The following is a 230,686-nucleotide window of genomic DNA, read 5'->3' as shown; positions in this document are numbered from 1 at the left end:
GGCAATTACTTCCTGGGCAAGTTCATGGTCCTGTGGCAGCCTGCTTTCTACTAACGTAATGGCACGGCTCAGCAGCACACGGTCTCCGTTCAGGATGCCGTTTACATATGTGTCAACAGAGAATCGTTTGGCCATAGGTTATAGTTTAAAGCTGCCGCCTTACTACACAAAGTTAACAGAATGTGTGGTACATCATACCCGAAGCTTACAACCCACTATAAAATCTTATTGCACTATAATTTACAGAAACTATATTCTGATATTCAGTAAAAAAATGGAAATTGCGGCCCGGTTTATAGTGTTGACACTTCTAACTACTTCGGATATAGTTGCTTCTGGTTAGTTGTGAAAAGCTATCAACCACATTATCCATACAAATTATTTACTATCTGACCATTTTATGAAGAAGGTACTTTTGGCTGCCGCAACCTTGCTTGTAGGGCAGGTTACAGCGCTTGCGCAGTCTGAGAGCAGCAGTTACTCGGTGGTAAGCCGTGGTGGTGTACAGAACACATTCGTGCACGACTACCAGGCAATCGGTATAAACCCCGCAAACCTTGGCCGCAGCACATCGCTGGTTTCGTTTACTGTAGCCGAATTTGGCGCATTCTATAGTTCGCAGGCATTTACCCGCAAGACACTGTCGAGTGCTATAAAGCTTACTTCTGACACCTCCATTGGCATGGAAGAGCGAATGGAACTTGCCCGCGCCTTTACCTCCGACAACGTGCTAAACCTTGGTGCCGATGTAAATACGCTGGCAATATCGGTGAGCGTGCCTAAAATTGGTGGCTTTGCAGTTAGCAACAGGCAGCGCATGCTGAGCCATGCAGGCTTCAATAAAAACTTTTCGGAGCTGCTTTTCTTAGGCCAGGATGCTTCCATGTTTAACGATGTGGACCCGGATGAAACGCTTTATGTTTCGGAGATATTTGATGGTTCTGAAATTAAGATGTCGTGGGTAAACGAGTGGAACTTTGCTTATGGCCGCAAGATCATGGAACTGCCTTTTATTAATATTTATGGCGGTTTCGGTTACAAGTACATGCAGGGCTTGGGTTTATATGAGTTCAGTGCGAAAGATGGCAAGGTTAAAGCTTATAATGCTTTCTCGCCGGTGCTGGACGCCAACTACGACGATTACCTTGACGATCCGAAATTCAACTACGATAGCGCAGACGGTTTACTGAACCCGGTTGGTCGTGGCCATGGTGTGGATTTAGGTTTATCTGCCGAGATCATCAAAATTGTAAAAGTAAGCGCTTCTGTAACCGACCTAGGTAACATTAAGTGGACAGAGAACCTGCTGGAAGGACAGGACAAAGGCTTTACCTTGGAGCAAATGGCAGAAGACGGAGCAAATAACAATGATTTCTGGAAAGACGCCGGCAAAATGGCTCGAGCTATAGTTGACAGTGCTCTTGTGTTTACCCCTGTAAGCGAAATGAAAGTAAACCTGCCGACCCGTTTCCGTTTTGGTGCTGGTGTTAAAATTGGTCAGCGCGTTGAAGTTGGTGTGGATTACGTGGCGCCACTTAACAAAGCACCAGGCAATATCGCATCAGACTTTGTTGGCTTGGGTATAGACTTTTCTCCAATCCCGGTATTCCGTTTAAGCTCTGGTGTTTCGTCTGGTGCCGGCGACAAACTAAACATACCGTTTGGCTTCGCGATCACATCGCCGGTGTATGAGTTTGGTATTGGTATGCGCGACGTTACGGCTCCGTTCACTAAAAACAACCCCGGTGCATCATTCGCGATGGGCTTCCTGAGATTTAAGATCGGGAAACCACAGATCATCTAAAGGAAACTATAGTTTATAGTTAAACAGAAAGGCCAGCCTTAACCGGGCTGGCCTTTCTGTTTTTATAGTTGGCGGTTATAATCTTTTTACATCCTGCACGAAGTTTGGTAACCCGAGGTCACTTTTTCTGCCGGCTAGTTTAAAACCATTGTCTTTGTATTGTACGGCTTTACCTTTTGCGTTAGGGTTAAAGATCACGCCCAGGTGTATGTTGTCTTTGCGGGCAGCATAAATTCTGCCATCGGGGCCGAGTTGCAATGCGCCTATAGTTGGGCTGCCGGATGTAGCCACTATAGTTGCTGATTTAATTATCTCTTCCGGGCCGCCGGCTCTCAAATCAAACTGTACGATCTGCCCTTTGCCGGTTCCTTTGTTATTAGTGGTGCCGTATAGTTTGCTGCCATCTGGCGAGAAAGCAATACCATAGGCTTCCGAAAAGCCTTTAAATAAAATCGGGTCAGATACTTTGCCAGTGCTTCGGTCGAATCTTAGAAGTTCGAAGTTGCTGTTATCGTTCCAGAGCGCTGCGGCTAGTCTGGTGCCGTCCGGAGATGGTTTCAGGTACCCGATGGCTTTGCGGTTTGAGCCGCCATGAACGGTACCCACATTGCTCATGACAGGCATGGTCTCTACGCCGTTCTCTGAAACCAGGTAAGACAAATAGGCATTGCTGTTCCAACGGTGCGCTACAACCCACCAGTCTTTGCCGTTACTGTGGCGCACAGCGGTCAGCTTTTCGGTGGTAGGCGCAATCATAAAAGTATTTTTAAACACAAGGTCGCCATTGCCCCCATCCTTGCTCATATCCACAATACTATAGCGCAACCCATCAGACTGTGCCTGTATATCGGTTGTAAAAATGTAGTAAATGGTTTCGGAGCCCGGTTTAGGAACTATAAGAGCCGATTGAGTAGAGGAATTGCCACCCAGCAAGCCGTTGCCGTTGGGCATAACTTTGTGGTTGCGGTTCCAGACCGTTATGCCGTTGGTGTAAAACAACAGGTTACCGTTTTTATCAGATATAGTGGCGCTGCCTTCTTCAGTTATTAGTCGGCCGTTGGTTACTGCTACCGCTGAGTCGCCGTTAAACGTGATGCCGGCACTTTTGCCAAAGTACCAGTTATTTCTTTCGCCTTGCGCCTGTGCGGCTATAGTTGCGCAGCAAAGTAAGAAGGCAGTTGCCAGGTATTTTAATCTGATCATGTGAGATATGCGTTTTTGCTATAACGTGGCAGTTGCAAACGTAGTGCCAGAATCAGGTACAAAAAAAAGGACAGGCTTAGCGCTTGTCCTTTTCAGTTATCTTAACTCATATTTTTATTCAATGCTGTCTCCGGCAGCGGCGTTGTCGTCTCCTATCGCTTCGTTCACATATTGCGTAGTGTCATCAGCACCTGTGCCGGGCAGGTCGCCGGTTCCTTCCACACCTGTTTCCTGGGTATCGCCGGTTGTGCTTTCAGATGGCATATCAGAGTTATCGCCGGTCTCACCGCACGATGCCAGTAACATGGTAGAGGTGATGCATGCGGCAGCTAGTATATTCAGTTTCTTGTTCATTGTTTTTCGTGTTAGGTTATCTTATTTATACTTAACCTCTCAGGTGTAAGTTGATTTGTATGCCTACATCGTAGTGGTTGTATCTCATAAAGTGGTCGTGTCTTCAGAGATATCATCTTCTACAGGGCCATCGCCAACGTTCTCGTTCTGCGTGTAAAGTTAATCGCCTCCGCCATGGTTCGTTCCGCAGGAAATTAAGAATAGCATAGACCCAAAAAGGAACTCTCTGATGTCTGTTGTACGTCGGGAGCCAGTTGGTGGGTTATAGTTTGCGAGTCCTATAGTTAGATGGCTGATCTACATACTTTTAAACTATAGTTAGTTTTGCAGCTCGGGCTCAGCTTCTGTTATTTTATGTAGCTCAGGGTACATGGAGATCAGCTTGAGCAACACGCCGTTGGTCCAGCCAAAACCATCCTGGTTAGGGTACTCACCTCCACCGGCAGGCAAACCTAGATTCTCGACATTATACTTCTCCATCAACTTCCCGGTAGATTGGTAAACGTCGTTGTTGAGCTGCACCCAGTTGGTAGCTATAGTTGTTGCTTCATCGGTAAAGCCATAGTTGCGGAGGGCCTGTATCGTCATCCATTGCAGCGGAGCCCAGCCGTTTGGTGTGTCCCATTGTTGCCCGCTCTGGTTAAGCGTAGTTACCACACCACCCGGGCTTATGAAATCAGCCTTCAGTTTTTGTACCACAGCTTTTGCATGCCTGCGCTTCACCATCTGGAAATACAGCGGGTAAACTGCAGCCAGCGTAGGGATGTTGGTAGTAGCCTTGGTTTTATAGTTATAGTCGTAAAAGAAATCCTGTTCAGCGTTCCAGTTGTATTTCAGCACTGCATCGCGGCGGGCTTTGGCCAGTTTCTCGTACTGGCGGGCTTCAGTTCTGTTGCCGGCCAAGACAGCCATTTCCTGCAGGGTCAGCTCCATGTGGTAAAGCAGCGCGTTCAGGTCTACGGGGATAATGCTGGTGGTTTGTATAGTGTTTAGATTTTCGCCATCAGCAAACCAGCGCGTACTAAAATCCCAGCCGGATTCAGCGGCGGCTCTTATGTCACGGTAAATTTCTTCGGGATTTCTGCCAGATTGTTCAGCCAGTTCCACATCCTCCAGGTAAGATTCGGGACGCGGTTGCGGGTTATCGTCCCAGTAGCGGTTCAGGATGCTTCCGTCAGGCATTAAAACCACGCGGCGGTGCGCAGGGTTAACTACCGAAAGGCTTCCGGATCCATCCATCCAAAAGGCATATTCTTTTTCTAAAGCAGACCTATAGTTGAGCAGCACTTCACGGCCTTTTTGCTGGGCCAGCACGCGTAGCATAAGTGCGTAAAAAGGTGGCTGCGAGCGGCTAAGGTAATATGTGCGGTTGCCGTTAGGTATGTGGCCTATAGTTTGGATGAGGTGCGTAAAATTATCGACCATGCTTTGAATCAGCTCCGTTTTTCCGCTTGCCTGCAGGCCCAACATGGTAAAGAAGCTATCCCAGTAATAGATCTCTCTGAAACGACCGCCAGGCACCACATAGGCATTTGGCAACACTATAAGCGAGCCGCCGTTATCTCCGGGTTGGCGGGTAAGCTCCGGCCAGAGGCGCTCTATGTGCTCAACTATAGTATGCGTGTCGTTAGTGGTAAAACTGGTGTCGGGCTGCGGTGGTAACCTGAAATGCTGCTTCACAAAAGCCTTTAACTCAAAGCCGGGCTGATGTTTTTGTTGTTCATAAGCCTGTAAGATCTGCCCGGGATCGGAGAGAGGTACACAATCCGGGAAGGTCTTGGAATCAGGGAAAACACGTTGCAGTTGCACCTGCTCAAACAACTCGCCCAGGTCTTGTGCAGGGCGGTATAGTTGCTGCGCCTGAGCAGGCGACAGGATAAGGCTAAAAGACAAAACCAGTAGCAGGTATAGTTTCAGGATAGAATAAGGATGCTTCATGCAGCTTTGGAGTTAGTAAAACGCTAATCTCCTGTTACGCAAACACGAAGCAAACCGACAAGTATACTACCGGAACGGGTATTGTACAAACGAAACCTGCCCCATCGACTCTTTTTCGTATTTGGCTACAGCAAATTCCCGGAATCGTGCTTCAAAATTCTGTTCACCGGCAAAAACTTTATCTGGTGCCGGGCTGCCTTCTAAAAAGAAATAGACCTTGGTATTACCGTATTTGGTGTGCGGCATAAACTCGCCGTACTGATGCATTTGCTGCCACAAGGTATCGGCTACCGTTACGGCATAAACCCTTACAATAGGGCCGGTATTGTTCTCGTTCCGGTAAAAAGCTACTTCTTTAAAATCCCCTTCCAGGTCATCAACACTTGGCTGCGAAAAAGAATCGTAAACAAACCAGCTTACCAGTACAACGGCGGCTACTATAAGTATGTGTTTTAACTTCATGATATTCGGTAATATAAAGTAGCAAGATACTCAGGTTTATTTTCCAGAGTGCTATAGTTTATGGTTTTAAGCCCTGCTACCAATACGCTTTAACAACTATAGCTTAATAATGTTAACAGGCAGAACCAGCATATATGAGCGTACCCAGAAGTAGGTATTGTATAAATGCTATATTAATATGAACTTTGTGGCATATTAATCTATAATCACAAAATAAAACAATGAAATTAAACCTTACCAGCAAATTCCTGAGCCTGTTTGTAGTAGCAGCGCTTACCCTTACATCATGCGGCAACGATGACGACGACAATCCGCAACCAGGCACCGGTGTTGAAGCTGCATGCAAACTAACCAATATAATGTATGGCGATAGTGAAGGCGATGAGAGTAACAACGTTGTTGAGTATAACGCAAAAGGCCTGATAAGCAAAGTAACCTATAGTTACTCGGATGGCGAGGAAGAGATAGAAGGCTATACCACCTTTACTTATGACAGCAACGACCGCTTAGTGAAGGAAGAAGAGTTTGAGAACGGTGAGCTGTATGAATACAGAGTTTATACTTACTCAAATGGTGTGCTTAGCAAAAGAGAAGAATTTGATGCTGAGAATGTATCGGATGGTGTAGAAACGTTTAAGTATGATGCCAGCAAGCGCATTATCGAAATAACTGAGTCGTACGATGGCGAAACGTACAAAACTACTTTCACTTACAACAGCCAGGGCAATATCTCTAAGTCAGAAGGTTTTTATGAGGGTGAATTAGAATACACCGACACATATTCTGGTTATGATAACAAGAATACGCCATTCTCGGCTGTAAAAGGTTTTATTGAACCATGGATGGGCTCAAGCAAAAACAATCCTGGTAAAATTACGACTACTTTCGAGATGGATGGTGAGGAGTACTCTTACGAAGTAGACTATAGCTATACCTATAATGACAAAGGTTTCCCGACCAGAGTTATCGAGACATTTAACGGTGAGGAGTACGAAACGAACTATACTTACCAGTGTAAATAAGCTTTACCCTTACCCAAACCCTCTTATTATTGTGAAAACGGACTTCTTCGGAAGTCCGTTTTTGTTTTACTGCAGTCTTAACTTTTCCTGGCTGTCCTTTTAAAGATAGAGACAAAAACATAGGAGGCCACAGCCGGCACACCTACCCAAATCAATTCGCTTTTAATTACGCGCCAGCCCCACTCACTAAAAAAGTTGCTAACTCCAATTGGAGAAACCTGTATCGGGCGCCACGGCAGAAAGTAACGTGTGTTATCGAAAGGGGAGAACACAGCCACACCTAATCCTCCATTGGTCAGGGCATCCAGCAAACTATGCGACGCGGTGCAAAGCGTAAAGAACAGGATAAACAACAGACCTTGTTTTGAGGTAAGCTTTATGCTTCTGTAGAATACGGCAGTAACTATAACGCCCAGTAAAAGCGCAAACACCAGTGAATGTGAAAAGCCCCTGTGCCCGAACATATGCTCGTAAGGCACCCCAAATTTAAACATCACCACATCGGCATCCGGAACTATAGTACAAAGCATACCCAGCAACCAGAATTTAGGAGAAATATACTTGTTGGGGTATGTTTTGCCTATAGTTAGTGCCGCTAGTGCATGCGCGAATGCTGATGCCATGGTTTATAGTTTGATTTAAAATTGAAGATAAATAAATTTTGGCGCGGAGCTGACCTTCGTGACGTAGGTATAAAAGCGAATCTGAGATTCGCATCTATAATTAAGCGCGGAAGTAACTTCCGCGCTAGATAAGTATGATTTTATTGAATAAGAACTATAGAGAGTCTTCCCTTACTCCCTGCATAATCTCTGGCGCTGCTATAATACCAATGTTCTGGTTCCTCCACAAAGCCTGCTGTAACCGGATTGTAATGAAGGTAGTCTAATTTCTGCTCCATCAGTCCATTGTTGTGAAGTAAGATAGGATGATAGCCGGGTTGCCAGAATTTATACTCTTCGTGTTTAGCACTCAACTCACCCGCTGATTTGATTAGCCAGTTTAGCCAATTTTTTCTACTCTCTTGTGGGTTTTGCTGAATAGCTCTGTAAACTTCTTTAGCTGTATATTTTTTGAAATCCCGGATGATGTTAGCTAGAGCAGGAGATGAGCAGATTAAGTGCAGGTGATTTGTCATGATACACCAGGCAAAGATGGTGAGGTTCTTTTCTCTTTGACAGTAGGCAAGGCTATCGCATATGATTTCGCAGTATTCGCGGCGTGTAAATATGTCTGCCCACTGCACTACAGTTATAGTAATAAAGTAAATTCCTTTGGGGTCGTTCGCTTTATACTTCTCGCTCATGCCTTAAAGCACGTATTGTCATAAAGTATAGTTACAAGATTTAGCGCGGAAGTTACTTCCGTGCTGGACTATAGATGCGAATCTCAGATTCGCTTTTATAAATTCGTCACGGAGCTAAGCTCCGCGGCAGGCCGCATAAAAAAGCCGCAACTGATCTAAATCAACTGCGGCATTCTATTATTCATTAACTCTCTATTTCCCCAACTCCTAAACTCCAGCGATCAACTTCTCCAGAATATTCTGCGCAGCTACCGAAATAATAGTGCCTGGGCCAAATACACCAACTGCACCAGCCTGATACAGGAAATCATAGTCCTGGGCTGGGATAACGCCACCAACTATAACCATAATATCGCCACGGTCTAGTTTGCGGAGCTCTTCTATCAGTTGTGGAACCAGTGTTTTGTGGCCGGCTGCTAAACTACTCACACCAACTACGTGCACGTCGTTTTCAGCGGCTTGCATGGCTACTTCGGCTGGGGTCTGGAACAATGGTCCTATGTCCACATCAAAGCCAAGGTCGGCGAAGGAAGTGGCAATTACTTTGGAGCCGCGGTCGTGGCCGTCCTGGCCCATTTTAGCGACCATAATGCGTGGCCGTCGGCCTTCCAGTTCTTCAAACTGATCCGCTAATTGCTTCGCGCGCTCAAAGTTTTCGTCGTCGGTTATTTCTGCTGAGTACACTCCTGATATGGCTCTGATTACTGCTTTATGTCTGCCGTATATTTTTTCCAAGGCATCTGATATTTCACCCAAGGTAGCGCGGTGGCGTGCCGCTTCTACTGCTAAGTCCAGTAAGTTGCCCTCGCCGGACTGGGCTGCATTTGTTAACGCCTCAAGGGCTTTTGTTACGGCTTCCTGGTCGCGGGTATCTTTTACGCTTGCGAGTCTTCGCAACTGCGATTCACGCACTGCTGTGTTATCAATGTCAAGTATATCGATTTCCTGAATCTGACTAGGTTTATACTTGTTTACGCCAACTATAATGTCTTTACCGGAGTCGATGCGGGCTTGTTTGCGTGCAGCGGCTTCTTCGATGCGCATTTTCGGCAAACCGGTCTCGATAGCTTTAGCCATACCACCCAGCTCTTCCACTTCTTCAATCAGTGCCCAGGCTTTTTGTGCCAGCTCGTGCGTCAGGGCTTCCACGTAATAAGAGCCGCCCCAAGGATCAACTACTTTGGTAATGTTGGTTTCCTGTTGCAGGTAGATTTGGGTGTTACGGGCAATGCGGGCCGAGAAATCAGTTGGCAAGGCAATTGCTTCGTCGAGGGCGTTGGTGTGCAAACTTTGCGTACCGCCCAGGGCAGCAGCTAAGGCCTCTACACAGGTGCGGGTTACGTTATTAAATGGGTCCTGCTCAGTTAAGCTCCAACCGGAAGTTTGGCAGTGTGTTCTAAGAGCCAGCGATTTCGGGTTCTTTGGGTTGAATTGCTTGATGATTTTGGACCACAACATACGAGCCGCACGCATTTTGGCGATCTCCATAAAGTGGTTCATGCCTATCGCCCAGAAGAACGAGAGACGCGGTGCAAAATCATCGATATCCATGCCTGCCTGTAAACCGGTGCGCACATATTCCAAACCATCCGCCAGGGTATAAGCCAACTCAATATCGGCGGTGGCGCCGGCTTCCTGCATGTGGTACCCCGAAATAGAGATGGAGTTGAAGCGCGGCATATTTTTAGAACTATAAGCAAAGATGTCGGCAATGATCTTCATGCTTGGCTCCGGTGGGTAGATGTAGGTGTTGCGCACCATAAACTCCTTCAGGATGTCGTTCTGAATTGTTCCGCTCAGTTGCTCCGGTTTCACACCCTGTTCTTCTGCAGCAACTATATAAAACGCCATAATAGGCAACACGGCACCGTTCATCGTCATCGATACCGACATCTCGTTAAGTGGAATCTGATCGAAAAGGATCTTCATGTCTTCCACCGAATCGATAGCCACACCGGCTTTACCGACATCGCCAACTACACGCGGATGATCAGAGTCATAGCCACGGTGCGTGGCAAGGTCGAATGCTACCGAAAGACCTTTTTGCCCGCCAGCCAGGTTGCGACGATAGAAGGCGTTAGATTCCTCGGCAGTAGAGAAACCGGCATACTGACGGATGGTCCAGGGCTTTTGCACATACATGGTGCTGTATGGTCCACGCAAGTAAGGTGGCAAGCCGGCAGCAAAATCGGTGTGCTCAAAGTGTGCGGCGTCGTCCGCAGTATAAAAAGTCTTTACTTTTATCTGCTCCGGCGTTTTCCAAACCTTGGCATCGGAAGGCGCTTCGTGCCCATTCTCTGCCGCAGCTATCGTACTTATATCTATTTTCGAAAAGTCAGGCTTCATGTGTTTAATTTTGAATGAGTGATTGAGTGAATGAGTGAATATTTGATCAATTCATTCTCTCATCAAAATTCAGTCTTACTTCTTATAGATTAGAATGAGTATCTGAGTGTAGCTTTTTGCCATTCACTCAATCACTCATTCAAAAATCAGTCATTAATCTAACTGGCGTGCTCGGATGTTACTACCCAGCGGCCATTCAGCTTTTTCCAGACCTGCGACGATACACCACCCATCAGGCGCTTGCCATCCAGTTCTATCTTCCAACGGAAAACAAAGTATACGGCTTCTTTGGATACCTGCTCGATGTGCAGCGGCTCGTAACTATAAACGCCCATTTTGCTGCGGTCGGTAAAGTCCTGCAGGAACATATCGTAAACTTCCTGGTAACCTTTTTCGGTTCCGGCTTTACTTATCCAGAGCATTTCCGGGGAGTTCCAGTAAAAGGTCATGGCTGTTTCCAGATCGCCTTTGTTCCAAGCAGAAATCTGTCCTTCGAGCGCTTGTTTTACTTCCTGTACGGCATCGCCTTTAGGCATGGTAAACGACGAAAGTATAGTTGCAGTAGCCATAGTTAGCAGTGTCAGGTAAAGTAGTTTCAGGTTATTGGCCATTGTTGCCATGTAGTTTTCTATGTACAAGGTCAAGAATGCTCTTCATGTCGCAGTCTTCAAAAATAAACTCATCGTAACCGTTCGCCACCATTTCATCTTTCATATGCTCCGGGTTATCGGCCAGAATTATAGTTGGCTTGGCATGATGGTTACGAATACGCGGGCCAAACTCGCGCACATAAGCCGACTCCGACGATGCGACAACCAGCACTTCGGCAGCTGTGCTCTGTAGTTTATCGGATGCTTCTTCCACGGAACTATAGTGCTGCAGCTGTGTCTCGAAACCGGCGCAGCTGAAAAGCTCCTGGGCAAACGTAGCATTTACATGGCGTTTCTCGTTTTCGCCGATAACGGCAACTATAGCTTTCGGGCGTCGCTGACGCTTGCGTAAGTGCAGTTCGGTAGCCATGCGCATCACTTCGGTTGGGTAAGCAGCACGGGTGGTATCAAAAGCTTCGCTCTGGATCAGTTCTTCCGGGTCAAAGTCTATTTTCTCTTTCGGGTTCGGGTATTTGTTTGTGCCAACCAGCACCATGCGGCCATTGGCAATATCCCGGAATTTGCGGCGGCTTACTTCTGTAATAGAGCCAAGTATAAAGCCACTTTCATACGCTTGTTCAAAACCACCTTTCGTTTCTACTTCCTTAAACAGCTCCCAGGCCTTGGTTGCCAACTGGTCTGTCAGCGACTCCAAATAATAAGAGCCGGCGGCAGGGTCGATGGCTTTATCCAGGTAAGCTTCTTCTTTTAATATGATGGAAACGTTGCGTGCAATTCGCTCCGAGAATTCATCAGAAGCCTTAAATGTGCTGTCAAAAGGGGAAACAGTCAGGGAATCAGCACCGGCAATTACTGCAGACATGGCTTCGGTGGTTACGCGAAGCATGTTCACGTACGGGTCCAGGGTAGTCTGGTACCAGCTGGATGTGGAACTATGGATGCGCAGTTTTGCGGCCAGTGCAGGCGGAGCTATGTAAGCTTCAACTATAGCTGCCCAGAGTAGGCGCAAGGCACGTAACTTTGCTATTTCGAAGAAATAATTAGTGCCCGACGCCATATGGAACTGCACATTGCTTAGTACATCTTCCACAGACTGGCCGGCATTAGCTAAGCGGTGCACATAAGCTACTGCAGCACTCAGGGTGTAGGCAATTTCCTGGGTAGCCGATGCGCCGATGCTGCTAAAGTTGGTGCCGCTTATAGTTATGCCATAAAATTCAGGGCTGATCCTGGTCAGTTCCAGTACGTCAACTATAGCTTTGTTCTCTTCCCTCGACAGCTCTCCCTTGGCCGTCATGGGGTCGTATTTTATGAAACCGCGCAGGTTTTGCGGCGATACATGGTTAGCGTGAAGTTTGCTGTAAAGGCGGTTCGGGAAATGGTCCAGCTTATTTGGCAGCGTAAAACCTACGACGTGCTTGTTAAGGTCTATTTTGCTAAGCAAGTACACTATATCGAAAAGCTCCGGCTGCGGCAGGATAAAATGGATTCCATCAGCGCCGCGGCTCAGGGCGTCAGCAGCCTTATCTATAGCAGTTATACTATCACCGGAAACGTTAATTTCCTGAATGTTAAGCCAGGTATTAGCATCTGTTTTAGTACCGCGCAGGAAAGGGTAGTTTCCAGGTTTTTGCTGTGTAGTAGCCAGTTGCTGAATGTCTTCTTTGGTATAGTAGGGCTTTATGTCGATGCCTTCGTAGGTGTGCCAGGTTAGTTGTTCCAGTGGCGTGTCGCGCAGGTCTTTACGGGCGCGCTCTTCCCATTCGGATGCCGTGGCAGGTGTAAATTCCGAGAATAGCTTCTGAGTTGGTTTGTTCTCGTCCGTCATCTTAGGTATAGGTATAATTTGATGTAAAGATATACTTTACTTTATGTTTTTAATAGGTTCCGATGGTTGTGGCCTGTTTATTTAATACGTGAAATATAAGCCTGGTATGCCCAGTACCCGATCAGCAACCAGATAATAACTATAACAGCAGCCATGATATAGTTTGATTTCTGTGGCTTTTGCAGCATTTGCCGCGCCTTTTCACGGTACTCTTCCAGCACATTTTCGGGCATCAGTTTTATAGTTAACCAAATGCCCAGCGGCAGCAAAAGGAGGTCATCTACATAACCCAGCACAGGAATAAAATCAGGGATAAGGTCGATGGGGCTGAAAGCGTACGCAACTGTAAGTACCAGCACTGCTTTTGCCATAAACGGAATCCGTGGGTCCCGCGAAGCCAGGTACAGGGTGTAAATATCTTGTTTTAGTTTGCGAACAAACTCTTTCCACTTGCTGAGCATACTTTATTCTACGGGAATAGGCCGGGCAAGAGTTGGTTTTTAGTGGCAAGGATGAACTGAAACTATAGTTTTAAACTATAAAATCGCTATATTTCTACTTAATACACGATCATTAACTCACTTAAATGAATAAAACCGTACTAACTATACTTGGTGCCAGCTTACTTGCTATACCTGCCACAGCCCAGGATGCCAAACTGCTTGCCCGAGCCAACACCATGGCTGATAAAACCGAAAAGAAAGTAATTGAATGGCGCCGCGATTTTCATGAGCACCCTGAACTTGGTAACCGAGAAGTAAATACCGCCGCCAAAATTGCTGCCGAACTTAAGCGACTTGGCATTGAAGTAGAAACCGGAGTAGCCCACACAGGCGTGGTTGGCGTGCTGAAAGGCGGAAAGCCCGGGCCTGTAGTTGCCCTGCGTGCCGATATGGATGGTTTGCCTGTTACGGAACGTGCCAATTTACCTTATGCATCAAAAGCAAAGAGTACTTACAACGGCCAGGAAGTTGGGGTAATGCACGCCTGCGGCCACGATACGCACGTTGCCATGTTGCTTGGCGCTGCCGAAGTACTGGCCGGTATGAAGAAGGACTTGCCGGGAACGGTTAAGTTTATCTTTCAGCCTGCCGAAGAAGGAGCACCAGCCGGCGAAAAAGGCGGCGCTTCGATGATGGTGGAAGAAGGCGTACTGAGCAAAGGACCAAAGCCGGAAGTTATTTTCGGGTTGCATATAAACTCCCAGACAGAAGTAGGAACCTTAAAATACAGACCGGGCGGCATTATGGCCAGCGCTGACCTGCTTAAGATAAAAGTGAAAGGCAAGCAGGTACATGGTGCGAGTCCGTGGGGTGGGGTAGACCCGATCGTGGTGTCGGCGCAGATCATAAACGGCCTACAAACTATAGTTAGCCGCCAGATAGACCTGACCGAAGATGCCGCAGTGGTAACGATCGGGAGTATTCATGGTGGCGTGCGCAACAACATCATCCCCGAAGAAGTGTTGCTGGAAGGTACCATCCGCACCCTGGATGCCAACATGCAGAAACAGATACACGAAAAGATAAAACTGACCGCTACCAAAATTGCTGAAAGTGCCGGTGCCACAGCCGAAGTAACAATAGATGAAATGGCACCCATTACATTCAACGATGCGGCACTAACCCAGAAAATGCTGCCAACTCTGCAAACTATAGCCGGAAAGGATAAGGTAGTACTGATGAACGCCATGACCGGTGCCGAAGACTTTGCCTATTACCAGCAGAAAATTCCGGGACTGTTTGTGTTTGTAGGTGGCATGAAAAAAGGCCAGGACCCAGCCACCGCACCAGCCCACCACACCCCAGACTTTTACATTGACGAAAGCGGCATGCAACTGGGCGTTAAAACCTTACTCGGCCTGACGTTGAATTATATGACGGGGAAGGAGAAGTTGTAGATTGACTCAGGTTTGTCCCAAAACTATAACCGCCGGCCTAAATCGGTCTGGCGGTTATAGTTTTGGGAATATCTATATCTTAAAGTTATAGTTCCTCTGCGTTTTGGTAATCGTCTTCTGTAAAGGTATAAACGAACCGGAAGTTATTATTGCTAATCTCATCCGCCTTGTAGTTGCTCATATCCAATACGTTCCGGGTCTGAGCATCTTCTAAAGTATAAGCCTGAAACTTTTCCGAATCATATTCAATATACACAGAATCTATAGTTGGATTCATCTGGAAATACCTATCGAAGTCCTCTGGGCTATAATTTTCATCTCCTTCTTCATCAATACTTATAAACAGAGCAGAATCTTGTGGTAAGATTGTAAAGGTGTATACTAACACTAACTCTCCGTTCGTGTTTCTGTCATCGAAATGCCTGATCTGAATTGTCCTGTTGCTGTTGTTTTTATAGTAAAAGTTTAATTTCAACTGATGATCAACCTCGCCTTTGCAACTCTGCATCAGGCATAATACAAGGAAACTAATCCCAAAAATCAAAAACCGCTGTAAGCCCATTTTCTGTTGTGTTAGTATAGTTGATTTTAAGATTATTCTTTCAGACACTTAATGTATTGGTGTTCTTTAATAAATATTATACTGTTTACTCTGTACAAGAAGCCGGCAAGCTACTATTCCAATATAAGCTTGCCGGTTTTTTTAAGCCCGTTCTGGTTAGTTAAACTATAAAAGTACAAACCAGCAGCTACCTTTGGTCTTATCTCTGAAATACCCATAGGTACGTCCTGCTCCATTAGAAACTTACCTTGCAGGGTATAAATGATAAGTTTAGACGGAGACTCTGCCTGAACCATAAAACGATCCTTTGCTGGGTTCGGATAAACAGGCAGCCTTAAGGTCTCCAGTACAACCGGGAGTTCTGTTTGAGATCGCTGGTTAAACACAAGCTGTACCTTTAGTTCTTTAACAAGCGGGGTAGTGGTAGCTCCGCCTGCCGGATAATAGGTAGCTCTGAAAGTTATAGTTTGTGGTAAGTTGCTGACCTGTGTTTTATTCGGTTGGAATATCAGCCTTCCTACCATACCAGCTGTGGTATCCTGGGTAGTAAAATCAAAGCGTAAGGCTTGCTCAGTCAGAGAGCTTACGGCAGTTAGTGTAGTAACATGGCCCTGGTAATTATCAGCAAGCACTGTTAATTTAACAGGGTTCAGGTGTGTTATAATAACACGTTCTTCTGATATAAGTCTGAGTTTTTCTGTTTCGATCAGTTTAAGCATCGGTTCATCACTCCGTACCAGTATGCCCAGAGAAAGAGTTAGCGGGTAAGTTTCGTTCACTCCATAAAAGCTTATGAAATACGGTTTATCCCTGATTAATGTCTCAGTAGGTGTGAAGCTGAATGTGCCTATCGTTTCTCCCCCAACGCTGGTTTCAAGAAAATAAGTTACAGGCACTTTGAGTACTTGTGTAAGTTCGCTGGCTAAATGTACCGTTACAGCATTCGCATCATTTTGTAGCGGAGCTAGTGCAGGAATTAGCTCTTTATACTTTATTTTAAGCTTGAGTTCCTGGTTTGCTTTCGCTTCGATTATTCCATTGTGGGTAAACTGAAGATCTTCCCTGTTCAGTAATGTAATGCTATTTTCAGCTTTATCGTCCACTCTGATCGTCATGTCATAAGTGGTTTGGCTTATCTTTAATTTACCTCTCCATTCTTCTACCAGAACAGCAAAAACATAATCTCCTCTGATACATGGTGCATCCCATACCAGTTGTCCGTCCCTTTTGTTAATACCAAAACTACTAGGTGCACTACCTGCAACATTCCTGCAATCAAACACATTATCAGGCAGCAAATAACCAGGTAACGGCCCTCTTTTTCCTTGCTCATCTATATGCAGGGGATAGCTGAGTTTATATGTAAGGCTGTCGCCATCAGCGTCATAAGCCAGAAGGTTAAAGTTTACAGACTGTCCGACACTTGCGCTTATAAACTCAGGTGCCAAGAACTGTGGTCCCCCTGTGTTGCTTACCAAAGCTCTTACATTTACAGTAGTCATGATCAGTACATTAACCCGATCGGTGGGTTGAGGGAAGTTAAGTACTCCAGGATTACGGTTAATGCCTTTCCAGGAAGCGGTAAAGGTGCCATCTACTGGAAATGTATGTTCCCATAAGAACTCCTCTCTGTCAAAATATCGGCTGATAGCGGTTACGCTTGTCCGTTCTACACTTATTATATCCCCGTCCCCCATATCAATATCTACAACTGGGTCGTCCGCATAAGACCAGCGATCGGCAATCAACGTCAGTTTAAAAAGGTACTTTCGTGGGTTTGCATTGGGAGAAGCGTCTTGGGTATAAGTAATAAAACCACCCATAATATGTGTAGCTGATGCACTGGTAAAACAAAGCAGCAGGCAGAATAGGAGTAATAGTTGTTTCATAGCTAACAGGCTGTCTGATATTATTTAAACGATCAAAAAAAGTGTTCTGTCAGCCTTAAGGCTGCTCGCATTAGTTTCTTGTTTAGTACATAAAGAAATATAAAAAGTTGTATTTTGTAAAGCTGTATCAGTATTGTATTGACGATTCTATTTGTTGTTCTTTATTAATATTTCAACTTAATAAATATAGTAACACTTTATTAAATATAGCAACTATAGTATATAAATGTTAACTTAAGCAATGAAACCGTTGGCAGGTTAATTGTTGTTGTGCCACAGCAGCTATATCCGTACTTTTGTGGATAACTCGCATCTTACCATTTTATGAAGCACCCGATTTATAGTTATATAACTGCACTTTTGCTTGCCACATCTATAGTTGGCTGTCAGCAGAAGATATGGCAACCACAGGCCAGCCTCGAACAAACCGACGTAGCCGTAGACAGCACCCTGACTGCCGACCCTGAAACCGAAGCCATGATTGCCCCTTACCGCCAGCAGGTAACCGCCAAAATGAGCGAGGTAATTGGAACAGCAACCACGGAGCTCCGAAAAGCAGACCACGAATCGCCGCTGGGTAATTTTGTGACAGACCTGCTACTGGAACAGACAAATAAGCTAATGGACACGCCGGTAGACATGGGCCAGACAACTAATGGCGGTTTGCGGGTGCCGCTTCCGGCCGGACCTATAACAGTGGGCCATATTTTTGAGCTGATGCCTTTCGAGAACGAGGTTGTAGTTTTAACCCTGGATGGCCCGACCACACAGGAATTATTCGACTTCGCAGCTAAAACCGGTATTTCGCCTTTAGCCAACGCCACTTACACAATACAGAACGGCAAAGCCACAGACATAAAGATCGGCGGCAAACCACTGGATACGTCTCGCAACTATACCATTGTAACATCAGATTACTTGGCAGGTGGCGGCGACAACATGGTGATGTTCAAGAAAGCCATTAAAACAGAGAAAGTGGGCATGATGATGCGCGACATGATCCTGAAGCACATAAAAGATTTGACTGCAGCCGGTAAACCTATAGTTGCCGATACTACAAAACGCGTTTCCGGAGCAAAATAAACTATAGACAGCCATGAAGAGAAGAGATTTTTTAAAGTATAGCGCTGTTGGTGCCGCCGGCCTAACTATAGTTGGGTTACCATTCAGCTCTGAAGCTGCCAGCAAAACTATAAGACTTACCATTCTGCATACCAACGACCAGCATTCGCGCATCGACCCGTTTCCGAACGATGGTCGCAGACATGCCGGCATGGGAGGGATGGCCCGCCGCGCCAGTTTAATAGAAAAGATCCGCAAAGAAGAGCCAAATGTACTGTTACTTGATGCCGGAGATATCTGGCAGGGAACACCATATTTCAACTTTTTTAACGGCGAACTGGAGTACAAACTGATGAGCGACATGAAATACGATGCCGCCACATTAGGTAACCACGATTTCGACCTTGGCCTGGAAGGACTGGCAAAACAGCTTCCTGCTGCCGGCTTCGAGTTCGTAAACGCCAACTACGATTTCTCTAAAACCATTCTGAAAGATAAATTCAAGCCATACAAAGTTTTTGAAAAAGAAGGGCTGCGCATCGGCGTGTTCGGTTTAGGGATACAGCTGGAGGGTTTGGTTGGTAAAAAGCAGTTCGGTGAGACCGTTTATTTAGACCCTGTAGCCAAAGCGCAGGAAGTGGTAACCGAACTCCGCGGAAACCAGAAATGCCACATGGTTATCTGTTTGTCGCATTTAGGCTATAGTTACCAGTCTGATAAAATAGATGACCGAAAGCTGGCGCAGCAAGTACCGGGCATCGACCTTATAATTGGTGGCCACACCCATACTTTTATGGATGAGCCGGAAACCATACGCCATGCATCGGGCCACGAAACGCTGATCAACCAGGTAGGGTACGCCGGTATCAATTTAGGCCGTCTCGACTATGAGTTCAATAAAAAAACGAAGGAAAAAACAACTATAAAAACCGCAGCGCTGCCTGTGGATAACCCTGTATTAACTTCGTGAAAAAATAATTTTTTGTTTACATATATTTAAGCAAATTTGTACCCCCCCTGTCGAATAAGGAGAGGTTTGCTTCACCAAACTAATCTAGTGTGCTTTGGAAAATTGGATGATTAAAGATTGTACGACTGTATGGAGTAACTGCCTGCAGGTTATTAAGGATAATATTGGCGAACAGAGTTTTAAGACCTGGTTTGAGCCGATTAAGCCTATATCCCTGCGCGATGGTGTGCTAACTATACAAGTGCCGAGCCAGTTCTTTTATGAGTGGCTGGAGGAGCACTATGTGCAACTCTTAAAGAAAGTCATCTACCAGGAACTGGGCGCCGACGGCAGGCTGGAATACTCTATTATAGTTGATCGCGGAAACGAGTCTAATAAACCGCAGACGGTTAACATCCCGACCAAAAAAATACCGGCAGCTGTAGTTAACTCGTACCGCCCGGAGCAGAACTTCATCAAGAGCCCGTTCGAGTCTAAAACGATCGACCGTAACTTCCTGAACTCACAGCTGAACTCGGCCTATACATTCGAGAACTATATCGAGGGAGATTGCAACCGTTTAGCGCGCTCTGCCGGTTATGCAGTGGCTAATAAGCCGGGAACTACCTCGTTTAACCCGCTTATGGTTTATGGTGGTGTAGGTCTTGGTAAAACGCACCTGGTGCAGGCTATCGGTAACCACATCAAAAACAGCAACCCCGATAAGTTTGTACTTTACGTTTCGTCAGAGAAGTTCGTGAACCAGTTCATCGAGTCTTTGAAAACGAACAACGTGCAGGATTTTGCCAACTTCTATTTGCTGGTTGATATCCTGATTATTGATGACGTTCAGTTTTTGAGCGGAAAAGAGAAGACACAGGAAATGTTCTTCCACATCTTTAACCACTTGCACCAGTCCGGTAAACAGATCGTGATGACCTCAGACTGTCCGCCACGCGACCTGAAAGGACTTGAAGAGCGACTCTTGTCCCGCTTTAAGTGGGGTTTAACAGCAGACTTACAGAGCCCGGATTTTGAAACGCGTATGGCCATCATCCAGAAAAAGATGCAGGGCGACGGCATTGATATTCCGGATAACGTGGTAGAATACCTGGCTTACAGCGTGGATACCAACGTGCGTGAACTGGAAGGTGTATTAATCTCGTTGATCGCGCAGTCATCGCTGAACCGTAAAGAAATTGACCTGGAGCTTGCCAAGCAGGCCCTGAAACATATTATTGAGGATGTTGAGACAGAAGTAAATCTTGACTTCATCCAGAAAACAGTAGCTGAGTACTTCCAGGTTAGTCTTGACTCACTGAAAGCTAAAACCCGTAAAAAGGAAATTGTAACAGCACGTCAGGTGGCCATGTACTTTGCAAAAGAGTTTACAAGTCATTCGCTTAAGTCAATTGGTTACCATTTCGGTGGCCGCGACCACAGTACCGTTATTCACTCCGTACAAACCGTTTCCGACCTGATCGATACGGACAAGAAATTTAAAGCGAGCATACAGGAACTTCAGAAAAAGTTTAAATCGAAAGCCGGATAGAAAAATTCTACTTTATAAATGATCGGGGCTATAGTTGCTGAAACTATAGCCCCGGTTTGTTTTAGCAACTATAGCAACAGATAATTATGGCGCCCTGGATTGCAGTAAGAAGACAAACTATAATATTCTTCACCTACTTTTTACTTAGTTCTTTGTTCCTGTTCAACCATGCAGGCGGAGCAGATATACTATTTATGATGCTGTTATATTTGGCAGTACTCATACATCTTATAGTAACTATAGTTAAAGTTATCCGCAAGAGATGGTTTGTAACTGATCTACTTACATTAATTGCATTTATAGTTCTGCTGGTACTTCTTCTAAGACATTACCTGGAGTTTATGTGGTGGTTTACTTCATCTTTGAAAGGAAGCAATTAAGGTAGACTTGTCATTTCTTGTATCGAACTATATTTGGGCTGCTGGCCCGTGGGCAAATTTCTGCAATCGTAAGTCATCCCCCTACCCCCTTCAAAGGGGGACTTTATCTCATGACGTAAAACTATAGTTTTGAATTACGCATTGCTGAGTGTCCCCCTTGGGGGTAGGGGCCCTCGACAAAGAAGGGGGTAGGGGGATGACCACGGTTTAGGAGATTTTTAAAGACCCGTCATCAAAAAAAACGGGCTATACTTTTACCAAGTATAGCCCGATCTCTTATAGTTATTAACCTGTTAGTTATTACTTGCTTCCGTTACTTCAAAGCCATGCTGCGTGCCCAGGTCCCGAACTTTGCCTTTGATCTTCTCTTTGTCGCGGCGCTTACGCACCTGCTTCAGGTCAAAGTAAGTTTGAGTATCGTTCTTTTCAGTAACTCGTAACGCCAGCGGCGAAATATGTACTGCTTTTATTTCAGGGATGGCGACCAGGTGCTTTGGTCGGAAAACACCATGCTTGCGAACAATATACTCCGGCGTAACTTCAATGTAAGACTGAAATCCGAAAATAGAAGTGTTCTGAAGTATCACGTAAACCAGAAAAGCCATCGCTAACCCAAAGAAAGCATAGAACAGGTAAGAATCGCCGGCAGATCTGTCTGAGAAGGCCAGCATAGCAGCCCAAACCACCCACAACAACGTGAGCAGGAGCTGAATAGAGAACGACAGCTTTGCGCTGCGCGAAGGACTTAACTGAATAAATAACGACGATCGTGCACTGCTACTGCCAGATGCTGCCATGCCATACTGTTTTGGTGGAACATAATGCCTTTTTTACGGGCTAGTGCAAGATAATAAATTATTCTGTAAGTGTAGCGTTCACCGTAATTTCAGGTACTGCAGCCAGCGCTTTCGAAACCGGGCAGCCTGCTTTGGCATCTTTCACCAACTGCTGAAAATCAGCGTCCTGCATGTTAGGAACCTTGCCTTCTACTGTCAGTTCTATTTTAAGTATAGTTGGTGCACCGTCTTTTTCGCCTAAGGTTACATCGGCGTTGGTTTTAATATAATCAGCCTTCAGGTCTTTCTTGTCAATCAAAGCGCTCAGGAACATCGAAAAGCAACCCGCATGCGCTGCTCCGATCAGTTCTTCGGGTGAGGTAGCCTTGGTGTCGTCGCCGAAACGGGATGCAAAGGAGTAGCCTGTTTTTACATTGCCACGGCCGGTTTCAAATTCGCCGGAGCCTTCTTTCAGGCTGCCATTCCACTGGGCTTTTGCTTTGTGCTGTCTCATAAATATGGTATTGTTTGATTAAAGTATAGAATTAAGTTTATGGCTATAAGGTACTCTATAATCCCGTATTTTGTTGGTTTTGCTTTTACAATATGTGGATTAAGTAAGGCAACCCTATAACTTTAACTGATAACTGCCTATATTTACCAACTATAAACAGCAGCAATGTATGGGTTTAAAAGCGTGGTTGAGTAAATATCTGGCAGCATATGTGCATAAAAAGCAGCAACACTGGATACAGCATCCGGTGCAGGCGCAAGAGGCAGTTTTTAGTAATATAATCTCTGGTGCAAAACAAACAGTTTTTGGCCGCGACCATCGATTCGAAACTATACACTCCCATGCTGATTTTGTAAAAGCTGTGCCCGTGCGCGATTATGAAGGCCTTAAAAGCTATTTCAACCGCATTAAGCAGGGCGAGGCCGATATTACCTGGCCGGGCATGCCGATCTACCTGGCTAAAACATCCGGCACTACGTCGGGCACCAAGTACATTCCTATTACCAAAGACTCTATCCCGAACCATATAAACGGCGCTAAAAATGCCTTACTAGCTTATATTCACGAAACCGGTAACTCCAAGTTCCTTGATGGCAAGCTGATCTTTCTGTCGGGGAGCCCGGTGCTGGAAGAGATAGGTGGTATTAAGACCGGCCGGTTGTCTGGTATAGTTAACCATCATGTGCCCGGTTACCTGCGCACCAACCAGTTGCCAAGCTACGACACCAACTGCATCGAGGACTGGGAAACAAAGCTGGACCAGATCATTGAAGAAACTATAGATCAGAATATGACGCTCATTTCGGGCATACCGCCGTGGGTACAGATGTATTTTGATAAGCTGATGCGCCAGACTGGTAAACAGATAAAAGATATCTTCCCGAACTTTTCGCTGTTCGTGTATGGTGGCGTAAACTTTGAGCCTTACCGGAAAAAGATGTTCGAGTCGATTGGCCGACATGTGGATAGCATTGAAACTTTTCCGGCGTCGGAAGGCTTTTTTGCTTACCAGAACGAACAGAACGACAAAGGGCTTTTGCTGCTGCTGGACGCTGGTATTTTCTATGAATTTATACCTGTAGAAGAATATTTTAACGAAAACCCGACCCGCTTAACGATCGGAGAAGTAGAACTGGGTAAGAATTACGCACTGGTTATAAGCAGCAATGCCGGCCTTTGGGGTTACTCTATTGGCGATACCGTTAAGTTTACCAGCTTAAAACCGTATAAGCTTATAGTTTCCGGTCGTATCAAGCACTTTATTTCTGCTTTTGGTGAGCATGTTATCGGTGAGGAAGTGGAGAAAGCCATGCAACTGACCATGAAGCGCTTTCCATCTGTAGAGTTGGTGGAGTTTACGGTGGCACCTTATGTAAGCAACGGCGAAGGCGAGTCGTACCACGAGTGGCTGATCGAGTTCTCGAAGGCGCCGAACAACTTTGATGATTTTGAAAAAGAGCTGAACCAGCAACTTCAGAAACTTAACAGTTATTATGATGATCTGATAAGCGGTCATATTTTAGCGAACCTGAAAGTACGTGTTTTGCCACTTGGTACGTTCCGGAACTACATGAAGTCGCAGGGCAAACTGGGCGGCCAGAATAAAGTGCCGCGCTTAAGCAACGACCGGGTGCTGGCAGAAGGATTGATCAAAGTAGCAAGTGCATAATTGTGGGTGCTTGTTAACCCATCCCTGCCCCTCCCAAGAGGGGAATTTCCGCCCTTGCTATAGTTCAGTTTATAGTTCTATAGTTGACGGTATAATGCGGACAGGGCGCGACCTGTCCGCACGGAACTATAGCCACGATAAATATCGGAGGTTATCTTTTCAAACTATAGAAAAGCTTTGCTATGCGAAACTTCTCAGTCTTTGGGTTGAGCGCCTTTGATTTGTTGCGGTGGCGCAGCCAACCCGAGGTACGAGGGTAGCTTCAAATCAGCAGCGCGATGCCCGAAGGCGGGGCCTCCCGGCCGTGAGGGCACCAAAGCTGGATTGAAACTATAGGTAAGTAAAGCTCCCAGGATTAGAAGCAGTTTGAAACGATGGCTTGGTTCAAGTTGAAAGTCGATTCAACTATAGAACATTAGACGCTAGCAGGAGCTGCGCACACTGCTAGGTCTTTCAACTATAGGACATAGAAGATCCCTCGGCTAACGCTCGGGATGACGGATTAAAAGAAGTAGAACTATAGTTGATTAATATAAAACCAGAAATGACATCAAAAGACATTAAATTCGTCTTCTGATTTATAAACAGATAATGAAAAGAATTGCCATACTCGGTTCAACAGGCTCTATAGGCACGCAGGCGCTGGAAGTGATAGCCGCCAACCCAGACAGCTTTGAACTGGAAGTAATAACCGCTTACAGCAACACTGATTTACTTATCGAACAGGCGTTGCTGTTTAAACCCAATGTGGTCGTAATTGCCCGCGAAGACCTGTATCCTATAGTTCGGGATGCCTTGCAAAACGAAGACATTAAGGTTTACGCCGGTGCCAATGCGCTTTGCTCAGTAGTAGAGATGGGTACCGTGGATATGGTTCTTACGGCGATGGTAGGTTATGCAGGACTTCAGCCAACTATACGCGCCATACAAGCCGGTAAAGAAATAGCCTTAGCCAACAAAGAAACGCTGGTAGTAGCCGGACAACTGATAACCGAACTTGCCCGCGAAAAAGGCGTGAATATTTACCCGGTCGATTCAGAGCATAGCGCTATTTTCCAGTGTTTGACAGGAGAGTTTCATAACCCGATCGAAAAGATCATCCTTACGGCTTCCGGTGGTCCGTTCAGAGGGCGAACTATAGAAGAGCTGCAATACGTAACCAAAGTGCAGGCCCTGAAACACCCGAACTGGGATATGGGCGCCAAGATAACAATAGATTCTGCCAGCCTGATGAACAAAGGCCTGGAAGTGATTGAGGCAAAATGGCTTTTCGGTTTGAGCAACGACCAGATCGACGTAGTGGTGCATCCGCAGTCAATCATTCACTCGCTTGTGCAGTTCCAGGATGGCTCTATAAAAGCGCAGCTTGGCCTGCCTGATATGAAATTGCCTATTCAGTACGCCATGGGTTACCCTAACCGTTTGAAGTCTGACTATCCACGATTCAACTTCTTGGATTACCCACAACTGACTTTTGAGCAGCCTGACCTGAAGACGTTCCGAAATTTACAGTTAGCTTTTGATGCCATGGCGCAGGGCGGTAATATGCCTTGTATCCTGAACGCAGCCAACGAAATTGCGGTAGGAGCATTCCTGCGCGATGAGGTTGGTTTTCTGGAGATGTCGGACCTGATCGAAAGCTGTATGGCAAAAGTTACGTATATTGCGCATCCTTCTCTCTCCGACTATGTTGAAACAGACAGGGAAACCCGCTTACTGGCCACTGATTTTGTGAAAAACAAAACTGTTTAGCCGGTCACTGGTTCTTTAACACAAACTATACTTGCATATTTTTTCTTAGATGGACATAGTAATCATGGTTGCCCAGCTTATTCTGGGCCTTACAATTTTAGTTGGTTTACACGAGTTGGGGCACATGCTCACGGCAAAGTGGTTTGGAATGCGCGTAGAAAAATACGCAATCGGTTTCCCTCCCAAGGTTTTCAGTAAAAAGATAGGCGAAACAGAGTATATGCTGGGCCTTATCCCGTTAGGTGGTTTTGTGAAGATATCCGGTATGGTGGATGAATCGATGGACACAGAAGCCTTGAAAGAAGAGCCGAAACCATGGGAATTCAGAGCTAAACCAGCCTGGCAGCGCCTGATTGTGATGATGGGCGGTATTATTGTAAACGTGATCACTGGTATCGTTATCTATATTTTCCTGACTTATAACTATGGCGAAAGCTACCTGCCTGCCCAGGAAGTAAAATATGGCGTAGTGCCAAACGAGATCGGTAAAGAGATCGGTTTTCAGACTGGCGACAAGATCGTGGCAGTAAACGGCAAGCCGCTGGAGAAATTTAACGATGTTTATTCGCTGGATGCCCTTTTAGACCGCGGTTCTTTTTATACAGTAGAGCGCAACGGCGAGCAGGTAAAAATACCTGTCCCGGTTGATCTGATGGATAAGCTGGCTGATAAGGAAGAGCGTATGCTTTTCGTGCAGCCTCGTCAGCCATTTATGGTTGATATGGTGGTGGCAGGAAGCAATGCCGCTGATGCCGGTTTAAAGGCAGGCGATTTTATACTTTCGGTTAACGGTCAGGGAGCTCGTTTCTTTGATGAGTTTAAGCAACTGCTGGAAAAAAATGCCGGCAAGCAGATAACCATGAAAGTAGAGCGTGGCGAAGAAATTGTGGACCTGAAAGCACAAGTAGAGGCAGACGGAACGATCGGTTTTCAGCAAAAACCATTGCTTAACTATGCTACAAAAGAATACAGCATCGGGGAGGCCATCCCGGCAGGTACCGAGCAGGCCTTTGGTGTAATTACAGCTAACCTTAAAGGCTTTGGCAAGATATTCCGTGGTGAAGTAGATGCCTCAAAAGCAGTGAGCGGACCGATAGGCATTGCGCAGATCTTTGGCGATACCTTTAACTGGTACAAGTTCTGGTCTATTACGGCTATGCTATCTATGGTGCTGGCTTTCATGAACTTTCTGCCAATTCCGGCGCTGGATGGCGGTCACGTGATGTTCCTGACGTACGAAATGATAAGCGGTCGCAAACCGTCGGATAATTTTTTAGAGAACGCCCAGAAAGTGGGTATGGTATTGTTGTTAGGCTTAATGGCTTTTGCTATATTTAACGATGTGTTCAAATTGATCTTCTAAAAAGATTCCAAATGAAAGCCCTCGTTACGCTTATTTTTACCAGTGCCTTTTTTCTTTTTGCCTTTACATTAGCCACTGCCAACCCGGCAGCCCGGCTGCAAACTATAACCAAAAACGCTGTCGCCGTGCAAAGCGACAGCGTTTACATGGTACAGGAAGGCGACACCTACTATAGCCTTTCGCGTCGCTTCCAGGTTCCACTCGACTCTCTTCAGAAATGGAACAACAACCTGTTACAAATAGGGCAGACACTCTACCTTAAAAACCCTGCAAAGTCTAAAACTATAGTTTCGGCCAAGCCTGCTGCTACACCAAAGCCAGTGGAAAAACCTGCACCTAAACAAACTATAGCTGTACCGGCAACAACACCTGTCAGTACATCAGCCTCTGTCTCACCGAAGCCAACTACGGCGGCCAGCAAAACAAAACAACGTGTATTGGTAGTGCCTTTCGATCCGCACCTTTACTTTTCAGATGCTGATGAAGAAATTGCACGGCAGTCTAAGATACCTCGCCAGGATGTGCGTTATGCTTTCCGTAACCGCTTGAATGCCATGCTGGCCCCTGAGGGTTACGAAACGATACATTTGCTGGGAGGAGTTTACCGCGACAGCGTGAGCGAACTGAGCAGGCTTTACAAATCGCTGAGCTATAGTTACCAGGATAACAAGAAATCGAGGTACAACACGCAGCCGGAAGTGGAAGAGCAGAAAGGCGGCGTACTGAACTGGGTGAATAACCAGAAAGAAAAGCTGGGAGCGGAGAAAGAGACCGGACCAGTGCCTGTATCAAAAGACCCGAACAAGCATTTTGGCGTGAAGGTAAAAGATCCAAATTTCTATAGTTACTTCAACAACCAGTATGGAATCGATTACTACGTGTTCATCAATCAGTTTGAAGTAAAGACCAACTATGAGAATTGCCTTGATAGAGCGGCTCTGAACTATGAGCGCGATTTTCTGGTTCATTATTCGATCTATAACAACAAAGGCGAACTGGTATCGGGTAATAAAGTAAAAGTACCTTACCACTCCAGCATGAACGATGTGCAGCGTATAGTTAGCGATAACATGCCAAACATGGCACAGCGCGTACTGGCCGACCTGCCGCCTTCTCACAGGTAATTACTAACATGAACTATAAATTTTTACTGATAGCCATAGTTTGCTTTCTGGCAAGTTCAGTAGCTATGGCCCACGATTATCACGCCAGCATAGCCGATATCAAATTTAACCCGCGTACGCAAAGCCTGCAGGTAGCCATTAAACTATTTACCGACGACCTGAAACATGCCCTTTCTAAAAGAAGCAACACAAAAGTGAGCTACGACCCGGCATCTGAAACTATAAAACAGCAGTTAGCCAGCTACATGGCCGCAACTATGAAATTTGAAGTGGCAAAAGGCAAACCCTTGAAGCAGCGTTTTGTTGGCTCTGAAGAAGATGCAGATGTGGTTTGGGTTTACTTTGAAGTGCCTGTACAGCAAGCTACGCTTTCTCAACTATACATCCATAACGCGGTGCTTACGGAACTTTTCGATGACCAGATGAATATCGTGAACCTGGACTATAAAGGCGAAATGCACAGCATGTTGTTTCAGAAAAGCGAAACAGGTAAAAAGCTGACTTTTTAATTGCGGCTGCTCCTGAAAAGGGAGTTCAGCTTATAAAGTATTCCCAGCAGGATAACAGCAAACAGATTACCAGTTAGGAAAGGAATGACCAGCTTTTCGAGGTTACTTGGGTCGATGCTCGATGGCAGTGCCAGTAACATGAATACCGCCCCCATAAAGCCGATCAATATCCAGTAAGGCAACCACGAAAACCATGTACTGCGCTTTATTTCTATAGCAGGCAGGGTGCTGAGGTACCAGCCAATGGCCGCAAACCCCACAAACGTACTGGTATGCTGAATAACCCTTGAAAGAGGCAATTCTATAAATCCCAGCGAAACAGGTGTCAGCAGGAAACTATAGTTCCGGACAAAGTATTCGTTGGCGTGTGTAAAGCTATCCCAAAAAAGGTGGGTGAAAGAGCCGATAAGCGCAGAGATAGCAAAAATGTGTCCGTTGCTCAATAAGTAGCTTCCGATCTTCACAGGCTTTACAGCCAATGCCCGCTCCCTAAAAAATTCCGGCAAATTTTTTATTACCTGTTCCCGCACTAAAACATGAAAAACGATAGCCAGAACTATAGCCATGGGCAGGTTGAATACAAAAAGTCCTTTTATAGAATGGCTGAGGGTGCCATAGCTGCGATAAGGTAAAAAGTAAGCAAAATCAGGGGCAATGCTGCCAACTATAAGTCCGGTAGTAGAGAACCAACGGCTTTTGAGGCGTAGCAGGGGCAGAATAAGAGCAGGGTGTGCGGCTGTAAAAGGCATAACGTAGTAACGCTTTATCGGCCGTTTCTGTCTGCCTTTTCGGGTTTAATTACTTTAAATTCTACGCGGCGGTTTATGCGGCGGTCATCTTCCGTCTTTTCTTCGCGCAGCGGTTTGGTGTTTCCAAAGCCAAACGATTCTATGCGGCCGCGCGCAATATTGCCCTGTTCCTCAATGTATTTCCGGATGGCGTCTGCACGGTCCTGCGAGAGGGCAAGGTTAAACTCCGGGTCGCCGGCGGCATCGGTGTGGCCCGAAATTTCGAGTTTAAAGGTTGGATGATCTACCAGGAAAAGCGCCACTTCGTCCAGGATCGGTTTCATCTCATCTTTTATATCTGACTGGTTCTGGTCAAACTCGATGTTCCGGAAAACCAAGGGCACACTATAGTCTATCAGCGTCGTCATCACCTTAAAGGCCGTGTCCTGCTCCAATGAGATTTCCCTTTCTATAGTAAAGAAATCCGGGCTCTGGATCAGCATCATGTATTTGGTATTGTCGATCAGGTCGAACTCGAACGTGCCATCCGGTCGAATGTATTTGGAGGATATCTCAATGCCATTTTCCAGGTCGATAACGGAGATCATGCCTGAAAGCGGTTTCTGGGTAACAGAGTCTAAAAGCGTTCCTTCAATTTTGGTTACGGCAAGCGGGTGCGCCTCCATCGGCAGCGGAAACGAGAAAAGGTCTAAGTTGTGCAGGTCGCTGGCTTCTGACCGGGCATAGTACAGGTTCTTCGATTTAGAGTCGATGGCAAAATAATACTCGCTGCCACGGCCGTTTACCAGAGGCCCGATGTTACGGGGTTCCTGCCACTGCCCACCAACCCGATATGTTTTGTAGATATCGAAATCGCCGAAGTTATATAGTTGCCCACGCGAGCTGAAGTATAAAACCTGGTAAAGCGGGTGGAAGAACGGGCTTACTTCGCTTTCGCGTGTGTTTATAACGGGGCCGGCATTTTCGGCTTTCTGCCACTCGCCTTTTTTGTTCTTGTAAGTATAGTAGATGTCGGATAAGCCAAAACCACCCAGCCTGTCAGATGCAAAGTAAATAGTGTCTTCGCTGGATGTTAAAGTTGGTTGTGAGTCCCAGGACGATGAATTTACACCGGCCCCGAGGTTCGTTATGTTCCCCCATTTTCCATCGGCCTGTTTGGTAGCTACATAAATATCGCAGTTGCCATACCCGTCCGGCGATTCGCAGCGGGCAAAGTAAAGCGTATTGCCATCGCGGCTCAGGCAGGCAGATCCTTCGTTATAAATACTGTTAATGGGCTTACCGAAAGATTGGGCCGCTTCCCAGTAACCGTTTTCCTGGCGGGAGTAGAAAAGGTCTTCGTTTGCGCGGCCGTTTATGCCTTGTGTGTTGCGCTGCGAAGTAAAGATCAGTACTTCGTCTTCAGAATTTATAGTTGGGCCGTAGTCTTCGAAAGGGGAGTTGATGGAGTTACCCATGTTCAGGTAAACACCTTTGGGCGGCTGAAACGAAGCGACAGACTTACGGTACTCCACCATCTCGTAATAATAGTTGAGGGGTACGTAGTAGTCTTTGGAGTTCTGCTCCAGCGAATCGTAGTAAGAATACACACGGCGAACATCGGAGCGGTGATGTTTCAGCACCATGCGGTAAAGTGCCTTTGCTTTGTCGGGCTGCCCTTGTTTTTCGAGTAGCTGCCCGAGGCGCCAGATAAGCGGCGTGTCTTTGTAAAAGTTTTCGATGCCGAAGTTGTTTACATACGCTTCGAGCAGTGGAAGGACTTCGTTGTAGCGACGTTTCTTTTCTAGCTTCTGTATCGTTGCTAGCTTTTTCGCGTCGTGGTAGTAGGGCGTTTTGTTCAGGTTCGGGAACGTGATCTGTACTTCCTGCTTAGGTGCCTTTTTGTGTATCTTTATACCTGACTTGTCATCGAGGGGTATGTGTTTATATTCCTGTGCCTGGCAAATGGCCGGCACAAGCATAAACAAAAACCCCAGCAGGTATGATCTATTCATTATCCATCTTGTTTTTCACCTGACGCTCAAAGATATTAATTTTGAACTATATTTTTGTAATGAAATAGCCGGGGTGTCACTTTATTTTAGGCAAAATACCTTATATCTTTAACGCTTGCTATTGCTGCAGGTATCTATAGTTGGCACAAGTCTTGACTATAGTACTGCAATTCAAAAAAAGCCATATGTGTGGCTTTTTTATGTCATTCTGGCATTGACACAAACCATGAAGTATACTTTGAATAACTTTCTGCATAACCTTTTGCTTAGCTCAGCTTCAGATAACGATAACGAAGAACTGATCCCGATCATCACGACAGACCCGGAAGAGGAAATACCTGCGGAGGAACTGCCGAGCGAGCTGCCGATACTTGCTGTTCGTAATACCGTGCTTTTTCCCGGCGTAGTGCTACCAATTACTGTTAGCCGCAAAAAATCGGTGCGGTTGGTGCGTAAAGCCTATAAAGGCGATAAAACGATAGGGGTTGTTGCCCAGAAAAATACCAACGCCGACGATCCGTCTCCCGAAGACCTGTTTAATGTAGGTACGGTTGCGCGCATATTAAAGGTGCTTGTGCTACCGGACGGCAATACAACCATCATTATACAGGGGCACAGCCGTTTCCAGATAGAAGAGATCACCCAGGAGGATCCTTACCTTACGGCCCGTGTTAGCTACTGCAAAGAGACCAACCTTAACAAGAAAAATAAGGAAGTAAAAGCGCTGGTGCAATCGCTGAAAGACGCGGCTGCCAAAATACTGAAACTGAACCCTGAGATACCACAGGAGGCACAGGTTGCTTTAGATAATATTGATAGCCCGAGTTTTCTGACGCATTTCCTGTCGAGTAACCTGAATGTGGAAGTGGCTCAGAAGCAGCAGCTTCTGGAGGTGAACGACGGGGCCGAACGCGGCACACAACTCCTGCAGCTTATGTTGCGCGAAGTACAGTTGCTTGAACTGAAGCAGGAGATCCATACCAAAGTACATACTGATATTGACCAGCAGCAGCGCGACTATTTTCTGCGCCAGCAGATAAAAGTACTGCAGGATGAACTTGGCCAGGAAAGCCCGGACCAGGAGATCGAGCGTTTCAGGGACCGTGCGGCCAAAAAGAAATGGCCTGAAGCTGTTGCCAAACATTTTAAGAAAGAAGTAGATAAACTGGCCCGCCTTAACCCGCAGGCTGCCGAATACCCTGTGGCTGTAAACTATATCGAGTTCCTGCTTGATTTGCCATGGGAAGACTATACCAAGGATAACTTTAACCTGAAGCGGACCAAAAAAATACTGGACGCTGACCATTATGGTCTGGAGAAGGTAAAGGAACGCATTCTGGAATACCTGGCCGTTCTGAAACTAAAGAACGACATGAAGGCGCCTATCCTTTGCCTTTACGGACCTCCGGGTGTTGGTAAAACTTCGCTAGGTCGTTCTATCGCTACTGCCTTAGGCCGTAAATATGTCAGAATGTCACTGGGTGGTGTTAGAGACGAAGCAGAAATTCGTGGACACCGCAGAACTTATGTTGGTGCCATGCCGGGCAAGATCATCAGCCAGATCAAAAAAGTAGGCTCGGGCAACCCGGTCATTATCCTGGATGAGATTGATAAGCTGGCCTCTGATTTCCGTGGCGACCCATCGTCGGCGTTGCTGGAAGTGCTTGACCCGGAGCAGAACCATACCTTTATGGATAACTACCTGGATGTGGAATACGACCTGTCTAAGGTCCTTTTCATAGCAACTGCTAACTCTCTGGATACGATACAGCCTGCCCTGCGCGACCGTATGGAGATCATCGAGCTGACTGGTTATACCATGGAGGAGAAGCTGGAAATAGCAAAACGCCACCTGGTACCAAAGCAGATAAAAGACCATGGCCTGGAAGAGGAAGATGTGAAGCTGCCAAAGGCTACGTTGCAGAAACTGATCGAAGATTATACCCGCGAATCCGGGGTTAGAAGTCTGGAGCGTAAAATAGGCCAGCTGGTAAGAAATACGGCTAAACTGAAGGCGATGGAAGAAGAATACAGCACGACCATCAAGCCGGAAGATGTTGTAAAGATCATGGGTTCTGAGATCTTCGATAAAGAGATCTACCAGGACTTTAGCACAGCTGGTGTAGTTACAGGCCTGGCCTGGACCTCGGTTGGTGGTGATATTCTTTTCGTGGAATCCATACTCAGCAAAGGGAAAGGCAAGCTAACCTTGTCTGGTCAGTTGGGTGATGTGATGAAAGAGTCTGCTGTGACAGCGCTGTCTCACTTAAAGGCACATTACCAGCTATTAGATATCGATTACCGCGTTTTTGACCAGTACGATCTGCATATCCACTTCCCGGAAGGCGCTGTTCCAAAAGACGGTCCATCGGCAGGTATTGCTATTTTTACGTCGATTGCCTCGGTTTATACGCAACGTAAAGTGCGCTCTAAACTGGCCATGACCGGTGAAATTACGCTTCGTGGTAAGGTGTTGCCGGTTGGTGGAATTAAAGAGAAGATACTGGCAGCCAAGCGTGCAGGTATTACCGATGTTATCCTGTGCCAGAAAAACCGCAAGGACATAAACGAGATACCAGCGCAGTACATAAAAGGCCTGACTATACACTATGTAGACCGCGTGGAAGAAGTTGTGAAGATCGCCCTGTTGAAAGAGAAAGTAAAGCACCCACTGGACCTGACTGTAACCGAAGACAGGAAAGTGGAGGTGGAGTAAGGTCTAATTTTGAATTTTGATTGAGTGAATGAGTGAATTTTGTTCTAAATTATAGTTGTCATTTCGAACATTCTTGAGGCGAGAGCCGAAGAGAACCAGCGTAGCTGAGAGAAATCTTAATCATACACATGACGGATCTTTTCTGATGGTGAGTTGACAGAAACATTCACTCAATCACACATCCACTCATTCAAAAATTATTATGAAATACACGGCTGCCCTTTTACTTTGTTTGCTGTTGAGCTTTCCGCTGGCGGCGCAGGTAGGAGGGCAGCGTGGCTTTACACACCTGGAGTTACCAACCAGTGCCAGGCAGGCCGCGCTCGGAGGTATAAACGTAAGCGCATTTGGGCATGATGTGAACATGGTAACCGCCAACCCGTCTTTGCTGAATGGTGAAATGGACCGCCAACTGAGTTTGAGTTATGTGGGTTACCTTGCAGATATAAAGCAAAGTAATTTAGCTTATGCCTTTAACCACGAAAAGCTGGGGCGCTGGGCCGCAACTATAAACTACCTGAACTATGGCGACTTTGTGCAACGCGATGCAACCGGCATGGAAGAAGGTACTTTTGCTGTGAACGACTACACGCTTAGTCTAACTCATGCCCGGCAAGCCGAAGCCTTTACCATTGGAGCTACCGCCAAGTTTGCAGTTTCAAGCATAGCAGGTAACAAAGCCGTTGGTTTATTGGCTGATGTGGGTGGTTTGTTCAGGCACCCGGAACGCGATCTTACAGTTGGCCTGGCTTTTAAGAACATAGGTTACCAGGTAAAACCTTTTGATGACGGCGAACGACAGGCGATGCCTTTTGATGCGCAACTTGGAGCCAGCTATAAACCTGAACACATGCCGGTGCGGTTATCCGTTACAGCACACCATCTTTACCAGTTCGACGTTGTGTATTTAGACCCGAATACCAAAGGCAGGTTGGATGCAAATGGCAATGAGATTGAGGAGGAGAAAACGGTAGGAGATAAGATCGCGCGCCATTTTGTAGTTGGTACGGAGTTTATTTTCAGTAAAAACTTTCAGTTGCGGGCCGGGTATAACCATTTGCGCCGTAAAGAACTCAGGTTGCAAAACAAAGCTGGTGGTGCAGGGTTTTCGTTGGGAGCTATGCTGCGGGTTCGGGCATTTGAGCTAAACTATAGCAGTGCCTTTTTTCATCCGTCGGGGGCAGGCCATTACGTAACTATAAGTACCGATACCGGCACCTTACTGAAACGTAAAAACACAGAATAACAACCGGTTGCTATAGTTGGCAGCCGCTTTATTTATACTTAAAAATTTAAAGATGTTAGATTCCTTAGAACATTTAACCCCAGCCCAGATCGTTGCGGAGCTGGATAAATATATTATCGGGCAGCAGGATGCCAAGCGTAACGTAGCCATTGCACTGCGTAACCGTTGGCGCCGCATGAATGCCGAAGAAAGTATCCGGAAGGAGATAATACCGAATAACATTCTGATGATAGGCGCGACCGGTGTAGGTAAAACAGAGATTGCCCGCCGCCTTGCCAAAATTGCAGATGCACCTTTCACCAAAGTGGAAGCGTCTAAGTTTACCGAAGTAGGCTACGTTGGCCGCGATGTAGAAAGCATGGTACGTGACCTGGTAGAGCAGTCGGTGAACATGGTGAAGACAAAAAAGAAAGAAGAAGTAAAGCAACGCGCCGCTGAAATTGTTGAAGATATTATCCTGGATGCCCTTATTCCACCAATTCAGGGGCGCTCTACTACGCCTATAAGCATGGCTGCACACCCCGACGCTATTCCGGATAGCGACTACGAACTGAATGAACGCACCCGCGAAAAATTCAGAGACAAGATCCGCAACGGTGAACTGGAAGACCGCAAGATCGAGATCAGGATTCAGCAGAGTGCTATGCCGGGCATGGGTGTAATGGGCCCGGGCATGGACGAAGCATCGATGATGAATATCCAGGAGATGATCAGTGGCATGATGCCCAAAAAGACCAAAAAGCGCAAAGTAACAATAGCCGAAGCCCGTAAGATCTTACTGGAAGAAGAAGCATCCAAGCTGATAGATATGGATGAAGTGAAGGAAGAGGCTATTTTCAAAGCTGAGAACTCCGGCGTTATTTTTATAGATGAGATTGATAAGGTTGCCAGTTCGAGCAACAAAGGCAGCGGACCGGATGTGAGCCGCGAAGGTGTGCAGCGCGACCTGTTGCCTATAGTTGAAGGGTCATCCGTAAATACAAAGTACGGCGTCATCAACACCGATCATATCCTGTTTATTGCAGCCGGTGCGTTCCATGTGGCCAAGCCTTCTGACCTTATTCCTGAGTTGCAAGGGCGTTTCCCAATTCGTGTAGAGCTGCAGAGCCTGACGAAAGATGATTTCTACCAGATCCTGAAATTTCCAAAGAACGCCCTTACCAAGCAATACGAAGCGTTACTTGCCTCAGAAAACGTGTCGCTTACCTTTAACGACGAAGCCCTCGACGAAATAGCAACTATGGCCTATGAGGTAAATGCTGAAGTAGAGAATATTGGAGCACGTCGTTTGCAAACTATCATGAGCCGCCTCCTGAACGATATACTGTTCGATGTGCCTGACAAGATTGGCGCAAACGCCCAAATACTGGTAACCCGCGAAATGGTGCGCGAAAAACTGGCAGGCATGGTGAAGAACCGCGACCTGAGCGAGTTTATACTATAGTTTGGGAGTTAGAGAGTTAAAGAGTTAGAAAGTTAGAAAGGTAAAGACCTGCTTACTGGCGCCGGCATCCAGCCGGTGACGAACAGTGGGCTAGAGTCTCCGGACTCGCTGGGATTACAACTATAGTTTACAGGCCGGCAGTTTTGCAAAAGCAGAGCTGCCGGCTTTTTTGTTTTTATAGTTTATTTATATTAGAAAACCTTATATTTATAGCTATAAACCATACATTAACCAACCGCCAGCACCTTGAAGACAACTTTTACCCTGCCAATTCTTTTAGCTATACTTTGCACGTTAAGTAGTCCCATCGTTTTTGCTCAGGCTCCCAGGTTCGGAGATATAAGTATGAGCGAAATGACCATGACAAACTATGAGCCGGATACCGCTGCTACGGCCGTAATACTCTCTGATTATGGCAGTTTAGAGATAGGTGGCCATATTTCTAATGGGTACGAGTATAAGCGTCATGTACGCATCAAAATTTTGAAAAAGACTGGCTACAAATGGGCTGATATAGAAATACCTTATACCAGTAACGGGCGAGTTTTTGAAAAAGTAATGTTTATCAAAGGGGTAACTTATAACCTTGTTAATGGAAAGATCAGAGAAGATAAACTGAAAGCAAATGATATATTTAATGAAGAGGTATACGATTACAAAGGCGTGAAGAAATTCACGTTACCTAATGTTAAAGTAGGTTCGGTAATAGAGTATTCTTATGTATTAAGTTCACCTTTTATATTTAATCTGGAAGGCTGGGTTTTTCAGTCAACAATACCAACTATACAGAGCGAGTACCGGGTTAAGGTGCCAGACTTCTTTGTATTTAAACAGGTTAAGCAAGGATCGCATCCGATTTACTCACCTGAGCAACTAGGACTCAAACATAATTTTAATCTGGAAGGTAACCGCTGGATTGCCAGGAATGTGCCTGCTATACAAGATGAGAGCTATGTAACCACCTTTAAAGATTATGTGACCAAGCTAGAGTTTGAATTGCATAAAATAAACTATCCTGATGGGAAAGAGAAGGTTATCACAGGGAACTGGCAGGAGTTTGTAGAAATTATTTCAAAAGATGAAAACTTCGGTGTGGCTCTTGAAGACAGTAATAAGTTCGAGAAGCCTATTGCTGAAATAAAGGACAAGTATAAAACTCCGGCAGAACAAATTACCGGCATTTATAACCTGGTAAAAAATAGCATGACCTGGAACAGGTATAACAGTTGGGAAGTAGATAAGTCGCTGGATGAGCTGTTTTACGGTGGTAAGGGCGATGCTGCTGATATTAATATGGTGCTTATTGGCATGCTGCGTGAGGCCGGTTTTGATGCCAATCCGGTTCTGATAAGTACACGCGCTCATGGCAAACCTTACAAGAATGCTCCGCTACACAGTAAATTTGATTATGTGATTGCCCAGGTAAAGACAACTGATTCCGAAATGTTGCTGGATGCCACAGAAAAAGAATTAATACCCGGGATGTTGCCTGTGCGTTGCTTAAACGGCGACGGGTATCTTGTAAAAGGTGCTGAATCTAAGTGGATTGCCATAACGCCCGGAGTAGCTTACAGTAACTATTTTGTAGGTAATTTAACCATAGATGAGTTGGGCAAACTGAGCGGCACCGGCCAGGAACTGCTGGATGGTTACAGTGCATTACCTGCAAGGCAAACTATAAAAGAAGACGGGATAGAGAAGTTTACCAGCAACTATAACAAGGGTTTTGGTAGCCTGCACACCTCTGGAGCTACCGTTACCTACCTGGATAGCCTGAACAAGCCTCTGACCATTAACTATAAGATCACCTCAGACAATGATAGCAATGTAACCCTGTTATACCTGAACCCGGTAATGGGACGTGGCGTCAAAGAAAATCCGTTTAAGCAACCAGTGCGCACTTACCCTGTAGATTTTGCAACACCTGTTAAAGAAACTATAGTGTGTAACATTAAAATACCTGCCGGCTGGAAAGTGGAAGAAGTGCCACAGAGTATAAATTTATCTTTGCCGGGTCGTGGCGCCACCTATACCTATATGGTGCAGCAAACCGGCGATATACTGATGATAGTAAGCAAGCTGAATGTGAACAAAATCATTTTTACGCCTGAAGAATATCCGCAACTACGAGAGCTTTACCACCAGGCAGTTGCCAAACATGCCGAACAGGTTGTGCTTAAAAAGGAAGTAGTCAACTAAACATCAGGAAGTAAATAGTAACTATAAAAGCCGGCAGTTTTGCAAAAGCAGAGCTGCCGGCTTTTGTTTTATAGTTCAGTTTTTATACTTTGACATCAGATTCAGAACCAACCTTTGTTTTGTTAAAATCCGTAACCCATAACTCTCAAACGCTTTAACTTTTAACGCTCTAACTATAAAACTGTGAATTACTATATCATAACCGGAACCAGCAAAGGCATTGGCAAAGCCATAGCAGAAGAACTACTGCAAGACGACAATAACCGTGTAGTTGGCGTTTGCCGCAACAGCACTATAAATCACCAGAATTACCGACATCAGCCATTAGATTTTTCGGATATACCGGCCGTGGAGCACAACCTGCAAAAAGTGTTTCTACCTTTTAAAGATGCTGAGAAACTTGTGCTGATAAATAATGCCGGTGTTTTAGGAGATATCGGCTATGTGGGAGAAGGTATGCCGAACGAGCGTTTCGAGTTTGTGTTTGATGTGAACGTGATCGTGCCTGCTATGCTGATGAACACGTTTCTGCAGGTATACCAGCAGCATCCGGCTGAGAAGCTTATTATTAATATTAGTTCAGGGGCAGGCAAATATCCGATTGATGGCTGGGCAAGTTACTGTGCATCCAAAGCAGCCCTGGATATGCTGTCACTAACTATACAAAAGGAACAGGACATGCGCGGCTCTGGCGTAAAAGTATATGCCCTGGCACCGGGTGTGGTAGATACGGCCATGCAGGAGAATATAAGGGAAGCCGATGCTGAGCGTTTCAGTACCGTAGAGAAATTCCGTAACTATAAAGCCAACAACGAACTGGCCCAGCCCGAAGATGTTGCCCACAAAATTATACAGTTCCTGCACAACACAGCCAACTATAACGATGTGGTAGTTGATGTGCGGAATATGTGAAGACCTGTGCATTACTTTTTAAAAGCCCAAAATTCAGCCTGACCGGTAAGGTCAGGCTTTTTTGTTAGCGTTAGTTATGGTGTAAGGCGCTGAACTATAGATTTATAAGTGGTAAATGCTTAAATAAGTTATTTTGCTAATTTGCTATAGTTATGCTAACTTGATATAGTTAATGTTGTGAAAGCTTTTATATCAGCTAGTTATGCGTAATCCAATGTGTCCGCAGTGCAGTGCCCAGCATGTTGTTAAAAGTGGAATCATAAAAGACAGGCAACGCTATCGCTGTAAAAAGTGTGGCTATTACTTTACAGTTAATAAAATAGGAAAGAGTATTGATAGCTATTATGTTACCAAGGCACTGCAGCTATATATTGAGGGGATAAGTTACCGCGAGATCGAACGCATCCTGGGTGTCAGCCACGTATCCATCATGAACTGGGTGAAGAAGTACAAGATTAAAGCCCCCGAACAAACCGAATACCATCCTACCTACAAGATACTGAACCACGCTGAGCTAGTGGAATACATGAAAAGCAGCGCCAACCTTAAGGGCGCCGGCATGATGATCACAGAGCTTGGAGATAAATACATGATGATCAAGTGGAAGCGGTTCCGGGATTGAGTTATAGGTTGGTTTTGGTAGCGTTAAACCCACCCCTGCCCCTCCCGGGAGGGAAATTACCCCTCACCCCAACCCTCTCCTAAAAACAGGAGAGGGAGTTTTTAAGCTCCAGCTATGGTTTGGCTATAGTTCTATAGTTCATGTTGGTCATCCCCCTGCCCCCTTCAAAGGGGGACTTTTCTGCTACTGCTATAGTTAAGTGGATCATTCTATAGCGATAGTTTGTGAGCGGACAGGTCGCGACCTGTCCCTACGGAATTATAACTACGATAAATCTCGAAGCTTGTCAACTCAGACTATAGTTAGGCGGTCACTATGCGAAAGATCTCAGTCTTTGGGTTGAGCGCCTTGTGAATATCTGGTGCCGTTAGGCATTGCGACGCAGGAGCAAAAGAGATTCGCACAGCGCGATGCCCAAAGACGAGGCCTCCCGGCCGTGAGGGCACCAAAGCTGGATTGAAACGATAGGCAACTAGAGCTCTCAGGATTGGAGGTAATTTGAAACTATAGCTTGATTCAGGTTCTTCGGTAACAACAACTATAGAACATCAGACACTAGCAGGAGCTGCGCACACTGCTAGGTCTTACAACTATAGGACACATAAGATCCCCCGGCTATTACTCGGGATGACAATAGAGAAACTATAGAACGCAGATTTCTCCTTTCGTCGAAATGACAAACTATGGGGCATAAAGGTCCCTCTGTTGTCGCTTGAGATGACAGTATTAACCTCCATTTTTTCTGCCTATACCAATTTACCAAAAATATATATTGTATTATCCATTTTATAAATTTCTGCATAAACTTATTTAACAAAACGGGGAAACAGCTGACCTCCTTTACTCACTATTAAATCCTGTAAGTCAATGAAAAAAATATTACAGATTGCGGTGGCAGGGCTGATGCTTTGCTGCATTAGTGGAGGAGCGTTCGCGCAAGGCTCCACGCTCTACGGCTCTGGGATAAAGGTGCCCCTAAATGAAGATGGCTCCAAATACATCCGTTTCATAACCTGGCATCAGGTATGGGTGCGCTATAACGAGAACAACGCTGGCTCTATAAGAAACCGTGAACTCCAGGACCATACATTTGATGTAGGCCTGCGTCGTTCACGGTTTTTGCTTTACTCCCAGATCTCACCTCGCTTTTTGATAGTGACCCACTTTGGTATTAACAACCAGAATGCGGTGAGTGGGGGCGTATCGGCAGCAGATGGCAAAAAGCCGCAGTTGTTTATGCACGATGCCTACACCGAATATAAAGTAGCCGGCGATTACCTGTCGGTGGGAGCAGGACTGCATTATTGGAACGGCATTTCGCGCATGACCAATGCCAGCACCCTCAACTTTATGACCATTGATGCGCCCATTATTAACTGGCCAACTATAGATGCCATAGACCAGTTTGCCCGCATGCTGGGCGTCTATGCAAAAGGTAAAGTTGGCAAACTCGATTACCGGGTTGCGCTTAACGACCCATTCGTGACCAACACCGGTGCTACTGATCCAACTGCCGCAGCAAACTATAATCCTGAGAACAACAAAAAAGTGTTTCAGGGTTACTTCAATTACCAGTTCATGGACCAGGAGTCGAACCTGCTGCCTTACATGGTGGGTACTTACCTGGGCACAAAAAAAGTATTTAACCTCGGCGCTGGCTTTCTGCATAACGGCGATGGTGCGTGGCGCTCCGAGATACGCAACGCAGGCCAGGATACAGTAACTATAAAATCTGATATTGACTTATTCGGCGTTGATGCTTTCCTGGATCTGCCACTTAACACAGATGCTGGCACAGCCCTTACCGCTTATGCCGTGTACTATAACTATGACCTTGGCAGAAACAACGTTCGCAGCATCGGCATCATGAACCCGGCCACTGGTGGTGGGGCACTTCGCGGAAATGCGTACCCAACTATAGGTACCGGCGACATTGCCTATGCACAGGTGGGTTACCTGTTACCTAAAAACCTGATGGGCGAAAAAGCTCGACTGCAACCATACGGTGCTTTCAGTTATGGCAGTTTTGAAGGCTTGCGCGATAGTAGCGGCGATAAAGTGCCGGTTAAGGTGCTGGATGTAGGGGCAAACCTGTTCCTGGAAGGGCATCACGCCAAATTTACACTTAACTACCGCAACCGCCCGGACTTTACCAACCCCAACGGCCTGACTTACAGACCTGAAATTACCTTACAGGCCATGATCTACTTATAAAAATACCTAACCCGACTAACCTTAAAACAACATGGAGAATAACAAAAACAGAATGCAGGAATACTGGCAGCGCAACGTGCGCATCCTGCTTATACTGCTGGGTCTTTGGTTTACAGTGTCGTACCTCTTCGGCATCCTGCTCGTGGACCAGCTCAATACCATACAGATGGGCGGCTTTAAACTTGGTTTCTGGTTTGCACAACAAGGCGCCATCTACTTTTTTGTGCTTATCATCTTCATTTATGTATGGCTGATGAACAAGCTAGACAGAGAGTTTGATGTACACGAAGATTAATTAACCCACAACTATAAAAATATAACAACATGAGCATTTTAGCATGGACTTACCTGATTGTGGGCTTAAGCTTTGCCTTGTACATCGGGATTGCGATCTGGTCGCGTGCCGGATCTACGAAAGAATTTTACGTGGCTGGTGGTGGCGTAAGCCCGCTTGCAAACGGAATGGCCACCGCTGCCGACTGGATGAGTGCTGCTTCGTTTATCTCAATGGCAGGACTTATCTCGTTTATGGGCTACGATGGCTCTGTGTACCTGATGGGCTGGACCGGTGGGTATGTATTGCTGGCCTTGCTGCTCGCCCCGTACCTGCGTAAGTTCGGTAAGTTTACTGTTCCTGATTTTGTGGGCGACCGCTACTATTCTAAAACAGCCCGCCTGGTAGCTGTGGTTTGCGCCATTTTTATCTCGTTTACCTATGTGGCCGGGCAGATGCGTGGGGTAGGTATTGTGTTCTCCCGTTTCCTGGAAGTACAGATTGAGACCGGTGTTATTATCGGTATGATCATAGTGCTGTTTTATGCGGTGCTAGGTGGCATGAAAGGCATTACTTACACACAGGTGGCGCAGTATTGTGTGCTGATCTTTGCGTACATGGTGCCTGCTATTTTCCTGTCGCTGATGCTGACTGATAACCCGGTTCCGCAGCTTGGTTTGGGAGGCAAACTACAGGATGGCACTTACCTGCTCGATAAACTGGATGGCATGCTGACGGAGCTTGGCTTTACAGCTTATACCGATGGCAGCAAATCGACTATAGATGTGTTTTTTATAACCGCTGCCCTGATGGTTGGTACGGCCGGTTTGCCTCACGTTATCGTTCGTTTCTTTACTGTTCCTAAAGTAAAAGATGCACGTATGTCTGCGGGGTATGCCCTGGTATTTATTGCCATACTTTACACTACTGCTCCTGCTATTGGTGCTTTTGGTATGTACAACATGCTGCAAACTACCAGTAACCGCGAAATAGCGTCGTTACCACAGTGGGTGTCTAACTGGCAGAAAACCAAACTGATCGGGTATGAAGATAAGAACGGTGATGGCCGCATACAGTATGTAAAAGACCCGGCTGTAAACGAACTGACGATAGATAAAGATATTATGGTGCTGGCTAACCCTGAAATTGCACAACTGCCGAACTGGGTAATTGCCCTGGTGGCAGCAGGTGGTCTGGCAGCAGCACTATCTACAGCAGCTGGTCTGTTGCTGGTTATCTCCACTTCCATCTCTCACGACCTGCTCAAAAAATCGTTTATGCCGGATATCACCGAAAAAAGTGAACTGATCGCTGCCCGTGTGGCCGCCACATTTGCGGTAGTAGTTGCCGGTTACTTTGGTATAAACCCTCCGGGGTTTGTGGCCGAAGTGGTGGCCTTTGCCTTTGGTCTGGCAGCAGCGTCGTTCTTCCCGGTCATCATTATGGGTATCTTCTCTAAAACCATGAACAAGCAGGGAGCTATCTGGGGCATGGTGACAGGCCTGGTATTTACTATCGCTTACATATCTTACTTTAAGTTCATCAACCCCGAAGCCAATAAACCAGAAAACTGGTGGTTCAGCATTTCGCCGGAAGGTATTGGTACACTGGGCATGGTACTCAACTTTATAGTTTCGTTTGTGATATCACGCTTCACACCGGCACCGCCAGCACACATCCAGGAGCTGATAGAAGATATCCGCATACCTCGCGGCGCAACTGAAGCAGTCGTGCATCATTAATGATTGAATTGTTAAATTGTTGACGGTTGAATTGTTGGATGGCTGGTTTTGTCGGCCATTCAACAATTACAACCTTTCAACTCTCTAACATTTTAACCTTCTAACTTTCTAACTATAACTATGCGTGACAGGATAAAAGGCCGGCGATTGTTCTTCATCAGTGCTTTGTTTATGGTGCTGCTGAATTTTCCGTTGCTCTCGATTTTTGATGCTGCGGAGAATATAGCGGGCGTGCCGGTGCTTTACCTGTACCTGACTATAGTTTGGCTGGCTTGCATTGCGGCTATCGCGTTTTTTATTAACAGGCAACATCCCAAAAAAGTAAAGAAGTAACTATAAGCAGATGAATTATTGGGTTGTGATCGGTGTATCGTTCTGTTACCTGGCTTTGCTGTTCGGGCTGGCCTGGTGGGCGGAGCGTCGTTCTGCAGCAGGCCGTAGCCTGGTGAGCAACCCGTATATTTATGCCCTTTCGATGGCTGTGTACTGTACCGCCTGGACTTACTATGGTTCGGTTGGCCGCGCTGCTACAAGTGGTATGGAGTACCTGGCTATCTATATTGGTCCGACATTAATGGCGCCGCTGTGGTGGGTAGTGCTCCGCAAGATCATCCGCATCTGTAAAGTGCAGCGCATCACCACTATAGCCGACTTTATTTCGTCCAGGTATGGCAAGCATGTTACACTCGGTAGTATAGTTACTATTATCTGTGTGCTGGGCATTATTCCGTACATCTCTATACAGTTAAAAGCCATTGCCAGCAGCTTAACTATACTAACAGGTAAAGTAAGTGAAACCGAAGTTTTCCCGGATACTTCCTTTTTTATAGCGATAGGGCTTGGCCTGTTTACGATCGTGTATGGCACCCGCCACCTGGAGGCCACAGAGCGCCACGAAGGTATGGTAACGGCCATTGCTTTTGAGTCGGTACTGAAACTGGTGGTATTTATAGTTGCCGGCCTGTTTGTTACTTATGGCGTATTCAATGGGTTTGGCGACATTATGCAGCAGGCAGCTCAGCTCCCGGATTTTGAAGAACTCATCACAGTTAACAACGATGGCAACTATAGCCAATGGTTCTGGATGGTGGTGCTGTCGATGCTGGCAATCCTTTTTCTGCCGCGCCAGTTCCAGGTGGCGGTTGTAGAGAACGTGAACGAACTGCACCTCAATAAAGCGATGTGGCTTTTCCCGTTGTACCTGTTTGCGATCAATATTTTTGTACTGCCTATAGCTTTGGGCGGTAACCTGCTTTTCGCGGATGCAACTATAGATGCTGATCTGTATGTGCTGGCCATTCCGCTCAGCGAAGGCCAGTCTATCCTTTCGTTACTGATCTATTTAGGTGGTTTTTCGGCTGCTACCAGTATGGTCATTGTTTCGGTGATAGCCCTTAGCGTGATGATGAGCAATAACCTGATCATGCCGGTGCTGGTAAGTGTGCCTGCCATTAAAAACCGCTACAGCAATAAGCTAACCCTGATCCTTGTAAACAGCCGCCGCTTCTGTATTCTGCTGGTGCTGGTGCTGGCCTATTTGTACTATAAATATGTAGCCGAATACTATAGTCTGGTGGAAGTAGGGCTGGTTTCGTTTGCGGCAGTGGCCCAGTTTGCACCGGCTATAATAGGCGGAATTTTCTGGAAAGAAGGTACACGTTACGGTGCTTTGGCCGGAACTATAGTTGGGGCTATCCTCTGGTTTTACACGCTGGTCGTGCCATCTATGGTAGGGGTAGGCATGTTGCCGGAAACTATACTCAATGATGGCCCTTTCGGGATTACGCTGTTAAAACCGTTTGAATTGTTCGGATTGCAGGGCATGGACTATATCTCGCATGCCATGTTCTGGAGTATGTTCCTGAATGTGGGTTTATATATTGGGGTGTCGTTGCTAACCAGACAAACATCACAGGAGCGCAACCAGGCTGAAGTATTTGTTGACATTTTTAAGTACTCTACCATCTTCGAAAGCTCTATCGTCTGGAAAGGCACCGCTTATATCCCGGATATAAAATCGTTGCTGGTTAACTTCCTGGGCAAGCGCCGCGCTGAAACGGCCATGAAAGCCTACCATCGGAAATATCCCGGGCCTATTGATGAAACAGGCAAAGCAGACCCTAAACTGGTAACCTATGCCGAGAAATTACTGGCCGGCGTGATCGGAACATCATCTGCCCGCATTATGGTGTCGTCGGTAGTAAAGGAAGAAGAGATTAGTATAGACGAAGTACTGAATATTCTGAAAGAATCGCAGCAGCTGATCTCTATCAACAACGAGCTTCGCCGCAAATCGATGGAACTGCGCAAGGCAACCGAGCAACTTCGCACTGCAAATGAAAGGCTGAAACATACCGACGAGCTGAAAGATGAATTTCTGTCTACGGTTACACACGAGCTGCGCACACCACTCACATCTATCAGGGCGTTGTCTGAAATACTGTACGATAACCCCGGCATGGAGCGTGAAGACCAGGAGCATTTCCTGCATACTATAGTTAAGGAAGCGGAACGCCTGACGAGGCTCATAACCCAGGTGCTGGACCTGGAACGCTTCGACTCGGGCAAACAGAGACTTCACCTGCAGCCATTACAGATAAAAGATGTGATAAGTGAGTCGGTGGATGCGCTGAAGCAACTGGTACAAGAGAAAAATATAGACCTGGTGGTGGATGTGCAGCAAAACCTGCCGGACGTGCTCGGCGACAGAGATCGCCTGATACAGGTAATGGTAAACCTGATCTCGAATGCCATAAAATTCTGTAACCCCGAACAGGGGCGCATTATAGTTTCAGGGTATTTTATAGATGGCGACGTGAAAGTGAACGTGGCCGATAACGGCAAAGGTATAGCCCCGGATATGCAAAAGCAGATCTTTGACAAGTTTTACCAGGCCCACAACCAGAACCTGCTGAAACCGGAAGGAAGCGGGCTGGGCCTGGCGATCAGTAAACGAATTATAGAAACACACCAGGGGCGCATCTGGGTAGAAAGTGAGCCGGGCAAAGGTTCGCGTTTCTCGTTTGTGCTCCCTGCAAAAGTAGCAGCTGCTGCTACCTGATAACACAATGAAAAAACAAAATGAGAAGTTGAAAGTGCTGGTAGTAGATGATGCGCCAAGTATACTGTTGCCGCTCGAGTTTATGATGCGGAAAAACGGGTACGATGTGTTTGTAGCGCGGAACGGCACCGAAGCGATAGAAAGCGTAAATAAAGAACTGCCACAGGTAGTGATACTGGATATTATGATGCCCGATGTAGATGGTTATGAAGTGTGCCAGTACATCCGGAGTAAAAAAGAAATGGAAGGAGCAAAGGTGATCTTTCTGACAGCTAAGTCGAAGGATGTGGACATACAGAAAGGATACGAAGTAGGAGCAGACCTGTACGTTACCAAACCTTTCTCGCCGCGCTACCTGCTCGAAAAAATACAGGAACTGACTGAAGGATAAGCAACTATAAATACAGGAGCCATGGAAACTATAGCTAATACACCAACAACATACACCGATGCCTACAACAGAAGCATCTCCGACCCGGAAGGTTTCTGGGCAGAACAGGCCGAGCAGATTGCCTGGTACCAGAAGCCGGAGCAGATACTGAGCACCGATGAGAACGGGTTTTACCGTTGGTTTAAAGGTGGCAAACTAAACACTGCCTACCTGGCCCTGGACTACCACGTAGAGAACGGCCGCGCCGACCAGGCTGCCATGATCTACGATTCGCCGGTTACAGATACCGTCCGCACCTATAGTTACCGCGAGTTCCGGGATATGGTGGCTCGCTTTGCAGGTGCGTTGCGTGACCTGGGTGTAGGCAAAGGTGATACGGTGGTAATTTACATGCCGGTTATACCGGAAGCTGTAGTGGCCATGCTGGCCTGTGCCCGTCTGGGCGCGATCCATTCGGTAGTATTCGGTGGTTTTGCCCCGCACGAGCTAACCGTTCGCGTGGATGATGCCAAACCCAAAGTGGTTATTTCAGCTTCCTGCGGCATTGAGTTCGATAAATACATCCCATACAAGCCGCTGCTGGATAAAGCCCTGAACGATAGTAAACACAAACCAAACCATACTATAGTTTTGCAGCGCCCGTACGTAAAGGCGGAAATGCAGCCCGGCCGAGACCTGGACTTTATGGAAGTATGGGAAAAAGCCGAACCTGCCGATTGTGTGCCTGTAGATGCCCTGGACCCGCTGTATGTATTGTATACGTCCGGCACCACCGGCAAACCAAAAGGCATTATCCGGGATAATGGTGGCCACGCGGTGGCTTTAAAGTATAGCATGAAAGCCGTGTATGGCGTTGACCCGGGTGATGTGTTCTGGGCTGCTTCGGATGTGGGTTGGGCGGTAGGGCACTCGTACCTGGTGTATGCGCCTTTGCTACACGGCTGCACTACGGTATTGTTTGAAGGAAAGCCAGTGCGCACCCCTGATGCCGGTACTTTCTGGCGGATTATTCAGCAGCACCAGGTAAAAGTACTGTTCACGGCTCCAACGGCCATTCGCGCTATCAAAAAAGAAGACCCTGAAGGCAAATTCAAGCAACTATATGACCTGCCATCACTTAAATACCTGTTCCTGGCTGGCGAGCGCTGCGACCCCGCTACTTACTATTGGGCCAAAGACCTCCTGAAAGTTCCTGTTATTGACCATTGGTGGCAGACAGAATCGGGATGGCCGATGGTAGCGAACATGGTGGGCTATGGCCTGAAACCCGCCAGGCCGGGCTCTGCGGGTAAACCAGTGTGCGGCTACAAAGTAGAGATACTGGGCGAAGACGGGCAGGAGCTGATACCACTACAGGAAGGCTACGTAGCGGTAAAATTGCCCTTGCCTCCGTGCTGTTTGCCAACGCTTTGGGAAGACGATGCGCGTTTCCGGAAATCATACCTGGAGCGTTTTCCGGGGTATTACATGACAGGCGATGGCGGCTACATAGACGAAGATGGCTACGTGTATATCATGGGGCGTATAGATGATGTGATCAACGTGTCTGGGCACAGGTTATCAACCGGCGAAATGGAAGAAATGGTAGCCTCTCACCCTGCAGTGGCAGAGTGTGCTGTAGTAGGCATTGCAGATGATCTGCGCGGGCAGCGACCTGTTGGGCTGGTTGTTTTAAAAGATGGCCAAACTATAGGTGAAGAGCAGATAGAGCAGGAACTGATCGCTTTGATCCGGGAAAAGATCGGGGCTGTGGCCTACTTTAGGAACTCCTTGCTGGTAAAACGTTTGCCAAAGACCCGCTCCGGTAAAATACTCCGTAAGATTATCCGGAACATTGCCGATGGCGAACATTACGCTATTCCGTCAACTATAGACGACCCGGCCATCCTTACTGAGATACACGATTGCTTTAAAGAAAAAGGGATAGGCAACGCCTTTCAACAATAACAGAAACGAGACCTTATAACTACTAAACGAACCTGAGTCATGATGAACAACTATCAGATAAAAACCTTTGAGCAGTACCAGGAAGCATACAAACGCAGCGTAGAAGACCCTGAAGGATTCTGGGGAGATATTGCCAGCACCTTTACCTGGCGCAAAAAGTGGAATACTACCCTGGAGTGGAATTTTGAGGAACCGAATGTAAAGTGGTTTAAAGGCGGAAAACTGAACATCACGGAAAACTGCCTGGACCGCCACCTGAAAACCCGCGGCAACAAACTGGCCCTGATCTGGGAACCCAACGACCCCAAAGAACGCTTTGTGCGCTACACCTACCGCGAGCTGCACGAGAAAGTATGCCAGTTTGCCAATGTGCTGAAAAATAACGGTGTGCAGAAAGGCGACCGTGTATGTATCTACATGCCCATGATCCCGGAGCTGGCATTTGCTGTGCTGGCCTGTGCGCGAATTGGGGCGATCCATTCGGTTATTTTTGCAGGTTTTTCAGCGGTAAGTATGGCCGACAGGATTAACGATGCCGGTGCCAAAGTAGTGCTGACTTCGGATGGTCTGAACCGTGGCTCCAAACAAATACCTGTAAAACGTGTGGTAGATGAAGCCCTGGAAAGTTGCCCGTCTGTAGAAAAAGTAATTGTAGTAGAACGCTTAGGCTGGGCCGTAAAAATGGTGGAAGGCCGCGATGTGTGGTATCATGATGAAGTGCAAAGTGTAAGCAAGGAGTGCCCTGCCGAAGAAATGGACGCGGAGGACATGCTGTTCATCTTGTATACTTCGGGCTCAACGGGTAAACCGAAAGGCGTGGTGCATACCTGTGGTGGGTATATGGTGTATGCACAGTACACTTTCATGAACGTGTTTCAGTACGAAGAAAGTGATGTATACTGGTGTACCGCAGATATTGGTTGGGTGACCGGCCATACATACCTGTTGTACGGTCCGCTACTTTCGGGAGCAACAACGCTTATGTTTGAAGGTGTGCCGACTTACCCGGATATGGGCCGTTTCTGGCAGGTGTGCGATAAGTTTGGGGTGTCAATTTTTTATACTGCGCCAACTGCCATCCGGTCGCTTATGAGCGGCGACATAGACCACGTGCTTTCCTATAGTCTAGATTCCCTGAAAGTGCTGGGCTCTGTGGGCGAACCGATAAATGAAGAGGCCTGGCACTGGTACCACACCCACGTCGGGAAAGAGCGTTGCCCGTTGGTAGATACCTGGTGGCAAACCGAGACCGGCGGCATCATGATCTCTTCACTGGCAAACGTTACGCCTACCAAACCGGCCCACGCAGCCTTTCCACTGCCAGGCATACAGCCTATACTTGTAAACAGCGATGGCATTGAAATAACCGAGAATGAAGTAGAAGGGCACCTATGCATGAAGTTTCCGTGGCCGGGCATGATACGTACCACCTATGGCGACCACGAGCGTTGCCGCCTGAGCTACTTCTCTACTTACAAAGGTTTATACTTTACCGGCGATGGCGCCAAGCGCGACGAGAATGGCCTGTACCGTATTATTGGCCGGGTAGATGATGTGATCAACGTATCCGGTCACCGATTTGGTACTGCTGAGATAGAAGAAGCCATTAACCATAACGTGCATGTAGTAGAATCGGCGGTAGTAGGATACCCTCACGACCTGAAAGGCCAGGGCATTTATGCTTTTGTGATCTGCAAGGACAAGCCGGAGCGTGAAGATTACCTGCGTGCCGAGATCATCGAAACCGTAGTTGAGAAGATTGGTAAAATTGCCAAGCCGGATAAGATCCAGATCGTGAGTGGTTTACCGAAGACTCGTTCCGGTAAGATCATGCGCCGCATCCTGCGCAAAGTAGCTGAAGGAGACACTTCTAACTTAGGCGATACCTCGACTTTGCTCGATCCGGATGTAGTGGATGAGATAAAGGAAGGCGCTTTGTAGGTAACATTAAATTAGTTATAGTTGGAAGTCCTGTGGCATTTGTGCTACAGGACTTTTGATTTTTGTCTGAATCAGGATTTTCAGGATTTATGGATGAGCAGGATTAGTTTGTAATACTGGCGCGAGTCTCCAGACTCGTGACTTACGATGGTGTTGAGTCTCCTGACTCAACTGGCCCGACAGGGACAGACATGGAGAAGGCGCTGGCTAAAGGTTTACAGTTAGCGTTTTACCTCATCTCAACCCTCTCCTTTTGAAGAGGGCCCCTACCCCCAAAACAGGAGAGGGAGTTTGACTACTAATGTGTTTCATTTTGTCATCTCGAACTGTGTGAGAGATCTGGTACTGTTTAACATCCCCCTTCGCCCCCTTCAAAGGGGGACTTTCGGCCGTTGCTATAGTTGGATTTATAGTTTCATAGTTACAACATGTCGCGCGGACAGGTCGCGACCTGTCCCTACGAAACTATGACCACGATAAATGTCGAAGCTTATCGGTTCAAACTATAGAAAAGCAGTTGCTATGAGAAATTTATCAGTCTTTGGGTTGAGCGCCTTGTGAATATCTGGTGCTGCAGGCATTGCGAGGCACGAGCAAAAGAGATTCGCACAGCGCGATGCCCAAAGACGGGGCCTCCCGGCCGTGAGGGCACCAAAGCTAAAGATGAAACGATAGGTGAGTAAAGCTCCCAGGATTGGAGGTAGTTTGAAACTATGGCTTGGTTCTGTTTGGAAGAAAAGCAAACTATAAGCTGGGATAGATTTCTCCTTATGTCGAAATGACAATAGCATAGGACATATAAGATTCCTCACAGCTACGCTGGCTCTCTTCGACTCTCGTCTCGAGAATGCTTGAACTGACACAGTAAACCATCAGCAAACAAAACCATTAACCTTATTGCAAACAGAGCAACAAACCAGTATCTTAAGCAAGTATAAACCAGCACTATGAAGCCCTCCAATGCTATACAGGAACGCGTTTTCGAATTCCTGAACCAGTACCCGCCTTTTAACCTGATACAGGAAGAGAAACTCAGGCAGTTGGCGGCGCAGGTGCGGGTGCTGTACTTGGAGCCGGAGCAGGTGCTGTTTACCCAGAATGATAGCGCACATGCGTATTTTTATGTGGTGCGGCAGGGCTCAGTCAGGTTAGAGCATACCGCCGATGTAGAGAAGCCCCGACTACTGGATGTGTGTGATGAAGGAGATGTGTTTGGCGTTAGAGCCTTGTTAGCTAAAAAACCCTATTCGTCTACCGCCACTGCTTCCGAAGAGAGCCTGGTATATGCTATTCCTATTGCAACGTTCGAGCCTGTTCTTAATACCAACGCCGAAGTAGCCTTATACTTTGCAGCCGGATTTGCAGCAGGCGGCACTGCGCAACGGCAGCCTACCATGCACGACACCAACAAGGCGCGTATAGGGTTGCGAACACAGGTCGGTCATACGCAGTCGCCCAGTCTGGACGAAGTAGTAAAAGTTGGAACAGCCAAAGAACTGACTTATTGCACGCAGGGTACATCTATCAGGCTGGCCGCCCAGATCATGAGCGACAAGAACTCCAGTTTTATAGTGGTGGTAGATGCGCAGCAACACCCCATTGGTATTATAACCGATACTGACCTGCGCAAGCAAGTAGTGGCCGGGCCGGTAGCTATACAGGATCCTGTGGAGCAGATCATGTCTAAGCCGGTGGTAACGATAGCTCCGGAGCCAACTATGGCGGATGCGCTGATAGCCATGATACGGAATAAGGTAAAGCATTTGTGCATAACCCAGGACGGAACTATAAACTCCAAAGCAACACGTGTACTGACCGAGCACGACCTGCTGCTGGCGCAGGGCAATAACCCGGCTGTGCTGATCGCGGAGATCCGTCAGACTAAAAGTGTGGATAGCTTGCCGGGCATCCGCGACCGGGCCGAAGAACTGTTGCAAAAGTACCTGGAGCAGGAAGTGAACATCGCTTTTGTAGCAAACATCATCACCGAAATAAACGATGCCATTATAGTGCGTGCCCTGCAACATGCTGAAGCTATAGTTGGCGAACCGCCACTGCGATACTGCTGGCTTAGCATTGGCAGCGAAGGCCGCGAAGAACAACTGCTGCGCACCGACCAGGACAATGCGTTGGTATTCGAGAACCGGCATGCCGCAGAAGAAAAAGAAGCACAAACATACTTTACCAAACTGGCAACAATAGTTAACGATGTGCTGGTGAACTGTGGCCTCGAGAAATGCCCGGCCAACATGATGGCCAGTAACCCGCAATGGTGCCAGCCGCTGCACGTGTGGGAGCAGTATTTTTACAACTGGATACACGAGCCAACCGAAGAAGCGCTACTCCATAGTTCTATATTTTTTGATTACCGGCCCGTGTATGGCGACTATAGTTTGAGCCGGAAGTTGACGGACTACATTTATCAGCACATACAGAAGGAGAAAATATTTCTGCCTTACCTGGCCAAACACGCCTTGCAAAGTCCGCCGCCGCTTAGCTTTTTCCGGAATTTTATAGTTGAGCGCGGTGGTGAGCACAAAGATGAGTTTGATATAAAACTACGCGCCATGACTCCGCTAATAGATGCCGCCCGAGTACTGACGTTGGATAACCGGATAGCAGAAGAGAACAATACATTTAAGCGTTTTGAGCGGCTGGCAAAGCTGGAACCACAAAATGCAGAACTATATAAAGAAGCTGCCATGGCGTACGAGATCATGATGCGCTTTCGGGCGCTGAGTGGGCTGCGTAACCAAAACTCCGGGCGCTACCTGAACCCCAACCAACTGAACAAACTGGAGCGCCAGGCACTTCGCAATACCTTTAAACCGATCAGCGACATACAGGAGCTGCTGCAGGTGCGTTTCCAACTGAGTTACCTGGGCTAATGGCAAACTGGCTGAAGAACTTATTTGAGAAGAAAGAAACTGCTGCCCTGCCGGATTACTGGCAGCGTTACCTGCAAACTATAGCTTTACAGCTACCACCCGCTACACCTATCTCAGAAGCTGAATTTGTAGTGTTTGACACCGAAACAACCGGCCTGGACCCAAAAACGGACAAAGTGCTGAGTATGGGTGCTGTAAAGGTGAAGGGGCTGCAGGTGCTGGTGCAGGAAACCTTTGAAACACTGGTGCAACAGGAAGTGCAGTTGGGTAACAAGAGTGCTGAAGTACATGGTATACTTCCCGGAGATGCGCAGGCAGGTTTACCGGAGCAGGAAGCCTTGAAAGCATTTCTCGAATTTGCCGGATCAGCTGTTTTGGTTGGCCACCATGTAAAGTTTGATGTAGAAATGCTGAACCAGATAGCCCGTCGCCAGGGCATAAACGACAAACTCCGCAACCATACCGTAGACACCGCCCAACTAGCCATCCGTTTAGAGCGCCGCCATAGTTCCCCCGAAACGTTCTCCCGCGCTGACTATAGTTTAGATGCACTGGTACAAAAGTATAACTTGCCCACCGAAGACCGCCACACCGCTTCCGGCGATGCTTTTACTACAGCTATACTTTTGCTGAAGTTGCTGGCACTGGCGCAGAAACGGGGAATAAAGACGGTGGGGGAGTTGGTGAAGGGGTGAATTATTTGATTTATTTAAGCAATACTTTTAGTACAAATGAAAAGTAATCACAAAGAATATCTAGATGCTTTCTATTATAGAATTATAGATATAAGGCATACAGCATCTAGAATAAATTCTGTTCTTAATGCAGATGTAGAGAGATTACTAAAGTCTGATGTAGAATTCATTTCTGGGTCAGCTTTAGTCATAAGTGATTGGACAGGACCTACTGACAATGGATGGGAAATTAATTTCCATACTGGCGTTTCGATGACAACCATTAATCAAGATTACAGAGCTGAAGTTGATAAAATAATATCAACTAAATGCTGCTTATCATATGCTCAAGCTTTTGAAGCTTTGGAGAGATTCTTTAAGGATTGCGTGTATATTAGTTTACTAAAAGATTCTAACCATAAAGAAAAATTAGGCTATGATAAAGATTTCACTAGAAATTGTATACCAGGTGGGGAAAACTTATTCAAATTATTGAAAAAGATATATGGTGAAAGATTAAAAGAGTCATCTCAAAACAATAACAAGAATATAAGATTTAAAGAATTTTGGTCAGTCCTGTCAGAAGTACGTCATGCAATTGTTCACTCTAGCTCATATATTAAGGCTGAGAAAGTGAATAAAACTAAATATCATCTTGCTGTATTTAATCACCTTTACAATTATACTATATGTAATGATACAAATTGGTTAGTAGTACTTGATTATAAAAAGTTAGATAGATTGCTAAAATATGTTGCTGAATTTGGATACCAAATTTTCAAAATACACGATTTAAATGAAGTTATTAATTCTTAATTAAACCTATGCCAAGAAGAGCTTTTACCGTCGAAGGAGCAGTCTCCGTTGGTCCATACTCACACGCCGTCGAAACTGGAAACCTTTTATACCTGTCAGGCCAAACGCCTATAGATGCTGGAACTGGCAAACTGGTAGAAGGTGATATCGCTGCCCAGACAGAGCAGTGTTTTGTTAACCTTTTTGCTGTGCTTAAAGCAGCAGGCCTCACCCCGGATGATGTAGTGAAAGTAAATGTGTTCCTGACAGATATGGCGAATTTCGGGGCGATGAACGATGTGTATAAAACGCAGTTTTCAGAGCCTTACCCGGCTCGAACCACAATAGGCGTGGCAGCTTTGCCGCTGGGTGCGCAGGTAGAGATCGAGATGATAGCTCAGAGAAATTATTAGGTTCAGAAACTATAGTTTAGTTATCTCCCCAATTAAAAATGACAGAATCCAGAACGCTTCATAAGTCAGCAGAGGCTATATTTCAGTCTGTACTTAAGTTGGCTGAAAACCGGTTTGAGTTGATAAGAAAAGACAACGAAATAGGCTTGCAACTCTTGTCGCAGTTCAGTGGGCTCGATAACTATGAGAGATTGTATGTGCACCAGGTAACAGAGTTTAAGTGTGCATCAGCTTCGTTTATAATTCTGCTGCTCGAGAAACACCTGACCATCATAAAACAGACAGCTAACAAAACCAGGTATCAGGAACAGGTTGAAGAAGTGGAGCCGGTATTGATCTTTAGCCTCCCGGAGGATATAGGCAACGTTGTTATTCAAAAAGAGACATTGGGCGACAAGATCGCTGACCTGTTTACAAAAGCGGATACTGATTTTGAGGAGTATCCTGTTTTTAGTAAAAATTATCTGGTAGTAGGTGATAAACCTGACCTGGTAAAACAGCACTTACCAGTTGGATTAATGAGGTCTTTAGAAAAATTTGAAGATCTGACAGTTGAAATAAATGGGAGGTTAGGGCTTGTGAGGGCAGAGAAAAACCTGACAGAAGACCTGTTGCTACAACTGATAACAATAGGCAACCAATTGCTAAAATAAATTATAGTTTGCCAAGCCTGATCTCGACATCACAAATCTCCTTCCTGCATATTTCCTTACCTTTGCACCGCACTAAACTATAGCTATGACAGACGAGCAGCATAACCCCTGGACTACACTTGCAACAAGAGATATTTACCAGAACCCCTGGATAAAACTGCGCGAAGACCAGGTGCTCAACCCGACAGGCGGCGAAGGGATTTATGGCGTAGTAAGCTTCAAAAACAAAGCTATAGGTATTATTCCTATCGACGACGAAGGCTATACTTACCTGATAGGCCAGTACCGCTACGCGCTGAACGAATATAGCTGGGAAATTCCAATGGGTGGAGGCTTGATAGAGAACGATCTGCTGGAGTCGGCGAAGCGCGAGTTGCAGGAAGAAACCGGATTTACTGCTGCCAAATGGACAAACATTTGCCGGCTGCACACCTCCAACTCCGTAACCGACGAAGAAGGTTTTGTGTTCCTGGCTGAAGAATTAACCGCCGGAGAAACTGCCTTTGAAGAAACCGAAGACCTGCAGATAAAACGTGTGCCTTTTTCAGAAGCTGTGCAAATGGCCCTCAACAACCAGATTACAGATGCTATCAGCGTTGCCGGAATCCTGAAAGCTGCTTTTATACTTGGGTTAAGGTAGGGTTATAATTAGTTTGTCTGAACCGGAATTTATAGAATTTTAGGATTAACAGGATTGCTGTAGACTTCGTAGCGTGCGAAGCTCCTGCTAGCGTCTGGATTTGTTTTATAGTTGGCGTTTTAACCCACCCCTTGCCCCTCCCAAGAGGGGATTCTCTGCTTTTGCTATAGTTTAGGTTATAGTTCTATAGTTACAGCCTGTGAATGGACAGGTCGCGACCTGTCCTTACGGAACTATGACCACGATAAATGTCGAAGCTTACCGGTTCAAGCTATAGTTTAGCGGTTAATATGAGAAATATCTCAGTCTTTGTGTTGAGCGCCTTGTGAATATCTGGTGCCGCAAGGCATTGCGAGTAAGCGAGCAAAAGAGATTCGCACAGCGCGATGCCTAAAGACGAGGCCTCCCGGCCGTGAGGGCACCAAAGCTGAATTGAAACTATGGGTTTATAAAGCTCCCAGGATTGGCGGTGATTTGAAAGGATTGCTTGGTTCAAAGAAGCATAGGTTCTAACTATAAGCTAAGATAGATTTCTCCTGACGTCGAAATGACAAAAGAGATACTATATTGCAATTAAGATCCCTCGGCTAACGCTCGGGATGACAAGATGGTAATAACTTCAGTAACACAAATTCCAATACACAGATATCAAACAAACTATACCATACCAACCCTGCACCCGTTATTGAATTATTCTGCCGTTAGGTTGGTTTTCTGGGAGTTGAACAATGCTGGAATATTCTTACATTTGACCTCATGAAAGTGCTTAAATACCTGTCGCAACGCATTTATACAACCTGGTGCTGTACCTGGTTTATAGCGCCGTTTGTGGTTACATATCCGTTTCAGGTATTGCTGTTGCGTAAGCAGCAGTGGCACAGGCATGTCCATAATATAAACAGGTTGTGGTCCGTCATTTTTCTGCGCATGTTTTTAACGCCGTTGCAGGTAGAATGGCGTTTTAAATTAGACCCGAAACAGCGCTATGTGTATACGCCAAACCATAGTTCGTACCTCGATATACCCATGATGCTGCGCTCCATTCCGGGTTTTCTTAACTTTGTAGGAAAAAGCTCGCTTGCAAAAGTGCCGTTGTGGGGAAAAGTATACGGAACATTGTATATTTGTGTAGATCGGAATAGTGCCATGAGCAGTGCCAAAAGCTACATCCAGTCTAAAAAGACACTGGACGAAGGCCGAAGCCTGGTAATTTTCCCTGAAGGAACGATACCGCCGACGGCAGGAGAGCAGCTACTGGAGTTTAAGGACGGACCGTTTAGAATTGCTATAGAAAAACAAGTGCCTGTAGTGCCGGTAACCATGCCGTATAACCAGCACTTTATGCCCGATGTAGAAGAGGTAGGACTGAAAATACGACGTCATCCACTTAAAATGATCGTGCACGAACCGATTGCAACCGAGGGTATGACCCTTAAAGATTTGCCGGCACTAAAAGAGCAGGTATTTCATATTATTCAACAAGAGTTAACAAAACACAACTATAAGGATGTCAACAGATATTCAAACCATCAGAAAGTTAGCGCACCTGGCCAGGCTGGAGTTTAACGAAGAGAAAGAGCAGGAAGTGCTAGGCGACCTGAACAAGATCCTGAACTGGGTAGATAAACTGCGCGAACTGAATACGGATAACATAGAGCCCCTGACCCACATGACCGCCGAAGTGAATGTGATGCGTGAAGATGCGGCTAAAAATACGGTTACACACGAAGAAGCATTGTTGAACGCTCCTAAAAAAGACTCCGATTACTTCAGGGTGCCAAAGGTACTGGAGTAACAGGCCAGCCTGCTTATGAGTAAGACCAACTTCTGGAAGAACTGGGATACTAACCTGAAGTATCCCTATCTTTTTTTAATGGTACTTGCTGCGGTGGCTTTGCTGCTGGGCGGATACTATTACCTGGCCGGCAACACCGCCGCCTATGCCTGGGATAAAATATCAGATCTTCAGGTGGTGCCGGTGCCGGTACACGAAGTTACCAGGCTGCTCGAGCCCTTTACCCTTTACGCCGACGGCTACCTGCTGCTGGAGCAGTATGATGTTGCCCCGGCTATAGTTCATACCTGGCCGGCCGTTATTTTGCTGGGTATCCTCAGTATTTGCCTTGCCTTTTATACGGCTGCCATCAGTACCATGCGCCAGGTTCCTTATTTTGCAGGTGTATTGCTGCTGATGCTCTTCCTGGCATCTTTTAACACTGCGGAGCTGCATGTATTTGGTGCAGAGCAAAGTCAGGCCATGTTGCTGATAGCTATTGTGTTATTGGCTGGCCTGAGTTATGGGTTTCATGCGTTTTGGCAGCATGTGGCATTTGCCTGGCGGGTATTGGCCATGCTGGTAATTATCGTATTGCTAGGCGTAGCCGTTTTTACCGAAGCCGAATTTGTACCTGCTTTAACCGCTTTACACCTTGTAAACTATAGTTCGCTGGCTGCCCTTATTGCCACGTTGCTCTTCATGATCTGGGTATCTTACGAAAACGTGAATGCCCTGCTCTGGATAAATACCCAAGGCAAAACACCGGAACGCCGCTATAGTTTCTGGCAGTTTGTATTGATTGCCGGGCTTTACTTAATTAATCTGCTGCTGTTATACCTGCGCCACATCGGGTACCTGCAAACCGACCTCATCTACGTGAACGGTTACCTGATATTCCTGCTTTCAATAGTGGCGGGTTTCTGGGGCATGCAGCAGCGCGAAGCTTTTTACGGAAAGTATTTTCCTTTCAGGCCGACGGGTGCGGTGCTTTACCTGGTATTCGCAACGATAGCTTTCTTAAGTATTGGTTACGCGTACGCTACCGCCAACGACTCCCTTACCACGCTGTTCCATACGCTCATCATTTACACGCACCTTGTTTACGGTTCGGTTTTCTTCCTGTACCTGATGATGAATTTTGCGAAGCTGATAAAGGAACGGAAGCCGGTTTACAAAGTGGTGTATGAGCCACGCATGTTCACGTTGTTCTCGTTCTTTTTAATGAGTACCGTGATATTGGCTATTCTGGTTATTCGCACGCAATACAGCACTTATTTCCAGGCGAGGGCAGGCTATTATAACTACATCGGCGACCTGTATTATGCCTCTGAAAACCCGATGCTGGCAAAGCGCTATTACGAAGAGAGCGATGTGTATGACATCAATAACGTAAAAGCCAACTATAGTTTAGCCTCCATGTACCGCGCAGAGTCGCAGCGTAACAACGAGATACTGTTCATGAAAGGTGCATTGGGCAAGCGTCCGAACCCGAAACTATATGTGCGCATGGCTAACCTCTACGACGAGAAACAATATTTCTTTGAGAAGCTGTACGTGCTGCACGAGGGTATCAAAAAGTTTCCGGAGAGCAGCGAGATCTATAACAATATGGCGCTGCTCTACATGCAGACCAGTGTTATCGATTCGGTAGAATATTATTTTAACCTGGCTGAAAAGTATAGCTCAAATAAAGAAGTTATACAAAGCAACAAGCTTGCCTTTTACACACGCCAGGCCATGCTGGAACCAGCCCGGGCCTTACTGAACGAAGCAAAAGATGGTAACTATAAATCGTTGCGCAGTAATGCTGCTGCTCTGCGCCAGTTACTTGGCATAAATCACAAACAGGATGAAGCTTTTACCCCCGATTCGCTGGAGCAGGTAGAAGACTTTACCTTATTCTATAACCAGACCATCAGCAGGTTGAGCAACGGTGATACCAGCCAGTTAAAAGCAATAGACCAGTATCTGAAAGCCAAAGGTAACCAACTGTTCCAGGAAGACCTGCTTTACAGCAAAGCCCTGGTACACCATTACAACGGCCGACCAAAAGAAGCCCGGAGTATAATTGAGAACCTTGCCCTGACTGCCTCTGAACGAAGCGGCTACTACTATAATGCGCTAGGCATCTGGATGCTGGAAGAAGATAATTACCGGGCTGCAGCACATTACTTTAAGCAGGCAAAAGATCTGGGCTACAACCAGGCATATTTGTCGCATGGGTATGCGCTGGCTATGGCGCACCAACCCGAACAAGCCATAAATGCCCTGCAGGAGGTAGGCTATACCGGCCAGGAAACAGCGAAAGAAGTGGCAGACCAGTTACAACAGGTGTTGCAGCAAAGCGTGTCGCAGACTATAGCCTCGGGTTCTGATGCTGAAAAAGTGAAATACCTGCAAATATACCTGCCCCAGCTAACTATAGCACAGGTAGAGGCCCTTGTTAAAAGCGTGAAAGAGAAGGAACTGCACAGAGTAGCCTTACTGAGCCAGATAGATCATTTGATGTACCAGAAAAAATGGCGACAGGCAAATAAGGCTATTAAAGCAGTATCTCCGAAACTACAACCGGAAGGCGAACTGCGCAGCAAACTTAACCTGCAGCAATTAAAGCTCTGGCACTACACCAAAAACTTCGATGCCCTGATCGACAGGATGGATAATGTGTACCTTAGCAAGCTTGATAAACGCTACAAACTGTACTTTAAAGCCAGTATTGCCGCCGCCAAAGGCCGCGACCGCGAAGCCGCCGAAAAGTATAGCCAGGCAGTAAAGATATTGTTGTTTGATGAAGAGGTAGTTAAGGCTGCAGCCACTTTTTATGAGGAGTATACCCCCGATGAGATGACAGCCTACGAGATCCTGCTGGATGGGATAACGTATAATCCTTTTTCGGTAGAGTTGCACAAAGCATATGCCCTGGAGAGCCTGGACAAGGGTTTGACCAGTTACGCGGAGGGCGCGCTAACCACGTTGCAAAGTTTGCTTCCTGCATCAGAATATAGTACATTTATAAAGCAGTTCGAGAGCCACCGCCAGGCCGCCGCTAAGAAAGCAGACGACTGGCAACTATAAATAAACCTGTATGAGCATCATCATCGAGACACACCATATTTCTAAAGTATACCGCATGGGTAGCGAAGTCATCAACGCCCTTCAGGATGTATCTATAACTATAGAACGAGGTGAATATGTGGCTTTTATGGGTCCGTCTGGCTCCGGTAAATCTACGCTCATGAACATCATTGGCTGTCTGGATACGCCAACGGGCGGAACTTACATCCTGAACGGTAACGATGTGAGCAACATGACGGATAACGAACTGGCCGAGGTGCGAAACAAAGAGATCGGTTTCGTGTTCCAGACCTTTAACCTGTTGCCGCGCCAGTCGTCGCTGGAGAATGTGGCCTTGCCGTTGATCTATGCGGGTTATAACAAATCGCAGCGCGAAGAACGGGCACAGCAGGCACTGGAAAGCGTAGGACTAGGCAACCGTGGCAAGCATAAACCAAACGAACTATCGGGTGGTCAGCGTCAGCGTGTGGCAATTGCCCGCGCCCTGATAAACGACCCAAGTATTATACTGGCCGATGAGCCAACCGGTAACCTCGATACCAAAACATCCTACGAGATCATGGAGTTGTTCGAGAACCTGCACTCAAAAGGCAACACGATCATTATGGTTACCCACGAAGAAGACATTGCCAAATATGCACACCGTATAGTGCGTCTGCGCGATGGTTTGATTGAATCGGATACTATAAACGAAGATATTGCTGTTGCCGCAAAACTGCGCGAAGCGCACAATATTAATGAAGATATACACTAAAACAGGCGATAAAGGTACTACAGCGCTCATCGGGGGAACCCGCGTGGCAAAATCACATTTGCGTATTGAGGCTTACGGTACCGTCGATGAACTAAATTCCTACATCGGGCTGGTGCGCGACCAGGAAGTGAACGCGTCAAGAGCTGCTATACTGAAAGAAATACAGGACAGGCTGTTTACCATTGGCTCGATGTTGGCTACCGACCCGGGCAAGGATGTGAAAATGGTAACCCCGGACCTGCACCCCGAAGACGTAACCTTACTCGAAAGCGAGATCGATGTCATGAGCGAAGACGTGCCACCCTTACGTGCATTTGTTTTGCCAGGTGGGCATCAGTCTGTGTCGTTTTGCCATGTAGCCCGTTGTGTGTGCCGCCGTGCCGAGCGCTTAGCCATCCGGTTGCAGGAAGAATCCCCGGTCGAAGAACTAGTGATCATTTATTTGAACAGACTTTCGGATTACCTGTTTGCCCTTTGCCGCCGCATGACGTATGAATTGCAGGCCGAAGAGATAACCTGGAAACCTAGAGTCTAATTATTTATTTAGTATACTATGTCTACTGATACCCTAACTATAGCTACACAACCTGTAGCAAAATCCCGAATTTCAGAACTGGATTTCAATAACATCGAGTTTGGTAAGATCTTTTCGGATCACATGCTGGTAGCCGATTATAAGAATGGCGAATGGCAGAACCCGGAGATCGTGCCTTATGGTAACATGTCGCTTAGCCCGGCTACTTCGGCTATCCACTACGGTCAGGCTATTTTCGAGGGCATGAAAGCTTACCGCGGTATAAACGGCGATATCCTGCTTTTCAGACCATACGACAACTATAAACGCCTGAACATTTCGGGAGCACGCATGTGCATGCCGGAGTTGCCGGAAGATATTTTTATGCAGGGCCTGGAGCAGTTGCTTCGTATAGATGCCGCTTGGGTTCCGCCAACAGCAGGCAGTGCCTTGTATATTCGTCCGTTTATTTTTGCTACCGACGATTTTATTGGCGTAAGACCATCTTCTAACTATAGATTTTCAATTTTCTCGTGCCCGGTTGCGTCTTACTACAGCGCTCCGCTGCGTGTAGCCATCGAAACAAAGTATGTGCGCTCCGCAGAGGGTGGCGCGGGATATGCAAAAGCTGCCGGTAACTATGGTGCTGCCATGTACCCGGCACGCCAGATGCAGGAAAAGGGCTACCACCAGCTCATCTGGACCGACCACAAGGAACATAAGTACATCGAAGAATCCGGGACCATGAACGTGATGTTTGTGATCGATGGCGTATTAGTAACTCCGGCGGTTAGCTCTACTATACTTTCAGGTATTACCCGCGACAGCGTACTGACACTGGCCCGCGATATGGGTTACAAAGTAGAGGAGCGTCGTGTTTCTGTTGATGAAATAGTAGCTGCGCACAAAGCAGGTAAACTGCAGGAAGCATTTGGTACAGGCACAGCCGCAACTATAGCCCAGATCGCAACTATAAACTATAACGGCGAAGACCTGGAACTACCAGCTGTAGAAGATCGTGAGATATCGAATAAAGTAGCTGAAACGCTGGATAACATTAAAACCGGCCAGGCACCGGACCCTTATAACTGGGTGCAGAAGATCAACTTATAAAAACATAAAGTAACGCTAGATGCTGAAGTATGACCGCGGAGGTTAATGCTTCAGCATCTTGTTGTTTTAAATACAGTATAGTAAAAGTATAAACTATAAAACGATGACCGCAGAGCAGGTAAAGGATTTAAAGGCGCGCGTAGAAGCCTTGAGGAGGTATCTTTGACTACGATAATAAGAAACAGGAAGTAGCCACTATAGAAGAACAAACTACCGCACCGGATTTCTGGGACAACCCTAAAGAAGCTGAAAAAGTGCTGAAGGAAGTAAAGGCTGTTAAAGTCTGGACTGAGCATTACGAGGAGGTAGAAAAGAAATATAACGACTTCGAAACGCTGTTTGATTTTTACAAGGAAGGCGACGTTACCGAAGAAGAGATACAGGAAGAAGCCAAAGCGACGACTGAAGCTATAGAAGGGCTGGAGTTTAAGCGCATGCTTAGTTCCGAAGAGGACCAGTTGAGTGCTATAGTTGAGATTAACCCAGGCGCAGGCGGCACCGAAAGCCAGGACTGGGCCGAGATGCTGATGCGCATGTACATTATGTGGGCCGAATCGCACAACTTTAGTGTAAAGCAGCTTAATTACCAGGCAGGCGACGGTGCAGGCATCAAATCCGCAACCCTCGAAATTACCGGCGACTTTGCTTATGGTTACCTGAAATCTGAAATAGGCGTGCACCGTCTGGTTCGTATCTCACCTTTCGATTCGGGTGGGCGACGCCATACCTCGTTTGCTTCTGTATATGCTTACCCTGTAGTAGATGATACGATAAACATTGAAGTGAACATGGGCGATATAGAGTGGGATACCTTCCGCTCGGGTGGTGCCGGTGGCCAGAACGTGAACAAAGTAGAAACTGCTGTCCGCCTGAAGCACAAGCCAACCGGAATCGTGATTGAGTGCCAGATCGAGCGTTCGCAGCTCATGAACAAGGAGCACGCCCTGCGCATGCTTCGCTCCAGGTTATACCAGATAGAGGTGGAGAAGCGCAACGAAGAACGCGACCGCATCGAAAGCACCAAAAAGAAGATCGACTTTGGATCGCAGATACGCAACTATGTTTTGCACCCATATAAGTTGGTGAAAGATGTCAGAACAGGTGTGGAGCGCACCGATGTACAGAATGTTCTGGACGGCGACCTCGACGAATATATTAAAGCCTACCTGATGCAAAACTAGAGCGTCTGAAACTATAGTTTAAAAGCCGGCATAGTTACTTAGGTAAGTAAGCCGGCTTTTTTGTTTGTCTTATGAGTCGGCAAAATATAGTTTAAAAGGCTAACCACTATATTATCATATAACAATAGATAAAGTAAGAAATAAATTAATTTACACATGCTATAGTTCAATGGAAGGCATTCTCACAAAAAATGCCTGTTGTAACACCTGTTTTGAGAAATGTGCTAAATTGACTTTGGCCTTTCGTACCAAAAATTGTAGGATAAACCCTTATAAACTGGCTATTCATCTATTTTATGCCAAGAAATTAGTTTAAAGCAAGATAGAATTTACTTCTATTCGTATAATATCTATTAAATATAATGCCTCCCCTCTACTTCAGTACAAACCTTTCGGGTTGCAATTCAATGCAACTGCCTCTATCGTAGGTTTCAGATTCTGAAAGCAATAATCGCTTCTCATGTAAACGCCTTGGCGCTAATTTTTAGCCGAAGCTGTTTAACTCGTGTTTACTGTTTTTCGCTCCGTTACTAAACTTACTATGAAGGCAAATGAAAAAACTATTACTACTGAGTCTTGCTATGCTGCTCACCCTAACTCAAGAGGCGTTTGCACAAGGCAGGACGGTTACCGGTACAGTTACTGACCAGGCAACCGGCCAAGCCCTTCCGGGAGTAGCTGTGATAGTTCAAGGCACCACCGTTGGTACATCTACTAACGTTGATGGTGGCTATACTATTAATGTTCCCGCGGGTGGCACCGCTCTCCAGTTCCGATACATCGGATATGAAACCGTTACAAGAGAAATCGGCAATGCAACAACTATAGATGTGGCCCTTGGGGTTGATGCACAGCAACTGCAGGAAGTAGTTGTAACTGCCCTAGGCCGTGAAGAAGAAGAACGAACTCTTGGCTATGCAACCCAACAGGTAGGCTCCGAGAGCCTTACCCAGGGCCGTGAGCGAAGTGTGGCAAACGCGCTGCAGGGTAAGGTAGCTGGTGTAAATATCCAGAGCCAGGGCGGCGGTCCGGGTTCTTCTACCCGCGTGGTTATTCGTGGTGCCAAGTCTATTTCGCAAAGCAACCAGGCATTGTTTGTTATAGATGGCATACCTGTAGATAACAGCAGCAGTGGCACTGGCGATAACCTGAACAACGGTGTTGATGTAGGTAACCGCGCCAACGACATTAACCCCGATGATATTGAATCAATAAACATCCTGAAAGGACCAGCAGCCGCTGCACTATATGGTGCCCGCGCAGCCAACGGTGTTATCATGATCACGACGAAATCGGGCAGAGGCGCTACCAAAAAAGCGGAAATTAACTTTGTGTCGTCTTATACTGTAGAAGATGTGCTGCGTTATCCGAAACTTCAGAACCGGTATGGCCAGGGCTTTTTCGGTTCTCCTGACTTGTTAGAGAACACCAGCTGGGGACCGGTTTTTACCGGCGAGCTCAGAACCTGGGGACAGATCGTGAATGGCCAGCAACGCTTTAAACCATATTCTGCATTAGAAGATAACATTAAAGAGTTCTTTGAATATGGCTCTACCTTTACCAACACAGCCTCTCTGTCAGGTGCTGCCGAGAATGCCACCTACTACGCATCTTACTCCAATACCCAGCAGGAAGGCGTGGTGCCAACCACAGAGTATGAGCGCCATTCGATATCTGTAAAAGGTACTACCAAACTGGTCAATAAATTTAACTCAACTGTTTCGCTGACCTACACGAAGTCTGGAGGTGATTTTGCCATGACAGGGCAGGGAAACTCCGTGTTTAACCAGCTTATTCAGACGCCCCGCGATATTCCGGTACGTGAGCTGGAAGACCTGTCGAACCCGTTTAACGATGAAGCTGGTTTTTACTCTCCTTATACTATAAATCCATACTGGTCATTACAGAACCAAACATTCGAGAACGACGTGGACCGACTGTTTGGTAACATTACGCTGGGGTATGATATCCTGGAAGATCTGAATGTAACATACCGCATCGGTACTGACTTCTACACAGACCGTCGCAAACAGTTTATGGCGATTCGGGATGTGGAAGGACAGAACGAAGCAAACAACGACAACGGTATGTATTCGGAAAGACAGGTCTATTACAGGGAAATAAACTCAGACCTGATTCTTACTTACACCAGGAACCTGACAGAAGAACTGACCCTGGACGTGCTGGTTGGTAACAACATAAACCAACGCGTAAACGACGACTTGACAGCTACCGCAGATGCACTGGCAAACAATGAGTTTAAGTCATTAAGTAATATAGTTGGTACACCACTTACCGCAAGTTTCCGTGATATAAGAAGGCTGGTAGGTGTTTACGGATCTGCAAAAATAGGCTTCCGCGATTACCTGTGGCTGGAACTGACAGGCCGTAACGACTGGTCTTCAACGCTGCCTCTAGAAGATAACAGTTTCTTCTATCCGTCTGTAAACGTAGCTTTTGACGTAGCAAATGCCTTTGGCCTGGCCGAAAACTCACCGGTTAACTTTGCCAAGATAAGAGCAAACTATGCTAACGTGGGTAACGATGCTCTGCCATTTAGTACACGCTCCATTTTCGTGTCGGGTAACATCGCAGATGGCTTTGCAGGTACAGATCTGAACTTCCCGTTTGACGGCATACCTGGTTTTGAAGTTAGCAACGTAATAGGTAATACACAACTGGAGCCGGAAAATACAAGTTCCTGGGAAATTGGAGCAGATGTACGCCTGATCAACGAGAGGCTACGATTTGATGTGGCTTATTACGATTCCAAGTCTACTGATCAGATCATAAACGTGCCACTTTCTTATGCTACTGGTTTTGGTTCTGCTTTCCTGAACGCAGCCACTGTCAGAAATAAAGGCGTTGAATTGTTGGTAGGCGGTATTCCGTTCGAGACAAATGATTTTAGCTGGGACCTGAGCGTAAACTTCACTAAAAATGATAACACTGTAGAAGATGTTTTCGGTGAAAATGAGATCTCACTTGGTGGTCTGGCATCAGCGGCGCTGGTTATTTCAGAAGGCAGGCCGTATGGCTCGTTTAAAGCGGAAGATTACCTCCGCGACCCCGAAGGCCGTATAGTTGTAAATGCATCAACTGGCCGGCCACGTACAGCTCCGGAGCAAACCTACCAGGGCAGCATACAACCCGACTGGAGTGGTGGTCTTGTAAACACAATTACTTATAAGGGTGCGCGCCTGGCTGTAGTTTTTGATACCAAACAAGGTGGCAAAATGTACTCCAGAACAAGAGGCACACAGCGCTTTGCAGGTACAGCTCCTGAAACCATATTTAATGACCGCCAGCCTTACATTATCCCAAATTCTGTTGTGGAGATCGGTACTTCCGGTGAGTATGAAGAGAACACCACACCGCTTACCAACGATAACCTGTACGACTACTGGGGTAACCTGCCGGAAGGTACTAATATTATAGATGCCTCTTTCACCAAGCTAAGAGAAGTGAGTCTGTCTTATAAGCTGCCTCAGACTATAGTTGACAGAACCTTCTTCGGAAACATTGAGGTTGGTGTGTCTGGCCGTAACCTGCTCCTGTGGACTCCGGACGAAAACACATACATAGATCCGGAAATGAACAGTTTTGGTAACGGTAACCTGCAAGGGTACGACTTTAGCAGTACGCCAAGTACACGCTCGTGGGGTGCTAACATAAGAGTCACATTTTAAGATACCTGAAGACAGAAATCATGAAAAATATATATAAATACTTGCTCGCAACAGTGTTAGCCTCTTTTGCAGGTCTAACTTCCTGCGATGACTTCCTGGATGTGAACGATGACCCTAATAACCCGCCTACCTCCACACCGGAACTAACCTTACCGGCAGGAGAGGGGGAGCTGGCTTATGTATTAGGCAACCAGTTTCAGTTTCTGGGCAACTTTTTTGCACAGCACTGGACCCAGGCCGGCGCCGCTAACCAGTACTGCGACCTCGAACTATACCAGATCACTTCATCAGATTATGATGCACGTGTGTGGGGCGAACTATATGCTGGTGCGCTGAATGATTTCAGGTTTGTAAGCAACCAGGCTACTACCAATGGCCAAACAAACTATGCGGCTATAGGCGAGATAATGGAAGCATACACGCTACAGGTAATAACTGATGCCTGGGGCGATGTGCCTGCGTCAGCGTCGCTGCAGGGGCTCGAGAACCTGAACCCGGAATACGAAGAACAGGAAGTGATATATGACAACCTGATCACGATGCTGGACTCAGCTATTATGCTTATTGATATGGATGCCCCTTCACCCGGAGACGATGACCTGGTCTTTAATGGAGACATGGAACTATGGATGAAGTTTGCAAATACACTGAAATTAAAGGTTTATCTGCGCCAGGCGTATGTAAGGCCGGCAGTAGCCCAGGCAGGTATACAGGAACTATATGCCGAAGGTGCAGAATTCCTGGAGATGGGAGAAACAGCCGACATAGAGTTTGCTGACCAGACCCAGAACCGCAATCCTTTTTACCAGACACAGGTTGTGTTCAGAGGTGGTGTAGACGTCGTGGCCAGTAGTACAATCCTGGATTATCTGCAGGAAACAGCAGATCCACGAATAAACGAGTTCTTCTCCCCGGCGCAGGCAGGAGCCAACGCAGGTAGCTTTGTAGGTGTGGACCAAGGCGTAGAATGTACACCTGACCGTAGCGGCGCCCAGGCAAACACTGTTTCTAAGCCCGGCCCTGCAGTGGCAAGTCCTACGTCAGCAGTACCGTACATAACAGCCGCCGAGAGTTATTTTCTTCAGGCAGAAGCAGTAGCACGTGGCTGGACAGGTGGCGTGGGCGATGCAAGCGAACTATATGCACAAGGTATAAGAGCATCTTTCGACTATGTTGGGGAGGATGTAGCAGCTGTAACTGCATTTTTACAGCAGCCAGATGTGGCATATGCTGGCGGTACGGTTGAGGAGCAGGTAGAGCAGATAATTACGCAGAAATGGGTCTCTTTTAGTGGCGTGCAGGGTTTTGAAGCCTGGACAGAGTACAGAAGAACCGGTTATCCAGACTTTATTGAGCCTTCAGCGGCTTCCACACTTGGTGCAGACATTATTCCGAAGCGCTTGCTTTATCCAAATACCGAGTCGGTGCGCAATACAAACTATCCGGGCCTGGTAGAGATCGACGTGCCTGTTTGGTGGGATGTGAAGGATTAAGATAAACCTTACTTTTTGAAGAGATGAAAAATATAAATAGAATCATTGCAACAGTCACCAGCATACTATTGGCTTTTACCATGGTAGCCTGCGAGAAAGACGATGAAACGGCAAATATTTCCAGGGTTACCACCTATGCTGAATTTGACATGAGTGGAGATCAGTTTGTATCCTTAGTACAGGGCGAAACCTTTACAGACCCGGGCGTAACGGCCCTGGAAGGCGAAACTGAACTGGATGTTACAGCAACAGGAACGGTTGATACAAGCACTCCCGGGGTATACGTGATCACTTATTCAGCTGTTAACTCCGATAACTTTCCGGGTACTATAACCAGAACTGTAGCTGTGCTGCCTGAGCCGGAGCAGGAAGGTGTAAACATTGCCGGAACCTATGTACGAAACGGTGTGACCTCTACTGTAACCAAACTTGCGCCCGGCTTTTACCTGATGTCCAATATTTACGGATCACCATTAATTGCTGCCTATATTATAACAACTAATGGGACAGACCTCTCACTTCCAGAAGCTACTTTAAGCCCTTATGGACCACTGTTTGGTACTGGAACATTAAATAATGGAGTAATGAGACTTGTATTTTCTTTACCAGTTCAAGGAATTGCAAATAGAGAGCGGATATGGGAACGGCAGTAAAAAGTAATTGTAACACAACTTTATTTAAATTAAGATGAGACAGAAATATACCTACATACTGATACTGTTCCTGACACTTGGATTTGTATCTGCCTGCGATGACGATGATGACGTTGAGATCGGTTACACAGCGACCTACCCGCTATCAGGAGACTGGACGGTAACACTTAGTTTAGAAACTGCTCCAGGACAATTCGAACCATTGGCAGATCACTTAGAGCTGTTGATTTATAACACATCAGAGAATGTGCCTACCGAAGTATGGATTGACGATCATGGTAACATAGATGATTTTAAAGTAAAGACACCTTCAGATGCACGTGCCCGAACTTTTGGTGGAAGCAGTTTAACAAATGAAAATGGTGATAACCAGATATCTATAGCTAACGGTCAAGTGTTTTTAGATGCCGTACGTGTAAATGAAATATTGCGTGATAGTATTTACTTTCAGTTATCGTTTAGCGACGATACAACACCTGGCACAGTTTACCATGTCTATGGGCACAGGAGCACAGGTTTTGAATAGAGCACGAACCTTATGGTGAAATGTAAAAGACAGGTTAAGTCAGCCTGTCTTTTTCTTGCTCCACTCTTTGCCTTCGGGGTAAGGCTTTTCAGTTATCTCTCAACTATAGTTTTTATAATTTGTGTTTATTGGTGCACATGAAGCAGCATTTACTCAGGTTTGCCTTTATAGTTCTGGTGTGTCTGCTGTCGTTGTGCGTGCAAACCAGCTTTGGCTGTATTTTATCTGGTTCAAAAGCGAACTTTTATAGCCAGTCCGGTGCCCAGCTTTTACAGGATAGTAGAATTATAGTTAGCGGAAAGGTTAGCGATGCCAGAACAGGAGAAGCTATAGTTGGCGCCAGCGTTTACCTCGAAAATACGAATACTGGAACTTCTACTGATGGCAGCGGGAACTATAAACTAACTTTAAAAGCAGGCAGTAATACGCTTGTTATCTCTTATTTAGGCTATCAAAAACAGACAAAAGCCTTTACCAGTCAAAACGATGTTACACTTAATGTACAGTTAAGCAGCACATCCGTCACCTTAACGGAAGTAGGCGTAACAGGCGGCAAGCAACCCGATGCGAATATCAGAGACGTGCAGAGCGGCATTTCCAGTATCGATATCAAAACTATAAAAACGACTCCTGCCTTTATGGGAGAGGCCGATGTAGTGAAAAGCATAAAGTTGTTGCCCGGCGTTAGCTCTGTGGGAGAAGCAGCAACAGGCTTTAACGTGCGGGGCGGAAGTACAGACCAGAACCTGGTGTTGCTGGACGATGCTCCGATATTTAATTCGTCGCACTTGTTTGGTTTCTTTTCAGTGTTTAACCCGGATGCTGTGGAGAGTGTAACCTTGTACCGGGGCAGCGTTCCGGCGCAATTCGGAGGGCGTATCTCATCGGTGCTGGATGTAAAGCAGCGGGAGGGCGACCGGCAAGACTATATTGTTACCGGTGGCGTAGGATTAGTGTCAGGGAGGCTGGCAGTGGAAGGGCCTATAGTTAGAGAAAAAAGCTCGTTTATAGTTGTGGGCAGGGCGTCTTACTCCGACTGGCTGCTGCAAAAAATGCCCGATATAACTATCCGTAACAGCAGTGCCTCTTTTTATGATCTTTCGGCAAAAGTAAGCCACACGTTCAATGGCAAAAGCAAAGTTTCGTTAAACGGTTATCGCAGCTACGACCAGTTCGGTTTTTCGGGTGACACGCTTTATAACTGGAACACAAATGCAGCAACACTAAAGTATACCTATCTTTTCAGTGATAATTTTTGGGTAGATGTTACCGGAGTTTATACCGACTACAATTTTAAAGTAAACGCTAAAGAACCTGTTACCGCATCAGAATACAGTAACGGCATACAGTTAAAAAACATAAAAGCTGATTTTGCTTTAGCGGGTGGCAGGCACCAGGTAAATTTTGGCGCATCGGTTACAGCGTATGACCTGCAACAGGGGAAACTGGAGCCGACAACTGCCGAATCTGAAGTGGTGCCGGTGCAGTTGCAACAGGAACATGCCCTGGAAAGTGCTGTTTACTGGAACAACGAAGTGAAAGTATCATCGAAGCTGTCGTTTATGTACGGCATCCGTTACTCGTTGTATTCTACCTTAGGGGCAGCTGATGTATATGTTTACGAGCCGGATAGCCCCAAAAAGGACCGTACTATAACACACACATTGAACTATAGCAGCGGCGAAATCATCGAAACGTATCACGGGCCGGAACCACGCTTGTCGTTAAACTATACTATAAATGATAGAAGTGCTGTAAAACTGGCATACAACCGCAGCAGGCAATACCTGCACCTCATTTCTAACACAACATCCGTATCCCCGACGGATATCTGGAAAAGCAGCAACCGGTACATAAAACCACTGATCGGTGACCAGCTAAGTCTTGGCTATTTCAGAAACTTTGCCCAAAACACTATAGAGGCCTCAGTTGAAGGATATTACAAGCAGCTGGAAAACATATTAGACTATAAGAACGGCGCAAACCTTTACCTCAACAGTACTTTAGAAGCCGACCTGCTCTCCGGCAAGGGCAGAGCCTATGGTGTAGAGGCAAGTATAAATAAAGTGAGCGGGCGCCTAACCGGTTGGGCAAACTATACTTACGCACGAACCGAGGTTTCTATAAAAGGGCCCACTCCGGAAGAAACTATAAACCAGGGAAATTATTATCCCGCCAGTTACGACAAGCCCCACACCCTGAACATCGTTAGCAGTTACAAGCTAAAAGTGCGGATGACCTTATCTGCCAATTTTACTTATAGTACAGGCCGCCCTATTACAGCACCCGTTGCCCATTATGTTATAGATGACTATGTAGTGCCTGATTTTGGAGAACGTAACCAATATCGCATCCCTGATTATCATCGCCTGGACTTGTCGCTGTCCATACTTGCGAACAAAGCAAAGCAGAAACGCTGGGAAGGAACCTGGAACTTGTCAGTGTACAATGTGTATGGCCGCAACAATCCCTATTCAGTCTTTTTTAAACAAGTGTACGGCTCGCCGCCACGGGCTTATCAATTGGCGGTGGTTGGAGCGGCAATTCCATCTATTTCCTACGACTTTAAATTCAGGTAACGACGCATGAGAAGAGGATACACCACGATCATAGTTTGTATGTTGGCATTAGTTGTTAACAGCTGTATAGACCCACTGGAACTGGAAATTGATGATAGAACCTGGAAGTTGGTTGTAGATGGCATGATAACAAATGAGCCCGGGCCATACACCGTTCGCCTGAGCAGGAGCAAACGCTACTCCTCTTACACCGATAGTTGGAATGCCGTTGAAACCGGTGCCAGGGTTATAGTTTCGGATGATAAAGGCAACGAGGAAACACTTACAGAAACTAAACCGGGAACTTACCTGACCAGCGTTGCCGGAATACAAGGGCAGATAGGGAACACCTATAGTTTGAGCATCCGTACGAAAGATGGAAAGCAATACACCTCATCCCCGGAAACCCTATTGCCTGTACCCGAAATGGATGATCTCTATTTTGAGGTGCGCCCGGTGCAGGTCTTAAACGAATCGGATGTAGAAAGAACGGAGTATGTAGTTGATGTTTTTGTTGATATTCAGGACCCGGCTGAGGCTAGGAATTACTATCTGTGGCAATGGCAATCTACTTTCAGGGTTAGCACGCAGCCCTGGGACTATAGTGAAAAGGTAGGAAATGTGCGCGTACCTATGCCAAAAGACTGCTGCGAAATTTGCTGGGTAACAAACACAACCAACACCGTAAATATTCAGGATGACCGTCTGTTGAACGGGGCAAACATAAAGCGACATCTTGTTACAAGTATTCCGGTAACAGCGCAGCATTTTGGCACTAAATATTACCTGGAGGTGAAACAGTTCTCTCTGTCTGAGGCTGGCTACGACTTCTGGCGCATTCTTAAATCGCAGATCGAGAACGGAGGGAGCATACAAGATACGCCGCCTGCTACAATTATAGGTAACATCACTAACCTTAACAACCCTGACGAAAGAGCGCTCGGATTTTTTGGAGCATCGGCTGTTTCAAAAAGTGCAATTTTTATCAGGCGTGAAGAACTAGGTGTAAGAATAGCAGAATATGTCTTTCCGGACGACTGTCGTGTACTTTCCAAAAGCACCACAGAAGTTCCGGCTTTCTGGTAACAGCTATGTTTTTTAGCTACTTTTATCTGGCTATAGTTTATAGTTGTTGTGCTAACAGGCAGGAGCTTTTTTTAGTAGTTTTGTGTTGCAGGCAAATAAGAAAATACGTTTTTAGTTTATGTTACTTTCAACCTTTAGCGGTACTCTTCTGGAAGCAGGTATAGATGAAGCGGGTCGTGGCTGTTTGGCCGGGCCTGTAGTGGCAGCGGCAGTTATTCTGCCTCCCAACTATAAACACCTATTACTGAACGACTCTAAACAGCTTAATAAAAAGCAGCGTGAACTCCTGCGAAAGGATGTGTTGCAGGATGCAGTTGCTTGGGCAGTAGGAGAGGCATCGCCGCTGGAAATTGATGAGATAAATATACTACAGGCTACTTACCTGGCCATGCACCGGGCAATTACCGGTTTAACCCACACAGCAGAGTACCTTATAGTTGATGGAAACCGGTTTAAACCTTACGGCGCTGTGCCACATAGTTGCATTATAAAAGGAGACGGGAAGTATTTATCTATAGCGGCGGCATCGGTGTTGGCTAAAACCCACCGCGATGACCTGATGGAGCAGCTGGCTTTAGAACATACAATGTATGGCTGGGAACAGAACGCGGGTTACCCCACAGCAGCGCACCGCAAAGCCATTGCCACCTACGGGCCTACCAACCACCACCGCCACTCGTTTACGCTGCTGCCTGCACCGCTAAGTGCAGTATAAGCAGCCGGTAACTATAGTTTGTTTTTGGTATTACTTTAGTTTTATCAGGTCCAGGAAAAGACTGAAGCTATCCAGCGACGACAGGTTGTTGTCGAAGTTCTCGAACGACAGTGGCTTTAAGATATAACCGGATACCTGTAACTTCTGGGCGGCCATACGGTCTGTTTCTTCATTAGACGTGGTCATGATAAAAACAGGAATATGACTGAATTCAGGGTCGTGACGCAATTCTGTTAAAAATTCCATGCCATTCATTTTCGGCATGTTTATATCCAGCAGTATAACTTTAGGTGCAGGGGAAATTCTTGGCACACCCTCACCACGCAGCATTTTTAAAGCCTCGCGGCCATTACGTGCTACATGCAGGGGTTGTGTTAATCCAATTTTTTTAAGCTCTCGCTCTACATTCATAATATCCAGGTAGTCGTCTTCTACTAAAAGGATATTTAATATTTTTTCACTCATTATTAATGATGTAAATAGGGTGCTTTGATACAAAAATAGGAAATCTTACTGGTAACTTCTACTTTTTAGGCCAGGTAAATGTAAAAGTAGAGCCATTTCCGGGTGATGAATCGATCCGGATGGTGCCGCCCTGCCACTCAACAATCTTCTTAACGATGGCCAGGCCCACTCCAGTACTTTCCATGGCATCTCTTTCCTGTAATGTTTGAAAAATTACAAAAATGCGCTCATGATAATCTTTATCTATGCCCGGGCCGTTGTCAGAAACCGAGAACGTATGAAACTCTTCGCCTTCCTGGTAACCTATAGTTATGTGGCCCTCCTGCTTATCGTTGTACTTTACTGCATTACTTATCAGGTTCGAGAAAACCTGCTGCAGCTGTATACGGGGGGTAAATAGAACAGGAAGATTATCCGGTATAGTTATATCAAAATTAGGCGGTAATGAAAGCAGGTCTACCGTTTCCACCAACAGGTCATGCACTGCTACTTCTTCCTCTATCAGGCTGGTACGGCCAATGCGGGCCAGTGCCAGAATACCATTGATCAGGTTTTCCATGCGGTGTACCCTGGCGCGCATCATCACCAGGTATTCTCTTACATTGTCAGGCAGGCTACGGCCCATGTCTTCTTCTACCCAGCGCGAGGCTACTTCAATACCACGCAAGGGTGCTTTAAGGTCATGCGACACCACGTAGGCGAACTGGTCAAGCTCTCTGTTCTTCCGGTCAAGCTCCGAGAACGTATCATCAATGGTGTTGGCCATCACGTTAAGCGAGCGCGAAAGCATACTCAGCTCATCGTTGGCTGTATCAACTATCTGGGTCTTATATTCTCCTTTCGATATCTTATCAGCCAGGTTAACCATAATCATGATACGCCCGGTAATAAGGCGGGTAATATAGTAGGCCCAGCCCAATCCCAATATAACCGAAATTATAGTTAGTATCGTAGATACCTGCCGTGTGTTTTCTATACTGCTGGTTAGTCGGCCCAAACGGTCTTCGCGCACTTTATACTCGAATGCATTAAAATCCTTAAACTCAACACGCAGCGAGTCCATCAGTGTTTTCTCGCCCATCAGCAGACTATCTACATCAGCAGTAATATCGGTTATAGTGCTATCGGCAAGGTCAGCCCTAGTAATTTCGATCAGTGGCTCGGCATAGTTGTCTTCCCATCGCTGCTGCATGCCTATAATAGTCTTTAATTTTTGGGTCTGCTCTGCGGTAAAAGTGGTGTAATCAGACAGATCTTTAAAAAGCTCTGGCATCTGTACTTTTGCCTGTGTGTAAGGTATCAGGAAAGTTTCGTTACCATTCAGCAAAAAGCCCCTGATACCGGTTTCCATATCAATAATGTTACGTTGCAAAGCCGCAGAGTTACGCACCACCTCCTGTGAGCGTGTTACCCATTGTGAGTTTGCATTTACATCTTCCGAGAGCCGGAAGTTAACTATAGCCACAGCTGTGAACAGTGCCGAGATGAGCAGGAACCCGACAAACAGCTTTACAGATAATTTCATGTAAGAGATTTACTTTCTGCGTAATGTCTGATAATCAGTAGTATAGCAACCCTGAAAATGGATGCTGGAAAGGCTGCTGAACAAATATAAGAATTATAGGATAGAATTTTCTGAGGCCGTGAGGCCCTGAAGGTGTGCAGAAAGCGGAAATTTATGGTAAAGGTTCGGGTAGAAATGCATGATCTTGTTTGGTTTGGCTAAAAACAGTGTCCGTTAAGTACGAGCTTTTAGGTTTGGGGTTACAGTGGTAGTTAAAATAAATTGGATCTTTTTTAACTATAAAAGATAAGTCCAGACAAAACTATAGTTGTGTCTGGACTCGCTGTAAACCCTAGTTGCCTTAATAGCTTTGTAACTTACTATCTCTCAGTATCTTTTAATAACTACCTTTCTATAATCTGGGCAAAAGTAAATCTGCTTGATTAGTTGTGGAATTCATACTCATATCGGAGTTCTGAGTCTAATGTAAACTCACCATTATAATAACTTTCGATAGAATCATATACCACAATAGTTGTTAGTAACCCTTGTTTGTCATAGTGATAGATGTTCTTATAGGTTACATGGATTATAGTTTCATCACCAAAAGTACTGGAATGTTGCGTCAGTTTTTCGGTTATCTTGTTTGCTGCATCATAAGTATAAGTTGAAACAGCTATTGTTGAACTGCCATGAGGACGAGTAAATGTCTTACGGGTTAGATTGTTATGAGCATCAAACTCCCACTCGTATGTCCCTTTATAAGGGGAATCACCAGTAATAAGCTCTTTAATCTTATTACCTCGGGTATCATAGGTATAGGCATGTACTATGGGTTCTTTGCTAAATGGGTATTCATAGTGCAGCATTTTGCTTGGTTGTTCGTCTGTTGTGTACTCATACCTGTACTTATCTAGAACGTCGTAGCTACCGTTGTATAGGAAATAATAGTCATAACCACTTTGGCGGCCATTTGCATACAAGTAGTTGTTATAGGAATTATAAGTAGGGTAGTCAGACCTTAATACCTCCTTTTTAATAAGCAGCTTATTTTCGTATGTATTGTTCTCCGTAAACAGAGGGTTGTTAATGTCTGACATAACATAACTTTTTCGATATTGCTTCTTCAGAAGCAACCCATCCGCATCATACACTTCCTTAGACCAGATTACTCTCCAGTTATCAACTAGTTTGCCTTCTCCATTATACTGGTGCAGATAAGAAGTAACACTTTTAATTTTTGGTAAGGGAGTAGGGTCGTCTGATTTACTGCAACCCGTAAGAATAAATAAAGCAAGCAATACTGATGCAAGTAATGTTTTCATAATAAATAGTAAAAGTTTGGCTATAAGCTCTTGACGATTGTCGCGTAAAACTAATATTAAACTTACAATATATTATGAAAGGTCGCAATAAGTTAATGTCAGTGAAACTTATAAGATTGATCAGAAATATGAATGTAATAGTTAGTTATCTAAAGATATGTCCCGATTCAAACACCGTGGATTATAAAGATTTATAATCTTATAAACTGCACTATAGCTGAGCTACAAACTTACCTTGGTTTCTGGGCTGCAACTATATACACCAGGCTACCACCCGCCGACACATATTCCTCGTTCAGCAGTTTCTGTTTCATGGTTATTTTGTTGTAGAGCAGTCTTTCCCAGTAGGCGTCAAATTTAGCCTTGTCGCCGCCGCCGGCCATGTAGTAGTTCAGGTTGTCCTGGTAATCGTAGCCCATGGCTTCGGTCTCTATCCACTGCATCATCTGCTCCACGCGTAATATCTTTTCCTGGGTATCGTAGGGTGGTATAATAGAAAGCGCTTTATCCGAGATCCAGACTTTAATATCGCGCAGGCCGGCTTTCAGGAACAGGTCCGGAACTACATCGCCCAGCGAGTTAAAGCCTTCGCCCAAGTTCTTTTTGCCTTTCTCTATGCGCAGCTTTATTTCCAGCACATCCAGCATGCCTTCCACGTTAAAATCGGTTTCGCCGTAGCGGTCGAACATCAGGTTGGGTACCAGGTTATTGGGCTCCAGGGCAACTACCCAGGCACCCGGTTTGGTTACCCGTATCATTTCCTGGATAACGCGCTGCGGATTTTTAACATGTATCAGTAAGGTCTGGCAAAGGGTAATGTCGGCAATATTATCGGGCAAAGGAATGTCGGTAGCGTTGCCTACGCTGAATTTATAGTTGATCTCGTTGTGGCCGAACTGGCTGTGCGCGCGCTGCTGTGCCTCGGCAATATAACCGGGCTCATAATCTACGCCTATCACGTTGCTGCCATCCGGCATGTACTTCGAGAACTTAAAGCCCATCATGCCTTTGCCGCAGCCAATATCAACTAAGGTCTGGCAATAGGGCAGGTGCAGGCGCTGGGCCAGCAGTTCCAGGTAATCGTCGTTCCACCAGTATTCGCGGGCCGGACCCAGGTGTTCTTCAGAATGTTGTTTTTCGTCTTGCTCTCTCAACTATAGGTTAGGTTAAATATAAAAAAATAAGCCCCTGACAAGGCAGAGGCTTATAGTTTGATCTATAAAACAGGTATTACTTCATTTTTTTCCACTCTGCAATGGCCTGTTCATTCATACGTACATACTCCGCGTTGTTTTCTTTTTTCGCCAGTTCTATAGACTGTTCAGCAGTTTTAATAGCACCTTTATAGTCCTTCAGCTGTGCCTGTATCTTGGCCTGTGTGTGCAGGTTCCAGAATTTGGCATCTTTCGCATTCGCTTTTTTGATCCAATCCAGTGCCTGCTTCATGTCCTTGTTAGCACCCATGTAATACGATGCAGCTGCGGCATACATATTCGGTGACACGTCTTTACCGTTCACCACTTTCTCTTGTATCTGGGCCATTACTTTGCTGTCTACATCTGTTGTAATGGTAAAGCTGGCGATTTCCTTACCCCAAAGAAGCTCAACATCAGCACTGTTGTTTTTCAGGTTAGCAAAGTTAATAGTAAAGGTTTCTATAGTTCGTGGATTGGTTTGCGGCTTTACCACAAAGCGAAGCTGATCGTTCGCTTTGTCATACTTTGCATCGTTGTTGCCCCATAGTTCTTTGTTTTTGTGCAGGATCACGGTCCACTCGTTCTGCGCCGGAATGGTCATCAGCACATATTCGCCGGCAGGCACTTTGTTGCCTTGTATGGTTATGTCGTCGTTAAACTTGATCAGGGTCGGGCTGTTAGCACCTGTTCTCCACATTTCGCCATAGGTCACTACATCTTTGCCAAACTTACGGCCTTTCAGCGATGGACGCGAGTAGGAAATGGAAACATCTGTTAGGCCTACTTTCTGGGTGACAGATGCCGCAGGACTTGCAGCAGGAATGTTGATCTGGGCGACAGCATTTGTGCCTACTAACAGGGCGGCAGAAAGTGCCAGGCCGATAAGTGTCTTTTTCATAAGTTTATCCTTTAATAGAGGTTTATAGTTTGCTACGTGAAGTTACTTAAATTTTTAATGGCTGTAAACTATAGTTTGCTGCAGCTAAAGTTTACCAGCTATGGCCAATGCTTAACCCAAAACGAGGTATCAGTCCTAAATTGCCTGTTTTCTCATCTCTACCTTCCGGCGAAATAAACGGTGTAAGCCCTGCCCGCACCAGCAAGCCACCTTTTGGTACCTGGTACCTGAACCCTAAACGGCCAAAATACATGTTTTGCAACAACTCCGGGGCATCGGTAAAGCGCTTGGTATAACCCAGCCCAAACTCGAAATGGTTACGGGCTTTACCAACCATAGCGTAAGCTTCTATCGGCACTATCGGGTACACGCCGGGCTCTTCTTCCATAAAAAACAGGTTGGTACCCAGGCCTGCTCTTAATCCACCTTTCCAGGCTCCCTGCTGGTACAGAATATGGTCGATGTTTACAGAATAACTGTCGGAGTTACCTGCTACCTCCAGGTAAAGCGAAAGCTTAGCCCGAATGTTTTGAGCATACTCCTGCCCATGAACTAAAAACGGGAATTGAAGCAGCAGGACAACTATAAAAGGGCGAAAAAGTTTGAAATACATTTAAGAAGCGGCTAAACGTTGGCTATAGGTGTGAATTTGCATCGAACATACGAAAAATATAATATTAAGTATGCCAGAGAATAAAAAAACCTGCCGGGGAAGCTCCGGCAGGTTTTCAGGGAATCAATAAGTAAGGGTTAGCTGAGCTCAAACTGAAGTCTGAGCAGGTTGGCGTAAATGCCGTTGTCGTTTGTAGAAAGCTGCTCATGCGAGCCCTCTTCCACAATTTCGCCACCATCTATCACCAATATCTTATCTGCTTTACGTATAGTTGCCAGGCGGTGCGCAATGATGATAGTGGTCCGGTCTCTCATCAACACATCCATGGCCTGCTGCACCAGTTGCTCTGATTCTGAGTCCAATGAGCTGGTTGCCTCATCCAGTATAAGGATGGCAGGGTTCTTTAGTATTGCCCGGGCAATGGCAACACGCTGGCGCTGCCCACCCGATAGTTTTATGCCACGCTCTCCAACCAGAGTATCCAACCCTTCCGGGAACGACTCGATAAAGTTGTAGGCGTTGGCTTTTTTAGCAGCTTCTATTATCTCCGCTTCCGTAGCTTCCGGACGGCCATAGGCAATGTTCTCTTTTATAGATCCGCCAAACAGCAATACTTCCTGCGGAACGATACCAATATTGCCACGCAGTGTGGTCAGGTCCATGTCGCGAAGGTCTTTGCCATCTACAGTAATGCTGCCACCCTGCACATCGTAAAAGCGCATCAGGAGTTGTATTATAGTTGACTTACCGGCACCACTTGGACCAACTACAGCTACTTTTTCGCCGGCTCTAGCTTCAAAACTGATATTCTTCAGCACTTGTATATCCGGGCGGGTAGGGTACGAGAAAGCTACGTTTTGATAAGTAATGTTGCCCTGCACACGTGGTACCTGGCTTAAAGCACGAAGGCTCTTGTCGGTTGGTTCTTCCTGTTCCTGTAGTATCTCTAAAATTCGTTCTGTTGCTCCTAATGCCGATTGAACCTTACCGTATAGTTCGCCCAATCCACCAACAGATGCCCCGATAAAGGCCGTGTACAACACAAACGAAACCAGGTCACCCTGGTTAATATCGCCATTTGCAACCAGCGTAGCACCGTACCAGATAACGAGAATGATACCGCCGAAAAGGCCGATGATGATGAAGGAAATAAAAGCGCCGCGATAGTTTGCTGTAGTTATAGCTGTTTTAACTGCTTTTGCCAGGGTGGTGCGGTAGCGGTTTACCTCGAACATCTCGTTCGTGAAAGCCTTTACCGTATTTATTGCCTGCAGCGTTTCTTCAACTATAACATTGGTATTTGCGAGCTCATCCTGCGTTTTTTTAGAGAGCGTTTTAATTCTGCGGCCAAAGACCATCGCCAGCACTATAAGCACCGGAAAAGTAGCCAGCATAAACAACGATAGCTTTATGGAGGTCCACATGATGATGATAACACCAACTATAAGCGTAGTAGACTGCCTGAAAAGCTCTGCCAGCGTAATGGACATGGCATCCTGTACCTGGGCTACATCGGTGGTAATGCGGCTGGTAATTTCTCCTACACGGCGTTTCTCATAAAAGGAGATCGGCAACTGCATAAATTTGCTGTAGAGGTCTCTGCGGATATCGGCAACAGCATTCTCACTTACCTGGGCAAAAAAGTACACTCTGAAAAACGAGAAAATACCCTGCAGCAAAATGACACCAAACAGCCCCATGGCTATCACGTTGATATTAGTCAGGATGCCGGTTGAGTTGCCCGTTGCAGAATCGAAAAGCTGGCCTACCAGGTACGGAAAGGCCATAAACGTAAGGCTGGAAAATAGCAGAAACGCTAAACCAACTATAAATTTGAATTTGTAAGGTAATACGTAGCTGAAAATACGGAGTCCGCGTTGAAAGCTTTCCTTTGTGATCTTCTTTCGTTCTTCGCCGTCCTGCGCTCCTGTTTGCCCGAATCCGCGTTTTGCCATTAATGTACTGTGCGTTACTTAATTTTTGAACAGCTCCTATAGTTAGGTAGCCGGAAGGGTTTTAAATTGATACCTGTTGCCCAGGCTTAAAGTTACCCAATTTACAATCGTGCAAAGGTAAGCAATAAAGCGTAATTTATAGTTTAGGAGTTTTTAGAGTTTAGGAGGGGGAGAGTTTGGGAGTTAGAGATTGATCTTATCAGCTTACGTATGTCATCCCCCTGCCCCCTTCAAAGGGACAATCAGCTATGCCTAATTCAAAACTATAGTTTTACATTAGCAGATAAAGTCCCCCTTTGAAGGGGGCAGGGGGATGATTACTCCAGGAGGATAATTTATGAAACTCTCTAACTCCTAAACTCTTTAACTAATTTAAGCTTGCTCCTGTGCCAGTTCCAGGTCGTCAGTTTTGCCGGATGATATGGCGAATAAGCCCGCAAATGTCAGGAAGCCGTTCAGGATCAGTACTTCAAAGCCAAACTCGTAACCATATAACCACTCTACAGAATTGTAACTGATTATGTAAGTCAGTATTGGGGCTACTACGCAGATTACAGGCACATATTTGTCGCGGATGGCGCGCTTGGTGTAGAGTCCGAAGGTGTAAAGTCCCAGTAGCGGCCCATAGGTATAGCCTGCCACCTTAAATACCGCCGTTATCACACTTTCAGAATTTAGCCTGTGGAAAGCGATAATTACCAGTACCATCACGATGGAAATACCGAAGTGTACAATGTAGCGCAAACGCACACGCTCATGCTCCGAACGCTCACTAAAGTTCAGGAAATCGACGCAAAACGAGGTAGTTAAGGCTGTAAGAGCAGAGTCGGCGGATGCATAGGTGATAGCGATAATACCCAGGATGAACACAATGCCCAGGAAGGGTGTGAAGTGGTTAAGTGCCAGGAACGGGTATACATCGTCGCCTTTGGCAGGCAGATTTATGCCTTTAGAGTTAGCGTAAATGTAAAGCAAGGCACCCAGTGTCAGGAAAAGCAGATTTACGACCACGAGGATGATGCTGAACCAGAACATGTTTTTCTGAGCTTCGCCGATGTTCTTGCAACTCAGGTTCTTCTGCATCATGTCCTGGTCCAGTCCGGTCATAACAATGGCTATAAAAGCACCGGAGAAGAACTGTTTCAGGAAGTATTTACTGTCTTTCACATCCCAGAAAAATACCTGAGAGTACTTACTGGTCTGTACGCTGTCAATCAATCCCTGGAAACCCATGTTCAGTTCATCCGAGATCAACCAGATGGTAGTTACAACGGCAATCAGCATGGCCGTGGTCTGGAAAGTATCGGTCCAGATAATAGTTTTCATGCCACCCCGGAAAGTATAGACCCAGATCAGCGCGATCGTTATCATCACCGAAACAGAGAATGGTACACCAAGCTCATCAAACACCGCTAACTGCAACACTCCCGCCACCAGAAACAATCGGATAGAAGCCCCCAGCGTACGCGAAAGCATAAAAAAGGCAGCCCCCGTTTTATAAGACCAGTACCCGAAGCGCTGCTCGAGGTAAGTATAGATGGATACTAAATTTAACCTATAGTACAGCGGCATCAGCACCGTAGCGATCACAAAATAACCCAGCAGATAACCCAGCACCAACTGCAGGTAAGAGAATTGCGCGTTTTGCACCATCCCCGGAATAGAGACAAAGGTTACCCCCGAAAGCGAAGTACCGATCATACCAAAAGCAACGATGTACCATGGCGACTGTCGGTTTGCCAGGAAAAAAGTATCGGAGTCGGTGTTCTTACTCGTAAACCAGGAAATAGTGATCAGAACAAGAAAGTAACCTATGATGAGGCTGATAATTAGGGTAGAAGACATAACGCTGTCTGTTGGTTAGGTGTAAACCACAAATATAGCAAAAGTATAACGCGATGGTAATTAGAGTTTAGCCCAGGTCGCGGAGCAGCAAGGCTTCACCGATGGCAGGCAGTTTTAACCCGCTCATAAGACCGGTAGCGGCAATCTGTTCCAGTAACCGCACTGGCTCGCTCGCCGGCTCATCCGATAAGTCGAAGGTGCCATAGTGCATGGGTATAAAAGTGCCGCCCCGTAATACATTGTATGCTCGTACAGCTTCGTGTGGGTTCAGGTGGCTTTTCTGCATCAGAAACGATGGCTTGTAGGCTCCAACGGGCATCAGGCAAATATCCATCGGGCCAAAGGTTTCCTGTATCTCTTCAAAATGTCCGTTAAAGCCTGTGTCGCCGGCAAAGTATATCGTTTGTTCTTTTGTTCTGATGATAAAGCCACCCCAGAGCACCGTGTTCATATCGAAAAGACCACGACGGTGCCAGTGAGATGCCGGTACAAAGTAAACTTCGAGGTGGTCAGGAACGATGTCGTAGCGTTGGTACCAGCCTGCTTCCTGGTAAGGCAGGTGCTTGCTGGCACTCCGGATAAGGCTGCCTGCATGTAGCGGCGCCAGCACTTTTACGCCTGCGTTATGGCGACAAACCGTTCTCAATGACTTAATATCCAGGTGGTCGCGGTGAGCATGGGAGAGCAGCACAAAATCAATGTTCTTTAGCTCTTCGGGTGCGCAAGGCAGGCCAACACGGCGTTTTATCATCGGCAGATCGTACAAAACAGGATCGATCAGGAAAGTGGTACCCTGCAGGCGCATAAAAAATGAGGCATGTCCAAGCCAAACCACCATATCCTCCTCAGCCTGTAAAAATGAGTTGTCTGTAACCAGGCGTGGCGTATAGGTATCAGCTTTTTTTTCGGTTTTCTGCGGATTGGCAGAAAGTTTCCAACGGATCACGTTGCTGAAATCGGGGTTGTATAGTTCGTCGCCGTTGGCAAACTGGTTTTGTATGATCTTGTTGCCTTTGTAGCCGGGTTTTATAGTTTCCAGCTTCGGGTTGTTGATGTGCCTTACCTTGGGTGCCTTGTTCTGCAAAATCTGAAAACGCTTGGTGATGGTATACTATAACTATAATTGCACTGTTTGGGTTAAGTAAACGGCAATAAAAAACGCTTTCCTGTTGCCGGGAAAGCGTTCTTAAAATATAAAATCTTCTGTTAATATCCGAACGGGCTGTTGCCGAATCCTGAATTATAATACGGGTTATAGTATGGCGAGGCTCCATCTGTGTAACGCACTGCCCCCGATACCGAGAACTTATCACTGATCTTGTAAGTTGCACTGAAATCGGCACCCTGACGGCCCATGTAGTTATAGTTGTTGTACGCACCCAGTTCCTGCGGCATATTCGAGAGATCTTTCCAGACATTTCCGCTCAAAATAAGTCGGTCGTTCACCAGGTAATCGCCGCCTACACTAACTATGTAGTGGCTGTTACCCGTCGTGCGACGCACTATAGTTCCGTTCTCGGAAGTAACAGCATAGTTACGCGGCATAGAGCTTATATAGGTAAAGCTTGCAAAACCTCTGAAACGGTCTGTCACCTGGTAGCGGGCTGTTGGTTGCACAAAAGTACTAGCTCCGAAATGGCTGTTATAGCTGGCTCCCAAGCTTAAGTTGTAGCTGAGGCGCGGTGCTGCAGGCAAAACATCTGTAGTTTGTTTTACAGGTGCCTGTGCCATGGCGTTTACGGCAAAGCACATCAGGCAAATCATCGCTATTTTTACTGCTATTTTCACGTAGTGTATATCTTCAGTTTATAGTTACTAAGGTAGAGCTTATGCCTGTTAAAAACAAGTACTTATGCTAACGGTAACAACAGGCAGATGTTATAGTTTACCTGTTTAACCTGATAACTATAGTTTGGCCTTATTATTTAACCTGCGAGCCTAGCCAGTTGTTCCGGAACTGCTGCATAGCTGATGTAAGTGTTTTGCCGATGTTCTCGTAAAGCGCAACCTCCAGCGTTGGATCTTCAGCTAAGGTTATAGTTGTGTTATGGGTTGTGCCCCGGCTGATGTAGATAACTGGTATCGTATCTCCTGGCTTATGCTTGTCCATTACTTTTTTCAGGTCTTTTTCGTTCCTGATCTTTCGGTTACCCAGCGTTAATATCACATCTGCTCTGTTTAAACCTGCTTTATAAGCCGGAGATGTAACTACAGTGCCATCGTTAATAACAGCGCCGTTTTTAGTAAATTCCAGATCACTCAACCCTAACGTAGCCACGTCCGGTTTCGCCTTACGAAGCTCCAGGCCGGCCTGTGCCAGCAGAGGTGTGAAATCAGGTAATTCACTGCCGTTTACATAGTTGCTTAATACGTTTGCTGCCCAGGCTTTATCGCCGCTTACTTCGGCCAGCGTTTCCTGCAGGTCGGTTAATGTATACGGTTTCTCTGGTTGACCATATTTGCGCCACAGTGCCTGCATAAAATCATCGAGCGTTTTGTTATAGTTCTGGCGCAGCGTCAGGTCGAGACTCAGGCCGAGCATGCTGCCATAGGTATAGTACGAGATAAACGTGTTGTGGCGGTTTACAGCATCAACAGAGCGGGCGGCATCTACAAAAGGCGCTTGTTGGCTCATCTCTACCAAACTATGGTATTGGCGACCCGGATAAAGCAGCACATAGTTCAGGTCTCCGGCGAGGCCATCGGCATAATTTTTCAGGTTGATGATTCCGCTACGTGGCATGGTCAGGTCGCCGTAATAGCTTGTAAAACCTTCGGCCAGCCACAGGGCTTCACTCATGTTTGCTTCCTGAAAATTGAACGGCTCCAGACTTTTCGGGCGGATTCGCTCTACATTCCAGGCATGAAAAAACTCGTGCGAAACAGTGTTCAGCAGCCCGGTCATGACTTTGGCAAGCGGTTGCGAGCTGGTAACTATAGTTGAATTGCGGTGCTCCATGCCATCGCCGTTTGCATGGGGCATGTAGCAGCCAATAAACGTATAACGCCCGAAATCGAAGTCAGGTAGCTCACCAAAAATAGCCCGTTGCTCTGCTACAATTTTCTGAGTTTTCTGAACGTATTCATTAAATTGATCTTGTGTCCCGTTGTGGTGGAGGGTTACTTGTATGGTCTTAGTTTTCCCTTTATCCTGTATGGTCCATTCTGCAAAATCGTAGTTGCTGAGCTCGGTCGGGCTGTCCATTAAATACTGGAAATCTGGGGCAGAGTAGGTGTTGCCTTGTTCGTGTTTCAGCTGCGTTGCTACTTTCCAGTTGCTGTTTTCGGGGGTGTTGAACGTAACCTGTGCCGGTGCTTTGTCGAATCCGGTGGCATGCATTAAAGTAGCTGGCATGTTCAGGTGGGCGTGTGTTTCGTCGATGCCTGTATATGTGCCGTCGGCGTGGTCTCCAAATAAGGTATAGGTTATAGTTGCAGCACCGTTATGGCCGGTAATATTCCACTGGTGCGGTGTCGCTTTCCATACCTTAATTTCTTTTCCCTGGCTGTCAGTAGCTTTCACGCTGTACACATTCTTGGCAAATTCGTGCAGCGCATAACGGCCGGGCGAACTACGGCTCATCAATACTTCCAGCGTGTCTGATTTAATACCCGAGAAAGTAACGCTGATCTCTGCTTCGTGGTGGACCGCATTTGGGAACGACAGATTGTAAGTAATTTTTTGCTGCGCGCTAAGCGGTATTGTCAGCAGTACCGTTATGAATAAGCTAAAGATCTTTGGAAGCATGGAGTTGTGTGTTTGTTTTGTTGAAAGATAAGGAGAAGGATGTAGGTACACAAATAAGGGGATTTAGTTTTTCTTTCTGTCATTTCGAGCGTTAGCCGAGGGATCTTATATTTCGAATAGATTTCTCTTTGTCATTTCGAACATTCTTGAGACGCGAGTCGAAAAGAGCCAGCGTAGCTGTGAGAAATCTATCTCAACTTATAGTTGATTTCCCTTTTAACTTGATACAAGCCATCGTTTCAAACTCCCTCTAATCCTGGGAGCTCTACTAACCTATCGTTTCAAACCAGCTTTGGTGCCCTCACGGCCGGGAGGCCCCGTCTTCGGGCATCACGCGGTGCGAATCTCTTTTGCTCCTGCGTCGCAATGCCCTACAGGCACCAGATATTCACAAGGCGCTCAACCCAAAGACTGCGATCTTTCGCATAGTGACCGCCTAACTATAGTCTGAGCTGACAAGCTTCGCAATTCATCGTGGTTGTATTTCCGTAGGGACAGGTCGCGACCTGCCCGCTCGACAGGCTGTAACTATAGAACTATAAGGCTAACTATAGCAATAGCAGAAAGTCCCCCTTTGAAGGGGGCGAAGGGGGATGTTAAACGCTACCAGATCTCTCACATTGTTCGAGATGACAAAATAAAACGCATTAGTAGCCAAACTCCCTCTCCTGTTTTGGGGGTAGGGGCCCTCTTCAAAAGGAGAGGGTTGGGGGTGGTTGGATAACGGCAACTATAGAACTTGTAGCTAAAGCCTTTGTCATGTCTGTCCCTGTCAGGCCAGTTGAGTCAGGAGACTCAACACCATCGTAAGTCACGAGTCTGGAGACTCGCGCCAGTATTACGAACTAATCCTGTTCATCCATAAATCCTGAAAATCCTGATTCAGACAAAAGCTATTTCCTATAAACTTTACTCTGCACAAAACCTCCATAAAAAACCTTACGCTGCTGCTCCTTCAATCCTGATTCACTAAAATGCCTGTGGTAATCTGGAAGCTGCCTGCCTTGCACACCACTAAGCACGCCAAAGAAAAGATACATAGTCTTGGCCAGCAGTTTCTGCCAGAAAGGTGGTTGATGCTGCACCGGCCAAAAATCTGTGAACAGCCATAGACCACAGGGAGCTAAAACTGCATAAAGCCTTTGCATTAATTGCGAGAGCCGCGCATCAGGGAAAAGATCAAGCAGGAAAGGGGTAATAACGACATTGAACTGTTCGTGTGTTTGTAAATCAGCGTCAGTGCCGTGGCGGTATGTAACTATAGTTGAAGCGGGGTTTTGTTGCCGGGCCAGTTGCAGCATTTTTTCAGATGCTTCCAGATAAACAACCTGCTTCGGGGAAGTGTGGCGTAATACCTGTTTTAAAAGCCAGCCGCTGCCGCCTCCGATAATGAGGACAGTTGCCCCCTTCGGAATGTATGGGAGAAGCCAGGCTTGGGCATCCTGCAGCGAAGAACCAAATACCAGCTTCGCCAGCGGGTCGTAAAAAGATGCTACAAGGTCGAAACCGCTATCCGGATGTTGGGGCAATTGGTTGATAAGTAAAACTATAGTTTATCGGTTGTTGTAATGCTGCTCAAGCACGCCTTTCAGCTTTTCGAAGATGTAATCTACAGTTTTTTTGCGGATGGCCTGCGTGTTGCCATCAAACACCTCCCGAAACTCTTCTGCTTTGCCATCATACAAAAAAGAAATGAACACGGTACCTACAGGCTTTTCATCTGTCTCGGAGCCGCCACCGCCGGCCAGTCCGGTTACGGCTATGCTAATGTCGGCTTCCAACAGTTTTCTCAGGCCCATCACCATTTCGTTTGTTACCTGCTGACTTTCGGCTGTATACATTTCCAGGGTCTCTTTCCGAACATCCAGCAGTTTTATTTTTACTTCCGGCTGATACACGACCACACTGCCTTTCAGTACATCGCTGCTACCTTTGGCTTTTACAAATTCTGCGGCGAGCAGGCCAGCGGTGCAGCTTTCGGCAAAGGCTACGGTCAGGTTCTGGTCTCTTAAAGTAGTTACCAGTTCAGTAAGTTCGGTTTGGGTCATAGGTTATCTAACGCTTTTCAGAGCTATATTTACTTATCAGGCGTTGGTTTGGTTTTGGCCCAGCAGGTAACTTTCTATAATACTATACACCGGGTGCGGCGATGCCAGCTCCGATTGCCAAACTCCAATTGCGTTTACGGGCATGATTATTTCTTTTTCCGGAAGGATGGGGGCTTTTGTTTCGGGCCGGGCTATGTTTTTACGGTAGCGGGCAAGCGTAATATGCGGGGTTGGTTTCAGTTTGTTGGGTTCCCCGGGTGTCAGCGTTTCAGACAGCTTTTTACTTAGTTTTGTAAACTCAGGGTGTTCTTTAAAGCGGGCCCAGATCAGGCGTGGCGAATTTGGTTTGGGTCCTTGCTCTATGGCTGCCAGCTGCAGGGTAAATGGTTCGCACTGGTTTGCTATCGCTTTCACTTTATGCCTGATGGTATCGAGCTCCGAAGCAGGTACATTCCCGATAAAAAATAAGGTCAGGTGCATGTTTTGTAGTGGTATGGGGCGTAGTGTTTCGGTAAGCATAGGCCTGAGCACTTCTTTCAGATATGGGCCTAATTCATCGGTTAGCGAAGCGGCAATAAATAACCTGATCGTAGCATCCATAAGTATAACAGTAGCATTGGTTCGTGATATTACGTTAAAGGTATACGCATGCTACGTAACCATAGCATCCCGATAAACGAATGTATAACGCATGATAAGGAATTTCTATAAAAAAGTTGCCGCCGGTATAGCGTTGTTTACAGTTGAGCTAATATTTGTCTGGCTCTTGTTTATTGCGTGTGTGGTGGTATTTTTTTACATAAGCAGCCAGATAGTTCAGGGCGATGAACTGGGCGTAGACGAAGCCGCCTTCGACTTTGCTGCAACTATAGCTACCCCCAGCCTCGATAATTTTATAAAAGTGATCACTTTTTTTGCGTCGAGGCAGTTTTTAACCCCGGCGGCACTGCTGCTGGTAGCCTACTTCGTGTTTATAAAACGGCACCGGTGGTACTCGCTTAAAGTGCCGGTAGTTGCGCTGGGCAGTATTACACTAAACGTGGTGCTGAAATATTTTTTCGACAGGCCGCGCCCAATTGTGCCGATGGTAGAAGCCCACGGACTCAGTTTCCCGAGCGGACATACCATGGTAGCGGCGTCGTTTTACGGACTGCTGATATACCTTGTGTGGCATAATGTTAAACAGCCGGTCTTAAAGTATACACTTGTAGGCTTTCTGTCCGTTTTTGTTATCCTGATCGGGTTTAGCCGTATTTACCTGCGTGTGCATTATGCTACCGATGTACTGGCCGGTTTTGCTGCAGGGTTTATGTGGGTGGTAATTGGTATCTATATTCTTAGACGAATGGAGCGCTATTCTCGTAAAGAGATAACTCCGGTGCTGATGGATGAGCCGGTAACAAAAGAGTAAATATTTTTTTATTCGGATATTGCATTAAATAAATTCTATCGTACCTTTGCAATCCCAATGAACGAGGGTTAAAGGGTTTTGGGGATGTTTATTTGATAGTGACCAATGCGCACGTGGCGAAATTGGTAGACGTGCAGGTCTCAGAAGCCTGTGCCTTCGGGTGTGGGAGTTCGAGTCTCCCCGTGCGCACATTATCACTGTAAAGCGAAAGCCGGTTCTTACAAAGGACCGGCTTTCGCTTTTTTATGCCTTATGGTTTGGGCTGTAAACTATAGTTGTACCACTGGGTGCTGTAAATGCGTAAGCAAAAAGCATGAAGGCAAGGCTCAAACGGTTTATTAGCGCACTGGCATTGTTGTCTGTGGAAGTGGTGCTGGTCTGGGCTGTTTTCTTTGTCTGCATCCTATTATTTGTGTACATGGCGCATACCGTTTTTATAGATAAAGCCACCGGCCTCGATGTTGCCCTCTTCCGATTCGCTGCCAGCCATACTACCCCCGAATCTACACGCATTATGCGTATTATCTCCTTTTTTGCTTCTGCCGATTATTTAATGGTAGTGCCGGTGCTTATAGTTCTGATTTTTGCCTGGTTCCGGCAACTGCAGTGGTTCGCGCTTAAAGTTTTGGTCATTTCCTTTACAAGCACTATACTTAACCAGGCCCTGAAACGTGTTTTCGAGCGCCCGCGCCCCGAAACAGCCATGCTAGAGCAATCCGGTCTGAGTTTCCCCAGCGGCCACGCTATGATAGGCGGTTCGTTTTATGGGTTGCTGATCTATATTGTGTGGCGAACGGTGCCAAACCCCATCTGGCGATGGCTGCTAACTATAGTTTTAACTTTTCTGCTTTTGCTTATTGGCTATAGCCGTGTGTACCTGAACGTGCATTACGCCACCGACGTACTGGCCGGCTTCTCCGCCGGAATTCTCTGGCTGCTCATTTCCATCTACTTCATGCGCAAACTCGAGAAGATCTATTTCCAAAAGGTGGAACAGAAGCAGGTGTAAGATTAATATATTATTAATCCGATATAAATTTTATTAGCCGGGAGAAGTGTGTATTTTTAAAGTAGGGTATAGTTCTGACAAAAAGTAAATGAAAAAGATACTCTTATTAATATTCCTTTTTAGCTGTTCTCCTAATGAAAAACAGTTAGATGAGCATACTATAGTTCAGGAGAGTGATTCTTTTCATAGGCCAGATAGAGAAACCCAGTTATCAGAAAGTTTAACTTCAGATGAATTTGATAAGTTCTTAAGTCTCTTCTCAACAATTTCCTTCGATACACTTCACGTCTTTAGCGATGATAGTGGAGACAGGGTATTAGTAGAAAAAGCTGTACCAATAAAATATCTGACTTACTTTCCAGATGCGGTTAGATTGGGGGCAACAGAGTGGAATGTAGATTCTGTTTATGCTATGTACAGGTTCGCCTACTCCCCGGGTGTAACAGCATTGATTGCACGAGTACCAAGTCAACATTCTTCGTCAGCTTTTAACATATTTTTATTTTCAAACGAAACTGAAAAGTTACTACATTCCCAAAGGATAGCTGAGTTCACGGGTGATGCAGGTGATGTTTATACTGAGCAATCCTGGATATTTAAATTGAATAATGACAATTTGGTAGATATAATCACTAAGAGCAAAGATGTGTATGCTTTGAATGAAGACTTAACTGAATTTAAGCATTATGATTCTACCTATGTTTACTTAGGTAATAAAAGTGGTTTTAGAAAAATTCAAAGCTCTTTAGCAAATACTGAAGCCTTCAAATTAAAAGAAACTAATTGAATCGGATAAATTACGGCATGCCATCATTCTCCAAATCCATACTTCTTCTCTCAGCAATACTTACCATTGCACTTCCAGCCTTGGCCCAGCACCCCGACAATATAAAAGCTGTCCGGGAGAAGCTGGAGCAGGAGAGGAAGCAAGCGAAAGCGGCAACTATAGCACCAGCTGAGAAAGCTGAAAGGTTACTGGGACTGGGCTTATGGCAGGAGGCGGAGAAGACTATAGCTAAGGCGAAACCAACCGTGCAAACTATAGTTGCCAAAGCAAAGCTTGCTATCCTTAACAACGAGTTTGAGCAGGCCGAAAAACTGGTAACACAGGCTCTGAAACTACAACCAGAATCTGCGGAAGCGCTGCTGCTGCAAAGCAAACTACAGGTGCAGGCATGGGAACTGGAAAAAGCAAAAGCCACCGCCAACCAGGTATTAGCCAAAGCCCCGAAGCACGAAGCAGCAACTATACAAGTAGGCCGTATTCTGATGCTGCAGAAAAAGTACGACCAGGCACTGGATAAGGCAAAGCAGGTGCAGCAGCTCAATCCCAAAAATGCCGATGCGTATTTGCTGGAGTCGGATGTGCATTTCTGGAACCAGAAGCCGGACCTGGCCGAAAAACCACTCATCACCAGCCTGACCTTAAACCCGTTTAATCCCGATGCCCGCTTCAACTATGGTTATGCCATCTGGCGACGCGTAGATGCCACGCAGCTAAACAATATGGCCGCGCAATGGGAACTGGCACTGGAACTGAACCCGCTGCATTATGTAACGCACTGGCACTGGGGCAACGGCCACACTAACCTCACCTACGCCGATTACGCCCAACCCGAAGATGAAAAAGTACGGCAGGAACTACAGCAGGCAGATAAACTAATCGCCCAGAACAAACTACAGGAAGCTTTGGCTGTGGCCATAAAGGTGCAGAAAGAATATCCGACGTCGGTGTTGCCGGCTATGCTGCGCGGCTCGGTGTATTACATGGCCTTCGATATGAACCGGGCCCAGCGCCTGGATTCTGCTCAAGTTATTTTTCAGCAAATCTTAAATCGCAAAAAACACTACGGTCCGGCCCACAATGCCCTGGCTGCGGTCATCAAACAAAAGCAACTGCCTTACCTGCACAACTATGATTCGCTGCAGCAGGTTATTCAAAGCACAACTATAAAAGACCCTGTAAACTTTGCGCGCGTATTTCCTGACGTAGACTATTACCCCGGCAATGAAGTGCAGAAGATGGTGTGGTCGCAACTCTATGAAAGTATAGTTTACTTCCCATTCCTGAGCCGCCAAAACGAAAAGTTCGTGATTCCGCCGTTGCACCACGACCTTACTATTGCCATGAAATCACCTTTCTTCAGGCAGGCAACTACCTTTGATAACCGCCAGTGGATGGACATCAGGGGCGTAGGAAGTGGCGCGGCTGCTATTGAGTACGTGGTGCGGGGCTCGTACCTGGAGCGGAATGTGGTGCTGCATGAGTATGTGCATCAGTTTCATGGGAGGGTGTTTACCGATGCCGAAAACCGCGAAGTGCGCCGCCTGTACCAGAATGCCATGAAGGAGAACCGCACGCTGGATTATTACTCTGCCAACAACGAACATGAGTACCTAGCGCAAACTTATCCAGCCTATTTCGAGCCTGTAAAAGTGCATCCGCTCAACCATAAATCCATCAACACAACCGCCGACCTAATAGCCAAAGACCCCGAATTGTATAGTTTCCTGGACGGATTGGTGAAAAGGCAGCGCGCTTATTTAGCCGGAGATAAACAGGCGATGGCTAGCAACTGGTCGGAAGTGTATCTGAACCTGTCGGAGCGTGAACTGGCTCGTAAGAACTATAACCAGGCAATGGCCTTGCTAGACACGGCATTAACCTGGGATGAGAATTATCAACCTGCCTTAATTGCCTATGCTGGTGTAAAACGAGAACAGAACAGGTTTCACGATGCCGAAAAGTGGCTTTCGAAGGCTGAAAAGATAAACCCTGATTATGCGCCAGTGTATGTAGCCCGCGCCGAGTTGCTGGAAGCCATGCGCCGCGCTGGTAAACTGGAAGCCACTGAAGCCCTGAAACAGCAGGCCGAACTATACCGCAAAGCTCTGGAAATAGAAGATGATTTGATGACACGTGCTGCCAATACAATGGCTTTCGCCAAACTATACACGTCTTACGGCCGGGTTCCGGAAGCTATGATCTTGGCAGATAGTTATGTGAAAACGGCTCCAACGGTATCCACATACCTGCGCGACCGCCGCGATGAAGCACTGGCCTATGCACACTGGCTGAAGGGTACTACCGGCAAAGCCCCGGAAAGCGAAGCGGAACTGGCAAAACTGGTAGCATTAAAACCACAGAACTATGAGCTGCGCCAACAGTACGCTGATGTGCTGGCTACACAGGGCAACTATAAAAAAGCTTATGTTACGTTAGCAGAAGCACAACGCATATTAGCTGCCAGCGGCACATCACGGCCAACATACATGGTGCGTATGGCAGAATACCAACTGATGGCAGGCTTAAAAGATTCGGCAATAGTTACGGCTGAGCCACTAACTTCAGGCAGTGTTAAACTTCGCACCGACAACTATAAACTGGTTTCATTAATGGCCCAGCTCGGCGATGTGGAGAAGGCAACTATGTTACTGCGTCAGCAACCCCGACCGGAAACCCCGGCAGAAATGGCGGAGCGTTTAACGGCAGTAGGCATTCTATGGGAAGCACTGGATAAAGCAGGCAAAGCCGAGAAATCGTATAAAGCTGCGTTAGAAGAAAACCCGTATCAGTATGAGGCGCGCGTGCTGTTAGCAAAGCTTTTACGGGAGCGGGGTAAGAACAAACAGGCTGAAAAAGTAATGGCTACCACCCGTATTTCAGAGATTTAACAACACTAAACTATAACTACCCAGAATTTATGAAACTACCTTTTTACTTCAAATTTGTCCTTGCCCTGCTGATCGGGCTAGCCTGGTCGTGTAACCAATCCACAGACTCTGTAGCAGCTGATAACGGCGATAAGGCCAGGGCTGTAACCACTATTTACGTAGTACGCCATGCCGAAAAACTAACTACCGACCCTAAAGACCAGGACCCTGCACTTACACCAGAAGGAGAAGCTCGTGCAAAAGCATTGGTAACGTATTTGGATAGTAAGCCTGTTGACGCTGTGTACAGTACCAAATACAAACGCAATAACCTGACTATTAAGCCACTGGCAGATACGCGAAAACTACCTGTAAATACCTACGAAGGGCACGATTTTGAAGGATTGAAAAAGCAGATCATGCAGAACTATGCTGGAAAAACTGTTGTGGTTGTGGGCCACTCCAATACCATCCTGCCTATAGTGGAAGCCCTGGGAGCCAAAAAGCCATTTACCGAAGTACCTGACAGCAAGTACGACCACATCTTTAAAGTAACGATACAAGCCGACAGCACTGCAACCGTAGAAGCCGGTACGTACGGCGCCGCCACTAACTAAACTATAGTTACTGTAAAACAAAGAGCCCGCTTAGTTAGTAAGCGGGCTCTTTTTATTTTTGGTAGAGCTATAGTTGCCCATTTAGTTGTTGCCTGACCACATGAGATTCTGTTACCCGGTTATGGAAGTAGCGGTGTTTAGCTACGGGCAAGCCGCGCACAAAACGCATGAACATGATCATAACCGAAAGTGGTTTGGCAAAATAACGGATCGTAGCATTTTTGAACGTGATACGGCCATTATGTTTATCTACTACCTGTATGCCCAACAGATTTTTACCAAGCGTTGCCTGCGCAGAGCTTGTTTCGGAGCCTGCAAAGTATAGCCAGCCCAGCACAATGTAAATAAGCGTTTCGGGTTTCCAGAGGAATGTATCCTCATTGCTGCTGATAGTGTAATAATCAGCTATGGCAGCTACTGTAACTATAAGCACAGCATCAATCACAAGCGCAATGGCACGCATCCGGATCGAAGCCGGAACTACCCGATCACCGGATTTAAGATATATAGCCTGCATAGTATATTTTCGTCATAGTTTATCATTTAACCGCGTTTCCGGTTTTGATATACTGCAAAAACTAAAACAGGTTGTGTTATAAGGAGTTATAGTTTAGAAAAGCGTGAGCTGCTGGGTTGGTTTCAGGATGCCTTCGTGCTTTAACAGCCATTCTTTCCGCCATAAACCGCCTGCATACCCTGTCAGGCTGCCGTCGCTGCCAATTACGCGGTGGCACGGAACTATAAGGCAGATCGGGTTTTTACCGTTAGCAGCGCCAACTGCCCGTATCGCTTTTTCGCCGGACACTGCTCTTGCCACTGCCATATACGATACCGTTTTCCCGAAAGGAATAGAAGATAGATTAGCCCAAACCTTCTGCTGAAACTCGGTTCCATCCGGCTGCATCGGAATGTCGAACTGCCTGCGCGTGCCTGCAAAATATTCCTCGAGCTGATCTATAGTTTGCTGCAGAATAACTGGCTGCTCTGGTGAGGTTGGGTAAGCTATGTCCGAGAAAAGACACGACACCAGGTGCGTATCGGTAGCGGCCAGGTTTAGGAAACCAATAGGCGTTTGGTAAGAGCAGGTATAAAAAGTAGCAAGCATAGTTAAATGTACAGATTTGCCTGTTTTGCTGCAAGTGCCTGAAACTATAATATTTAAAAACAAAAATCCCCTGCTGTATGCCGGCAGGGGATTTTTGTTGAAAGAACTATTAAACTATAGTTTATAAGACAGTACTAAGAACAAGCTATTGATGCTGGTAGAATGACTTGTGAAGCGTGACACACCATCGTTTATCTCGTAGCGTGCTTCCAGGCTAAGTGGTTTGCCCAGGAACGAGTAGGAGATACCTAAACCGGCCGTCATGCCTCCGGATAGCGACAGGATGTCATCTTCTCCTAAGAAAGCACCTTTTTTCTCCTTTGTTGTACCACCGAATGTAGTTGTTGTAGTGATCTCATTGCCCTGCGAGGCAACAAAGTTCATAACTGGTCCAATGTTAAAGTATGGTCTTAAAATACCTCTTGGGTAAGTATAACGCGCCAGAACAGGTATCTTAATATGTTTCATGTCCATCCATATCTCGCTCGTCGAAGTGCCGGGTACACTTGGGTCGTCGCCTTTGCTTGCTTCAAAATAGTTAGGGGCATACAAAACCTCTGTTTGCAAGGATAGTTTCTCGCTGATGGTAGGCATCGAAAAGTTAAAGAAGACACCCAGCACAGGTTTCACAGATGTGTTATGAAAGCCTTGGTCGGAGTCTTCAACTTTAAAAGACAGTTTGGAACTGCTGATGCCTGCAACAGGGCCCAGGTTAACACGGATCTTCTTCGGTACTTTGCTGTATTCTTCCTGCCCAACGCACACGTTATATTTTTTAACTATAGCCGAAAGTGAGTTAAGGCCGATCTCTACTTTATTTATATCATCCTCTGTTATAGAACTGCAGTCGAGGAACGTTTGCAGAAGCACCGGTTTGTATAGTTCGCGGCGCATCATGTAAGTATGGCCAAGTTTACGACCTTCCTGGGTATTTTTCTGCTTAAACTCTTCTACCTTCAGCTCTCTGAGAGGCTCTGCGTTTTTAGAAATGTAAAAACGGTCTTTTTGCATCGGGTCGCGCAGATAATAGAGGTTGGCTTTACCTTTAACCAACAGTTGTGCAAATAAGGTCTGTTCTACGCTAAGCGTATCAAATGCCGGCACCAGTTTAGATTCGTAATATTTCTGCTCTTTCTGAAAGCCGTAACCCTGCACCTGCGATGGAAGAAAGGTCTGCTCTTTGGCTGAGGCGTTACTTTTAAAAGCGATTTGATGGGTGTTGCGCTGTGCGCCGCGGTAGTCTACAAGTCCGCTGGTAGTGTCCCCATTCTGCAAGATATATCCTTGCCTGAAATCCTGTTGTGCAAATGCTGCACTGCTTACTAAAGCTAATAAAATGGTAATGTAAAGTTGTTTCATAAAAAGGGTGGAAGTTGATTATTGAAATAGAGAAGATTGGAAAACGATCGGAAATTGGTAGCGATCGGGTTTGAATAAATATAGTTAAATTTTAAAGTCGCTAGTTACAGAAAATAGCGCCGTAAAACAAAAAGCCCCGCTGATTTCAGCGGGGCTTTTCTATAGTTGCGTATTCGGAATTTTACTTGTTACCGTCTACTTCTTCGTAGTCTACATCGGTTACACCGCCATCGGCTGGGGCACCTTGCTGACCGCCCGGCTGACCATTGCCACCGGCTGCGCCTGCAGCACCTTCCTGTCCGGCACCGGCTGCGTACATCTCCTGCGATGCTGCACTCCAGGCATTGTTCAGGCCTTCAAGAGCTGCGTCAATTCCAGCTACATCCTTTGCACCGTGCGCAGTTCTAAGTTTGCCCAGCGCATCTTCAATGGCAGTTTTGTTACCTGCAGATAGCTTATCGCCGTACTCTTTCAGCTGCTTTTCAGTCTGGAAGATCATAGAGTCAGCTGCGTTCAGCTTCTCGATCTCTTCCTTCGCTTTCTTATCAGATTCAGCGTTGGCTTCAGCTTCCTGGCGCATACGCTCAATTTCCTGCTCGCTCAAACCAGACGAAGCCTCGATACGGATCTTCTGCTCTTTACCAGTTGCTTTATCTTTAGCCGTTACATGCAGGATACCATTAGCATCGATGTCGAAAATAACTTCGATCTGCGGAACACCACGAGGTGCTGGTGGAATACCATCCAGGTGGAATCTACCGATGGTGCGGTTATCGCGAGCCATTGGGCGCTCACCCTGCAGTACGTGGATCTCTACCGACGGCTGGTTGTCAGATGCCGTAGAGAATGTCTCCGATTTCTTGGTCGGTATAGTTGTGTTCGACTCGATCAGTTTGGTCATTACACCACCCATCGTTTCGATACCCAGTGAAAGCGGTGTTACGTCCAGTAGAAGTACATCTTTTACTTCACCTGTTAACACACCACCCTGAATGGCAGCACCAATGGCTACAACTTCATCCGGGTTCACACCTTTAGATGGTTTCTTACCGAAGAACTTCTCAACCTCTTCCTGCACCTTAGGGATACGGGTAGAACCACCCACCAAGATCACTTCATCAATATCAGAAGTAGATAATCCGGCATCCTGAAGTGCTTTTTTGCAAGGCTCCATCGATCTGCGGATCAGATCGTCAGACAGCTGCTCAAATTTAGAGCGTGTTAACTTACGTACCAGGTGCTTAGGAACACCATCAACTGGCATAATGTATGGCAGGTTGATCTCTGTTTCGTTAGAAGACGAAAGTTCAACTTTTGCTTTCTCAGCAGCTTCTTTTAAACGCTGAAGTGCCATTGGGTCCTTGCGCAGGTCAATGCCTTCGTCGTTCTTAAATTCTTCTGCCAGCCAGTTAATGATCTTCTGGTCAAAGTCGTCACCACCAAGGTGTGTATCACCATTCGTAGAAAGTACTTCAAACACGCCATCACCTAATTCCAGGATAGAGATATCAAAAGTACCGCCACCTAAGTCGAATACTGCGATCTTCTGATCTTTGTGTTTTTTATCTAAACCGTAAGCAAGCGCTGCTGCTGTTGGTTCGTTAATGATACGCTTCACTTCAAGGCCTGCAATTTGTCCGGCTTCTTTTGTAGCCTGACGCTGCGCATCGTTAAAGTAAGCTGGTACCGTAATAACCGCTTCTGTTACAGTTGTGCCTAAGTAATCTTCTGCCGTAGCCTTCATTTTCTGAAGCACCATTGCCGAGATCTCTTGCGGAGTATACTCTCTGTCGCCGATCTGTACACGTACTGTGTTGTTGCTGCCCTGCTGTACCTTGTAAGATACCTGCTTGGCTTCTTCGCTAACCTCGTTGTAGCTGTGGCCCATAAAACGCTTGATCGAAGCGATCGTGTTCTGTGGGTTAGTGATTGCCTGGCGTTTTGCAGGATCACCTACTTTACGCTCGCCGTTACCACCGTCCAGAAATGCAACGATAGACGGAGTAGTTCTGCGGCCTTCGCTGTTTGGTATAACCACCGGCTCGTTACCTTCCATTACGGCAACGCACGAGTTGGTTGTACCCAAGTCAATACCTATTATTTTTCCCATTCTATAGTTTTATTATAGTTTCCTATCTAAAAATTTCTTTACTGTTGGTAGCATTATATCAACCAATATGCCAACCGGTTTTAAGGTGGTTTTTTATGTCATTCTGTCACGAAGCGCAACTATTGTTTCGGATTTGTCTGACTAAAAACTGAAGCTGCCAACCAACCTGCGACATATTTACCTATTACCTGTAGTTAGCTACGGAAGAATGCGGAATGTAGCCAGAAAATTATAGGTAAGATGGACGGGGAAGATGAATAGGCCTGAAAACAAAAGCCCCCGCCACGACAAGTAACGGGAGCTGATGTTCACTTTAACACCTAAAACACATTTTTGTAAAAGACCTTGTTGCTACTAAAACTTACACCGGAAGTAAGCTGTAGTGGCGGCCTTTTACAACAAGAGTATCTATAAACAAGAGTACCCAAAAGGGAAAAAGGGTTGCAAGCGGTTAAAAGTTTTTTTATTTGATAACAGATTTCTCCCGCAAGGTGCTTTTGCCGGCATTCCGGAGCGAGGTTAGGTTATCCTGAACAGGAGGGTTGGGCTCGGACAAGAAAACGGCAGTCTTGCTCATGTAGCTGGCAAGGCCGTTGTTTATCCAAATCCTGTCTGTTCGTTCAGTACTGTTTTCAGATCCGGAGATGATGTCAGCGAAATAAATTGTTTGGGGAATAGCAGGCAATGGCGCAACTATACAGCTGTCGCAATCTGATCCTTTAAGTGAGGCATATCGGTGGTTCAGGGCTTTGTCGTAAGCAGTAGCTTTCCCCGAAATAAGATCTATATAAGCTGTGCTGATGTTGTTATCGATATTCAGTACGCTGAGGATAAAGATAAGCAGCGCAAAAACCGGGATAATGGGGGAGTTGCTATAGTTTGTAGTAAACACCCAACTATAGTTTTGGATGGCCACTTGTAAACTATAAAACCATCCAAACAGGAAAAAGAAATAAATAACGTTCTCGAGTCGTGGGGTGGCCCGCTCACCAGTTGACCACGCAAACGCGAAATTCATAAGGAAAATAGTAACCAGGAAGTAAAGCGCTACCAACCGGAGATCAACTATAAATGCGCGATTGTTTTTCAGTTTTTCTGCCAGTGGCAACCCGAAATACGAGATGTAAACTATAGATGCAGCCAGCAATGGTAACAGCCACCTGTAAAACGAAAGCCCCGTCATAAAACCGGCATACACCACCGACCATACCAGTTTGCCACCATTCGGGTGTTCATTCATGCGGTTATAGTTGCCCGGAGCCAGCACCGCTACCAGGCAGCTTACTACACAAACAATGATCAGCACCAACAAGTATGGCCGTGCCTTTGGGTTTTTGAGGTTAACTATAGTTACAAACCCTATCGTTGTAAACGTGATGACCAAAGCCATTTCGTTAGAACCAACCATCGCAACTATAAGCACAGCCATAAGCCCGATATACAGTTTCTTTGCTGTTGTTTGCTGTGTCTGGAAGAACTTGAAAAGCAGTGCCAGCATGACCATCAACATAATATTGGGCAATTGGTAGGTAGCGTACGTCGAGAAAAAGTAAAAGCCTTCGGACGGGCTGGGCAACTGGAGCAGGTAAAGCGTAAAAAACAGTCCAGATAACGCGATAGCCATTTTTTTAGTAAGCGCTACCCGGGTTATAGTTGAAAGCATAAAGTACAGCCCTCCGCAGAATAGAAAGAACAATACCAGCGTGTAGAATCTGTAAAGTAAAATCGATCCCGAAATCATGGGGTTGATCCGGAACAGGGTAATCGTGCTGAAATAGCGGCCAGTCCAGTTAGTATAGTATTGCCGGAACACAGTCAGGTAATCCAGCGCACGGTCGCGCATGGCAAAACTAAAATCGTCGGCTTGTGGGTGATTGAAAAAGCAAAGTGCCAGAAATGGTACCAACGTATAAATGCCCGCAACTATAAGCAACCAGTAAGTAAAACGACGAACTCGATTCTCCTGTGTTAAAGAGGGCATAGCAAAGCAGGTTTATAGATCAGCTTTTAAATGTAACAAGATTTAACAGCAGATAAAATTCAGACCCCGACCAACTATAAAACTATAAGCTGTTCCACAGAAAAAAAGCTCCCCGAACCGGGAAGCTTTTCCTGAATCTCTAAAAGGTCGTTAAGCCATTGTTGGTGTTCTCACCAACAATCCAACTATCAGGTTGCGTTTACTTGCTGGTGAAAACACGCAGCAAAGGCGTAAACTAATGCTTGATTTAAAACTATAAAGGTTCTAACTATAGATGCTTATGTCTACCTAATCCAAATGCTTTTTAAGGAACTCTACAGCTAGTTTGTGTGCATCCTCGGCAGCTTGTTTATCATATTTCGGATTGCTGGGGTTGGCAAATGCATGCACGGCGTCGTACATTTTTATCGTTACTTCTTTATCGGCCTGCTTCATTTTTTGCTCAAAGTCAGCCACTATTTCAGGCGTTATGGAGCCATCCTGTTTTGCAAAAAGTCCCAGTACCGGACCATCCAGTTTCTTAAGTCGTTCCACATCACGCTCGGGCATGCCGTAGTAAATTACAGCTGCCTCGCCCTTGTCGCCGGCCTCAATTGCTGCCTGCAACGACCAGCCACCGCCAAAGCACCAGCCAATCGTTGCAATGTCAGGGTCTTTGCCGGCATAGTTTATAGCTCCGTTTATAATAGCACGCCCACGTTCCGGCGTAACAGATTGCATATATTCCACCGCTTTTTCGCGCTCTGTAGCCACACGGCCATCATACATATCCAGAGCCAGCACATTTACATTTTCCAGGTCTTTATGCAGTCGTTCGGCTTCCTGTTTTATGTAGTCGTTCAGGCCCCACCATTCGTGTATCACCAACAGGTAATCGTCTGTTTTTTTTGCAGCTTTTATCTCGTAGGCAGTACCGGTTTTCCCATCGGGCGTTTTAAATGTCACCATTTTTCCTTTCTGGTTCTGCAGTGTAAAGGGTAGCGGGTTATCATGTTTCGCCTGGAAACTTTTATCACTACCCAGCATAGCAAACTGTGCGGTTGGGTCTGCGGATGGTTTGGTGCAGCAACTCATTTTCTCCTGGGCAAAGGCTCCCGTGAGGGCCAGCAGGTAAATTGCTAAAACAGAAACTACTTTTTTCATAGGTATACATCGGTTTATGGTTTACATGTTTTTGCCCAACTATAGATTATCGCTGCTAATCTCCGGTTTGTTGTACTACCTGTTTGCGACTGCTACGCCGCTTACTGCTTGCCCTTTTTACATATACTGCCGATGGTCCTTTGTCATCCTCTTTCCGGATCGTGAACAGGTCTTTCTGCGCTTTTATAAGTTGAAGCAGTTGTCCGTAGCCAAAGGTGCGCGGGTCAAAACTTGGGTCTAACTGGCGAAGGTTTACACCGATGGCGCCCAAATGCGCCCAGCCATCTTCGTCTGCGGCCATGCTAAAGGCTTCTTTCAGTAATGGTATCGGGTTAGGGCGCGAACCGCTACCATTTTCAGGCGATTTTCCGGCTTCTGCTATTTCCTTTTCCTCAATGTTATCAACCAGGTTTTCGGTGAAGATAAATATGTTACATGCGTTAACGAATGGTTTCGGTGTTTTGCGTTGCCCGATGCCCATTACAAAAATGCCGGCTTCGCGTATGCGGGTGGCCAGTCGGGTATAATCTGAGTCAGAAGACACGATACAGAAACCATCCACCAGGCCGCTGTGCAGCAAATCCATTGCATCAATGATCAGGGCGCTATCAGTGGCGTTTTTGCCAATTGTATAACGGAACTGTTGTATCGGTTGTATGGCGTGGTTGTTCAGGCAATCTTTCCAGCCATTCATTTGCGGAGTAGTCCAGTCGCCGTAAATGCGGCGTATAGTTATTTGTCCATACTTTCCGGCTTCGGCCATTAACTTAACTATAAGGCTGGGCTGGGCATTGTCGCCATCAATGAGTATAGCTAAGCGGTGTTTCTTTTTTTCAGGATAAGGGTTCTTCATGTGTAGGTATTAGTTGGCGGCGGTTTGCGGCCTATATTGTAGCTGTTTGATTTTTATAGTATACTTATACGTTGATGTAGAGTTGTGGCTGTAAACTTCAGGTACTTCTGCTCAGTGGTTTATAGTTTACGATCGTTTAACATCCGTGCATTAGATTCGGTATACTGATAACATTTATACTTCTCTTATGAACCTGAACTTCATGAAAAAGACACTTTACACAATTGCCTCGCTTTGCTGTCTGGCAGTGCCTGCTGCCCGTGCGCAGGTGTTTAAAGCAGAAGAACCGCTTGCCCATACCTATTCTATAGTTGCCCGCGACCCTGAGACTGGCGAAATGGCGGTAGGTGTGCAAAGCCACTGGTTTTCGGTTGGTACGGCCGTGCCCTGGGTAGAGGCTGGTGTGGGAGTAGTAGCTACGCAGTCGTTTGTAAATAAATCATTTGGGTTAAAAGGTCTGGAACTACTGAAGCAAGGTAAAACGCCCGAAGAAGCGTTGGCGATACTTTTAAAAGACGACGAAGGCCGCGAAGTACGTCAGGTTTCTATTTTGGATGCACAGGGCCGGGTAGCAACGCATACCGGCAAAAACTGCATAAGATATGCCGGGCACATTACAGGCAAAAACTTTTCGGTGCAGGCCAACATGATGCTGACCGACAAAGTATGGCCGGCCATGGCAAAGGCTTTTGAGCAAAGCACTGGCAAACCCCTGGCCGAGCGCGTGTTGCTGGCCATGCAGGCAGCCGAGCGCGAAGGTGGTGACATTCGGGGAAAGCAATCGGCAGCGCTGGTGGTAGTAAAAGGCAAAAAAACTGACCAGCCCTGGGACGACCGAACTATAGATTTAAGAGTTGATGACCACGAAAAGCCATTGGATGAACTTGCAAGGCTCCTAAAAGTATACCGCGCCTACGAGCACATGAACAACGGAGACCTGGCCGTAGAAAAAGGGCAGATGGAGAAAGCCATGGAAGAATATGGCAAAGCCGAGGCCATGTTCCCGGACAACCTGGAGATGAAATACTGGCATGCCATAACCCTCGCCAACAATGGAGATGTAAACGGTGCTGCCAAATTGCTCCGCGAAGTTTACAAAAAAGACGCAAACTGGAAAGAACTGACAGCCAGGTTGCCAGAAGTTGGTTTGCTAACCCTAAAGCCACAGGATCTGAAGAAGATTCTGGATGTGAAGTAGGGGTTAATTGTTTGTTGTTAATTGTCGGAACTATAGAATTTATAGAGACGCAATACCTTGCGTCTCTTTTTTACTGTGATATCCATAATGAGAGTGATGATTTAATTTGGTCTTATAACAACTACAAACTATGAATGTCTTGTTTTGTAGTTGCAATACAGAAACTTGTAAGAGCTGTGCACACTACGAGGCCTAAATAAAGCATTACTCATAAACCATCACCTTCACCATAAATCGCAAAATTACGCAATAACCGTTGAGTGGTATTAATATCATGAAGAAACTCTACTTGATTAAAGAAAATAAGAAGACAACTGACTTTGTGCAGTTACAAGTAGAAGATAAGTTTCTGCATATTCATTCTGGTAAAGTGGGCAAAGCAGGTGTCTCGAAAATAACCAAAAGCTTAGGTTCATTTGACAGAGCGATAGTAGAAGCAGAAAATCTTGCAGCAACATATATTGATAAAGGCTACAAGTATGGAGAAGAAGAGGATTCTACTGAAGTGATTGTATTCGACAAGGCTAAATGGCACTTCAATGGCGATTTTCCTACGGAGCTAAACGAGTATCAAGCTTATGTTCATACTGGCTTTTACCTGAACTGGATAATCGTGAATCAACTCATCTGCGAAGAATTGGGAGACGAATTTTCAGATGAAATTGAAAAAGTTAAGAGAAGAGAGATAACAGGAAGCAGATTCTATTTAGATTACCTTGATGGTGTCTTCACCTCAGAAGAGCTTAGCAGTACAGGGATAAACTTCACATTGGACTACTTTGATTTCGAAAAAGGAAATTATCTGCAGGACTACGAGATGACTTTAGCTAACGAGCTACCAACCCTTTACCATGTAGAAGATAAGTGGAGTAACTATGAACTGATCAGCAGGATTATCGACAACAGGTATAGCGATTGGTTGAAAGAAAAGTAGAATAACACCACTTAACGTAGTGCATAATACAAGCTTTGGCTATTACTCACCCTCATTATAAAACTATACCTAAACCCGACAAACTATAAAACCAGCAGGAAAATGGGAGTATAGTTGCAACTATATGTTATAACTCCAAAAACTATTTTCTAACTTATAGCCACAAACAAAACAACCTAACTCAACAACTCACCTACATAATGTTATTAAAGAACAGACTCAGTCACTGGCTGTTGGCAGCAGCTATAGTTACAGCCACGCCAGCACTGGCACAAAAGCAGACCGCACCTTCCGATTCGGCGGTCATCAAACAATTTTACGACAACGCCCTGACCAGCACTAAAAGCTACGAAGACCTGCGCTACCTTACCAAGAACATTGGGGCACGTTTAAGCGGCTCGCCACAAGCGGCCGCTGCCGTAGAGTGGGGTAAGCAGGTAATGGACAAAATGGGCCTGGACCGCGTGTATGTGCAGGAAGTAATGGTACCGCATTGGGTGCGTGGCGATAAAGAGATCGGTCGTATCCTGAGCGGACAGGTGGGCTCTACGGATGTTAACATTGCAGCACTTGGCTCTTCTGTTGGTACCGGCGAAACCGGCCTTACCGCCGAAGTAATTGAAGTGCACAACTTTGAAGAACTGGAGAAACTGGGCAAGAAGAAGGTTAAAGGCAAGATCGTATTCTTTAACCGCGCTTTCGATAATACCCATGTGCATACCATGAACTCGTACCGCGATGCCGTTGATCAGCGTGGCGGCGGCCCGGTAGCAGCTGCCAAACTGGGTGCTGTAGCGGTTTTAGTGCGTTCCATGGCCAACGAAATTCAGGAGGTGCCACACACTGGTAATACCCGTTACCAGGATGGCGTGGATAAAATTCCGGCAGCGGCTATCAGTACAAAAGGGGCTGAAATATTAAGCAAGCAACTCAAGAACGACCCCAACCTGAAGTTTTATATGCGCATGACCAGCGAGAACCTGCCGGAAGTGCTGTCTTATAATGTGATAGGCGAGATAAAAGGAACTGAAAAACCTGATGAGATTATAGTTGTAGGCGGCCACCTGGACTCATGGGACCTTGGCGAAGGCGCTCACGACGATGGAACAGGTGTTGTGCAATCGATGGAGGTGCTGCGGTTATTTAAAGAACTGGGTATAAAACCGAAACGTACCATCAGAGCCGTACTTTTCATGAACGAGGAAAACGGTTTGCGTGGCGGTCGCAAGTATGCTGAAGAAGCCAAAGCAAAAGGCGAGAAGCACATTGCCGCAATTGAGTCGGATGCCGGTGGATTTACTCCACGTGGTTTCGGGATAGATGGCAACGATGCCCAATACGCCAAAACGCTTACCTGGAAATCACTGCTGGCTCCTTATGGTCTGCACGAACTGACTCGTGGCGGCGGTGGCGCCGACATTGGTCCATTAAAAGGACAAGGCACAGTAGCGCTTATCGGCTTTAAACCAGACTCACAACGCTACTTCGACTACCACCACACCGATATTGATACTTTCGAAACCGTGAACCGCCGTGAAATGCAGTTGGGTGCAGCCTCTATGGCATCGTTGGTTTACCTGATATCGCAATACGGTTTGTAAAATGGAGATATAGAGTTGATCTCTGAACTATAAAAAAGCCTGCTTCGATTTTCGGAGCAGGCTTTTTTGTTGATTGAACACTTTAAAGACCTGGCAGTGTGCGAAACTCCTGCTAGTGTCTGACATCTATGGCAGCAGCAACGAACTATCGCCGTAACTCAGGAATCTATAGTTGTTAGCCATAGCATGTTGGTAAACCTTTCGCCAGTTCTCGCCAATTAGTGCTGAAACTAATAATAACAATGTGCTTTCCGGCTGATGGAAGTTGGTAACCAAACCACTGCAGATCCTGAAACTATAGCCAGGAGCAATAATGATCTGGGTGCTGGCGTGAAGATGGTCTGTTTTATAGTTTGCCATATAGTTTAGCAGGGCTGTCAGCGCTTCGGCAGGTGTGGGCAAATATATAGTTTCATAAGCAAACCACTGGGTAATGTGCAGTTGGTCTTGTGATAGATCAGGTTGCTGAAATACTTTTACACCAAGCCAATATAAACTTTCCAGAGAGCGCATGCTGGTCGTACCCACCGGAATAACAGGCTTGTTTCGCTCAACCTGTGCCAGCAGTTGAACTATAAATTCCCGGGTCAGGTATAGTTGTTCGGCGTGCATTTCGTGGGCTTCCATTACATCGGCTTTTACTGGCTTAAATGTGCCGGCGCCTACATGCAATGTTAAATAGGCTGTAGTTATCCCTTTCGCTTTTATAGTTGCCAGTACCTTGTCGGTGAAATGCAGACCGGCGGTTGGAGCAGCTACAGCTCCTTCCTGGTTGGCATAAATGGTCTGGTAACGGGTGCAGTCGGCGGGGGTGAGGTCTCGGTTTAAGTACGGAGGCAGGGGCAGTTTACCACAACGTTCCAGCACTTCGGCAAAGGTCAGGTTAGCAGGTTCCCAGGCAAAGTTTATCAGGAAATGTCCGTCCTGATGTGCTTCGCGTTCTGCTGTAATTACACCACCTTCAAAGTATAAGTAGAGTTTTCCGCTCTTCCAGCGTTTGTTATTACCTACCAGGCATTTCCAGGTGCAGCTACTGGTTTGCTGCATGGCTAGTTGCACTTCGGTATGTGGTTTTACAGGCTCCAGGCAAAAGATTTCTACTATACCGCCCGTCTCTTTCTGAAACAACAAACGCGCCTGCACCACTTTGGTATCGTTAAAAACCAGTAACGTATTGGCAGGCAAAAGCTCAGGAAGGTCGGTAAAAGTTTGGTCGTTTATAGTTCCGCTTTTATAGAAAAGCAACTTCGACTGGTCGCGTTCGGGTAGCGGAAATTTAGCGATTCGCTCGTCTGGCAGCTCGTACACAAAATCTTTAATCGCCAGCTTCTTAGGATCGGACATGTATTTAGTTAAGAGTTTAGAGTTATGAGTTTAGAGTGATAATGAAATCAGAAATAGCAGCTCTGATTTTTAACTTTTCACTTTCAACTTTTAACTGTTTTCAGTTTCTTCTTCCAGGTCATCAAGTTCCAGGGTCAGGGCGTTTACTGATATCTGTATTTCGCGGAGGGCCAGAGCCAGAGATGCAAGTAACAGCAGTAAGCTTAACCCAAATACATACTTACCTACCACTTCGTAGCCGGCAAACAGGATGAACATACAGAACACGCAGCCAAACATACTTGAAATACCCAGCGCCTGCATGTTTCGGATAAGTATGAGACGCGTGCGCAGATTTTCCATTTGTCCGAAAACCAAATGGCTTTGAGTGGAAGCATAGCGTTTTTTTAAACTCCTGATCAGGTTAGCCAGGGCCATAAAACGGTTTGTATACGCCAGCAGCAATAACGAAATAGCCGGAAACAACAGCGCAGGAGTGGTCAGGGTAATTTCCATGTGGCAAACTATAGTTGGGTTATTGTATGCTTTTCAGGAAATCCTCATCCAGGGGCTCGTCGTCATCGTCCTGCTGCGCATGGTGCTCAAAATCGATCGCAGTTAACAGTTCCAGGCCTTCCAGCATCAGTTCATCCAGTTCTTCTCTTGAGCTTGCATCCAATGTAGCTTCAAACAGGCCCAGTATGTGCTCACGCTCTTCGTTCACAAATATCTCGTGGTACAGGTTATCAAATACTTTAATCTTTTTCTGTACGATCTTATCGATCTCCTTCGAGCTTTTCGCTTTAATAGCTTCCTGCAAAACCTGAAGCGCTTCAATACTTGTTTCGTTGTCGGCCAGTCGGGTATAAGCTTTCAGAAAAGCAATACCTACACCCAAACGTACCCGCTCAAACCTGAAATTCAGTTCGTCTGTAGGTTTGCCTGTTTGAACGAAGACTTTGTAAGCTTCTTCAAACTTTTTATAGACATTGGCAGCACCTTCCTCAAAAACCTGCGGGTTCTCGGTATCATAGGCTGTCTCAAGTAGTAGCTGTAGGTTTTTGGCGCTCATCTGTTTATTGCGTTATAGTTTGCAAAGGTAATGGTTTCACCTGAAATCAACTCTCCCCAAAAGTCGCTTCTTATTTTTCCGGCGAAAGGTATTTTTGGTTACAGTTCTTACCTGACAGTGTGTGGACTGTAACTATACAACTATAGCTTTAATTAGAGCAACGGCCGAAAGTCCCCCTTTGAAGGAGGTGAAGGGGGATGTTAAACTGTACAGATCTCTCACCCTGTTCGATATGACAAAGTAAAAAGCAGAAAGCTCCCCGCCTTAGACTACCGAGAAGAGAGTTCGAAGGTAGCGAGCGTAACTCTGAGGGGCTGGGGGTGGTTGGATTACACATACTACAGAACTATAGCCAAAGCTATTGCTAATCCTGTCCCTGCCGGGCCAGTTGAGTCGGGAGACTCAACACCATCGTAAGTCACGAGTCTGGAGACTCGCGCCAGCGTTGCGAACTAAAGCATAAACTCTTCCGGGAGAGGGCTGGGGTGAGGTAAAACAAAAAGCCCGGCAACTATACAGCTACCGGGCTTTCAAAATACTCAACTATAAACCTGTTACCAAACCCACTGCGGGCAGAGCACTTTGCTGGCGTTGTTCAGTTTAAAACCAACTACTACTTCGTGGCTTCCCGCTGAAACCCTGCTCATACTGGATGTTGCTACTTCGTAGGAATAGCCCACATCAAACATATAGTTCAGGTTAACACCTGCCATAATAGCCCATGCATCGTTATGGCGATACGACATACCGCCCCAAACATACTGAGCATACAAGGCGCGCAGGTTAAGGTCGACGGCAGGCGTGGCAGAGCCGGTTGCTTTTACCATAATGGAAGGTACCACAGCCAAGTCGTTAGAGGTCTGGAAACGGATACCGGCAGTGCCGTAAAAGTGCGGTTGCAGGCTCATGGCCGGATCGTCGGTGGTTACAATTTCCTGCTTGCTTTTCAGTAACTGCATCCCGGATAACCCTACATAAAAATCAGGACTGTATAACCATAACCCAACACCTACATCTACTTTGCTCGCCGACATATTGCCGCCAACCAGGTAGGGGTCGCTTGGGTCGAGTACTCTGGAGCGTTCCACATCTACATTATACTGCGTTAAACCACCGGCCAGCCCGCTTGATAAAGTTAAGTAACGGGTAAGCGGCTGATGATACGCGTAAGTCGCGTTAAAGGTAGAAGTACGCAACAATCCAGCTTTATCAACCTGTACAACTGCCCCAACACCATGGTGCGGTACGGCTTTCTTGTAACTGTTGCGGGAAGAGAAACCATACTTGTTCGCTTTCCTGGATTTTGGTGACGTTTTGGCATTGTCCGGGTTACCGATAGAGCCATGGAAGGTGACATACATGGTTTCCGGTGCGCCTTCCACGCCTGCCCACTGCCCACGATAACTGGTGCGCATGTCGGCATAGCTTTCTATGCCGCCTACTGCAGGGTTTGTGAGGTAATTGTTTAAAGCGTACTGTGTGTACTGTGGGCGCTGCTGCGCCATTGCTGTGCCTGCTGCGGCAGCCAGTGCCACTACTATAGTTAAAATACGTCTCATAGCTGGCATTACTTAATAATAGTTATACTTCCTGAAATTGGTGCTTCGTCTCTCGACAAGTAAATGATGTAGTAGTAAGCACCGAGTGGCATTGGCTTTCCGTTGCGCATACCGTTCCATGGTTCTGAGTAGCCTTTGCTTTCGAAGATCTTTTCGCCCCAACGGGTAAAGATTTCTACTCTGCTGTCAGGATACAATTCCAGGTTCTCCACATGGAACACATCGTTTATACCATCGCCGTTCGGTGTCATGGCATTCATCGGGATGATGGCCGGCACAACGTTTACTGTTACTGAAGCCGACGCTGTACAGCCTTCAGCAGTTGTTATAGTTACAGTGTAAGTTGTCGTTACTTCCGGTTTGGCAATTGGTGTAGCACTGGTAGGGTCGCTGAGGCCGGTAGCCGGAGACCAACTGTACGTAGCACCACCAGTTGCCACCAGCTTGGTAGCTTTGCCCTGCATTATGGTTACATCACCGCTTACATTTGCCACAGGGTTAACCACGGTCACTTTCACTTCTCTGCGGGCGCTGCTTTCGCAGTTGCTGCTGTTCACAGCCTGTACCCAGTAAGTGGTAGTGGAGTATGGTGTAACTGTTAAGGTTGTCCCCTCTGCAATGTAAGTTCCTCCTGTTGGTGCATCAAACCACTCCAGTCTTGTGCCTGGCACCACGCCTGTAGCCTGCAGGGTAGCGCTGCCACCCGGACAAACCGAAACAGAAGCTATGCTTGGCAATGTCGGCAACGGAACAACTTCCATCTTCACGGCATTACTGATATGGTCTTCGCAAGGTCCTGAGATCTGCACAACACGACGGTACCATACATTTTTAGTCAAGGCCTGGGTTGGTGCATAATGCTGGCCTGTAGCGCCTGAAATGTTCATGTAGTTGATACCATCCGGGCTTTGCTGCCACTGGTATGTATAGTTTTCTGACTGCTGGAAGGCCACCGAACCAGTTAAGGCTGCCGGTATGCTTCCAGTACAGATCTGCTGTGCGGAGCTGATGGTATTATCTGTCACCAGCTGGTTTACAGTTATAGTTACCGCACGGCGGGCGCTGCTTGCACAACCTGTCGCGTTTACAGCCTCTACATAATAAGTAGTGTTGGTGTAAAGCGGCTGCGTTGTAAAGTTGATGCCCGATGCAATAGACGTTCCGCCGGAAGCAGTATAGTACCAGCGATAGGTAATGTTGGAAGCTCCTGTTGATGGATTTTTGATACGCAGGGTAGCAGTGCTGCCGGCGCAAACAGTTACATCATCAGCAAGTGGCGTGGCAGGTAGCGGTGTTACAGTTACCATAATCGCATTGCTTACACTTTCGCCGCAAGGGCCTGCTGCTCTCACAACTCTTCTGAACCAGGTATTCTGCGTAAGGGCGCCCGGTGCATATTCCTGGGCGTAAGCGCCAACTATACTCACAAAGTTTACACCATCCTCGCTGCGTTCCCACTGGTAAGCCAAGGTAGCGTTTCCACCACCTGTAGGCACCGTACCTGACAGCGGAGCCGGTGTAGCGCCACTGCAAATGGTCTGGTTACCTGTAACCGTGTTATTCGCCAGCGACGACATAATGCTAACTGTTACCGCCTCGCTTGGTCCTGCACAGGCAGTAGGAGAGGTGGTGTTAGCTCTTACATAAAACGTTGCCTGAGAAGACAGCGGGAATGTAGTGTAAGTAGTACCTGTATGGAGCATCGTGCCGTTCGCATCGTACCACTTATACACAAGCGCCGGATCCGGCTGAATAATCTCCAACTTAGCTGTTCCACCACTGCAGATCATCGCATCCTCTACTACAGGTGCTCCAGGTTTAGCTGTAACCGAAACTATAGCCTGAGCTCTTGTCGGACTGCTGCAACCTGCCGTATTCACTGCTTCTACATAGTATGATCTGGTAGAGAACAGGGCATCACTGGAAGTGTAAGAGATACCGGAACCGATCAGGTTTGTACCGGCGGCATCGTTATACCATCTGTAATCAACTGTCGGGTCAGGATTCTTCACATATAACGTCACTTTCTCGCCAGAGCAGATCGAAGCATTTGATACGAAAGGCGTACCTGGCAATTGCGTAACGCTTACCACCACCGACTGGCGCTTCGGACTGATACAGCCTGCTGCATTTACAGCCTCCACATAGTATGTAGTGCTTGCCGTTAATCCAGAGATAGAATGTGTGTTTCCGGTTGCCAGTAACTTACCCGATTCACTGAACCATCTATAGTTCAGCGTAGCATCCGGCTGCGATACACGTAGCGTTACCGTTTCGCCGGCACATATCTGCTGGTTAGATGCAATTGGTGTAGCTGGTAACGCGGAAATAGTTACTGTTACAGGAGTTCTTTCGCTTACACAACCGGATGTATTGGTTGCTTCCACGTAGTAGGTTCTGTCTGAAGTAAGTGAGCCGGTTTCGTAGGTAGTTCCTGTTGCCAGGGCTAAGCCGCCGGTTGCAGCACTATACCACTTGTAGGTTAAGCCTGCAGCTGCCTGCTTCACGGTAAGTGTTGTTCCGCTGCCTTCGCAAATAGCACGGTTATCTACTTCAGGGGCAGTTGGCAGTTGCATTACACTTACCATAACCGCTTTGCGCTGGCTGGCGCAGGCCTGTGTGGTGGTCGTGTAAGCTTCTACGTAGAACATGGTGTTCTGCTTCAGGTTAGCTGTTGTAAATGATGATCCGTTAGCTACCAGTGTGCCATTTCCGTCGAACCATCTATAGTTCAGTTTAACATTCGGGTTTGTAACACTTAGGGTCGTTTTCTCATTGTAGCAGATCACCTGGTCTGAGGCTTGAGGTATGGCCGGTAGTGGCGTAACATACACAGTTACCGCTTTACGGGCACTCACGCAACCGCCAGCGTTCACAGCTTCCACATAATAAGTAGTTTCTGTCTGCAGGCCATCGGCTGTAAACATAATGCCAGAGCCAAGGCTGTTTCCACCACTTGCTACACTGAACCAACGGTAAGTATATCCTAACTCAGGAGATGTAACCGATAGCGTAGCTCTTGAACCAGCGCAGATCGTAATGTTGCTGGCCAGTGGCGTTGCCGGAGCAGAAATGACACTTATTTTTACGATGTTGCTCTTCTGAGCCGGACAGGTTCCATTCTCTACACTTGCCGTTCTTCTGTACCAGGTGGTTACATAAGTGGTAGCTGGTTTATAGTTCTTGCCTGTTGCCGTCGGGATGATGTTATAGTTGATGCCATCCTCACTGCTTTCCCACTGGTAGGTAACGATTCCATCAGTGCTCATCACTTCATACCCGATTAGTGTGCTTGGGTCGGTGCCGCTGCAAATGGTCTGGTTACCGCTTATCGTGTTGTTAACAATCGGCTGGGCAACATAAACGGTAGCAACTGTACGACCTGGGTTCACGCAACCTGCACCTGAGCTTGCCTCTATATAGTAAATGGCATCAGCAGTAAGTACAGGAGTTGTGAAGGTAGTACCGGTATGCAGTAACGTTTCTGTGTCATCGTACCATTTGTACACAACAGCCGGTGTTGCGTTCTTCACATACAATGTAGCTGTAGAGCCTGCACAGATCTTCGCATCGTCAGCAAGCGGTGTTGCCGGCGATGGCGTTACGGTTACATATACTGTTTCGCGGGCACTCACACAGCCTGGAGAAGTTGTTGTTACCGCCTCTACATAGAACATGGTGTTAGCTGTCAGTCCGCGTGCTGTGTAAGAAGTGCCTGTTGCTAAAGCCGTACCACCCTGATTGTACCAGCGGTACATCAGGTTAGCATCCGGGTTAGCTACCGTTAATACAACTTCGCTGCCCTGGCAAATGGTCTGGTCGGCAACAACCGGCATGGCTGGCTGCTGTATAACCGTTACCGTTACGGCCTTGCGGCTCTCGCTGGTGCAACCCGACGCAGTTGACGCCTCTACATAATAGGTTCTGTTTGAAGTAAGGGCAGCCGTAGTGTAAGCAGATCCAATAAACACTGGAGTTCCGCCGGTTGCTACCGTGTACCACTTGTACGTAATGCCCGGAACGATACTCTTCACAGAAAGCTGAGCCGATGAGCCTGCGCAAACACTGGAATTATCAGCAAGCGGAGTAGAAGGTCTGGTTGCCACATTTACGGCAACTATAGTTCGGGCACTTGCACAGCTCAGCGTACCAGACGTAACAGCCTCTACATAATAAGTAGTGTTGCTGTTTAGGGTCGCTGTTGTGTAAGATGTTCCGGTTGCAAGTAAAGTTCCGTTGCTATCGTACCAGCGGTAGGTCAGGCTGGTGGTCTGGTTCTCTACTGCCAGTATGGCCTGCTCGCCGGCGCAAATATTCTGGTCTGCCACCATCGGGGCTTCCGGTAAAGGCATTACTGTTACAGAAACTGTTCTTCTTGAGCTGATACAACCTGTCGCATTCACGGCCTCTACATAGTAGGTAGTAGTGCTCTCAAGTGATGTAGTAGTGAAAGATATTCCGGTTACGATCGCGCTTCCGCCGGTAGGAGTGGTGTACCAGCGATAGGTATAGCCAGGAGTTACATCTTTTACGCTCAGCGTGGCCGTAGCACCGGCACATATCGTTGCGTTGTCGGCAACCGGAGTGGCTGGTATCGGCTGAACTGCTATCTGAATTGTGTTACTAACCTGCTCCCCACATGGACCAACTGCTTTTACTTTTCTTCTGCACCAGGTAGTAATGTTAAGGGCACTCGGGCTATAGTTCTGGGTAGTTGCATTGCTGATAGCTGTAAAGTTTACGCCGTCTTCGCTGCGCTCCCATTGGTAACTATAGTTTCCGCCACCACCGTTTGGCAACGAGCCAGTGATCGTAGCTGGTAAACTACCACTGCAAATAGTCTGGTCTGCAGAGATAAAGTTGTTAGAGATAGCTGGCGTTACGGTTACAGTTACGGTGCTGCGGGTAGCGCTACTGCAGGCTGTGCCCGTGTTGCTGATTGCCTCTACATAATAGGTAGCGCTATAGTTCAGAACACCTGTTGCGTAAGAGATGCCTGTACCAACCAACGCACCGCCGCTATACCAGTTATAGTACACAGTAGGGTCCGGGTTTTTCACCCAAAGTGTAGTACCGCTGCCAGCGCAGATAGAAGCATTTTCGGTTACTGGTGTGGCTGGTAGTGGCGTTACATTTACGGTTACTGCTTTGCGGGTTGTGCTGGCGCAGCCTGTTGCTGTTACAGCCTCCACGTAAAATGTCTCGCTAACTGACAGGCTATTGGTTGTATAAGTGTCGCCGGTTGCAAGCAGCGTGCCGTCGGTAGCCGCGTTATACCATCTGAAAGACAGGTTTGCATCCGGTGCATTTACCGCCAGTGTTGCCGGCTGGCCTGCGCAAATGCTAACATTGTCAGCAGAAGGAGTAGCTGGCAGTGGCGTTACCGTTACAGCTATAGTTGCTCTCTGGCTCGCACATCCTGCCGCCGAAACAGCCTCTACATAATATGTTCTGTTTGATGTTAAAGCACCGGTGTTATACGTAGCCCCTGAGCCAACTACAGTTCCGCCTGTTGCTGACGTATACCATTTGTAGGTATAAGCCGGATCTACAACAAGTACAGAAAGCGTAGCTGCCTCGCCGGCGCAAACACTGGTATTTTCTACAACAGGTATAGTTGGCAGGTCGGTTACAGTAACTACAACTGTGCTGCGGCTGCTCACACAGAATGGAGCGCTGGTAGTAGCTGCTTCCACATAATAAGTTGTAGTAGTCGTCAGGCTGCCAGTGTTGTAAGTAGATCCTGAAGCTACCTGCTCGCCAATGCTGTTATACCACTTATAAACCAGCGACTGATTTGGGGCGCTAACGCTTAAAACTGCCGGGTTGCCTGAGCAAATGGTTTGGTTGGCAACCACAGGTGCACCCGGCATCGGAGTTACAGTTACGGTTACGGCTCTTCTTGGGCTTACACATCCGGCTTCGTTAATAGCTTCTACATAATAAGTAGTAGTAGCCTGTAGCTCTGGGGTTGTAAATGTAGCGCCAGATCTCAGTACTGTTCCGCCACTTGCGGCATTAAACCAGCGATACGTATAGTTTGCTACCGCACCGGTTATGCTTAAGTTGGCAGACGAGCCAGCACATATCGTGGCGTTAGCAGCAGTTGGCACAGCAGGAAGTGGTGTTACCGTTATCTTTACTATGTTGCTGTTATTCTCCTTACAAGGACCGTCGGTTACTACTTTTCTTCTGAACCAGGTATCGGTCGTAAGAGCTTCCGGTGTATAGTTTTGCGTGGTGGCTCCGGTTATAGTTGTAAAGTTCAGGCCATCTTCGCTTTTCTCCCACTGGTAACTATAGTTGGCGCCTCCGCCCATCGGCTCAGAGCCGGTAAGTGCAGTTGGAGTGCTCGCATAGCAAATGGTCTGGTCAGCTGTGATAGCGTTGTTGCTTACCGGCTGCAGTACTTTTACAGTTACCACTTCTTTGGCCGGACTGGCGCAACCATTGCTGGTTACCGCTTCCACATAATATAAGGTACTCTCTGTAAGGGCATCCGTTGTGAAAGATGTTCCGGTTGTGATCAGGTTCTCGTTTCCATCATACCAGTTATAGTTTACAGATGGTACCGGGTTCTCTACTACCAGTGTTGCCGTAGCTCCGGCGCAGATAGTAGGCTGATTTACTTCCGGCTTAGCTGGCAATGGCGTTACAGTTACCGTTACTGTGCGGCGTGTGCTGTTACAACCAGTCGTTGCAAGAGCAACAGCCTCTACGCTATAGTTGGTCGTACTGCTAAGTGCGCCAGTGTTAAATGATGTACCAGATCCCAGTAAGTTTCCGGCATTATCATACCAATGGTAAGTAAGCGATGCATCCGGTGCAGTAATGTTAAGTGTAGCACTGCTTCCTGCACATATGGTGGTGTTGTTTACAACCGGAGCAGATGGTATTGGAATAACATTTACAGTTACAGCTTTGCGCGATAGGCTAATGCAGCCTGCCGCGTTTACAGCTTCAATGTAGTATGTTCTGCCTGAGGTTAAAGTTGTAGTTCTGTAAGTAGAGCCCGTATGTAATGCTGTTCCGCCGTTGGCCGTACTGTACCACTTATAAGTCAGGTTCGGGTCAACATCTTTTACGGCCAGGTCTGCTGTATTTCCAGAGCATACTGTCGCATCGTTTGCCTGCGGTGTTGCCGGTAATGGCATTACGCTTACTATAACCGTACTGCGGTTGCTTACACAGGATGGCGTTGCTATAGTTGCAGCATCTACATAGTAAACAGTGTTGGCAGAAAGTGCATCGGTAGTGTAGGTAGGGCCGGTTGCCAGTAGGTTTCCGGCGCTGTTGTACCAACGGTAGATCAGAGTAGCACTTGGAGAGCTTACCGATAGTATGGCTTGCTCGTTTACGCAAATGCTGCGGTCTTTCACTACCGGTGATATTGGCAGTGGCGTTACCGATACTGTAACTGCTTTGCGCGGGCTTAAGCAACCTGTTGCGTTAGATGCCTCTACATAATAGGTAGTGCTGGTAGTTACAGCAGGTGTAGTGATGGTAGTACCAACTCCCAGAATGCTGCCCCCGGTAGCTACTGTGTACCAACGATACGTGTACGCTGAGTTCGGATCCTTAACACTTAACGTAGCAGTGCTTCCTTCGCAGGTAGTGGTGTTATCAGCAAGCGGGGTAGATGGTAGTGAGTTTATAGTTACTTTAACAACATTACTGATATGTTCAGGGCAGTTATTGTTCGACTTTACTCTTCTTCTGAACCAGCTTGTAGCATTTAGTGCGCCCGATGTATAAGACTGTGCCGTAGCATTTGCAATGATCGAGAAGTTAACCCCGTCTTCGCTGCGCTCCCATTGGTAAGAGAAGTCGCTGCCATCGCCTGCAGGCAGTGTTCCGGTAAAGGTAACCGGTGCCGTGCCGCTGCAAATGTTCTGGTCTGCGGAGATGATATTATTGGAAATGGCCGGCGTAACAGTTACGCTAACCGTGCGGCGCGAAGCACTAACACAGGCATTGCTGTTATTCGTAACGGCTTCAAGCTGGTAGGTAGCGCTATAGTTCAGAACTTCGGTGGTGTAAGAAATGCCTGTTGCAACCTGAACGCCATCCTGGTACCAGCGGTAGATCAGGCCCGGTTCCGGGTTCTTCACCCAGAGCGTAGTACTATTGCCTGCGCAAACAGTAGCGTTATCAGCATTAGGAGTAGCCGGCAAAGGCGTTACCTGTACCGTAACCGTTCCACGTGAAGTGCTGGCACAACCGCCTGCTGTTACTGCTTCAATGTAATAAGTAGTTGTAGTAGCTACAGAACCAATCGCATAGCTGTTGCCGGTTGCTAGTAACGTGCCACCGGTAGCGGCAGTGTACCATCTGTACGAAACATTGGCAACAGGGTCTTTAACGCTCAGGGTGGCTGGTGCTCCTGCACAGATCGATACATTGTCTGCTGTTGGTGTAGCTGGAAGAGGCGTTACGGTTACATCAACTTTAGAACGTGGGCTGACACAACCAGCAGCTGTTACGGCTTCCAGGTAGAACGATCTGGCTGAGGTAAGTGTGCCGGTGTTGTAGGAAGTACCTGTACCGATAGCAGAGCCTCCTGTAGCAGAAGTATACCAGTTGTAAGTAAGCGACACATCAGGAGAAGTAACTGTAAGCACAGCCGAACCACCCGTACAAATAGCTACGTTTTCAGCAGCAGGCATGCCTGGGATAGGTGTTACAGATACGACTACCGCTTTGCGTGTGCTTGTACAAACCGGGTTAGTTACTGTTGATGCTTCTACATAGTAGGTAGTGGTAGTTTGCAGCGCAGCAGTTGTAAATGTAGTTCCGGTTGCTACTTGGTCGCCGCTTGCGTTGAACCAGCGATAGGCCAGTGTTGGGTTCGGGTTGGTTACAGACAAGGTTGTGCTGCTGCCGGCGCAGATGGTTTTATCCAGTGCCTGCGGCATTTCAGGTAACGGTCTTACAGTAGCGGTTACGGCTCTTCTGTTGCTGGTGCAGCCTGTTGTGCTGGTAGCATCAACATAATAAGTAGTAGTAGCTGTAAGGGTTTCTGTAAGTAACGTAGCGCCAACACCAACAGGACTTCCGCCTGATGCCGTGCTGTACCATTTGTAAGTTAACGATGGATCAGGGGTTGAAACACTTAACTGTGCTCTTTCGCCGAAACAAACGGTTGTATTAAGCGCAGTTGGTGTAGTTGGCTGAGGAGATACGGTAACTTTAACAGGGTTGCTCACATGTTCCGGGCACGAGCCTGTAGTTGCTTTTACTTTTCTTCTGAACCAGGTAGTTATAGTAAGTGAACCCGGGCTGTAGGTAGAGTTAACGGCCCCGGCTATACTCGAGAAATTTGTGCCGTCTTCGCTTCTTTCCCACTGGTAAGTGTATGTCCCGCTTCCGCCGGTTGGCTGTGTGCCTGTTAGCGTAGATGGTGTGCCACCACTGCATATAGTTTGCTCACTGCTGATATTATTGTTGGCAATGTTCGGCGTAACAGTAACTACCACCGCACGGCGTGCAGGACTAGGGCAGGCAGTTGTTGTATTCGAAACAGCCTCAACATGGTAAGTAGTACTATAGGCAAGGATATCAGTAGTAAACGTAACACCCGATGCAAGCAAAGAGCCGCCCAAATACCAGTGATAAGTTGCCGTAGGGTCAGGGTTTTTGACAAAAAGTACAGCAGCATCGCCGGAGCAGATGGTTGTGTTAGACACATCCGGGATAGCTGGTAGTGGCGTTACATTTACATAAACCGGCTTACGGTCAGAACTGGTGCAACCTTCAACTGTAGATGCTTCTACATAAAAAATAGAGCTTTCGGAGAGGGCCTCGGTGGTATAGTTTGTTCCGGTTGCAAGCAGGGTTCCGTCCGTGTCGTCGTTATACCAGCGGTAAACCAGGTTGGCATCAGGGGCAAGTACTTTTAAAGTTACGGTGGCACCTGCGCAAACAGAGGCATTGTCGGCTTCCGGCGTGGCAGGTAACGGGATAACTGTAACAGAAACTTTACCACGGGTAGGGCTAACACAGCCGGTTGCCGAAGTAGCTTCTATGTAATAGATCTTACCTGATGTCAGGATACCTGTATTGTAAGTGCTGCCTGTTGCAATGGCCGAGCCACCTGTAGGGGTTGTGTACCATTTGTAAGTCAGGTTTGCATCGGGGCTATTTACAGCCAGCGTAGTTTCAGAGCCGGTACAGATAGACGTGTTCGTTGCAGTAGGAGTGCCCGGTAATTGGTTTACAGTGATCTTAACCAGATTACTTATAGAGGTTTTACAGCTGCCTGTAGCGTTTACTTTGCGACGGTACCAGGTAGTGGTTGTGAGGGCAGCTGGTGCATAATGCGTTCCTGTAGCTCCTGTTATAGTATTGAATAAACTTCCGTCTACGCTGTATTCCCACTGGTAGGTATAGCCACCGCCACCACCGGTTGGAACGGTACCCTGCAAAGGTGCCGGTGTAGCGCCGCTGCAAATAACCTGGTCCGCGGAAATGGTATTGCTGGCTATTTTAGGGGTTACAGTAACTTCTACGGCTACTTTAGGGCTTGCACAACCCGGCGAAGCTTTGGTTACAGCTTCTACATAATAAGTGGTATTAACCGTTAGCGGGGGAATGCTATAGTTGATGCCAGTTGCTACAAGTATGTTGTTGCTGTCATACCATCTGTAAAAAATAGCTGCATCGGTAGGCTCTACAGCCAGTATAGCGTTGGTACCTTCGCATATAGTAACATTGGCAGCAGTTGGTACGCCAGGTAACGCTGTAACTGTAACCTCAACAGAGCGGCGCACACTATAGCAACCGGCATCCGATGTGGCCTCTACATAATATGTTTTGTTTGATGTAAGTGGGGTAGTGGTATACGTTGTGCCGGTTGCAAGCAATGTTCCACCTTCGGCGACATCGTACCAACGGTAAGTAAAGTCAGGCTCCGGGTTTGTTACAACTATAGATGCCGGCGAACCATAACAGATCATCGGGTCATCAATATCTATAGTTGCAGGCATTGGAGTAACTGTAACCACAACTATGTTACTGATACTCATCGGGCAGCTGCTGGCCGCTTTTATAGTTCTCCGGAACCAGGTAGTTATTTTAAGCGAAGCTGGCGCAAAGTCTTTGGCGTTGGCTCCCTGCACATCAGTAAATGTATTGCCATCGGTGCTTTGCTGCCACTGGTAAATGTAACCGCCACCGCCGCCGGTTGGGGTTGTGCCTATCAATGGCTGTGGCTTGCCACCCGTACACATGGCCTGGTTTGCCGAAATGCTGTTGTTAGCGATAGCCGGCGTTGCATTGGCATTAACGGCTATTCGGGTAAGGTTGTAGCACTGCGTTTGTGCAGTTGTAGTTGCCTCTACATAATATGTTACCGGACCTGTTACAGGCTGTGGTGTTATAAAAGTAGGGCCTGTGCCCAGCATGGTAGTGCTGGTAGCCGTAGCATACCAGTTATAAATAGTGTTGCCGTCGCTGTTAGAAACCACGAACATGGCGCGCTCGCCGTAGCATACCAGTCTGTCCGAAACTATAGGAGTTGAAGGGATGGCCGTTACAGTTACTTTTACCGGGTTTGTTTCTTCGCCGCAACCACCGTTATAGGCTACTCTTTTGTACCAGGTAGTTTGGTAAAGCGGGGGAGGCGAGTAACTTTTATCGGTAGCTGATGCGATAGGGCTATAACCGGAACCTGCACCCGTTGTACTCATTAACCACTGGAAGGTCATGTTCTGTGGTGCGTTACCATCAATAGTCTGAGGTTTGGTGCCGGCACATATTTCCTGGTCGCCATTCAGTACAGTTGCGTTGCCGTTTGTTAAGGATGATGTTATAGTTGCAGTCGTACGGGGAGAGGTACATCCGCTGGCTGTTATAGCTTCTACCTCTACCTGCATATAGCTGGCATTGTTCATGGTGTACGATGTACCCCATACCAGCAATGCGCCATTGCTTTTGTTATACCACTTATAGATGAGATTAGGGTCGGCATTATTGACCCATAGTGTCGCATTGCTTCCGGTACACACGGCGAGGTTGTCAACATCAGGTGCAGCTGGTATTGCCTCTATAGTTATAAACTGTGTGTCCTCTGCCCTTGCTATTTCATCCCGGCCACAGCGCTTGGTTACAGTTACCGTAACGTTGTGCGTACCCGGCGTCGGGAAGTTTATAGTTGGGTAAGCAGTAGTTGATACCACAACACCATTCAGTTTCCAGGAATACGTCAGGGCATCGTTAGAATACACTGGTGTATGTGCCGGATTGGTTGTAGTAAATGCTATACCTCTCGGACCACAGTAACTAATGTCGTCTGGTAGAACAACAGAAGGTGGTTGACATTGCGAAAATGCAGCTGAAGGTAAAAACCCGAAAAACGATAAAGTTAACAGCAGCGGTAAAAGTATTCTCATAAGCAATTTGTATAACTGTGTACTATAGGTGGTCTACTATCAAAAAAAATTGTATAAAAAAAATATAAATTATTGATGTGTTAAACATTTGTTATGTTTGATGTATCAATAACTAAATTTGTATAATATTCAGAAAGTTTAAGCTGGTTTGTAAAGCAATAATAACAAAATATAGTTTCTCTCGTAGTTATTTTTTTATCAGCTATAGTGCTGAAAATTAACAAATAAGCTAACTATAATATATAAATACCTATATAAAAAGGAAAAATTACAGCTATTTGTAATTATGACTTAATTTATATTTTTATATAACTATTTATGTTTGTTAGTTTGTGTTTGGTAGGATTTGTATTATAATTAGCTTGTTAAGGAAATTGTAATCCTTAGTGATTCTTGTAAAAATAAAAAAGCCCGGACCTTACGATCCGGGCTCTTTAAGAGTAACTAATAGGTTATTGTTGTTGTTATTCGGTACGGGCTGAGCGAGTGTTTATAACCTGGCCGAAGAAGATGCTGTTCAGGAAAAGTTTGTTAGTGCCGTACCAGAATGCCCTGAAGTTCGGATTGTCAGGCATTGCGATTACTTTGCCTGAGCCCACTGCTGTAACTGTTACTGCCGCAGAGTTTTTTGCCAGCTGCAGGTTTTGTTTTGAAATATAACCAGCCATTAATGGGTTAGCGGTATACATTACCGGGTTTGCATACGGGTTCTGAGATGGCTCTACAAACAATGTGTTGCTGCGGAAGATCGGCAGTTTATTATCTGTATAACCATAAGCCAGCGGATGCGTCAGGTCTAAGGTAGTTTCGAAAATGGCTCCCCCAATTACCTGTGCTCCTGTTTCGTTGCCCAGGTCAGCGTACGACTTGCGCATGCCTGCAGGGTTTTCCTTTCCGTTCTTCAAACTGATATTGCTGAGGCCATTATCTGCGAGCCATTTTATCGCATCGCCCATGCCTATAACTGTATTTCCCTGCTGTACCCAGGCGCGTAGCTTATCTTTAGAGATGTTGTTATAAGAACCATCGGCCATCACCAGTACATTGTAGCGGCTCAGGTTGGCGCGGTTAAAGTTATCGGTTGTTAGTAGCGTGGTTTTAATATCGAAGCGATTATCCAGCAAATGCCACGCTTCGCCGGCATCATTACTGTTTACGCCATCGCCGGTTAGTAACACAACGCTTGGTTTTTGCAGGTTCAACATCATCGGGCTGCCCAGTTTTATACCTGACGTGGTAAGGCCGGTTTGCATGGCAAATACCTCTATCCCGTTTTTAAGTGCAGCATCTTCTAAAAGCTTGTATAGATCAGCTTCAGAAACTGACTGGCCTGCCACCGGTATAAGTATGGTGCCGTAACTAAACGTTTTTCCGTCTACGTCCTTAAAAGTATCAGTAGCTACTTTGGCTTGTATACCACGCTCTAATAAAGTGTTAAGTGCACGCGGGGCATAGTAGTCTTTCCATTCAAAGGCATACGCATACGTGCTCTGGCCTCCGGTTACTTTACCAGCCGGCATTTGCGGAGCAGTTACTTTTTCGCCAAGCTGTGCCTGTTTATAGTTCTTGCCACTAAGGGCATTATATTCCAGGTCAAAAGCGAGCGGGAAAGTCCAGGCAGAGATGTCGTAAAATAGGCTGTCTTTAAATGTTGTGCGCTTCTCAAACATGGCTTCTATCAGTTTATACTGCGGCTGCTCCAGTGGTACAATGTAGGCGCTCTCGGGGCTATAGTTTGTGTTGCCTGCTTTTATAGTTTCTTTTGGTTTATAGATGGCGATCTGGTGCTGGCGAATGATCTCGGCCAAATGGTAAGCTCGGGCAGGGTCTTTCTCAGATCCAAAAATATAAGCTTTGGTAGCTATTTTTTTAGATTCGTTGAGCGATTGCTTGTAGAAATCCCGCTGGTGCGCCAGCAATTCCTCGCGCATGGCATTGGCTGCCTCTAACGAAGACAGGGTAGTTACAAACTGGTTGCGTATGGTGAATGGGAAAGTGAGCACCCCATTTATGCTTTCCTGTGCATGACCGCGCGAACTTGCCTGCTCAAATAAAATACCTACAGCGCCATTTACATCCGGGTACGTAGAGCCTTTGCCATAGTAAAAGTCGTCGTAGCTTTCTTCGGTGTAGTAAAGTGAGCCGATCTTATCCAGTGCCTTGGCGTGGTAGTTACCAATTTTTTGTGTCAATTTAAATGCGCTCTCCGGCGATAGCGGGTGGTTGCGGCTTGGTATGCCCGGCTGGAAAAAGAATGTGGCATTGGTGCCCATCTCATGGTGGTCGGTCAGCAGGTTTGGTTTCCACTCATGAAACTTTGCCAATCTGCCCTGCGATTCCGGATGCTGCAACGGTAGCCAGTCGCGGTTAAGGTCGAACCAGTAATGGTTTGTTCTGCCACGAGGCCATGTTTCATTAAATTCTGAGCTGTTTGGGTCTGTTACCAGGTTCTTGCCCCGGTTAGTGTTTACCCAACTGGCAAAACGGTTCAGTCCATCCGCATTAATGGCAGGGTCAATCAGGATTATAGTTTCTTTCAGTAGCTTTTCAACCTCGGGTCCCTGTGCTGCTGCCAGGTGGTAAACCGCGAGTAAAGCGGCGTTGCTTCCGCTTGGTTCGTTGCCGTGCACACTATAGCCCATCCAAACTACAGCCGGCATATTTTTAATGTCAAGCTTGCCAGAGTTTTCAGGGTCGGTCAACTGCTTGTGATCAGCCTTTAGTTGGTCTATGTTTTTGTGATTACCCGGGGAGGTGATGGTAAGCAGGTAAAGCGGTCGGTTTTCGTGGGTGCGACCATATTCGGCCATCGTTATCCTGTCCGATACTTGGTCCATGTGGCGCATATACATTACCAGTTGGTCGTGGCTAACGTGCCATTCGCCAACTTCGTAACCAAGCACCTGCTGCGGAGTAGGTATGTTTTTGTTGTAAGTAACATTTTTGGGCAGGTAATAGGAGAGGGTAGTTTGTGCCTGTGCTAAGTGGCTACAAAACAAGAGTGCTGTAACAGCAAGTGTGTACAGTTTATTCATCAGTAAAAGTATAGTGTTTAAGGTGAATTAGTTTGTTACTGCAATTTGCTTTTTTATGTAGCCTTTTGCAAGTGTTACTGTCTGCAACTATGTGTTAAGGTAAGTCCATTTTTCCCACATTCTCACTTCTCTTTTATTACTTCTTGAGTAACCGAGTTCTGATTGTCTTATGCCAGGATGATTGCCCGGTTAGAAATATTTTATAGTTCCGAAGATCTGCTTCATAAAAATATAATGAGCTCCGGTTAAGCTGGTGTTTAGGTCTGAGATTAATACAAATATAGGTTTTAGAGCTATTTAAAGATGTTATTTGAATATTTATATCTATAGATATAGTTCAAATTATATATTGATTTAGGGGTGTTAATGCTATTATAGATAAAAAAAGTTAAATGTTGATGTAACCTAAATGCATAAAATATGTACTATTGTAATAATATTTGGTACTTATAACCAAAAAATATTATGCAGAATCTATACTTTGTTGATTTAGTGCAATTTTATAGGTCAAACAAGGGGAATTATCTTAATTCTTCGTTTCAGCCACCTGATTAAACTGCAATTTTTTAGAATAACGCTATAAGATTTGTCTTATAGCCCTTGAAAAGCCACCTTAAAAATAGGGTGGTCAGGCTGTTTATTGCCTTTTCAGAAGAGTTACACTCCACTGCACTACTTTAAACCAAAGGTGCTCCAAACCCAACACAACCCAAACCCAGCTTAATCCCTAAAGTCTTTACTCATGAAGAAAAATTTTACTCGACTAATTTCTGAAGTCAGCAAAGCCAAGCAATTCACATTTGCTACCGCTACACTTCTACTACTCATCATCTCAGCCGCTTATTTAAGGGCTGCGGTAGGTATAACTGTTACTGGGGGAAGTTCAGTAAATATTTCAGCTGATTTTGCAGCTGATGCGACACTAACAACGCCAACTTATACAACCTTAGGTGCCATAAACTTTAGAGAAGGTAATGATGCAGACTTTGGCGCTGGCAGCCGAACTATAGAACTTAATGCTCCTACGGGTTGGCAATTCTATTCAACAACGCCTCACGGTATTACTACTATAGCTAACCAAATTGGTAATGGTTCACAGACAATTAGTGTTTCAAGCATTGTTGTAACGAATGGAAAGATCACTATAACTTATTCAGGAGCTGTAACAAATAAGCAGGAAGAAATAACTGTAAGTGGTATTAGGTTAATAGCTACAAATGGAGCATCAGCGCCTGAAACTGTATCGATAACTGCTGGCGGTACATTGTTTCCAACACCAATTAATGTGTTAAATATAAATCATGCACATGGAGCCGCAAGAAAAATTGCGTTTGGTCAGCAACCTACAAATGCACAAACAGGAAATTCAATTACACCATCCCCATCTGTATTAATACAAGACCAATTCAATAACACCGTTACAACCGGAACAGGAAACAATACAAGCGTAACTATAGCAATAGGTAATAACCCGGCAGGAAGCAATGGTGTTTTAGGCGGAACAAAAACAGTTGCTGCAGTTAACGGTGTAGCAACTTTTCCTGGTTTAAGTATTGATGCAGCCGGTTCAGGTTATACTTTGGCTGCAACTACCACATCCTTAGGGGGGGCTACAAGTAATGCATTTAATGTAAACAGCAAAACACCTACACTTAATGCGCCTACAGCGTGTATCACAGAAGGTGCTGCAGGTACAACTATAACACTTACAGGTACAAATTTCGAAAAGAACTCAATTGTGCAGGTAAATGGCATTAACAGAACAACAACGTTTGTAAGCGCAACGCAACTGCAGGTAGCTCTATTAACTTCTGACCTTGCTACGGCTGGTAACATTAGTCTTAAAATACTAAATCCAGGACCACCGAGCGATAACTATTCAAATGAGCAGACCTTAGTAATAAGGCCAGTTTTAAAAGCTGCAGATATAGTTGGAGAACGCATTGTGTGTGCTGGTAATGACGTATTGTATACAGCTCCTGCCGGTTATACAGAGTATAACTGGACATCATCGGCTGGTAGTACTGTGTTAGTGCCTACCAATAATCCTGCTGTTGTTAGGTTCTCGCCAACTGTGCCTACTTCAGGTAAGGTAACTATAAGTGTTAGTGCCAAAAACGCGTGTGGTGTGTCTAGTTCTACATCCATAGAAGTTGATGTTAAGCCAACCCCGCAGGCAGTAATTGAGCGTGATAGCGATAGTTTCTGTACGGGTGGTAGTTTAGAACTCAGAGCCTTTATAAATCCCGCAAATTTAGACTCTTATTCCTACAGGTGGTTTAAACAAAAAGCTGATGGAATAGGATACGACGTTGTAGGAAGTGATCAGCCAACATATACTGTTACAACAGCCGGAACTTATCGGCTAACAGTAACGGGAGCTAACGGATGTGCTAATACTTCAGATCCTGTCACGATCACAGTAAACCCACTGCCAATAGTAAGTATAGGAACTCTATCAGCAGCCTACTGCTCTTCAGACCCTGCCGTAACACTTGTAGGTTCTCCAGCAGGTGGCTCATTCAGAATACTTAAAGCAGGAAACGAAGTAGCTTCGGGTGCTTCTTTAGATCCAGCTACTTTAGGCGCCGGAGATTATACAATTGAATATACCTACTCAGATGGTAATGGTTGTGCAAACACTGCTACGAAAGCTGTTACTATAAACTCTACACCGGCTACGCCTGTCGTAATGGGTGATGAAGTTTGTGGCCAGGGAGCAGTTACCCTAGGAGCTACAGTTGGAGCGAACGGAACTTCAGTAAGATGGTATACTGCATCTTCAGGAGGAACCCCGGTTGCTACGGGTTCTAACTATACTACACCTAACCTTACAGCTACCACGATTTACTATGCCAGCAGCTATAATGCTACTACAGGTTGCGAAAGCACGCGTGTAGCAGTAATGGCTACAGTAAATCCGCTGCCAACAGTAAGCATTACACCTACCGGCCCGCTTCAATTCTGCGAAGGTAATTCTGTAGTGTTAGTGCCTACCACTTTGCCAAGTGGAGATACATTTACTTATAAATGGTACAATGCGGCTGGTAATACTGAAGTTGGCATGTCTAAAGATTATGTAGCCACTACTTCAGGTGACTATTACCTGGTAGTTACAAACCAAAACGGTTGCCAGCAAACATCAGAAACACTTAGTGTAATTGTAGCAGAAATTCCAACTGAGGCAAATATCACTTTAACAGGTTCAAGCACTTTCTGCCAGGGTGGTAGTGTAAAATTAAGCGCCAACAAATCCCCTGATGCTGAGAACCCTTATACTTATAAGTGGTTTAAAAATGACGTTGAAATCGCTGATGCAACAAGTGAAACATATACTGCAACTGAAAACGGTGATTACCAAGTTGAAGTAACAAACCTTGTAGAAGACTGCTCTAAAATGTCTGCAAAGGTTAAGGTAACGGTATTGCCTCAGCCGGAAGCTGCCATTACAAGCAATAACGAGGCGAAGTGCCTAGGCGCTGGAAATACAACTACATTCTCCGTTACCGGTGATTTCTCAGGAGGTACTGCACAGTGGCTTTCTTCAAATTCGAATTTTGTTATTAGTAATGCAGTTTATAATCCTTCAACTGGCAAAGCAACAGCAACTGTAACTGCTACCGGAACCGGATCAAGCACAATCACACTTCGTACAACAAACACTGCTTCAAGCTGTACTACAGCTAATAGCACTGTTTCATTAACTGTTAATCCATTGCCTACTGCTGATATTACAGCAGGTGGGGCTACAACCTTCTGCCAGGGCGGATCAGTTGTGTTAAGTGCGCCAGCTAATGCAAACTATACTTATCAATGGTTCAGAAATAACTCAGCCATAACGAGTGGAGGCACAGACAGACAATTTACAGCAACTACAGCCGGTGATTATACTGTTAGAGTTACAAACTCAGTGACTGGTTGTGTTAGAACCACTGCTACTGCTACAACTATAGTTGTTAACCCACAACCAACAGTAACCGCTTCAGCACCTGTATTGGCTAAATGTGTGAGTGATAACAATACAACTGTTTTTGACTTAACAGGTACAGCAACAAACGGTACTCCGAAATGGAGTGTGGTAAGCTCTACAGGCACGGCAACATTAAGCAACTTCAGTAGCCCAAATACAGGGAATACACAGGCTACCATAGCTGGTATAGGTACCGTAACAGTTAGGTTAACTTCCAGCAGTACTGTTGCCAGCTGTGCCGATGCTACAAAAGATATTACACTGACTGTATATCCTTATCCAATTGCAAATGCTGGTCCGGATCAGGCTTTATGTGCTGGGGCAACCTCAACGAGATTCTGGCGTCAAGCTAGCGGTAACGGTAGTGAAGCAGGTACAGAAGTTAAATGGACTGTTAAAAGTACAGATCCAGGCGTTTCAGTAACTAATTTAGCTTACCCCTGGATTTATAATAATTTTGTGGATATAACCGGAGTGGGTAAAGCTACACTGTTGCTTACTGTAACTACAAATGGTTGTACCACTACTGATGAAGTTACTTACACTGTAAAACCTACACCAGTAATTACAGCTATCGCCAACAAAACATATTGTAATGGGGAAACTGTAAACGCGATTAACTTTGAAAGTTCTGTAGCAGGCTCTGCTTTAACCTGGACTTCCTCAGTAAATATAGGCTTCGGAACATCGGGTACTGGAAACATACCGACCTTCACATCTACTAACAATGGTTCTTCTCCTGTAACTACTACTGTTACGGTAAATGCATCGGTTAACGGCTGCTCTGCTTCTCAGAAATCATTTACAATTACAGTTAATCCAACGCCTAAGTTAACAAGCTCATTAACTCCTGCTGCTATATGCAGTGGTGCTGCGTTTAATTATAATCCGACAGGGGCCACTGCGGGGGCAACTTATTCTTGGAGCAGGGCTGCAGTTACTGGTATTAGCAATGCTGCAGCAACAGGTACAGGCGCCATCAGCGAAGTGTTGGTTAATGCAACAACCACGGATAAAGTAGTAACTTATACTTATACAATAGCTGCAAATGGTTGTTCCAATACCCAGAATGTAGCGGTAACGGTTAAAGCTAAACCCCAACCAACTTTCTCAGGTTTGACCGATAACCAGGTAGTATATTCCGGGGAGGGAGCTAAAACACTAGCTGGTTCACCTGCTGGCGGAACTTTTTCAGGGCCAGGAATTTCAGGTAACTCGTTTAATCCATGTACTGTTTTTAACGGAGTGCCAGAAAGCACTACCTCATTACCTGTAACTATAAAGTATTCAGTAACTGCAAACGGATGTACAGGAGAAGTTACGAAGACAATTATAGTTAAACGCTCAACTTACAGGGCAGTAATTATAGCGAACCCGCATCCTTTCTGCCGTGGTATGCAGGTGACATATACTACTACAATTTACAGAGATCTGGAAGAAGGGGATGTGATTTATCCATACTTAGTGGATGCAGATGGTCAGCCTGTATATTCAGATGGTAGTGCAGTGCCAACAGGAAGCTCAAGTTTCCCGGAAGCAAACATGGCATATCCTTTCCCGGCAAATACACCTCAGTCTATAAAAAATCTGGCATACAGGTTCTTCCAGCCGATAGTTAAACCTGGATTGGAGTCTAAAGTAGTTACAGTTGTAGACAATGGAGATGTGTATCAGTGGGGCAAAAACCACGAGGTAAATAGAAAGAATGATAAGTACTTTACTACAGATGCGGGTTTATCATCACAAGACTATTACCACGTATATGTGAAATTGCCACAATGTTTGGGGATCACCAACCTGCAATCAAACAGAATGTATAGTGCAGAGCTTCCGGGATATGAGGCTAGTTTAACTGCAGTTCCTAACCCTATATGCCAGAATGGTTCGGTTACATTTACAGCAACACTTAATAGTGCTTTTGATTGGGCTACTGCAAATACAACTGTTGAATTTGTGCTATCAAGGGGAGATGTAGTGTTGGGAAGTCAGCCTTTCAATGGTACTTATACTTACACAATAACAAGCAGTGGACCTGCAGGCGGCTTTATAAATGGGGACCAGGTATACCTGCGATTCATGACTGATATAGAAAAGCATCAAATAAATAAATGCCGAGACAACAACAGGTCTAATACTGTAACTATAAATGTGGTGATACCACAGGCCATGACAGGTGGTGGTGCTTATTGCGCGGGTGGTGCAGGCGTTCCTGTAGGGCTTGCCAGCTCACAGCAGGGAGTATCATATCAGTTACTACTTAATGGAAACCCAGTAGGTTCACCAGTTGCAGGTACTGGTAGTGCAATCAGCTTCGGCAACCAGACAGCAGCAGGCGTTTACACGGTGCGGCCAACAACAGCGAGTGGAAGTACCTGTGCAGAATTCGGAACTATAAACGTGTATGTAACGCCGCTGCCAACTGCATTTACAGTAACAGGTGGCGGTGAGTATTGCACTACTACTGGTGCAACTGGTATACCGGTAGGTTTAAGTGGTTCACAGACAGGTATTAGTTACCAACTATTACTTAATAATGTGGCAACTGGGGCTCCAGTAGCCGGTACAGGTGCAGCGTTGAGCTTTGGTAACAAAACTGCTGCCGGAACTTATACTGTTAGAGCCACAACTATAAGTAACACAACGAGTAATCCGCCTGTTGCTGCCTGCCCACAACTGATGACAGGAAGTGCCACTGTAGTTGCTAATCCGTTGCCAACTGTTACAGTAAACAGCCCGACTGTTTGTGAAGGGCAACCTGCGACAGTTACCGCAACTCCTGCAAACGGAACCGGATCTTACACCTTTACCTGGACTGTACCAAGTGGGGCTACAAATCCTGGAAATGTTGCTTCCTTCCAAACAACAGTAGCCGGTAACTATACTGTTACAGTTATAGATGGCAAATCTTGTGTAAGTAGTGTGGCCGCAACCAGTGTAGTAACTATAAATCCGCTGCCAACTGTTACAGTTAACAGTCCGCAAACATGTAAAGGATCTCCTGTCAGAGTAATTGCAACAGTAGAAAATGGAACAGGGCCTTACACTTATGCATGGTCCGTACCAAGTGGTGTATCAGATCCTGGAAGTGTGGCCAGCTTTGAAACATCGGTTTCTGGTACATACAGTGTAGTAGTAACAGATAGTAAAATGTGTGCTAGTGTATCGGCATCCGGAACAGTAAGTGCGAAGGATCCAATTATAGCGAATGGATTTGTAACAGCTGATAAAGATCCTATAAAGATAAACGAGCCTGTTATTTTCACTTTAACACATGAAGTAAATCCAACGGATGTTAGGTTAATATCTTGGTACATAAGAAGTTTAGGTTCTACAGATTGGGGAACTTCAGTTGGGTCTGGTATACAGTATACAATGACACCAGCTACAGATGAACCTTTTGAAATCAAGGCTGTGGTTACTACTTCACCTGAAGTGTGTTACTCCTTTACAGAATACTTTACTAACAGCCCAATCACCCCACTACCAGTAGAACTTATCTACTTCAAAGCGGTGCGCAGAGATAATTTTGCAGTATTGACGTGGGCTACGGCATCAGAGAAGAATAACGAAGGCTTTGAGGTGCAGGTGTCGCAGGATGGTGTGAACTACAGACAGTTACAGTTTGTGGCTTCCAAGAATGGCAACACTTCTATCAAACAGACTTACGAGTTTGTAGATAAGGAAAATGGCAAGTTCGGAACACGCTACTACAGATTAAAACAGCTCGATTCGGATGGTCAGATTGCTTACTATGGTCCGCAGATGGTGATATTTGGTGATGTTGTGAACAGCGTGTTTGTCTATCCTAACCCATTTGAGCGTGAAGTGAAGCTGGATGTGGATTCAGAGAAGGATGCTGTTATGGAAGTGACGCTGACCAACCTGATGGGCAGGAAGCTGCTGACCAGATCGATTGAAGTGGCGAAAGGCAGAAGCTCTGCGGCCCTGGATCTCGGTGAAGGCTTGCCGGCTGGTATCTACATCGTTACAACGCGCCTGAATGGCATCACAACGAATTTTAAATTAATGAAGAAATAAACTATTAGGGTTTAAAGCAGAAAGGGACGGGTATATTACCCGTCTTTTTCATTTTATACCAATCCTGTTTATAGTTGAGAACTATAGATACTAACCGGCAATTACCTGTAGTGCCGCATAACTGCATAAGGAAATGGTGCGAAGAAGGCAGCTTTGAGTCCGGCAGCTTTTAAACCGCCGTTTACCCAGTTGTTGCAGTTCTTCGGGAAATAGAATTTCTCGCGGGCTTCGTAAAAATTATCGGTAGAACTATAGCCCTTGCCAGGTATAAGCAAAAAGTTATCATCTCTGCTTTGGAATGAACTATAAATATAAGTAACCAGCTTTTTGTATTGCTCCGGCGTAACCCGGATCGGGCGTTGGTGCTTGTTTGGAGTTAAGGGCCTTCGGATATATTCGACGTGCATAGCCGATGGGGTTGGCCAAAACATGGCAGAGAGGGCTACTTCTAAGGAAAGATCGCTCCACTCGGGGGTTTCCATGTAGAAGCGACGGTCGCCCCAGCCAAAACCGATGTGTGTAAAACTGCTGTCTGCTCCTGCAAAATGCTGCAAAGCTATGTTGTCGCGCCAGTCAATGTAAGGGGTTGCAACGGGTAATATTAAGTCAGTGTGGATGCCGTTGGATGCGATATAGATTTCGATATGATCTTCCTGCTGGGTTTGCGCAAAGCCGTTATTAACAGGCAAAATGCTAAAAACGAGAACTAAAACTATAGTTAGCAATACCAAAATCCCTAAACTATAGAGAAGTTTTAAAAATACCCGGACTATACGTTTTTGTTGCGACATACCTATAATTTACGAAAGCGAACTATAAGTATACAAACCAGTTCTGAGGAATAAAGTATAAGGCATTATTGCTGCGAAAAATCAGTAATTTTACCCGTTCAGTTACTTCCCTTATCACATCTTATAACATGAGAAACTCTTTTAAGTGGGTATCCGCTTTTTTGCTGATCTGGCTGAGTGCGCAGATGGTGCAGGCGCAGCAAAGCATCCAGACGCCAGAGCAGTTCCTGGGCTATAAACTTGGGCAGCAGTTTACGTTCCACAACCGCGTGCTCGACTATGTAAACTACCTGGCGGCACAGGCTCCTAAACGCATTAAGCTGCAAGAATACGGCAAGACCTACGAAGGAAGACCACTTGTGCTGGCTTACGTGGCATCAGAAGAAAACTTACCCAGACTGGAGGAGATAAGGGAAAACAATCTGAAACTGGCAGGTGTGCAGCAAGGGCAGTTGCAGGGCAGCCAACCGGCTATAGTCTGGATGAGCTATAACATACATGGCAACGAATCGGTGAGTACGGAAGCGGTGATGCAGGTGCTTTACGAACTGGCAAACCCTAACAATACGCAAACCCAGAACTGGCTGAAGAATACCGTAGTGATACTTGACCCTTGTGTAAACCCCGACGGGCGCGAGCGTTATGTGCAATGGTACAAGCAGGCAGCAGCGCAGGGCGGAAACGCGATGCCTTATGCCTGGGAACATAACGAACCATGGCCGGGTGGCAGGCCAAATCACTATTATTTCGACCTGAACCGCGACTGGGCTTGGCAAACACAGATAGAATCGAAGCAACGGATGGCGGTTTATAACAACTGGCTGCCGCAGGTGCATGCCGATTTTCATGAGATGGGAGTAGAGGCACCATACTATTTTTCGCCGGCAGCAAAGCCTTTTCACGAGAGCATAACGCCTTGGCAACGCCAGTTCCAGAACACCATAGGCGACTATAACCGTCAATATTTTGATAAGAACAACTGGCTCTATTTTACCCGCGAGAGTTTCGACCTGTTTTACCCAAGCTACGGCGATACCTGGCCAACCTTTAACGGCGCCATCGGCATGACCTACGAGCAGGGCGGATCGGGCAGAGCGGGCTTAGCCATAAAAACACAAAGCGGCGATACACTAACCCTAACCGACAGAATTGCGCACCACGTAGCGGCAAGCATGGCAACCATGCAGGCTACTTCCGAGAAAGCCGACCAGATAAAACAAGAATTCAGAAAGTATTACCAGGACAACCTGAACAAACCGGGCGGAGACTATAAAGCCTTTGTAATAAAAGCAGATGGTAACGGAGCAGGCAATGTAAAAGCACTCACCGATTACCTGGACCGTCAGCAGATACAGTATGGTACAGCTGGCAAAAATACATCGGGCCGCGGTTTTAACTATAGCACCGGCAAAGAAGAGAATGTAAAAGTAGGAGAGAAGGATGTAGTGATCAGTATGTATCAGCCGAAGTCTACGCTGGTAAAAGTGTTGTTTGAGCCAAATGCTGCTTTGGAAGATTCTTTGACTTATGATATTACATCCTGGGCTATGCCATATGCTTTTGGCGTTCAGGCCTATGCGCTTAAAAAGAAACTGGAGCCACAGAACAAGCAGCAAACTACCCCAACTGTAGCTACGCCAACTATAGAAAAACCTTATGCTTACCTGGTGCGCTGGAACAATCTGCAGGACCTTAGGTTTCTGACGGAACTGATGAAGCAGGGCGTAAAAGTGCGCATGGCCGAAAAAGCGTTCGAAACAGACAAACAGCAGTACGCGGCTGGCACGCTCATCATTACCCGCACCGGAAACGAGAAATTAGGGGAAAAATTTGATACTATAGTTCGTGATCTGGCTCAAAAGCAAACTATAGACCTGGTTGCAACGGCCACTGGTTTTGTAAGCAGCGGCGCTGATTTTGGTTCTGGATCCGTGCGTTACCTTAAAATGCCTAAAATTGCCCTGATGACCGGCGAAGGCGTATCACCTTATGCATTTGGCGAAGTGTGGCATTACTTCGAACAGCAGATCAATTACCCCGTTACGGCCATCAATACGGCTTACTTTAAAAATGTGCCTTTGCAGGAGTTTGATGTGCTGATTCTTCCGTCGGGTTCTTATAGTAAAGTACTGGATGAACACACACTGGAGCAGCTAAAAAGCTGGGTGAAAAGTGGTGGTAAACTGATCGCAATGGAAAGTGCTGCCGCGTTCCTGGTGGGTAAAAAAGATTTTGAGCTGAAGAAAAAGGGAGCTGATAAGGCCGAAGAAGAAAAGGCAAAAGAAAAAAAGGATGAAAACCCATACCAATACCTGAAAACTTACGGCGACCGAGAGCGCGAAGCATTGGCTGAAGAAGTGCAGGGCAGCGTATTCCGTGTAAACCTGGATAAAACCCACCCGCTGGCATTTGGTTACGGCGATACGTACTTTGCACTTATCCGTTCATCAAACACATTCGAGTACCTGAAAGAAGGCTGGAATATAGGTGTGCTTAAAAAGAACAACTATACAACTGGCTTTGTAGGCTCGTCTATAAAAGAAAAACTGCAAGATGCCCTGATTTTGGGTGCACAGCCAATGGGCGACGGACAGGTAATTTACATGGCCGATAACCCGTTGTTCCGTGGTTTCTGGCACAGCGGTAAACTGATGTTCGGCAATGCTGTATTTGTGGTTGGCCAGTAACGAACTATAGTTTAATGATCACCAAAGAAAGCTTCCTGATCAGTTTCGAGGAGCTTTTTTACTGCCAATTATAAATAGTAGATCAAGCTATAGTTTATAAAACAGTAGCGAATCGTAAGCTATGGGCGTATAAACCGTTAATCCTGAAATGACTTTTACGCGCAGAAATACCGGGCTTATAGTTGCACCCCTGCTGGCTGGCACCGTGTGGCTGCTTGCTGCTGCATTACCTTTCGAAGCCCGGGTAGTGGCTGCTATTATGGTGTTTTGCCTGGTGTTCTGGATGACGGAAGTTATACCGCTCTCGATGACCGCTTTTACGGGTGTGCTGCTGGCTATAGTTACCGGTGTAGCCAACATTGAAACCGCTTTTCAGAACCTGGGCCACCCCATTATTCTGCTGTTTATCGGTAGCTTTTTGCTGGCCCGCGCCATGACCCGCCATGGTTTAGACAAACAGATCGCCTTGTTTATCCTGTCCCGTAAGTTCTTTCAGAAGAGCTTGTTTAAGTTGTTTTTTGGCTTTTCTATTGTTTCGTTTGTGCTCTCTATGTGGGTTAGCAATTCGGTTACGGTGGCCATGTTGTTGCCTTTAATTATTGGCGTAACACATCTTATTCAGCAACCCGGTGAGCAGCGGAGTCCTGCTTTATATTTCCTGCTAGGTACGGCTTATAGTGCTTCTGTGGGTGGTATCAGTACTATTATCGGTTCTCCGCCTAACCTTATTGGTGTAAATTACCTGGCAAAGCAGGGCATAACTATAGATTTCCTGCAGTGGATGTTGATGGCTTTGCCGATCTCGGTGAGTATGTATGGTTTCCTGTTGCTTTACATGCGGTACTTTCTTAAAAAATGCACCTATAACCGGCAGGTGGTGGAGCAATACGTGACAGAAAACCAGCAAAAGCAAAGCAAACTGAACCGGGGATCTAAAGTAACAATGGGCGTGTTTTTTCTGGCGGTTATACTATGGTTGTTGCCAGGTTTCTTAAACCTGTTAGGGCAGGAGGCGGCTTATAGTTTTATGAGCACTTATTTTGCCGAAAGCACTGTAGCCTTGTTAGCAGCCCTTTTACTTTTCCTGATTCCTGCCAAACCCGGGGAAGGCACGTTGGTAGCCGATGATCTGGTACGGATAGACTGGGATACGATTTTGCTTTTTGGCGGTGGTATGGCCTTGGGGCAATTGGTAGTTACGTCGGGCCTTGCCGACATGATCGGGACAGGAATAGCTGGCATGCTGCAGGCCGATCAGCCATTATTACTCGTGTTTTCGCTTGTGCTGCTGGTACTGTTCCTGACGGAAGTCAGCTCCAACACTGCCATAGCCATAACCTTTGTGCCCATTATAATTGGCGTGCTTACAGGTTTTGAGTTGCCTCTTTTATACCCGGTGCTGGGCGTAGTGGTAGCCTGTAGTTTTGCGTTTATGCTTCCGGTTGCTACACCGCCCAATGCTATAGTATATGGTACCCGGCAAGTGCCCATTGCAAAAATGGTACGAACTGGATTGATACTCAATATAGTTGGTGCCATGCTCATCACAGCTTTTGTAATGCTTTATATGGCGCTATAAGTATTATGTTTGTTAGCTATAAACGTATATCTTAGTGCTTACACTTCACCAAGCACCTTAGACTATAATGAGAGATAACCGCACTTTTAAAATTGTACTGGCTGTTGCCTGTTTTGCTGCAGCCGCCCTGAATGCATACCGCTACGCTGAGGGAGATAGAGACACCATGAATATTGTGCTGGGAGTTTTGTTTCTGCTGGCCGGTATAATGTATGTGTACAGGCTACGGAAAGGGATATAAAAAGAAAAAACCTGAAATCTGTAAGTTTCTTGGTAGATGCTTAAGATTTCAGGTTTTCAACTTTTAGCCAAAGGTATCTATATATACGCCGCTGTTTTGGAAAGGTTAAGTTTATTGTGCAAAAAGCTTAAAATTTCAAAAGTTTTTTCTGAAAGTGCCTTTCTGGTTCACAAACGCCTGTTTTGATCAAAAATAATTTTCTACATCGGGTCAACGTCAGCCACCACTCTTATTCCTTTAAAGTCAGGCATCAGGTATAGTTGCTGAATGGCCATAGCAATTTGTCCTTTGGCTGTGCGCAGGTTTACGTTTTCACGTGGAAGCTTTATGTGGATCTCGTTCAGGAACAGGTTGCGGATGCGGAAAATATAGGGAATCTCCGGTCCCAGTACCTGTTGCTTGCCCAACCTGTCTGTAAGGTCTTTCGCCAGAACTATAGCTGCGTTTTCAGAGGTCCGTTCATCAGCATGTTTTACCGTTACCTTTATCATGCGCACAAAAGGCGGATAGCTAAAACGCATCCGTTCTTCAATTTCGTGGGCATACAAGGCTTCGTAGTCCACGCTTTTCACTTTCCGGAAAATAGCCTGCATCGGGTCACGGGTCTGGATTATAACCGTACCCGGCTTGCCTTTACGACCAGCGCGCCCGCTTACCTGCACAAATAACTGGAATGCTCGTTCGTGTGCCCTGAAATCAGGAAAATGGATGATGCTATCGGCGTTAAGGATGCCCACCAGACTCACGTTCTCGAAGTCCAGGCCTTTGGTAACCATTTGCGTGCCTACCAGCACATTGGTCTTGCCGTTCTCAAAATCGGCGATGATCTGCTGGTAACTGTTCTTCTTTTTAGTTGTGTCGAGGTCCATGCGCTGCACCTCGGCGCTTGGCAGCATCAGTTTAAGGTCGTCTTCAATCTTTTCGGTACCAAAGCCCATGCTTTTCAGCGTAGTAGCGCCACAGGCAGGACAATCAGATGGCATTCGTTCGTGGTAGCCGCAATAATGGCAACGCAGCTCACCGCTGAATTTATGGTAAGATAAACTCACGGCACAGTTGCGGCACTTTGGGATCCAGGAGCATTCGTCGCAGGAAATAAAAGGGGCATAGCCACGGCGGTTCTGGAAAAGTATGACCTGTTCCTGTCGCTTCAGTCTTGCTTCAATTCCATCTAAAAGCTTACTCGAGAAGTGGCTGTGCATAGTTTTGCGCTGCTGCTCTTCACGGGTGTTTACCAGTTCCACGTCCGGCAACTGTGCTTCGCCGAAGCGCTTTAGCATCGTTACCAGACCCCAGCGGTCGGTTTTGCAGTTATAGTATGTTTCTATAGATGGTGTGGCAGAACCCAGCAGCGTTTTAGCTCCCTGCAAATGTGCCATCATCAGGGCTGTTTCGCGGGCATTGTAGCGCGGAGCAGGGTCGTATTGCTTGTAACTGGCTTCGTGCTCTTCGTCAACTATAATCAGCGATAAATTATGGAACGGCAGGAAAACAGCTGAGCGCACCCCAACCACCACCTGGAACCTACCTGAAAGCACACCCTGCCACACTTCTGCGCGTTCGTTATCCGAGAACTTGGAATGATACACGCCCAGTTTTTCGCCAAACACTTTCATCAGGCGGGTCACGATCTGGGCAGTAAGGGCAATCTCTGGCAGTAAGTATAACACCTGGCCACCACCTTCCAGGGCATGCTTTATTAAGTCGATGTATACTTCGGTTTTACCGCTGCCCGTAACGCCATGCAACAGCACGGTGTCTTTCTCCTTAAACAATCCCAGTATCTCATCTTTGGCCTGCAACTGGTGCTCCGAAAGGTTCATGGGCAGCTGGCGTGGCGAATCATCGACCGGGAAACGGGAAATGATCTGATCGAACTGCTCCAGCACCCCCTTCTTTATAAGAGAGTCGATAGATGATTTGGAAAGGTGGGGGTTGTTGGTAAGTGCTGATTTCTCGATGCCTTTATAGTTCAGGTTTACATCCTGGTGCACCGGTACTTTCTGCAGGTAGTTAAGTAAAATGTCGAGTTGTTTTGGCCTTGGGGTCAACTGTTCGAACAGTTCTTCCAGCATGCCTTCTTCCTGCACAAAATGCTCGCTCAGGCGAATTTTCTTCACCACTTTCGGCGAGAATTTATCGCTTACCTGCTCATATATAATGATCGCTTCTTTCTGTATCAGCGATTTAATGTATTTGTGATAGCTTTTTACCTGCAGCAAATTACCAATATCGGTAAAGGTCATGGCCTGGTTCTGCTGCAGCGCATAAATGATCTTCACTTCCTGAGCAGCCAGCGGAATATCGTCTTCTTCGGGGTTAAAATGCGGGTGCAACTGTATCCGGGACTCGCTGCTCAGTTTTAAAGCAGAAGGCAGCGCGGCATTGATCACCTCGCCCAACGTGCACATATAGTAATCCGCTATCCACTTAAAAAGCTTTAGTTGCGGCACGGTAACTATAGGAGTGTCGTCCAGCACATCCAGTATATACTTTGCCTGGTAATCGGCTGGGGCCTGCTCATGAATTTCAGCAACTATACAACTCAACACCCTTTTAGCGCCGAACTGCACAATTACCCGCACGCCTACCAGCACTTCATCGTTCATCTCGAACGGGATGCGGTACGTGTATAGTTTAGGCAACGGCAGGGGCAGGATCACATCAGCAAAAAGCGTAACGCGGTCTACGGCCGGCTCGGGCGGGTAATTAAAATTGAGTAACTCTGACAAGGGTGCAATCTATACGTGATCTGTACAAATGTCGGGAAAAAGCGCGACATGTAGCAAGGTGCAAAATAAGATTAAAGATGTGAAAGATAAACTGTTTATAGTTTACTTACCCAACTATAGCACCGGGAATTTTGATTTTTGCTGACCTGCCTGCAGTTGTTTTAAGGCTTCGGCGGGTGTGTGTACCGGTAGCTGGCAGGTTTTGTTATAGCATACATAAATGGTGGTTTTACCATTCACAGGAATCTTGTCAGCTAAGAGCGGGAGTTTGCTTTTATGGTCGCTGCCCATCACGATCATGTTCGGTAGGTAAAACACACTGAACTCTTCCCGCATCTGTGGTACCTGTTTGCCAACTATAGCTACTTCGGCTGTCGGGGTGAGTTTGTTATAGTATAAAATGGCCCATTTGCTCAGGTGCGATGGTTCTTTCAGGATCAATGGGGTCATGCTGTCCAGCATCCTGTTGGAGGTCTGTTGGTAGGTTTCATTATCGAAATACAGTCCCAGTAGGTGCAGGTTTATAGCCATTACAGAGTTAGATGAAGGAATTACATTATCAAAGATCTCCTTTTTGCGGGCGATCAGTTTTTCAGCTGTCTTGTCTGTAAAGTAGAACATGCCGTCTTCTTTGTCCAGGAAGTTTGTTAATGTATAATCGGTGAAGCGTTTCGCCTGGATGAGCCACTCTTCATTAAAAGTTACTTCGTACAACCGGACCAGGGCCGCTATCATCAAAGCATAATCTTCCAGGAAGCCGTCTATAGTTGCTTTGCCATTTTTATAGCTATGGCACAGTTTATTTCCTTCTCTTATTTTTTCAAATATAAAATCTGCGTTCTTTAGCGCCATTTCCAGAAACCGTCTCTGCCCGAAAACACAATATGCATCAGCCAGCGCTTTCAGCATAAGGGCATTCCAGGAGCAGAGTATCTTGTCATCCAAAGCAGGTCTTATGCGTTTGGCGCGTACTTTCATCAACTTCCTTTTCCACTCCTTTACCATTTCCTGCAGCACTTCCAGTTCCAGTTCGTTTTCTTTGGCAAAGGCTTCGTCGCTTACCAGGCGGTGCAGAATGTTGCGCCCATGCTCAAAGTTGCCGGCAGCTGTTATGTTATAGTATTTCGAGAAAAGTGGCTCCTCGTCTTTTAGTAACTTCTGTAGTTCATCCCGTGTAAAGGTGTAAAACCTGCCTTCTTCTCCTTCACTATCCGCATCCAGCGACGAGTAGAAACCATATTCTTCACTCATCAGCTCCCGCTCCACAAATCGTATTGTTTCGTACACCACTTGTTTGTAAAGCGGATTCTTGGTAACCTGGTAAGCTTCGGAGTACAGTGTTATTAACTGGGCATTGTCGTAAAGCATTTTTTCGAAGTGAGGTACCAACCAGTTGGCATCTACCGCATACCGTGCAAACCCACCACCTGCCTGGTCGTATATTCCACCATAAGCCATCTGGTTAAGCGTCAGGTTTACGTGAGCCAGTGCCAGCTCACTTTGAGTATGATGGCTGTAGCGCAACAAAAACAAGAAGTTGGAAGGCATCGGGAATTTAGGTGCCGGCGACAGGCCACCTTTCTCCTTGTCAAAACGCTTGCTCAGGTTACGGTATAGTTGATGTAGTTCTTCTTCGGAGGCCTGGTGGCCGTTTTGTTTGAGGCCATATTTCTGCAGATCGCTTATATTCAGGTGCTCCGCAAATTGCTCGGCAGTCTCATCCAATTCCTGGCGGTTCTGTTTATAAGCGTTGGCAATATCCTTCAGTAGTTGTACCCATTGCTGTGGTGCAAAATATGTTCCGCCATAAAACGGCTTGGCTTCGGAAGTGAGGAACACATTTAACGGCCAGCCACCCTGCATTCCCATGGCATGTACGGCATCTATATAAACGGCATCTACATCAGGGCGCTCTTCCCGGTCTACTTTTATACAAACAAAGTGCTGGTTCATTACATCTGCAATGGCCTTTTTCTCAAAAGACTGATGTTCCATGACATGGCACCAATGGCAGGCGGCGTACCCAATACTTACTAGTATAGGCTTGTCTTCCTGTTTGGCACGTTGCAGCGCTTCTTCGCCCCACGGGTACCAATCCACGGGGTTGTAGGCATGTTGCAACAGGTAGGGGCTACTTTCTTTAATAAGGCGGTTGGGTATTTTGTCTGCCATAGGTCGTTGGAGTAGGTTGTACTTTATTTTACGCACCTCAGGCACTTAGTTGTTAAGCCAGGGTAAATTAAATTGTAAGCTGCCGGCGCAGTTCAAGTTGTTCTGGTTCCAATGAGATGTTATAGTTGGCCGAAAGCTGCTGCAGCTGGGCTATAGTTTTGACTATGAAAGCCTGGTGAGCTTCAGTGTTTGGGTGAAACGGTCGATGGGCAATGGCTCTCCTTATCTTTTCCCAGGCCGGTATAAACTCCTGGAAACGCGGATCTAAATACGCCCCCGCAAACTTTTGCCAGATGTAATCTTCAGCCACAGGGGTGGGGTGCAGCATGTCAGGCCCGTAAAAACGGTAATCCCGCAGGTCGTCAAGCATGATCTCGTAAGCCGGAAAGTACAGTACATCCTTGTAGCGCTCTGTCATATAATGTGTAGCCACCCGGAGAATGGATTTGCTGACGCTGTTGGTTGGCAGCGTTTCTTTTACATGGCGCACCGGGCTGACAGTAACTATAGTTTGCAGGTCAGGGTTAAACTTTTTAAGCGCCTGGTAACATGCTTCCAAACTATAGTTTATCTCCTCTGTAGTTAACAATGTTCTGCTAAATTGCTTGGCTGGTAGTTTGTGGCAGTTGGCAACTATAGTTCCGGTGTCGGTCAGTTTGTAAGATACAGCTGTACCAAAAGTGATGATCAGCAGTTTCGCCTCTTTAAGATGTTCTCGCGTTTGTGCTATCCTCTGCGCTATAGTTTGCAGCAGTGCATCTTTGTTAGGCGAGGAGAGGGAGGAATGCAGGTCGTAACTATACCAGATGCCATCGCGCTGCACCAGGCTTTGCTCCAGATTTAAAGGTTCACCGGTCACGGCCTGTAACAACCGGCACACCGATATCGGGTTAAAAATGGTGCCGAACGGATTTACCAACACATCAGCTTTGTAGTCTTGTAGCTTTGTCCCGATCACTTCTGCAAAACACGAACCGATGGTTACCACTTTGTCGTTCAGGCTAAGGTTAAGGTCTGAGGCTGGTATAGTTACTTCGGTCCGGAACATAATAGTGTCTTATTCTGCTGCTAAAACTACAAACTATAGTTGTAAGTTATAGGTTGGCTTGAAGCATGGACATAAAAAAAGCGCTCCGAAATTAATCGGAGCGCTTTTATATAAACTATAGTTCTGATTACTCAGCAGAAACTACGTTGAATTTAACAGTGTGCTTCACCTCTTTGTGCAGGTTGATAGATGCAGTATATTCACCTGCAGTCTTCACATCCTGGTCAAAAGAGATACGCTTACGGTCTACATCAAATCCTTTAGCCTTAAGAGCTTCAGAAAGTTGGTTTGTAGTTACTGAACCGAAGATCTTACCAGTCTCACCAACTTTAGCCGGAATCTCAAGAGTGATATCACCGATGCTGTTAGCCAGCTCCTGTGCGTCGTTCTTGATCTTATCAGCTTTGTGAGCAGCCTGACGGATGTTCTCAGCTACCATTTTCTTGTTCGCTTTGTCAGCGATAACTGCAAGACCCTGAGGGATCAGGTAGTTACGGCCATAACCTGGCTTTACATCAACTGTGTCGTTTTTGTAACCTAAGCCTTTAACGTCATCTTTAAGTATTACTTCCATCTCTAGTCCCTCCTTATTTTAAAGAATCTGTTACATAAGGTAAAATCGCCAGGTGACGAGCTCTTGCAACCGCCTGAGCTACTTTACGCTGGAACTTAAGGCTAGTACCTGTTAATCTTCTTGGAAGAATCTTGCCCTGCTCGTTTACAAACTTAAGAAGGAAGTTACCATCTTTGTAATCGATGTACTTGATACCGCTCTTCTTGAAACGGCAGTATTTCTGACGATTCTCCTGCTTGTGTACTCTTTCGTTAACTAAGCTCATTATCCTTTAACCTCCTCTTTTTTAGCTTGTTTGAACTCGCCATTTCTTCTGCGCTCGTTATAAGCAACTGCGTGCTTATCCAGTACAGTAGTCAAGAAGCGAACAACTTTCTCATCACGGCGGTAAGTCAGCTCTAGCTGATCTACTACTGATCCGGGAGCCTTAAACTCGATTAGATGATAGAAACCAGTTGATTTCTTCTGGATTGGGTAAGCAAGCTTACGTAGACCCCAGTTCTCCTCGTGGATAATGTCGGCGCTATTTTCCTTAAGCACCTGTCTGAACTTCTCGACCGTTTCTTGCATCTGCACCTCATTCAACAGAGGAGTCAGGATGAAGACCGTTTCGTAATTTTTTAATTCCATTCTTTTAGTAGAATTTTTTGATTTAGCTTGCAAAATTACGGCTTAGTATTTTTAAAACCAAAAGTTATACCTAATAATTATACAGCAACTATAGGCCGGAATAATAGTGTGGTTGAAAAACCCCAAGTACACTATATATTATAAGGAGTATAAAGTATAGTCGGGCAAGATGTTTAAGCAATAAAAATTTGCATTAAAAGCTAATAGTTACTGAATCAGTACACCAATAGATGATTGTACTTAAATCTAGTTGAAATTAGATAAATCAAATTAGGGGATGGCTAGAGAAAAGTGTGAGTAATTTAAAATCATTCTAAATAAAAACCCTTTAAAATGAAAATAAACGATATTTTACCACTGCGATGCCTGTAAACCAGCAGCCTATGCGGAAGGTTCCAAAAATAAAAAGTATATGTTTGAATAATGGAATTAGCATAGTAGATTTGTGCCCGAAAAGTAATTCCACCATTATACTAAAACGCAAGTGATGATGGCTATGATTAGCTGTATACTTAAAACTACACACAAGATTTTTCTTGCCTTCTTATTAACTCTTGCTGTTACCTTCGGGGCACAGGCACAGGGCGAAAGCGAGCAGGCGGAAATAGCTACTAAAGGAGTAGAGCCAGGTTCTACTGAAGGTGCTGAAACAGGTTCTGCAGATCCGGCTGTTATAGACGCAGGTGCTGCTTTATTTAAAAATAACTGTGCGGTTTGCCACTCTGCAGGTAGCGACGTTATCGTTGGTCCTGGCTTGAAAGGTGTTACCGGGAGAAGAAGTGAGAGCTGGCTTGTCAGCTGGATCAAAAACTCTCAGGCACTTATCCAGTCTGGCGATGCGGATGCTGTTGCGGTATATAATGAGTACAACAAGCAGGCAATGCCTTCTTTTGCATTCTCTGACGATGAGATCAAATCGATCCTGGCTTATATAGATGCACAGGCAAACGTAGCTGCTGCGGTACCTACAACTGTTGCTGGTCCTGAAGGAACTACTCCAGGTGAGAATATTGGTACAGACGCGATCGGCGCTGTTGGCGGCTACCTGGATATCATCCTGGTGGTGCTTATAGTGGTACTGATCGTATTGGTGGTAACACTTTTACTTATCTCATCACTTCTTAAGAATTACCTTAACAAGAACCGCGAGCTTACTGAAGATGACAAAGAGGTTGTAAACCAGCGCTTTGACTTCTCTAAGGTCTACAAATCCAAAGCTGTTCGCACACTGGTTATGCTGATCTTTGTTGTGGTATTGCTTGATCTTGCACTTGGTAAAGTAATGGGCATCGGTATACAGGAGGGCTACGCACCAAAGCAGCCGATCGCTTTCTCGCATAAACTACACGCTGGCGAGCACCAGATCGACTGTAACTACTGCCACACAACTGTTTACGAAAGCAAGAGTGCCAGTATTCCGTCTGCTAATATCTGTATGAACTGCCACAGCCAGATCAAAAAAGAATCTCCTGAAATCCAGAAGATCTACACAGCTATTGAGCGCAATAAGCCAATCGAGTGGGTTCGTATCCACAACCTGCCTGATCTTGCTTACTTTAACCACTCTCAGCACACCCAGGTGGGCGGTGTTGAATGCCAGACCTGCCACGGACCTATTGAGGAAATGGATGTTGTTTACCAATATTCTTCACTTACAATGGGCTGGTGTATCGACTGCCACCGCGAAACACCTCTGAACACAGAAGGAAACGAGTACTACGATAACCTGGTGAAACTACACGAGGCTTCTTCTAAAGGAGCATTTACAGTAGCTTCAAACGGTGGTACAGAGTGTTCTAAGTGTCACTACTAAGCAGTCAATTTTTATCTGAATATTCGAGTTTTCTAAATATATTATGCAAGACAGAATAAAATACTGGAAAGGAATTGAGGAGTTAGAAAATACTCCAGAGTTCGCAAAGCATGCTCATAATGAGTTTCCAGAATTCCTGCCAGTTGGTGAAGGCGCAACAAAAGAAACTTCAGAAGGTGGCAAAACACATCGCAGAGACTTCCTGAAGCTTTTAGGTTTTAGTGTTGCTGCTGTATCGCTTGCTTCGTGCGAGGCGCCGGTAAGAAAAGCTATTCCTTACCTTAACAAGCCGGTAGATGTAGAGCCAGGTGTAGCTAACTGGTATGCCACTACCTATTACCTGAACGGAGATTACAACAGCATTCTTGTAAAGACCCGTGAAGCACGCCCGATCAAGATCGAGCCAAACCCTTCGTCTGCCCTTACGCCAATCGGTACAAGCGCCAGAGCACAGGCAGCCGTACTAAGTGTGTATGATAACAACAGACTTCGTACACCTTTATTAAAAGGAGAAGTTGCAACATGGGAGAAAGTTGATAAAGAGATCGCTTCCCGTTTAGGTTCAGTAAGTGGTAAAGTAGCTATAGTTTCTTCTACAGTTATCTCTCCATCTACAAAGCAGCTGATCAACGAGTTCGGGTCACGTTTCGGTAACTTCGAGCACGTGGTATATGATGCCAACTCTTCTTCTGCTTTATTAGCCGCTAACAATGGTGTAGTACCTGGCTACGATTTCAGCAAGGCAAACATTATAGTTGGCATCAATGCAGATTTCTTAGGTACCTGGTTAGCGCCGGTTATCTTCTCAAAACAATATATCAAAAACAGAAAGCTTTCTGCTGAAAAGAAAGATATGTCGCGTCATTACCAGTTCGAGACAATTATGTCACTTACTGGTGCCAATGCCGATGTACGCGTTCCGATCAAACCATCTCAGGAGCATGCTGTAGTTACAGCGCTTTACAATGCTATTACAGGTGGCGGAGCAGGATCAGTAGAAGGTATAGATGCTAAAGCTTTAGCAAATGCTGTAAAAGATCTTAAAGCTAACTCAGGCAAAGCGCTTGTAGTTTCAGGCTCTAACGATCCTTCAGTTCAGGCAATGGTTGCCGCCATCAACAACTCATTGGGTGCAAATGGTGCAACTATAGATGCTGCAACTCCTTACTTTGTAAAGCAGGGTAACGATGCGCAGATGATCCGCCTGGTTAATGAAATGAACAATGGCTCAGTAGGAGCTGTGTTCTTCTATAATGCAAACCCGGTTTACGACCACCCACTTGCTGACAAAGTAGTTAGCGGATTAAAGAAAGTGGCCTTGAAAGTGTCGTTTGCTGAGCGTGTGGATGAAACTGCAGCGCTTGCCGATATCGTGGCTCCGGATAATAACTTCCTGGAATCATGGAACGACTACGAACCTAAGAAAGGCTATATCAGCTTAGCACAGCCTGTTCTTTCTCCAATCTTTACTACCCGCCAGATGCAGGATTCACTGTTAACCTGGAGCGGTAATTCAACCAGCTACTACGAATATATCCGCAACAACTGGAGAAAAGTGCTAACTGGTGACTTCAACAAGGCCTGGGAGAAAGCAGTGCATGATGGCGTATTGCAGAATGGTAGCAGCATGCTTACTGTTAGCAACACATTTGCTCCTGCAACTATAGGTGCATCAACTGTTAAGGCTGCTGCCGGTGCTATTGAAGCTGTTCTTTACGAGAAAGTAGCTATCGGTACTGGCGTAGAAGCTAACAACCCATGGTTACAGGAAATGGCTGATCCTATTTCTAAAGCGACTTGGGGTAACTATGTAGCGATGCCTCGCAAGATGGCCGAAGAAATGCAGATTGAGCAGGGTACTGTAGTTAAAGTAACCTTGGCAAACAATAATGTTATCGAACTTCCTGTACTGGTTCAGCCAGGTCAGGCGCAAGGTACAGTTGCAATTGCAATGGGTTATGGCCGCGATATCGCAGCTATGCCGGTTGCAAGAAATGTTGGTGCAAATGCCTTCCCGATTGCTACTGTAACTAATAACAGCGTTTCTTATTCAAGCCCTGTTAAGATAGAAAAAACTGGCGCTACATCTGAAATTGCTCAGATGCAGACACACCACACGATCATGGACCGTCTGGTAGTTCAGGAAAATACGCTTGCTAAGTATAAAGAGAATCCGAAGGAAGTAACAGAGTATATCCGTATCGCGACACATGAAGGTCCTGCGAAACCGGCTTCTATCTCACTTTGGGATGACTACGAGTACAAGAACCACCACTGGGGTATGGTTATCGACCTTAACTCTTGTATTGGTTGCGGTGCTTGTACTATTAGCTGCCAGGCCGAGAACAACATCCCGGTTGTAGGTAAAGCAGAAGTACTAATGCGTCGTGAAATGCACTGGATGCGTATCGACAGATACTACAGCGCTGTAGAGCATGAGGCTAAGGACTACGAAACAATGGAAGACCCGGCAGAAAACCCTTCTGTTATCTTCCAGCCAATGATGTGCCAGCACTGTAACCACGCTCCATGTGAGACTGTTTGCCCTGTTGCTGCTACTATGCACAGCTCTGAAGGTATCAACCAGATGGCTTACAACCGTTGCGTAGGTACACGTTACTGCGCTAACAACTGCCCTTATAAAGTACGTCGTTTCAACTGGTTCGCTTACTCTAACAACGATAAGTTCGACTATACCATGAATAATGATCTGGCTAAGTTCGTACTTAACCCGGATGTTACTGTTCGTGGACGTGGTGTGATGGAGAAATGCTCTTTCTGCGTACAGCGCGTGCAACTTGGTAAGTTAGAAGCAAAACGTGAGAACAGAAGACCGAAAGATGGTGAAATCGTAACTGCTTGTGCTCAGTCTTGCCCGACAGAAGCGATCGTATTCGGCGATATGCTGGATAAAGAAAGCCGTATCTCTAAGATCCTGGCTCACGAAAATGGCGAACGTGCCTTCCACGTACTGGAAGAACTTAACGTTCAGCCAAACGTGACTTACCTGACTAAAATTAGAAACTTAGCTTAAAAATAAAATTCGAGAGAGTTATGCAGCATGTATCTCCGATAAGAGAGCCTCTAGTAACAGGGGGGAAAACATACCACGACATCACTCAAGATGTCTGCAGACAAGTAGAAGCAAAGCCTAACATCCGTTGGGCTGCCGCTCTTGCTGTAGCCCTGGTAGGCCTCGCTATATTTTTATACTCTGTTTACCGCACCTTATGGTATGGTATCGGTGAATGGGGCTTGAATAAAACAGTAGGTTGGGCATGGGATATCACCAACTTCGTGTGGTGGGTAGGTATTGGTCACGCCGGTACGCTTATCTCAGCTATCCTTTTACTGTTCCGTCAGAAGTGGAGAACTTCTATTAACCGTGCAGCAGAAGCGATGACTATCTTCGCCGTAATCTGCGCCGCGATGTTCCCGGTATTACACATGGGCCGTCCGTGGTTAGCTTACTGGGTGTTACCATTGCCAAACACATTCGGTTCGCTTTGGGTAAATTTTAACTCTCCGCTACTTTGGGACGTATTTGCGATCTCAACTTACTTTTCAGTATCACTGGTATTCTGGTACATAGGTCTTATTCCTGACTTTGCTACCATCCGTGACAGAGCAACCGGCCCGATAGCAAGAAGAGCTTACGCAGCTTTATCTATGGGCTGGACGGGTTCAGCAAAAGCATGGTCACGTTACGAGACTGTTTCGTTAATCCTTGCCGGTCTTGCAACACCTCTGGTACTTTCTGTACACACTATCGTATCCATGGACTTTGCAACGTCTGTAATTCCAGGCTGGCACACAACAATCTTCCCTCCATACTTCGTGGCAGGTGCGATCTTCTCAGGTTTCGCGATGGTGTTAACACTGATGATCATCACCCGAAAAGTTTTCTTCCTGGAAGACTATATCACACTGGAACACGTGGAGTCGATGAACAAAGTTATCATCCTGACAGGTTCTATAGTTGGTATAGCTTATACTACTGAGTTCTTCATCGCCTGGTATTCAGGTGTGGAATATGAGCAGTATGCGTTTATCAACCGTGCCTTCGGACCTTACTGGTGGGCTTACTGGTCTATGATGACTTGTAACGTTATCACGCCTCAGTTATTCTGGTTCAGAAAGATCAGAAGAAGCCTTACAGCTACTTTCATCATCTCAATCTTCGTGAACATTGGTATGTGGTTCGAGCGTTTCGTAATTATCGTTACGTCGCTTCACAGGGATTACCTGCCATCTTCATGGGCCATGTTCTCTCCAACTATCATCGATATCGGAGTTTATGTTGGAACTATAGGTTTGTTCTTTACACTGTTCCTGTTGTTTGCAAAATACTTCCCGGTAGTAAACATGGCAGAAGTAAAAGCTATCCTGAAGTCTTCTTCAGAAGTTAAGCACACTCATAACTCACATGCAAAGTCTATGCATGGCACTGCACCTGAGTCTAACACTAATACACCTCACAGCAATGAATAAGAAGTTTGTTTTAGGTATCTACGATGATGAGGATGTGCTTTTAGAAGCCATCGAAAACGTACGGGCTGCCGGTACTAAGATATATGACGTATTCTCGCCGTACCCGGTACACGGAATAGATGATGTATTAGGTATCAAGCGTTCGAGACTTCCGATCGTGGCATTCTTCTGCGGTCTTTTCGGAACATCTTTCGCACTTTGGATGCAGATCTGGATGCTGGGCTTTGACTGGCCAATGATCATTGGTGGTAAGCCACACATTGCCATTCCAGCTTTTATTCCGGTAACATTCGAGCTAACGGTTCTATGTGCTGCTTTCGGTATGGTGATCACTTTCTTTATAGTATCACGACTGAAGCCATCTTTCAAAGTGAATGTGTTCGATAAGCGCTCTACAGATGATAAATTTGTAATGGCAATTGAAGTAAAAGAAGGCGTGACAGATATGTCTGCACTTAATAACCTGCTTCGTTCAAATGGCGCAATCGAAGTTAACGAGAAGGAGGTAATCAAGTAATGAAAAATTTCATGAATATTGGCTTAAAAGCCTCAGCTGTACTTTTCTCTTCTGCTATGCTGGTAGCATGCAGTAATGAGCAGGATCCAGGTCTGGAATATGCGCCGGACATGTATCATTCTGTACCTCTTGATCCTTATTCACAGATCAAAGAAAATAAGTATAACCCTGGTGGTATGAACCTGCGCCAGCCAGCTCCAGGTACTGTAGCTCGTGGCAAGGAAGGATACAACCTTTATCTTTCAGCTGATAACGCAGAGGCTGCAGGAACTGAACTTGTAAATCCACTGGAAAGAACAAGCGAACACCTGGCAGAAGGTAAGATCCTTTACGCACGTTTCTGCTCACCTTGTCATGGTGAGCAAGGCGATGGGCAGGGTTTGGTTGGACAGAAGTTTAAAGGTGTTCCTTCTTATACCGCTGGTAGAGTTGCAGAATTGCCTGGTGGCCATATATACCATGTAATTACAAACGGCCGGGGCAGAATGATGCCACACGGTTCTCAGGTAGATCCGAACGAACGCTGGAAGATTGTGATGTATGTACAGCAGCTACAGAAAGGCGAAACAGGTACAACTGTTGAACCAACAGCAGCAGCAGGAGATACAACTTCAGCACAAACCCAAACAGCAACACCTAATAACTAAGACTGAAGCATTAATTTTTGAGAATAATGACAGAAGAAAGACTCATTATACCACGAAAAACAAATAACAAGTTTTTCTTAATGATAGCCATAGGTGTTGTCCTGTTGATAGCAGGTATACTATTAATGGCTTTAGGTGGTGGAGCGGAACATGGTGAAGGTCATGGTGAGGCTGCAGCAGCAGGACACGAAGCAGCTTCATGGTCGAAGCGCTTGTTTATGAACCTTTGGTTAAATAACGTATACTTTACAGGAATTTCGCTTGTAGGTGTATTCTTTGTTGCAGTTCAGTATGTAGCATATGCAGGCTGGTCTGTTCTTATCAAACGTATCCCGGAAGCATTAGGATATTTCTTGCCAATAGGTGCACTGGTGATGATCGTTGTATTCCTTTTCGGTAATCACGACATTTTCCATTGGACGCATGAATACCTGTATGATGTAAATGACCCGCGCTATGATCCAATCATTTCTGGTAAAGCAGGCTATCTGAACTTCTGGTTCTTCCTGATCAGAATGGTAGCGTTCTTTGCATTATGGATACTATTCTTTAACTGGTTGAGAAGACTATCTATCAACGAAGACCTGCACGGAGGTACTTCATTCTACCACAAGAGTATAACTGTTTCGGCTATGTTCCTGGTAGTATTCGGTGTGTCTTCTTCTATGGCTGCCTGGGACTGGGTACTGTCTATAGATACACACTGGTTCTCAACTATGTTTGGATGGTATGTATTTGCCAGCTGGTTTGTTTCTGGTTTAGCAGCTATCACGTTAACAGTTATCATCCTGAAGCAGAATGGTTACCTGAAAATGGTTAATGCCAACCACCTGCATGACCTGGGTAAGTTTGTATTCGCATTCTCTATCTTCTGGACATACATCTGGTTCTCACAGTTCATGCTGATCTGGTATGCAAACATTCCGGAAGAATCGATCTATTTCCTTGATCGTTTAGACCCTCACTATAAGTGGATCTTCTTTGTTAACTTATTGATAAACTTTGTATTCCCTTTCCTTGTTTTGATGACAAGAGATGCAAAGCGTCAGATGATCATGTTGAAGATCGTAACTATAGCAATTCTGGTTGGTCACTGGTTAGACTTTTACCTGATGATGATGCCTGGAACTATGCGCGGTGATGCAGGAATAGGTTTTATAGAGATTGGTACTACCCTTATTTTCCTGGGTGTGTTCTTGATAGCATTCACGAAAGGACTTACAAAAGCATCGCTTGTACCGGCAAATCACCCGTTCCTGGAGGAAAGTATACACCATCACGTTTAGAGATAATACTTAAAACACAATATAATGATTACGATCGCTATTGGTTTATCCATACTTCTGCTTTTAGTTGTTCTTTTCCTACTTTTCAGGATCGGAACACTGGCATCTATCTTTAGAGGGTCATCTCAGAGAGCAGTAGGTACAACTAAAACAAGCAATAAAGTGAACAGTATGCTTCTGCTTCTGTTCCTGATAGTAGGTGGTATCGCCTTTGCCTGGTCTTTCTCTGAATCATGGGATGAAATGAACCAGCCGCTGGCATCTCTACACGGAGAATGGACAGATGAATTGTTCTGGACAACGATGATCATCATCGGTATCGTGTTCGTTATCACTCAAGTGCTGTTATTCTGGTATTCTTACAAGTATCAGCACCAAGACGACAAAAGAGCTTATTACTATCCGCACAACAATAAGCTGGAATTGATATGGACAATGATACCAGCTGTAGTTATGGCAATTTTAGTATTTGCCGGATGGAAAACATGGACTAACATTACAAGCGCAGCGCCTGCAGATGCAGTAGTAGTTGAGGTAATGGGTAAGCAGTTCAACTGGATGGTAAGATACCCTGGTGCGGATGGCAAGCTTGGTGTTACTAAAACTTCGCTTATAGATGCAACAAACGAATTTGGTATCGATTTTTCGGATCCAAATGCACAGGATGATATCGTAAATCCATTGGAGCTGCACATACCAAAAGGCAAACCAGTATTATTTAAGATACGCTCTAGAGATGTGATCCACAGCGTATTCCTGCCTCACTTCCGTCAGAAGATGGATGCCGTACCAGGAATGCCAACTAAGTTCTGGTTTGTGCCTACCAAAACTACTTATGAAATGCAGAGCGAGACTGGCAACCCGGAGTTTAAGTATGAGATGGCTTGTACTGAGATCTGTGGTCGTGGTCACTTTGCGATGCGCTATGTAGTAGTGGTAGATGAGCAAGAAGATTACGAAGCATGGTTAGCAGAACAAAAAGCTTTTGCATCACAGAACCCGGATGTAGTAGCTAAGTTCCAGACTACAGCAGCTGAGAAGCCTGCGACAAGAATGGATGCTGCGTCAGAGGAAGAGAAAACAGAATTATAGCATTTAAATACTTAGAAAATGTCTAGTACAGATATCGCTATTAACCAGACTGATATGCATCATGGCCATGACGAGCATGATCATCATCACGATTTAAATTTTATTGAAAAGTATATTTTCAGCCAGGATCACAAAGTTATTGCGAAGCAGTATCTGTTCACTGGTATCATCTGGGCCTTCATCGGCGGATTCCTATCTATACTTTTCCGTTTACAATTAGGCTGGCCAGAAGCAACTTTTACTTTCCTGGAGCCAATTCTGGGAGGTTGGGTACAGAACGGCAAGTTAGATCCTGAGTTCTACCTGGCACTTGTAACGATGCACGGTACTATCATGGTATTCTTCGTGCTTACAGCAGGTCTGAGCGGTACTTTCAGTAACTTCCTTATTCCATTGCAGATCGGTGCTCGTGATATGGCATCTGGTTTCATGAACATGCTTTCTTACTGGATCTTCTTCCTGTCAAGTGTGGTAATGTTCTCTTCCCTGTTCATCGAAACAGGACCTGCAGGTGGTGGCTGGACAGTATATCCTCCTTTAAGTGCGCTCCCACAGGCAATTTCAGGTTCTGGAATGGGTATGACTTTATGGTTGATCGCAATGGCACTATTCATTGTATCAACATTACTGGGTGGTATCAACTATATAGTTACCATTATTAACCTTAGAACAAAAGGTATGTCAATGACTAAACTTCCATTAACTATATGGGCGTTCTTATTGACAGCTATTCTAGGTTTATTGTCATTCCCGGTTCTATTCTCAGCTGCTTTGCTTCTGATCTTTGACCGTAGCTTTGGTACGAGCTTCTATTTATCGGATATTTATATAGCCGGAGAGGCTTTATCAAACACTGGTGGTAGCCCGATCCTGTTCCAGCACTTATTCTGGTTCTTAGGTCACCCTGAAGTTTACATCGTTATTCTTCCTGCATTCGGTATCGTTTCTGAAGTTATAGCTACAAACTCTCGTAAGCCAATCTTCGGTTACCGTGCCATGATCGGTTCTATGCTGGGTATCTCAGTTCTGTCGTTCGTAGTATGGGCGCACCATATGTTCGTAACAGGTATGAACCCGTTCCTGGGATCTGTATTCATGTTCCTGACACTGATTATTGCGGTACCATCTGCAGTAAAGGTGTTTAACTGGATAGCCACATTGTGGAGAGGTAATATACGCTTTTCAGCTGCCATGCTGTTTGCTGTAGGTTTCGTATCCCTATTCATCTCAGGTGGTTTAACAGGTATCATTCTAGGTAACTCTGCACTGGATATTCAATTACACGATACTTACTTTGTAGTTGCTCACTTCCACCTTGTAATGGGTGCTGCTGCCTTCTTTGGTATGTTCACTGGTGTTTACCACTGGTTCCCTAAGATGTTTGGCCGCATGATGGATGAGAAATTAGGTTTCGTTCACTTCTGGTTAACATTCATCTCTGTTTACCTGGTGTTTTTGCCGATGCACTACGTAGGTATTGCAGGTTTCCCGAGAAGATACTATAACTGGACTGGTTTCGAAGCATTCAACATGTTTACTGACCTGAACACTTTCATCAGTATTGCTGCGATACTTGGCTTTACAGCTCAGTTTGTATTCCTGTTCAACTTTATCTATAGCATCTTTAAAGGCAGAAGAGCATCGCTTAACCCTTGGCATTCTAATACACTGGAGTGGACTACACCGGTTAACCCAGGTCATGGTAACTGGCCAGGTGAGATACCAACTGTTTACAGATGGCCTTACGATTATAGCAAGCCAGGTGCAGCTGAAGACTTTATTCCACAGCACGTACCTTTCTCAGAGACGCAGTCATCTAACCTGCCTCAGGAAAGAGTTCTAGAGTAATATTGTAAATGGTTAATAAATCTTCTAAGGTTCATAAATTTAGAAGAATAGGAGTACTTACAGTAATAGCTGTTTACTTTCTAATCTTAGTTGGAGGAATCGTCAGGAGCACAGGTTCCGGGATGGGTTGTCCAGACTGGCCGAAGTGCTTCGGAAGCTGGGTTCCTCCAACTAATGTTAACCAATTGCCGGAAGATTACCTGGAAGTTTACAAACAGAAAAGGATCGATAAGAACCAGAAGCTGGCAGGTTATCTGGATAAGGCAGGATTTGAAACAGTAGCAGCCTATATATTCAGTCATCCAAACCAATATATCGAGACAGAGTTTAATGTAACTAAAACCTGGATTGAATACCTGAACAGGCTGGTTGGCGTTGCTATTGGTATTTTGATCTTCCTGACTTTAGTTTACGCTATTCCTTTTCTTAAATCAGACCCTACCATATTTTACTTATCACTGGCCAGTTTTATACTCGTTGGTATTGAAGGCTGGCTGGGATCTATAGTTGTATCAACTAACTTGCTGCCTGTAACCATTACTATACATATGGCACTGGCACTGGTTATAGTTGCTTTGTTGCAGTATGCCGTTGTGAGAGCTGGCGAACGTAACAATGACACTACCTTACCATTCAGTAGCAGGCTGAATGGCATGATCTGGATCGTTCTTTTAACAACTTTCGGACAGATATTACTGGGAACTCAGATCAGAGAAGAAATCGATATAGTTGCTTTTACTATGGGTAATGCCTTACGTGCAGAATGGATAGATAACCTGGGTACAAGCTTTTATATACATAGGTCTTTTTCAATAATAGTGCTGGTGCTGCACGTGTATCTTGCATACCTGATCTATAAACTGAAAGACCAAAGATTAACCCGATGGACTAATGTAATGCTTTTTATAGTGTTAGCAGAGGTTATGTTCGGTGTTATTCTGACCTACTTTGCAATGCCGCCGGTAATGCAACCGCTACATTTAACGTTTGCAGCGTTATTGTTCGGAGCGGAGTTCATGATCTTGATTATTTATTACTACGCCTCTAAAAGGGTGGCTAAAAAGTCAGTAGCTATAGTTTAGTGATGTTGATAGAAGAAAAGAAAACGCTACTGCCACAACTAGGAATGGGACTTAAAGCTTCGGCATATTTTAAATTACTGAAGTTCAGGTTGAGCTTTACCGTTTCCTTTTCCAGTGCTATCGGGTTTATACTTGGCAGGCCAGTAGCTACCTACTGGGAGATAGCTCTTGTAATGTTAGGAGGATTATTAGTAACAGGGTCCGCTAACATCATAAACCAGATTATTGAAAGGAACCACGATAAGCTGATGAAACGTACAGCTAAACGACCTTTGCCAACAGGGCAGGTTAGTGTAGCTGAAGCAATTGGCGTTTGTATAGTTACAGGTGTGGCAGGTCTGCTGATCCTTGGCTTAACATTCAATATGCTGACTGCAGCTTTATCACTGATATCGTTGATATTATACGGATTTGTTTATACACCACTTAAACGTATAAGCCCGATCTGTGTGTTTGTAGGAGCAATACCAGGTGCAATGCCTCCGCTGATTGGCTGGGTAGCTGCAACCGGAGTTTTAGGTGTAGAAGCCTGGATCTTATTCGGTATTCAGTTCATGTGGCAGTTCCCTCACTTTTGGGCGATAGCCTGGGTACTGGATGATGATTACAAGAAAGCAGGATTTAAAATGCTGCCAATGGCGGGGGGTAAAAACCTGAAAACAGCTATTCAGATCATGATCTATACACTGGTACTGATACCGTTTAGCTTGTTACCATTACAATTTGGTATGACAGGTACAACATCAGCATTAATTGCTGTGGTATGTGGTGTGTTATTCCTGGCGCAAACATTTTATCTCATGCGTACCTGCACTAAAAAGGCAGCTATGAATATCATGTTCGGGTCATTTTTATATTTACCGATCGTTCAGATCGCATTTGTTTTAGATAAAGTTAACCTATAGTTATGGTTGCGAACATAGATAAAAACAACACAAGTGGTGAGCAACCACTAAAGTATGTACTCTGGCTTATCATCGTAAGTATAATTATGATGTTTATGGCTTTTACCAGTGCGTACATTGTAAGAAGAGAAGAAGGTAACTGGCTTGAGTTTGATCTACCTACTACTTTTATGTTTGGTACTGCAATTTTGGTGCTAAGCAGTATTACAATGCAACTGGCTTACAATGCCGCTAAAAAGAATAGCCTGAATATGGTTAAGATAATGTTGGCGGCAACTACGGTTTTAGGAATCGCTTTCCTTTATAGCCAATTACAAGCCTGGGGAGACCTTGTACAGAATAATGTGTACTTCGGTGGTGCTGACAGTAACCCTGCCGGCTCATTTCTGTATGTTTTAACTGGGGTACATGGTTTTCACTTAATAACCGGACTGATATTTCTATTTATAGTGCTGATATCCAGCCTGCAATATAAAGTGCATTCTAAAAATATGCTGCGTATACAGTTATGTACTACTTACTGGCACTTTTTAGGAGGACTTTGGCTATATTTGTATTTCTTTTTACAGGTAAATCACTAAACACGTTTTATACATAAACTATGTCTACTTCAACTACGCTGGAAGCACCTAACACAGGTACATGGGACGGTGGTAATGAACCAATGAAAGCGAGCTATGGAAAACTCATGATGTGGTTTTTCCTGCTTTCTGATGCGTTCACGTTTGGCGCTTTTCTAATTGTATACGGTCTGTCGCGTCATGCTCACTTGCCATATACAGGTACACCGGAGAACTTTACTTTCTCTACAGAATGGTGGCCTATCCCAGAAAAAGTATTTAATGCGTTCCCGGGCCTGCATGGCATGGACCTTCCGCTTGCTTTCGTGGCACTTATGACCATGATCCTGATTCTGAGCTCTGTAACGATGGTACTAGCCGTAGAAGCAGGACACAGAATGGATAAGAATGATGTGCAGAAGTGGTTGCTTTGGACTATCCTGTTTGGTGCGACTTTCCTTGGTTGCCAGGCATGGGAGTGGGCTCACTTTATAACTGGTACTGAAGAAGGAATGCTGTTAGCAGATGGTACCCGCGTATTCGGAGCTAACCTGACTGTGAACCAGTATGGCCCTCCATTGTTCGCTGACCTGTTCTTCTTTATCACAGGTTTCCACGGTACTCACGTATTATCAGGCGTAGTGTTACTGATCATGGTATTCATTAATACAGTGAACGGACTGTACCACAAGCGCGGACATTACGAGATGGTTGAAAAAGTTGGTCTGTACTGGCACTTTGTAGACCTTGTGTGGGTATTCGTTTTCACATTCTTCTACCTGATCTAACAGAACAAAGTATAAACTAATTACCTGTAGTTTAGAAAACAGGTATAAACGTTATAACATATGGCAACGCATCACGAACAAGATTATAATACAACCGGAGAACTTCCGAAGCCACAGACCAAGGCAATCTGGAAAACGTTTTTCATACTGGTAGCCCTGACGGCGGTAGAATTCCTTTTTGCCTTTACCATGGATGCCGGTACAGTTCGTAACTCTATCTTTATTATCCTTACCATCTTTAAGGCATTTTATATTGTTGGTGAATTCATGCACTTAAAGCACGAATCTAAAGTGCTTATTTGGTCAGTGCTTTTACCAATGGCGCTGGTGGCATGGCTAATGATAGCATTGATCGCAGAAGGAAGCTATTACTTCGAGTCGATCACGAATTACTTCAAATAAAAAATACTACATGAGTAAGTTAAAGGCACTAATATTAGGACTCCTACTATTAGTGCCTATTTTCGTTTTTATATTTATCTATATTTTCGGGGAGCACCACTTTAAGCTAAAGGGCTACTTCCCGGAGACGAATGATAAAGGTGAAATTTTGTATACCGAGAAAGGGGATACGCTTTTCCAGACAGTCCAGGATTTTACACTTACTGACCAGAGCAACAACGCTTTTTCGCAGGCCGACCTGAAGGGAGAGATCTATGTTGTGAACTTTTTTTACACGGATTGCCCGGTTCTGTGTCGTAAAATGAGCTCGCAATTAGTACGGGTGCAGGAAGCATATGAGAACAATCCGACGATAGCTCTTGTTTCCATAACTGTAAAACCGGAAGAAGACTCTGCGAGTGTACTAAGTGCATATGCCGCCGAATACAAAGCCGATACTACCAGATGGCATTTCCTGACGGGTGCTAAGAAAGAGATCTATAGTTTGGCTGAGAAAGGTTTTAAGCTACCCCTACAAAAAACAGGTGGCCCGGAAGACTTCTTACTTAACGACAGTTTTATGCTTGTAGATAAAGAGCATAAAGTTAGAGGGGTTTACAAAGGCACTAGTGTAACGGAAGTAGACCGGCTTATATTAGAGATTAATGTTTTGTTAGATGAGTACAGTAAAAGTAAATAATACCAATGCTAGCCGCGATAAACGCATGATGTTTTTGATCGCTGGGTTGTCTGTTCTTATACCGGTTGCGGTAGCTGCTTTGTTCTTTTTAGATAAATCAGTAGCAGATACTTCCGTAGATGTTTCGTTTCAGCCGCCGCTACACGCTATTCTTAACTCACTTACAGCCATTGCGCTTATAGTTGGTTACTATAACATAAAACGTAATAACATAAAAGTACATCGCGCTGCAATGCTTACAGCATTTGGGTTATCGGCGGTGTTTCTGGTGTCGTATGTAACGTACCATTTTTTAGGTGAGCGTACCATTTATGGCGGAGAAGGGGCATTAAAATATATCTATTATTTTGTGCTGCTTACGCATATCGTGCTGGCAGTTGTTATAGTTCCGTTGGTATTGCTATCGGTTTACTTTGGCATTACAAACCAACTTGCACGTCATCGTCGCATCTCCCGCTGGACATTCCCGATCTGGTTGTATGTAGCCATTACAGGTGTGTTGGTTTATTTACTTATCTCGCCATATTATAGTTAAAATACGTAAGGTATATTATTTGTCAGGCATATGAAAAAGTTGATGATCAAAGGGTTACTAACTATAGTTCTGGTATTCGGGCTTATGCTTGCTACAAGCACGAACAGCTATAGCCAATGCGCTATGTGCCGTGCTACTGTTGAGTCTAATGTAGGTACGGGCAGCACCGAAGCTGATTCGGATGTTGGATCAGGGCTTAACACAGGTATACTTTACTTAATGGCTATACCGTATATCTTGATTGGGACAGTAGGCTTCTTGTGGTACAAGAGCAACAAGAAGAACAAGAATGGCAGCACCATCTAAAGCAGAGGCGATCGTTAAAAGCCGCTGCCCACGTTGCCGACAGGGAAAGATCTTCACACATCCGGCTTATAACCTCCGCAAATTCGATAGCATGTATGACGACTGCCCTGTTTGCGGTCTGCATTACGAAGTGGAGGTAGGCCTGTTTTACGGAGCAATGTACATCAGCTATGGTTTTTCGGTAGCCATCGTGGTTATAGTTGGTGTTCTGCTTTACAATCTTGCCGGAGATCCGCCCACATGGGTTTACATTTCTACTGTTGCTGCTGTAGTGGTTATTGCTGCACCTTTGCTGTTTCGCTACTCCCGCGTGCTGATGTTGCACTTTTTTTCGGGCATCGATTACAATCCTTCCTATAACAAACTATAAATCTGTACTGAATCAATAGGGCTTATCCTGCGTTTTAGTTAAATTCGTGAGATAAACTGTTAAATCTTGAATCGGAAGGTTACACCCTTTATACTTCTACTGTTTTCGTTGCTATGTTTTATAGTTACGGTTGCTATTCATTTTTACATAATTCCGGCTCCTGCTATATTTTCAGGCACTCACAAAAAGCTGGCAACGATACAGGAGCGTACCACTGCCTGTATAGCCAAAGCCAAAGCGCAGGCTGAAACTATAGGTACTCAACTTTCACCCGACAACGTTTCCTTTTCTGCGGTACTGGACAAAACTGAATACCCGACGCTGATCTATAAAAATAACAACTTGGTCTTCTGGTCGGCACATGTTGCCATTACTGATCTGGATATAACCCCGGATGCCAAAAAGGTAGGCTTTGCGAGTAGTGAGTATGGTTCTTTTATAGTGGTGCCATACCAGGCAAAAGGATACAAGATATTTGTTTACATACCCCTCGAAACAGACTACCGCCTAAAAAACGAATCCCTGAACAAATCGCTTTCCGAGGAGATATTTGAAGAGCCTGTAGCCGGTATAGTTCCGGATCAGAGGGTAGCGCTTCCGCAGGTCCGGTCGCCACAGGGCAATTACCTTTTCTCGGTAGATCTTAACGAAAATGAAATAGACCAGAGCAGGCAAACGATACAACTCATTCTGCTGGTGCTTGGTATTTTACTTTATGTGGTGGCAACTATAGTTTATTGCCGGCAGCAGGTAAAGCGTGGCAACTATGGCCGTGGTGTAATTACCATGTTAGTTCTGCTGATACTTCTGCGCATTGTGTTACTGGCATTTAACCTGCCTTTCGCTATTGCCGATACAGAACTGTTTGACCCAAGACTATACGCTGCGTCGCGCTGGTCTCCGTCTGTGGGCGATTTGGCAATAAATATGTTGCTGCTGCTTACGGTTTCTGTGGCCGGCCTGTACCTGTTCCAGAAGCACAACATGCTGGCACAGCTTAAAACTATTAAAGCAAACTACAGGCGTCCCATTGTTATCAGCTGTATACTGGCTTTTTACATGTTGCTTATAGTTTTGTTTTTGTTCTACTATGGCATCTACCACAACTCCCCGCTGATACTGGACATTAACCAATCGCTGGAATTCTCGAAATATAAGATTATACTTTATAGCATTATGCTGCTGCACACCATGGCACTGTGCGGATTTGCCTATATGCTTACCACTACCACTATAATTTTACTTTACAAAGAGCCAAAGTCGTGGCCTTACCGTTTGCTTTTCCTTATCGGTTTGGGGCTGCTGCTGGTATCGGTGCTGGCAAATCTGCAGTTCTGGGGTGTGGTGGTAATTGGTACGTTATTCTGGTTTGTCATTATTTTATCGGCGCAGCATAAAAATGTAGTCAGTACGGCTTATCGTAGCTATCTTTTTATTTTGCTTGCGATCATGATGAGCGCACTGACCGGGGCATTTGCGCTGTTCAGGCATTACCAGAATGAAGTTAAACTATACAAACAGAGCTTCGCATCGAGCATTATACAGGGTAACGATGTAGTAGGCGAATTTTTCCTGGATGAAGTAGCTGAAAAGATAGCAAAGGATGGCCTGATACGACTTAAAATGCTGGGCCCGTATGTGGATGCATCTTTTATAAAACGCAAGATATCGAAACAGTATCTCCGGGATTATTTTGACAAGTATGAAACCAGCGTGCTGCTGTTTGATAGCCAGGGAAACTCGCTTGAAAGCGCGGACTCTACGGCAGCTACCTTGCAGGAATTGCTTCGTAAATACAATACACCCGAAAACCGGACCGAACGTAAGAATCTGTTCCTGGTGCAGGACCCGGCTAGGTATAATTCTCGCTTGTATCTTAAGCTGATAGAAGTGCCGCTGGCCTACGGGCAGACAGGAACTATAGTATTACAGCTAAGTTTGCAAAAGCTGCTGCCCCATAGCCTGGTGCCCGAGCTGCTGAGCAACCAGCAGCATAACCAGCCTTTCCGGATGGACCTGCTGAGCTATGCTATTTACGAGAACAGGAAACTGAGCTATAGCGAAGGCGAATACGACTATGCCACCAACCTGAGCCCTGACCATATAGGGCATTCTGAATTTTATAAAGACGGGCACAACCAGGGCGATTACCACCATTTTGGCGTGGTGGCTGGTAAAGACAAAGTGCTGGTAGTTACCAACGAGAAGTATAGTGCCATAGAGGTGCTTTCCAACTTCTCTTTCCTGTTCCTGATCTTTATGGCCGGGTTTATAGTGCTGGGGCTTCTCATCCTGTTAAGCAGGCGCAACTATATCCGGGAGTTCAGGCCTAATTTCAGTACTAAAATTCAGGTGTTTCTGAACTTTGGTATTCTGTTGCCTTTGCTGCTGGGCAGTATCGCCATAGCCAGTTTGGTTACCGCCTCCTACAAAAAAGACCTTAAAACGGCCTACGAACAGCGCGGGAAAGCTATACAGGAAAATTTGAATGCATTGATTGGTACAGGTGTGTTGCAGAACCGGAGTGAATTACAGAAACGGATCTCTGAAATAGCCGGCATCTCCGAAACCGACATAAACCTATACGACCGTAACGGCCGCCTGATAACTACCAGTCAGCCGTTGATATTTGAGGCAGGTCTATTGTCTAAACTGCTTAATCCGCAGGCGTTTGCGGCCATATCGGAGCGGCAGGCGCTACGGGTGTTTTTAGAAGAAAAGGCAGGTAATCTTACTTTTAATGCTGTGTATCTGCCGCTTCGGGTTAACAACGATCCGTTTACATTGTCCGGCTTTGTGGGTATCCCTTTCTTCGATTCTGAAAAAGAGCTGGACCTGAAACTGATAGAGCTGATAACCACTACGATGAACATTTTTACGGTTATGTTCATCATCTTTATGTTGCTGACTTTCTTTGCTTCGAGGGCTTTAACGGTACCACTTCGCTTGCTGGCTGATAAACTAAAACGGACATCGCTGACGGGTAAAAACGAAATGCTGGCCTACGAAGGTGCTGATGAGATAGGGATGCTGGTAAATGAGTATAACCGTATGTTGCTGACGCTGGAGCAGAACAAACAGGACCTGGCCATACAGGAAAAAGAAGCTGCATGGCGCGAAATGGCCCGACAGGTGGCACACGAGATCAAGAACCCTCTTACACCGATGAAGTTATCGTTGCAATACCTGCAAAAAGCGATCGAAGAAAACAGGCCGAATACCGAACAGCTTATCAGTAAGATATCTCAGACGCTAATAACGCAGATCAATATCCTGAGCGACATTGCCACATCATTCTCCAGTTTTACCTCGATGCCCGAACCTAAGGCAGAACTGGTAAACGTGGCCGCAGCGTTACGCAAAGCCGCTGACCTGCACAATGACCCCGCTTCGGCAAAAGTTACGACCAATATACCAACAGAAGCAGTGATGGTAATGGCTGACGAAAGCCTGCTGGTTCGTACTTTTAACAATTTGCTGCTTAATGCCATACAGGCGGTGCCTGCCACACGCAAGCCAACTATAAAAGTAGATCTGAACTATACGCCGGAGCAGGTAATGATAGATATTAAAGATAACGGCAGCGGCATTCCGGAAGATATCCGTCAGAAAGTGTTTGTACCAAACTTCAGCACCAAGTATACAGGTTCGGGCATAGGCCTGGCAGTGGCGAAGCGCGGTATTGAGAATGCTGGCGGTAAGATCTGGTTTGAGACTGAAAATGGGAAAGGTACTACGTTCAAGATCACGTTGCCGGTAGCTCAGCATGTGTTGTAAAAGGCTTGTTATAAGCATATTGCTGTTCTTTTTATGCCTGCCCTTGCTGGCCCAGAAACCCCTGAGCAACAAGCGCTGCCAATGGTTGCGGGTAACTTCAGAGCCTATAGTACTGGATTCAATGACCTTGCTACCCTCAACTATAGAGTTCTTCGGGCCTAAGAAAGACCAGTATAGTTTTGATTACAACTATAGCCGCAACGAGTTTACGTTTACCCGCTTTCCTGCCCCGGATTCTGTAACCCTGGATACGCTTGGCACCATGATGGCTATTCCTGATTCGGTGCTGATCTGTTACCGCGTGTTGCCGCTTAATCTTACCAAGCCAGCCTTCCGGAGAGATATAACCAAACTGGACATGAGCTCGTTTAACAAAGGCTTTTACCAGGAAGACATTACAACCCGCGAAGAGATCTTCAGGACACCTGGCCTGAACAAGACAGGTAGCATCAGCCGGGGAATATCGTTTGGTAACACCCAGAACGTATTTGTGAACTCAGCCCTGAACTTACAGTTAGACGGAAAACTGACAGATGAGATAAGTATAACCGCCGCTATAACTGATCAGAACATCCCGTTTCAGCCGGAAGGGAATACGCAGCAGTTGCAGGAATTTGATAAAGTATACATTACCCTGAAACACAAACTATGGCAGCTAACTGCCGGTGATGTGGTTTTGCGAAACAGGCCATCTTACTTTCTGCAGTTCTATAAAAACGTACAGGGCGCAGCCTTCGAAACAACTATAGGGCAGTCGCCGGAGAAACAGGGAATTACGACTATGGCAGCATCTGCATCTAAAGGCAAGTTTGCATCGCAGGAAATTCAGCCGCTGGAAGGTGTGCTGGGGCCTTACCGGTTGCGCGGGCCAAATAATGAGCGTTTTATTATAGTGCTGGCCAATTCTGAAAGGGTTTTTCTGGATGGCAGGTTGCTGTTGCGAGGTTATGATTACGATTATGTGATAGACTATAACCAGGCAGAGATCACGTTCACAACCAAACATGTCATCACGAAGAATTCCCGGATAAAAGTTGATTTTGAGTATTCGGACCAGAACTATAGCCGCAGCATTTACCACGCCAGCCATTACCAGCAACTAAACAAACTAAGCGTTTACGGCAACTATTATAGCGAACAGGACAACCCCAACAACCTTCTCAACCTGGACCTGCGCGATGAAGACAAAGAACTGCTTTCGAGAATTGGGGATGACCTGAACCGGGCTGTGATTCCGGGAATAGACAGCGTGGCTTTCGACCCAAACCAAGTGTTGTATGCCCGAAAAGATACAGTAGTTAATGGTTTCCCGAGTGAGATCTATGTGTATTCCACCAACCCTGATTCGGCTTACTATAATGTGCGTTTCTCGGAAGTAGGTCAGGGGCAAGGTAACTATATAGTGGCGAATACTACTGTAAACGGACGTGTCTACCGCTGGGTAGCTCCTGTAAATGGCGTGCGGCAAGGTAATTATCTGCCTGTTAGAATAGTACCTACTCCCCGCAAAAAGCAGCTGATAACGATGGGGGCCGGCTATGAGCTACAGAAAGGCGTGAATGTTTTCCTGGAAGGGGCTGCATCTCAGAATGACCTGAACCGTTTCTCGAATGTAGATGCTGCCGACGATAATGGCAAAGCGATGCGGATCGGTTACCAGGTGCAGGATAAAGAACTGACATTACTGGGCAACTATAAACTAAACAGCACCCTGAACTATGAGTACACGGATGAGAATTTTGAACCCATAGACCGCTATCGCCCCATAGAATTTGACCGCGACTGGAGTTTGCAAATATCAGATCAGAAAGCCGAAGATCACATTTTTAATTTCTCGGTAGGCGCTGTAAAAGATCCGAAGAACCTATATGGCTACCGCATCAGCCGGAGATTACGCGAGAACCAACTGGATGGTGTGCAGCATTACCTGGACCTGGTAAAGGAGATCGGCAGATTAGAACTTCGTAATAATTTCTTTTTACTGAACAGCGAACAGAATACTTCACAGTCGGACTGGTACCGGGGTGATATTGGGGCAAAATACAAGTTCAGAAAATTTTCCCCTGGTTATGTGTACCGCTTCGATAAGAATAAGATCACAACTATAGGATCTGACTCTTTGATCGGCTCTGCGCAGTATTTTGATGAACACCTTTTTTATGTAGAAAGCGGAGACACCGCCCGCACGCGTTTCAGGGTAGACTATAGCCACCGCACCGACCAGCGACCAACTAATATCGGTGAGTTTGGCGCACCGGAAGTAGGGCAGACTTATAATGCAGCGCTTAGCACACCTATTGGCGAAGAAAGCGACCTGGCATTACAGGCAACTTACCGCAAGCTTAAATTATCAGATGGCCGACTGGAGGAAACGATACAGAACAGGGTAGACTATAATGCGAGTTTTTTAGATGGCAGCTTAAGATCGGAGCTAACCTATGCTGTAGGTACCGGACGGGAACTTAAACGCATCTTTGTTTTTAGAGAGACATTGCCTGGGCAGGGAACACACTACCTGCGCGAAGGCGGCAACCCGAATGATCTTAACGATTACTTGGAAGCCCAGACGGTAGACCAGCAGCGCTACATCAAAATTTTCCTGCCCACCGACGAATACATCAACGCATATACCAACCAGTTTACCTATCGCCTGAACACCACTGCACCCCGCAGTTGGCGAACCGATGAGGGTGTAAAAGGTTTTGCTGCCCGGTTTGCCGTCCTCACTTTCATCAGCATCGATAAAAAGACAACAGACGACAATTTGCAGAATCGCTTTAACCCCTTTAGCCAGGATATTGAAGATGCTTTCCTGATCTCGATGGCCAGAACTTTGCGCAACTCGGTTTACTTTAACCGTAGCAACCCGCAATACGGCCTGGAATATACTTTTCAACAGAACCAGCAGAAGTCGCTTTTAGCAAATGGTACCGAAACCCGGAATGTTGGTAGCCATATCATAATCGGAAGACTGAACCTGAACGAAGTACTGAGCACGAAGCTAACTACAGGCGTAAATGTGCGCGAGAACCAATCCAATTTCCTGGAATCTAAGAACTTCAGGATCCGATCTACAGAGCTATCGCCGGAGCTGGCTTACCAACCCAATACCCGACTGCGTTTTACAGGTACATACCAGTTTGCCCACCGCGAAGACGAATTGAATATAGAAGGGGATAACCAGCAAGCAAACTTCCACGAGCTGGGCCTGGAAACGAAACTAAGCCAGGTAAATAAACGCGCCGTAACCGGTAACCTGCGCTATGTAAAGATCGGATTCACAGGCATAGAGAATTCTTTTGTAGGCTACGAGATACTGAACGCTCTACGCCCAGGTAACAACATTACCTGGAGCCTGAATGTGCAGCAGCGCCTGAGCAACGGCCTCAACATTTCGCTAAACTATGACGGCCGAAAGGCCAATGGAATTGGGGCAGTGCATACCGGCAGAACGCAGGTATCGGTGTTGTTCTAAAATTTTTCTGTTGTAGGTAAATTATTATATTGTTTGACTATTAGGATCGAATAGATGGAATAGACTTGCAACTATAAGGCAGATAATCAAAATAACTCCTTATATGATATAGTTAGTAAAAATTAAAACATATAAATAAAAGCGATTAATGAGAGCAGTATTACTCGCACTATTAATTTTTGTCTCATATCAGAGCTGGTCACAAAATTCAAAATTAACTGTGTTCAATCCTGGACCAAGAGTTGGTGATGACATTGAAATTTCAATCACTCTAGAAAAGGAGAATCTTGAAGCAATAAAAAGTAAATCATCAAAATCAATAGAAGAATTTAACCAAGTCCAAAGCAACTATTATGGGAGTGGAACAATAAAACTATCCGACTTAACTAACGAGCCCGGCTTAAAGCAAATTGGTCCCTTTGAGTTTAATTTAAACGGAGTGAGTGTTAAGACAGATTCAATTCTTCTAACCATATATCCAGCATTGCCAGGCAACAAAAAAGATGGCATGTGGGTCAGGATTATTGACTTCAATGGAGATAGCTTTCTGATAATTGAGCAGCGAATCTCTAATGATTGGAAACGAGAAAAGGGAAAGAACTCAACAACTTTTAGTCATGGCGGTGACGATGTTAAATTTGCAAAATTAGACGAAGCGAAGTTTGAAGCTAAGGGATTGGATATTATATCAAGTAGTTCCAGCTCAAGCAGCCAAATTGTGGACAAAGATGATGTAATGGGCTCTGGGACAGTTAGCTTTAACATTGATACTTATCAGTTTAAGAAGACTGTAAATTTTAACAATGCTTTCAAGTTGGATAAGAAGATGTTTATTGACTTTACCCACAATATAGAAGATGTTGAAGCGTGGATAAAATAACTCTTACCAACAAGGTTCACAATAAAGGCTGCGGCTACGCCTCCCCACATTATGCACTAACCGTTAGGTGCATTTTAATTAGAAGAAGCAACCTCGACGCAATCATCATAAAGTTACTTTGACCATGGAACAAAGCGAAGACGAAAACAAATCAAAAGATCGGGGTGCGACACCTTTCACTCAAACTTATTTCCATGGGACAAAGGTTGACTTAAAGGTTGGGGACTTGATTGAAGTTGGTTTTAACTCGAACTATGGACAAAGGAAAAATGCGAAATACATTTTTCTGACAGCGACGTTGGATGCAGCTATATGGGGTGCTGAACTTGCATCTGGAGAAGGACGGGAAAGAATTTATTTAGTAGAACCAACTGGGCCAATTGAAGATGATCCAGACCTGACAGATAAAAAATTTCCGGGTAACCCAACAAAATCGTATCGTTCGGTACACCCATTCCGGGTTGTGGGTGAAGTTATAAACTGGCAAGGACACGCAACAGAGCAGGTAAAAGCCATGAAGGACCACCTGGAACGGCTTAAAGAGCAAGGTATTGATTCTTTAAATGACTAAACTATAAAAGCCTCTAGCACATCACCAATCTCCATCATGTCTATAGTTATCATTACAGAAGGAAAAGAAACGAATGGCTGGGAAAAGGCACTGAAGGCGAAACGGCCTGAGCTGGAAGTGCTTGTGCATCCGGATGTAGCTGCAAAAGATAAAGTAGAGTTTGCCCTTACGTGGGGGCATCCGCTGGGAGTTTTCAAAGAGTATCCCAACATTAAATGCATTGCCTCGATGGGTGCTGGCGTTGATCATATTCTCCGCGACCCGGAACTGCCTGCATCCGCAACTATAACCAAACTTGAAGACCCGAACCTGACCAGGGACATGGGCCTGTTTGTAATGGCGCTGGTACTGAACCATATGCGGAACCTGACGGTGCACAAACTGAACCAACAGCAGCACAACTGGAGCCGCAAACGCTACCTCACCACCGAGGATACAACGATTGGTATTATGGGAATGGGTACGCTGGGAGCACATGCGGCGGCGGAACTGACCAAATTAGGCTTTCAGGTAAATGGCTGGGCACGCACAGAAAAACAGCTGGAAGGTATAAAAGTATACAAGGGAGATGAAGAACTGGATAGCTTCCTGGCGACGTCTGATATCCTGATCTGCCTGCTGCCTTTAACGCCGCAAACAGAGAATATCCTGAACAAACAGACGCTTAGTAAGCTGCCTAACAATGCCTTTGTAATTAATGTAGCAAGAGGCAAACATTTGGTAGACGAAGACCTGGTAGAGTTGCTGGACAGCGGACACTTAGCAGGTGCCAGCCTGGATGTTTTCCGGGAAGAGCCCTTGCCCAAAGATCACCCGTTCTGGAGTCACCCTAAGATCAACATAACACCACACATTGCCAGCATTACCGACCCGGCGTCGGCCGTTTTGCAGATACTGGATAACTACGACAGGCTTCAGCGAGGCAAGCCACTTAAAAACATTGTTTCACCTGAATTAGGCTATTAAGATGAGCGCTTTCCATTACGCTTTTAAAGTAAAAGACATACAAAGCACCCGCGATTTTTATAACGGCATTTTAGGCTGTAAGCTTGGCGATTTCACCGAGCACTGGATCGATTTCGATTTTTTCGGCAACCAGTTATCGGCCCATGTCAGCCCTGATATTCCGCCTTTAGATTATTGTGGTAAGGTCGATGGCATAAAAGTGCCCGTTCCGCATTTTGGATGCATTGTTGGCTACGATGATTTTATGAGAATACAGGAGAATCTGGCAAATGCCGGCGTCAAGTTCGTCGTGAAACCATACACCCGCTACGAAGGCAAAAAAGGAGAACAACTCACGATGTTCTTCCTGGACTACAGCGGCAACCCGCTGGAATTCAAATCCTTTAAAAACGAAGCAGAGATATTTGATAGGGAGTAAATGTGTTGTATAGTATCAAACCAATGCTATCAACTTAAACTAAATTTGTCATCTCGACGATAGGAGAGATCTATTTAAAACACTTATAATATTATCTTAAATAGATTTCTCACTTAGTTCGAAATGACGGTTTTGTTGATTTAAGGATTTTCTTTCGATATTTTCTTTGCCGTGTCTAAGTATAGAGGCAGGGCAGCGGAGCCATACCAAGGGTATAGTTCTACATCAAAGATTTTTGCTCTAACGGCAGGGTCAGTTTCTACTAATTTCTGAGCTTCTACTACCGTCTTCACATCAAGTATAAAAATGCCACGGTAGGTTTTGTCGTTCTTGCCAAGCGGGCCTGCAACTATAAGTTTCCCTTCTTTTACCAAACGATTGATGTTTTCCATGTGCCCACGGAAGTACTGGTTTAGTTTTTCTTTATCGGTGGTGGTGTTGGAGCCGGTTTTAAGTATTACCAGCACGTACTGCTTCATGCCATAGTTGTCGGCACCCAGCGAGTCGGCTAAGGATTTGTTATAGTCGGGGTTGGTGGTTTGTGCGTTGGCGGCAAGGCCCAGACTGCAAAGTATGGCAAGTGTTAAAATGTATTTCATGTCAATAAATTATCCGGCTTGTTCGTATGCAGTTTTTATCCAGTTCACAACTTCAGGCGTGATTTCTTCCTGAGAAGCTATGTTAATTTTATGGGAGCACATGGCATTGGCTTTGTCTATAGTTTCGAGTACGCCGGTTGCTTCCTGCCCCTTTATGTTCAACCCGATTTCGAAGCGGGTTTTGGTAGCTGGCTGTAACATAGCAAACTGCTTTTTGCGGCGCAGGCTTACATAGGCATTCTTTGGGGCTACTTCTACATCATCGCCAAACTTCATTATCTCAGAAAGTAGAGTATCATACACAGGCTTAAAGTGTTCTTTGCCTTTGTACTGCTTCTCTATCAGGCCGTCTTTATTCTCTACAGATCCAGCATCGGCAGCTCTTGCTTTCAGAGCTACCATGTTGGCAAAGCCATGCGTAAAGCCATGTTCTTCTTTCAGGAATTTCATGATCTCGCCGTGTTTGGCAAAATTCTTCGCCTTTACAATTCCGATCCACTCTTCCAGCGTTTTACCTGTGTTTTTGTGCAGGTTATCGATCATCGTTTTTTCAGCCTGGTCCATAAGAGTATAGTTTATAGTTTGGGAGTTTTAAGTTACTCAAATTTCTGAATTGAGATTATTGGGATCAAAGGATTTAGACCTGGCAGTGCGCGCAGCTCCTGTTAGTGTCTGGCGTTTACCCCTGCTCTTAAAAGAAAGTCCCCCTTTGAAGGGGGTAGGGGGATGTTTTACATTAGCAGACTTTTTAACACACCTTAACCCCAGAGGAAATTCTACTATAGTTAACTTTATAGTTAGATAATTTCAGCCTATCGTACGGACAGGTCGCGACCTATCCCTACAATAAAAATGAGTCGAATCCCCAATATCATGTTCTTCCAGAAATCCCGCTAATCCTTTAATCCTGTAAATCCTTTGGTTAGGGGGATGTTTTACGTTATCAGACTTTTAACCCACCCCTGCCCCTCCGAGGAGGGGAATTTCTGCCTTTACTATAGTTTTTTGGATAGTTTTATAGTTAAAGCCTAATCCAACAATCTATTCAATTTTAAAAGTCTTAGTTCAGGCAATTAGTAATATTTCCCCTCCATCAAATAGTTCTGCACGTAATCCTTCACGCCTTCTTCCAAACTATAAAACGGCTTATCATACCCAATGGAGCGGAGTTTGCTCATATTGGCTTCCGTGAAATACTGGTAGTTGTCACGCAGGTTTTCGGGGGTATCCATAAAGTCAATGTTCGGAGTTACACCCATGGCATCGAAAGTATTCAGGGCAAGGTCCATAAAGGTGCGGGCCTGACCTGAGCCTAAGTTATAGATACCGGAGTTTTTGCGGTGATGCATCAGGAACATACACACCTCTACCACATCCTTAACATACACGAAGTCGCGCATCTGTTCGCCATCCTTAAAATCGGGGTGGTGCGAGCGGAAGAGTTTCATGCTGCCGTGGTCCTTTATCTGGTTGTAAGCATGGAAAATAACCGATGCCATTTTGCCTTTGTGGTATTCGTTAGGGCCATACACATTAAAGAATTTCAGACCGGCCCAGAAGAAAGGCTTTGCCGTTTGCTCCAGTGCCCAGATATCAAAATCGTTCTTAGACTCTCCGTACGGGTTAAGCGGTTTCAGTAACGGAATAGTGGCTTCGTCATCATCATAACCCAACGTGCCGGAACCATACGTAGCTGCCGAAGACGCATAAACCAACGGGATCTGGTACTCGCAGCAGGCATTCCAGATCGCTTTAGAGTAATTCAAGTTCAGCAGGTCAAACACATCTTTGTTGAACTCAGTCGTATCGGTGCGGGCGCCCAGGTGGAAGATGAATTCTACTTCTTCGTAGTTTTTGTCCAGCCACTCTATAAAATTATCGCGGTCAACAAACTCCTTTATTTTTTTGCCTTTCAGGTTATCTTCTTTTTTAGCGACGGAGAAATTATCCACCACCACGATATCATTAAAGTTAGCTGCGTTAAGTCGGCTTACCAGGCAACTGGCAATAAACCCGGCAGCACCGGTTACTACGATCATAGAATTAGGGCTATGTTAGATTTTGCGTAAATTTACGAAAATATCCAGAGCAGGTCCTGCCCCGATGAAGAACAAAACCATAGTTTATACTTTATACTTCCTGAGCTTTATACTTGGGCTGCAAACTATAGTTGGTTGCCAGCAAAAGCCTGAAGAGCAAAAGCAGGGGATAACTATAACTGACGACCTGGGTCGCAAGCTGCATCTGCCTGAAAAACCAAAACGAGTTTTCGGTTTTACATCGGCAATGGCTGAAATGCTTTTTGCTATAGTTGATACCTCCAACATCATTGCCCGAACTCCTGACAGCGACTATCCAGCAGCTGTTTATACCAAACCTATAGTTAGCAATTACCCCATAGACTTGGAACAGGTACTTGCCCTGAAACCCGACCTGATCTTTACCAGCGAAGGCATGACTCCCCTGGATGTAGCCGCCCGACTTGAGGAACTGGGCATACCGGTGTATTACCAAAAGTATAGAACCGTAGAAGATGTTTTAAAAGGCATAGAAGACATTGGACGCATCATGAACCGTGAACAGGTAGCCAACCACCTTGCAGATTCGCTTAGAAAAGAAGTGCAGCAACTGGAAGCAAAGTATAAGAACCGACATAACCCGCTGCAAGTGCTAACTATAACCTGGACCGACCCGATCTATGTGTATGGCCAAAATACTTTGCTAACTGATAAACTCAGAATTTTAGGTGCTGAGAATGCCGTGCAGGAAACATTTGACCAACCTTACCCGGCCCTTACCCGCGAGTATATTTTAAAGCTGAGCCCGGATGTGCTGATGGGCGGCACCAAAGAGAAACTGGAGCAGACATTCTTCAACCAATACCCGGAGCTGCGCAAAATAAAAGCATACAAGACCAACCGAATTTACGCGCCAACAGGAAACCTGATAGAGCGGCCGGGGCCAAGAATTGTGGAATCGCTTAAAGAGCTGGAAGGGTTTCTATATCCATGATGCGTGGCTTATATTTTATACTTGCCCTGTTGCTGATAGCTATCGTTATAGTTCTGGGGTTACAGGTCGGTTCTTTTGAGTCGGACCTTTCAACTATAGCCGAAGCTTTCCTGAACTATAACCCCGATAATACCACCCATTATGCTATAGTTCACCTGCGTTTACCACGTTTGCTGCTGGCTTTAGTGGTTGGGGCTGCGCTGGCTTTTTGCGGCTATTTAATGCAGGCAATGGTGAATAACGGATTGGCTGATCCCTACTTGCTTGGCACGGCTTCGGGAGCATCGTTAGGGGCTGTGTTGGTCTTCTTTGGGTTTGTGAATATTTCGGTGGCTGGTTTTTATATGCCGCCGGTGCTGGCTATGGCGGGCGCTTTTATAGTTACGCTGGTAGTGGTTATACTTGGTTATCGTAAACGCCAGCTTATACCTGCGCAACTATTGTTGGCCGGAATTGCTATCAGTTCGCTTTGCACGGCTATGGTTGGTTTGCTAACTTTTCTCTCTGATTCGGAAGGGAAGCTGAAGTCGGTTATTTTCTGGAGTATGGGCAGTTTTGAGCGGGCCAGCTGGACATTGCTGCCTTACCCGGCCGTGGCACTTATAGTTGCGCTTATCCTTTTCGCTTTTCTACAGAAGCAGCTGAACATACTCATGCTGGGTTCCGAAAGGGCGCAGGCGCTGGGCGTGCAGGTGTCGCATACGCGCTGGGCTATACTTATCACGGTTTCTATAGTTACAGGCTTTGCAGTGGCTACGTCGGGGCCGATCGGGTTTGTGGGACTCATTGTTCCACATGTAACGCGTGGTCTGCTGGGCACAACTGGCCGGAGCAACCTGCTTTTCTGCGCTTTTGTGGGTGGTTTGTTCATGCTGCTCTGCGATCTTTTGTCCCGGATAATTTATCCACCAACCGGACTGCCAATTGGAATCATTACTTCGTTCTTTGGTGTTCCTTTCTTCGTATATTTGCTGTCCAGAAAAAATTACAAGTTTAGCAGTTAGATGATTTACGTTAGCAGATTAGAGCATTTTAATGCAGCCCACAAGCTGCACAACCCGAATTGGTCGTTGGCAAAGAATAAGGAAGTGTTCGGGCCGTGTGCAAATACCAACTGGCATGGGCATAATTACGAGCTCATCGTTACCGTAAAAGGCAAGCCGGAACCCGATACCGGTTTTGTGATAGACCTGAAAAAACTGAGCACGCTTATCCGTACGCACATCATCGAGAAGGTAGACCACAAGAACCTGAACCTGGATGTTGCTTTTATGGAAGGCAAACTGGCCAGCACCGAGAACCTGATCATTGAGTTCTGGAATATCCTGGCCCCGCAGATCGAAAAAATATCCAACGCGAAACTGCACAGCCTTAAACTTTACGAAACCCCACGCAACTACGTGGAGTACTTCGGAGAATAATTTCCTTTTAAATTTTTAGTGCGCTTATACCTGTTCAGGTAGCCCATTACGTTTCTGCATTACATGAAATACTACATTATAGCTGGCGAGCGATCAGGTGATTTGCATGGTTCTAACCTTATAAAGGAGCTTCGGAAGAAAGACCCGGACGCGGAAATACGTGGCTGGGGCGGCGACATGATGCAGGAAGCCGGAATGGACCTGGTGCGCCATTACCAGGACATGGCCTTTATGGGCTTTGCCGAAGTTTTTAAGAACCTGCGCAAGATCTTTGGCTACCTGGGAGAGGCAAAAGCCGACATCGCCAACTATAAACCCGATGTGGTGATACTGGTAGATTATGCCGGTTTTAACATGCGCATTGCCAGGTTTGCCAAAAACAAAGGGCTTAAAGTTTTCTATTACATCTCTCCGAAGATCTGGGCATGGAACCAGGGCCGCGCGCATAAAATCAAAAAAGTAGTAGACCGCATGTTCGTGATCATGCCGTTTGAGAAGGAGTTCTATAAGCGTTTTGATTATGATGTGGATTATATCGGCAACCCGGTTTCTGATTCGGTAACTGACCATGTCGTTACTCCGGATTTCAGGTTAAAGAACAGACTGCAAAATAACAAGCCTATAGTTGCTATACTTCCGGGAAGCCGTGCGCAGGAGATTGAGAACATGCTCGATGTGATGTTGAGCGTCCTGCCGTCGTTCCGCGATTACCAGTTTGTAGTGGCTGGCGTTTCTACGTTCGGTAAGGAGTATTACGAGCAGTACAACAAAGACAAGAACATTAAAATAGTATACGACCAGACCTACGACCTGCTTTCGCACTCGGTAGCGGCCCTGGTTACATCCGGTACAGCCACTCTTGAGACAGCCCTGTTTAATGTGCCGCAGGTGGTATGCTACAAAACCAGCAAAATATCTTACACCATCGGTAAGTGGGTGATAAAAGTGCCTTACATTTCGCTGGTGAACCTGATAGCTGGTAAGCAGGTAGTTACAGAACTGATTCAAGACGATTTTACTGGCAAGCAGGTAACAGCCGAGTTAAAAAGCATCCTCTTCGACAAGCACTTCATTAAAAAACAAAAAGACGGTTACGCCCTTGTACGCGAGAAAATAGGAGAGTACCGCACCGCCGAACGCGCCGCTGAGTTGATGGTGGGGTATTTGAAGGGGTAAACTTACTTCTCTTATAGTTTCAGGCTTCTCTTTTCCGCAGGCTATAGTTTGTGGCTTGTATAGTATTTTCTATATTTATAGTAAAATTTTATTTAAGCCAATTACTGATTTTTCTTGATTGTATTCTATTAATTTATAATCTATACATAGAATTCAAAATGCTAGCAAAATATAAATTAGAAGTAAAAGAATACCTAAAAAAATCAAAATTCCCTATATCCTTGTTTGAGTTTGAATCAAATGATAGATTTATAATTTACCTAAGTAATACTGAACTAAGGTTTGAAGTTGAACAATCTTCAAAGGACTTTCAATCATTTCAGGTCTATCATAATCAATATAAGCCAGGTTACCCATTATTAGGGCCAATAGGTTCTAACCTTAAAATTGCTAATGTAATACAACATGTTGATTATTGGTTAAAAACGGCAGTTGAACCATATTTAGATGAAATAAATAGTTCAGAGATATGGAGATCATTTGAATCTAATAATTTATTTGAAGGAGCTTTTAACTCGGATCAAAGCTTTGTAAACACAGATGATTATTCTTATTTGACAGCTCCTGAAGTACAACACCTAAAGAATGCTATCTCACAGATAAAAGATGAAATTGTTAGAGAATTTCAAATAAGTAATGAACTTGAAAAGGAAATTAATGGAAAACTTGATTACTTAATTGAATCAACTGATAGATTAAACAAGTTTGATATGAAGGGGACAATACTTAATACCTTTTTATCAATTGGAATAAATCTTGGAGTAGACACTGAAACTGGCAAAACACTGTACGGAATTTTTAAGGATGCATTTTACTCAGTACCATTCCTATATGAAACAGCAAAAGCTTTTTTACAATCTTATTTAGAGAAGTAATTAAAAAAATATCAAACGCAGACAAAGGTTCATACCCACATATCAGTGCTAGATACAAAGGCGTTATCAAAAAATCTTTTGTAGTTTAACTACTCATCTGCAAACTCCAGCAGATCTCCGGGCTGGCAATCCAACGCTTTACAAATTGCTTCAAGCGTACTGAACCGAACTGCTTTTGCTTTGCCGGTTTTAAGTATCGACAGGTTCGATAGCGTAATATCTACCTTTTCCGACAGTTCGTTCAGCGACATTTTCCGTTTGGCCATCATCACATCCAGGTTCACAACTATCGGCATGGCTTAAACGGTTAGCTCGTTTTCAGACTGAAGTTCTACACCGCGCTTAAAGATCTGCGAAATAATAAATACCAGGCCGGCTATAAATAAATACTCGCCACCGTTGCTACTGCTCAGCAATTCGCCAGTTCTTTTTGAGAGCCACTCACTGTGTGCGCTGCTTATTTGCAACACGATCCAACTGCCCAGCAATACATAACTAATGGTTTCTACTCTTCCGGCTACTTCCTGTGTAAACGGGTTCTGAAGGTTCACTTTCGAAAGCGTCTGGATGACCAGGTAAGCGATGTAGGCTTTCATGGCTGACAAAGCAACTACAAATGAAAAGTGTAAGCTATAGTTGTAGAAACTTGATTGGCGAAGGTCGTACAGGTCTAGCCCTTTGTATAGATTCTGCGCTGCTTCAGGTTTAAAGTAGCTGAATATATAGGTAAACAACAAAGCCCCTGTTTTAATCAGTAAACCAATAAATACGATCCAGGCCAGCACGTGCATGATAGTTAATATTACTTCCGTCCGGGTTTTGGTATGTTTTTCCATAGTTGTTGAGTTTATAGTTGGAAGTGTAATTATAAACAATATTTATTGAAAAACAATAAATATTGTTTGATTTATGGTAAACAATTTCAATGTTCGTTTAAACTATAGAATAACCAAAGTCAGTGAGCAGAGTATTTATCAGCATACTATAGCAACCAATTATAATCCGACCTACTCTATGCAAACTGAAAAAGAAAAAATGCTGGCCGGCGTACTGTACGATGCACTCGATCCACAACTCTCAGAAGAACGACTGCAGGCAAGGTTGCTGCTAAAACAACTCAACGACTCTCAAGAAGATTACCCGATCGAAAGAGGCCGCATTTTAAAAGAGCTCATCCCCAATTCCGGCGAAGGCTTGTGGCTGCAACCTCCGTTTTACTGCGATTATGGCTATAATATTATAGTTGGCGAGAAAGTATTCTTTAACTTTAACTGCGTGGTACTGGATGTAATGCCGGTAACAATAGGCAGCCGCACACTTTTCGGCCCGAATGTGCAGATCTATACTGCTACACACCCGCTAAACTATAAAGAGCGCGCTTCTGGGCTGGAATTTGCAAAACCCATAACTATAGGCGAAGACGTCTGGGTAGGTGGAAGCGTGGTGATTTGTCCCGGCGTAACGATAGGCGATAGAAGCGTGATAGGAGCAGGCAGCGTAGTAACCAAAGATATTCCGGCAGGTGTGTTTGCCGCCGGTAACCCCTGTAAAGTAATCCGGGAGCTGGAGCAGTAACTATAGTTTCTTCAGAGAACTCTTAAGTATAAACTACCCAAACTAATAAATAAGTTAATGGACCCAGCTGAAACAGGAAAGAAGTATGATAAGATAGCGCAATGGTGGCACGACAACCATCATGCTTCTGATTATGGGCTGGCTCAGATAAAAAGGGCTATCAGTTATTGCACAAACCGTGGCTCGGCTTTAGATGTTGGCTGCGGGAGTGGAGGCAGAATTATAAAAGAGCTCCAAAGTGCTAAGTTTAAAAGTGTATCAGGCATCGATGTTTCAGAGAAGATGATCAAGCTTGCCAAATCCAACCACCCTGATCTTGACTTTCAGGTACATGATATCTGCGGCTGGCAAACTGATCAAACCTATGATTTTATAGTTGCCTGGGACAGCATCTTTCATGTACCATTACAAATGCAGGCTCCGGTTGTGGCCAAACTATGCAAAATGTTAAATCAGCAAGGCACTCTAATCTATACTTTCGGCGATGCATCAGGCGAGCACCTCAGCAACTGGCACAACGATCAGTTTTACTACAGCACCATCGGTATAGACGGTAACTTAAAAGCGATCATGGAAAATAATTGCCAGTGCCGCCACCTGGAGCTGGACCAGTTTCCGGAAACGCACACCTATATTATAGTTCAAAAAAAGTGAGTCTATTGCACGAAAAAGCCTTCCATTGTTACAGAAGGCTTTCCGAAAGAAGGTTTAAAGCTTTTATGACTTGGCAGGGGCCGGTGAAAATTTAACCACCTTGTTTTTGTTGGGCTCCACGGTTTTCAGGTATTGGTAAATAGCCCGCAGGTCTTCTTCTTTCATGCCGGCATACATTTGCCATGGCATAATAGAGTTAAACTCGCCTGGTGCTATTTTTCTGTTTGCCATTTCAGGTTCCAGGTTCTGTTTAAAACGGTTTACAAAATCATCTTCTGTCCAGGCACCTATACCGGCTTCTTTGTCGGGGGTAATGTTGGCAGAGCGCAGTATAGCTCCGTTCGGAAACTGAAATTCAGCTCCTCCGGCCAGGTACATCCCTTCTACAACTTTTCCCTTGTCATTAGGGGTATGGCATTCACCGCAAGATGCCATTGTAAACAGGTATTTACCTTTTGCTACCGGGCTATCTAATACTGGCTCCGGAAGTTTTTCAGGAGTTGCGGGCATGGTGCGCAGGATCAGGTTAAACGGAAAGTCAGGGTCAGATTTTGGCACTTCGTTTTTGATAGGCTCCAGTGTACGGATGTAAGCAATCACAGCATGAAGATCCTGCTCACGCATCTGTCTGAAGGCATTATAAGGCATCATCGGGAAAAGTGGGTCGCCATCCTTACTAACCCCTGCAGTTAAAGCGCGGTAAAGTTCACCGTCGGTCCAGCTGCCAATCCCGGTTTCTTTATCAGAGGTAATGTTCTTGGCATAAAATACACCCGGAAAACCCATCGTCTGGTCGAAACGGTCGCCGCCTTTGCCATGGGTGCCCGGTTTAATAGGTCCTGCAAATTTAGACCAGTCGCGCTCCGAGTGGCAGTCGATACAAACGGCAACATGGTTGGCAATGTACTCGCCGCGTGCAATCATTTCAGGCGATTTTTTGATAGTGATGGTTGGGGCAGCATCTACGTTCGGGAACGCATATTGCATGTAAATAACGCCGGCAGCTATAACTGCAAGAATGGCCACAACGGAATAGCCGGCTATTTTTAGAACTTTTTTCATAGGTAAGTGCGGTTAAATAGAATGACAGTGTTCAGGTCTAAAATAATTATGAAATATCGTCAATTAATATAATTAATCGAAATAAAAATAGGATCTAAAGGTGATATTTTAGTGAACAGATTTCCAGAAATGGTAGACGGAAACAAAAAAGCCGCAGAAATTTTCTGCGGCTTTTTTACCTGGGTTTATTATTCTAATCGGGGTATGATCTCTGAGAAAACGACAGCGTTGCTGGTATTTATAGTTGTGCTGTTACTGCAATCCGGCTTATTCCAGGGGCCTTCGCAACTGGCCTCTTCTACAGCATCTGTGTAGATTACCATATACACTGTGTCACCTCTTTTCATCTCATCGTTTATAACCAGGCTGGCAAAATAAGGATAGGTGATGTTAAACTCCTGGCTTGAAGTTTTGAATGAAATAAAATGCACATAATTGGATGCAGACACGGCAGCATCTTTCCCTAAATACATCTTTACTGTTATTTCTTTGCCGGCAGGTAAGGGCTTATTCAACTGCACCGGAATCTGGAAGTAAGCGCTGAGCGGGTCGTCAATGTTTACGATAACAGCCCCAGGTGTTGCGGTATAAGAAGATGGCTCGATCATGCTGGCAACAGGAGCCGAGGTTGATGTATATTTGGTGCGCACATGATCTATATCCCGGACATAAGTAGTAGGGTGGCCATTTTTGGTAAACTTAAGCGTGTATGTGCCCGACGCGAGGTAAGGCAGCCAGTATTCGCCCTGGGTATTTGTTTTGGTGGTCTTTCCGGTTTGCTCTATAGTTACGGTTACAGCTGTTGGGTCCTGTACTTCGCCATACTGGTTGTAGATCTTCACTAGGCCATTAAGTCCTTCGGCATTGGGGCCGGAGCCGGGCTCGCGTTCACAGCTTGTTAGTGCAAAGCACGCCAGTAGTGCTGCATATAAAACAGCAGGTTTAAATAGTGATAGCATAAATTTGGAAACAGATGACGTTTTAAGCCCTGTAGCTAGATTAAGGTATAGTTATAGTGTAGGTCTGAGCTACATCGGTGTTCAGGCCGGGGCCATAAAAGTAAGTGTCGTTTATCCAATATCCATAGATCTGCGCGGCACCGGTATACACTTTAATATAGGCCACATCCCCGGATTTAAAGCCGTAACGGTTAACCAGGCTCTCCACAGAAATAGACGGAAGTAGCATTACACTTATCTGGCCATCAGAAGTAAAGCCGTTTATGCTTTTAACCAGGTAATTGGTATCTGAAACACTGGCCGTTTTACCCAGGAAAGCTGCCAGCGTATAGTTTTTTCCGGTTGGTACAGGTTCACTTAAGGTTATAGTTGCCCGCAGGTCGTTCTGGTTGTGCAGGTAAAAGCTGGCCTGGCTTACATAAAACGTCGGCACCTGGGATAGCTGCAGGTCTATAGTTTCTTTTTCAGTAAAGAAGTTAAGTTCTTTGCGTTGTCCGTCCTTAAAACCAGCTTTCTTAACCGAAATGACCAGGTCGGTGTGTGGCACGTTAGCTATAGTATAGTTTCCGTTGGCATCGGTGGTGGCCTGCATGTTTATTCTTTCGCCGGTTATAGTTACAATAGCTCCTTGTGCCAATAATGGTGCGTCATACACATCAAAAACACTAACCTTACCGCTGATGGTGCCACGTAATACCGGGGAATAATCTTCCGGTTCGGAACAGCTGCTAAGAAAGGTTAAAGCAACTAACAAAAGCAGGGTATATGTCTGTTTCATAGGGTTATAAACAGGAGATTTTAAAGTTGGCAAAAGTAATCAAATATAAATTTGTGCTAAGCTATATAGTGTAAAAGTAATATCTAAAATAGTGCCAGAAAAAAGCTAAAGCCTAATAAGTGAAGATACCGGCTTGTTGTACTCCAACCTATAGTTGAGTTTTATATCCTTCACAGTTAGCTTATAGTTAGCTGTAGCACAACCTTCAGGTCGCTGTTTTTTTGCAATAAAAAAGCCGCAGTCTATTAAACCGCGGCTTCTCTAGTGTTCTATGGTGAATCTATACCAGTTCTCTTGGTCTTCCTTCATGCTGCGGAAGCTCGTCCACTAACTCGGGGTTTGTAGTTGCTACAATACCAGTTTCTGGCAGAATTTCCAGTTCACCTTCCCAGCGGGCTACAACAGCGGTTGCCAGGCAGTTACCAGTTACGTTTATAGATGTACGGGCCATGTCCATCAGCTCATCAATACCCAGAATGGCAAACACTGGCCAAACCGGAAGATCGAATGACGCTACAGTACCCAGCAGGATAACAAGCGAAGCTCTTGGCACACCAGCCACGCCTTTACTTGTCAGCATCAGGGTAAATACCATCACCAATTGCTGCTCCCAGCTAAGCGGAATACCAGCGGCCTGCGCCACAAACACAGCTGCAAGGGCTAAGTATAGAGTGGTACCATCCAAGTTAAAACTATAGCCGGTTGGCATTACAAACGCTACGATCTTACGTGGCACACCCAGCTTCTCCATTTCTTCCATGGCGCGCGGCAGGGCAGCTTCAGAGCTGGTAGTAGCAAACGCTATAGATACCGGACCCGAAATAGCTTTCAGGAAACGAACGATAGGAACGCGGGCTATTAAGGCTACAGGCAGTAACACTAACAATACAAACGCAAGCAGCGCTACATACAAAGTTGCCAGTAACTGGAACAGGTTTACCAGGATACCAAGACCCATGTGGCCAACCGTATAAGCAATGGCAGCACCCACACCGATCGGGGCAAAATACATGATAATGTTCGTGAACTTGAACATTACTTCAGAAAGGCTTTCGCAGAAATCGAGCATCGGCTTGCGCTTTTTCTCGGTTACCATGGCCAGACCAATTGCAAACAGTACACTGAATATTACGATCTGTAATACTTGCCCTTCGGCTACCGATTTGGCAATGTTCTCCGGGAAAACGTGCAGGATGATATCTGAAGCAGTTTGTTTGGCTACAGGTGCAATTTCATTGTTCACTTCGGCCATATCCATGCTGATGCCTTCGCCGGCTTTGCTGATGTTGATAGCTGCCAGACCAATGAACAGGGCCAGTGTGGTTACGATCTCGAAGTAAACAATAGCTTTCCAACCCATGCTACCTACTTGTTTCAGGTTAGAGTGGCCTGCAATACCAACTACCAGCGTGGCAAAAATAAGCGGGGCAATAATGGTCTTTATAAGCTTCAGGAAAACCTTGCTGAGCACGTTCAGGTTGGTGGCAAAAGCCGGGAAATCGTACCCGATCTCAACACCTACGATCATACTGATCAGGATCCAGGTGGTAAGCGACCTTTTCTGGACACCATATAGTAGCACCACACCAATACAAGCCCAGCGTACAGCCATCAGCGCTTCTTGTGGCAGGCCGATAAATTTATAGTGCTGCAGCACCGTAAGTATAGCCGCAATGGTAATGCTTATCAGCGCAGCCACAGGAATAAAAGTTAATCTCTTCATAAAGTAAGTGAAGTATAGCAGGTGCCACCTGGCAACCTACCGGAAATAGAGTAAGCCTTAAGCAGTTGATATTGTATAAAATGCCTGAAAACCCACCTGTTAAAACTTAGCAAATATAAAGAGTTAGCCTACAATGCCAATACTGTGAAGCCCAAAATTATAGTTTAAACAGCCACTATTTTATAGCTGCATCTTATGTTGTGCCTTATCAGTATATTTAGCCACACCTAAACTATAGATCTTGCTTATGCTAACCTGGCGAATAGAAGCACTGCACCTTAAACTAAAATACACCTGGCGCATAGCCCGCAATGCCAGCGACGAAAAAATGAATTTCCTGGTACAGGTATCTGACGGCAGTTATAGTGGTTTTGGCGAAGCGGCTCCCAACATCAGGTATGGCGAAACCCCGGACCTGTTGCTGCAGCAATACCAGGTCCTGATCATGGCAGGCCTGGGCAGTGTGAAGTCGATGGAAGACCTGTTGCAACTGCTGACAGAACATACGCCTGTAAACTCGCTGCGCTTTGCCATTGAGGCTGCCTACTTGCATTACTACTGCCAGGTAAAGCAAATTGCGGTGCACCAACTGCTGGGTCAGCCAATGCCGCAGCAGCAGGGTACCTGTTTTTCGTTGCCGATAATGGAGCCGGGGCAGGTAAAGGAGTTTATAGTGAAGCATAACCTGCAGCGTTTTCCGTGTCTTAAAATAAAAGTAAACAGCGAACAGGGGCCCGACCTGTTGCAACAGGTACTGGCCGTAGTAGATAAGCCAGTAGTGCTGGATGGGAATGAAAGCTGGCAGAACCCTGATGACCTGCTCCGCTTTCTGCAAACGATAGATACCCAACGTGTGCTTTTTATTGAGCAACCCATGCCTGCCTCCGAAGCTGCAGCCTACGCCCACCTAAAACCCTTGAGCCCATTGCCTTTGGTTGCCGACGAATCTGTGACTGACAATGCAGACTTTGAGATGTTGCGGCAGGAATTTCATGGAGTGAATATTAAACTGATGAAAGCCGGCGGTTACCTGAACGCGGTTCGGTTATTGCAGGACATCCGCAAACATGGGCTGATGGCAATGATCGGGTGTATGGTAGAAACCAGTTTAGGGATTTGGAGTGCCATGCAACTCAGCGCCGCCTTCGACTTTGCCGACCTGGATGGTTTTCTGATCATAGAAGATGAGCCTTTTAAACTAGTGCGTGAAGAACAGGGGATCTTGTACCTGAAGTAGGGTAATTGTTGAATGGTAAAATGGCTGATTGTTGCCAGGTCTATAGTTATCCCTGCGTGAGCAATGGAGCGGTTGTCTGAGCTCCTATAGTTTGGCTTAAACTATAGAGCTTGCCGTGAGAGCTTGCCGGCACGTCCAGAGAAAAATCTGGTGAAACTATAGGCTTTTGATATCTGCTTCTAACTATAGTTAACTAACCATCATTAAACCTTCAAACATTATTTTTAATCTTTTTGAAACTAAACTGAAAAAAAAGATGTATTGTGTTTGTACATTAAATGTATGTACATATATTTGCATCATCATTCATGACAACGATGAAGATAGAAGAAGAAATTAAGCAGAGCTCCTTTAAAAGCGAGTACCATAAAGCATACATCAACATGCTTTATACAGCAAACTGGCTGGAGCAGGAGCAAAGCAATTTATTTAAACCGTTTGGCGTTACGCTGCCGCAATATAATGTGCTTCGCATTTTACGGGGGCAACACCCAAAGCCGGCAACGGTAAGTTTGCTGATAGAGCGCATGCTTGATAAAACATCGAACGCATCGCGGATAGTAGACAAACTGGAAGCAAAAGAACTGGTAACACGCAAGCAATGCCCTAACGACCGCCGCACTGTAGATGTGCTGATAACCGACAAAGGACTTGACCTGCTGAAACAAATGGACGACCTGGACGGCGGCTCGAAGACCGGTATCCGGAACCTAACAGAAGATGAAACAATAACGCTTAACCGCCTGCTCGATAAGATCAGAGATTAACTAAAAAGTAACCAATACCTAACTATAAATTAAATCAAGTAAAATGAAAAAAGTAGCAATTCTTGCATCACTTGCCGGCGCCCTGATCATGACGGCTTATGCTGGCAATACAACAAAAAATGAAACAGCTGTTGCCACTACCGAAGTAGCAGCCCCTGCTAAAGGCCGTGTTTACAACGCTGTTATCGAAAAGAGCGAAGTAAAATGGAACGGTAAGAAAGTAACTGGCGAGCACTCTGGTACAATCGGTGTAAAGAGCGGTAACCTGGTTATCAACAAAAACAAAGTGACTGGCGGTAAATTCGTTATCGACATGAACTCTATCACTGTTACTGATATCACTGATCCGGAGTATAACGGCAAACTGGTTGGTCACCTGAAGTCTGACGATTTCTTTAGTGTAGAAAAACACCCAACTGCTACTTTCGAAATTAAGGCACTTGCCCCGATCGCAAAAGCTGCTGCTGGTAAGCCAAACTATAAAGTAAACGGTTTATTAACTATAAAAGGCATTACCAAGCCAGTGCAGTTCCCGGCAACTATAACTGTTAAAGACGGTGTAGCTACTGCTAAAGCTGATGTTACTGTAAACCGTGCGCAGTACGATGTGAAGTATGGTTCTGAGTCGTTCTTCGGTAGCCTTGGCGACAAAGCGATCATGGATGATTTTACTGTATCTTTCAATGTAACTGCAAAGCAGTAATCTGAGTAGATATAACTGGTTTTGATTCCGCCCCGGCGCTCTCTGTAGTGTCGGGGCGGTTTTCTTTTAGCCTAATTTATAGTTTGTTACCTTTGATAAAAAATATCCCCTGTAATAATGCGTCTACTTCACACTTCCATAACTATAGTTTTTGCTTTATTGCTGTTTGCGGCCTGCGAACCCAAAGCTCCATCGGCCCAGGAAATTGTAGACAAAGCCATTGCCACGCACGGTGGCGAAAAGTTTAACAAGGTCATCATTACGTTTAAGTTCCGGGATTATGTTTACAGGGCTCTGCGCGACAACGGTGCTTTTGTGTACAGCCGCACCTTTACCGACAGCACAGGCCAGCGCGTGTACGACGTGCTGCAGAACAGTGGCTTTACCCGAACTATAAACGACCAGAAAGTTGAGCTGCCAGAAGATAAAGTAAAAGCCTACAGCAATTCTGTGAACGGCGTAATTTACTTTGCACTGCTGCCTTATTTTTTAAACGATGATGCTGTGCAGAAGGAATACCTTGGAGAAGTAACTATAAAAGGCGAACCCTACTATAAAATTAAAGTAACCTTTGCCCGGGAAGGCGGCGGCGAAGACCACGAAGACGAATACGTGTACTGGTTCCATAAAGAGAACCACACCATGGACTACCTGGCCTATTCGTTTTTAGTGGAAGGCGGCGGCACACGTTTCCGGGAGGCTGTAAACCCGCGCAAAGCAGGCGGCATCCTTTTCCAGGATTACGTTAATTATGCCGCAGAGAATAAAACTTTCCCGATCGAGAACTACGATACTGCCTTCGAAGCCGGTAACCTGAAAAAAATATCGGATATTAACCTGGAAGAGATAGAGGTTAAAACGATAGAGTAATTAGCTGAACTAGGATCTATAGAATTCAGGTTTCGTGTTAAGAAAGCAACATGGGTTAATGCATTACCGATCTATTTCTGATAGTGAACTTTGATGCTATGCCCGGATGGGTTAATCTGCCCGTCTTTATCTATAATGGTAAAGTTCAGATCGCTACCGTTAGCAGCCAGGTTAACTGTAACCGAAAATTTTCCGTTGCGCCTAACGTCTATTGCTATAGTTTCTTTTCCGTGTAGCAGATGCATGCCTGCTACCATTTTCGGCCTGCTAACTTCGCCCTCTATCTTTACCACATTCTCATCAGCTTTAAATTCATAGTGTTGCTCTTTGTACTGCTGCTTGTTAATAGCTGTAATAATAAGCTCATGTGGGATATTATAAATTTTCTGAAAGTAATCTGTTAGCATAACACCACCGCCAAGCGTAGCAACAGCCACACGGTAGCTGTTTGGCTGAAAAGCGGCCTTCCAGGCATATTGGTACCCTTTGTGGTTTATCAGGGTATTACGGTACTTTTTATAATAGTAGTTTTCAGGCGAATCAGCACGGCTGATAGTCATGTTGTTGTCGTGGCCGGTACTTACAAAGTAGGAGCCGTTTGTCTGGTAATCGACGCTTGTTATCCAGTTTGTATGAAGCTTCCTGAATTCCTGTACCGGAGTTGTAGCCTCAGCCCCCTGGAGTTTCCAGATCAGTGTGCGCTTATCGTCGCCGGAGCTGGCAATGGTATTACCGTCAGGGTGCATGGCAATGCTTCTTACCCAGTTGGTATGCCCCAGTAGTGTTTTATACAATTTTTTTTCTGAAAGCTGCCACACCATCACCTGGCAGTCGCCGCCTCCACTTATCAGGTAATCCCCGGATTTACTGAAAGCTACCGATGTTACATCTGCTGTGTGTCCTTTAAAAACTGTTTCTTCCTTTCCGGAGGCCATGTTCCATACTTTTACCAGGTGATCGGCGCCGGCGGTGGCTACAAAGTTGCCATCCGGGCTTACAGCTACGGCAGTTACCGGGCCCTGATGTGCCGCTACACGCTTTTGCGGAGTACCAGCGACTGTATTCCATAGCACCAGCTGCCCATCTTTACTCCCGGAAACAAGCATGTTGTCATTTACATAAGCAAGCGCCAGCACTGCAGATTCGTGACCACTTAAGGTTTGTATTAACTGTTGCTGCTCCAGTGCCCATATATTTATCCGGTTGCCTTCGGTTGTAGCTAATTTGCTGCCATCCTTACTGAATCCCAAGTCATATACTATAGCTTTCGGGTCGCCTAGTGTTGTATGTTCGACTTTCTGTGCATACAGCGAGCTGTAAATGAGAAGGCCAGCCCATAAAAGTGTCCACTTCTTCAGCATAATTAATAATATGTTTTGGTTTTAAACAGCCTGACAAACATCCCCAGCTTCACATCCCAGGAAGCAAGGTCTTCCTGCAGCAGCAACATCTGTTCGGTCCGGTGCCGGTGGTAGCCTGCCTGTAAGGAAACACCAACAGCATCGGACAGCAGCATTTCTGCCCCTGCGGTAGCACCAAACCCCAAAATATTGCTCTGCTGACTTGCCTGCGGTCTTGTAAACATAATATTCAGGAGTGCGGGGTGGTCGGGGTTGCCGGGATTTGAGGAAAGAGAATCGACAGTATAGGTAAAGCTGTCATGTGCTATGCTTACCCTACCATAGGTTACATTAGCCTGAAGAAAAGGAGTAAAGCGATGTATCCTGCCTGAAGGGTATATTCGGGCGACCGCATTCAGGGTGCTGGCGTTCAGCTTAAAATTAACGCTTTCACGCTGGTTCGGGATCTGTATGGTTTTGTAGGTAGTAACGGAAACCCCGCTTCCTACTGCCAGCCATTGGTTCAGGTTTCGTATTAATTGTGCCTCGGTTCTTATCCCGGCTTTCATATTACCTGCCAAAGACAGGAAGGGATAACCTTCTTTTACGAAATACTCATCTCCGGTGGGGTGCGCTGTGCCTATAGTTACATCAGCCTGCCATTTGTGTATAAACTGTGCGCTTGCTTTTTGGGACAGAGAAAGTAAGCACAGACATAAGGCAGCTATTCCGGGTATATATTTTATTCGTAAATCCATTCCAGTTGCAATGTTAGCGTCCCATTACCGTATTCAGATTTTACCGTAAGTTCCTTGACAGGGTACGATGGTATGATACTGTTCTTCACATTAAGCAGTGGTATTTTAGCTCCGATGTATTCGTCCTTATACTTGAAAATATACTCCTGGCCCTCTTTTGAAGCCAGATACTCGCCTAAATTGGCATAGGCACTGCTTGCGTTATTACAGCTAATAGAAGTGTAGAGCTGAGGATTTACTAATAAGTGGTCGCGCACCCCGATATAGTATGGTCTTCTGAAATCTGTGATAGTATCATTTACTTCAAAGGAAGCACCTTCCCGTGGGGCATCGGGTTGTACTTCCGACTTATAAAAGTAACTACTCGCGGTATTGCTATAGTTGTTTGTATTGTTCTCAATCATCAGGTATAGGTCGCAGGCAGTACCTGAGGCATCTGGTATTCTATAGTTGTTGCCGCAGTAATAGATGTCGCTCCGGTCATAGGGCTGGTCGCAGCCTCCGAAAATATAGCCGTTGTAGGTTGCCCGCTTTATCCGGATGCCTTTTAAGACCTTTGCTGAATTTATCTTTACACTATAAGTAGACAGGCTGTTTTCCGGCAGGGGGCTTACAGGCTCAAAACTGACGATCGTGTTCTGAAAAACTTCTCTTGTTGTAAGGTCTATCCAGGTTGCTTTAATCCAGAGCTTTTCTGCCCCGATATTTGCTATAGCTATAATCCCGGTTCCGTTTGTTATGCCCGCAACATAGGCGTTACTTTCATTCTTCCAGTCTGTTTCGTTGGCGTAAATGCTAACTTCTGCATTCGGTACTGGCTGGTTCTGGCTGTTTACCACCTTTACATTCAGCCTTCTCTCCGGGGCGGGCATGTTAAGTTCCTCCTGGCAGGAAAACAGCAACCCAAGCAGAAGATATAAAAGCAGCTGTAGCTTTATACTTTTTATCATGATCGGTAAATTATGGAGCAGGAGTATACTCCCAAACAGATGATGTATTATAGAATTTGTTGTGCTGGTAAACAGCATAAGCTTTTCCGTTCAGGGCAAAACTTACCATCCCTTCACCGTTTATACCTGAACCCACGCCATCAAAACTGGCCACTTCCTGCCACGTATCTGTAGCAGGGGAATATTGCCAGAAGTCTCTTTTATCAGGTCCGTTATAACTATAGATAGAAAGATTTACAGTACCACCTATAACGTAACCAGCCTGGCCGATTGCGTAGCCTGTCATACCGCTTTTCAGCTGGCCCGGGAAATCCTTTTTCTGACTCCAGGTGTTGGTTCCAGGGTTATAAGCCCACACTTCGGGGAGAACCTTATTATTATGGGTGGGTGCCACTAAGTAAGCGGTTCCGTTTATTTCGAAAGTTACGGCATTGCTGGTTGATGTCCCTGGGAAATCGGCTATTCTGGTCCAACTGTCGGTAACAGGTGTATACTGGTAGAAATCTTTTCGAACCACTCTGTTTCCCCAACTATTTATAGTATAATCGCCACCACCTATATAAGCATGATTGCCGATGGTAAAGCTGGAGATATTGACATTAGAGTACTGATAGAAAATTGGTGGCGATAGTTTTTGTTCCTGCACACCAGTAACCGGATCGATAGCGTGAAGCTGTATCTCGTAGAGGTTCTGGGTTGTGTTGTTATAGTTGGGCGCTACCGCACCCGCATAGATTTTACCGTTTAATCCAAAGGCTGTCTGAAATTCGTGATATGTATTGATATTGATCGGGAGTTTATTCCAGTTGTCTGCACCCGAGGTATACTGGTAAACTTTAACCGGCAGGTAAGGCAGCAGCCCGGCAATATATCCTTTATCATTCAGTGAAAAGGCGCTGGCCCCAGATCGATTCAGACCTATGTTCAAGCCTATATTCAGGTCCTGCAACCGTTTCCATTTACCTTGTAGTATGCGCAAAAGCTCCGGGGCTTTTACTGTTTGTCCAGCCCTTGTTACCGATACTTCATATTCACCTGCTGTTATATGTTGCGGAATAGTAAAGAATAGAATTGCATCCTGATCCAGATCATTGGAAATGTACACTGAGTTAACTGGTACTACTATATCGCCAATCTTTAAAATGTTCTCATCCGGTTTACTGCTGAAGTTAGTGCCATGGATCGTCATACTGTTTCCTGCCCCTCCCTCATAGAAATCAGTTTCAACTGCTGAATTTATGTAACTGACCCTGTTGATAGTAATTGTTGATGTTATAAATGCTTGAGTACTACCCCAGTGTACCTGCTCCTTATCTTTAGCATAGAAGCGGTAGTAGTATTTTTTATTCGCATCCAGGTTTTTGGCAACTATACTATAGGGTCCGGCTTTGCCTCCCTCCGAAACTTTAAACAATATGCCCGTTTCAGGAGTAGGTTCCGGATCCTGAGAAAGAATGAAGCCTGCTTCTACAATTGGTAAAGGGCCAGTTTCAAGTATCTCAGCACGTAGTTCGGCAGAGTCTACGGTAATAAAAAATGGAGGACGGGTATTAATAACGGTCTTGTCGCTTTTGCGTAATGGCCCAATCATTTCCTCTTCTTCTGAGCAGCTCCAGAGGCAGAGCGCAGCAAACATGAAAAGTAGGGATAACCGTAAAAAGTGACTATGGCCACACATATTGCTGCCGGCCCAGTTTCGTATCAATTTCACTTAAGTTTGTTCTTGCTTAAAATAAGAGATTGCTATAGTATAATTCTCCTATAAATATAGGAACAAATTAGAAAAAAATATAAAAGGTTATTGATATATATTATTCTATCTCAAACTCTTTAGGTAATTCTATTGGCAGTGGCTTGTTGCGATTGAGTATCTGCTCCAGGTAATCGTCTATATCTGATTTATATTCCAGGTGGTAATCTTCGTGCAGGTTTTTGCGGATAAGCTGTATGGTTTTGAGCAGGAGCTTGGCTGTGCTGGTATAGAACACTTTATAGTAGCTGTCGAACTGGCCGGTATAGTTCCGGAAGATGATGCCTAATACATAGAGGTGCAGTTCTACTTCCGCTTTTTTGTCTTTGGTGATGCGTTTAAAACGGGCAACTTCCTTCAGGGCTTTGCGCAGGGCTTTAGCCAGTGCTTTGGTTAAGCTACGGCCTGTGGCGTTCAGCAACAGCTCATGTATCACATCCTGGCTTCGTTCCTGCAATTCTTCCAACGTAACTTCGCCAAGCTCATAGGCAAACATGTCGTATAGTTCGGCATCGCGGCGCACGGCTTTCAGCAACAGCGTTTCTTTCTCTTTGTCACCGAGTTGTTTTATGGCTTTTTTGAAGGATGCGGATGGTGCAGGCATCAGGATACGGTCTATAGTTTATTAATTCTGCAAAGGTACGTATTTGAGAGATTTAGGTAAATTTATAGTTGTGGGTTGATGACTATAGTTTATTAACTATAGTTTGATCAATATGGTACGAGCCATGCCTCACGCTCTTTCGGATTTACAATCCGGAAGTTGGCTTTTCGCGGATTTGTAATCCGCAGTAATAGAGGCAGTAGCTATTGAAAGGCAAGCGGATTGCAAATCCGCAGGTATTGTACTTCCGGATTGCAAATCCGAAAGAGCATAAGTAACTATGGATAGTAAATACCGCAAGTTGCGCTACCGCTAAACTTGCGGAAGGAATTGCATCCTGTTCATCCTTAAATCCTGAAAATCCTGGTTCAGACAAAAAAAGATCCAAAGCATTGCGTCTCTATAATCTATCAAATCCCTCATTGATCCCGGTTCATACAGATCACACCCTAAGCTTAATCCCGCCATCTTTCACATCTTAAAAATCTTAGTTTCGGGACCATAAACAAAAAAGGCGCTGAGATGATCAGCGCCTTTTCTATAGTTGTTATTGTTGCGGAGTAGCTTTCAGGTTATCATCCAGGTACTGCGTTACTTTTCGCATCAGGTGCACGCGGTCTTTGCCGATCACGTTGTGCGGGTGGCCAGGGTACACAAAGTAGTCCAGTAATATGCCTTCGTCAACCGCTTTTTTGATGAACGCTAAACTGTGCTGCCATACTACTACATCATCCACAGTGCCGTGTATCATCAGCAGTTTGCCTTTCAGGTTCTTTACGTGGTTCAGCAGGTTGGCATTATTGTAGCCTTCCGGGTTCTGCTCCGGGGAGTCCATGTAGCGCTCAGTATACATCACTTCATAGTATTTCCAGTCGATAACCGGACCACCGGCCACGCCTACTTTAAAAGTCTCCGGCGATTTCAGCATCATAGAAGTTGTCATAAATCCACCGAAGCTCCAGCCATGTATGCCCATGCGGTTTGCATCCACATAAGGCAACGATTTCAGGTACTCAACACCACGCAGCTGGTCGGCCATTTCTACAGTACCCAGTTGGCGGAATGTTTTCTGCTCAAATTCAAGGCCGCGCCCGGATGTTCCACGTGGGTCCAGGGTAAACACGATGTAGCCTTTCTGCGCCATCAATTGCATCCAAAGGTTTGCGCCACCCAGCCAGCTGTTCGTAACCAACTGCAAATGCGGACCACCATACACATACACCACTACCGGGTATTTCTTATTCTTATCAAAGTTCGGAGGCGTGATCATGCGGGTATACAGGTCCGTTCCGTCATCCGCTTTAATCGGGAAGATCGTAACTTCACCAAGCGCATATTCCGCTACCGGGTTTTTAGAAGTTAATAAAGTCTGAGCCACTTTACCATCTTTAGTATTGATCACCCAGATCTTACGTGGTGTTACCTGGCTGCTGTACGTGTCGATGATGTAGTTACCGTTCGGGCTTAGCTTGGCGCTGTGCGTGCCACTGCCCTGAGACAGACGAGTGCTTTTGCCATTGCTTAGGTCAACACTATAAAAGTGGCGTTCCAGCGGGCTTTCTGCCGTCGAGCTATAGTATAGCTTCTTGCCATCTTTGCTGAAACCAAGCACATCCGTTACCATCCAATCCCCTTTGGTCAGGGTTCTGATCTCTTTGCCGTTGGTGTCATATAAGTACAAATGGTCGAAACCGGTACGCTCGCTCACTCTAACAAACTGGTTTTGCTTGCCGGGCACAAAGTATAACCCTTTCTCAGGCTCTACATATTTAGCGTGTTTTTCTTCCAGCAGCGTTTTTACAAATTCACCGGTTGCAGCATCGTACTGGTTCAGTTTCATGTGGTTCTGGTCGCGGTTAACTACAGCTAAATAAATATGCTTTTCGTCGGGGCTCCAGGTTATGTTGGTCAGGTATTGCTCGGCCGGCTCGCCGGTTTTCAGGAAAGTGGTTTGCTTTGTAGCTGTGTTGTAAACACCCACGGTTACGTGGTGGCTCTTGCCACCAGCCATCGGGTATTTAATGTTGTTCTGCGTAGCCGGAAGCGGTGCTATGTCTACCAAAGGGTAATCAGTCACCATAGTCTGGTCCATGCGGTAAAAAGCCAGATTCTTTCCTGTTGGCGACCAGAAAGTACCTTTAGAAATACCGAACTCAGAGCGGTGCGCAGCCTGTCCGTTAACAATAGCTTCATCTTTTTCAGAAGTAACAGCTATATCTGCCGTGCCCGGAAGAGATACGTACAGGTTGTTACCTTTGGTGTAAGCTACGCGCTGTTTGGTTGGATCCAGTTCAGCATTCTCAGCATCCGTTGCGTAAGTCGTGACTACAGTTGCTTTACCGGTCTTCAGGTTATAATTATAGACCTTTCCCTGCATGTTCAGCACCAGCGTATTGGCATCTTTCCACTGCACCGCCGGGAAGCTCTTCACTTCTTTGCCGCCTGCCCCCTGTATAGCAGCGCTCAGTTTATCGACGGTAAGTATTGTAGTGCGTTTGCTTGATTTCGCGTTGCCACGAACTAAGGCATTGTCTTTTACATAAGTAAAATCATCGGAGCCAGCTACCCAGCTCAGTTGGCGCAGGTTTTCGGGTTGAAGTGCCGGGTTAATGATGGCATCTTCCATGGTCAGCATTTTGTCCTGGGCCTGAACCTGCAATGAAGCCGCAGCCAGTAAAAACGTAAATGCCAGACCTTTCAATCGGTTAGAAAAGATCATTATAAGGTATATTGGTGGTTGTAAAACGTGTAATTACCTGCAAGAAAACAGGAATATCGGTAAAGAGCAAAAATAGCGCCTTTTATGCGTGGCGGGGTGTAAAACTATAGTTAAGTATGTTAAGTGTGCAGGAATTATAAGCAGCTCCGGATTGTTTAAAACTATACTTCAGGCGGCAGCAGCCAGGCTGTGTTATAGTTAAGTTGCGGCTTCCTAAAGTCCTGTAAAATACCTAAATTTGCACTATGAATACTGAGAGAGAAATTTTACATCAGGAAGATGTTGCGGTGCTGGAAGAGAACACCGACCTGCGCCAGCTTATCGTTTTTAATGATGACGTAAATACCTTCGACCATGTGATCGAGACGCTTATAAAAGTATGCGGCCACACGGCTGAACAGGCAGAGCAATGCACGCTGCTGATCCATTACAAAGGCAAGTGTACCGTTAAAATGGGCTCTTACGAAGAGTTGTCAGGTATGTGTACTTCGCTGCATAACAAGTCGCTTTCTGCGGATATTCAGTAAGGAGGGTACATGGAGTTTCCGTCGAAGCTGATAGAAAATGCCGTGGAAGAGCTGGCCAAGCTACCCGGTGTAGGAAAAAAAACGGCCCTTCGCTTAGCGCTGCACCTGCTTAAAAACGAGTCGGAAGATACTTTCTCGCTGGCCGAAGCGCTGGTGAAAATGCGCACCGAAGTAAAACATTGCACTACCTGCCATAACATTTCAGATACCGAAGTGTGCGGTATCTGTGCCAATCCACTCCGCGACCGTAGTTTGCTATGCGTGGTTAGTGATATCCGGGATGTGATCGCGATCGAAAATACCTCACAGTACAAAGGGTTATATCATGTGCTGGGTGGTGTTATCTCGCCTCTGGAAGGTGTTGGCCCATCAGACCTGCACATCGATAGTTTGCTGGAACGCCTGCTGCCAAACTCAGAAGTTAAGGAAGTGCTGATGGCGATAAGTCCAACTATGGAGGGCGATACTACTGCTTTTTACCTTACCCGTAAACTACGTGACCATCAGAACCTGAAGATAACATCTATTGCCCGTGGCATACCGGTTGGCGGTGAGTTGGAGTATACCGATGAAATTACCTTAGGCCGGAGTATAGTGGAGCGTACTGCTTACGGAAGGTCTTAAGTTAAACTATAAAGTTTCGAAAAAGGGTTGCAGCTATAATTGCAACCCTTTTTTATGGGCAATAATGCTGTCAGTTCGAACTAAGTGAGAAATCTATTTCCGATTGTAGATGGCTAAGACCTAACAGTGTGCGCAGCTCCTGCTAGTGTCTGATGTCCTATAGTTTATTTTCCTTCCAACTTGAACCAAGCTATAGTTTCAAATCACTTCTAATCCTGGGAGCTCAACTTGCCTATTGTTTCAACTCAGCTTTGGTGCCCTTACGGCCGGGAGGCCCCGTCTTCGGGCATCGCGCTGTGTACATTTCCTTTTCTCGTACCTCGAAATGCCTTTCGGCACCGGAAATCTACAAGGCGCTCAACCCAAAGACTGAGATCTTTCTCATAGTTACCTCTATTCTATATTTGGAAACAGCATTTCTTCGAGATTTATCATGGTGGTATTTCCGTAGGGACAGGTCGCGACCTGTCCGAATCTTGGTTTGTAACTATAGAACTTTAAAGCTAACTATAGCAACAGCAGAAAGTCCCCCTTTGAAGGGGGCGAAGGGGGATGTTAATTCGCAATCGATAAAACACCTTTCCGACCTCCTCAAGGAGGGATTTTTCTTGTAGTATCCCCAAAAATCCCCGCCTTAGATAAGTTGCAGATCCCTGACTTGTTTCGGGAGAGGGTGCAGGAGTGGTTTGATTTCGCTAACTATAGAACTATAAATCCAGACACTAGCAGGAGCTTCGCACATTACTAGGCCTCAATCCTGCAACTCCTTTAATCCTGAAAATCCTGATTCAGACAAATTTAATATCCCGATTACTTTATACTTCCGCAACATTTCACCAACTTACCTGATTAACAAAACCCATTTAGCTGTTTTACAGGCCTGCTTTCTGGAAAGTCTGTAACAGAATAAGTACCTTTGGGCCTTTAAATGAAAAGTTCATGCAGGATATAGAAGAAGTGAGCAGTACCTTATCTGACAGAATAACCGCCCTGTCTGAGTCGCAAACTATAGCAATGGCCAAAAAAGGCCGTGAGCTGGCTGCGCAGGGGCACGATGTGATAAACCTAAGCTTCGGAGAACCCGATTTCCAGACGCCGCAATACATAAAAGACGCCGCCAAAAAAGCGATTGACGACGGTTTTACCTTTTACACCCCGGTTGCCGGCTACCCGGAACTACGCCAGGCTATAGCTGATAAATTTAAACGCGACAATAACCTCGACTATAAGCCTGAGAATATAGTTGTATCAACAGGTGCCAAGCAAAGTATTGCCAATGCCGTGTTGTGTTTGGTAAACCCTGGCGATGAGGTGATCATTTTCTCGCCTTACTGGGTGTCGTATGAGGAAATCGTGAAACTGGCGGAAGGTACGCCGGTGCAGGTAACGGGAAACCTTGAAAACGACTTTAAAGTTACGCCGGCACAGCTCGAAGCTGCCATTACTTCCAACACTAAACTGGTCATGTATTCTTCGCCATGCAACCCGACGGGCTCTGTATTTACGAAGGACGAACTATACGCATTGGCTAAAGTGCTGGAAAAATATCCGCAGGTACATATTATTGCCGATGAAATTTACGAATACATCAACTTTGAAGGCGAGCATGCCAGCATGGCCAGCTTCGACTTTATAAAAGACCGCGTTATCACAGTTAATGGCTTCTCAAAAGGCTATGCCATGACTGGCTGGCGTGTGGGCTACATTGCAGCCCATAAAACCATTGCTGCTGCCTGCGATAAAATGCAGAGCCAGATAACCTCCGGAACTTGTTCTATTGCTCAGAAAGCAGCTTTTGCAGCACTGCAAGGTGGCAACGCATCAGCTATCGAGATGCGCGATGCATACCACCGTCGCCGTAACCTGGTGCTGGAACTGATGAACGATATCCCTGGCTTTAAAACAAATGTGCCGGAAGGTGCTTTCTATATTTTCCCGGATGTGAGTTACTATTTTGGGATGAGCTACGAAGGCAAAACAATACAGAATGCACTGGACCTGTGCATGTTTTTATTGACCGATGCCCTGGTGGCTATAGTTAGTGGCGAAGCGTTTGGCGCACCGCAGTGTGTTCGCTTCTCTTATGCTACTTCAGATGATAAACTGGTTGAGGCGCTGCGTCGCATAAAGGAGAGCCTGGCAAAACTTCAGTAATGGATCAGATCAATAGTTTAGAAGATATTTTTGAAGCCTTTAATGGTCTTAATGTACTTATAATTGGCGACGTGATGATCGACTCCTACTTATGGGGCAAATCAACGCGCATATCGCCGGAAGCGCCTGTTCCTATAGTTAACGTTGTAAAACGCGAGAAACGCCTGGGCGGAGCTGCAAACGTAGCATTGAACATTCAGGCTTTGGGAGCTACCCCGCTGCTTTGCTCTGTGATAGGAGATGATGCGGATGGTGGCGATTTCCTGCGCCTGCTGGAAGAAAAAGGTTTGTCTACGGAAGGTATAGTGCAGAGCCCGGAACGCGTTACAACTATAAAGCACCGCATTATTGCCAGTGCCCAGCAACTATTACGCATCGACGCCGAGATTGAAACAGAGCTTACAGCTTACGACAACCGCCACCTGGAGGAGCGCTACCTGAAACTACTTGAGAAAGCGGATGTGGTGGTGCTGGAAGATTATGACAAAGGTGTTTTCACGGAAGAAAATATCAAACGGTTTATACAACTGGCAAACGATCGCAACATCCCAACCGTCATCGACCCTAAAAAGAAAAACTTCCTGAGCTATGTTGGGTGCACTTTGTTCAAACCAAATTTAAAGGAACTGAAAGAAGGCCTGAAAGTAGAGTTTGCTGACGAGAACCTGAGTGCTTTTGAAGATGCCGTAGCCGAACTACAGCAACGCCTGCAAACGGAACAGGTGCTGGTAACACTTTCTGAGCGAGGGGTATTTATTGCGAACGGCCACGAAAAAACGTACATTGATGCACATCGCCGGTCTATTTCAGATGTGTCCGGTGCTGGCGATACGGTTATAAGTATAGCTGCGCTTTGTATGGCACTGCATACCTCTGTACAGTTCCTGGCTGGCTTGAGCAACCTGGGCGGCGGTCTGGTTTGCGAGCAGGTTGGCGTAGTGCCTATTAACAAACAACGCTTACTGGACGAAGCAAAACAGGTGAAGCTATTCGAGATATATGAACACAGAACAGCTTAACAGGGCACTTTACGGCAGCAAGCTAACGGCGTATGCACTCATGCGGCGTACGACGTATGTGCTTACCATACTATCAGTGGGCTTGTTGATCTATGCCCATGGAGTAGTAGAGAGTCCGGTAAGTTTACGTTACCTGTTCTATGCCATTGATGCTATTCTGGCAGTATTTGTATTCATCTATTTCCTGCGAATCCTGTATACCTTCGAGCGGATCAAGTTTCTGAAACGGACTTGGTTTGAAGGCACTCTGATGGCCATTATTTTTGTAAACCAAGTGGGCACTTACCTGTTCGGTTTCCCGGTTGTGTATACTGTTTTTGAAGGTGTAGGCATACCTCTTTCCGTGGAAATGTACCGGGTAGTGGTTTCACTTTACATGCTGGTGCTGCTTATTATCGAGCTCCTGGAAACCAAAGTGCACCTGAAAACGCTGCAACTAAAGCCCTCAACTATATTTATTATGAGTTTTGTGTTCCTGGTTCTGATTGGGGCAGGGCTTTTTATGCTTCCTAAAATGACTACGGTTTCCGGAGGTATGCGTTTTATAGATGCTTTGTTTATGGCTACCAGTGCTGCCTGTGTAACAGGATTAGCTGTAGTAGACCCAGGTACTTATTTTACTTTTTCCGGTCAGGTAGTATTGTTGATGATCATTCAGTTAGGCGGACTTGGTATAGTAACGTTTGCTACTTTTTTTGCATCTATGATGCGGCAGGGGATGGGGTTAAAGCAGCACGTTGCAGTCCATGAGTTACTGGAGGGCGAAACCTTGTTCTCTTCTAAAGGTCTGTTACGAAAGCTTGTTGTTTTAACCTTTTTGATAGAAACTATAGGCGCTATACTTGTTTTCATGACGTGGGGCCCACAAGTACAATTTGACACTTTAGGAAGTAAAATATTCTACTCGGTCTTCCATGCTGTGTCAGCATTCTGTAATGCCGGCTTTTCGCTTTACCCGGCAGGGCTATACACAGAGCCAGTGCGCTTCTCTTATATTATGCATCTTGTGGTAGCGCTATTAATCATATTCGGCGGTATCGGTTTCCCAACTATAGTTGATGTGCTTTCGCCACGGGCTATGCGCGAGCGTATGAATGCCCCTTGGAAGAACTGGAAACTCTTAACACGTGTAACTATTTATACTTCTATTGCACTCATTGCTTTAGGTATGGTAGGTTTCTTTCTACTGGAGTATTTCAACACATTGTCCACTTTGAGCTTTGCCGAAGCATTAATAACTTCCTTTTTCCAGTCTGTCACAACACGTACTGCCGGCTTTAATTCGGTTGATATTTCGCAGCTGACTACGCCTACGTTAATGATGTTTATTTTCCTGATGTTTATCGGGGCATCACCAGGCTCTACGGGTGGTGGTATAAAAACGACAACTTTTGTGGTAGTTCTGCTGGCGGTGTCGGCAACTATACGGGGCAAGAAAGAGTTGGAGATCGGTAACCGTTCTATCCCGCATTCTGTGGCTTACAAGGCTTTTTCGGTTTTTGCGTTTGCGGCTTTGCTTAATATGTTTTTCCTGTTTGTACTAACTATCAGCGATGCGCAATATGATATTATGCGCCTGGCTTTTGAGCAGATTTCAGCTTTTGCCACGGTTGGGTTGAGTACTGGCATAACCGCAGGCTTATCAGATATAGGCAAGTCTGTTATTATCCTGTCGATGTACATTGGTAGGGTAGGTACGCTTACACTGGCACTGGCTCTAAGCACGCGCGCCGCAACCACAGCCTATAAGTATCCAGCAACCCATTTGCCGGTAGGATAACCTTTATAGTTTAAGAGTTTGGGAGTTAGAGAGTTTAGGAGTTGGGAAGGTGTAAGTTAGAAAGTTGGGATGTTAGAAGGATAGAAAGTGATGAAATAATAAAAGTAAAGGCCCGCAAATTTTGCGGGCCTTTACTTTTATATCTATTTCTGAACTTAGAATTCCTAAACTTTATAAATCTTTAATTCTCTAACTCCTAAACTCCTAAACTGCTATATTCTTTCACCGTCTGCACAAAGCATTTTACTTTTTCGGGATCAGTGTCCGGGTATACGCCGTGGCCGAGGTTAGCAATGTGGCGCTGTGGTCCGAATTCCTTCAGCATGTTTACAGTTTCTTTCTGTATCGTTTCGAAAGAACTATAAAGCAGGCATGGGTCCATGTTGCCTTGCAGGGTTTTGTTTGGTCCTACCTGTGCTCTTGATTTAGCTACTTCCATGTTCCAGTCAAGGCCGATCGTTTCGCAGTTCAGTTTAGAGAAATCCTCTAGGGCAAAGAAGGCTCCTTTGGCAAACACCGTTACCGGCACGTTGCGGATAGCATTACAGATCTCGCTGATGTATGGCAACGAGAATTCGCGGTAATGTGCCGGCGTAAGAATACCTGCCCACGAATCGAATATCTGGATCAGGTTTGCACCAGCCTCAACCTGCGCCTGCAGGTAAGCTATAGTTGTGTCCGTGATCATGCGGAGCATCTGGTGCGCTAGTTGTGGGTTGGTATACAACATGCCACGCGCGTGCGAGAACGTTTTAGAACCGCTACCTTCCACCATGTAGGCCATAATAGTCCACGGTGCTCCGGCAAAACCGATAAGCGGCACGCGTCCGTTCAACGCTTTTTTAGTAACCTTAATGGCATCCAGAACATAATGCAAATGCTCATGCGGGTCGGCTACTCTAAGTTTTTTCAGGTCTGCTTCGGTACGTATTGTATTCGGGAACCATGGTCCGCGTTTTTCTACCATCTCGTAGGTGCAGCCCATTGCTTCAGGCACTACCAGTATATCTGAAAAGATAATGGCCGCATCTACATCCAGAATATCAACAGGTTGTATCGTTACCTCGGCGGCAAGCTCAGGTGTTTCTACCAGTTCTTTAAAACCGCTCAGACTTTCGCGTACGGCTCTGTATTCAGGTAAAATTCTGCCGGCCTGGCGCATAAGCCATACCGGTGTGCGCTCAACAGGTTCTCCTTTGGCAGCTCTAATAAGCAGGTCGTTCTTCAATTGCATGGCGCAAAGATAAGGTAAATTGCCGATTGTGTGAAGGTGATTGTTATCACCAAACTATAGGGAGTGTTTACTTGGTTTGAGTTGGAGTGGTTTGGGGAAGGTGGAACTATAGTTTTGTAATTTGGTTAAGCTGTGAAAATTATAGTTAAGACGTTCATTTCTTCAAAATAGCTATTACTAGTGCTATAATTGCAGTGATAATGGCAATGTATGTAAGGAATCTATTGTTCAATTTATTACCAATCGCTGCTTCTGCATGTTGGTTTTTGAAGCTTTGGAGCAAAATATACTCATTTTGCCATTCCTTGAGATATTCTGGATAAAGTTTAGCTGTTTGCTCTTTATAGTATTCGTAATTATCTAAGTGCGGGGCTGGTACAGGTACATAAGGCCCACTAAGACTCCTGCTTGCCCCGCAGCCTGTATAGGCATAATCAATTAATCCATCATCTTCTAATGTGGCATATATAATCCATAGGCCTTTAGTATTTGGGCTACCTGAGCAGCTATTATGAGTTTTCCCATGTATTATTTCTCCGGCCTTGATGTTTCCTTTAATTGCTTCTATGATTTTAAAAGAATACTTCTCTTCGAAGTTTTCATCTCTGGTATTAATAACTCTCTCTCCAATGAATATGATGTCACTATATTCAATGGCATTATGAACACTTTTAACACTCCATTTTCTGGTAGGGCAGTCACAGGCATAAGAGTTGTGGCTGCAACACAGTAGAACCAAGAGAATCAAACATCCTAACTTGTTCATACTTTATAAATCATGATTTCTATTGATGCACATTCTTTCTACCTCCCCGTAAAGAACAGCGCATAAATAGCCGAAACTATAAAGTTTACCCCGATAGATAAAACTATAAAACCCATGATACGCGATAGAGCCGCCAGCCCCGATTTACCCATGTAGCGCGTAAGCTGATGAGAGAAACGCAGGATGATGTAGCTAACTATAGCCAGCAGAACTATAGCTACTAATATCAGTGCCATATCCAGGTACGAAAGTGAAGTGGTATACATGGCTATACTTACCGCAATGGCTCCGGGGCCGGAAAGCATGGGCATAGCCAGTGGCGTAAACGAAATGTCTTCTTTCTGCTGGCCTTCTTCTACCACATCCGGAGAAATTTTCTTTTTGCTGCCACCTGGGGTAAGCAGTTCAAAGCCAGCCCGCATGATCATCAGGCCTCCGGCGATGCGCAGGTCGTGAATGCGGATACCAAAAAAGTTGAGCACATACTGACCTGCTAGGAAAAACACCGCCAGGATACCAACCATGTATAAACAAGCTTTCAGGGCCTGCTGGTTACGGTGCGCCGGCGTATCGTCCTGGGTAAGTGTAAGAAAGACCGGCATAGCACCGAACGGGTTTACAACAGAAAATAAAGCAGAAAAAGTGGCAAGTATGATTTCCATTAAAGTTTGTGCGGTTTCAGAAAAAGTTAAGCTATCAATATAAGGCTTTGCGTATATAAATCAAAGTCTATCTTATTGCAGCTGTATATTACTATTGTTGTGGCGGGTAGGTTTAACTATAATCCTTATTTTTGAGGAACAAACACTCAAAACCCTATCTATGAAAGGAGAAGTAAAGCTTGGTATACTGGGCGGCGGGCAGTTGGGCCGTATGCTGATGCAGGCCGGACTCGATTTTAACATCTATACCTTAGTGCTGGACCCCGACGAGAACGCGCCTTGCAAAGACATCTGCAATGAGTTTTATGTAGGCAGCTTCCGTGACTTTGACACTGTGTACGAGTTTGGTAAACAGTGCGACATACTAACTATAGAAATTGAGCACGTCAACGCAGATGCCTTGGAAAAACTGGAGCAGGAAGGCGTAAAGGTTTACCCGGATTCCCGGACTGTAAGAACTATACAGGACAAAGGTTTGCAAAAGGAGTTCTTAAGAGAGCACAACATCCCGACTTCAGACTTTAAAATACTGGCAAATAAAGTCGAACTGGAGCAGAGTATTGATTTCCTGCCGGCGTTTCAGAAGTTGCGCCGCGAAGGCTACGATGGGAGAGGAGTTACCCATGTTGCCAGCCAAGCTGATTTTGGTAAAGCCTTTGAAGAGCCAAGCGTACTGGAAAAACTGGTTGATTTTGAGAAGGAGATATCAGTTATAGTTGCCCGCAATGCAAATGGTGAAGTAACGGCTTTCCCGGTAGTAGAGCTGAGCTTTCACCCGGAGCATAATTTAGTTGATTCGCTTTTCGCGCCGGCTAATGTAGCTTATAAACTACAGCGCCATGCCATCGAGATCGCCACCCGAGTGATAGAAGCTTTTGACATGGTCGGTATACTAGCTGTAGAAATGTTCCTGACAAAAGATGGGCTGATTTTGGTAAACGAAGTAGCGCCTCGTCCGCACAACAGTGGGCACCATACTATAAAAGCAAACTATACCTCGCAGTACGAACAGCATCTGCGCGCTATTCTTAACCTGCCGTTGGGCTCAACCGAAATACAAAGTGCCGCCGTTATGCTGAACCTGCTGGGCGAACCTGGCTACGATGGTGAAGCGAAGTACGAAGGCCTGCAGGAAGCATTGGCTGTTCCCGGAGTCTACATCCATTTATATGGCAAAAAGTTTACCCGACCAGCCCGCAAAATGGGACACATTACCGTACTAGGGCAAACGATTGAAGAAGCGCAGCAGCGTGCCGAGCAAATAAAAAACGTAATAAAAGTTAAAGCATAAACTATGGCCGAGCAAACTACAAATACACAACCCTTGGTAGGTATTATCATGGGCAGCCAGTCTGATCTGAAGATAATGGATGCCGCTGCTGAAATTCTGGAAACACTGGGCGTACCTTACGAACTAACTATAGTTTCGGCGCACCGCACCCCACACCGCATGTTTGAGTACGCCGAGCAAGCCCGCAAAAAAGGCTTGAAAGTAATCATAGCCGGAGCCGGTGGCGCAGCGCATTTGCCTGGTATGGTGGCTTCGCTAACTACACTTCCGGTAATTGGTGTGCCCGTAAAATCAAGTAACTCTATAGATGGCTGGGATTCTGTGCTTTCTATACTGCAGATGCCTGGTGGCGTGCCTGTAGCTACTGTAGCGTTGGATGGTGCTTTGAATGCTGGTATACTGGCCGCTCAGATAATCGGAACTACAAATGCCGCCGTAGCGGATAAACTGGAGAAATATAAATCAGGGTTGAAAGATAAAGTGATGCGCTCTGTGGATGAGCTGAAACGCGGCGACCGGGACCTGGATTAGAAGTTCATATCAGAACAGACGAAAGATGGCGTAAGTGTCCACGCCCGTGTCGAATTATAGTTGGGTCTCTGGCCCAGTTGATAAATTTCTGCAATCGTAAATCATCCCCCTACCCCCTTTGAAGGGGGTAGGGGGATGATAACTCAGGAGAGCAAACTATAGATCATAGTTTCTATTTGCTGTTCAGGACATCCTTCTCCGGAACTTAGGCAGCTACGGACTTCCTGGTCCGCGTTATGCGTGAAACGGGGATTAGGAAATCCCCGGCAGATTGCTTTCGGACTTGGAAGTCCGAAAGAGCTATAGTTTACAATGGCAGCCCTCGCTCGTGTCCCGGATTAAGCAGCTATACCCTATAAAACAAAGATCCCCGATAGCCTAAACTACCGGGGATCTTCGTTTTTCAACTATAAGTAAGCTCTATGCTACTTTCAATTTCTTCAGGCTTGATTTTTCGAACTTCTCACGGGCATAATCACCTGTTATAAGCAGATCGTGTGTTCCTTCTTCTGATGGCAGGTCGAACATAGCATCTGTCATAATACCTTCGCAGATAGAACGCAGGCCACGGGCACCAAGCTTATATTCTGCCGCTTTTTCTACAATGTATTCCAACGCACCTTCATCAAAGCTCAGGTTAATGTTTTCCATCTCGAACAGGCGCTTGTACTGTTTCACAATAGAATTCTTAGGCTCCAGTAAGATCAGTCTCAGCGTTTCTTTGTCAAGCGGGTCAAGGTGCGTTAATACTGGCAGACGACCAATAAGCTCAGGTATCAGACCAAAGTTTTTCAGGTCCTGTGCTGATAAATAACGCAGGAAGTTTTCACCTTCTTCGTTATCGTCCTGCTTCGATTTAGAGAAACCAATAGGGCGGGTATTCAAACGGTTTTTGATCAGTCTGTCGATACCCACAAAGGCACCACCGCAAATAAACAGGATGTTCTCTGTATTTACCGTGATCATTTTCTGTTCAGGGTGCTTGCGTCCGCCTTGTGGTGGCACGTTTACTACAGTACCTTCCAGCAATTTAAGTAAGGCCTGCTGCACACCTTCGCCGCTCACGTCGCGGGTTATAGATGGGTTATCGCTCTTGCGGGCAATCTTGTCAATCTCATCAATATAAACGATACCACGCTCTGCGGCTTCCACATTATAGTCTGCCGCCTGCAATAAACGGGTCAATATGCTTTCTACGTCTTCACCTACATAACCAGCTTCGGTCAGTACAGTAGCATCAGCAATACAGAAAGGAACCTGCAGGATGCCGGCCATCATACGGGCCAGGTAGGTTTTACCTGTACCGGTTTCGCCAACCATAATAATGTTCGATTTCTCGATCACTACTTCTTCTGCTTCCCCTTCGCTGTGCTGCATCAGGCGCTTATAGTGGTTATACACCGCCACCGACATTACTTTCTTCGCATCATCCTGGCCTACCACAAACTGGTCGAGATACGTTTTCATCTCGCGTGGCTTCATCAGGTTAAACTTAGGGCTGCGGCTATTCGCTCTGATCTTGTTTTCTTCGTTCAGTATCTGTTGAGCTTGCCCGATACATCTGTCGCAGATATGCGCGTTTATGCCGGAGATCATTACTGATACATCCTTCTTGTTCTTGCCGCAAAATGAGCACGTAATTTCAGCCATAAGTATAAATTGATCCGGGGAATTCAGAGCGAATATTTCCTCGCTCAAAACAAAGGTACAAAATTGGAAGTTTAATAAAACATAAAAAAATTAAGGCAGCCTTGGCAAAACGCTCAAAAATACCCTAAAAATTAAATTATTTATATTACTCTATTTTTGCTTAAAGGTTTGATCTATAGTTTGTTATACGGTTAAGGTATCCACATGTGCCTGTTGATAAATTGTTTGAGATTCTTTCACTTTTCAGCCAAGGCTATAGTTTACTACCCACAAAGCAACTATAAACTATAAACCCACTCCGGTTTTACGAAGTGGGTTTATAGTTTATAGTTGCTTTGCGGGTAAAAGAATTACTGTTTCTTGCGGCATAGCAACTGGATAGCCTTACAATCAAATCATATACTAACTTTCTATAACTGAGTTATTACCAAAGCGTGTAAAGAGTTACTTTATATTTTAACTTTCTTATATTTGATTGTTCTAATATAAAAACAAACTTTTAGCCAACCTTCTCTTTTATGAGGTCCGTATTTTTGCGCGTTTTAATAATTGGTATCTTATCAATTTATACCTTATCAGGTGCTTTTGCTCAATGGACGAGTCAGCCTTCGCCAATTCCTTATTCTATTCAGTCTGTTCAGATAATTGACGAGAGTATCTCATTCCTAGGAACGAGTGATGGAATTTACAGAACAAATGATGGGGGTACAACCTGGAAGCGCTTTCGGTTACAGCCCAATACAGTTGACTCGCTTTATTTAGAGACTATGGTGCAGCATCAGATTAATTTTTTTGATGCTAATGTTGGGATATCTGCGGGCTGGAGCCTTTTTAACTATGGTATAATTTTAAAGACAGTTAACGGAGGTATCGACTGGAAGATTGTACACATGGGGCCTCAACTGGGTGAGAAGTTCGATATCACCTATAATGATATTGAATTTGTGAATAGTAAAGTCGGCTATGTTGCAGGTTCAAAAGGTACTGTGATGAAAACCATAGATGCCGGTGATACATGGAATAGTGTTTATGTTCCACTGCCAGCTGCTGAGGTAGAGGGCAGTTACTTCGGAACTGTTGCCTTTCTCGATGAACTAACAGGATTTGTAGCCGGTACGGGGATTTACAAAACACAGGATGGAGGTAAAACGTGGAATAAACTAGCAACTTCTTTTGGCTATCAAGATGTGTTTTTTTATGACCTGCATTTTTTTGATGCAAACAACGGAGTAGCTGCCTTAAACATACCTCAGTTCTCTAATTTCGAGGATCTCCCATTGTATAAAACAACTGATGGTGGCTTAACATGGGCCCCGGTACAGCAGCCGGGAGTTAGATACGAGAGTTCAGGAGGTAATGTAGTAAGGGATTTATATTTTACAGACAGGCTAAATGGATATGCTATAGGAGATAATATAGCCTGGAAGACAATAGACGGAGGAGAAAATTGGGAGAGCCTGAACTTTATACCTCCTACAAGCTTACTTAAAATGAATGTATGGGAGGGTAAAAAAGGTATGATGGTAGGGGATAGAGGTAAAATTTATGGCTCAACTAATTTTAATGAAGTAACAAAACCTATATCTCGTTTCACACTACCAGCTATACAAAATTACTGCCCTAACACAGCCTATACATTCCAGAACAAAGGACCACAGCATTACACTTATAAATGGTATGTAAATAATACGCTAGTTTCAACAGACTACAACCTGACCACTACCTTTGAACCAAATAAAGATAATGAAGTAAAGTTAGTGGCAGAGAACAAGGGAATTACTGATTTCTCTGTAAAGTATGTCAGAACTGAGCCTGAAAGAGTATTTCAAAAGTTTAGTTTCGCTTACCCGGCACCAGAACCTTTATATTGTCAACAAACTTCAATAAGTGTCAGAATTAACGGAGTTCCAAATTTAAATTATTACGATGGCGATAGGGGCAGGTATGAATTATGGGCTGAAGGAAAGTTGATAGAAATTATTGAAAGTACGGCATCATCAATAGCCTTTAAACCTTCTTTGCTTGATAAGACAACAACTTATACAGTAAAAGCTAATATTCAGACACGATGTAAAAGCTACACCCAAGAGGAACTCATAACCTACAATTTTGCCCCTATACCGGATCAGACTCTGGAAGTTCAGGAGATGGAAGATATTGTTTGCCCCAGTAGTACCGATAGATTTGAGTTTAAGATCAAAAACTCACAGATAGGCTTTAAATACGCAGTTAAGCGTACCAATTCTCCAGATGAAACAGTTTTTGATGACGCTTATGATGGTAATGGTGGAGATTTAATTATAAAGACACTTTACACTGGGGGTACTAAATACGGTGCCGCAACCTTAGGCGGTAGACAAGAAATAACAGTATATGCCTGGTATAACCAGTGTAATAGCTACTATGCTAAGCCTTTACATGATAAAGCTATTATTCAGACAAGTGACTTCAACTTAAAGATTGATGTTCAGAAAAATCAGCTTTTAGTAAATGAACAGTTAAAAGTCAATAATCTCTCGGTTGCCGATGTATTTAAGTGGACTATTACTGATGGGACAAAAGTAACAGAGTACGACACTCCTCAATTACCAGACATTTCATTTAGTACACCAGGTGTCAAAATTGTTAAATTGTTTATCAGCAAACATGAAAAATGTGTTGATAGTGTAAAATTTGAAGTAGTTGTTGGAAATATCGCACCAACTACAACGTTGGCAACCTGTTCTGAAGACGATGTTTCTCTTGGTGAAGGTCATATAAATGAATCCATAAATTATGGAAGTATAAGTGGCGTTATAGCTAGCCATGAAGATAAAGATGGTTTTTTGTATGTTACTGGTAGCCATAAGACACGCTTTTTCCTAAGCAAATTTGATAGTTCTGGTAAGTTAATTTGGAATAAGTTTCATTATGATGGCGACTATTATGGTAGTTCTATGGGATCTACTCTTATATCCGACGATGAAGGTAATATCTACGTTGGAGGATCTTATAGTACAAAATCCTTCAAGTTAGACTCTGTATTTGCACCATATGATTACCCTATAAAATGGGCTTCATTCCTTTTAAAAATTAATAGAGAAGGTAAAACAGAATGGATAATTAAAGTAGCAGTTCCAGGTAATCACTATAGTAAAGGTATTCAGAATCATATCACTGATCTAGCGATAGATAAAAGCCAGAATGTTTATGCAGTATTTAATAGCACTCTAAATGTACATCTTAATTTTCCTGATGGGACTGTACAGGAGGGAATATACTTTGATGATCAGGGTAAGCCCCAATTAAAGAATGAAGAATACCCTGTATTTCTGCTAAAAACAAATAAGGAAGGCAAAAATTTGGGCACAACTGTATTAATAGATAACCAACTTTATGCTGGATGGAATTACTCAGAAATAAACTTTAGCAATACGTGGTGGACATACAGAACTGACCCTCAAGTTGAAATCGGAGATGATAATAAGATGTATATTGTTGGTAGCAGAAGAGTTACAACCGATAACGAGCTAAAAATAGGCAACTATACTATACCCGGTAAAAGCGAGTTCTTGCAAAAGTATCCTGACGGAGGTAGACAAGGGTATGTAGCTGTTATGAATTTAAATTCTGGTAATGTAGAAAAGGCATTTAATACATACTTTCACGAAAATACAGCTTATGATTTGGGAATGCATAATAGATGGGAATTTGACAGGGTACCATTTACGTTAATACCTAACGGTATCGTAATTGGCTATAGTTGGAATCCCTTTTATAAATCTGATAAATTTAATAATTCAGAGCGCATAGATGATAGATTTAAAAAACACATAGCTGCTAATGAGATTATAGTTGAGGATTCAATTTATAATAATATTTATAGAGGCTCCTTAATGGCTGCTTACGATTGGAGTGGTAATAATCTCTGGACCACAACATCTCATAATACATATATTAATGATTATTACTACGACACTAACTCGGCAAAAATACTAGCATTTGCCACTTTAGATAGCTTGAGCATGATAGGTTCTTCCAATGCTTCTGTATTTCATAAAGTAGAAAACCAAAAAACTAAATCTGTAACCTTATTATCTTATTCCCCAAATGGAGAATTGTTAAAAGTCTCACAGCCTCAAGATCAAGCTACTAATGCTGTTGCTTATACTATGGCGGTTGGCAAATGCTCAAACTTATATTTAATTTCTGGAGAATTAGGGCAAAATCATTTACGTTACTATAATACTTTAAGAACAACAGAAACGAAAATCAGATCAGTTGCTTTAGATGGGAAATGTAAAAATGTTAAAGCAATTACAGTCCCATTTACACAAAAATATATATGCAAAGGTGAGTCTATACAACTACGTATAGATGGGCCAGATATACTTAATGTAACTTGGTCCCCTGCTGCTAGTTTAAATGATCCTAGAAGCTTAACACCTACAGCAACTCCAACGGTATCTACTACTTACTTTGCTAAAATAGAAACTGCTGATGGGTGCTCCATAACACGAGCTATTCGAATAGATATTGACGAACCACTTGAAATCCCAGATAAGTTTATAGTTGTTTCAGATAGAGTTTATTTGAAAAGCTTTACATTTTTATTCCCTGAGGTAAAAGGTGGTAAGCGTTATGAGTTCGAATGGACATTCCATGACGGCATTAAGAGATACAAAACAGTTTATCATGATTTTCCTAGTGAAGGTACATACACTGTTTCTTTAAGGATCTGGAATGAGTGTACTGAAAAAACTATAACCCAGCAGATTAAGGTGCCTTGTACAGCCGCGCCAGTTCCTACTGCTGGCATCAGTGTTTTGCGGAATGGTTCTGAGGTTGCTTTCAAGCTTACAAATCCGAAAGATGTTGAGACAGTATTTTGGGAGTTTGGGGATGGAAGTACCAGTACCGAGTTAGAGCCTGTGCACACGTATATATTTGACAGGTCTTATAATGTTAGACTTACCATTAGAAGCGCCTGTTACGAGAATGTTTATTATAAAACGATAAGCGCCACTTGCCCAACAGTTAATGCCGTACTTCAAAAACAGGTAAACCGGCAGCAAGTTAATTTCTGGGTAACCGGTATTACACCTGATCAGATTATAAAATGGTCCTTCAGCGATGGTGCTGAATCTACAGAGAAGCAACCTGTTCATACTTTTAAAGAACCAGGAAAGTATTCAGCTACGCTTCTGATTCAATATGAATGTGGTACCACAACCCGAACTATAGATGTTGAGGTTACCTGTAGTAACCTTTCAACAGACTTTAATACCACAATAGATAGGGCTAACGTTAAATTTATACCACCAGTTAACGCAAGTGCTGTAACCTATGAATGGGATTTTGGGGATGGAGTTAAGAGTATAGAAGCATCTCCGGAACACATTTATAAACAGTCTGGTAATTACCTGGTGTTGCTGAAACTTACAGATGCATGCGGGCCAGTTACATTTAGCAAAACTATCACAGTTTGTGCAGCAACTGCATTTGCTGACTTTACATTTACAATTGACAAATCTGATAGCCATGTCGTGTCTTTCAGGCCTAGTACTTTACAAGCAGGAGCTACTTACCTATGGGATTTCGGTGACGGTACAACAAGCACTCAAGCTACACCTCAGCATAGATATGCAGCTACAGGCTCATATAATGTTTGTTTAACTACAACCTTCTCTTGTAGCACAAACACTAAATGCCAGGAAGTAAATATGCCTACTGCTATAGTTGATGATGTCAATAATAAGTTACTGTTGATTTATCCGAATCCTGCTAATGAAATGCTATACTTTGATATTGCACCGGAGATTATAAATACTGTAGAAGGTATGACAGTGCATGATGCATTAGGTAGGGAAGTGTTAACTAAGACAGGCAAAAGCTTAGCAATAACCAAAATGATTGATATAAGTGAACTGAGCACGGGCTCTTATTACATTAGGCTTAAGATTAAGAGAGGCGACTACATCATTAAAAAGTTTGTAGTGCAGCATTAGTAAGCTTATAGTATTTATTAACAAAAAAACCACCCTGGCTAACCAGCGTGGTTTTTTTTGTTTTATAGTTGGTTAAACGTGTTACTGCTTCTTACGAACCAATACCTCATCAATCAAACCAAACTCTTTTGCTTCTTCGGCACGCATCCAGTAGTCACGCTCCGAGTTGTCGTAAATATCCTGGTACGATTTACCTGAATGCGAAGCTAAGATCTCATATAGTTCCTTCTTCAGTTTCAGGATCTCGCGCGCTGTGATCTCGATATCAGTTGCCTGGCCTTGTGCACCACCCATTGGCTGGTGAATCATAACGCGTGAGTGAGGAAGGGCAGAACGCTTGTCTTTAGCGCCGCCAGCCAGCAATACAGCTCCCATACTTGCAGCCAGACCAGTACAGATCGTTGCCACATCAGGGTTTACATATTGCATGGTGTCGTAAATACCAAGACCGGCATATACCGAACCACCCGGCGAGTTAATATATAAAAGAATGTCTTTCTTCGCATCCGCCGACTCCAGGAACAGCAACTGGGCTGTGATGATGTTAGCAATAAAATCATCTACCTGCGTGCCCAGGAATATAATACGGTCCATGATCAGGCGTGAGAAAACGTCGATCTCACGGAAGTTGGTAGGGCGTTCCTCAATTACCGAGCGCGTCATGCTCTCGATGTTGTGCATTGCCTTTCCTTCTATGTGATGGATATATTGGTCTACGCCCAGCCCGCTCAGGCCCTGGCCTTTTACAGCGAATTTGCGGAACTCGTCTTTGTTAAACATCATAGTTGTTTGTGTTACGGTTTTGTCAAAAATAAAAAAGTCCTTTAAAACTAAAGGACTTTTTTGATAATATATTACTTGATCGTCTTTAGAACGATAAGTTTCTGAAGTCCTCTGCAGAGATTGATTTCTCTACAACAGTCATCTTTTCTTTTAGTTTAGCGAGCACCTTCTCGGCCAGCAATTGCTCGTACTCATTAATGTAGTTACGGCCGTTGTCCTGCTGCAGATACTGCTGTGCATAGTTGTTCATGCTCTCAGCCAGTTCTTCTGGTATTTCAGGCATGTTAAACTGCGCCATCATCTTTTCTTTCGTGCTGCTTACAACTTCATCGTTGCTCACTTTCAGCTCGTTCTCTTCCACAACCTTGTTCTTGATCATCGACCACTTCAACTCCTTGGTGTATTTGTCAAAGTTTTCTTCGATCTGCTCAGTTGTTAAACGGCCTTCGTTTGTAACCTGTAACCAGCGCTTAAAGAAATCAGCAGGAATATCAACAGCTACGTTGTCAACCAGTGTATCGATGATATTGCGGTTAAGCACGTTATCGGCTTCACGGTCGTAGTTCTCTTTTATAGTTTCACGGATCTTCGCATCAAACTCTTCTTCCGTAGTTACTGCGTCTTTACCGAAAAGCTTATCGAAAAGTTCTTGATTTAACTCAGCTTCTTCTGTGCGGTTGATCTTCTCTACAGTAAATTCAAACTCACCGTTCAGGTCAGCAGTTACTTCTTTGCTTAAACCGGTTACGTGTGCAAGGGCAGCATTGTCATCACCGAAAGCCTTACGGATATCGAATTTAATAACATCACCAGCTTTTACACCAACAAACTGCTCTTTGCCAGCAACTACACGGTTAGTCGGGATCAGGGTCTTAGACTCGAACTCACCATCAACCTGCTTCAGGTCGCCATAAATAAAATCACCTTCTTCTGATGTTTCAGGGTTCGTGGTTTTACCGAACTGGCGCTTAATGTTCTCGTAAGCCTCTTCAATTGTTTTCTGGTCAAGTTCAATTGCGTAACCGTCTACGCTCTTATCCAACGGAAGGTTGAAGTCAGGCAGTAAACCTACAGCATACGTAAATTCGAAATCTTTCTGGGTATCCCAGTCAATGTTAGACTGGCTTGGCTCCGGAAGTGGTTCGCCCAGTAGCTTTACATCATTTTCCTTAATGTATTTAGAGATCTCTTCCTGAAGCAATTTGTTGATCTGCTCTACCAGGATGCTCTTGCCATACATCTTTTTAACAAGGCCGGCAGGCACTTTACCCGGTCTGAAACCTTTGATCTGTGCTTTTTTGCTGAATTCCTTTACCTGCTGGTCTACTTTAGAAGCGTAATCTGCTTCTTCCAGAACCACCTTCAGTTGCGCATTAGTGCTGTCGGTTTGGTTTAATGTAATATTCAAGGCTATAAAATTTTAATTTGGTACATCCTGTAATAACAAACCCCCAACATGACTGCTGAGGGTTTATTGTTTTGTTGTGCGGATGGAGGGACTCGAACCCCCATGCCTCGCAGCGCTAGATCCTAAGTCTAGTGCGTCTACCAATTTCGCCACATCCGCATAATGTGTGCTTGTTTGTAATGATGATGCAAAATTACAACGCAGATTCTTATTTGCAATACCTGCTTCAAAAAAAAGTCAATTATTTTTAAGAGCAAATAGGTAACATGTTAATTCTGTTTTATTTAGAGCGAAATAAAATTTTTAAACTATAGTTCGGTCCCTGTCAACGGCAAAGCTTTAAGTTATTCATCAACTATAACTATAGTCTGGGGTAGGGGTATTTATTACTATACCATGCAGCTTTTGGCCGCTCCTATTGAAAGCAGCTATTTATCCTGTATATTTGAAACTTAGTATGGCAACCACTGTTTTATACTTATATAAGGTAAGTGAGTACGCCTGCATAGTGGATACCCGCTTTTTCTGATACCCTACTAGTACTATGATCGATCCGGAAGCAGAACGCAAAGAGATCTTACGACTTTACAGAAGATTACTGAGGCATGCCAAGCCTTTTTTAAAGGACAACGACGCCAAAATAATTAAGAAAGCCTTCAATACATCGGTTGAGGCGCATAAAGACATGCGTCGTAAATCCGGTGAGCCTTATATCTATCACCCGATTGCAGTTGCCCAGATAGCAGTAGAAGAAATTGGTCTGGGTACAACGTCTATAGTTGCCGCCCTGCTCCACGATGTGGTGGAAGATACCGAAATGGAGATAGAGGATGTGGAGCGTGACTTCGGACCAAGTGTGGCGCGTATCATCGAAGGGTTGACCAAGATCTCCGGTGTTTTCGACTATGGCTCTTCGCAGCAGGCCGAGAACTTCCGTAAAATGCTGCTTACCCTTAGCGACGATGTTCGGGTTATACTGGTAAAGCTGGCCGACCGCCTGCACAACATGCGTACCCTGGATAGCATGCCGCGCCACAAGCAACTCAAGATTGCATCTGAAACCATGTACCTGTATGCGCCACTTGCGCATCGCTTGGGTTTATATGCTATCAAATCAGAGCTAGAAGATTTATATTTAAAATATACCGATACCGCTACCTATAAGGATATATCAAACAAGATCCGTCAGACACGTAGCGCTCGTAGTAAGTTTATTAAAGATTTTATTGCGCCTATTGAAGAAGAACTGGACAAGCATGGCTTTAAATTTAACATCAAAGGCCGGCCAAAGTCTATTTACTCTATCCTTAAAAAGATAAAGAAACAGAACATTTCGTTTGAAGAGGTGTACGACCTGTTTGCGATACGCATTACCCTGGATGTGCCCGTTGAGAATGAGAAAGCAGCGTGCTGGCAGGTATACTCTATTATTACAGACTTTTACCAGCCTAACCCGGACCGCCTCCGCGACTGGGTAAATACACCAAAAGCTAACGGCTACGAATCGCTGCATACAACGGTAATGAGTAAGTCGGGGCAGTGGGTAGAGGTACAGATCCGTACCAAGCGTATGGATGAGATCGCGGAGCGTGGTTACGCGGCGCACTGGAAATATAAAGATGGGCCGGGTTCAGAATCTGGCCTGGAACAATGGATAAACAAGGTGCGCGATATGCTGGAGAACAACACCGGCAACGCCCTTGAGTTTATGGATGAGTTCCGCAAAAACCTTTTCGTGGAGGAGGTGTTTGTATTTACGCCGAAAGGTGAGCTGATCATTCTGCCGGATAAAGCTACTGCTCTCGATTTTGCCTTTGAGATACATAGCCAGATCGGACTACAGTGCCTTGGGGCAAAAGTAAACCAGAAACTGGTACCACTTAGTTACAGGCTCTATAACGGCGACCAGGTAGAGATCCTGACATCTCAAAAACAAAAACCTAACGAAGAGTGGCTAAACTATGCAGTAACATCAAAAGCACGGGCCCGCATAAAAGAAGCACTTCGCGAAGAGCGTAAACATAAAACAGAGCAGGGTAAAATTCTGCTCGATAAGCGGTTGTCTCAACTTAAGATAGCGGATAACCAGGCAAACCTGAACAAGTTAATGGCTTTCTTTAATGTGCCATCGGTTCATGATTTGCACTACAGGCTGGCAACCGGCCATATTGATTCAAAGAACATTAAAGAGGTTATCTTTACTGCCACCGCCGAAAAAGGAAGCTCTACCCTGGACCCGAAAAGCTTTGACAGGGAAGTACAGAAAATTCGTGGTGTAAACTCGGATATGTTGGTGATAGGGGAGAACACCTCTAACATGAACTATAAAATAGCCAGCTGCTGTAACCCGATACCAGGCGATGATGTGTTTGGCTTCGAGACCGGCGACGAAGATATTGAGATACACCGTACCAACTGCCAGCGTGCTATCGAACTGATGTCGAACTATGGCAACCGCGTGGTTAGGGCAAAATGGACAGATCAGAAAGAACTGGCCTTCCTGGCAGGCATTCGTATTAAGGGTACTGATAGGGTAGGTCTGGTAAACGACTTAACACGTATTATATCGAACAGCTTACGGGTAAACATGCGTTCTATAACTATAGATTCGCACGACGGAATTTTTGAAGGGAATATTATGGTGTTCGTAAATGATACCGGCCATCTGGATAAACTGATACAGCGCATGGGAAAAGTGAACGGTATTTTAACTGTAGAACGTTTCGACTAAGGCTGTCAGCAAACTATAAAACAAGCATATGGCATTAAATGCAATAAAATTTGAAGAGGTAAAGAAGATTTTTACCGCCTACCTGGAGAGCAAAGGGCTGCGCAAAACGCCGGAGCGCTACGCTATCCTGGAAGAGATTTATTCGCGCGACGGTCATTTTGATGTGGAGTCGCTTTATATAAGTATGAAAAACAAGAACTACCAGGTAAGCCGGGCTACTGTTTATAACACCCTCGACCTGCTGGTAGAAAACGACCTGGTAAGCAAGCACCAGTTTGGCCGTAACCTGGCGCAATATGAAAAATCATATGGCTACCGCCAGCACGACCACGTGATCTGTACGGAATGCCATAAAGTGGTAGAGTTTTGCGACCCGCGCGTACATCAGATCCAAACTATGGTGGGCGAACTACTAAATTTTCATATCTTGCACCATTCTCTAAACCTTTACGGTATTTGCGGCGATTGCCGCGCCAAAAAAGCGACTACAGAGCAAAAACATGAAGTACCAGACAGAGCTTAAAGATGATGTGCTATTTGTACGGCTGGAGGGCGACCTTGTAGTCGGTAAAGATACGCAACAGATGATAGATGAAGTGGATGGGCTACAGGATGGTAAAGTTTTTCTTTGTGCTGTCGATCTCTCTAAGGTAAGGTTTATGGATAGCAGTGGTATGGGCGTGCTTGTATCGTTGCTTACCAAGTTCAGGAACAGGGGTGGGGAGCTCGTGCTCATTAAACCATCAGAACATATCCGCAAGCTGCTGATCGTTACAAAGCTTAATGCTATTTTCACGATAGCCGAAAATGACGATTACGCAGCACAATTCTTAAAAGAGTCAATTTACTAACACTTAAATGGCAGTTGATATTTTATTAGGTCTGCAGTGGGGCGACGAAGGCAAAGGCAAAATCGTTGACGTACTGGCACCCACCTATGACATTGTAGCCCGTTTCCAGGGAGGTCCGAATGCAGGACATACATTAGAGTTTGAAGGCACCAAGCATGTGCTGCACCAGATCCCATCCGGAATTTTCCACCCGCACATTCAGAATATTATTGGCAATGGCGTAGTGCTGGATCCAATTGTGTTCCGCATCGAGATGCAGAAATTACAGGACCGTGGTGTAGATGCAGCCAAAAACCTGTACATCTCTAAAAAAGCGTCGCTCATTCTTCCTTCGCACAAAGTTTTAGATAGAGTATCTGAAGAAGCATTGGGCAGTGGCAAGATTGGTTCTACTTTAAAAGGAATAGGCCCGACCTACCAGGATAAGATTGGTCGTGTGGGCTTACGTGTAGGAGATATACTGGCTGCTGATTTTAATGATCGTTACAACAAGCTGGTTGAGCGTCATCGCAAAACGGTTGAGTTCTATGGCCAGTCACTGGATGTAAGTGAGCAGGAAAAACTATTCTTTGAGGCTGTAGATTACCTGCGTACCTTAAAACTGGTTGATACAGAATATATGATCAATGATGCCCTTCAAAGCGGAAAACGTATTCTGGCTGAAGGTGCTCAAGGTTCTTTACTGGATATTGATTTCGGGACTTATCCTTTTGTAACATCTTCCACAACTATGGTAGCTGGTGCCTGCACAGGGTTGGGAGTTGCTCCAAAATATATCGGTGAAGTATACGGTATTTTTAAAGCATACTGTACCCGCGTAGGTAGTGGCCCTTTCCCGACAGAGTTATTAAACGAAGAAGGAGAAGCTATACGCCAGGCAGGTCGTGAGTTTGGTTCTACAACCGGACGTCCGCGCCGTTGTGGTTGGGTAGATCTGCCAACACTTAAATATAGTATCATGCTGAACGGGGTTACCCAGCTAAACATGATGAAGGCTGATGTACTGACAGACTTCGATACTATAAAAGTATGCACGCACTATAAATTAGCATCAGGTGAGATAACCGACCGGTTGCCACACTCGCTGGATGAAGCAGGCTTAGAGCCTATCTATGAAGAGCTGCCAGGGTGGAGAGTGGACTTGAATAAAATAGATTCCACAGAGGATCTGCCTGAAGCCTTCAAGAATTACCTTACTTATATAGAGTCGCATCTAAATGTGCCAATAACTATAGTTTCAGTAGGGCCAGATAGAAAGAGTACCTTAAAAAGAGAAACTGAGAAAGTTTAAGTTTATATAATTACAATAAGAAAGGCTCCTATAAAAGGGAGCCTTTCTTATTTGGAGTTGGTTTGATCAACATACATGTAAGTATATGAGCTTGATACCTGTTTTTGACAATAAGTTTTAAAGCCAGCAAATTGTAATGTTTGTTAAAGATCATTAGCTCATAATTAAAACAGACATGGCGGAAAGCAATTCTGCTAATTCAGTAGTAAACTAACAACAGCTGTAAAATTTTAGCTTTCACTTTCAGTTACTTAGGGGTTGGCATATAAAATCTTTGCTTTGGGTGCTTGCAGGCTAAAAAAGGATTTGTACTTTTGCATCCCGTTCAGCAGGAAGGGAAGCGAAGTTGGAAAGGAGGGGAGCAGGCATCGAACGGGACATAAAACCCTTCTATAGCTGCAGCAGCTACGATTCAGCTGGCTGGTCTTCCGGGAAAAACTTCTAAAATATTTTTCTTTCACTGCTTGCAAACATCGCCTGAATGGTGTTACCTTTGCAACCCGGTTCAGCAGCAGGCTGAC

177 protein-coding genes and 2 tRNA genes (1 of these 179 cut by a window edge) are annotated in these 230,686 nt (G+C 45.4%); 105 read left to right on the top strand and 74 right to left on the bottom strand.

The genetic code is table 11. The features are described from left to right. On the bottom strand, positions 1-135 hold the beginning of the coding sequence (meaB, locus tag ABS362_RS00895; protein WP_350410177.1) for a methylmalonyl Co-A mutase-associated GTPase MeaB. It extends 846 nt beyond the left edge of the window; the window shows 135 of its 981 coding nt (coding positions 1-135); the start codon lies at positions 133-135; the stop codon falls past the left edge of the window. A 265-nt stretch (positions 136-400) separates the two neighbouring features. Here meaB and ABS362_RS00890 point away from each other — a divergent pair, with 265 nt between their 5' ends. Then, the gene (locus ABS362_RS00890) at positions 401-1,804 is read left to right on the top strand and encodes a DUF5723 family protein (protein ID WP_350410175.1); all 1,404 of its coding nucleotides are present in this window, start codon (positions 401-403) and stop codon (positions 1,802-1,804) included. A 75-nt stretch (positions 1,805-1,879) separates the two neighbouring features. On the opposite strand, the gene ABS362_RS00885 is transcribed toward ABS362_RS00890, so the two are convergent. The 4 genes from ABS362_RS00885 to ABS362_RS00870 all read right to left on the bottom strand — a co-directional run bounded on the left by ABS362_RS00885 (position 1,880) and on the right by ABS362_RS00870 (position 5,761). Further along, positions 1,880-3,007 (bottom strand): SMP-30/gluconolactonase/LRE family protein, encoded by a 1,128-nt coding sequence (locus tag ABS362_RS00885; protein WP_350410173.1) that lies wholly within the window; start codon positions 3,005-3,007, stop codon positions 1,880-1,882. A gap of 114 nt (positions 3,008-3,121) precedes the next feature. Next, positions 3,122-3,361, bottom strand: a complete 240-nt coding sequence (locus ABS362_RS00880) for a hypothetical protein (protein ID WP_350410172.1) — start codon at positions 3,359-3,361, stop codon at positions 3,122-3,124. 318 nt (positions 3,362-3,679) lie between these two features. After that, positions 3,680-5,299 (bottom strand): alpha,alpha-trehalase TreF, encoded by a 1,620-nt coding sequence (gene treF, locus ABS362_RS00875; RefSeq protein WP_350410170.1) that lies wholly within the window; start codon positions 5,297-5,299, stop codon positions 3,680-3,682. 66 nt (positions 5,300-5,365) lie between these two features. Then, positions 5,366-5,761: a hypothetical protein gene (locus tag ABS362_RS00870; RefSeq protein WP_350410168.1), complete on the bottom strand. Its 396-nt coding sequence runs from the start codon at positions 5,759-5,761 to the stop codon at positions 5,366-5,368. Positions 5,762-5,982: 221 nt separating this feature from the next. On the opposite strand from ABS362_RS00870, the gene ABS362_RS00865 reads away from it, so the two are divergent. Continuing rightward, the gene (locus tag ABS362_RS00865; RefSeq protein WP_350410167.1) at positions 5,983-6,783 is read left to right on the top strand and encodes a hypothetical protein; all 801 of its coding nucleotides are present in this window, start codon (positions 5,983-5,985) and stop codon (positions 6,781-6,783) included. Between the two features lie 77 nt (positions 6,784-6,860). Here the strand turns inward: ABS362_RS00865 and ABS362_RS00860 are convergent, their stop codons facing one another. The 6 genes from ABS362_RS00860 to ABS362_RS00835 form a co-directional block, all read right to left on the bottom strand. Beyond that, positions 6,861-7,406: a metal-dependent hydrolase gene (locus tag ABS362_RS00860; RefSeq protein WP_350410165.1), complete on the bottom strand. Its 546-nt coding sequence runs from the start codon at positions 7,404-7,406 to the stop codon at positions 6,861-6,863. 140 nt (positions 7,407-7,546) lie between these two features. After that, on the bottom strand, positions 7,547-8,089 hold the full coding sequence (locus ABS362_RS00855) for an REP-associated tyrosine transposase (RefSeq protein WP_350410163.1): 543 nt from the start codon (positions 8,087-8,089) through the stop codon (positions 7,547-7,549). A gap of 207 nt (positions 8,090-8,296) precedes the next feature. Continuing rightward, positions 8,297-10,435, bottom strand: coding sequence for a methylmalonyl-CoA mutase (gene scpA / locus ABS362_RS00850; RefSeq protein ID WP_350410161.1), 2,139 nt, complete (start codon positions 10,433-10,435; stop codon positions 8,297-8,299). Positions 10,436-10,593: 158 nt separating this feature from the next. Then, complete coding sequence (locus ABS362_RS00845; protein WP_350410160.1) at positions 10,594-11,055, bottom strand: YybH family protein; 462 nt, start codon at positions 11,053-11,055, stop codon at positions 10,594-10,596. After that, on the bottom strand, positions 11,036-12,874 hold the full coding sequence (locus ABS362_RS00840; RefSeq protein WP_350410159.1) for a methylmalonyl-CoA mutase subunit beta: 1,839 nt from the start codon (positions 12,872-12,874) through the stop codon (positions 11,036-11,038). The genes ABS362_RS00845 and ABS362_RS00840 overlap by 20 nt, the downstream gene beginning before the upstream one ends. A gap of 77 nt (positions 12,875-12,951) precedes the next feature. Next, the gene (locus tag ABS362_RS00835) at positions 12,952-13,335 is read right to left on the bottom strand and encodes a YkvA family protein (protein ID WP_350410158.1); all 384 of its coding nucleotides are present in this window, start codon (positions 13,333-13,335) and stop codon (positions 12,952-12,954) included. 125 nt (positions 13,336-13,460) lie between these two features. Between ABS362_RS00835 and ABS362_RS00830 the strand changes: the two genes are divergently transcribed. After that, on the top strand, positions 13,461-14,774 hold the full coding sequence (locus ABS362_RS00830; protein ID WP_350410156.1) for an amidohydrolase: 1,314 nt from the start codon (positions 13,461-13,463) through the stop codon (positions 14,772-14,774). An 85-nt stretch (positions 14,775-14,859) separates the two neighbouring features. Here ABS362_RS00830 and ABS362_RS00825 read toward each other — a convergent pair whose 3' ends face one another. After that, a complete protein-coding gene (locus tag ABS362_RS00825; protein ID WP_350410155.1) occupies positions 14,860-15,282 on the bottom strand; it encodes a hypothetical protein in 423 nt (140 codons plus the stop codon). A 167-nt stretch (positions 15,283-15,449) separates the two neighbouring features. Continuing rightward, positions 15,450-17,225 carry a T9SS type A sorting domain-containing protein gene (locus tag ABS362_RS00820; RefSeq protein ID WP_350410153.1) on the bottom strand — a complete coding sequence of 592 codons (1,776 nt, stop codon included), beginning with the start codon at positions 17,223-17,225 and terminating at the stop codon, positions 15,450-15,452. Between the two features lie 324 nt (positions 17,226-17,549). On the opposite strand from ABS362_RS00820, the gene ABS362_RS00815 reads away from it, so the two are divergent. The 4 genes from ABS362_RS00815 to ABS362_RS00800 all read left to right on the top strand — a co-directional run bounded on the left by ABS362_RS00815 (position 17,550) and on the right by ABS362_RS00800 (position 21,168). Next, positions 17,550-18,308 carry a 5'-nucleotidase C-terminal domain-containing protein gene (locus ABS362_RS00815; protein ID WP_350410151.1) on the top strand — a complete coding sequence of 253 codons (759 nt, stop codon included), beginning with the start codon at positions 17,550-17,552 and terminating at the stop codon, positions 18,306-18,308. Positions 18,309-18,321: 13 nt separating this feature from the next. After that, complete coding sequence (locus tag ABS362_RS00810) at positions 18,322-19,257, top strand: metallophosphoesterase (protein ID WP_350410149.1); 936 nt, start codon at positions 18,322-18,324, stop codon at positions 19,255-19,257. Between the two features lie 106 nt (positions 19,258-19,363). Beyond that, the gene (gene dnaA / locus ABS362_RS00805; RefSeq protein WP_350410443.1) at positions 19,364-20,788 is read left to right on the top strand and encodes a chromosomal replication initiator protein DnaA; all 1,425 of its coding nucleotides are present in this window, start codon (positions 19,364-19,366) and stop codon (positions 20,786-20,788) included. Positions 20,789-20,874: 86 nt separating this feature from the next. Continuing rightward, complete coding sequence (locus tag ABS362_RS00800; RefSeq protein WP_350410148.1) at positions 20,875-21,168, top strand: hypothetical protein; 294 nt, start codon at positions 20,875-20,877, stop codon at positions 21,166-21,168. Positions 21,169-21,461: 293 nt separating this feature from the next. On the opposite strand, the gene ABS362_RS00795 is transcribed toward ABS362_RS00800, so the two are convergent. Continuing rightward, complete coding sequence (locus ABS362_RS00795; protein ID WP_350410147.1) at positions 21,462-21,965, bottom strand: hypothetical protein; 504 nt, start codon at positions 21,963-21,965, stop codon at positions 21,462-21,464. A 58-nt stretch (positions 21,966-22,023) separates the two neighbouring features. Continuing rightward, complete coding sequence (locus ABS362_RS00790; RefSeq protein WP_350410145.1) at positions 22,024-22,458, bottom strand: OsmC family peroxiredoxin; 435 nt, start codon at positions 22,456-22,458, stop codon at positions 22,024-22,026. 169 nt (positions 22,459-22,627) lie between these two features. On the opposite strand from ABS362_RS00790, the gene ABS362_RS00785 reads away from it, so the two are divergent. The 5 genes from ABS362_RS00785 to ABS362_RS00765 all read left to right on the top strand — a co-directional run bounded on the left by ABS362_RS00785 (position 22,628) and on the right by ABS362_RS00765 (position 28,875). Next, positions 22,628-24,127 carry a GH3 auxin-responsive promoter family protein gene (locus ABS362_RS00785; protein WP_350410144.1) on the top strand — a complete coding sequence of 500 codons (1,500 nt, stop codon included), beginning with the start codon at positions 22,628-22,630 and terminating at the stop codon, positions 24,125-24,127. Between the two features lie 591 nt (positions 24,128-24,718). Beyond that, positions 24,719-25,879 (top strand): 1-deoxy-D-xylulose-5-phosphate reductoisomerase, encoded by a 1,161-nt coding sequence (locus ABS362_RS00780; RefSeq protein WP_350410143.1) that lies wholly within the window; start codon positions 24,719-24,721, stop codon positions 25,877-25,879. A gap of 49 nt (positions 25,880-25,928) precedes the next feature. Then, a complete protein-coding gene (gene rseP / locus ABS362_RS00775) occupies positions 25,929-27,242 on the top strand; it encodes an RIP metalloprotease RseP (protein WP_350410141.1) in 1,314 nt (437 codons plus the stop codon). Positions 27,243-27,253: 11 nt separating this feature from the next. Then, complete coding sequence (locus ABS362_RS00770; RefSeq protein WP_350410140.1) at positions 27,254-28,366, top strand: LysM peptidoglycan-binding domain-containing protein; 1,113 nt, start codon at positions 27,254-27,256, stop codon at positions 28,364-28,366. Positions 28,367-28,374: 8 nt separating this feature from the next. After that, positions 28,375-28,875 carry a DUF6702 family protein gene (locus tag ABS362_RS00765; protein WP_350410138.1) on the top strand — a complete coding sequence of 167 codons (501 nt, stop codon included), beginning with the start codon at positions 28,375-28,377 and terminating at the stop codon, positions 28,873-28,875. On the opposite strand, the gene ABS362_RS00760 is transcribed toward ABS362_RS00765, so the two are convergent. Further along, on the bottom strand, positions 28,872-29,624 hold the full coding sequence (locus ABS362_RS00760; protein ID WP_350410136.1) for a DUF4184 family protein: 753 nt from the start codon (positions 29,622-29,624) through the stop codon (positions 28,872-28,874). The two genes, ABS362_RS00765 and ABS362_RS00760, sit on opposite strands and share 4 nt — an antisense overlap. A gap of 14 nt (positions 29,625-29,638) precedes the next feature. Beyond that, a complete protein-coding gene (locus ABS362_RS00755) occupies positions 29,639-31,618 on the bottom strand; it encodes an OmpA family protein (RefSeq protein ID WP_350410134.1) in 1,980 nt (659 codons plus the stop codon). Positions 31,619-31,844: 226 nt separating this feature from the next. On the opposite strand from ABS362_RS00755, the gene lon reads away from it, so the two are divergent. From lon to rnhB, 34 genes are all read left to right on the top strand, one after another. After that, positions 31,845-34,334, top strand: coding sequence for an endopeptidase La (gene lon / locus ABS362_RS00750; RefSeq protein WP_350410132.1), 2,490 nt, complete (start codon positions 31,845-31,847; stop codon positions 34,332-34,334). Positions 34,335-34,536: 202 nt separating this feature from the next. Continuing rightward, positions 34,537-35,580: a type IX secretion system protein PorQ gene (porQ, locus tag ABS362_RS00745; protein WP_350410130.1), complete on the top strand. Its 1,044-nt coding sequence runs from the start codon at positions 34,537-34,539 to the stop codon at positions 35,578-35,580. A 52-nt stretch (positions 35,581-35,632) separates the two neighbouring features. Next, positions 35,633-37,024: an ATP-dependent protease ATPase subunit HslU gene (hslU, locus tag ABS362_RS00740; RefSeq protein ID WP_350410129.1), complete on the top strand. Its 1,392-nt coding sequence runs from the start codon at positions 35,633-35,635 to the stop codon at positions 37,022-37,024. Positions 37,025-37,270: 246 nt separating this feature from the next. Further along, complete coding sequence (locus ABS362_RS00735) at positions 37,271-39,223, top strand: DUF3858 domain-containing protein (protein WP_350410128.1); 1,953 nt, start codon at positions 37,271-37,273, stop codon at positions 39,221-39,223. Between the two features lie 183 nt (positions 39,224-39,406). Next, complete coding sequence (locus tag ABS362_RS00730) at positions 39,407-40,135, top strand: SDR family NAD(P)-dependent oxidoreductase (protein WP_350410127.1); 729 nt, start codon at positions 39,407-39,409, stop codon at positions 40,133-40,135. A gap of 202 nt (positions 40,136-40,337) precedes the next feature. Further along, positions 40,338-40,757, top strand: coding sequence for an IS1/IS1595 family N-terminal zinc-binding domain-containing protein (locus ABS362_RS00725; RefSeq protein WP_350410126.1), 420 nt, complete (start codon positions 40,338-40,340; stop codon positions 40,755-40,757). Positions 40,758-41,624: 867 nt separating this feature from the next. Further along, a complete protein-coding gene (locus ABS362_RS00720; RefSeq protein ID WP_350410125.1) occupies positions 41,625-42,971 on the top strand; it encodes a hypothetical protein in 1,347 nt (448 codons plus the stop codon). Between the two features lie 31 nt (positions 42,972-43,002). Continuing rightward, positions 43,003-43,266 carry a DUF4212 domain-containing protein gene (locus ABS362_RS00715; protein ID WP_350410123.1) on the top strand — a complete coding sequence of 88 codons (264 nt, stop codon included), beginning with the start codon at positions 43,003-43,005 and terminating at the stop codon, positions 43,264-43,266. Between the two features lie 29 nt (positions 43,267-43,295). Next, complete coding sequence (locus ABS362_RS00710; RefSeq protein ID WP_350410121.1) at positions 43,296-44,987, top strand: sodium:solute symporter family protein; 1,692 nt, start codon at positions 43,296-43,298, stop codon at positions 44,985-44,987. Positions 44,988-45,107: 120 nt separating this feature from the next. Then, positions 45,108-45,320: a hypothetical protein gene (locus ABS362_RS00705; RefSeq protein ID WP_350410120.1), complete on the top strand. Its 213-nt coding sequence runs from the start codon at positions 45,108-45,110 to the stop codon at positions 45,318-45,320. A 10-nt stretch (positions 45,321-45,330) separates the two neighbouring features. Then, a complete protein-coding gene (locus tag ABS362_RS00700; protein WP_350410118.1) occupies positions 45,331-48,048 on the top strand; it encodes an ATP-binding protein in 2,718 nt (905 codons plus the stop codon). 7 nt (positions 48,049-48,055) lie between these two features. Then, positions 48,056-48,439, top strand: coding sequence for a response regulator transcription factor (locus ABS362_RS00695; RefSeq protein ID WP_350410116.1), 384 nt, complete (start codon positions 48,056-48,058; stop codon positions 48,437-48,439). Between the two features lie 21 nt (positions 48,440-48,460). Beyond that, on the top strand, positions 48,461-50,386 hold the full coding sequence (locus ABS362_RS00690) for a propionyl-CoA synthetase (RefSeq protein WP_350410114.1): 1,926 nt from the start codon (positions 48,461-48,463) through the stop codon (positions 50,384-50,386). A gap of 42 nt (positions 50,387-50,428) precedes the next feature. Next, the gene (gene acs, locus ABS362_RS00685) at positions 50,429-52,327 is read left to right on the top strand and encodes an acetate--CoA ligase (RefSeq protein WP_350410441.1); all 1,899 of its coding nucleotides are present in this window, start codon (positions 50,429-50,431) and stop codon (positions 52,325-52,327) included. Between the two features lie 947 nt (positions 52,328-53,274). After that, the gene (locus tag ABS362_RS00680) at positions 53,275-55,215 is read left to right on the top strand and encodes a DUF294 nucleotidyltransferase-like domain-containing protein (protein ID WP_350410112.1); all 1,941 of its coding nucleotides are present in this window, start codon (positions 53,275-53,277) and stop codon (positions 55,213-55,215) included. Next, positions 55,215-55,910: a 3'-5' exonuclease gene (locus ABS362_RS00675; RefSeq protein WP_350410110.1), complete on the top strand. Its 696-nt coding sequence runs from the start codon at positions 55,215-55,217 to the stop codon at positions 55,908-55,910. The genes ABS362_RS00680 and ABS362_RS00675 overlap by 1 nt, the downstream gene beginning before the upstream one ends. Positions 55,911-55,946: 36 nt before the next feature. Then, the gene (locus ABS362_RS00670; RefSeq protein WP_350410109.1) at positions 55,947-56,705 is read left to right on the top strand and encodes a hypothetical protein; all 759 of its coding nucleotides are present in this window, start codon (positions 55,947-55,949) and stop codon (positions 56,703-56,705) included. 8 nt (positions 56,706-56,713) lie between these two features. Next, the gene (locus tag ABS362_RS00665) at positions 56,714-57,097 is read left to right on the top strand and encodes a RidA family protein (RefSeq protein ID WP_350410107.1); all 384 of its coding nucleotides are present in this window, start codon (positions 56,714-56,716) and stop codon (positions 57,095-57,097) included. A gap of 38 nt (positions 57,098-57,135) precedes the next feature. Next, positions 57,136-57,750 carry a hypothetical protein gene (locus tag ABS362_RS00660; RefSeq protein WP_350410105.1) on the top strand — a complete coding sequence of 205 codons (615 nt, stop codon included), beginning with the start codon at positions 57,136-57,138 and terminating at the stop codon, positions 57,748-57,750. Positions 57,751-57,835: 85 nt separating this feature from the next. Next, entirely contained in the window at positions 57,836-58,390 is a 555-nt protein-coding gene (locus ABS362_RS00655) for an NUDIX domain-containing protein (RefSeq protein WP_350410104.1), read from the top strand. Positions 58,391-59,146: 756 nt separating this feature from the next. Further along, on the top strand, positions 59,147-59,956 hold the full coding sequence (locus ABS362_RS00650; RefSeq protein ID WP_350410102.1) for a lysophospholipid acyltransferase family protein: 810 nt from the start codon (positions 59,147-59,149) through the stop codon (positions 59,954-59,956). Beyond that, entirely contained in the window at positions 59,898-60,185 is a 288-nt protein-coding gene (gene gatC / locus ABS362_RS00645) for an Asp-tRNA(Asn)/Glu-tRNA(Gln) amidotransferase subunit GatC (RefSeq protein WP_350410100.1), read from the top strand. Before ABS362_RS00650 ends, gatC begins: the two co-directional genes overlap by 59 nt. Before the next feature lie 15 nt (positions 60,186-60,200). Beyond that, on the top strand, positions 60,201-63,242 hold the full coding sequence (locus ABS362_RS00640) for a hypothetical protein (RefSeq protein ID WP_350410099.1): 3,042 nt from the start codon (positions 60,201-60,203) through the stop codon (positions 63,240-63,242). A 10-nt stretch (positions 63,243-63,252) separates the two neighbouring features. Next, positions 63,253-63,996 carry an ABC transporter ATP-binding protein gene (locus ABS362_RS00635; RefSeq protein ID WP_350410098.1) on the top strand — a complete coding sequence of 248 codons (744 nt, stop codon included), beginning with the start codon at positions 63,253-63,255 and terminating at the stop codon, positions 63,994-63,996. Continuing rightward, entirely contained in the window at positions 63,980-64,531 is a 552-nt protein-coding gene (locus ABS362_RS00630) for a cob(I)yrinic acid a,c-diamide adenosyltransferase (protein ID WP_350410096.1), read from the top strand. Before ABS362_RS00635 ends, ABS362_RS00630 begins: the two co-directional genes overlap by 17 nt. An 18-nt stretch (positions 64,532-64,549) precedes the next feature. Next, positions 64,550-65,623 carry a branched-chain amino acid aminotransferase gene (locus tag ABS362_RS00625; RefSeq protein WP_350410095.1) on the top strand — a complete coding sequence of 358 codons (1,074 nt, stop codon included), beginning with the start codon at positions 64,550-64,552 and terminating at the stop codon, positions 65,621-65,623. A gap of 103 nt (positions 65,624-65,726) precedes the next feature. Next, positions 65,727-66,804, top strand: a protein-coding gene (prfB, locus tag ABS362_RS00620; RefSeq protein WP_350410094.1) for a peptide chain release factor 2 whose coding sequence is annotated in 2 segments (ribosomal slippage) — positions 65,727-65,777 and positions 65,779-66,804 — 1,077 coding nt in all. Because the reading frame shifts where the segments join, the coding sequence is not laid out codon by codon here. 551 nt (positions 66,805-67,355) lie between these two features. Next, positions 67,356-70,493, top strand: a complete 3,138-nt coding sequence (locus ABS362_RS00615) for a SusC/RagA family TonB-linked outer membrane protein (protein ID WP_350410093.1) — start codon at positions 67,356-67,358, stop codon at positions 70,491-70,493. Positions 70,494-70,513: 20 nt separating this feature from the next. Then, positions 70,514-71,986 carry a SusD/RagB family nutrient-binding outer membrane lipoprotein gene (locus tag ABS362_RS00610; RefSeq protein WP_350410092.1) on the top strand — a complete coding sequence of 491 codons (1,473 nt, stop codon included), beginning with the start codon at positions 70,514-70,516 and terminating at the stop codon, positions 71,984-71,986. Between the two features lie 23 nt (positions 71,987-72,009). Next, positions 72,010-72,639, top strand: a complete 630-nt coding sequence (locus tag ABS362_RS00605; protein WP_350410091.1) for a DUF5011 domain-containing protein — start codon at positions 72,010-72,012, stop codon at positions 72,637-72,639. 34 nt (positions 72,640-72,673) lie between these two features. After that, positions 72,674-73,165, top strand: a complete 492-nt coding sequence (locus ABS362_RS00600) for a lipid-binding protein (protein ID WP_350410090.1) — start codon at positions 72,674-72,676, stop codon at positions 73,163-73,165. Between the two features lie 137 nt (positions 73,166-73,302). Next, positions 73,303-75,744, top strand: a complete 2,442-nt coding sequence (locus ABS362_RS00595) for a TonB-dependent receptor (protein WP_350410089.1) — start codon at positions 73,303-73,305, stop codon at positions 75,742-75,744. A 6-nt stretch (positions 75,745-75,750) separates the two neighbouring features. After that, positions 75,751-76,809, top strand: coding sequence for a DUF4249 domain-containing protein (locus ABS362_RS00590; RefSeq protein ID WP_350410087.1), 1,059 nt, complete (start codon positions 75,751-75,753; stop codon positions 76,807-76,809). A gap of 118 nt (positions 76,810-76,927) precedes the next feature. Then, positions 76,928-77,524 carry a ribonuclease HII gene (rnhB, locus tag ABS362_RS00585; RefSeq protein ID WP_350410085.1) on the top strand — a complete coding sequence of 199 codons (597 nt, stop codon included), beginning with the start codon at positions 76,928-76,930 and terminating at the stop codon, positions 77,522-77,524. Between the two features lie 30 nt (positions 77,525-77,554). On the opposite strand, the gene ABS362_RS00580 is transcribed toward rnhB, so the two are convergent. The 14 genes from ABS362_RS00580 to thpR form a co-directional block, all read right to left on the bottom strand. Beyond that, a complete protein-coding gene (locus ABS362_RS00580; RefSeq protein ID WP_350410083.1) occupies positions 77,555-77,989 on the bottom strand; it encodes a response regulator in 435 nt (144 codons plus the stop codon). Positions 77,990-78,047: 58 nt separating this feature from the next. Further along, entirely contained in the window at positions 78,048-79,514 is a 1,467-nt protein-coding gene (locus ABS362_RS00575; protein ID WP_350410082.1) for a sensor histidine kinase, read from the bottom strand. Between the two features lie 422 nt (positions 79,515-79,936). Then, positions 79,937-80,818, bottom strand: a complete 882-nt coding sequence (locus ABS362_RS00570) for a hypothetical protein (RefSeq protein WP_350410080.1) — start codon at positions 80,816-80,818, stop codon at positions 79,937-79,939. A gap of 230 nt (positions 80,819-81,048) precedes the next feature. Beyond that, positions 81,049-81,972 carry a class I SAM-dependent methyltransferase gene (locus ABS362_RS00565; RefSeq protein WP_350410078.1) on the bottom strand — a complete coding sequence of 308 codons (924 nt, stop codon included), beginning with the start codon at positions 81,970-81,972 and terminating at the stop codon, positions 81,049-81,051. Positions 81,973-82,048: 76 nt separating this feature from the next. Next, on the bottom strand, positions 82,049-82,912 hold the full coding sequence (locus tag ABS362_RS00560) for a DUF2911 domain-containing protein (protein ID WP_350410076.1): 864 nt from the start codon (positions 82,910-82,912) through the stop codon (positions 82,049-82,051). Between the two features lie 91 nt (positions 82,913-83,003). Next, positions 83,004-83,525, bottom strand: a complete 522-nt coding sequence (locus ABS362_RS00555; protein WP_350410075.1) for a hypothetical protein — start codon at positions 83,523-83,525, stop codon at positions 83,004-83,006. Between the two features lie 137 nt (positions 83,526-83,662). Then, positions 83,663-85,480: an ABC transporter ATP-binding protein gene (locus ABS362_RS00550; RefSeq protein ID WP_350410073.1), complete on the bottom strand. Its 1,818-nt coding sequence runs from the start codon at positions 85,478-85,480 to the stop codon at positions 83,663-83,665. Between the two features lie 372 nt (positions 85,481-85,852). After that, complete coding sequence (locus ABS362_RS00545) at positions 85,853-87,325, bottom strand: sodium:solute symporter (protein WP_350410072.1); 1,473 nt, start codon at positions 87,323-87,325, stop codon at positions 85,853-85,855. A gap of 67 nt (positions 87,326-87,392) precedes the next feature. Continuing rightward, positions 87,393-88,409: an MBL fold metallo-hydrolase gene (locus ABS362_RS00540; protein ID WP_350410071.1), complete on the bottom strand. Its 1,017-nt coding sequence runs from the start codon at positions 88,407-88,409 to the stop codon at positions 87,393-87,395. A gap of 122 nt (positions 88,410-88,531) precedes the next feature. Beyond that, positions 88,532-89,113, bottom strand: a complete 582-nt coding sequence (locus ABS362_RS00535) for a hypothetical protein (RefSeq protein ID WP_350410069.1) — start codon at positions 89,111-89,113, stop codon at positions 88,532-88,534. 133 nt (positions 89,114-89,246) lie between these two features. Next, on the bottom strand, positions 89,247-91,073 hold the full coding sequence (locus tag ABS362_RS00530) for a M61 family metallopeptidase (RefSeq protein WP_350410067.1): 1,827 nt from the start codon (positions 91,071-91,073) through the stop codon (positions 89,247-89,249). 893 nt (positions 91,074-91,966) lie between these two features. Then, the gene (locus ABS362_RS00525; RefSeq protein ID WP_350410066.1) at positions 91,967-92,602 is read right to left on the bottom strand and encodes a class I SAM-dependent methyltransferase; all 636 of its coding nucleotides are present in this window, start codon (positions 92,600-92,602) and stop codon (positions 91,967-91,969) included. Positions 92,603-92,626: 24 nt separating this feature from the next. After that, positions 92,627-93,121, bottom strand: coding sequence for a CinA family protein (locus ABS362_RS00520; protein WP_350410065.1), 495 nt, complete (start codon positions 93,119-93,121; stop codon positions 92,627-92,629). A gap of 36 nt (positions 93,122-93,157) precedes the next feature. Then, positions 93,158-93,721 carry an RNA 2',3'-cyclic phosphodiesterase gene (thpR, locus tag ABS362_RS00515; protein ID WP_350410063.1) on the bottom strand — a complete coding sequence of 188 codons (564 nt, stop codon included), beginning with the start codon at positions 93,719-93,721 and terminating at the stop codon, positions 93,158-93,160. 91 nt (positions 93,722-93,812) lie between these two features. Here thpR and ABS362_RS00510 point away from each other — a divergent pair, with 91 nt between their 5' ends. The 6 genes from ABS362_RS00510 to ABS362_RS00485 all read left to right on the top strand — a co-directional run bounded on the left by ABS362_RS00510 (position 93,813) and on the right by ABS362_RS00485 (position 99,812). Further along, positions 93,813-94,532, top strand: coding sequence for a phosphatase PAP2 family protein (locus tag ABS362_RS00510; RefSeq protein WP_350410061.1), 720 nt, complete (start codon positions 93,813-93,815; stop codon positions 94,530-94,532). Positions 94,533-94,639: 107 nt separating this feature from the next. Then, positions 94,640-94,721 (top strand) — tRNA-Leu (locus ABS362_RS00505). Positions 94,722-94,845: 124 nt separating this feature from the next. After that, entirely contained in the window at positions 94,846-95,541 is a 696-nt protein-coding gene (locus ABS362_RS00500) for a phosphatase PAP2 family protein (protein WP_350410060.1), read from the top strand. An 88-nt stretch (positions 95,542-95,629) separates the two neighbouring features. Then, on the top strand, positions 95,630-96,328 hold the full coding sequence (locus ABS362_RS00495; protein ID WP_350410058.1) for a hypothetical protein: 699 nt from the start codon (positions 95,630-95,632) through the stop codon (positions 96,326-96,328). After that, positions 96,325-99,216, top strand: a complete 2,892-nt coding sequence (locus ABS362_RS00490) for a tetratricopeptide repeat protein (protein ID WP_350410056.1) — start codon at positions 96,325-96,327, stop codon at positions 99,214-99,216. Before ABS362_RS00495 ends, ABS362_RS00490 begins: the two co-directional genes overlap by 4 nt. Before the next feature lie 29 nt (positions 99,217-99,245). After that, positions 99,246-99,812, top strand: a complete 567-nt coding sequence (locus ABS362_RS00485) for a histidine phosphatase family protein (RefSeq protein WP_350410055.1) — start codon at positions 99,246-99,248, stop codon at positions 99,810-99,812. Positions 99,813-99,879: 67 nt separating this feature from the next. Here ABS362_RS00485 and ABS362_RS00480 read toward each other — a convergent pair whose 3' ends face one another. The 7 genes from ABS362_RS00480 to ABS362_RS00450 all read right to left on the bottom strand — a co-directional run bounded on the left by ABS362_RS00480 (position 99,880) and on the right by ABS362_RS00450 (position 108,363). Continuing rightward, positions 99,880-100,329 (bottom strand): RDD family protein, encoded by a 450-nt coding sequence (locus tag ABS362_RS00480; RefSeq protein ID WP_350410053.1) that lies wholly within the window; start codon positions 100,327-100,329, stop codon positions 99,880-99,882. A gap of 93 nt (positions 100,330-100,422) precedes the next feature. Then, positions 100,423-100,917 carry a methylated-DNA--[protein]-cysteine S-methyltransferase gene (locus ABS362_RS00475; RefSeq protein WP_350410052.1) on the bottom strand — a complete coding sequence of 165 codons (495 nt, stop codon included), beginning with the start codon at positions 100,915-100,917 and terminating at the stop codon, positions 100,423-100,425. 114 nt (positions 100,918-101,031) lie between these two features. Beyond that, positions 101,032-102,276, bottom strand: coding sequence for a porin family protein (locus ABS362_RS00470; protein ID WP_350410050.1), 1,245 nt, complete (start codon positions 102,274-102,276; stop codon positions 101,032-101,034). Between the two features lie 181 nt (positions 102,277-102,457). Next, positions 102,458-104,386: a molecular chaperone DnaK gene (dnaK, locus tag ABS362_RS00465; RefSeq protein WP_350410049.1), complete on the bottom strand. Its 1,929-nt coding sequence runs from the start codon at positions 104,384-104,386 to the stop codon at positions 102,458-102,460. 463 nt (positions 104,387-104,849) lie between these two features. Next, positions 104,850-106,367: a DUF6056 family protein gene (locus ABS362_RS00460; protein ID WP_350410047.1), complete on the bottom strand. Its 1,518-nt coding sequence runs from the start codon at positions 106,365-106,367 to the stop codon at positions 104,850-104,852. A gap of 288 nt (positions 106,368-106,655) precedes the next feature. Beyond that, positions 106,656-107,510 (bottom strand): dienelactone hydrolase family protein, encoded by an 855-nt coding sequence (locus ABS362_RS00455; RefSeq protein WP_350410045.1) that lies wholly within the window; start codon positions 107,508-107,510, stop codon positions 106,656-106,658. 55 nt (positions 107,511-107,565) lie between these two features. Further along, positions 107,566-108,363 (bottom strand): NYN domain-containing protein, encoded by a 798-nt coding sequence (locus ABS362_RS00450; RefSeq protein WP_350410044.1) that lies wholly within the window; start codon positions 108,361-108,363, stop codon positions 107,566-107,568. A gap of 202 nt (positions 108,364-108,565) precedes the next feature. On the opposite strand from ABS362_RS00450, the gene ABS362_RS00445 reads away from it, so the two are divergent. The 3 genes from ABS362_RS00445 (at position 108,566) to ABS362_RS00435 (ending at position 112,096) form a co-directional block, all read left to right on the top strand. After that, entirely contained in the window at positions 108,566-109,561 is a 996-nt protein-coding gene (locus ABS362_RS00445; RefSeq protein ID WP_350410042.1) for a DUF1028 domain-containing protein, read from the top strand. 274 nt (positions 109,562-109,835) lie between these two features. Further along, positions 109,836-110,495 (top strand): DUF7832 domain-containing protein, encoded by a 660-nt coding sequence (locus ABS362_RS00440; RefSeq protein WP_350410041.1) that lies wholly within the window; start codon positions 109,836-109,838, stop codon positions 110,493-110,495. 200 nt (positions 110,496-110,695) lie between these two features. Further along, positions 110,696-112,096, top strand: a complete 1,401-nt coding sequence (locus tag ABS362_RS00435; RefSeq protein ID WP_350410039.1) for a M20/M25/M40 family metallo-hydrolase — start codon at positions 110,696-110,698, stop codon at positions 112,094-112,096. 126 nt (positions 112,097-112,222) lie between these two features. Here ABS362_RS00435 and ABS362_RS00430 read toward each other — a convergent pair whose 3' ends face one another. From ABS362_RS00430 to ABS362_RS00405, 6 genes are all read right to left on the bottom strand, one after another. Continuing rightward, entirely contained in the window at positions 112,223-113,440 is a 1,218-nt protein-coding gene (locus ABS362_RS00430; RefSeq protein ID WP_350410037.1) for an S-adenosylmethionine:tRNA ribosyltransferase-isomerase, read from the bottom strand. Between the two features lie 90 nt (positions 113,441-113,530). Beyond that, positions 113,531-113,935: a DUF2721 domain-containing protein gene (locus ABS362_RS00425; protein WP_350410035.1), complete on the bottom strand. Its 405-nt coding sequence runs from the start codon at positions 113,933-113,935 to the stop codon at positions 113,531-113,533. A 19-nt stretch (positions 113,936-113,954) separates the two neighbouring features. After that, on the bottom strand, positions 113,955-114,491 hold the full coding sequence (locus ABS362_RS00420; protein ID WP_350410033.1) for a hypothetical protein: 537 nt from the start codon (positions 114,489-114,491) through the stop codon (positions 113,955-113,957). A gap of 554 nt (positions 114,492-115,045) precedes the next feature. Continuing rightward, entirely contained in the window at positions 115,046-116,050 is a 1,005-nt protein-coding gene (locus ABS362_RS00415) for a PorP/SprF family type IX secretion system membrane protein (RefSeq protein ID WP_350410031.1), read from the bottom strand. Between the two features lie 8 nt (positions 116,051-116,058). Continuing rightward, positions 116,059-128,439: a T9SS type B sorting domain-containing protein gene (locus ABS362_RS00410; protein ID WP_350410029.1), complete on the bottom strand. Its 12,381-nt coding sequence runs from the start codon at positions 128,437-128,439 to the stop codon at positions 116,059-116,061. Positions 128,440-128,903: 464 nt separating this feature from the next. Further along, complete coding sequence (locus ABS362_RS00405; protein ID WP_350410028.1) at positions 128,904-131,474, bottom strand: M14 family metallopeptidase; 2,571 nt, start codon at positions 131,472-131,474, stop codon at positions 128,904-128,906. Between the two features lie 742 nt (positions 131,475-132,216). Between ABS362_RS00405 and ABS362_RS00400 the strand changes: the two genes are divergently transcribed. Next, positions 132,217-139,482: an Ig-like domain-containing protein gene (locus tag ABS362_RS00400; RefSeq protein WP_350410026.1), complete on the top strand. Its 7,266-nt coding sequence runs from the start codon at positions 132,217-132,219 to the stop codon at positions 139,480-139,482. A 101-nt stretch (positions 139,483-139,583) separates the two neighbouring features. On the opposite strand, the gene ABS362_RS00395 is transcribed toward ABS362_RS00400, so the two are convergent. After that, positions 139,584-140,273, bottom strand: coding sequence for a TIGR02117 family protein (locus ABS362_RS00395; protein ID WP_350410025.1), 690 nt, complete (start codon positions 140,271-140,273; stop codon positions 139,584-139,586). A gap of 128 nt (positions 140,274-140,401) precedes the next feature. Here ABS362_RS00395 and ABS362_RS00390 point away from each other — a divergent pair, with 128 nt between their 5' ends. The 3 genes from ABS362_RS00390 to ABS362_RS00380 all read left to right on the top strand — a co-directional run bounded on the left by ABS362_RS00390 (position 140,402) and on the right by ABS362_RS00380 (position 144,780). Then, positions 140,402-142,960 carry a M14 metallopeptidase family protein gene (locus ABS362_RS00390; protein ID WP_350410023.1) on the top strand — a complete coding sequence of 853 codons (2,559 nt, stop codon included), beginning with the start codon at positions 140,402-140,404 and terminating at the stop codon, positions 142,958-142,960. Positions 142,961-143,108: 148 nt separating this feature from the next. Continuing rightward, positions 143,109-144,539 carry an SLC13 family permease gene (locus tag ABS362_RS00385; protein WP_350410022.1) on the top strand — a complete coding sequence of 477 codons (1,431 nt, stop codon included), beginning with the start codon at positions 143,109-143,111 and terminating at the stop codon, positions 144,537-144,539. Between the two features lie 67 nt (positions 144,540-144,606). Continuing rightward, positions 144,607-144,780, top strand: a complete 174-nt coding sequence (locus tag ABS362_RS00380; protein ID WP_350410021.1) for a hypothetical protein — start codon at positions 144,607-144,609, stop codon at positions 144,778-144,780. Positions 144,781-144,980: 200 nt separating this feature from the next. Here the strand turns inward: ABS362_RS00380 and priA are convergent, their stop codons facing one another. The 6 genes from priA to rpsF all read right to left on the bottom strand — a co-directional run bounded on the left by priA (position 144,981) and on the right by rpsF (position 151,936). Further along, on the bottom strand, positions 144,981-147,512 hold the full coding sequence (gene priA, locus ABS362_RS00375; protein WP_350410019.1) for a replication restart helicase PriA: 2,532 nt from the start codon (positions 147,510-147,512) through the stop codon (positions 144,981-144,983). Positions 147,513-147,626: 114 nt separating this feature from the next. Next, the gene (locus ABS362_RS00370; protein ID WP_350410018.1) at positions 147,627-149,684 is read right to left on the bottom strand and encodes a thioredoxin domain-containing protein; all 2,058 of its coding nucleotides are present in this window, start codon (positions 149,682-149,684) and stop codon (positions 147,627-147,629) included. 67 nt (positions 149,685-149,751) lie between these two features. Continuing rightward, positions 149,752-150,732 carry a GSCFA domain-containing protein gene (locus ABS362_RS00365; protein WP_350410016.1) on the bottom strand — a complete coding sequence of 327 codons (981 nt, stop codon included), beginning with the start codon at positions 150,730-150,732 and terminating at the stop codon, positions 149,752-149,754. Between the two features lie 127 nt (positions 150,733-150,859). Further along, entirely contained in the window at positions 150,860-151,306 is a 447-nt protein-coding gene (gene rplI / locus ABS362_RS00360) for a 50S ribosomal protein L9 (RefSeq protein WP_350410014.1), read from the bottom strand. Positions 151,307-151,319: 13 nt separating this feature from the next. Next, positions 151,320-151,571 (bottom strand): 30S ribosomal protein S18, encoded by a 252-nt coding sequence (gene rpsR / locus ABS362_RS00355; RefSeq protein WP_068838643.1) that lies wholly within the window; start codon positions 151,569-151,571, stop codon positions 151,320-151,322. Further along, positions 151,571-151,936 (bottom strand): 30S ribosomal protein S6, encoded by a 366-nt coding sequence (rpsF, locus tag ABS362_RS00350; protein ID WP_350410013.1) that lies wholly within the window; start codon positions 151,934-151,936, stop codon positions 151,571-151,573. Before rpsF ends, rpsR begins: the two co-directional genes overlap by 1 nt. A 490-nt stretch (positions 151,937-152,426) precedes the next feature. Between rpsF and ABS362_RS00345 the strand changes: the two genes are divergently transcribed. The 23 genes from ABS362_RS00345 to ABS362_RS00235 all read left to right on the top strand — a co-directional run bounded on the left by ABS362_RS00345 (position 152,427) and on the right by ABS362_RS00235 (position 179,344). Then, positions 152,427-153,749 (top strand): c-type cytochrome, encoded by a 1,323-nt coding sequence (locus ABS362_RS00345; protein WP_434086512.1) that lies wholly within the window; start codon positions 152,427-152,429, stop codon positions 153,747-153,749. A gap of 43 nt (positions 153,750-153,792) precedes the next feature. After that, positions 153,793-156,783, top strand: coding sequence for a TAT-variant-translocated molybdopterin oxidoreductase (locus ABS362_RS00340; RefSeq protein WP_350410011.1), 2,991 nt, complete (start codon positions 153,793-153,795; stop codon positions 156,781-156,783). Positions 156,784-156,803: 20 nt separating this feature from the next. Then, positions 156,804-158,240, top strand: a complete 1,437-nt coding sequence (gene nrfD, locus ABS362_RS00335; protein ID WP_350410010.1) for an NrfD/PsrC family molybdoenzyme membrane anchor subunit — start codon at positions 156,804-156,806, stop codon at positions 158,238-158,240. Further along, on the top strand, positions 158,233-158,757 hold the full coding sequence (locus ABS362_RS00330; protein ID WP_350410008.1) for a DUF3341 domain-containing protein: 525 nt from the start codon (positions 158,233-158,235) through the stop codon (positions 158,755-158,757). The genes nrfD and ABS362_RS00330 overlap by 8 nt, the downstream gene beginning before the upstream one ends. After that, positions 158,757-159,404 carry a c-type cytochrome gene (locus ABS362_RS00325; protein ID WP_350410006.1) on the top strand — a complete coding sequence of 216 codons (648 nt, stop codon included), beginning with the start codon at positions 158,757-158,759 and terminating at the stop codon, positions 159,402-159,404. The genes ABS362_RS00330 and ABS362_RS00325 overlap by 1 nt, the downstream gene beginning before the upstream one ends. Positions 159,405-159,430: 26 nt before the next feature. Next, positions 159,431-160,690 carry a quinol:cytochrome C oxidoreductase gene (locus ABS362_RS00320; protein ID WP_350410439.1) on the top strand — a complete coding sequence of 420 codons (1,260 nt, stop codon included), beginning with the start codon at positions 159,431-159,433 and terminating at the stop codon, positions 160,688-160,690. A gap of 24 nt (positions 160,691-160,714) precedes the next feature. Next, entirely contained in the window at positions 160,715-161,782 is a 1,068-nt protein-coding gene (locus tag ABS362_RS00315; protein ID WP_350410004.1) for a cytochrome c oxidase subunit II, read from the top strand. Between the two features lie 18 nt (positions 161,783-161,800). Next, positions 161,801-163,630, top strand: a complete 1,830-nt coding sequence (locus ABS362_RS00310) for a cytochrome c oxidase subunit I (RefSeq protein ID WP_350410003.1) — start codon at positions 161,801-161,803, stop codon at positions 163,628-163,630. 8 nt (positions 163,631-163,638) lie between these two features. Next, entirely contained in the window at positions 163,639-164,712 is a 1,074-nt protein-coding gene (locus ABS362_RS00305) for a COX15/CtaA family protein (protein ID WP_350410002.1), read from the top strand. Positions 164,713-164,714: 2 nt separating this feature from the next. Continuing rightward, positions 164,715-165,617, top strand: a complete 903-nt coding sequence (gene cyoE / locus ABS362_RS00300; protein ID WP_350410000.1) for a heme o synthase — start codon at positions 164,715-164,717, stop codon at positions 165,615-165,617. 2 nt (positions 165,618-165,619) lie between these two features. Further along, complete coding sequence (locus tag ABS362_RS00295) at positions 165,620-166,198, top strand: cytochrome c oxidase subunit 3 (protein WP_350409999.1); 579 nt, start codon at positions 165,620-165,622, stop codon at positions 166,196-166,198. A gap of 20 nt (positions 166,199-166,218) precedes the next feature. Next, positions 166,219-166,965 carry a cytochrome c oxidase subunit 3 gene (locus ABS362_RS00290; RefSeq protein WP_350409998.1) on the top strand — a complete coding sequence of 249 codons (747 nt, stop codon included), beginning with the start codon at positions 166,219-166,221 and terminating at the stop codon, positions 166,963-166,965. Positions 166,966-167,025: 60 nt separating this feature from the next. Next, complete coding sequence (locus tag ABS362_RS00285; RefSeq protein ID WP_350409996.1) at positions 167,026-167,367, top strand: cytochrome C oxidase subunit IV family protein; 342 nt, start codon at positions 167,026-167,028, stop codon at positions 167,365-167,367. Positions 167,368-167,377: 10 nt separating this feature from the next. Further along, the gene (locus tag ABS362_RS00280) at positions 167,378-168,046 is read left to right on the top strand and encodes an SCO family protein (protein ID WP_350409994.1); all 669 of its coding nucleotides are present in this window, start codon (positions 167,378-167,380) and stop codon (positions 168,044-168,046) included. Continuing rightward, positions 168,024-168,581, top strand: a complete 558-nt coding sequence (locus ABS362_RS00275) for a DUF420 domain-containing protein (protein WP_350409993.1) — start codon at positions 168,024-168,026, stop codon at positions 168,579-168,581. Before ABS362_RS00280 ends, ABS362_RS00275 begins: the two co-directional genes overlap by 23 nt. A 30-nt stretch (positions 168,582-168,611) precedes the next feature. Beyond that, on the top strand, positions 168,612-168,887 hold the full coding sequence (locus ABS362_RS00270) for a hypothetical protein (protein ID WP_350409991.1): 276 nt from the start codon (positions 168,612-168,614) through the stop codon (positions 168,885-168,887). Then, positions 168,871-169,257 (top strand): DUF983 domain-containing protein, encoded by a 387-nt coding sequence (locus tag ABS362_RS00265; protein ID WP_350409989.1) that lies wholly within the window; start codon positions 168,871-168,873, stop codon positions 169,255-169,257. Before ABS362_RS00270 ends, ABS362_RS00265 begins: the two co-directional genes overlap by 17 nt. A 66-nt stretch (positions 169,258-169,323) precedes the next feature. Next, on the top strand, positions 169,324-173,034 hold the full coding sequence (locus tag ABS362_RS00260; protein WP_350409987.1) for an ATP-binding protein: 3,711 nt from the start codon (positions 169,324-169,326) through the stop codon (positions 173,032-173,034). A gap of 19 nt (positions 173,035-173,053) precedes the next feature. Then, on the top strand, positions 173,054-176,509 hold the full coding sequence (locus tag ABS362_RS00255; RefSeq protein ID WP_350409985.1) for a DUF8818 domain-containing protein: 3,456 nt from the start codon (positions 173,054-173,056) through the stop codon (positions 176,507-176,509). Between the two features lie 148 nt (positions 176,510-176,657). After that, entirely contained in the window at positions 176,658-177,389 is a 732-nt protein-coding gene (locus ABS362_RS00250; protein ID WP_350409983.1) for a hypothetical protein, read from the top strand. Between the two features lie 124 nt (positions 177,390-177,513). Then, positions 177,514-177,960, top strand: coding sequence for an NAD(+)--rifampin ADP-ribosyltransferase (gene arr / locus ABS362_RS00245; RefSeq protein WP_350409982.1), 447 nt, complete (start codon positions 177,514-177,516; stop codon positions 177,958-177,960). Between the two features lie 36 nt (positions 177,961-177,996). After that, positions 177,997-178,926, top strand: coding sequence for a 2-hydroxyacid dehydrogenase (locus ABS362_RS00240; protein WP_350409980.1), 930 nt, complete (start codon positions 177,997-177,999; stop codon positions 178,924-178,926). A gap of 1 nt (position 178,927) precedes the next feature. Further along, entirely contained in the window at positions 178,928-179,344 is a 417-nt protein-coding gene (locus ABS362_RS00235) for a VOC family protein (RefSeq protein WP_350409978.1), read from the top strand. A gap of 140 nt (positions 179,345-179,484) precedes the next feature. Here ABS362_RS00235 and ABS362_RS00230 read toward each other — a convergent pair whose 3' ends face one another. The 3 genes from ABS362_RS00230 to rfaD form a co-directional block, all read right to left on the bottom strand. Next, positions 179,485-179,943: a YciI family protein gene (locus tag ABS362_RS00230; RefSeq protein ID WP_350409977.1), complete on the bottom strand. Its 459-nt coding sequence runs from the start codon at positions 179,941-179,943 to the stop codon at positions 179,485-179,487. 9 nt (positions 179,944-179,952) lie between these two features. Further along, the gene (locus ABS362_RS00225; RefSeq protein WP_350409975.1) at positions 179,953-180,507 is read right to left on the bottom strand and encodes a DUF4287 domain-containing protein; all 555 of its coding nucleotides are present in this window, start codon (positions 180,505-180,507) and stop codon (positions 179,953-179,955) included. A 509-nt stretch (positions 180,508-181,016) separates the two neighbouring features. Further along, entirely contained in the window at positions 181,017-181,982 is a 966-nt protein-coding gene (gene rfaD / locus ABS362_RS00220; RefSeq protein WP_350409973.1) for an ADP-glyceromanno-heptose 6-epimerase, read from the bottom strand. A gap of 64 nt (positions 181,983-182,046) precedes the next feature. Between rfaD and ABS362_RS00215 the strand changes: the two genes are divergently transcribed. The 5 genes from ABS362_RS00215 to ABS362_RS00195 all read left to right on the top strand — a co-directional run bounded on the left by ABS362_RS00215 (position 182,047) and on the right by ABS362_RS00195 (position 186,427). Then, the gene (locus tag ABS362_RS00215) at positions 182,047-182,955 is read left to right on the top strand and encodes an ABC transporter substrate-binding protein (protein ID WP_350409971.1); all 909 of its coding nucleotides are present in this window, start codon (positions 182,047-182,049) and stop codon (positions 182,953-182,955) included. Further along, positions 182,952-183,959, top strand: a complete 1,008-nt coding sequence (locus tag ABS362_RS00210; protein ID WP_350409969.1) for a FecCD family ABC transporter permease — start codon at positions 182,952-182,954, stop codon at positions 183,957-183,959. Before ABS362_RS00215 ends, ABS362_RS00210 begins: the two co-directional genes overlap by 4 nt. Next, positions 183,960-184,376, top strand: coding sequence for a 6-pyruvoyl trahydropterin synthase family protein (locus ABS362_RS00205; RefSeq protein WP_350409967.1), 417 nt, complete (start codon positions 183,960-183,962; stop codon positions 184,374-184,376). A 63-nt stretch (positions 184,377-184,439) separates the two neighbouring features. Further along, positions 184,440-185,552, top strand: a complete 1,113-nt coding sequence (gene lpxB / locus ABS362_RS00200) for a lipid-A-disaccharide synthase (protein ID WP_350409965.1) — start codon at positions 184,440-184,442, stop codon at positions 185,550-185,552. Between the two features lie 158 nt (positions 185,553-185,710). Next, a complete protein-coding gene (locus tag ABS362_RS00195; protein WP_350409963.1) occupies positions 185,711-186,427 on the top strand; it encodes a hypothetical protein in 717 nt (238 codons plus the stop codon). Between the two features lie 89 nt (positions 186,428-186,516). Here the strand turns inward: ABS362_RS00195 and ABS362_RS00190 are convergent, their stop codons facing one another. Together ABS362_RS00190 and ABS362_RS00185 are read right to left on the bottom strand one after the other, a co-directional pair. After that, a complete protein-coding gene (locus tag ABS362_RS00190) occupies positions 186,517-186,723 on the bottom strand; it encodes a helix-turn-helix domain-containing protein (protein WP_350409962.1) in 207 nt (68 codons plus the stop codon). A 3-nt stretch (positions 186,724-186,726) separates the two neighbouring features. Next, positions 186,727-187,263, bottom strand: coding sequence for a DUF2975 domain-containing protein (locus ABS362_RS00185; RefSeq protein WP_350409960.1), 537 nt, complete (start codon positions 187,261-187,263; stop codon positions 186,727-186,729). Between the two features lie 178 nt (positions 187,264-187,441). Between ABS362_RS00185 and ABS362_RS00180 the strand changes: the two genes are divergently transcribed. Continuing rightward, positions 187,442-188,002, top strand: coding sequence for a sugar O-acetyltransferase (locus tag ABS362_RS00180; protein WP_350409958.1), 561 nt, complete (start codon positions 187,442-187,444; stop codon positions 188,000-188,002). Between the two features lie 57 nt (positions 188,003-188,059). Next, a complete protein-coding gene (locus ABS362_RS00175; protein ID WP_350409957.1) occupies positions 188,060-188,656 on the top strand; it encodes a class I SAM-dependent methyltransferase in 597 nt (198 codons plus the stop codon). Between the two features lie 63 nt (positions 188,657-188,719). Here the strand turns inward: ABS362_RS00175 and ABS362_RS00170 are convergent, their stop codons facing one another. The 4 genes from ABS362_RS00170 to ABS362_RS00155 form a co-directional block, all read right to left on the bottom strand. Beyond that, positions 188,720-189,718 (bottom strand): c-type cytochrome, encoded by a 999-nt coding sequence (locus ABS362_RS00170; protein ID WP_350409955.1) that lies wholly within the window; start codon positions 189,716-189,718, stop codon positions 188,720-188,722. 188 nt (positions 189,719-189,906) lie between these two features. Further along, positions 189,907-190,677, bottom strand: coding sequence for a carboxypeptidase-like regulatory domain-containing protein (locus tag ABS362_RS00165; RefSeq protein WP_350409954.1), 771 nt, complete (start codon positions 190,675-190,677; stop codon positions 189,907-189,909). 40 nt (positions 190,678-190,717) lie between these two features. Beyond that, a complete protein-coding gene (locus ABS362_RS00160) occupies positions 190,718-191,455 on the bottom strand; it encodes a carboxypeptidase-like regulatory domain-containing protein (protein ID WP_350409953.1) in 738 nt (245 codons plus the stop codon). Positions 191,456-191,735: 280 nt separating this feature from the next. Next, positions 191,736-193,178 carry a dicarboxylate/amino acid:cation symporter gene (locus tag ABS362_RS00155; RefSeq protein WP_350409951.1) on the bottom strand — a complete coding sequence of 481 codons (1,443 nt, stop codon included), beginning with the start codon at positions 193,176-193,178 and terminating at the stop codon, positions 191,736-191,738. 247 nt (positions 193,179-193,425) lie between these two features. On the opposite strand from ABS362_RS00155, the gene ABS362_RS00150 reads away from it, so the two are divergent. The 4 genes from ABS362_RS00150 to ABS362_RS00135 all read left to right on the top strand — a co-directional run bounded on the left by ABS362_RS00150 (position 193,426) and on the right by ABS362_RS00135 (position 196,755). After that, positions 193,426-194,415, top strand: coding sequence for an enolase C-terminal domain-like protein (locus ABS362_RS00150; RefSeq protein WP_350409949.1), 990 nt, complete (start codon positions 193,426-193,428; stop codon positions 194,413-194,415). 278 nt (positions 194,416-194,693) lie between these two features. Further along, positions 194,694-195,182: a MarR family winged helix-turn-helix transcriptional regulator gene (locus ABS362_RS00145; protein ID WP_350409947.1), complete on the top strand. Its 489-nt coding sequence runs from the start codon at positions 194,694-194,696 to the stop codon at positions 195,180-195,182. A 43-nt stretch (positions 195,183-195,225) separates the two neighbouring features. Then, complete coding sequence (locus tag ABS362_RS00140; protein WP_350409946.1) at positions 195,226-195,885, top strand: YceI family protein; 660 nt, start codon at positions 195,226-195,228, stop codon at positions 195,883-195,885. A gap of 117 nt (positions 195,886-196,002) precedes the next feature. Next, positions 196,003-196,755: a DUF6503 family protein gene (locus ABS362_RS00135; RefSeq protein ID WP_350409945.1), complete on the top strand. Its 753-nt coding sequence runs from the start codon at positions 196,003-196,005 to the stop codon at positions 196,753-196,755. A 71-nt stretch (positions 196,756-196,826) separates the two neighbouring features. Here the strand turns inward: ABS362_RS00135 and ABS362_RS00130 are convergent, their stop codons facing one another. The 6 genes from ABS362_RS00130 to ABS362_RS00105 form a co-directional block, all read right to left on the bottom strand. Then, complete coding sequence (locus ABS362_RS00130; protein WP_350409944.1) at positions 196,827-198,116, bottom strand: WD40 repeat domain-containing protein; 1,290 nt, start codon at positions 198,114-198,116, stop codon at positions 196,827-196,829. Between the two features lie 2 nt (positions 198,117-198,118). Beyond that, positions 198,119-198,853 (bottom strand): outer membrane beta-barrel protein, encoded by a 735-nt coding sequence (locus ABS362_RS00125; RefSeq protein ID WP_350409943.1) that lies wholly within the window; start codon positions 198,851-198,853, stop codon positions 198,119-198,121. Beyond that, positions 198,838-199,803, bottom strand: a complete 966-nt coding sequence (locus tag ABS362_RS00120) for a hypothetical protein (protein ID WP_350409941.1) — start codon at positions 199,801-199,803, stop codon at positions 198,838-198,840. The genes ABS362_RS00125 and ABS362_RS00120 overlap by 16 nt, the downstream gene beginning before the upstream one ends. Before the next feature lie 10 nt (positions 199,804-199,813). Next, on the bottom strand, positions 199,814-201,439 hold the full coding sequence (locus ABS362_RS00115; RefSeq protein ID WP_350409939.1) for an IPT/TIG domain-containing protein: 1,626 nt from the start codon (positions 201,437-201,439) through the stop codon (positions 199,814-199,816). Positions 201,440-201,614: 175 nt separating this feature from the next. Further along, positions 201,615-202,157 carry a hypothetical protein gene (locus ABS362_RS00110; protein ID WP_350409938.1) on the bottom strand — a complete coding sequence of 181 codons (543 nt, stop codon included), beginning with the start codon at positions 202,155-202,157 and terminating at the stop codon, positions 201,615-201,617. Between the two features lie 547 nt (positions 202,158-202,704). Continuing rightward, positions 202,705-204,876 carry a S9 family peptidase gene (locus ABS362_RS00105; RefSeq protein ID WP_350409936.1) on the bottom strand — a complete coding sequence of 724 codons (2,172 nt, stop codon included), beginning with the start codon at positions 204,874-204,876 and terminating at the stop codon, positions 202,705-202,707. A gap of 245 nt (positions 204,877-205,121) precedes the next feature. Between ABS362_RS00105 and ABS362_RS00100 the strand changes: the two genes are divergently transcribed. The 5 genes from ABS362_RS00100 (at position 205,122) to ABS362_RS00080 (ending at position 210,980) form a co-directional block, all read left to right on the top strand. Next, entirely contained in the window at positions 205,122-205,403 is a 282-nt protein-coding gene (locus ABS362_RS00100) for an ATP-dependent Clp protease adaptor ClpS (RefSeq protein WP_199108334.1), read from the top strand. Positions 205,404-205,412: 9 nt separating this feature from the next. Next, a complete protein-coding gene (recR, locus tag ABS362_RS00095) occupies positions 205,413-206,027 on the top strand; it encodes a recombination mediator RecR (RefSeq protein WP_350409934.1) in 615 nt (204 codons plus the stop codon). 939 nt (positions 206,028-206,966) lie between these two features. Then, a complete protein-coding gene (locus ABS362_RS00090) occupies positions 206,967-208,181 on the top strand; it encodes a pyridoxal phosphate-dependent aminotransferase (RefSeq protein WP_350409932.1) in 1,215 nt (404 codons plus the stop codon). Then, a complete protein-coding gene (locus ABS362_RS00085) occupies positions 208,181-209,200 on the top strand; it encodes a bifunctional heptose 7-phosphate kinase/heptose 1-phosphate adenyltransferase (RefSeq protein ID WP_350409930.1) in 1,020 nt (339 codons plus the stop codon). Before ABS362_RS00090 ends, ABS362_RS00085 begins: the two co-directional genes overlap by 1 nt. Continuing rightward, entirely contained in the window at positions 209,181-210,980 is a 1,800-nt protein-coding gene (locus tag ABS362_RS00080) for a TrkH family potassium uptake protein (RefSeq protein WP_350409928.1), read from the top strand. The genes ABS362_RS00085 and ABS362_RS00080 overlap by 20 nt, the downstream gene beginning before the upstream one ends. 196 nt (positions 210,981-211,176) lie before the next feature. On the opposite strand, the gene hemE is transcribed toward ABS362_RS00080, so the two are convergent. From hemE to ABS362_RS00065, 3 genes are all read right to left on the bottom strand, one after another. Next, positions 211,177-212,214 (bottom strand): uroporphyrinogen decarboxylase, encoded by a 1,038-nt coding sequence (gene hemE, locus ABS362_RS00075; RefSeq protein WP_350409927.1) that lies wholly within the window; start codon positions 212,212-212,214, stop codon positions 211,177-211,179. Positions 212,215-212,368: 154 nt separating this feature from the next. Then, the gene (locus tag ABS362_RS00070) at positions 212,369-212,980 is read right to left on the bottom strand and encodes a hypothetical protein (RefSeq protein WP_350409925.1); all 612 of its coding nucleotides are present in this window, start codon (positions 212,978-212,980) and stop codon (positions 212,369-212,371) included. Positions 212,981-213,018: 38 nt separating this feature from the next. Beyond that, positions 213,019-213,642, bottom strand: coding sequence for a MarC family NAAT transporter (locus ABS362_RS00065; protein ID WP_350409923.1), 624 nt, complete (start codon positions 213,640-213,642; stop codon positions 213,019-213,021). Positions 213,643-213,802: 160 nt separating this feature from the next. Here ABS362_RS00065 and ABS362_RS00060 point away from each other — a divergent pair, with 160 nt between their 5' ends. Together ABS362_RS00060 and purE are read left to right on the top strand one after the other, a co-directional pair. Beyond that, positions 213,803-214,933: a 5-(carboxyamino)imidazole ribonucleotide synthase gene (locus ABS362_RS00060; RefSeq protein WP_350409921.1), complete on the top strand. Its 1,131-nt coding sequence runs from the start codon at positions 213,803-213,805 to the stop codon at positions 214,931-214,933. 3 nt (positions 214,934-214,936) lie between these two features. Continuing rightward, on the top strand, positions 214,937-215,464 hold the full coding sequence (purE, locus tag ABS362_RS00055; protein WP_162428828.1) for a 5-(carboxyamino)imidazole ribonucleotide mutase: 528 nt from the start codon (positions 214,937-214,939) through the stop codon (positions 215,462-215,464). A gap of 420 nt (positions 215,465-215,884) precedes the next feature. On the opposite strand, the gene clpX is transcribed toward purE, so the two are convergent. Beyond that, entirely contained in the window at positions 215,885-217,114 is a 1,230-nt protein-coding gene (gene clpX / locus ABS362_RS00050) for an ATP-dependent Clp protease ATP-binding subunit ClpX (protein WP_350409919.1), read from the bottom strand. A 767-nt stretch (positions 217,115-217,881) separates the two neighbouring features. Between clpX and ABS362_RS00045 the strand changes: the two genes are divergently transcribed. After that, entirely contained in the window at positions 217,882-223,101 is a 5,220-nt protein-coding gene (locus ABS362_RS00045) for a PKD domain-containing protein (protein ID WP_350409917.1), read from the top strand. 81 nt (positions 223,102-223,182) lie between these two features. Here the strand turns inward: ABS362_RS00045 and ABS362_RS00040 are convergent, their stop codons facing one another. The 3 genes from ABS362_RS00040 to ABS362_RS00030 form a co-directional block, all read right to left on the bottom strand. Continuing rightward, complete coding sequence (locus tag ABS362_RS00040; protein WP_350410438.1) at positions 223,183-223,881, bottom strand: ClpP family protease; 699 nt, start codon at positions 223,879-223,881, stop codon at positions 223,183-223,185. Positions 223,882-223,969: 88 nt separating this feature from the next. Next, positions 223,970-225,292, bottom strand: a complete 1,323-nt coding sequence (gene tig, locus ABS362_RS00035; RefSeq protein WP_350409915.1) for a trigger factor — start codon at positions 225,290-225,292, stop codon at positions 223,970-223,972. A gap of 77 nt (positions 225,293-225,369) precedes the next feature. Then, positions 225,370-225,451 (bottom strand) — tRNA-Leu (locus ABS362_RS00030). Positions 225,452-225,836: 385 nt separating this feature from the next. Between ABS362_RS00030 and ABS362_RS00025 the strand changes: the two genes are divergently transcribed. The 4 genes from ABS362_RS00025 to ABS362_RS00010 are packed head-to-tail and all read left to right on the top strand — an operon-like array spanning position 225,837 to position 230,165. Next, positions 225,837-228,023 (top strand): RelA/SpoT family protein, encoded by a 2,187-nt coding sequence (locus ABS362_RS00025; RefSeq protein ID WP_350409913.1) that lies wholly within the window; start codon positions 225,837-225,839, stop codon positions 228,021-228,023. Positions 228,024-228,051: 28 nt separating this feature from the next. Then, positions 228,052-228,546, top strand: coding sequence for a Fur family transcriptional regulator (locus ABS362_RS00020; protein WP_350409912.1), 495 nt, complete (start codon positions 228,052-228,054; stop codon positions 228,544-228,546). Further along, positions 228,524-228,874 (top strand): STAS domain-containing protein, encoded by a 351-nt coding sequence (locus tag ABS362_RS00015; RefSeq protein ID WP_350409910.1) that lies wholly within the window; start codon positions 228,524-228,526, stop codon positions 228,872-228,874. The genes ABS362_RS00020 and ABS362_RS00015 overlap by 23 nt, the downstream gene beginning before the upstream one ends. Before the next feature lie 7 nt (positions 228,875-228,881). Next, entirely contained in the window at positions 228,882-230,165 is a 1,284-nt protein-coding gene (locus ABS362_RS00010) for an adenylosuccinate synthase (protein WP_350409908.1), read from the top strand. 251 nt (positions 230,166-230,416) lie between these two features. On the opposite strand, the gene ABS362_RS00005 is transcribed toward ABS362_RS00010, so the two are convergent. Next, the coding region (locus ABS362_RS00005) for a hypothetical protein (RefSeq protein WP_350409907.1) at positions 230,417-230,686 on the bottom strand (270 nt) is incomplete at its 5' end.

The sequence above is a fragment of the Pontibacter populi genome (assembly GCF_040278685.1).
GTDB classification, from domain to species: Bacteria; Bacteroidota; Bacteroidia; order Cytophagales; family Hymenobacteraceae; genus Pontibacter; species Pontibacter populi.
Note: the sequence above shows the minus strand (reverse complement) of the source record. Positions and strands in the feature narration are given on the sequence as shown.

Bases quoted from the DNA above. Each gene is read 5' to 3' on its own strand.
- ABS362_RS00280 (WP_350409994.1), top strand. From the start codon at position 167,378: ATGAGTAAGTTAAAGGCACTAATATTAGGACTCCTACTATTAGTGCCT.
- ABS362_RS00530 (WP_350410067.1), bottom strand. From the start codon at position 91,073: ATGCTTCCAAAGATCTTTAGCTTATTCATAACGGTACTGCTGACAATA.
- ABS362_RS00140 (WP_350409946.1), top strand. From the start codon at position 195,226: ATGAAAAAAGTAGCAATTCTTGCATCACTTGCCGGCGCCCTGATCATG.
- purE (WP_162428828.1), top strand. From the start codon at position 214,937: ATGGCCGAGCAAACTACAAATACACAACCCTTGGTAGGTATTATCATG.
- ABS362_RS00820 (WP_350410153.1), bottom strand. From the start codon at position 17,225: ATGAAACAACTATTACTCCTATTCTGCCTGCTGCTTTGTTTTACCAGT.
- ABS362_RS00185 (WP_350409960.1), bottom strand. From the start codon at position 187,263: ATGGAAAAACATACCAAAACCCGGACGGAAGTAATATTAACTATCATG.
- ABS362_RS00470 (WP_350410050.1), bottom strand. From the start codon at position 102,276: ATGAAACAACTTTACATTACCATTTTATTAGCTTTAGTAAGCAGTGCA.
- ABS362_RS00675 (WP_350410110.1), top strand. From the start codon at position 55,215: ATGGCAAACTGGCTGAAGAACTTATTTGAGAAGAAAGAAACTGCTGCC.
- ABS362_RS00475 (WP_350410052.1), bottom strand. From the start codon at position 100,917: ATGCTTGCTACTTTTTATACCTGCTCTTACCAAACGCCTATTGGTTTC.
- ABS362_RS00455 (WP_350410045.1), bottom strand. From the start codon at position 107,510: ATGAAAAAAGTAGTTTCTGTTTTAGCAATTTACCTGCTGGCCCTCACG.
- ABS362_RS00150 (WP_350409949.1), top strand. From the start codon at position 193,426: ATGCTAACCTGGCGAATAGAAGCACTGCACCTTAAACTAAAATACACC.
- ABS362_RS00780 (WP_350410143.1), top strand. From the start codon at position 24,719: ATGAAAAGAATTGCCATACTCGGTTCAACAGGCTCTATAGGCACGCAG.
- ABS362_RS00520 (WP_350410065.1), bottom strand. From the start codon at position 93,121: ATGACCCAAACCGAACTTACTGAACTGGTAACTACTTTAAGAGACCAG.
- porQ (WP_350410130.1), top strand. From the start codon at position 34,537: ATGAAATACACGGCTGCCCTTTTACTTTGTTTGCTGTTGAGCTTTCCG.
- ABS362_RS00555 (WP_350410075.1), bottom strand. From the start codon at position 83,525: ATGTATTTCAAACTTTTTCGCCCTTTTATAGTTGTCCTGCTGCTTCAA.
- ABS362_RS00190 (WP_350409962.1), bottom strand. From the start codon at position 186,723: ATGCCGATAGTTGTGAACCTGGATGTGATGATGGCCAAACGGAAAATG.
- ABS362_RS00115 (WP_350409939.1), bottom strand. From the start codon at position 201,439: ATGTTTGCTGCGCTCTGCCTCTGGAGCTGCTCAGAAGAAGAGGAAATG.
- clpX (WP_350409919.1), bottom strand. From the start codon at position 217,114: ATGGCTGAAATTACGTGCTCATTTTGCGGCAAGAACAAGAAGGATGTA.
- rpsF (WP_350410013.1), bottom strand. From the start codon at position 151,936: ATGGAATTAAAAAATTACGAAACGGTCTTCATCCTGACTCCTCTGTTG.
- ABS362_RS00320 (WP_350410439.1), top strand. From the start codon at position 159,431: ATGACAGAAGAAAGACTCATTATACCACGAAAAACAAATAACAAGTTT.
- ABS362_RS00025 (WP_350409913.1), top strand. From the start codon at position 225,837: ATGATCGATCCGGAAGCAGAACGCAAAGAGATCTTACGACTTTACAGA.
- ABS362_RS00695 (WP_350410116.1), top strand. From the start codon at position 48,056: ATGAAAAAACAAAATGAGAAGTTGAAAGTGCTGGTAGTAGATGATGCG.
- ABS362_RS00060 (WP_350409921.1), top strand. From the start codon at position 213,803: ATGAAAGGAGAAGTAAAGCTTGGTATACTGGGCGGCGGGCAGTTGGGC.
- ABS362_RS00090 (WP_350409932.1), top strand. From the start codon at position 206,967: ATGCAGGATATAGAAGAAGTGAGCAGTACCTTATCTGACAGAATAACC.
- ABS362_RS00690 (WP_350410114.1), top strand. From the start codon at position 48,461: ATGGAAACTATAGCTAATACACCAACAACATACACCGATGCCTACAAC.
- ABS362_RS00155 (WP_350409951.1), bottom strand. From the start codon at position 193,178: ATGAAGAGATTAACTTTTATTCCTGTGGCTGCGCTGATAAGCATTACC.
- ABS362_RS00125 (WP_350409943.1), bottom strand. From the start codon at position 198,853: ATGGATTTACGAATAAAATATATACCCGGAATAGCTGCCTTATGTCTG.
- ABS362_RS00010 (WP_350409908.1), top strand. From the start codon at position 228,882: ATGGCAGTTGATATTTTATTAGGTCTGCAGTGGGGCGACGAAGGCAAA.
- ABS362_RS00670 (WP_350410109.1), top strand. From the start codon at position 55,947: ATGAAAAGTAATCACAAAGAATATCTAGATGCTTTCTATTATAGAATT.
- ABS362_RS00215 (WP_350409971.1), top strand. From the start codon at position 182,047: ATGAAGAACAAAACCATAGTTTATACTTTATACTTCCTGAGCTTTATA.
- ABS362_RS00285 (WP_350409996.1), top strand. From the start codon at position 167,026: ATGGCAACGCATCACGAACAAGATTATAATACAACCGGAGAACTTCCG.
- ABS362_RS00400 (WP_350410026.1), top strand. From the start codon at position 132,217: ATGAAGAAAAATTTTACTCGACTAATTTCTGAAGTCAGCAAAGCCAAG.
- ABS362_RS00045 (WP_350409917.1), top strand. From the start codon at position 217,882: ATGGTGCAGCATCAGATTAATTTTTTTGATGCTAATGTTGGGATATCT.
- ABS362_RS00625 (WP_350410095.1), top strand. From the start codon at position 64,550: ATGTCTACTGATACCCTAACTATAGCTACACAACCTGTAGCAAAATCC.
- rplI (WP_350410014.1), bottom strand. From the start codon at position 151,306: ATGGAAGTAATACTTAAAGATGACGTTAAAGGCTTAGGTTACAAAAAC.
- ABS362_RS00590 (WP_350410087.1), top strand. From the start codon at position 75,751: ATGAGAAGAGGATACACCACGATCATAGTTTGTATGTTGGCATTAGTT.
- ABS362_RS00760 (WP_350410136.1), bottom strand. From the start codon at position 29,624: ATGCCTTTTACAGCCGCACACCCTGCTCTTATTCTGCCCCTGCTACGC.
- ABS362_RS00485 (WP_350410055.1), top strand. From the start codon at position 99,246: ATGAAACTACCTTTTTACTTCAAATTTGTCCTTGCCCTGCTGATCGGG.
- ABS362_RS00595 (WP_350410089.1), top strand. From the start codon at position 73,303: ATGAAGCAGCATTTACTCAGGTTTGCCTTTATAGTTCTGGTGTGTCTG.
- ABS362_RS00265 (WP_350409989.1), top strand. From the start codon at position 168,871: ATGGCAGCACCATCTAAAGCAGAGGCGATCGTTAAAAGCCGCTGCCCA.
- thpR (WP_350410063.1), bottom strand. From the start codon at position 93,721: ATGGATGCTACGATCAGGTTATTTATTGCCGCTTCGCTAACCGATGAA.
- ABS362_RS00825 (WP_350410155.1), bottom strand. From the start codon at position 15,282: ATGCAGAGTTGCAAAGGCGAGGTTGATCATCAGTTGAAATTAAACTTT.
- ABS362_RS00135 (WP_350409945.1), top strand. From the start codon at position 196,003: ATGCGTCTACTTCACACTTCCATAACTATAGTTTTTGCTTTATTGCTG.
- ABS362_RS00880 (WP_350410172.1), bottom strand. From the start codon at position 3,361: ATGAACAAGAAACTGAATATACTAGCTGCCGCATGCATCACCTCTACC.
- ABS362_RS00560 (WP_350410076.1), bottom strand. From the start codon at position 82,912: ATGAAAAAGACACTTATCGGCCTGGCACTTTCTGCCGCCCTGTTAGTA.
- ABS362_RS00650 (WP_350410102.1), top strand. From the start codon at position 59,147: ATGAAAGTGCTTAAATACCTGTCGCAACGCATTTATACAACCTGGTGC.
- ABS362_RS00835 (WP_350410158.1), bottom strand. From the start codon at position 13,335: ATGCTCAGCAAGTGGAAAGAGTTTGTTCGCAAACTAAAACAAGATATT.
- ABS362_RS00570 (WP_350410080.1), bottom strand. From the start codon at position 80,818: ATGAAAACATTACTTGCATCAGTATTGCTTGCTTTATTTATTCTTACG.
- ABS362_RS00170 (WP_350409955.1), bottom strand. From the start codon at position 189,718: ATGAAAAAAGTTCTAAAAATAGCCGGCTATTCCGTTGTGGCCATTCTT.
- ABS362_RS00385 (WP_350410022.1), top strand. From the start codon at position 143,109: ATGACTTTTACGCGCAGAAATACCGGGCTTATAGTTGCACCCCTGCTG.
- ABS362_RS00610 (WP_350410092.1), top strand. From the start codon at position 70,514: ATGAAAAATATATATAAATACTTGCTCGCAACAGTGTTAGCCTCTTTT.
- ABS362_RS00165 (WP_350409954.1), bottom strand. From the start codon at position 190,677: ATGCTATCACTATTTAAACCTGCTGTTTTATATGCAGCACTACTGGCG.
- ABS362_RS00325 (WP_350410006.1), top strand. From the start codon at position 158,757: ATGAAAAATTTCATGAATATTGGCTTAAAAGCCTCAGCTGTACTTTTC.
- ABS362_RS00795 (WP_350410147.1), bottom strand. From the start codon at position 21,965: ATGGCAGCATCTGGCAGTAGCAGTGCACGATCGTCGTTATTTATTCAG.
- ABS362_RS00510 (WP_350410061.1), top strand. From the start codon at position 93,813: ATGATAAGGAATTTCTATAAAAAAGTTGCCGCCGGTATAGCGTTGTTT.
- ABS362_RS00885 (WP_350410173.1), bottom strand. From the start codon at position 3,007: ATGATCAGATTAAAATACCTGGCAACTGCCTTCTTACTTTGCTGCGCA.
- ABS362_RS00480 (WP_350410053.1), bottom strand. From the start codon at position 100,329: ATGCAGGCTATATATCTTAAATCCGGTGATCGGGTAGTTCCGGCTTCG.
- ABS362_RS00430 (WP_350410037.1), bottom strand. From the start codon at position 113,440: ATGTCCGATCCTAAGAAGCTGGCGATTAAAGATTTTGTGTACGAGCTG.
- ABS362_RS00020 (WP_350409912.1), top strand. From the start codon at position 228,052: ATGGCATTAAATGCAATAAAATTTGAAGAGGTAAAGAAGATTTTTACC.
- acs (WP_350410441.1), top strand. From the start codon at position 50,429: ATGAACAACTATCAGATAAAAACCTTTGAGCAGTACCAGGAAGCATAC.
- ABS362_RS00770 (WP_350410140.1), top strand. From the start codon at position 27,254: ATGAAAGCCCTCGTTACGCTTATTTTTACCAGTGCCTTTTTTCTTTTT.
- dnaA (WP_350410443.1), top strand. From the start codon at position 19,364: ATGATTAAAGATTGTACGACTGTATGGAGTAACTGCCTGCAGGTTATT.
- rfaD (WP_350409973.1), bottom strand. From the start codon at position 181,982: ATGATCGTAGTAACCGGTGCTGCCGGGTTTATTGCCAGTTGCCTGGTA.
- ABS362_RS00250 (WP_350409983.1), top strand. From the start codon at position 176,658: ATGAGAGCAGTATTACTCGCACTATTAATTTTTGTCTCATATCAGAGC.
- gatC (WP_350410100.1), top strand. From the start codon at position 59,898: ATGTCAACAGATATTCAAACCATCAGAAAGTTAGCGCACCTGGCCAGG.
- ABS362_RS00460 (WP_350410047.1), bottom strand. From the start codon at position 106,367: ATGCCCTCTTTAACACAGGAGAATCGAGTTCGTCGTTTTACTTACTGG.
- ABS362_RS00860 (WP_350410165.1), bottom strand. From the start codon at position 7,406: ATGGCATCAGCATTCGCGCATGCACTAGCGGCACTAACTATAGGCAAA.
- ABS362_RS00065 (WP_350409923.1), bottom strand. From the start codon at position 213,642: ATGGAAATCATACTTGCCACTTTTTCTGCTTTATTTTCTGTTGTAAAC.
- ABS362_RS00720 (WP_350410125.1), top strand. From the start codon at position 41,625: ATGAAAAAAATATTACAGATTGCGGTGGCAGGGCTGATGCTTTGCTGC.
- ABS362_RS00365 (WP_350410016.1), bottom strand. From the start codon at position 150,732: ATGTTCCGGACCGAAGTAACTATACCAGCCTCAGACCTTAACCTTAGC.
- rnhB (WP_350410085.1), top strand. From the start codon at position 76,928: ATGTTACTTTCAACCTTTAGCGGTACTCTTCTGGAAGCAGGTATAGAT.
- ABS362_RS00575 (WP_350410082.1), bottom strand. From the start codon at position 79,514: ATGAAATTATCTGTAAAGCTGTTTGTCGGGTTCCTGCTCATCTCGGCA.
- ABS362_RS00715 (WP_350410123.1), top strand. From the start codon at position 43,003: ATGGAGAATAACAAAAACAGAATGCAGGAATACTGGCAGCGCAACGTG.
- ABS362_RS00295 (WP_350409999.1), top strand. From the start codon at position 165,620: ATGGTTGCGAACATAGATAAAAACAACACAAGTGGTGAGCAACCACTA.
- ABS362_RS00315 (WP_350410004.1), top strand. From the start codon at position 160,715: ATGATTACGATCGCTATTGGTTTATCCATACTTCTGCTTTTAGTTGTT.
- rseP (WP_350410141.1), top strand. From the start codon at position 25,929: ATGGACATAGTAATCATGGTTGCCCAGCTTATTCTGGGCCTTACAATT.
- ABS362_RS00865 (WP_350410167.1), top strand. From the start codon at position 5,983: ATGAAATTAAACCTTACCAGCAAATTCCTGAGCCTGTTTGTAGTAGCA.
- ABS362_RS00830 (WP_350410156.1), top strand. From the start codon at position 13,461: ATGAATAAAACCGTACTAACTATACTTGGTGCCAGCTTACTTGCTATA.
- nrfD (WP_350410010.1), top strand. From the start codon at position 156,804: ATGCAGCATGTATCTCCGATAAGAGAGCCTCTAGTAACAGGGGGGAAA.
- ABS362_RS00680 (WP_350410112.1), top strand. From the start codon at position 53,275: ATGAAGCCCTCCAATGCTATACAGGAACGCGTTTTCGAATTCCTGAAC.
- ABS362_RS00395 (WP_350410025.1), bottom strand. From the start codon at position 140,273: ATGTCGCAACAAAAACGTATAGTCCGGGTATTTTTAAAACTTCTCTAT.
- ABS362_RS00410 (WP_350410029.1), bottom strand. From the start codon at position 128,439: ATGAGAATACTTTTACCGCTGCTGTTAACTTTATCGTTTTTCGGGTTT.
- ABS362_RS00425 (WP_350410035.1), bottom strand. From the start codon at position 113,935: ATGGAAATTACCCTGACCACTCCTGCGCTGTTGTTTCCGGCTATTTCG.
- ABS362_RS00545 (WP_350410072.1), bottom strand. From the start codon at position 87,325: ATGTCTTCTACCCTAATTATCAGCCTCATCATAGGTTACTTTCTTGTT.
- ABS362_RS00070 (WP_350409925.1), bottom strand. From the start codon at position 212,980: ATGAACAAGTTAGGATGTTTGATTCTCTTGGTTCTACTGTGTTGCAGC.
- ABS362_RS00450 (WP_350410044.1), bottom strand. From the start codon at position 108,363: ATGAAGAACCCTTATCCTGAAAAAAAGAAACACCGCTTAGCTATACTC.
- ABS362_RS00700 (WP_350410118.1), top strand. From the start codon at position 45,331: ATGAATTATTGGGTTGTGATCGGTGTATCGTTCTGTTACCTGGCTTTG.
- ABS362_RS00630 (WP_350410096.1), top strand. From the start codon at position 63,980: ATGAAGATATACACTAAAACAGGCGATAAAGGTACTACAGCGCTCATC.
- ABS362_RS00765 (WP_350410138.1), top strand. From the start codon at position 28,375: ATGAACTATAAATTTTTACTGATAGCCATAGTTTGCTTTCTGGCAAGT.
- ABS362_RS00725 (WP_350410126.1), top strand. From the start codon at position 40,338: ATGCGTAATCCAATGTGTCCGCAGTGCAGTGCCCAGCATGTTGTTAAA.
- ABS362_RS00370 (WP_350410018.1), bottom strand. From the start codon at position 149,684: ATGGCAGACAAAATACCCAACCGCCTTATTAAAGAAAGTAGCCCCTAC.
- ABS362_RS00705 (WP_350410120.1), top strand. From the start codon at position 45,108: ATGCGTGACAGGATAAAAGGCCGGCGATTGTTCTTCATCAGTGCTTTG.
- ABS362_RS00160 (WP_350409953.1), bottom strand. From the start codon at position 191,455: ATGAAACAGACATATACCCTGCTTTTGTTAGTTGCTTTAACCTTTCTT.
- lon (WP_350410132.1), top strand. From the start codon at position 31,845: ATGAAGTATACTTTGAATAACTTTCTGCATAACCTTTTGCTTAGCTCA.
- ABS362_RS00890 (WP_350410175.1), top strand. From the start codon at position 401: ATGAAGAAGGTACTTTTGGCTGCCGCAACCTTGCTTGTAGGGCAGGTT.
- ABS362_RS00105 (WP_350409936.1), bottom strand. From the start codon at position 204,876: ATGATCTTTTCTAACCGATTGAAAGGTCTGGCATTTACGTTTTTACTG.
- ABS362_RS00205 (WP_350409967.1), top strand. From the start codon at position 183,960: ATGATTTACGTTAGCAGATTAGAGCATTTTAATGCAGCCCACAAGCTG.
- ABS362_RS00175 (WP_350409957.1), top strand. From the start codon at position 188,060: ATGGACCCAGCTGAAACAGGAAAGAAGTATGATAAGATAGCGCAATGG.
- ABS362_RS00085 (WP_350409930.1), top strand. From the start codon at position 208,181: ATGGATCAGATCAATAGTTTAGAAGATATTTTTGAAGCCTTTAATGGT.
- ABS362_RS00380 (WP_350410021.1), top strand. From the start codon at position 144,607: ATGAGAGATAACCGCACTTTTAAAATTGTACTGGCTGTTGCCTGTTTT.
- ABS362_RS00870 (WP_350410168.1), bottom strand. From the start codon at position 5,761: ATGAAGTTAAAACACATACTTATAGTAGCCGCCGTTGTACTGGTAAGC.
- dnaK (WP_350410049.1), bottom strand. From the start codon at position 104,386: ATGGGAAAAATAATAGGTATTGACTTGGGTACAACCAACTCGTGCGTT.
- ABS362_RS00040 (WP_350410438.1), bottom strand. From the start codon at position 223,881: ATGTTTAACAAAGACGAGTTCCGCAAATTCGCTGTAAAAGGCCAGGGC.
- ABS362_RS00580 (WP_350410083.1), bottom strand. From the start codon at position 77,989: ATGAGTGAAAAAATATTAAATATCCTTTTAGTAGAAGACGACTACCTG.
- ABS362_RS00240 (WP_350409980.1), top strand. From the start codon at position 177,997: ATGTCTATAGTTATCATTACAGAAGGAAAAGAAACGAATGGCTGGGAA.
- ABS362_RS00180 (WP_350409958.1), top strand. From the start codon at position 187,442: ATGCAAACTGAAAAAGAAAAAATGCTGGCCGGCGTACTGTACGATGCA.
- ABS362_RS00435 (WP_350410039.1), top strand. From the start codon at position 110,696: ATGTTATTAAAGAACAGACTCAGTCACTGGCTGTTGGCAGCAGCTATA.
- ABS362_RS00405 (WP_350410028.1), bottom strand. From the start codon at position 131,474: ATGAATAAACTGTACACACTTGCTGTTACAGCACTCTTGTTTTGTAGC.
- ABS362_RS00345 (WP_434086512.1), top strand. From the start codon at position 152,427: ATGGCTATGATTAGCTGTATACTTAAAACTACACACAAGATTTTTCTT.
- ABS362_RS00655 (WP_350410104.1), top strand. From the start codon at position 57,836: ATGACAGACGAGCAGCATAACCCCTGGACTACACTTGCAACAAGAGAT.
- ABS362_RS00110 (WP_350409938.1), bottom strand. From the start codon at position 202,157: ATGCCTGCACCATCCGCATCCTTCAAAAAAGCCATAAAACAACTCGGT.
- ABS362_RS00815 (WP_350410151.1), top strand. From the start codon at position 17,550: ATGAAGCACCCGATTTATAGTTATATAACTGCACTTTTGCTTGCCACA.
- scpA (WP_350410161.1), bottom strand. From the start codon at position 10,435: ATGAAGCCTGACTTTTCGAAAATAGATATAAGTACGATAGCTGCGGCA.
- ABS362_RS00550 (WP_350410073.1), bottom strand. From the start codon at position 85,480: ATGGCAAAACGCGGATTCGGGCAAACAGGAGCGCAGGACGGCGAAGAA.
- ABS362_RS00145 (WP_350409947.1), top strand. From the start codon at position 194,694: ATGTATGTACATATATTTGCATCATCATTCATGACAACGATGAAGATA.
- ABS362_RS00340 (WP_350410011.1), top strand. From the start codon at position 153,793: ATGCAAGACAGAATAAAATACTGGAAAGGAATTGAGGAGTTAGAAAAT.
- ABS362_RS00415 (WP_350410031.1), bottom strand. From the start codon at position 116,050: ATGAGACGTATTTTAACTATAGTAGTGGCACTGGCTGCCGCAGCAGGC.
- ABS362_RS00800 (WP_350410148.1), top strand. From the start codon at position 20,875: ATGGCGCCCTGGATTGCAGTAAGAAGACAAACTATAATATTCTTCACC.
- ABS362_RS00100 (WP_199108334.1), top strand. From the start codon at position 205,122: ATGAATACTGAGAGAGAAATTTTACATCAGGAAGATGTTGCGGTGCTG.
- ABS362_RS00840 (WP_350410159.1), bottom strand. From the start codon at position 12,874: ATGACGGACGAGAACAAACCAACTCAGAAGCTATTCTCGGAATTTACA.
- arr (WP_350409982.1), top strand. From the start codon at position 177,514: ATGGAACAAAGCGAAGACGAAAACAAATCAAAAGATCGGGGTGCGACA.
- ABS362_RS00640 (WP_350410099.1), top strand. From the start codon at position 60,201: ATGAGTAAGACCAACTTCTGGAAGAACTGGGATACTAACCTGAAGTAT.
- ABS362_RS00270 (WP_350409991.1), top strand. From the start codon at position 168,612: ATGAAAAAGTTGATGATCAAAGGGTTACTAACTATAGTTCTGGTATTC.
- ABS362_RS00330 (WP_350410008.1), top strand. From the start codon at position 158,233: ATGAATAAGAAGTTTGTTTTAGGTATCTACGATGATGAGGATGTGCTT.
- recR (WP_350409934.1), top strand. From the start codon at position 205,413: ATGGAGTTTCCGTCGAAGCTGATAGAAAATGCCGTGGAAGAGCTGGCC.
- ABS362_RS00845 (WP_350410160.1), bottom strand. From the start codon at position 11,055: ATGGCAACAATGGCCAATAACCTGAAACTACTTTACCTGACACTGCTA.
- ABS362_RS00235 (WP_350409978.1), top strand. From the start codon at position 178,928: ATGAGCGCTTTCCATTACGCTTTTAAAGTAAAAGACATACAAAGCACC.
- ABS362_RS00080 (WP_350409928.1), top strand. From the start codon at position 209,181: ATGAACACAGAACAGCTTAACAGGGCACTTTACGGCAGCAAGCTAACG.
- ABS362_RS00120 (WP_350409941.1), bottom strand. From the start codon at position 199,803: ATGATAAAAAGTATAAAGCTACAGCTGCTTTTATATCTTCTGCTTGGG.
- ABS362_RS00130 (WP_350409944.1), bottom strand. From the start codon at position 198,116: ATGCTGAAGAAGTGGACACTTTTATGGGCTGGCCTTCTCATTTACAGC.
- lpxB (WP_350409965.1), top strand. From the start codon at position 184,440: ATGAAATACTACATTATAGCTGGCGAGCGATCAGGTGATTTGCATGGT.
- ABS362_RS00420 (WP_350410033.1), bottom strand. From the start codon at position 114,491: ATGAGCGCCAAAAACCTACAGCTACTACTTGAGACAGCCTATGATACC.
- hslU (WP_350410129.1), top strand. From the start codon at position 35,633: ATGTTAGATTCCTTAGAACATTTAACCCCAGCCCAGATCGTTGCGGAG.
- ABS362_RS00785 (WP_350410144.1), top strand. From the start codon at position 22,628: ATGGGTTTAAAAGCGTGGTTGAGTAAATATCTGGCAGCATATGTGCAT.
- cyoE (WP_350410000.1), top strand. From the start codon at position 164,715: ATGTTGATAGAAGAAAAGAAAACGCTACTGCCACAACTAGGAATGGGA.
- rpsR (WP_068838643.1), bottom strand. From the start codon at position 151,571: ATGAGCTTAGTTAACGAAAGAGTACACAAGCAGGAGAATCGTCAGAAA.
- ABS362_RS00305 (WP_350410002.1), top strand. From the start codon at position 163,639: ATGGTTAATAAATCTTCTAAGGTTCATAAATTTAGAAGAATAGGAGTA.
- treF (WP_350410170.1), bottom strand. From the start codon at position 5,299: ATGAAGCATCCTTATTCTATCCTGAAACTATACCTGCTACTGGTTTTG.
- ABS362_RS00615 (WP_350410093.1), top strand. From the start codon at position 67,356: ATGAAAAAACTATTACTACTGAGTCTTGCTATGCTGCTCACCCTAACT.
- ABS362_RS00605 (WP_350410091.1), top strand. From the start codon at position 72,010: ATGAAAAATATAAATAGAATCATTGCAACAGTCACCAGCATACTATTG.
- ABS362_RS00755 (WP_350410134.1), bottom strand. From the start codon at position 31,618: ATGAATAGATCATACCTGCTGGGGTTTTTGTTTATGCTTGTGCCGGCC.
- ABS362_RS00600 (WP_350410090.1), top strand. From the start codon at position 72,674: ATGAGACAGAAATATACCTACATACTGATACTGTTCCTGACACTTGGA.
- ABS362_RS00230 (WP_350409977.1), bottom strand. From the start codon at position 179,943: ATGAAATACATTTTAACACTTGCCATACTTTGCAGTCTGGGCCTTGCC.
- ABS362_RS00310 (WP_350410003.1), top strand. From the start codon at position 161,801: ATGTCTAGTACAGATATCGCTATTAACCAGACTGATATGCATCATGGC.
- ABS362_RS00440 (WP_350410041.1), top strand. From the start codon at position 109,836: ATGAAGAAACTCTACTTGATTAAAGAAAATAAGAAGACAACTGACTTT.
- ABS362_RS00790 (WP_350410145.1), bottom strand. From the start codon at position 22,458: ATGAGACAGCACAAAGCAAAAGCCCAGTGGAATGGCAGCCTGAAAGAA.
- ABS362_RS00290 (WP_350409998.1), top strand. From the start codon at position 166,219: ATGTCTACTTCAACTACGCTGGAAGCACCTAACACAGGTACATGGGAC.
- ABS362_RS00500 (WP_350410060.1), top strand. From the start codon at position 94,846: ATGAAGGCAAGGCTCAAACGGTTTATTAGCGCACTGGCATTGTTGTCT.
- ABS362_RS00710 (WP_350410121.1), top strand. From the start codon at position 43,296: ATGAGCATTTTAGCATGGACTTACCTGATTGTGGGCTTAAGCTTTGCC.
- ABS362_RS00810 (WP_350410149.1), top strand. From the start codon at position 18,322: ATGAAGAGAAGAGATTTTTTAAAGTATAGCGCTGTTGGTGCCGCCGGC.
- ABS362_RS00015 (WP_350409910.1), top strand. From the start codon at position 228,524: ATGAAGTACCAGACAGAGCTTAAAGATGATGTGCTATTTGTACGGCTG.
- ABS362_RS00210 (WP_350409969.1), top strand. From the start codon at position 182,952: ATGATGCGTGGCTTATATTTTATACTTGCCCTGTTGCTGATAGCTATC.
- ABS362_RS00855 (WP_350410163.1), bottom strand. From the start codon at position 8,089: ATGAGCGAGAAGTATAAAGCGAACGACCCCAAAGGAATTTACTTTATT.
- ABS362_RS00495 (WP_350410058.1), top strand. From the start codon at position 95,630: ATGAAAAAGATACTCTTATTAATATTCCTTTTTAGCTGTTCTCCTAAT.
- ABS362_RS00445 (WP_350410042.1), top strand. From the start codon at position 108,566: ATGAAAAAGACACTTTACACAATTGCCTCGCTTTGCTGTCTGGCAGTG.
- ABS362_RS00660 (WP_350410105.1), top strand. From the start codon at position 57,136: ATGACAGAATCCAGAACGCTTCATAAGTCAGCAGAGGCTATATTTCAG.
- ABS362_RS00635 (WP_350410098.1), top strand. From the start codon at position 63,253: ATGAGCATCATCATCGAGACACACCATATTTCTAAAGTATACCGCATG.
- ABS362_RS00665 (WP_350410107.1), top strand. From the start codon at position 56,714: ATGCCAAGAAGAGCTTTTACCGTCGAAGGAGCAGTCTCCGTTGGTCCA.
- hemE (WP_350409927.1), bottom strand. From the start codon at position 212,214: ATGCAATTGAAGAACGACCTGCTTATTAGAGCTGCCAAAGGAGAACCT.
- ABS362_RS00195 (WP_350409963.1), top strand. From the start codon at position 185,711: ATGCTAGCAAAATATAAATTAGAAGTAAAAGAATACCTAAAAAAATCA.
- ABS362_RS00390 (WP_350410023.1), top strand. From the start codon at position 140,402: ATGAGAAACTCTTTTAAGTGGGTATCCGCTTTTTTGCTGATCTGGCTG.
- ABS362_RS00275 (WP_350409993.1), top strand. From the start codon at position 168,024: ATGAGTACAGTAAAAGTAAATAATACCAATGCTAGCCGCGATAAACGC.
- ABS362_RS00225 (WP_350409975.1), bottom strand. From the start codon at position 180,507: ATGGACCAGGCTGAAAAAACGATGATCGATAACCTGCACAAAAACACA.